This window comes from Tolypothrix tenuis PCC 7101 (genome assembly GCF_963874875.1).
GTDB classification, from domain to species: domain Bacteria; phylum Cyanobacteriota; class Cyanobacteriia; order Cyanobacteriales; family Nostocaceae; genus Aulosira; species Aulosira tenue.
Window position 1 is genome coordinate 3,111,725 of record NZ_CAWNJS010000001.1, and the last position, 230,686, is coordinate 3,342,410.

Annotated in this window: 179 protein-coding genes, 1 tRNA gene and 3 pseudogenes (1 of these 183 only partly in view); 83 read left to right on the forward strand and 100 right to left on the reverse strand. The window is 40.7% G+C overall.

The annotated features are described in order from the left end of the window. The first annotated feature begins 95 nt into the window (after window positions 1–95). The 4 genes from AACU25_RS12680 to AACU25_RS12695 all read left to right on the forward strand — a co-directional run bounded on the left by AACU25_RS12680 (window position 96) and on the right by AACU25_RS12695 (window position 1,993). On the forward strand, window positions 96–587 hold the full coding sequence (locus AACU25_RS12680) for a hypothetical protein (protein WP_096576095.1): 492 nt from the start codon (window positions 96–98) through the stop codon (window positions 585–587). Window positions 588–1,220: 633 nt separating this feature from the next. Continuing rightward, on the forward strand, window positions 1,221–1,586 hold the full coding sequence (locus AACU25_RS12685; protein WP_096576099.1) for a DUF1818 family protein: 366 nt from the start codon (window positions 1,221–1,223) through the stop codon (window positions 1,584–1,586). A gap of 50 nt (window positions 1,587–1,636) precedes the next feature. Further along, window positions 1,637–1,710 (forward strand) — tRNA-Pro (locus AACU25_RS12690). Between the two features lie 118 nt (window positions 1,711–1,828). Continuing rightward, window positions 1,829–1,993 (forward strand): Arm DNA-binding domain-containing protein, encoded by a 165-nt coding sequence (locus tag AACU25_RS12695; RefSeq protein ID WP_096576102.1) that lies wholly within the window; start codon window positions 1,829–1,831, stop codon window positions 1,991–1,993. Between the two features lie 350 nt (window positions 1,994–2,343). On the opposite strand, the gene AACU25_RS12700 is transcribed toward AACU25_RS12695, so the two are convergent. Further along, the gene (locus tag AACU25_RS12700; RefSeq protein WP_096583706.1) at window positions 2,344–3,558 is read right to left on the reverse strand and encodes an ATP-binding protein; all 1,215 of its coding nucleotides are present in this window, start codon (window positions 3,556–3,558) and stop codon (window positions 2,344–2,346) included. 479 nt (window positions 3,559–4,037) lie between these two features. Here AACU25_RS12700 and AACU25_RS12705 point away from each other — a divergent pair, with 479 nt between their 5' ends. From AACU25_RS12705 to AACU25_RS12725, 5 genes are all read left to right on the forward strand, one after another. After that, window positions 4,038–4,367: a hypothetical protein gene (locus tag AACU25_RS12705; protein WP_096576104.1), complete on the forward strand. Its 330-nt coding sequence runs from the start codon at window positions 4,038–4,040 to the stop codon at window positions 4,365–4,367. Between the two features lie 187 nt (window positions 4,368–4,554). Next, window positions 4,555–7,107: a CHAT domain-containing protein gene (locus AACU25_RS12710; RefSeq protein ID WP_096576106.1), complete on the forward strand. Its 2,553-nt coding sequence runs from the start codon at window positions 4,555–4,557 to the stop codon at window positions 7,105–7,107. Between the two features lie 294 nt (window positions 7,108–7,401). Then, on the forward strand, window positions 7,402–8,514 hold the full coding sequence (locus tag AACU25_RS12715) for a DUF928 domain-containing protein (RefSeq protein ID WP_096576108.1): 1,113 nt from the start codon (window positions 7,402–7,404) through the stop codon (window positions 8,512–8,514). 219 nt (window positions 8,515–8,733) lie between these two features. Then, window positions 8,734–11,601: a CHASE2 domain-containing protein gene (locus AACU25_RS12720; protein ID WP_096576110.1), complete on the forward strand. Its 2,868-nt coding sequence runs from the start codon at window positions 8,734–8,736 to the stop codon at window positions 11,599–11,601. Then, window positions 11,598–12,899 (forward strand): hybrid sensor histidine kinase/response regulator, encoded by a 1,302-nt coding sequence (locus AACU25_RS12725; protein ID WP_096576113.1) that lies wholly within the window; start codon window positions 11,598–11,600, stop codon window positions 12,897–12,899. The genes AACU25_RS12720 and AACU25_RS12725 overlap by 4 nt, the downstream gene beginning before the upstream one ends. Before the next feature lie 133 nt (window positions 12,900–13,032). On the opposite strand, the gene hypB is transcribed toward AACU25_RS12725, so the two are convergent. The 10 genes from hypB to AACU25_RS12775 all read right to left on the reverse strand — a co-directional run bounded on the left by hypB (window position 13,033) and on the right by AACU25_RS12775 (window position 23,258). After that, window positions 13,033–13,893: a hydrogenase nickel incorporation protein HypB gene (gene hypB / locus AACU25_RS12730; protein ID WP_096576115.1), complete on the reverse strand. Its 861-nt coding sequence runs from the start codon at window positions 13,891–13,893 to the stop codon at window positions 13,033–13,035. Next, complete coding sequence (gene hypA, locus AACU25_RS12735) at window positions 13,884–14,225, reverse strand: hydrogenase maturation nickel metallochaperone HypA (protein ID WP_096576117.1); 342 nt, start codon at window positions 14,223–14,225, stop codon at window positions 13,884–13,886. Before hypA ends, hypB begins: the two co-directional genes overlap by 10 nt. Before the next feature lie 90 nt (window positions 14,226–14,315). Continuing rightward, window positions 14,316–15,419 carry a hydrogenase expression/formation protein HypE gene (gene hypE / locus AACU25_RS12740; protein WP_096576119.1) on the reverse strand — a complete coding sequence of 368 codons (1,104 nt, stop codon included), beginning with the start codon at window positions 15,417–15,419 and terminating at the stop codon, window positions 14,316–14,318. Between the two features lie 98 nt (window positions 15,420–15,517). Continuing rightward, complete coding sequence (locus tag AACU25_RS12745) at window positions 15,518–15,928, reverse strand: hypothetical protein (RefSeq protein WP_096576121.1); 411 nt, start codon at window positions 15,926–15,928, stop codon at window positions 15,518–15,520. 66 nt (window positions 15,929–15,994) lie between these two features. Beyond that, entirely contained in the window at window positions 15,995–16,210 is a 216-nt protein-coding gene (locus AACU25_RS12750; protein WP_096576123.1) for a tautomerase family protein, read from the reverse strand. A 130-nt stretch (window positions 16,211–16,340) separates the two neighbouring features. After that, window positions 16,341–17,522 carry a hydrogenase formation protein HypD gene (gene hypD / locus AACU25_RS12755; RefSeq protein ID WP_096576126.1) on the reverse strand — a complete coding sequence of 394 codons (1,182 nt, stop codon included), beginning with the start codon at window positions 17,520–17,522 and terminating at the stop codon, window positions 16,341–16,343. 57 nt (window positions 17,523–17,579) lie between these two features. Further along, window positions 17,580–17,840, reverse strand: a complete 261-nt coding sequence (locus AACU25_RS12760; RefSeq protein WP_045867429.1) for a HypC/HybG/HupF family hydrogenase formation chaperone — start codon at window positions 17,838–17,840, stop codon at window positions 17,580–17,582. Between the two features lie 184 nt (window positions 17,841–18,024). After that, entirely contained in the window at window positions 18,025–20,505 is a 2,481-nt protein-coding gene (gene hypF, locus AACU25_RS12765) for a carbamoyltransferase HypF (protein ID WP_096576129.1), read from the reverse strand. Further along, the gene (locus tag AACU25_RS12770) at window positions 20,495–21,712 is read right to left on the reverse strand and encodes an NHL repeat-containing protein (protein WP_321206902.1); all 1,218 of its coding nucleotides are present in this window, start codon (window positions 21,710–21,712) and stop codon (window positions 20,495–20,497) included. The genes hypF and AACU25_RS12770 overlap by 11 nt, the downstream gene beginning before the upstream one ends. Before the next feature lie 562 nt (window positions 21,713–22,274). Continuing rightward, the gene (locus AACU25_RS12775) at window positions 22,275–23,258 is read right to left on the reverse strand and encodes a hypothetical protein (protein WP_096576131.1); all 984 of its coding nucleotides are present in this window, start codon (window positions 23,256–23,258) and stop codon (window positions 22,275–22,277) included. 1,190 nt (window positions 23,259–24,448) lie between these two features. Between AACU25_RS12775 and AACU25_RS12780 the strand changes: the two genes are divergently transcribed. Further along, on the forward strand, window positions 24,449–25,021 hold the full coding sequence (locus tag AACU25_RS12780) for a Rid family hydrolase (RefSeq protein WP_096576134.1): 573 nt from the start codon (window positions 24,449–24,451) through the stop codon (window positions 25,019–25,021). 302 nt (window positions 25,022–25,323) lie between these two features. Here AACU25_RS12780 and AACU25_RS12785 read toward each other — a convergent pair whose 3' ends face one another. Next, window positions 25,324–26,202 (reverse strand): DUF72 domain-containing protein, encoded by an 879-nt coding sequence (locus AACU25_RS12785; RefSeq protein WP_096576137.1) that lies wholly within the window; start codon window positions 26,200–26,202, stop codon window positions 25,324–25,326. Window positions 26,203–26,361: 159 nt separating this feature from the next. Next, window positions 26,362–27,753 carry an ATP-binding protein gene (locus tag AACU25_RS12790; RefSeq protein WP_096576140.1) on the reverse strand — a complete coding sequence of 464 codons (1,392 nt, stop codon included), beginning with the start codon at window positions 27,751–27,753 and terminating at the stop codon, window positions 26,362–26,364. A 501-nt stretch (window positions 27,754–28,254) separates the two neighbouring features. On the opposite strand from AACU25_RS12790, the gene AACU25_RS12795 reads away from it, so the two are divergent. Further along, window positions 28,255–29,610 (forward strand): UDP-N-acetylmuramoyl-tripeptide--D-alanyl-D-alanine ligase, encoded by a 1,356-nt coding sequence (locus tag AACU25_RS12795; protein WP_096576146.1) that lies wholly within the window; start codon window positions 28,255–28,257, stop codon window positions 29,608–29,610. Between the two features lie 336 nt (window positions 29,611–29,946). On the opposite strand, the gene AACU25_RS12800 is transcribed toward AACU25_RS12795, so the two are convergent. Beyond that, window positions 29,947–30,324, reverse strand: a complete 378-nt coding sequence (locus AACU25_RS12800; protein ID WP_096576148.1) for a hypothetical protein — start codon at window positions 30,322–30,324, stop codon at window positions 29,947–29,949. A gap of 479 nt (window positions 30,325–30,803) precedes the next feature. Here AACU25_RS12800 and AACU25_RS12805 point away from each other — a divergent pair, with 479 nt between their 5' ends. Then, window positions 30,804–32,711: a chloride channel protein gene (locus AACU25_RS12805; RefSeq protein WP_096576151.1), complete on the forward strand. Its 1,908-nt coding sequence runs from the start codon at window positions 30,804–30,806 to the stop codon at window positions 32,709–32,711. Window positions 32,712–32,977: 266 nt separating this feature from the next. On the opposite strand, the gene AACU25_RS12810 is transcribed toward AACU25_RS12805, so the two are convergent. Further along, a complete protein-coding gene (locus AACU25_RS12810; RefSeq protein WP_045867437.1) occupies window positions 32,978–33,391 on the reverse strand; it encodes an AbrB family transcriptional regulator in 414 nt (137 codons plus the stop codon). A gap of 404 nt (window positions 33,392–33,795) precedes the next feature. Here AACU25_RS12810 and AACU25_RS12815 point away from each other — a divergent pair, with 404 nt between their 5' ends. The 4 genes from AACU25_RS12815 to AACU25_RS12830 all read left to right on the forward strand — a co-directional run bounded on the left by AACU25_RS12815 (window position 33,796) and on the right by AACU25_RS12830 (window position 36,401). Then, window positions 33,796–34,239 carry an Rrf2 family transcriptional regulator gene (locus AACU25_RS12815; protein ID WP_045867438.1) on the forward strand — a complete coding sequence of 148 codons (444 nt, stop codon included), beginning with the start codon at window positions 33,796–33,798 and terminating at the stop codon, window positions 34,237–34,239. Window positions 34,240–34,354: 115 nt separating this feature from the next. Next, the gene (gene cbiB / locus AACU25_RS12820; protein ID WP_096576154.1) at window positions 34,355–35,326 is read left to right on the forward strand and encodes an adenosylcobinamide-phosphate synthase CbiB; all 972 of its coding nucleotides are present in this window, start codon (window positions 34,355–34,357) and stop codon (window positions 35,324–35,326) included. A 199-nt stretch (window positions 35,327–35,525) separates the two neighbouring features. Next, entirely contained in the window at window positions 35,526–36,068 is a 543-nt protein-coding gene (gene pyrR, locus AACU25_RS12825) for a bifunctional pyr operon transcriptional regulator/uracil phosphoribosyltransferase PyrR (protein ID WP_190445892.1), read from the forward strand. A gap of 180 nt (window positions 36,069–36,248) precedes the next feature. Continuing rightward, window positions 36,249–36,401, forward strand: coding sequence for a hypothetical protein (locus AACU25_RS12830; protein WP_190445891.1), 153 nt, complete (start codon window positions 36,249–36,251; stop codon window positions 36,399–36,401). Between the two features lie 207 nt (window positions 36,402–36,608). On the opposite strand, the gene AACU25_RS12835 is transcribed toward AACU25_RS12830, so the two are convergent. The 5 genes from AACU25_RS12835 to petB all read right to left on the reverse strand — a co-directional run bounded on the left by AACU25_RS12835 (window position 36,609) and on the right by petB (window position 40,922). Continuing rightward, window positions 36,609–36,977 carry a hypothetical protein gene (locus AACU25_RS12835; RefSeq protein ID WP_096583710.1) on the reverse strand — a complete coding sequence of 123 codons (369 nt, stop codon included), beginning with the start codon at window positions 36,975–36,977 and terminating at the stop codon, window positions 36,609–36,611. 184 nt (window positions 36,978–37,161) lie between these two features. Next, the gene (locus tag AACU25_RS12840) at window positions 37,162–38,304 is read right to left on the reverse strand and encodes a glycosyltransferase (RefSeq protein WP_096576160.1); all 1,143 of its coding nucleotides are present in this window, start codon (window positions 38,302–38,304) and stop codon (window positions 37,162–37,164) included. Between the two features lie 364 nt (window positions 38,305–38,668). After that, window positions 38,669–39,112, reverse strand: coding sequence for an ATP-binding protein (locus AACU25_RS12845; RefSeq protein WP_096576163.1), 444 nt, complete (start codon window positions 39,110–39,112; stop codon window positions 38,669–38,671). Window positions 39,113–39,439: 327 nt separating this feature from the next. After that, the gene (gene petD / locus AACU25_RS12850) at window positions 39,440–39,922 is read right to left on the reverse strand and encodes a cytochrome b6-f complex subunit IV (protein ID WP_045867443.1); all 483 of its coding nucleotides are present in this window, start codon (window positions 39,920–39,922) and stop codon (window positions 39,440–39,442) included. A gap of 352 nt (window positions 39,923–40,274) precedes the next feature. Further along, window positions 40,275–40,922, reverse strand: coding sequence for a cytochrome b6 (petB, locus tag AACU25_RS12855; protein WP_045867444.1), 648 nt, complete (start codon window positions 40,920–40,922; stop codon window positions 40,275–40,277). 410 nt (window positions 40,923–41,332) lie between these two features. Between petB and ctpA the strand changes: the two genes are divergently transcribed. Next, window positions 41,333–42,589 carry a carboxyl-terminal processing protease CtpA gene (gene ctpA / locus AACU25_RS12860; RefSeq protein ID WP_096576166.1) on the forward strand — a complete coding sequence of 419 codons (1,257 nt, stop codon included), beginning with the start codon at window positions 41,333–41,335 and terminating at the stop codon, window positions 42,587–42,589. Between the two features lie 111 nt (window positions 42,590–42,700). On the opposite strand, the gene AACU25_RS12865 is transcribed toward ctpA, so the two are convergent. Beyond that, a complete protein-coding gene (locus AACU25_RS12865; protein WP_096576169.1) occupies window positions 42,701–43,414 on the reverse strand; it encodes an MBL fold metallo-hydrolase in 714 nt (237 codons plus the stop codon). Between the two features lie 195 nt (window positions 43,415–43,609). Between AACU25_RS12865 and AACU25_RS12870 the strand changes: the two genes are divergently transcribed. Then, window positions 43,610–45,088, forward strand: a complete 1,479-nt coding sequence (locus AACU25_RS12870) for a site-2 protease family protein (RefSeq protein ID WP_096583712.1) — start codon at window positions 43,610–43,612, stop codon at window positions 45,086–45,088. Window positions 45,089–45,248: 160 nt separating this feature from the next. Here the strand turns inward: AACU25_RS12870 and AACU25_RS12875 are convergent, their stop codons facing one another. Beyond that, on the reverse strand, window positions 45,249–46,598 hold the full coding sequence (locus AACU25_RS12875; RefSeq protein WP_096576172.1) for an FAD-binding oxidoreductase: 1,350 nt from the start codon (window positions 46,596–46,598) through the stop codon (window positions 45,249–45,251). 147 nt (window positions 46,599–46,745) lie between these two features. On the opposite strand from AACU25_RS12875, the gene AACU25_RS12880 reads away from it, so the two are divergent. Both AACU25_RS12880 and AACU25_RS12885 read left to right on the forward strand, forming a co-directional pair. Then, window positions 46,746–46,985, forward strand: a complete 240-nt coding sequence (locus AACU25_RS12880; protein WP_096576175.1) for a hypothetical protein — start codon at window positions 46,746–46,748, stop codon at window positions 46,983–46,985. Then, entirely contained in the window at window positions 46,982–47,248 is a 267-nt protein-coding gene (locus AACU25_RS12885; RefSeq protein ID WP_096576178.1) for a type II toxin-antitoxin system RelE/ParE family toxin, read from the forward strand. The genes AACU25_RS12880 and AACU25_RS12885 overlap by 4 nt, the downstream gene beginning before the upstream one ends. Before the next feature lie 27 nt (window positions 47,249–47,275). On the opposite strand, the gene AACU25_RS12890 is transcribed toward AACU25_RS12885, so the two are convergent. Further along, the gene (locus AACU25_RS12890) at window positions 47,276–48,370 is read right to left on the reverse strand and encodes an AAA family ATPase (RefSeq protein WP_096576181.1); all 1,095 of its coding nucleotides are present in this window, start codon (window positions 48,368–48,370) and stop codon (window positions 47,276–47,278) included. Between the two features lie 17 nt (window positions 48,371–48,387). Here AACU25_RS12890 and AACU25_RS12895 point away from each other — a divergent pair. Beyond that, a pseudogene (locus AACU25_RS12895) lies at window positions 48,388–48,696 on the forward strand (Uma2 family endonuclease); the annotation flags it as partial. 9 nt (window positions 48,697–48,705) lie between these two features. Here the strand turns inward: AACU25_RS12895 and AACU25_RS12900 are convergent. The 9 genes from AACU25_RS12900 to AACU25_RS12940 all read right to left on the reverse strand — a co-directional run bounded on the left by AACU25_RS12900 (window position 48,706) and on the right by AACU25_RS12940 (window position 59,775). Further along, window positions 48,706–51,402 (reverse strand): WD40 repeat domain-containing protein, encoded by a 2,697-nt coding sequence (locus AACU25_RS12900; RefSeq protein ID WP_096576184.1) that lies wholly within the window; start codon window positions 51,400–51,402, stop codon window positions 48,706–48,708. A 1-nt stretch (window position 51,403) separates the two neighbouring features. After that, entirely contained in the window at window positions 51,404–52,999 is a 1,596-nt protein-coding gene (locus tag AACU25_RS12905) for a P-loop domain-containing protein (RefSeq protein WP_339382024.1), read from the reverse strand. Window positions 53,000–53,521: 522 nt separating this feature from the next. After that, entirely contained in the window at window positions 53,522–54,328 is an 807-nt protein-coding gene (locus AACU25_RS12910; RefSeq protein ID WP_096576190.1) for an ABC transporter permease, read from the reverse strand. A gap of 183 nt (window positions 54,329–54,511) precedes the next feature. After that, a complete protein-coding gene (locus AACU25_RS12915; protein WP_096576193.1) occupies window positions 54,512–55,285 on the reverse strand; it encodes an ABC transporter ATP-binding protein in 774 nt (257 codons plus the stop codon). A 234-nt stretch (window positions 55,286–55,519) separates the two neighbouring features. Further along, window positions 55,520–55,723: a hypothetical protein gene (locus tag AACU25_RS12920; RefSeq protein ID WP_096576196.1), complete on the reverse strand. Its 204-nt coding sequence runs from the start codon at window positions 55,721–55,723 to the stop codon at window positions 55,520–55,522. Between the two features lie 162 nt (window positions 55,724–55,885). After that, on the reverse strand, window positions 55,886–56,620 hold the full coding sequence (locus AACU25_RS12925) for an amino acid ABC transporter ATP-binding protein (RefSeq protein ID WP_096576199.1): 735 nt from the start codon (window positions 56,618–56,620) through the stop codon (window positions 55,886–55,888). Then, window positions 56,613–58,112, reverse strand: coding sequence for an ABC transporter permease subunit (locus AACU25_RS12930; RefSeq protein WP_096576202.1), 1,500 nt, complete (start codon window positions 58,110–58,112; stop codon window positions 56,613–56,615). Before AACU25_RS12930 ends, AACU25_RS12925 begins: the two co-directional genes overlap by 8 nt. Window positions 58,113–58,205: 93 nt before the next feature. Further along, complete coding sequence (locus AACU25_RS12935) at window positions 58,206–59,270, reverse strand: ABC transporter substrate-binding protein (RefSeq protein ID WP_096576204.1); 1,065 nt, start codon at window positions 59,268–59,270, stop codon at window positions 58,206–58,208. A 34-nt stretch (window positions 59,271–59,304) separates the two neighbouring features. After that, window positions 59,305–59,775 carry a tetratricopeptide repeat protein gene (locus tag AACU25_RS12940; RefSeq protein WP_045867459.1) on the reverse strand — a complete coding sequence of 157 codons (471 nt, stop codon included), beginning with the start codon at window positions 59,773–59,775 and terminating at the stop codon, window positions 59,305–59,307. Between the two features lie 293 nt (window positions 59,776–60,068). Here AACU25_RS12940 and AACU25_RS12945 point away from each other — a divergent pair, with 293 nt between their 5' ends. The 3 genes from AACU25_RS12945 to upp all read left to right on the forward strand — a co-directional run bounded on the left by AACU25_RS12945 (window position 60,069) and on the right by upp (window position 63,377). Next, window positions 60,069–61,328: a GTP cyclohydrolase II gene (locus tag AACU25_RS12945; RefSeq protein WP_096576206.1), complete on the forward strand. Its 1,260-nt coding sequence runs from the start codon at window positions 60,069–60,071 to the stop codon at window positions 61,326–61,328. Window positions 61,329–61,395: 67 nt separating this feature from the next. After that, window positions 61,396–62,649, forward strand: coding sequence for a URC4/urg3 family protein (locus AACU25_RS12950; RefSeq protein WP_096576208.1), 1,254 nt, complete (start codon window positions 61,396–61,398; stop codon window positions 62,647–62,649). A 92-nt stretch (window positions 62,650–62,741) separates the two neighbouring features. Beyond that, entirely contained in the window at window positions 62,742–63,377 is a 636-nt protein-coding gene (gene upp, locus AACU25_RS12955) for a uracil phosphoribosyltransferase (protein ID WP_045867462.1), read from the forward strand. Window positions 63,378–63,424: 47 nt separating this feature from the next. Here upp and AACU25_RS12960 read toward each other — a convergent pair whose 3' ends face one another. The 4 genes from AACU25_RS12960 to trmB all read right to left on the reverse strand — a co-directional run bounded on the left by AACU25_RS12960 (window position 63,425) and on the right by trmB (window position 67,421). After that, on the reverse strand, window positions 63,425–64,363 hold the full coding sequence (locus AACU25_RS12960) for an ABC transporter permease (protein ID WP_096576210.1): 939 nt from the start codon (window positions 64,361–64,363) through the stop codon (window positions 63,425–63,427). 24 nt (window positions 64,364–64,387) lie between these two features. Further along, a complete protein-coding gene (locus AACU25_RS12965; protein WP_096576212.1) occupies window positions 64,388–65,074 on the reverse strand; it encodes a hypothetical protein in 687 nt (228 codons plus the stop codon). A gap of 117 nt (window positions 65,075–65,191) precedes the next feature. After that, on the reverse strand, window positions 65,192–66,235 hold the full coding sequence (locus AACU25_RS12970; RefSeq protein ID WP_422641105.1) for an ABC transporter permease: 1,044 nt from the start codon (window positions 66,233–66,235) through the stop codon (window positions 65,192–65,194). A 532-nt stretch (window positions 66,236–66,767) separates the two neighbouring features. Continuing rightward, window positions 66,768–67,421: a tRNA (guanosine(46)-N7)-methyltransferase TrmB gene (gene trmB, locus AACU25_RS12975; protein WP_096576214.1), complete on the reverse strand. Its 654-nt coding sequence runs from the start codon at window positions 67,419–67,421 to the stop codon at window positions 66,768–66,770. A gap of 736 nt (window positions 67,422–68,157) precedes the next feature. Here trmB and AACU25_RS12980 point away from each other — a divergent pair. Continuing rightward, window positions 68,158–69,264, forward strand: coding sequence for a metallophosphoesterase family protein (locus AACU25_RS12980; RefSeq protein ID WP_096576216.1), 1,107 nt, complete (start codon window positions 68,158–68,160; stop codon window positions 69,262–69,264). Between the two features lie 195 nt (window positions 69,265–69,459). Here AACU25_RS12980 and AACU25_RS12985 read toward each other — a convergent pair whose 3' ends face one another. Further along, entirely contained in the window at window positions 69,460–70,674 is a 1,215-nt protein-coding gene (locus AACU25_RS12985) for an FIST signal transduction protein (RefSeq protein WP_096576218.1), read from the reverse strand. 383 nt (window positions 70,675–71,057) lie between these two features. Here AACU25_RS12985 and AACU25_RS12990 point away from each other — a divergent pair, with 383 nt between their 5' ends. The 5 genes from AACU25_RS12990 to guaA all read left to right on the forward strand — a co-directional run bounded on the left by AACU25_RS12990 (window position 71,058) and on the right by guaA (window position 76,001). Further along, window positions 71,058–71,279 (forward strand): Calvin cycle protein CP12, encoded by a 222-nt coding sequence (locus tag AACU25_RS12990; protein ID WP_096576220.1) that lies wholly within the window; start codon window positions 71,058–71,060, stop codon window positions 71,277–71,279. Window positions 71,280–71,713: 434 nt separating this feature from the next. Continuing rightward, entirely contained in the window at window positions 71,714–72,310 is a 597-nt protein-coding gene (locus AACU25_RS12995) for a DUF3177 family protein (RefSeq protein WP_096576222.1), read from the forward strand. Window positions 72,311–72,537: 227 nt separating this feature from the next. Then, window positions 72,538–72,837, forward strand: a complete 300-nt coding sequence (locus tag AACU25_RS13000; RefSeq protein WP_096576224.1) for a DUF7734 family protein — start codon at window positions 72,538–72,540, stop codon at window positions 72,835–72,837. Window positions 72,838–73,039: 202 nt separating this feature from the next. Continuing rightward, window positions 73,040–74,152: a cobalt-precorrin-5B (C(1))-methyltransferase CbiD gene (gene cbiD, locus AACU25_RS13005; RefSeq protein ID WP_190445893.1), complete on the forward strand. Its 1,113-nt coding sequence runs from the start codon at window positions 73,040–73,042 to the stop codon at window positions 74,150–74,152. Window positions 74,153–74,378: 226 nt separating this feature from the next. Continuing rightward, window positions 74,379–76,001: a glutamine-hydrolyzing GMP synthase gene (gene guaA, locus AACU25_RS13010; RefSeq protein WP_096576228.1), complete on the forward strand. Its 1,623-nt coding sequence runs from the start codon at window positions 74,379–74,381 to the stop codon at window positions 75,999–76,001. A 126-nt stretch (window positions 76,002–76,127) separates the two neighbouring features. On the opposite strand, the gene cdf31 is transcribed toward guaA, so the two are convergent. Then, window positions 76,128–77,033: a CDF family zinc efflux transporter Cdf31 gene (gene cdf31 / locus AACU25_RS13015; RefSeq protein WP_096576229.1), complete on the reverse strand. Its 906-nt coding sequence runs from the start codon at window positions 77,031–77,033 to the stop codon at window positions 76,128–76,130. 563 nt (window positions 77,034–77,596) lie between these two features. Beyond that, window positions 77,597–78,124, reverse strand: a complete 528-nt coding sequence (locus AACU25_RS13020) for an SH3 domain-containing protein (protein WP_321206802.1) — start codon at window positions 78,122–78,124, stop codon at window positions 77,597–77,599. A gap of 285 nt (window positions 78,125–78,409) precedes the next feature. Between AACU25_RS13020 and AACU25_RS13025 the strand changes: the two genes are divergently transcribed. Then, a complete protein-coding gene (locus AACU25_RS13025) occupies window positions 78,410–79,309 on the forward strand; it encodes a TauD/TfdA family dioxygenase (RefSeq protein WP_339382114.1) in 900 nt (299 codons plus the stop codon). A gap of 150 nt (window positions 79,310–79,459) precedes the next feature. Beyond that, entirely contained in the window at window positions 79,460–80,626 is a 1,167-nt protein-coding gene (locus tag AACU25_RS13030) for a pyridoxal phosphate-dependent aminotransferase (protein ID WP_096576235.1), read from the forward strand. A 153-nt stretch (window positions 80,627–80,779) separates the two neighbouring features. Here AACU25_RS13030 and AACU25_RS13035 read toward each other — a convergent pair whose 3' ends face one another. The 3 genes from AACU25_RS13035 to AACU25_RS13045 form a co-directional block, all read right to left on the reverse strand. Continuing rightward, window positions 80,780–81,949, reverse strand: coding sequence for a glycosyltransferase (locus AACU25_RS13035; RefSeq protein WP_096576237.1), 1,170 nt, complete (start codon window positions 81,947–81,949; stop codon window positions 80,780–80,782). A gap of 205 nt (window positions 81,950–82,154) precedes the next feature. Next, on the reverse strand, window positions 82,155–82,721 hold the full coding sequence (locus tag AACU25_RS13040) for a Uma2 family endonuclease (protein WP_096576239.1): 567 nt from the start codon (window positions 82,719–82,721) through the stop codon (window positions 82,155–82,157). Window positions 82,722–82,834: 113 nt separating this feature from the next. After that, complete coding sequence (locus AACU25_RS13045; protein WP_096576241.1) at window positions 82,835–83,404, reverse strand: pentapeptide repeat-containing protein; 570 nt, start codon at window positions 83,402–83,404, stop codon at window positions 82,835–82,837. A gap of 1,159 nt (window positions 83,405–84,563) precedes the next feature. Between AACU25_RS13045 and AACU25_RS13050 the strand changes: the two genes are divergently transcribed. The 5 genes from AACU25_RS13050 to AACU25_RS13070 all read left to right on the forward strand — a co-directional run bounded on the left by AACU25_RS13050 (window position 84,564) and on the right by AACU25_RS13070 (window position 91,607). Next, a complete protein-coding gene (locus AACU25_RS13050) occupies window positions 84,564–85,850 on the forward strand; it encodes a proton extrusion protein PcxA (RefSeq protein ID WP_096583718.1) in 1,287 nt (428 codons plus the stop codon). A 528-nt stretch (window positions 85,851–86,378) separates the two neighbouring features. Then, window positions 86,379–86,657: a GlsB/YeaQ/YmgE family stress response membrane protein gene (locus AACU25_RS13055; RefSeq protein WP_045867479.1), complete on the forward strand. Its 279-nt coding sequence runs from the start codon at window positions 86,379–86,381 to the stop codon at window positions 86,655–86,657. Window positions 86,658–86,847: 190 nt separating this feature from the next. Continuing rightward, the gene (locus AACU25_RS13060; protein WP_096576243.1) at window positions 86,848–87,537 is read left to right on the forward strand and encodes a manganese catalase family protein; all 690 of its coding nucleotides are present in this window, start codon (window positions 86,848–86,850) and stop codon (window positions 87,535–87,537) included. Window positions 87,538–87,634: 97 nt separating this feature from the next. Beyond that, entirely contained in the window at window positions 87,635–88,363 is a 729-nt protein-coding gene (locus AACU25_RS13065; RefSeq protein ID WP_096576245.1) for a DUF3891 family protein, read from the forward strand. Window positions 88,364–88,409: 46 nt separating this feature from the next. Further along, window positions 88,410–91,607 (forward strand): GAF domain-containing sensor histidine kinase, encoded by a 3,198-nt coding sequence (locus tag AACU25_RS13070; RefSeq protein ID WP_422641106.1) that lies wholly within the window; start codon window positions 88,410–88,412, stop codon window positions 91,605–91,607. Between the two features lie 54 nt (window positions 91,608–91,661). Here AACU25_RS13070 and AACU25_RS13075 read toward each other — a convergent pair whose 3' ends face one another. Further along, entirely contained in the window at window positions 91,662–92,591 is a 930-nt protein-coding gene (locus AACU25_RS13075) for an aspartoacylase (RefSeq protein ID WP_096576247.1), read from the reverse strand. A 141-nt stretch (window positions 92,592–92,732) separates the two neighbouring features. On the opposite strand from AACU25_RS13075, the gene AACU25_RS13080 reads away from it, so the two are divergent. Then, window positions 92,733–93,620 carry a LysR substrate-binding domain-containing protein gene (locus AACU25_RS13080; RefSeq protein ID WP_096576249.1) on the forward strand — a complete coding sequence of 296 codons (888 nt, stop codon included), beginning with the start codon at window positions 92,733–92,735 and terminating at the stop codon, window positions 93,618–93,620. 277 nt (window positions 93,621–93,897) lie between these two features. On the opposite strand, the gene AACU25_RS13085 is transcribed toward AACU25_RS13080, so the two are convergent. Both AACU25_RS13085 and AACU25_RS13090 read right to left on the reverse strand, forming a co-directional pair. Continuing rightward, window positions 93,898–94,227, reverse strand: a complete 330-nt coding sequence (locus AACU25_RS13085) for a hypothetical protein (protein WP_096576251.1) — start codon at window positions 94,225–94,227, stop codon at window positions 93,898–93,900. 242 nt (window positions 94,228–94,469) lie between these two features. Continuing rightward, the gene (locus tag AACU25_RS13090; protein WP_190445888.1) at window positions 94,470–95,471 is read right to left on the reverse strand and encodes a metal ABC transporter solute-binding protein, Zn/Mn family; all 1,002 of its coding nucleotides are present in this window, start codon (window positions 95,469–95,471) and stop codon (window positions 94,470–94,472) included. Window positions 95,472–95,717: 246 nt separating this feature from the next. On the opposite strand from AACU25_RS13090, the gene AACU25_RS13095 reads away from it, so the two are divergent. Together AACU25_RS13095 and AACU25_RS13100 are read left to right on the forward strand one after the other, a co-directional pair. Next, window positions 95,718–96,458, forward strand: coding sequence for a metal ABC transporter ATP-binding protein (locus AACU25_RS13095; RefSeq protein WP_422641116.1), 741 nt, complete (start codon window positions 95,718–95,720; stop codon window positions 96,456–96,458). A gap of 61 nt (window positions 96,459–96,519) precedes the next feature. Next, entirely contained in the window at window positions 96,520–97,377 is an 858-nt protein-coding gene (locus tag AACU25_RS13100; RefSeq protein WP_096576257.1) for a metal ABC transporter permease, read from the forward strand. Between the two features lie 82 nt (window positions 97,378–97,459). On the opposite strand, the gene AACU25_RS13105 is transcribed toward AACU25_RS13100, so the two are convergent. Then, window positions 97,460–97,990 carry a hypothetical protein gene (locus tag AACU25_RS13105; RefSeq protein ID WP_190445887.1) on the reverse strand — a complete coding sequence of 177 codons (531 nt, stop codon included), beginning with the start codon at window positions 97,988–97,990 and terminating at the stop codon, window positions 97,460–97,462. 159 nt (window positions 97,991–98,149) lie between these two features. Between AACU25_RS13105 and AACU25_RS13110 the strand changes: the two genes are divergently transcribed. The 3 genes from AACU25_RS13110 (at window position 98,150) to AACU25_RS13120 (ending at window position 100,527) form a co-directional block, all read left to right on the forward strand. Further along, window positions 98,150–98,857, forward strand: coding sequence for a serine/threonine protein kinase (locus tag AACU25_RS13110; protein WP_096576261.1), 708 nt, complete (start codon window positions 98,150–98,152; stop codon window positions 98,855–98,857). A 92-nt stretch (window positions 98,858–98,949) separates the two neighbouring features. Then, window positions 98,950–99,945, forward strand: a complete 996-nt coding sequence (holA, locus tag AACU25_RS13115) for a DNA polymerase III subunit delta (protein ID WP_096576263.1) — start codon at window positions 98,950–98,952, stop codon at window positions 99,943–99,945. A gap of 102 nt (window positions 99,946–100,047) precedes the next feature. Further along, the gene (locus AACU25_RS13120; protein ID WP_096576265.1) at window positions 100,048–100,527 is read left to right on the forward strand and encodes a DUF4168 domain-containing protein; all 480 of its coding nucleotides are present in this window, start codon (window positions 100,048–100,050) and stop codon (window positions 100,525–100,527) included. 237 nt (window positions 100,528–100,764) lie between these two features. Here the strand turns inward: AACU25_RS13120 and AACU25_RS13125 are convergent, their stop codons facing one another. Continuing rightward, window positions 100,765–101,379: a helix-turn-helix transcriptional regulator gene (locus tag AACU25_RS13125; protein ID WP_096576267.1), complete on the reverse strand. Its 615-nt coding sequence runs from the start codon at window positions 101,377–101,379 to the stop codon at window positions 100,765–100,767. Between the two features lie 482 nt (window positions 101,380–101,861). Between AACU25_RS13125 and AACU25_RS13130 the strand changes: the two genes are divergently transcribed. Beyond that, complete coding sequence (locus AACU25_RS13130) at window positions 101,862–103,160, forward strand: cation:proton antiporter (RefSeq protein WP_096576269.1); 1,299 nt, start codon at window positions 101,862–101,864, stop codon at window positions 103,158–103,160. Between the two features lie 177 nt (window positions 103,161–103,337). On the opposite strand, the gene AACU25_RS13135 is transcribed toward AACU25_RS13130, so the two are convergent. The 7 genes from AACU25_RS13135 to AACU25_RS13165 form a co-directional block, all read right to left on the reverse strand. Continuing rightward, on the reverse strand, window positions 103,338–105,632 hold the full coding sequence (locus AACU25_RS13135) for a hybrid sensor histidine kinase/response regulator (protein ID WP_096576271.1): 2,295 nt from the start codon (window positions 105,630–105,632) through the stop codon (window positions 103,338–103,340). Window positions 105,633–105,645: 13 nt separating this feature from the next. Then, window positions 105,646–106,089, reverse strand: coding sequence for a response regulator (locus AACU25_RS13140; RefSeq protein WP_096576273.1), 444 nt, complete (start codon window positions 106,087–106,089; stop codon window positions 105,646–105,648). Further along, window positions 106,086–107,510: a GAF domain-containing protein gene (locus tag AACU25_RS13145; protein WP_096576275.1), complete on the reverse strand. Its 1,425-nt coding sequence runs from the start codon at window positions 107,508–107,510 to the stop codon at window positions 106,086–106,088. Before AACU25_RS13145 ends, AACU25_RS13140 begins: the two co-directional genes overlap by 4 nt. Before the next feature lie 166 nt (window positions 107,511–107,676). Next, window positions 107,677–108,240 carry a phycobiliprotein lyase gene (locus tag AACU25_RS13150; protein WP_096576277.1) on the reverse strand — a complete coding sequence of 188 codons (564 nt, stop codon included), beginning with the start codon at window positions 108,238–108,240 and terminating at the stop codon, window positions 107,677–107,679. Between the two features lie 355 nt (window positions 108,241–108,595). Next, window positions 108,596–109,270 (reverse strand): HEAT repeat domain-containing protein, encoded by a 675-nt coding sequence (locus AACU25_RS13155; RefSeq protein ID WP_096576279.1) that lies wholly within the window; start codon window positions 109,268–109,270, stop codon window positions 108,596–108,598. A 226-nt stretch (window positions 109,271–109,496) separates the two neighbouring features. Next, the gene (gene arfB / locus AACU25_RS13160) at window positions 109,497–109,910 is read right to left on the reverse strand and encodes an alternative ribosome rescue aminoacyl-tRNA hydrolase ArfB (RefSeq protein ID WP_096576281.1); all 414 of its coding nucleotides are present in this window, start codon (window positions 109,908–109,910) and stop codon (window positions 109,497–109,499) included. A gap of 163 nt (window positions 109,911–110,073) precedes the next feature. Then, window positions 110,074–110,565 carry a DUF1499 domain-containing protein gene (locus tag AACU25_RS13165; protein ID WP_096576283.1) on the reverse strand — a complete coding sequence of 164 codons (492 nt, stop codon included), beginning with the start codon at window positions 110,563–110,565 and terminating at the stop codon, window positions 110,074–110,076. A gap of 349 nt (window positions 110,566–110,914) precedes the next feature. Between AACU25_RS13165 and AACU25_RS13170 the strand changes: the two genes are divergently transcribed. Together AACU25_RS13170 and AACU25_RS13175 are read left to right on the forward strand one after the other, a co-directional pair. After that, the gene (locus tag AACU25_RS13170) at window positions 110,915–111,367 is read left to right on the forward strand and encodes an Hsp20/alpha crystallin family protein (RefSeq protein WP_096576287.1); all 453 of its coding nucleotides are present in this window, start codon (window positions 110,915–110,917) and stop codon (window positions 111,365–111,367) included. Between the two features lie 395 nt (window positions 111,368–111,762). Continuing rightward, window positions 111,763–112,893 (forward strand): saccharopine dehydrogenase family protein, encoded by a 1,131-nt coding sequence (locus AACU25_RS13175; protein ID WP_096576289.1) that lies wholly within the window; start codon window positions 111,763–111,765, stop codon window positions 112,891–112,893. Window positions 112,894–113,226: 333 nt separating this feature from the next. Here the strand turns inward: AACU25_RS13175 and AACU25_RS13180 are convergent, their stop codons facing one another. The 9 genes from AACU25_RS13180 to AACU25_RS13220 form a co-directional block, all read right to left on the reverse strand. Continuing rightward, window positions 113,227–118,164: a PAS domain S-box protein gene (locus tag AACU25_RS13180; protein WP_096576291.1), complete on the reverse strand. Its 4,938-nt coding sequence runs from the start codon at window positions 118,162–118,164 to the stop codon at window positions 113,227–113,229. A gap of 745 nt (window positions 118,165–118,909) precedes the next feature. Then, window positions 118,910–122,797: a PAS domain-containing hybrid sensor histidine kinase/response regulator gene (locus tag AACU25_RS13185; RefSeq protein WP_096576293.1), complete on the reverse strand. Its 3,888-nt coding sequence runs from the start codon at window positions 122,795–122,797 to the stop codon at window positions 118,910–118,912. Window positions 122,798–123,398: 601 nt separating this feature from the next. Continuing rightward, window positions 123,399–125,927 (reverse strand): glycoside hydrolase family 31 protein, encoded by a 2,529-nt coding sequence (locus tag AACU25_RS13190; protein ID WP_096576297.1) that lies wholly within the window; start codon window positions 125,925–125,927, stop codon window positions 123,399–123,401. A gap of 160 nt (window positions 125,928–126,087) precedes the next feature. Next, window positions 126,088–126,420, reverse strand: a complete 333-nt coding sequence (locus AACU25_RS13195; protein WP_096576299.1) for a hypothetical protein — start codon at window positions 126,418–126,420, stop codon at window positions 126,088–126,090. A 2-nt stretch (window positions 126,421–126,422) separates the two neighbouring features. Further along, on the reverse strand, window positions 126,423–126,779 hold the full coding sequence (locus AACU25_RS13200) for a hypothetical protein (protein WP_096576301.1): 357 nt from the start codon (window positions 126,777–126,779) through the stop codon (window positions 126,423–126,425). 71 nt (window positions 126,780–126,850) lie between these two features. Beyond that, a complete protein-coding gene (locus AACU25_RS13205) occupies window positions 126,851–128,065 on the reverse strand; it encodes an NRAMP family divalent metal transporter (RefSeq protein WP_096576303.1) in 1,215 nt (404 codons plus the stop codon). A 4-nt stretch (window positions 128,066–128,069) separates the two neighbouring features. After that, window positions 128,070–128,483: a hypothetical protein gene (locus AACU25_RS13210; protein WP_190445973.1), complete on the reverse strand. Its 414-nt coding sequence runs from the start codon at window positions 128,481–128,483 to the stop codon at window positions 128,070–128,072. 641 nt (window positions 128,484–129,124) lie between these two features. After that, complete coding sequence (locus AACU25_RS13215; protein WP_096576307.1) at window positions 129,125–130,405, reverse strand: multidrug effflux MFS transporter; 1,281 nt, start codon at window positions 130,403–130,405, stop codon at window positions 129,125–129,127. 335 nt (window positions 130,406–130,740) lie between these two features. Then, on the reverse strand, window positions 130,741–131,451 hold the full coding sequence (locus tag AACU25_RS13220) for a response regulator (protein WP_096576309.1): 711 nt from the start codon (window positions 131,449–131,451) through the stop codon (window positions 130,741–130,743). A gap of 346 nt (window positions 131,452–131,797) precedes the next feature. Between AACU25_RS13220 and AACU25_RS13225 the strand changes: the two genes are divergently transcribed. Beyond that, entirely contained in the window at window positions 131,798–132,931 is a 1,134-nt protein-coding gene (locus AACU25_RS13225) for a hybrid sensor histidine kinase/response regulator (protein WP_096576311.1), read from the forward strand. Between the two features lie 739 nt (window positions 132,932–133,670). Here AACU25_RS13225 and AACU25_RS13230 read toward each other — a convergent pair. The 6 genes from AACU25_RS13230 to pilM form a co-directional block, all read right to left on the reverse strand. Further along, complete coding sequence (locus AACU25_RS13230) at window positions 133,671–134,618, reverse strand: heme-dependent oxidative N-demethylase family protein (RefSeq protein ID WP_096576315.1); 948 nt, start codon at window positions 134,616–134,618, stop codon at window positions 133,671–133,673. A 531-nt stretch (window positions 134,619–135,149) separates the two neighbouring features. Then, a complete protein-coding gene (locus AACU25_RS13235) occupies window positions 135,150–135,593 on the reverse strand; it encodes a pyridoxamine 5'-phosphate oxidase family protein (RefSeq protein ID WP_096576317.1) in 444 nt (147 codons plus the stop codon). Window positions 135,594–135,793: 200 nt separating this feature from the next. Then, window positions 135,794–138,235: a type IV pilus secretin family protein gene (locus AACU25_RS13240; protein ID WP_096576319.1), complete on the reverse strand. Its 2,442-nt coding sequence runs from the start codon at window positions 138,233–138,235 to the stop codon at window positions 135,794–135,796. Window positions 138,236–138,455: 220 nt separating this feature from the next. Further along, window positions 138,456–139,229 carry a pilus assembly protein PilO gene (locus AACU25_RS13245; RefSeq protein ID WP_096576321.1) on the reverse strand — a complete coding sequence of 258 codons (774 nt, stop codon included), beginning with the start codon at window positions 139,227–139,229 and terminating at the stop codon, window positions 138,456–138,458. Further along, window positions 139,226–140,023: a PilN domain-containing protein gene (locus AACU25_RS13250; RefSeq protein ID WP_096576323.1), complete on the reverse strand. Its 798-nt coding sequence runs from the start codon at window positions 140,021–140,023 to the stop codon at window positions 139,226–139,228. The genes AACU25_RS13245 and AACU25_RS13250 overlap by 4 nt, the downstream gene beginning before the upstream one ends. Before the next feature lie 4 nt (window positions 140,024–140,027). After that, window positions 140,028–141,134, reverse strand: a complete 1,107-nt coding sequence (gene pilM / locus AACU25_RS13255; protein ID WP_096576325.1) for a type IV pilus assembly protein PilM — start codon at window positions 141,132–141,134, stop codon at window positions 140,028–140,030. A gap of 141 nt (window positions 141,135–141,275) precedes the next feature. Between pilM and AACU25_RS13260 the strand changes: the two genes are divergently transcribed. Next, on the forward strand, window positions 141,276–142,577 hold the full coding sequence (locus AACU25_RS13260; RefSeq protein WP_096576327.1) for an ABC transporter substrate-binding protein: 1,302 nt from the start codon (window positions 141,276–141,278) through the stop codon (window positions 142,575–142,577). A 358-nt stretch (window positions 142,578–142,935) separates the two neighbouring features. On the opposite strand, the gene AACU25_RS13265 is transcribed toward AACU25_RS13260, so the two are convergent. The 5 genes from AACU25_RS13265 to AACU25_RS13285 all read right to left on the reverse strand — a co-directional run bounded on the left by AACU25_RS13265 (window position 142,936) and on the right by AACU25_RS13285 (window position 154,999). Beyond that, window positions 142,936–143,871 (reverse strand): aldo/keto reductase, encoded by a 936-nt coding sequence (locus AACU25_RS13265; protein WP_190445972.1) that lies wholly within the window; start codon window positions 143,869–143,871, stop codon window positions 142,936–142,938. A 177-nt stretch (window positions 143,872–144,048) separates the two neighbouring features. Then, window positions 144,049–146,154 carry a catalase gene (locus AACU25_RS13270; protein WP_096576329.1) on the reverse strand — a complete coding sequence of 702 codons (2,106 nt, stop codon included), beginning with the start codon at window positions 146,152–146,154 and terminating at the stop codon, window positions 144,049–144,051. Window positions 146,155–146,785: 631 nt separating this feature from the next. Next, a complete protein-coding gene (locus AACU25_RS13275; protein ID WP_096576331.1) occupies window positions 146,786–147,862 on the reverse strand; it encodes a sensor histidine kinase in 1,077 nt (358 codons plus the stop codon). Between the two features lie 6 nt (window positions 147,863–147,868). After that, window positions 147,869–149,035, reverse strand: a complete 1,167-nt coding sequence (locus tag AACU25_RS13280) for an FIST signal transduction protein (protein WP_096576333.1) — start codon at window positions 149,033–149,035, stop codon at window positions 147,869–147,871. Window positions 149,036–149,104: 69 nt separating this feature from the next. Continuing rightward, window positions 149,105–154,999, reverse strand: a complete 5,895-nt coding sequence (locus AACU25_RS13285; protein WP_096576335.1) for an ATP-binding sensor histidine kinase — start codon at window positions 154,997–154,999, stop codon at window positions 149,105–149,107. Between the two features lie 317 nt (window positions 155,000–155,316). Here AACU25_RS13285 and AACU25_RS13290 point away from each other — a divergent pair, with 317 nt between their 5' ends. After that, entirely contained in the window at window positions 155,317–156,804 is a 1,488-nt protein-coding gene (locus AACU25_RS13290; protein ID WP_096576337.1) for an amidohydrolase family protein, read from the forward strand. A gap of 81 nt (window positions 156,805–156,885) precedes the next feature. Here AACU25_RS13290 and AACU25_RS36925 read toward each other — a convergent pair. Next, window positions 156,886–157,946 (reverse strand): annotated as a pseudogene (locus AACU25_RS36925) (ISAs1 family transposase); the annotation flags it as partial. Window positions 157,947–158,276: 330 nt separating this feature from the next. Here AACU25_RS36925 and AACU25_RS13305 point away from each other — a divergent pair. Further along, window positions 158,277–159,092 (forward strand): alpha/beta fold hydrolase, encoded by an 816-nt coding sequence (locus AACU25_RS13305; protein WP_096576339.1) that lies wholly within the window; start codon window positions 158,277–158,279, stop codon window positions 159,090–159,092. A gap of 289 nt (window positions 159,093–159,381) precedes the next feature. On the opposite strand, the gene AACU25_RS13310 is transcribed toward AACU25_RS13305, so the two are convergent. After that, on the reverse strand, window positions 159,382–159,840 hold the full coding sequence (locus AACU25_RS13310; RefSeq protein WP_096576343.1) for an antibiotic biosynthesis monooxygenase family protein: 459 nt from the start codon (window positions 159,838–159,840) through the stop codon (window positions 159,382–159,384). 307 nt (window positions 159,841–160,147) lie between these two features. On the opposite strand from AACU25_RS13310, the gene AACU25_RS13315 reads away from it, so the two are divergent. Together AACU25_RS13315 and AACU25_RS13320 are read left to right on the forward strand one after the other, a co-directional pair. Continuing rightward, window positions 160,148–161,071 (forward strand): beta-keto acid cleavage family enzyme, encoded by a 924-nt coding sequence (locus tag AACU25_RS13315; protein WP_096576345.1) that lies wholly within the window; start codon window positions 160,148–160,150, stop codon window positions 161,069–161,071. 74 nt (window positions 161,072–161,145) lie between these two features. Further along, window positions 161,146–161,967 (forward strand): alpha/beta fold hydrolase, encoded by an 822-nt coding sequence (locus AACU25_RS13320; protein WP_096576347.1) that lies wholly within the window; start codon window positions 161,146–161,148, stop codon window positions 161,965–161,967. Between the two features lies 1 nt (window position 161,968). On the opposite strand, the gene AACU25_RS13325 is transcribed toward AACU25_RS13320, so the two are convergent. From AACU25_RS13325 to AACU25_RS13350, 6 genes are all read right to left on the reverse strand, one after another. After that, entirely contained in the window at window positions 161,969–162,427 is a 459-nt protein-coding gene (locus tag AACU25_RS13325; RefSeq protein ID WP_096576349.1) for a RidA family protein, read from the reverse strand. A gap of 62 nt (window positions 162,428–162,489) precedes the next feature. Further along, window positions 162,490–163,278: an HpcH/HpaI aldolase family protein gene (locus AACU25_RS13330; RefSeq protein WP_096576351.1), complete on the reverse strand. Its 789-nt coding sequence runs from the start codon at window positions 163,276–163,278 to the stop codon at window positions 162,490–162,492. 536 nt (window positions 163,279–163,814) lie between these two features. Then, complete coding sequence (gene hisS / locus AACU25_RS13335; protein WP_096576353.1) at window positions 163,815–165,203, reverse strand: histidine--tRNA ligase; 1,389 nt, start codon at window positions 165,201–165,203, stop codon at window positions 163,815–163,817. A gap of 229 nt (window positions 165,204–165,432) precedes the next feature. Continuing rightward, complete coding sequence (locus AACU25_RS13340; protein WP_096576355.1) at window positions 165,433–165,969, reverse strand: L,D-transpeptidase; 537 nt, start codon at window positions 165,967–165,969, stop codon at window positions 165,433–165,435. A 760-nt stretch (window positions 165,970–166,729) separates the two neighbouring features. Further along, window positions 166,730–167,242, reverse strand: a complete 513-nt coding sequence (locus AACU25_RS13345) for a L,D-transpeptidase (protein ID WP_096576357.1) — start codon at window positions 167,240–167,242, stop codon at window positions 166,730–166,732. A 24-nt stretch (window positions 167,243–167,266) separates the two neighbouring features. Next, entirely contained in the window at window positions 167,267–167,929 is a 663-nt protein-coding gene (locus tag AACU25_RS13350; RefSeq protein WP_096576359.1) for a bifunctional 4-hydroxy-2-oxoglutarate aldolase/2-dehydro-3-deoxy-phosphogluconate aldolase, read from the reverse strand. 300 nt (window positions 167,930–168,229) lie between these two features. On the opposite strand from AACU25_RS13350, the gene AACU25_RS13355 reads away from it, so the two are divergent. The 3 genes from AACU25_RS13355 to AACU25_RS13365 all read left to right on the forward strand — a co-directional run bounded on the left by AACU25_RS13355 (window position 168,230) and on the right by AACU25_RS13365 (window position 170,025). Beyond that, window positions 168,230–168,529 carry a hypothetical protein gene (locus tag AACU25_RS13355; protein WP_096576361.1) on the forward strand — a complete coding sequence of 100 codons (300 nt, stop codon included), beginning with the start codon at window positions 168,230–168,232 and terminating at the stop codon, window positions 168,527–168,529. 1 nt (window position 168,530) lies between these two features. Further along, complete coding sequence (locus tag AACU25_RS13360) at window positions 168,531–169,331, forward strand: PhnD/SsuA/transferrin family substrate-binding protein (protein WP_096576363.1); 801 nt, start codon at window positions 168,531–168,533, stop codon at window positions 169,329–169,331. Window positions 169,332–169,575: 244 nt separating this feature from the next. Further along, window positions 169,576–170,025 carry a DUF6636 domain-containing protein gene (locus AACU25_RS13365; RefSeq protein WP_096576365.1) on the forward strand — a complete coding sequence of 150 codons (450 nt, stop codon included), beginning with the start codon at window positions 169,576–169,578 and terminating at the stop codon, window positions 170,023–170,025. Between the two features lie 139 nt (window positions 170,026–170,164). Here AACU25_RS13365 and AACU25_RS13370 read toward each other — a convergent pair whose 3' ends face one another. Further along, window positions 170,165–172,444: an ATP-binding protein gene (locus tag AACU25_RS13370; protein WP_096576367.1), complete on the reverse strand. Its 2,280-nt coding sequence runs from the start codon at window positions 172,442–172,444 to the stop codon at window positions 170,165–170,167. Between the two features lie 180 nt (window positions 172,445–172,624). Here AACU25_RS13370 and AACU25_RS13375 point away from each other — a divergent pair, with 180 nt between their 5' ends. The 3 genes from AACU25_RS13375 (at window position 172,625) to AACU25_RS13385 (ending at window position 173,964) form a co-directional block, all read left to right on the forward strand. Next, window positions 172,625–172,867, forward strand: a complete 243-nt coding sequence (locus AACU25_RS13375; protein WP_096576369.1) for a DUF433 domain-containing protein — start codon at window positions 172,625–172,627, stop codon at window positions 172,865–172,867. Then, window positions 172,851–173,225: a DUF5615 family PIN-like protein gene (locus tag AACU25_RS13380; RefSeq protein ID WP_096576371.1), complete on the forward strand. Its 375-nt coding sequence runs from the start codon at window positions 172,851–172,853 to the stop codon at window positions 173,223–173,225. Before AACU25_RS13375 ends, AACU25_RS13380 begins: the two co-directional genes overlap by 17 nt. 214 nt (window positions 173,226–173,439) lie before the next feature. Further along, the gene (locus tag AACU25_RS13385) at window positions 173,440–173,964 is read left to right on the forward strand and encodes a DUF937 domain-containing protein (protein WP_199347417.1); all 525 of its coding nucleotides are present in this window, start codon (window positions 173,440–173,442) and stop codon (window positions 173,962–173,964) included. A 216-nt stretch (window positions 173,965–174,180) separates the two neighbouring features. Here AACU25_RS13385 and AACU25_RS13390 read toward each other — a convergent pair whose 3' ends face one another. Further along, the gene (locus AACU25_RS13390; protein WP_096576375.1) at window positions 174,181–174,711 is read right to left on the reverse strand and encodes a pentapeptide repeat-containing protein; all 531 of its coding nucleotides are present in this window, start codon (window positions 174,709–174,711) and stop codon (window positions 174,181–174,183) included. Window positions 174,712–175,310: 599 nt separating this feature from the next. Here AACU25_RS13390 and AACU25_RS13395 point away from each other — a divergent pair. The 9 genes from AACU25_RS13395 (at window position 175,311) to AACU25_RS13435 (ending at window position 185,574) form a co-directional block, all read left to right on the forward strand. Beyond that, window positions 175,311–176,552: a hypothetical protein gene (locus AACU25_RS13395; protein ID WP_096583724.1), complete on the forward strand. Its 1,242-nt coding sequence runs from the start codon at window positions 175,311–175,313 to the stop codon at window positions 176,550–176,552. 232 nt (window positions 176,553–176,784) lie between these two features. Then, window positions 176,785–177,495 carry a PspA/IM30 family protein gene (locus AACU25_RS13400; RefSeq protein WP_096576377.1) on the forward strand — a complete coding sequence of 237 codons (711 nt, stop codon included), beginning with the start codon at window positions 176,785–176,787 and terminating at the stop codon, window positions 177,493–177,495. A gap of 163 nt (window positions 177,496–177,658) precedes the next feature. Beyond that, window positions 177,659–178,447 carry a PspA/IM30 family protein gene (locus AACU25_RS13405; protein WP_096576379.1) on the forward strand — a complete coding sequence of 263 codons (789 nt, stop codon included), beginning with the start codon at window positions 177,659–177,661 and terminating at the stop codon, window positions 178,445–178,447. A gap of 298 nt (window positions 178,448–178,745) precedes the next feature. Then, window positions 178,746–179,081 (forward strand): thioredoxin family protein, encoded by a 336-nt coding sequence (locus AACU25_RS13410; RefSeq protein WP_045874617.1) that lies wholly within the window; start codon window positions 178,746–178,748, stop codon window positions 179,079–179,081. A gap of 690 nt (window positions 179,082–179,771) precedes the next feature. Next, complete coding sequence (locus tag AACU25_RS13415) at window positions 179,772–180,965, forward strand: LL-diaminopimelate aminotransferase (RefSeq protein WP_096583726.1); 1,194 nt, start codon at window positions 179,772–179,774, stop codon at window positions 180,963–180,965. A 724-nt stretch (window positions 180,966–181,689) separates the two neighbouring features. Beyond that, entirely contained in the window at window positions 181,690–182,103 is a 414-nt protein-coding gene (locus AACU25_RS13420) for a response regulator (protein WP_096576383.1), read from the forward strand. A gap of 160 nt (window positions 182,104–182,263) precedes the next feature. Next, a complete protein-coding gene (gene uvrC / locus AACU25_RS13425) occupies window positions 182,264–184,132 on the forward strand; it encodes an excinuclease ABC subunit UvrC (protein WP_096576385.1) in 1,869 nt (622 codons plus the stop codon). A gap of 814 nt (window positions 184,133–184,946) precedes the next feature. Continuing rightward, entirely contained in the window at window positions 184,947–185,126 is a 180-nt protein-coding gene (locus tag AACU25_RS13430) for a replication restart DNA helicase PriA (RefSeq protein ID WP_096576387.1), read from the forward strand. 259 nt (window positions 185,127–185,385) lie between these two features. Then, on the forward strand, window positions 185,386–185,574 hold the full coding sequence (locus AACU25_RS13435; RefSeq protein WP_096576389.1) for a hypothetical protein: 189 nt from the start codon (window positions 185,386–185,388) through the stop codon (window positions 185,572–185,574). Window positions 185,575–185,894: 320 nt separating this feature from the next. On the opposite strand, the gene rlmN is transcribed toward AACU25_RS13435, so the two are convergent. The 4 genes from rlmN to AACU25_RS13455 all read right to left on the reverse strand — a co-directional run bounded on the left by rlmN (window position 185,895) and on the right by AACU25_RS13455 (window position 193,481). Further along, a complete protein-coding gene (rlmN, locus tag AACU25_RS13440) occupies window positions 185,895–186,989 on the reverse strand; it encodes a dual-specificity RNA methyltransferase RlmN (RefSeq protein ID WP_096576391.1) in 1,095 nt (364 codons plus the stop codon). Window positions 186,990–187,279: 290 nt separating this feature from the next. Then, window positions 187,280–188,620, reverse strand: coding sequence for a PAS domain-containing sensor histidine kinase (locus AACU25_RS13445; protein ID WP_199347419.1), 1,341 nt, complete (start codon window positions 188,618–188,620; stop codon window positions 187,280–187,282). Further along, window positions 188,620–189,225, reverse strand: coding sequence for an isochorismatase family protein (locus AACU25_RS13450; RefSeq protein WP_096576395.1), 606 nt, complete (start codon window positions 189,223–189,225; stop codon window positions 188,620–188,622). Before AACU25_RS13450 ends, AACU25_RS13445 begins: the two co-directional genes overlap by 1 nt. Window positions 189,226–189,914: 689 nt before the next feature. Beyond that, window positions 189,915–193,481 carry a CHAT domain-containing protein gene (locus AACU25_RS13455; RefSeq protein WP_096576397.1) on the reverse strand — a complete coding sequence of 1,189 codons (3,567 nt, stop codon included), beginning with the start codon at window positions 193,479–193,481 and terminating at the stop codon, window positions 189,915–189,917. Between the two features lie 141 nt (window positions 193,482–193,622). On the opposite strand from AACU25_RS13455, the gene AACU25_RS13460 reads away from it, so the two are divergent. From AACU25_RS13460 to secA, 4 genes and pseudogenes are all read left to right on the forward strand, one after another. Then, a complete protein-coding gene (locus AACU25_RS13460; protein ID WP_096576399.1) occupies window positions 193,623–194,171 on the forward strand; it encodes a cytochrome C in 549 nt (182 codons plus the stop codon). A 129-nt stretch (window positions 194,172–194,300) separates the two neighbouring features. Next, the gene (locus AACU25_RS13465; protein ID WP_096583728.1) at window positions 194,301–194,558 is read left to right on the forward strand and encodes a type II toxin-antitoxin system RelN family antitoxin; all 258 of its coding nucleotides are present in this window, start codon (window positions 194,301–194,303) and stop codon (window positions 194,556–194,558) included. Further along, window positions 194,548–194,913, forward strand: a pseudogene (locus tag AACU25_RS13470) (type II toxin-antitoxin system RelE/ParE family toxin). The gene AACU25_RS13465 and the pseudogene AACU25_RS13470 overlap by 11 nt, the downstream one beginning before the upstream one ends. A gap of 349 nt (window positions 194,914–195,262) precedes the next feature. Beyond that, window positions 195,263–198,055 carry a preprotein translocase subunit SecA gene (gene secA / locus AACU25_RS13475; RefSeq protein WP_096576400.1) on the forward strand — a complete coding sequence of 931 codons (2,793 nt, stop codon included), beginning with the start codon at window positions 195,263–195,265 and terminating at the stop codon, window positions 198,053–198,055. Window positions 198,056–198,184: 129 nt separating this feature from the next. Here the strand turns inward: secA and AACU25_RS13480 are convergent, their stop codons facing one another. Continuing rightward, on the reverse strand, window positions 198,185–198,664 hold the full coding sequence (locus AACU25_RS13480) for a hypothetical protein (protein ID WP_190445899.1): 480 nt from the start codon (window positions 198,662–198,664) through the stop codon (window positions 198,185–198,187). A gap of 280 nt (window positions 198,665–198,944) precedes the next feature. Between AACU25_RS13480 and AACU25_RS13485 the strand changes: the two genes are divergently transcribed. Both AACU25_RS13485 and AACU25_RS13490 read left to right on the forward strand, forming a co-directional pair. Further along, entirely contained in the window at window positions 198,945–199,172 is a 228-nt protein-coding gene (locus tag AACU25_RS13485; protein WP_096576404.1) for a hypothetical protein, read from the forward strand. After that, window positions 199,162–199,551 (forward strand): type II toxin-antitoxin system VapC family toxin, encoded by a 390-nt coding sequence (locus AACU25_RS13490; RefSeq protein ID WP_096576406.1) that lies wholly within the window; start codon window positions 199,162–199,164, stop codon window positions 199,549–199,551. The genes AACU25_RS13485 and AACU25_RS13490 overlap by 11 nt, the downstream gene beginning before the upstream one ends. A 204-nt stretch (window positions 199,552–199,755) precedes the next feature. On the opposite strand, the gene AACU25_RS13495 is transcribed toward AACU25_RS13490, so the two are convergent. Genes AACU25_RS13495 through AACU25_RS13505 form a run of 3 tightly spaced genes read right to left on the reverse strand, consistent with a single transcriptional unit; the run spans window position 199,756 to window position 201,738 of the window. After that, complete coding sequence (locus AACU25_RS13495) at window positions 199,756–200,457, reverse strand: carbonic anhydrase (protein ID WP_096576408.1); 702 nt, start codon at window positions 200,455–200,457, stop codon at window positions 199,756–199,758. After that, window positions 200,454–200,765 (reverse strand): P-II family nitrogen regulator, encoded by a 312-nt coding sequence (locus AACU25_RS13500; RefSeq protein ID WP_096576410.1) that lies wholly within the window; start codon window positions 200,763–200,765, stop codon window positions 200,454–200,456. Before AACU25_RS13500 ends, AACU25_RS13495 begins: the two co-directional genes overlap by 4 nt. A gap of 4 nt (window positions 200,766–200,769) precedes the next feature. Continuing rightward, complete coding sequence (locus AACU25_RS13505; protein ID WP_096576412.1) at window positions 200,770–201,738, reverse strand: sodium-dependent bicarbonate transport family permease; 969 nt, start codon at window positions 201,736–201,738, stop codon at window positions 200,770–200,772. Window positions 201,739–201,903: 165 nt separating this feature from the next. On the opposite strand from AACU25_RS13505, the gene AACU25_RS13510 reads away from it, so the two are divergent. Further along, window positions 201,904–202,242 (forward strand): low molecular weight protein tyrosine phosphatase family protein, encoded by a 339-nt coding sequence (locus tag AACU25_RS13510; protein WP_096576414.1) that lies wholly within the window; start codon window positions 201,904–201,906, stop codon window positions 202,240–202,242. An 85-nt stretch (window positions 202,243–202,327) separates the two neighbouring features. Here AACU25_RS13510 and AACU25_RS13515 read toward each other — a convergent pair whose 3' ends face one another. Then, on the reverse strand, window positions 202,328–206,632 hold the full coding sequence (locus AACU25_RS13515; protein ID WP_096576416.1) for a PAS domain-containing protein: 4,305 nt from the start codon (window positions 206,630–206,632) through the stop codon (window positions 202,328–202,330). A 583-nt stretch (window positions 206,633–207,215) separates the two neighbouring features. Here AACU25_RS13515 and AACU25_RS13520 point away from each other — a divergent pair. After that, a complete protein-coding gene (locus AACU25_RS13520; RefSeq protein WP_096576418.1) occupies window positions 207,216–208,427 on the forward strand; it encodes a serine hydrolase in 1,212 nt (403 codons plus the stop codon). 212 nt (window positions 208,428–208,639) lie between these two features. Here the strand turns inward: AACU25_RS13520 and AACU25_RS13525 are convergent, their stop codons facing one another. The 3 genes from AACU25_RS13525 to AACU25_RS13535 form a co-directional block, all read right to left on the reverse strand. Next, window positions 208,640–208,894: a hypothetical protein gene (locus AACU25_RS13525; RefSeq protein ID WP_096576420.1), complete on the reverse strand. Its 255-nt coding sequence runs from the start codon at window positions 208,892–208,894 to the stop codon at window positions 208,640–208,642. Between the two features lie 246 nt (window positions 208,895–209,140). Further along, window positions 209,141–210,082 carry a SprT-like family protein gene (locus AACU25_RS13530; protein WP_096576422.1) on the reverse strand — a complete coding sequence of 314 codons (942 nt, stop codon included), beginning with the start codon at window positions 210,080–210,082 and terminating at the stop codon, window positions 209,141–209,143. 117 nt (window positions 210,083–210,199) lie between these two features. Next, window positions 210,200–214,423: an ATP-binding protein gene (locus AACU25_RS13535; protein WP_190445900.1), complete on the reverse strand. Its 4,224-nt coding sequence runs from the start codon at window positions 214,421–214,423 to the stop codon at window positions 210,200–210,202. 404 nt (window positions 214,424–214,827) lie between these two features. Between AACU25_RS13535 and AACU25_RS13540 the strand changes: the two genes are divergently transcribed. From AACU25_RS13540 to AACU25_RS13555, 4 genes are all read left to right on the forward strand, one after another. After that, entirely contained in the window at window positions 214,828–215,820 is a 993-nt protein-coding gene (locus AACU25_RS13540) for a FecCD family ABC transporter permease (protein WP_096576424.1), read from the forward strand. Window positions 215,821–215,903: 83 nt separating this feature from the next. Beyond that, window positions 215,904–216,797, forward strand: a complete 894-nt coding sequence (locus AACU25_RS13545) for an Rpn family recombination-promoting nuclease/putative transposase (protein WP_096576426.1) — start codon at window positions 215,904–215,906, stop codon at window positions 216,795–216,797. A 100-nt stretch (window positions 216,798–216,897) separates the two neighbouring features. Continuing rightward, the gene (locus AACU25_RS13550; RefSeq protein WP_096583732.1) at window positions 216,898–217,674 is read left to right on the forward strand and encodes an ATP-binding cassette domain-containing protein; all 777 of its coding nucleotides are present in this window, start codon (window positions 216,898–216,900) and stop codon (window positions 217,672–217,674) included. A 174-nt stretch (window positions 217,675–217,848) separates the two neighbouring features. Continuing rightward, the gene (locus AACU25_RS13555; protein WP_096576428.1) at window positions 217,849–223,419 is read left to right on the forward strand and encodes an AAA family ATPase; all 5,571 of its coding nucleotides are present in this window, start codon (window positions 217,849–217,851) and stop codon (window positions 223,417–223,419) included. On the opposite strand, the gene AACU25_RS13560 is transcribed toward AACU25_RS13555, so the two are convergent. Further along, window positions 223,396–224,457 carry a J domain-containing protein gene (locus AACU25_RS13560; RefSeq protein ID WP_096576430.1) on the reverse strand — a complete coding sequence of 354 codons (1,062 nt, stop codon included), beginning with the start codon at window positions 224,455–224,457 and terminating at the stop codon, window positions 223,396–223,398. The genes AACU25_RS13555 and AACU25_RS13560 overlap by 24 nt on opposite strands. Window positions 224,458–225,087: 630 nt before the next feature. Here AACU25_RS13560 and AACU25_RS13565 point away from each other — a divergent pair. The 3 genes from AACU25_RS13565 (at window position 225,088) to AACU25_RS13575 (ending at window position 226,896) form a co-directional block, all read left to right on the forward strand. After that, window positions 225,088–225,297, forward strand: a complete 210-nt coding sequence (locus AACU25_RS13565; protein ID WP_190445901.1) for a hypothetical protein — start codon at window positions 225,088–225,090, stop codon at window positions 225,295–225,297. A gap of 322 nt (window positions 225,298–225,619) precedes the next feature. Further along, on the forward strand, window positions 225,620–226,024 hold the full coding sequence (locus tag AACU25_RS13570) for a hypothetical protein (RefSeq protein ID WP_096576434.1): 405 nt from the start codon (window positions 225,620–225,622) through the stop codon (window positions 226,022–226,024). A gap of 98 nt (window positions 226,025–226,122) precedes the next feature. Further along, the gene (locus AACU25_RS13575) at window positions 226,123–226,896 is read left to right on the forward strand and encodes an intermediate filament family protein (RefSeq protein ID WP_096576436.1); all 774 of its coding nucleotides are present in this window, start codon (window positions 226,123–226,125) and stop codon (window positions 226,894–226,896) included. Between the two features lie 160 nt (window positions 226,897–227,056). Here AACU25_RS13575 and AACU25_RS13580 read toward each other — a convergent pair whose 3' ends face one another. The 3 genes from AACU25_RS13580 to tftA all read right to left on the reverse strand — a co-directional run bounded on the left by AACU25_RS13580 (window position 227,057) and on the right by tftA (window position 228,962). Beyond that, window positions 227,057–227,188, reverse strand: a complete 132-nt coding sequence (locus AACU25_RS13580; RefSeq protein WP_321206807.1) for a hypothetical protein — start codon at window positions 227,186–227,188, stop codon at window positions 227,057–227,059. Further along, a complete protein-coding gene (locus tag AACU25_RS13585) occupies window positions 227,185–227,496 on the reverse strand; it encodes a type II toxin-antitoxin system HicB family antitoxin (RefSeq protein WP_096576438.1) in 312 nt (103 codons plus the stop codon). The genes AACU25_RS13580 and AACU25_RS13585 overlap by 4 nt, the downstream gene beginning before the upstream one ends. Window positions 227,497–227,621: 125 nt before the next feature. After that, window positions 227,622–228,962, reverse strand: coding sequence for a hormogonium tapered terminus morphoprotein TftA (gene tftA, locus AACU25_RS13590; RefSeq protein ID WP_096576440.1), 1,341 nt, complete (start codon window positions 228,960–228,962; stop codon window positions 227,622–227,624). Window positions 228,963–229,245: 283 nt separating this feature from the next. Here tftA and dnaG point away from each other — a divergent pair, with 283 nt between their 5' ends. Continuing rightward, window positions 229,246–230,686, forward strand: the 5' portion of a protein-coding gene (dnaG, locus tag AACU25_RS13595) for a DNA primase (RefSeq protein WP_096576442.1). Its footprint extends 476 nt past the window's final position; 1,441 of the gene's 1,917 nt are visible here — the first part of the coding sequence; the start codon lies at window positions 229,246–229,248; the stop codon falls past the right edge of the window.

Below are 230,686 nucleotides of genomic sequence, written 5' to 3' on the forward strand. Positions count from 1 at the left end.
CCAATGCCCAATGCCCAATGCCCAATGCCCAATGCCCAATGCCCAATGCCCAATGCCCAATGCCCAATGCCCATTCTCTTAATTCAATATTCAATATGAAGTACTGGACACTGCCAATAGCTTTAATGGTCGTGGGTGTAATTTTGTTGGGTTCGGGGGTAGATAATGCAAAATATACAAATATTATCGGTGTCGAACCTGCGATCGCGCAGCGAATCAGCCCTAGTGAAGTATGGCAGGTAGTCTATCAGCAGATACCCGATTTCCCAAAAGAAAATCAGTATATCAGTAAAGAAACTGGGAAAGTTGCGGAAAATAATACTTTAGCAGGTCGCTTAATTCGCTATCACATTTACGTAAAAGAGCGCACCCCCAATTACCGCCTAGATTGGAAGCTGACGCTGGCTGATTATCTCAATGCCAATGAAACTATGTATGATGTGACATATCCCGGTTTTGATGTGTTGCGAGAAAATCCTATAGAAGGCGATCGCAAAGCTATTTCTCAGCTTACCCGCAGCCAGCGCAATGCTTTAGTACAAGTATTGACAAATATATTTAATACTAATTCACCAAATACGCCATAATTTTGGATTGTGAATAATTCACTCTAAAATCTAATATCAAATCAAATAATGTTTGCGATACATCAATATATTCTAGAGGGCAAGGCAGTGCCCATTGGTGTCAACTTAACGTGAAACCCGCTTAGTTGCAAGGTTTCGCCCTCACCCCCAGCCCCTCTCCCGGTGGGAGCTACGGTGTACACACAAATCGGAGTTATTTTGAGATCCGGGTTTTACCCCCCTTAATCCCCCCTTGCCAAGGGGGGAAACCGGAAAATCAAGTTCCCTCTTTATGGACTTTAACGAAGCTATTCTGGGATTTTCTTGCCAAGGGGGGAAGGGGGGAAACCGGAAAATCAAGTTCCCTCCCCTTTCCAAGGGGAGGGTTAGGGTGGGGTAATTCGAGGAATGGTAGTGATTCGATAACTTGTGTGTACACCGTAGCCCGGTGGGAGAGGGGAGCAAGAGATTTAATTCCCCTTCTCCCGGGGGAGAAGGGGTTAGGGGATGAGGGCGAAAGTTTTTGCACAATGTTCGCCATATATAGCTTTTAGCTTAAGTTGACACAGGTGGGCAGTGCCTTGCCCCTACAATCTGTCGCATTCTTGTTGCAAATGGGTATAAAGTCCAAAATTCAAAATCTCAAATCCCCTCATGGAACGAGTCATTAAAAGTGGTGCTGGTTGGCGTATTGGCTGGAATCCTCATGCACCTGAATTTAAAGGCCTAGTAGGTACAGATGATTGGGCGATAGAGTTAACCGAAGCCGAGTTAAACGATTTTTGCCGTCTTTTCGCCCAGTTAGCCGACACCATGAAGCACATGGCAGCAGAATTGATGGATGAAGAAAAAATTGCTTGCGAGGCCGAAAGCGATTTATTATGGTTGGAGGTTGAAGGCTATCCCCACGCCTACAGTCTGCGCTTAATCCTCAATACAGGACGCTGTGCAGAAGGTAGTTGGGATGATTCGGCTGTTCCTGGTCTATTGCAAGCTGCTGGGATGCTCAAAGTTTTTTGAATTTCCCTCTTGATTATCCTTGAGCTTCTTGCTAATATAGTAATTCTGACCGGGGCGTAGCGCAGCTTGGTAGCGCGCCACTTTGGGGTAGTGGAGGTCGTGGGTTCGAATCCCGCCGCTCCGATTGATAAAATCCCTAGCCCGCTAGTCTTTGAAGAAGATTAGCGGCTTTTTTAATTTTTAGGGTTTAAACTTCATTCCACACCAATTTCGATAAAAACTGGTACGGAATTGGTACGCTTATGAAAGCCCAGAATAAAGCCCAGAAAGGCACTGTAGCTATTGAGGAGTATGAAGGAAGACTTAGGTTGAGATGGTCACATGGAGGTAAGCGTTTTAGTTTATCTCTGGGATTACCCAACACTAAAGTGAACCAGAAGGCTGCACAACAGAAAGTAAATGTTTGAGGATTTGTAATTCTACATCCATTGCCCTACTTACTTTTCAGGCTTTTTTCTGTTCATCTTTTTATTTAGAATACCCGGAAAGTGACAGAAGAGGGATAAGAGTTGTTGTGTCTTTTTTCTGTTTCATGCAACAAAGCCATGACTTTACTATCAAAGTCTCATTGCTCAACCTCTATATCATCAGCGATCGCTGCCTTTATCTTTCCTTTAGTAATTATGTACTATATTTAGATGCGTTGCCCCTGCTATTTGCTACAAGTTAGCATTGCGTAGCAAATAGTAGATGTTAGTAAACATTTGAAGTCTATTGACGGTTCATAACTTAGTTTGCTTTATTTTCATCGATTTATTTAGCTCAGTAAAGGAACCTCAATAGTAAAGCAACTTCCCTTCCCAACCTCGCTATGAATCCAAATATTACCGCCATGTTGTTCAACAATTTGCTTGACTAAAACTAGCCCTAATCCACTACCTTCATATTGACGGCTCAAACCGCTATCCAATTGCACAAAAGGTTGAAAAAGTTTGTCAATATCTTCTGGGGCTATGCCAATGCCAGTATCCGTTATAGATATGACCAGCCAAGGATGATGATTTTGCGTAGCATCAATATATTTAATTTCTGTTTTATAAACTGATGTGGGAACAGATTCAACTGTTAGTGTAACCTGACCACCTTTAGGAGTAAATTTAACTGCATTACTCAGTAAATATATTATTGATTGAGTTATACGTTGCTTGTCAATCGTAATTTTATTTAAATTGGGCTGAATTTCTGCAACTAATTGAATATCTTTCTTTACCGCTTCTAGACTAATTATAGCAATAACATCGTTACAAATTTCTGCAATATTAACTGATGTTAGTTCCAGGTCTATTGTTCCTCTTTCGATTCTGGATACATCGAGAATATCGTCGATTAAAGCCAGCAAATGCTCTCCACTTTGTTCAATAGTTAATAGTGCTTGTTTTTGTTGCTCATTGATAGTACCAAAAATTTCATCTTTTAACCCTTCTGTCATACCCAAGATGGCATTAAGAGGAGTACGTAGTTCATGACTCATCACCGAAAGAAAATTACTTTTTGCGCGGTTGGCTATTTCTGCCTTATCTTTAGCCTTAATCAGTTCAGCAGTACGTTCTTGGACAAGTTCTTCCAATTCCACCTGTAATGAATACAAAGAAACATGGGTTTTTACTCTTGCTAATACTTCTTTTTCTTGGAAAGGTTTACAAATGTAATCGACTGCGCCTAACTCTAAAGCTTGAACCTTACTGCTAGTATCAGCTAAAGCCGTCATAAAGATAATGGGAATTTTCTCAGTACCAGAATTAGCCTTCAACCTCCGACAAGTTTCAAACCCATCGATTCCTGGCATCATCACATCTAGCATGATTAAATATGGGTGAGCATATCCTGCTTGTTCAATAGCTGAATCTCCATCTGTGGCCATTAATGCTTTCCAGCCACATCCATTTATCATTTCCGATAAAACTTTGAGATTATGAGGATTATCATCTACTAAAAGAATATGCTTTAATTTGGCAGAACTATCTTTTATCATGTTTAATCTCTTGGCAAATATAGTTACCAGCATTCCTCTGCTGTAGGTAACAAAAGCAAGTTATACCTGTCTTTTGATAATTGATTTGCATTATTCGCAGACTCTAGTATGCCTCCACGATTGGCTTATAATTCCCAAAAATACGCAATAATTCACCTGCTAAACCATATATTTTGCTTATTGATTAGCTTTTAAATTGCTTCTGCCTGCATACCCTTATTTTTGGTTAATATCTTAATTTATCAATTTCTCTCTGTTACAAGCAATATTATTTTGGGAACTATACATTCAGAGCCAGTTCACTCAATATTAGTTGATAAAAATAAATTATATGCACATAAAAAAGTTTTAGGCAGAGTTTTTTGGGTAGGCATACCCCGTATTAGGTATTGTGCTACATCTTCGCTTTAAATCACAGATTTTTTATCAAATGTTTGTACTGAACTGGCTCTTTAATAGGTATGGTTAGAGACTGACTAATGAAAGCAACTTTTGTTTGGTTAGGTTTGGTAAATATAGCGCTCCTGCCATTGGGCATAATGCTCATAGGAAGTGGTTATGCAAACGCCCAAGTGACTACTGACGGTACCCTCAACACCATAGACGATCGCGCTTGGGATGATATCCGTGACATCTCTGCATTCCGCCAACCGCGTGCGGTAGCAGTACAAGCACCAACACTGACTCCATCCCTTGTGCAAGCTACAGGCTGGTATCGCAATGCTGAGGGCAAAATTAAGTTAGTTGCTAATCAATCTCCAGTTCCAGTGCAACCATCATTAACCTGTGCTGCAGTTCCCAGGAGTTAATTTTTTGGGAGTGAAGTAAATAGATTTGAAGCTCTTACCAATGACAAATGACAAATGACTTGCTCTTCCCTTTTCCCTAATTCACTGAAAAACCCGCACTAAAAGCTGAAATTGATAGATTGCATCGTCAGTTGGGCAATATTTAAGAAAGTGCTGTGACTAATTTTTAACCTATGAGTAATGAGTTATGACTTTTTTCATCACACAACGTCGTTATCTATATATCAGTCTGAGTATTCTGAGCTTGTGTTTAGCTGTGACTATCACACCTGCTAGAGCATCTGTGGAAGTATCTACAAATCCTATTTTCAACGCTTCAACATCTCCCAATCAGCTAGAAGAGGGACGAAACCTCTATCGCTCAGGGCAATTTACAGAAGCAGTGAAAGTTTGGCAAACAGCAGCACAGCAATATCACACTCAAGGCGATCGCCTCAATGAAGCCTTAAGTTTAAGTTACCTCTCGCTGGCACAACAAGAACTTAATCAATGGACAGTAGCTAGTCAATCTATTGAGCAAAGTGTGAAGCTTTTACAAACACTTTCACCACCTGCTGATGCAATTGTCTGGGCGCAAATATTAAATACTAGAGGAAATTTGCAACTACACACTGGTAAAGCCGAAGTTGCTCTGGAAAGTTGGCAACAAGCTCAAAAATTTTATGAGCAAGCAGGCGACCAGATGGGCAATTTAGGCAGTCAAATCAACCAAGCACAGGCTTTACAAAGTTTAGGATTTTATCGCCGTTCTAAACAGCAGTTAGAGGCGCTCACGCAAAAACTGTCAGCAATGCCAGATTCAGAAGTCAAAGTTAGTGGATTGCGATCGCTGGGTTTAGCTCTGCAAATGATTGGTGATTCTGGTAAGAGTCAACAGATATTAGAGCAAAGTTTAGCAGCAGCCAATAAAATTGGTGCTACACCTCATTTAAGTTCTATTTTGTTGAATTTGGGTAAAACTGCTGTAGATTTACAAGATCCGGATGCGGCATTAGATTACTTTGAACAGGCACAAAAAATCACTGCTAATCCAGGGGATCAATTACAGGCGCGTTTAGCTCTGTTTAAACTTTTTATTGATTACGACAAGCTGGAACTAGCTGCTCCTTTGGCACCGCAAATCCAACAACAACTTGCAGAACTGCCTACCAGCCATACCTCCCTCTACGCAGCCATCAATTTTGTTGCTACCCTCAATCGCTTAGAAAATCCTCAGCAAATCGTACCTCTCAAGGATTTGGGTCAACTGATGGCCGTGACAGTTAAGTCTGCACAGCAGCTGCAAGATACACAAGCAGAAGCTTATGCACTGCATCAATGGGGAAAACTCTATAGTCGGACACAGCAATTAGCGCAGTCCCAAGAATTAGCGCAGAAATCCCTCAATATTGCCCGCCAACTCGAAGCCGAGGATATCATTGCTCAATCGGCTTGGCAGGTGGGTAAGTTGTATAAACAACAAGGCGATCGCCCAAAAGCAATTAAAGCTTATAGCGAAGCAGTTAAGGCTTTAAAGGCACTGCGGAGCGATTTAGTGGCTATTAATCCAGATGTCCAGTTTTCTTTCCGCGAGAGTGTAGAGCCTGTGTACCGGGAACTAGTAGGTTTACTATTAGACGAGCAACCAACTCAAACAGAACTCATGCAAGCCCGTGAGTTAATCGAATCTCTACAAATTGCCGAATTAGATAACTTTTTCCGCGAAGCCTGTTTAGATAGAGCTAAACAGATTGACCAGGTTGACCCCACAGCAACGGTTGTTTATCCGATTATTTTGCCTGATCGCCTAGCAGTCATTCTCTCCAAAACTGGGCAACCACTGCGTTATTATGTAACGCACAAATCTCAAGCGGAAATTGAACATACTCTCGACAAATTATTAGTTGGCTTTAACCCTGTCTCCGATTCTAAAGAGCGCGATCGCGTTTCTCAACAGATTTACGATTGGCTAATTCGCCCAGCAGAAGCAGACCAAGCTTTCAAAGATACTAAGACATTGGTATTTGTGCTGGATGGTCACTTACGTAATATTCCCATGGCAGCTTTATATGACGGTAAGCAATACCTCATCGAAAAGTATGCTGTGGCCCTTTCTCCAGGAATGCAATTAATCGCCGCGCGATCGCTCCAACAAAATCATATTGATGCGATCGTTGGTGGTATCAGTGAATCTCGTAGTGGCTTTAGTGCTTTGCCGGCTGTGGAATCAGAAGTGAGGCAAATCTCTAAGACAGTACCTTCTTCGATGTTGCTCAATCAGCAATTCACCGGTCAAGCTCTTGCGGATCGTGTCAAATCTAGTAGTGCTGATGTTGTCCATTTAGCAACCCACGGACAATTTAGTTCCCGGCTAGAAGATACTTTCTTACTGACTTGGGATGGAGAAGTTAATGTCAGAGAGTTGTCCGAACTCCTGAAAAATCGAGGTAACGAGCCATCGAAAGCGATTGAGTTGCTCGTATTGAGTGCCTGTGATACAGCCACTGGTGACGATCGCGCCGTGCTGGGATTAGCAGGATTAGCTGTTAAGTCTGGTGCTCGTTCTACTATCGCCACCCTCTGGCCAGTTAAAGATAAGGCAGCTGCTATGCTGATGACTCGCTTCTACGATCAACTACGACAACCCAACATCACTAAAGCCGAAGCACTGCGACAAGCCCAAATCAACCTAATTCGCCAAACTGATTTTGTCGATCCGTTCTTTTGGTCTGCTTTTGTTTTAGTCGGCAGTTGGCAGTAAGTATTCCTTAAGTACAAGTACTGATTTAATAGTAAATTATTTAACGCAAAATATCAGTACTTAGAATTCATCAATCAAGTGTTTTTGTCAGTGATATCACTGTTTGTCTTGTTGAGATACAAGTGTGATATTTATCAAAAATTAGTTGGAAGTTCTCAGATAATCAGGAAAATAAGCATATACTAAAACTGTGTATTCCGCTTAAAAGAGTTGTGATTAGATTAATGACACAAGTTTACTTATCAAGTCGGAATAAAGTATTAAATATCACGCCTTGTAAACGAGGTAAAGATAATGAAACGTCAATATTTAGCTAGTACATTAAGCGTCGTCGCTTTGATGGCTAGTACCACATGGTCAAGTGCTTATGCGTTAACATTTACTCCACCTCCAAACAATGGTGCGCCTAGCCAAGCCACAGGAGGAGCTTCTCGCGGTAGTTTATTTACTCCTCCTGCTTCGGGAAAGGGTGCACCTAGCCAAGCAACAGGAGGGGCTTCTCGCGGTAGTTTATTTATTCCTCCTGCTTCGGGAAAGGGTACACCTAGACAAGCAACAGGAGGGGCTTCTCGCGGTAGTTTATTTACTCCTACCTCGGGAAAAGGTACACCCAGACAAGCAACAGGAGGGGCTTCTCGCGGTAGTTTATTTACTCCTACCTCGGGAAAAGGTACACCCAGACAAGCAACAGGAGGGGCTTCTCGCGGTAGTTTATTCACTCCTACCTCGGGAAAAGGTACACCACGACAAGCGAGTGGGGGCGCTTCTCGCGGCGACCTGTTTACACCGGTTGCAGGGAAAGGCACACCACAACAAGCAGCAGGCGGTGCTTCTCGCGTTGGCACATACGAATTAAATCCTTCAACAGTAGCAGCAACAGGGCCAGCAGCGCTCATTGCACTCCTACCTGAAAGCTTTTATGGCACAACATTGTCAGAACATCCGACAATTCTGGTCTATATACCAGCTTCCAATGCTGCAGAAGCCGTATTTAGTCTCAAAGATGAAGCGGGCAATACCCAGTACCAAATGACTATTCCTGTTGCTGATAAATCTGGAGTAATTGCTGTGCAATTGCCTACAGATGCACCTGCTTTAGCTGTGAACAAAAATTACCATTGGTTTTTGGCACTGAAAATAAATGGAGAACTCAGCCCCAGTACACCTTACGTCGATGGTTGGATTCAACGCATCCAGCCCAATGCAGAATTAGCAACGGCGATGCAGGATCAAGACGCTTTGAAGCGGGCAACAGCTTTGGGTAAGAACGGGGTTTGGTATGACTGTGTGGCCACACTTGCTATGTTACACACAGATCAACCAACTAATGTGAACCTCAGCAAGCAATGGGAAGAACTCCTCTCATCGGTCAGCTTGAAAGAATTGGCCACGGTTCGGTTCAATTAATTTTCAGTATTTCGTAGCCAGTACCTAAGCACTGGCTACGAAATTATTTACGCTGAAATTGGTAATGGGTAATGGGTATGTGGAATAAAGCTTTGACTGAAATGGTATTAAATAGTTGTTGAATTACAAATTACGTATTTGCTTCTTACCGGAGCGAGGCTTACGAATTAGTAATTATTAATTATATTGACTGCAATAAATTAACTGTATGGCCCAAATATGTGGCACAATTTTAAGGCTTTTATTCAACAAACTCGTAGCATTTTAATTATTACCCCCAGCGTTGCTCTAACGGTTATAGTTGGTCAGTCTTTGGGACTTTTTAATTTGCCAGAATGGAAAATTCGCGATGAATGGTTTCGTGAGTCATCCCAAGACAAGATAGCTGACGAAATTGTGATTGTGACAATCGATGAGCAGGATATTCAATCGGTACGGAAATGGCCAATTCCAGATTGGGCATTAGCTGAATTACTAGATAAAATTCGCGCACAAAAACCTAGAGCTATTGGCTTGGATCTCTATCGAGATTTACCAGAAGGCACTGGCAATGAACAGCTAGTAAAAGTTTTTAGTAGTACTCCTAATTTAATTGGAGTAGAGAAAATCACAGGTGAGCGTGTTCAACCTCCACCAGAATTGAAAAAACGCAATCAAGTGGGATTAGCTGATTTGGTATTGGATGGCGATCGCTTTGTCCGGCGTGCCCTTTTAACAGCTGAAGATCCCAAAGAAAAAGGTACTCTCAAAGCTGGGATGGCAACCTTAGTAGCACTTAAGTACTTAGAAGCTGATGGCATTAGTTTAGAAAGTATTGACCCCAAACAACAAAAGTTTCAATTGGGTAAGGAAACCTACGTACCTCTACAAAATCAAGAAGCAGGTTATGCTGATGATGATTTAGGCGGTTATCAAATTCTACTTAACTGGCATGGTTCCGAAACTGCATTTCATACAGTGAAGATGCGGAATGTTCTAGCTGGGCGAATTCCGGCAAACTTAATGCGCGATCGCATGGTGTTTATTGGCTCAGTTGCATCTAGTACTAATGATTTTTTCAGCACACCTTTTTCCTCTGGGTTATCTGCTCAAAAACCGACTCCAGGTGTAGTGATCCATGCCAATATTGCTCACCAATTAGTACAAGGAGCAAAAACTGGTCGAACCACTCTTCATGGTATTTCTGGGATTTCTACATCAATTTGGATTGTTTTTTGGGCTTTGCTGGGTTCAACTGGTAGTTGGTTGGTAGCCAGTACTCGTACTGGATGGCGGGTTCCTGGTGGTAAAATGCTGTGGGCAACTTTAGGTACAAGTGGGCTGTGTTTGGGTGGTACTTACGGTGCATTTCTTTACGGTATCGTGATTCCAGTAACACCCGCTTTAGCCGCTTTTATTAGTAGCGTGATTGCTACAACTAATGCCTATAAACAACAAAAATTAGAAAAAACAAATCGCCAACTAGAAATTGCTAACGATCAACTTTTGGACTATTCCAAAACTCTAGAAACAAAAGTTGAAGAACGTACTCAGGAATTACTAGAAGCCAAGCAAGCAGCTGATGCTGCTAACCAAGCCAAGAGTGAGTTTTTGGCAAATATGAGTCACGAGTTACGCACACCTCTAAATGGAATTCTGGGTTTTGCCCAGGTACTAGAAGGCTCGCCCAACTTAACAACAAAAAACCTGGAAGGAGTCCGCATTATCCACCAATGCGGCTCACATTTGTTGATGCTGATCAATGATATTCTCGACCTCTCCAAGATTGAAGCGCGAAAATTGGAATTGGTAACGACTAATGTGCATTTGTCCAGCTTCTTACATAGTGTTACCGAAATTTGTGGTATTCGAGCACAGCAAAAAAAGATAGCATTCAATATTTTAATTAGCGATCGCCTACCATCTGTAATTCAAGCTGATGAAAAACGGTTACGCCAATTATTGATCAATTTGCTGGGCAATGCCATCAAATTTACAGACACTGGTGGTGTGACGTTCAAAGTAGAGTTACTTGAAGCTGAGAAAGAGCAAGGGAGCAGGGAGCAGGGAGCAGGGGGGCAAGGAGAAATCAGCAATACCCAAGTCCCCATTACCCCTTATCCCCAAGGGGGGCCCCACCTTCCCCAATCCCCAACCCCTAAAATTCGCTTCCAAATTGAAGATACAGGGATTGGGATGCCGCACGATCAAATAGAGAAAATCTTTTTGCCTTTTGAGCAAGTCGGTAAAGGCGGACAGCGGTCTGATGGTACTGGCTTAGGATTGGCGATTAGCCAAAGAATAGCGACATTGATGGGGAGCGAAATTCAGGTGCAAAGCCGCTTGGGTGAAGGTAGCGTATTTTGGCTAGATTTGGCAGTATCAGTACCACTTTCCCATGACTGGCATACAGACTCAATCTCTCCCACCCAACAAAAAATTAGCGGCATTCAGGGTAGTGCGCCTCAGATTCTCATTGTTGATGATGATGAAAATCACCGCGCTTTATTAATTAATTTATTACAACAAATTGGTTGTCGAATTTTAGAAGCCAGCGAAGGCAAACAAGGATTAGCATTAGCCAAAGAATGCATCCCAGATGTGATTTTGCTTGATTTAGCTATGCCCAATATGGATGGTTTTGAGTTGATGGTACATCTACAATCGCAGCCACAAACTCGTTCAATTCCGATTATTGTTTCGAGTGCCAATGTATTTGAAGAAAATCGCCAGCGTAGTTTAGAGGCTGGGGCAACAGCATTTGTACCCAAACCTCTGCAAGTTGAGGAACTATTAAATGCCTTGCAATCGGTGTTGAAAGTGGAATGGATTTATGCCCAACCTGCACCGCAACAGCCATCTGCATCTTTTGAGCAGCCATCAGAAAGCGAATTGATTCTACCATCGCAAGATATTTTACAACATATGTATCATTTGGCAATGATGGGAGATATTCCGGCGATTGAGGGAATTATAGAAGAGTTAGTGGAGCAAAACAGCCAATATGGTAATTTTGCTGGCGAGTTGAAACAACTTACTGCTAATTTCCAAACGAGTAAAATCCGTAAATTACTTAAATCATTTATCACCACGGAGTCACGTCAATGATGACTGATCCTCTCTCAAAGCCAATGCATATTTTATTAGTGGATGACAATCCCAACAATCTCAAGGTGCTATCAGAAGCGATTCAAGGATATGGCTGGAAAGCACTTATGGCCACAGATGGCGAATCTGCGATCGAACAAACAGAATACGCTCATCCCGATCTCATTCTCTTGGATGTGATGATGCCAGGTATAGATGGGTTTGAAACTTGTCGCAGGTTAAAAGCCAATCCCATCACTCAAAATACGCCAATTATTTTCATGACAGCTTTATCTGAAACTACAGATAAAGTCAAAGGATTAGAAATTGGGGCTGTTGATTACATTACCAAACCTTTTCAACAAGAAGAAGTCATTGCCCGATTAAAGCTACACCTCAAAATCTCCTATCTGACTCGGACATTAGAACAACGGGTGCAAGAACGCACCGCAGAATTAAGCCAGTCTCTACAAAGATTGCAACAAACTCAACTGCAACTTATCCAAAGCGAGAAAATGTCTACCCTTGGACAACTAGTTGCAGGTATTGGTCATGAGATTAATAACCCAGTTGGTTTTCTTGATGGCAATACCTCTCATATTAAGGGATATGTCAACGATTTGCTGCGGCTGATATATCTTTATCAAGAGAAGTTGCCAGATCCTGATCCAGAAATTGAAGATTTAGTTGAGGAAATCGACTTTGAGTATATTACTGAGGATCTCCCCAAATTGTTAACATCAATGTCTCAGGGAATTTCTCGCCTAAAAGATATCAGCTTATCTTTAAGAACCTTTGCCCGTGCTGATATGTCATCCAAGGTAGAGTATCAAATTCATGAAGGCATTGATAGCACTTTAATGCTGTTGAAACATCGCCTCAAAGATAATGGCGATCGCCCTCGAATTCATACTATCACTGAATACTGTGAGTTACCCCCGATCAGTTGCTATCCGGGACAACTGAATCAGGTATTTATGAATATCATTGCTAATGCCATTGATGCCTTTGATGAATACTATCACAACCACTCTCATCAAGCACCGCTAAATGAACAAAATACTCTAACTATTACAACATTAGTTGATCCTCAGCAGCAAAGCGTCACAATTTGCATCCAAGATAATGGCCCCGGTATGCCTCCAGAAGTACAAGCTAGAGTTTTTGAGCCATCGTTTACCACCAAACCTGTGGGTAAAGGTACTGGATTAGGTTTAGCGATTAGCTACCAAATTATTGTTGATAAACATAATGGACAAATTAGATGCTTCTCAATGCCTGGAGAAGGAACTAAATTCGTTATTAATCTGCCAATTTAACAGGCTATTAAATAAATTCAAAAAACTATTTTTATATTTTTTTAATTAAATCAACTCAAAGAAATAAGATTTAAATTTATTGTATATTGTAGGATGCGTTAGCGCGACTCGTAACGCATCAAATTTACAGCAATTATCCCATCACAGGCAAGCTAACTTTTTTTGATAACCAATCATACCAAGTTTCTAACCCAGCACCTGTAGTAGAAGAAACTTGAAAAATTTGAATTTCTGGATTAACTTGACGTGCATATTCTAGACATTTTTGCACATCAAATTGTACATAAGGCAATAAATCGATTTTAGTGAGAATCATCACCTCACTAGCGCGGAACATATGCGGATACTTAATTGGTTTATCTTCGCCTTCAGTTACAGAGAGAATGACAACTTTTGCTTGTTCGCCTAAATCAAATAATGCTGGACAAACTAAGTTACCCACATTTTCAATCATCACCACTGAGTTTAAAGGTGGGTTGAGTTGTTGTAAACCTCTTTCGATCATTGAAGCATCTAAATGACAGCCTGTACCTGTGTTAATTTGGACAACTTTACAGCCAGTTTCTTGAATTTTTTTGGCATCATTAGTTGTTTCTTGATCGCCTTCAATAACGCTGATAGTTAATTTAGATGTTAAATCTTTGATAGTGCGAGTTAATAAAGTTGTTTTACCAGCACCAGGAGAACTCATTAAATTTAATGCCAGAATATTTCGCCCTTTAAACCAGCCGCGATTTTGAGCAGCTAACAGGTTATTTTTTGCTAAAATATCTTGTTCTAAACTAATTGTTGTACCATGCATTTTGGCATGAATCTGCGATGCTTCTTGATGATCGTTGTGACTATGGGAATGGGTAATCACAGTACCATCAAGTAAAGTGTGAGTGTGAGTCCCATCATCATGGTGATGGTGGTGATGATGATTCACTTCACCTGTAGCTAAATTAGTTACTTTGCTTTCTGCATCGTCAGAACAACCGCAAGTTACACACATACTTCCTCTATTTCTATTTCCTTAATTTTTAATTCTTCACCAGTTATTAAATTTAATTGCACGCTACCACATTCACAAACACCAAAGGGTTTGTCTAAAGCAATTTTATTACCACATTGGCGACATTCTGCTAAACCAGGAATTTCTCTAATTTCTAATTTTGCACCTTCTAAAACTGTACCTTGAGCGCAAATATCAAAACAAAACAGAATGGCATCAGGCATAATGGCTGATAGCTTGCCAATTTCTAATGCGACTCTTTGAACTTTTTTACCTTGGGCGTGTTCTGTGACTATGGCAACAATATTTTGTGTAATTCCGAGTTCGTGCATAGGTTTAAGAGGGAAAATTAGAACCGCCGATTAAAGCAGATAATTGATTGATTTTGATTGGCGGATGATGTCAAGCATAGTTAGTAATAATTAACAAATTCTGGGTAATTGGTCGCCTACTAACATATCAACAATTCGTTCGGCATTGAAAATAGTTTTTAATAAAACTACACCTGAAGGGGAGGGGATAGCTTCACCAATAATGGCAGCATCTTTACCAGATGGGTGAGATTTCATGGCTGCTAGAACTGCTTCTGCTTTTTGTTTGGGTACTACTACTACTAACTTTCCTTCGTTAGCAAGATATAAGGGATCTAAACCGAGAAGTTCGCAAACGCCTTTGACTTCTTCCCTAACTGGAATAGATTGTTCGTAGAGGCGGATTCCTACATCTGAACTGAGGGCAAATTCGTTTAAAACTGTGGCTAAACCACCACGAGTTGCATCCCGCATTGCATGAACTTCTGGGCAAACATTGAGGATGGTTTCTACTAAACCATGCAATGGTTGACAGTCGCTTTCAATATTAGTATCTAATGCTAATTCACCACGGGCAATTAAAATTGCTGCGCCATGATTGCCTAATTCGCCATTGATAATGATGGCATCTCCTGGTTGAATTTTATGGGCAGAAATTTCAATTCCGGGAGGAATAATGCCAATACCAGCAGTATTAATAAATAGTTTATCAGCAGCACCGCGATGCACAACTTTGGTGTCACCAGTCACAATTTGAATACCCGCTTGATTAGCGGCTGCTTTCATACTGGTAACTACACAGCGTAAGGTTTCTATTGGTAAGCCTTCTTCTAAAATTACGCTACAGGTGAGATATAAAGGTTTTGCACCACTCACAGCTAAATCATTAATTGTGCCATTAATAGCTAATTCTCCAATATCGCTACCCGGAAAAAATAAGGGATCTACAACATAGGAATCAGTGGTAAAAGCTAATCTGTCTCCCTGTTGCATGAGATTGGCTAAGTTAAAACTAGCTTGGTCTTCTAGTTGGGAGAGAATGGGATTATCAAAACTTTGGACAAAAATATCATCGATTAAATCGCGCATGGCTTTACCTCCACTACCATGTGCGAGGGTAATATGAGTATCTCGCACTTTAGGCTGGCGACGGCGAATTTTTTCGATTTTTTGAAATAGGGGATTTTGTGCTGAGTTGGTTGGTAAAACGTCCATGTTGAATTTTTCTAATTTCTTTTTTTAGCTAAGGCGGTGCGTTGCGCTACGCCACAACACACCCTACTTTTTTAAATTATTGGTAATAGTTTTAATGATTATGTAGCTTGCTTACCTTCTTTTAGCAATAATTGTGACCAAGCAACAAAAGCTAATAAAGGAATTGTCGCAACCGCTTCAAATAAGATTAAAGTATTCATTTTCATGGACAGTTCCCACATTGGGGTAATTATATATTGTCCTAAAGTTAACTGACTCATGATTATATAAAGGTACAAACATAAGTAAGCAGAATTGAAAGACCTCTTAATATATTGGTAATAGCCAGCTAAACCTAAGGGTGTCATGACCAACCAACAAGAATCTGTGATTTGCGGTGTGAACCAAGATGGTTCTGGATATTGCTTGAAGAAAATGATATTGTCGCTGTAATGCAAAATGGAGGCAACAATATTAATGCCTATTAAGCCAAGTAGCCATATTTGGCGTTGTTGATTATCGTTGTTCATGAAAATTCCCCTCTATGCGATCGCTATTAATATAGGGGCATAACGTTAGTAGTTATGCCCCCTATGTTATCTGCCTGTTTCTGCGTGTCTACCGCTATGTTTATCAGCGTGTAATTGACCACCAACAGCCCAATTTTCTCGTTCAAATTCATCAATATGAACGGTGATCCATTCTGGTTTTGTACCCAAAGCAGAAACTAGGGCATCAGTTACGGCTTGTACTAGTTTGCGCTTTTTTTCAATTGAGTGACCTTTGGCAATTTGGACTGTAACAAATGGCATAAGTTTATTTTTCCTCGAGTCGGATTACTTAGGAATTACAACAGTATTCGCCGCAATTAATCACATCTTTTGATACTATTGATAGATACAAAGCAGAAGCCAAAAATCCTCAATTTCTAGCCCTTAACCTCTAACTAACAGTCCCACAAGCGGGGAGAGGTTCTTGAGATATGTTGACTTTGGCCGTTTCTAGGTTGGTTTTCTTGGCAATGGTGGAGAGTCTGCCATATTTATAGTAAGCCGCACAAGCACCTTCGGAAGATACCATGCAAGTACCAATTGGTGTTTCTGGGGTGCAAGCTGTACCGAAAACTTTACATTGCCAAGGTTTCAATACACCTTTGAGGATTTCTCCACATTGACAAGCTTTATGGTCAGCAACTTTCTGGTTAGGAATGCTAAATTTCTGTTCAGCATCGAATTGCGCGTATTCGGGACGAATTTGTAAGCCAGAATAAGGAATGTCACCTAAACCACGCCATTCAAAAGTTTCTCGCGCCATAAACACTTGGTTGATAGCTTTGAGGGCGACTTGATTTCCGGCTGGCTGTACAATGCGGTTATATTGGTTTTCGACTTCGCAACGATTTTCTAATAGCTGTTGCAACAACATCCAAATCGATTGCAGAATGTCTAGGGGTTCAAAGCCGGAGACAACTATGGGTTTATGGTATTGCTGGGCAATAAATTGATAAGGGTCAGTACCAATTACCATACTGACATGACCAGGGCCGACAAAGCCATCGAGTTGCAAATCGGGGTTATCTAGTAATGCTTGCAGGGCGGGGATCACGAGGACGTGATTGCAAAACATACTAAAATTGCTGATATTTTCGGCTGCTGCTTGCAGGATGGTGAAGGCGGTACTGGGGGCTGTGGTTTCAAAGCCTAAGCCGAAAAATACGACTTCTTTGTTGGGGTTTTCTTTGGCAATTTTTAAGCTATCTAGAGGCGAGTACACCATGCGAATATCTGCACCTGTAGCTTTGGCTTGTAGCAAGCTGGTGGTAGAACCGGGGACTCGCATAGCATCGCCAAAGGTGGTGAAGATAACGTGAGAATTTTGAGAGATTGCGATCGCATCATCTAATCTACCTCTAGGCATGACGCATACTGGACAACCAGGGCCATGAATTAATTCGATGGTATCAGGCAAGATGTCTTCTATCCCATACTTAAATATAGAATGGGTATGCCCGCCACAGATTTCCATGATTTTGATCGGTTTATCTAACTGCTGGCTTAATTTGGCAATTTCGCGGTATAAGCCTTCGGCTTTGGCTGGTTCGCGGAATTCATCAACGTATTTCATCTGAAGATTTGAGATTGAAGATTTTTGATTAATTTGAATATGATTTTTGAGCAATAATTATGCACTAACTTCTGCTTGCGCTGCTGCTAGTTCTTGCAATAGTTGTAATGTTTCTGCTGCTTCTGCTTCGTTAATGCGATTCATCGCAAAGCCTACATGAACTAATACCCAATCGCCGATGCAAGCTTCAGGGGGATGTTGTTCATCGACAATGCAAGAAATATTTACTTGTCGCTTCACACCACCAACATTGACAATGGCTAGCTTATGATTAACGTCGGAGATTTCAACAATTTGACCGGGTATTCCCAAACACATTTTTATTTTCCTTTGGCAGTGTTATGCAGTTAATTTGTCAATCAGTTGGGCAGATTATCATTTGTCATTAATCATTTGGATTTATTTAGGTCAAATGACTAATAACGAATTACAATCTTTAGAAGAATAACGACAGAGATAATATAAGAGAACTTTCCGCAAAGTGTCAGTTTATTAAGGATAATTAAGCGCTTAATTGTGCAGATGCAATTACAGCTTGACCTAACGATATACCGCCATCGTTGGCTGGAACTAAGCTGTGAGTTAGGACTTTGATTCCCAATTGTTCTAAATCCCTAGTAACTTGCTCTAATAAAATACAGTTTTGAAATACGCCTCCTGTTAAGACGACCTGATTAATAACATGTTCTTGCGTCAGATATTTAACCATTTGGGTAATTGTTTTGGCTAGACTCTGATGAAATTTTGTCGCTATTATTCCTTGGGATATCTGATTTTGCAAGTCTTTGAGCAAGGCTGACCACATGGGGCTAGGGTCTATACAGTAAATATTATCGAAAAAGCTAAAATTAAACGGATAATTTGGATTTTCTTTAGGATGATTTAAGTTATGCTCATCAATTAAGGCTTCCATTGCGATCGCAGCTTGTCCTTCATAGCTACATTCTTCCCGACAAATCCCAATCGCCGCTGCTACAGCATCAAACAATCTACCCGCTGAAGAAGCCTGAGGCGAATTAATGCCTTTTTCTATTAACTGATTTAGTACCTTGAGGGGCTTTTCTTCCAAAAATTTTAAGATTTCTAAATCGCCATAGTTTTTTGTGAGGTTTTCCCAACTATCGGCGGCTATGAGATGGGCATAAGTGTTACGCCAAGGCTGATATATGGCTTGTGCGCCACCAATCATTGCTATAGGTTTAAATGCTGCTAATCGCTGAAATTTGCGGTAATCTGCTAACAGAAATTCTCCGCCCCAAAGCGTACCATCTTCGCCATAACCCAAGCCATCTAAGGCAATACCTAAAACTGGAGAAGCATCGAGAGGAAGGCCATTTTCTGCCATACAAGCAGCAATATGGGCGTGATGATGCTGGATTGGGTAAATTGGCAGATGGTTAGCTGCTGCTAATTCTTTTCCTAGTTTGCTTGAAAGATATTCTGGGTGTTTATCAATTGCAATTACTTCTGGTTGATGTTCAAATAAATTCAAGTACAAATTTAAGGTATCTTGATAGGCATCAAAAGCCGCAGCATTTTCTAAATCTCCTAAATGTTGCGAGAGAATTGCTTGCCCTTCCCGCAGTAAGCAAAAGGTATTTTTTAACTCACTACCCATTGCTAAAATCTGTGGAATATTATCAAATCCTGGGGGTAAATTAATTGGTGCTGGGGCATAACCTCTAGCGCGACGAATGATTTGCAATTTTTCGCCTACAACCCTCACTACTGAATCATCAACTCGGTTAACAATCTCTCGATTATGTAACAGAAAATAATCGGCTATTTTGCTTAATTTCTCTTTTGCTGCTTCATTATCAATACATTGCGGTTCATCCGATAAATTACCACTTGTTAACACAATGGGACGATTCATCCGCTTGAGAATCAGGTGATGTAACGGCGTATAAGGTAACATAAACCCCAGGCGATTTTGCCCAGGTGCAACTGAAGGCGCAATAGAATTTTGGATTTTAGATTTTGGATTTTGGATTGAAGATTGCTGAGTTAATTTCTCTTCCCCAGTCCCAATTTCCCAGGAGTTATTTAATTTTGAATTTTGAATTTTGAATTTTGAATTGATTTGTCCCCAGTCCCCAGTCCCCAATCCCTTCTTCCGCAACAAAACAATAGGCGCTGCGGGACTCTTTAATAACTCTTGTTCTTGCGGGCTGATGGTGCAATATTGGGCAATAATGTCGATATCCCTAGCCATTAAAGCAAAGGGTTTATGATAGCGGTTTTTACGCTGACGCAATTTTTGGACTGTGGCTTCTTGAGTAGCATCACAAGCTAAATGAATCCCGCTTAAGCCTTTAATGGCGACAATCTCGCCTTTTTGTAATAGGCTACAAACGGCATCAACATCATCTAACATGGAGAACATAGAAGCGGTAACTGATTTACCATCCGCACGTTCTAACCAAGCAGTAGGGCCGCAGATATGGCAAGCTACAGGTTGGGCGTGAAAGCGGCGGTTTTCGATGTCGTGGTATTCCTGTTCGCATTGGGGACACATGGCAAATGCAGACATACTGGTGTTGCATCTGTCATAGGGAATGGCGCGAATAATACTCAATCTGGGGCCGCAATGGGTACAGTTGGTAAAGGGGTAGCGAAAATAGCGGCTAAAGGGGTCAAAAATTTCTTGTTGACATTGGGGACAAATCGCCGCATCAGGGGAGATGGCTGTTTTAACTTTATTAGTAATACTATGTGCGATCGCAAAATCATCAAAATTCAATTCTTCTGTAAGCGGCGTTCTGATGATTTCTGCAATTTTCGCTAAAGGTGGGCATTCTTGCTGTAATTTGGCGATAAATTCTCCTAATGCTGCTTCGCTACCAGATACGCGAATTAACACACCTTGTCCATCATTACAAACATCACCCCGCAAACCGCAAGCTTTAGCAATGCGATAAACAGTAGGGCGAAAACCTACACCCTGAACAGTACCACGAACTCTAATTTCTTCACTCGCCATAATTAAATCGCCACAGCAAAATTCGGTTATTTCCAGAATCAGCTATTACCGCAGTTTGACCACAAATCTTGATACCGTAACACCAATTTAAACTTTCTCTTGTCGGTAATCCAAAATCTCGATTTTCACCTTTATTTTTAAAATTAGCTTGCCCTGCCAAGGCATCTGCCGCCGCACCTTGCAGTGATAGAATTGATTCTGGCTTTTTCCATCCTAGCAAGCGAGAGTTAGCGGTATCTGCAACTACTAACCAATCACCAGCCGCATCCACTCCATAAGGCATACTTAAACTACTGGCACTGGGAAAATAAATTCCCTGATTCATTTCGACATTATTAAAGTCTTTTTGTCCCAATACTACTGCACAAGGAGTATTATTTTCTGTGGGCATTCCTTGCCAAATCATCACACGATTATTACCCGCATCGCTGACAACTAAATTGTCTTCCCAAAAGGTAATATCGTGACACCAGCGCATACTCACAGCAGTGGGAGAAGCACCACAATTTTCATTACGAGATATCATATCTGGTTGCCCCAACACTAAATCGGCTGGTTGACCATTTTCTGTAGGTAATTGCTGCCAAATTAGCAGCCGACGATTGCCAGTATCAGCTACAAATAGCTTGCCTTGATGATATAAAACTCCATAGGGCCAGTGCATCGTATTTGCATCTGGTAACTGACTACCTCGATTGGGTTCATTATCGGTAAAATTAGCTTGTCCTAACACCAAATCTGCTGGAAAATTGCTATCTTCTGGCAAATTTTTCCAAATTAAAACTCGGTGATTCCAAGCATCAGCAACAGCTAATCCAGAACCGCAGCGACAAATCCCTGTGGGGACGCTAACAGTTGCCCTTCCTGGTGTGCCTTTAGCATTTTGTCCTTCATGATAAAAGTCTGGTTGTCCAATTACCCAATCAGCACTTTGATTATCTGTAGTTGGTAAATTTCGCCATCCTAATAATCGATGATGTCCTGTATCAGATACCCACAATGGCCCGGTTTCTGAGATTAAACAAGCACCACGAGGGCCAAACATTGTCATGGGACTCGGTGCTAGAGGCATCACAAATTTTTCTGGTTCTAGAATTGCACCTAAAATCACTTCTGCACCTGCAAGTGACAAAGGTAATTTTGGTGCAATTACTGTGGCTTCTGTCGGTAATGAAGAGTTAGGAGTAATATTAATCGAGTTGTACATTAACCGCAGATGGATGCTGATAGTTGTTGACAAAATGCTAACTTGTAATACCCACCTCTGGAGAGAAGCAAGCTACGTAATTAATAATTCGTAATTCGTAATTCGTAATTAAATTTGTAACAGCGTCAACTGTAACTAAAGATTACTAATTATTCAGGTTGTTTTCAACAATCAATTATCCATTGTCATGTTGTAGCGTAGGCATCTTTCTTGCACGCCCATATTCAGAACGCGCAGGATTGACATCCTACAAGCCAATTTAGGATATTTTTTGATTGGAAATCCCTAATTACGAATCATCTTGTCATTTATATTTTCTCACCAAGAATTTAGCCCTACTGTATCAGCACTAGCAACTTTGCTCTAATGTACCGATTTGCGTTTTTGCGTGAACATTTGGAATTACTCTACCCTTTAGCTTGCTTAAGCGTCAGGGTAGAGAAATGATTAATCAGTGAGAAAGCATTTAGACAAATCCAAACAATAAATTATTCCGCTTAAAGTTGTGGCAGTCAACAGTCAACAATAGCAAGAGAATATTTTTCCTTGGAAGTTTCTAATTCTAAAGTTTCTCCTGTTGCAGTTTCAGTTCTATTTCAAGTTCTTGGAGGGCTTGCGCTACAACTTGTGCTTGTTCCAATTGTTGATGCTGGGTAAATATTTCCCAAGCTTCTTGATAGTAAGCACGTGCTTTTAACAGATTTTGGGGATTACCTTTTTCTGGTTTTTCAAGGTCATCCGGTAGATTAAACATGGCGTTAGCTTTGTTAGAAATTGTGTTAGCGTATTCTAACGGTGTATCATGAGAATTCCGCACTTTTAATGCTTCTTCATAAGCTGCGATCGCTCGTAAATTATTCTCTACAGGATGGGTACTTTGGAGATATTGCAAAGCATTACCTAAATTATTTTGCAACATCGCGTATTCTCGGGGATTTTCAATCAGGTTTATCTGTTTGAGTGCTGATTCAAATGTTTGTACAGCTAAACCTTCACACAATTGCTTTTGTTCCATTCCCGTAGAAATTGACAGGTAAGCAATTGCAATATTATTGTGTAAAATTGCGTATTCTTCTGGGTATTTCTCGGAATTAAATACCCGCAATGCATCTTGATAAGCTTTAATGCTATCGGCGATTTGGGCTAAATTAAAAGGTACGAGAGATTGCAACACTAGCCCTAAATTCATCTGCGCTTCCGCTATTTCTTCTTTAGAAGCTAATTGTTGCAAAATTGGTAGTGCTTCTGTATAAGCTGCTTTTGCTTGTAGTAGTAATTCTGTCCCTTCATCAGGAATTGATTTCAAAGCACCAGCTATACCCACCTTAGCCCTAGCTTTCAGTAGCGGATAATCGTCCCCACACATTTCGCAAGCTCGTTTATACAGATCAACTGTACTCCATAAATCTTGAGGAGTTTTAGGTTTTTTCTGTAAACCATGTGCCAGTTCAATCAACATTTCGATTTTCTCTTGTGTCGTTGCTGACTCCGATGCAATAGCTGCGATCGCGGCCTTAACTGTCGAATCTGTAATGCTTGGGGTCATCTCAACACGATTGCAATGATGGGTGTACACATAGTTGCAAGTATTTTGTCCTAGAGATGGTCAGTGTAGCTGCAATTTATCTCATCGGCTAATTTGCTTCAACTTTAAAGTACTTTACTGCCTCAATTCTCAAAATCACAAGCTTATTTTAATCAAAATATACACAATTTAATTCTTAATTTATATCTTGCAATTATACTGATGCATACGCTACATGATCTTAGTAAATTGATATTAAATGATTATCTGTATTGTTTGATGCAATTGCACACATTGACAGCTAAATAGATTAAATAAATATTATTTATTGATATATCGTGAGATGTTTCCGGATATGGATTAGCTGTGGCGATGCCTTCAATTTCGGTGCATATTATTTTGCGATCGCAGCACATTTTTGGGGTCAATAATACAATACATTAGCAATTTTATTTTTAGCATAATAATTAATATACATATTTTTTAAATTTTTTATTCAACTTGTAAGCCTTTGGAATTATGTTTTAAATCCGTGACCGAACAAGGTAAAAGTTAAAAGTTAAAAGGCAAAATAAATAAACATAAAAATAGTCACAAGCCCCCAATTTCGTTATGGAACAAAATAAAGACATTTATTTCGAGACCCATAGCGGAGGCAGCACCTTGGTGCACTCTTTTAGGGAAGCAAGCTACGCGTAGCGTCTCCGTCAGGAGAGGCAATGCGGTCTTCTCCCTTTGGGAGAGGCTAGCGCCTGCTGTAGGATGCGCGAAGGGCTGTAGGGGGTTTCCCCCATGAGCAATTGCCGAAAGGGTTTGCCGACTTGTGGCGACTGCCGTCGAGAAATAATACGTCCTGTTCCAATCCCCTATCTTGCAAAGTTCAGTTCGCCGCAAGTCGGCGCTCTAACGCCAGTTGACCCGGCAGAGCCGCACGTGTCACTGGCTCAACTTTGCGCTTTATTTATGGGGATTATATTTTTACTTTTTACTTTTTACTTTTTAGTTTTTACTTTTTAATATCCGATTATCCTTTACTATTAACGAGTTTCAATTTATGCTTAATATGTAATATTTTTTCGTAAGTAAGTACGCTTGATTAACGCAACATATAAAGTTTTGAAAAAGAGAAATTAAAGCTTTTTCAATTTATCTTGCTGAATATTGTTATGTTCAATCGTGAACTTACTGAATTACTTATTTAAGGAGCTTTAATGACTCAGCGTATTACCAGTGCTGTTAATTCATTAGTAACCAAATTATCGCGACGCAATGCACTTTTGTGGCTTGGTGGTGCAGGATTAGGCACCACCTTTGTAGCAGGAACACAAACTGCAGTGAATGCTCGTGAAAACCAAGATGTGAAACTGGTAAATCCACCAACTCTATATAATGCACCCCAAAATGGCTATAGTCATATAGCTGTTACACCAGCCAATGCAAAAACTGTTTATATTTCTGGTCAATTTGGTTCAGATTTGCAAGGAAATGTGATTTCTAATGATTATGAGGAGCAGTTGGTACGGGCTTTTCAGAACCTCCGCTTTGCCTTACAAGCGGTGGGTGCCAAACCAGAACATGTAGCTAAAACTACTGTGCTTATAGTTAATCACACTCAAGAGAAATTGATACCGTTAGGACGTGAAATTGCTAATTTGTGGGGGAATAAACCACCAGCAAACACCCTCATCCCTGTTCCTAGGCTTGCACTTGACGGTATGTTATTTGAAATAGATGCTTATGCCGTAATTCCAGAAAAACCAGAGAGAGGAATGTTCCAGTTTTAATACCATTTTGAACAAAGAACGCGACAGATGAGTAGGGGCACGGCACCTGTCATTGGTGTCAACTTAACGTGAAACCCGCTCTTGTGCAAGGTTTCGCCCTCACCCCCAGCCCCTCTCCCACAGGGAGAAGGGAGCAAGAGATTTAGTTCCCCTTCTCCTGCGGGAGAAGGGGTTAGGGGATGAGGGCGCGAGGTATTTGTACAACGCCCGCCCTATATAGCTTTAAGCTTAAGTTGACACAGGTGGGCACCTGTAAGATATTTGATATATCAAAAGATTGTGGATGCTGTGCCCCTACAGCATTACAAATCCCATAAACTTAATTGGTTGGGTGTATGATCGAGGTTGTTCCAAGGTAGGGAAGGAACTGCTACACCATTCTGTTCTAGTAAATTTTGGAAGTGACGGGCTGTGCTAGGCGATCGCTCTTCTATCGGACAATGAACAAAGAAATAAATCTGCACTCCCGCCTGTAACCACTGTTGAATCTGCGTTACCCACTCTTCCATAAACGGCTGATTCACGCTTAAGTTTGGGTGTGAGATAAAGCGAATTAGGGTAAAAGGTGCTGTGACGCTAAATTGTACTGGTAATTTCGGTTTGCGTCGTTCTGAATTTAGCTGAGGGTCATCATCTCCAGTGTAGATGGGGCGCGAGTCTAACAGTACTCTACCAACATTGAGCTTTTCTAACAGTGCCGTCAAATTACTAGCATGAGGTTCCTTAAACCAATCCGGATGGCGAACTTCTAGCGCTAGGGGTGCAACTGTACGCGGCCAAGCTTCTAAAAAAATAGCCAAATCTTCTATTAATATAGGTGCGTAACTGGGCGGTAATTGAGCAAATATCGGGCCTAGACGCTTACCCAAAGGACGCATATTTTCCAGAAATTGTAAAGCCGCAGGGATATATGGTTGCAACAAACCTTGATGGGTAATATCACGCGGTAATTTTAAACAAAATTCAAAACCTGGTGGTGTTTCCGTCGCCCAGCGAGTGACAGTTTCCTGATTAGGGATAGCGTAGAAAGTAGTATTTCCCTCCACAGTAGTGAAGCGGCGACTGTAGAGAGAAAGAAACTCAGCTGTGCGAGTACCTGAAGGATAGAGTTCACCCACCCATCCTTTATATGCCCAAACAGCGCAACCAATGAGAAATTTTACAGGTTTGTCATTTGTCATTTGTCATTTGTCATTGGGTAATTGGTAACGGGTAATTGGTAATTGGTAATAGGTGTTTGTTATTTTTCCCCCTGCTCCCTGCTCCCTGCTCCCCTGCTTTTTCCCAGTCCCCATTACCCCTTATCCCCAGAGGGGGCCCCAAGTTCCCCAATCCCAATCTCAACCAATCGGGAGACAAATAGTAAATTGCGTTTTCCCTGGTTGGGAATCGACTGTAATACTTCCTTGATGGCGGATTTCGACGATGCGGCGTACTACTTCTAAGCCTAAACCGGAACCTTTACCAACGGCCTTAGTTGTGAAAAATGGCTCGAAAATTCGTGATTTAATCTCTTGCGGAATACCCGATCCGGAGTCTGTAATTTGGACTTCGATGCGATCGCTATAGGGAGTTGTCACAATCTCTAATATGCCTTTTTCGTTCATGGCATCAATGGCGTTATCAATCAAATTCGTCCACACTTGATTTAATTCGCTGCCATAAGCCCAAATTTTAGGAATATCAGGACTATATGACCTGCGAATTTCTACGCCATTTTTTATTTTGTATGAGAATAATCGTAAAGTATCTTCTAAACCTTCATGTATATCAACTAATTGTCTTGCACCCTGATCTAAATGGGAATAAGACTTCATTGACTGCACCAGTTCCGCAATCCGTTCTGCACCACGTAAACCACTGGAAATCATAGACATGACTTCAAAAGAAAGGGCTAACCAACGCAAGCCCATAGTACCCATTTTTGTTTGATCGTCTTGCCAGCGTGCAGTTAATTCTTCTAGTGTGGCAATTGCGGTACCCCCTTCAGCTAACGGCCCTGCAAGTTTCCAAGCATCCTCTACACCATAATCTTCTAACCAATCGAGCAATTCATCTTCGCGATCGCTCAATTTCATCGGATCGATCCGCTTGTGGGTAATTGTCTCATACCCCTCATCTCGGGCTTTAATCCATTGTGCGGTATGTTCTGCATCAACTTGGTGCTGTCCATACACCAGATTCATGCGTTGTAGTTCTAGTAATGCTGGGGTGATATCTCGCAAAGCGCGAACCAAAGCTGCGGCTGGATTATTCAGTTCGTGGGCTAATCCTGCTGCTAGAGTACCTAAAGCCGCCATTTTTTCCCGATTGCGGATGAAGGATTCTAATCCACGCGATCGCTTGGCGACTGTTTTAAAAATCACCTGCTCAAAGTTGCGGCACTCGTGCAGTAATGTCAGGAAATCTTCACTTGATAGCTGATACAGATGACAGTCAGTCAGGGCGCGTACTGTCACTGGGTTAGGATCGCCTGTCAAGATGGGAATTTCCCCAAAAAAGCTAGGGGCTTCATGCTGTCCGATGGGCATTTCCATCCCATCACTGCGCCTTGTCAATCCCATCCGCCCAGACAACATAATAAAAAAGCCACGTGCAGGATCGCCTTCGGATACCAATATTTCATCAGTACTCAGATTAAGTATTTGAGAGCGATCGCATATCCAATCCAGACGGTTCCGTGGCAAAGTTTTAAATAGTTCCAGAGTCAGCAGATCTTCTATACAAAGCATAATTCCGCTACCTTTCGCTAATATTCATGGAAAGCGGCGGGAAACTCCGATCCTTAAGTGGAGAGGAATACCTGCCCCGCCGCTTGGGGCATTGGGCATTGGGCATTGGAAACTTCTTCCCCTTGTGGCTGGAGTTTTTCATTAATCAATGCACACAGTCACAGCCTTCCGACAGCATAGTATCATTTTTTCGGATGTGGTAATTGGTGTTTGTCATTTGTCATTTGTCATTTGTCATTTGTCATTTGTCATTTGTCATTTGTCATTTGTCATTTGTCATTTGTCATTTGTCATTTGTCATTTGTCATTCGTCATTCGTCATTTGTCATTCGTCATTTGTCATTTGCTGTTTGTTATTCCCCTTTACCCTTTACCCCAATCGCCAATCCCCAATCGCCAATCCCCAGTCCCCAATCCCCAATCCCCAAAAATATTTGTCACCTTAAGACTTTTTACTACTAAAATTTCAATAATTTATTCTTGGGGACAATTTTCACTTTTATGCCTTGTTCTGCCACTTTAAATCAACTGGTTGAAATTCTTTTAGCCCAGCCTGTCAACTTATCAGCAGCCGCTTTAACACAATTAGGCAGCAGTATCCAAACAGACACTCGGCTGATTAAGCCAGGTGAAGTGTTTGTGGCTTTGCGAGGTGAAAAGTTTGATGGGCACGAGTTTGTTGCTACTGCGATCGCTAAAGGTGCGATCGCGGCTATTGTTGATTTTGATTATGAAAATCCTGGGTTTCCGGCATTACAGGTCAAAAATACTCTAGAAGCCTATCAAAAAATTGCTCGTTGGTGGCGCGATCGCTTTCAAATTCCTGTGATTGGGGTAACTGGTTCTGTGGGTAAAACTACAACCAAGGAACTCATTGCCGCAGTTTTGGCGACAAAGGGAAACGTACACAAGACTTACGGCAATTTTAATAACGAAATTGGTGTACCGAAAACTCTCCTAGAACTTAGCTCAGAACATGATTATGCTGTGATTGAAATGGCTATGCGGGGTCAAGGACAGATTGCCGAATTAACCCACATCGCCAATCCGACAATTGGAGTTATTACCAATGTCGGCACAGCACATATTGAATTACTCGGTTCCGAAGCTGCGATCGCTCAGGCCAAATGTGAATTATTAGCCGAAATGCCCAAGGATAGCGTTGCCATTCTTAATCAAGATAATCCGCTATTAATTTCCACAGCAACCAAAGTTTGGCAAGGCAAAGTCATCACCTACGGCTTATCTGGGGGCGATATTTCCGGGCAAATAATTGATAATGAGACACTGGCAATAGAAGATATCCAGCTACCTCTACCCCTCCCTGGTCGTCACAATGTCACAAATTTCTTGGCAGCTTTAGCCGTAGCTAAGGTAGTAGGAATTGATTGGGCATCTTTACAAGCGGGTGTAAATGTTGATATGCCCACAGGGCGATCGCAACGTTTTGCTTTGCCCAATGACGTGGTAATCTTAGATGAAACTTACAATGCTGCACCAGAAGCTATGTTAGCAGCGCTGCAATTATTAGCAGACACACCCGGAAAACGCAAAATTGCCGTATTAGGTGCAATGAAAGAATTAGGAGAGCGATCACCACAACTGCACCAGCGAGTTGGTGAGACTGTGCAAAAGTTGAAATTAGACGGCTTGTTAGTCTTAGTTGATGGACAAGATGCCGAAGCGATCGCCAAAAGTGCCGAAGGTATTCCCTCAGAATGCTTTACCAGCCATGCAGAATTAGTAGCCAGATTAAAGACATTTGTGCAAGAAGGCGATCGGTTATTATTCAAAGCTGCCCATTCCGTCGGACTGGATCGAGTTGTCAATCAATTACGTGCGGAATTCGCCAGTTAAAACTTGTAGTCATCCCAGCAATGGATAACAGGTAATAAAGACGTGCTAATGGCTAAAGGTGCAAATTAGTCATTAGCTTTTTACTTTTAAAGATGAGCATCGGGCATGGGGCATTGGGCATTGGTAATGAGTAATGAGTAATTTTCCTCATCCCTCAATTCCCAGTCCCTAGTCCCTAGTCCCTAGTCCCTAGTCCCTAGTCCCCAATCCCCAACCTCCTACCAAAATGAAACCGTATACTCCCAAGCTGGGGTAGCATACGGTGTGATTAATGTTATACTTAATTTTCTGTTTACCAGAAGTTTATAATAGTATAATTTATACCAGTAGATAAGCTTACTGAATTTTTTTATCTATTTTCTCTATTTGAGGAAAGTTTTCCGGTTCGCTACTTGTATTCTGCTGAGTAATAGCAAGCATACTTAAGAGAATGATACCTCCCACAGCCATTGCTACTACAGGACGCTTCAGGAAGACGAAATCTCGGATAATTCTCGCCAAAGGGCTGCTTTGGCGGCGTAGTGACGAAGAGATCATCATCTGTTTCAGCGTAAACGGATCGCGGACGTAATGACCGCTTTGGCAAACTACAAGTTTTTCTTGGCAATAGGGACAACTAAACAAGCCAATGCACGTCTTAATTTTTTTCGGTGTGGCATTTCTTTGGCAAATTGGACAAGTAACATAATGATTATCAAAAGTGTGTATATTCATTTAATACTACCGCCTAGTCCATTGACTCGCTCTATAAACAATAGTTATATTGAATTCCCGATCAATACTTAGTAGACTCACGCTTGTGAACTGACATCAGTCATTAATCATACATATAGTGTACTTCTTACTCAGGATGGTTATTATAGTCGCACCACGAGTATAGCTAGATTTAGTAAAAGATGACTTCTCATTACTGTCTAACCTGGCTTAACCACCAAGTCCATATCTAGCGTATTTTTTCCCTGAGAAGGAGTTCTGACTGAATAGCACTGCACCACCGCTAGTTGACCATTAAATAATAATTCTGTCCTATTTAACCATTCTCCTCATCAAAATTTTGCACAGTGAAATTTTTTTAACTAAAAATTTGTAAATGAAGCTGATCGAGCATACTTGTCTGGTTGCTAAATCATGGCTCACAATGAGAAGTAACAGATAAAAATTTAAATTTTTTCTTACATTTACCTGGCTGCTCAATGACTCTCTTGCCTCCTACTGAACTGAGGAAGGTAACGGAAACACCTGCCTTTCCTTCTGTGACTACTCGCTTGGCTCACTTAATTAACCGTTTTCAACCATCCATAGAAACCGTAGTGCTACTTTTAGCAGTACTAATTGGTAGCGGTACGGGTATGGGTGTAGTGACCTTTCACTATTTAATCCAGCTAATTCACGATTTGATGCTGGAAAATTTTATGGGCACTATTGGGGTCTGGGGTGCTTGGACTTTAGCTTGTGTTCCCACAGTTGGCGGCTTAATTGTCGGTTTCATGCGCTGGCGCACTCAAGATTTTGGACCTGGACTTTCATCTTTGATTGCAGCTTCTCAAGGCAAAGAAATTCGCCAGCCACTACGTCCAGTCACCAAAATGTTGGCAGCATCAGTGTCTTTGGGGAGTGGTGCTTCGTTGGGGCCTGAGGGGCCGAGTGTAGAAATTGGTGCCAATTTTGGGATGTTATTATCTCTCATTTTACAAGTATCTCAAGAGCAACAGCGTTTGCTTTTAAGCGCTGGTGCGGCGGCTGGTTTAGCCGCCGGCTTTAATGCTCCGATCGCAGGAGTGTTTTTTGCTTTAGAAGTGGTGATGGGCGCTACATCTTTTGCCACTTCTGCTGTCAGTGTAGTGTTGTTAGCCGCAGTGGTAGCAGCGTTAATTGCTCAAATTGGTTTAGGCGCACAACCTGCTTTTGCTTTACCTGTATATCAAGTCCGCAGTCCTTTTTTAGAGTTGCCAATTTATTTAGGTTTAGGTTTAGGAGCAAGTTTAGTTTCCCTAACTTATACAGAATCAATGCGGTTAGCAAAAGCCTGCTTTGCTGGACGTATTCCCATGTTGGGCTTTATCGGCAAAATTCCTAAGCCCATACATCCAATTATTGGTGGGGTAATTATCGGCGTAGTCGCTATATATTTCCCCCAAATTTTGGGCATTGGTTATGGCACTGTACAGGCCATGCTGCAAGATGTAGAGTTTTCTCTACCTTTACTATTGATACTTTTAGTCATCAAATTGCTGATGACAGCAATTTCCGCTGGTAGTGGTTTTGTCGGTGGTGTATTTGCTCCCGCGATGTTTCTGGGTGCTTCTTTTGGTTCAGCTTATGCCAAAATTGTCGCTGCGATCGCTCCCACAATTGGCACACAGATGGCTGCACCCCCCGCCTATGCAATGGTAGGAATGGCCGCGGTTCTCGCTGCTAGTGTCAGAGCGCCCTTAACATCAATTATTATGCTATTTGAATTAACCCGCGATTACCGGATTGTTTTACCTTTAATGGCGGCGGTGGGTTTAAGTGTTTGGTTGATAGAACGAATCAAGCCAAATTTTAATTCTAATTCTAATCTGCAACAAATCGGTCTTTCGGAATTAAAAGACGAGAAGACAGATATGTTGCAGGAAATTTTAGTAGAAGATGCAATGCTAACTTGTCCGAAAAAGTTGCCGACAAAGTTAGGAGTATTAGAAGCCGCGAAGGAGATGCTGCGCGATCGCTGTTCTAGTGCTTTAGTAATTGATGAACTTGAGCAATTAGTTGGTATTATCTCTCTAGAAGATATTAACCGTAACCTCCGCCTTTGGCAAAATTACCAGAATTTGCCAACTGAAATTCAGAGTAATTTATCTAGTCAAACTCTCTTAGATATTTGTACCACTGAAATTCTTTATGCTTGGAGGGATGAACCATTATCTGAAGCTTTAGACCGCATGGCGCTTCGAGGTTTGCATCAGTTACCAGTGGTAGCAAGAGACAACCATGAGCGCATTTTAGGTCTACTAGAAAGGGAGCAAATTGCCTTAACCTGTAATTTAACAGTCACAGGTAAGGCACTGCACCAATGTTTAGCAATGATGTCTACAACAGATGTAGTTATTAATCATTAATTGACATACTCACCGACCTGAAGGTGCAGTGATTCTTGACGGCTCACAGCAACCAGCTACTGAAGTAGTCTTATGGTCGCTCCCCGTCCGTTTAAGGTCGTGCCGATGCCCTATGCCGACCATTTCTATATTCTGTCAATAGAAGGCTGAAGTGAGAAGTATAAAGTATGAGGTATATTTGTTTAGGCTACCCTACTCTAAGTCGCAGCCAGACAAGTATTCAGCCTTCAGCCTTCTTCCTTGACTCTTGATGTTTAACTATATTATTAAGCAGTAGCTTCTATAGCTTCCAGGTCTTCCCTATCTTCTGGATCTACCTGTCTCAGACGAATGTGCTTTTTACCTAAAGTGATGAGAAACTCATCGCCTGGTTTAAGATTCATTTGTTTTGTGTAGGCGGAACCTATCAGCAAGTTCCCATTTGATTGCACACTAATTCTATAGCTGGCGCTACGTCCACCACGACCATTAGCACTAGGAGAGCTATCTAATTGAATGCCTTCAGCATCAATTAAGGCATTCAAGAACTTCATCATATTGACGCGCTCTATACCATTTTTGGTAACGGTATAGTAGCCGCACTTCTTAGCCTTCTCTTCTTTGCTCTCGTTCTCTAGCTCTTTAACTTTTTTGAGCAGATCTTCACCAACTAGGGGTTCAATTTTTTTCTGTTTAGCCATCAACTTAGGTCGAAAACGAATGTTTGAAGTGTTTGAATCGATTTTATTTTAGCTGACATTGAGCTAGTAGGAACAGAATCCTTTAGTTTTTATTTCAGCCTTGCCAAGTATATTACATTCATAGGCAAAATTGTTACTTGATTTCTAAATATTGCTAAAACAATTTATTTTCTAGAATGGTGTCTATACTGATAACTATATATATAGTTTCTAAATTACTGGTAGACTATAGTTGTTTAAGTTTTCTAAAGTAGCGCAAAAAAAACTTGTCTACTTGTCAATATGGATAATTGGGGTACAGAATGATAAGCAAAACTGATCCTTAGTCATTAGTCATTAGTCAATGGTCATGAAAAAACAACTGACAACTGACAACTGACAACTGACAATTCAAAAAATCCAGCATGAAACTAACAACGAGAGGACATTATAGTGTGAAAGCGATGCTCGATTTAAGTTTACAGCCGGCTTATGGGCCTGTATCTGTAAGAGCAATTGCCAAACGCCAAGATATTCCTGCTCCTTATCTAGAAAAATTATTAATAGAAATGCGTCGTGCTGGTTTAGTAAAATCAATTCGCGGCAGCATTGGTGGATACCAATTGGCAAGAGAGCCTGCCAAAATATCTATAGGACAAATTTTAGAATCTGTAGGTGAAACGATTACTTATTTGCCTAACCATACTCCAACATCAGCACAAGCGGAAGATTGGGTAACATTTTCTCTTTGGCAGAGACTTAACCAAAAGCTGAAAGAAGCTTTATATAGTATTACCCTGGCTGACCTTTATTATGATGCTCGGAGTTGGCAGGCTTCGTTGGGAGAGGAAGCTAATTTTGTAGTTTAGTCAACAGTCAAAAGTCTATATTTCAGAGTCACAATACCAGAGTCAGAATATTTATGCTTGACCCTTGAGTAGAGACGCGATTAATCATGTCTCTCCAATTTTTGACTCTTGACCAATGACTCACAACATTTATATCTTGATTTTTGCTGCATTTTTAGATTATCTAATTGGCGATCCTTGGGGTTGGCCTCATCCAGTGCAAGTTATGGGGTGGGTTATTTCTCACCTGTCCAAACTGTCTCTGAAATATTGTCATGATTCTCTAACACAAAGAATTGCGGGAATTTTCCTATGCATCTTTCTATTAATTGGTAGTGGACTTGTTGGCTGGTTAATAATTCAAAGTGCTAGGTGGTTGCATCCGCTATTGGCAATTGCTTTAGAAAGCATTCTCTTAGCTAGTTGTTTTGCTGGCAGAAGTTTGAGAACCGCAGCTGTTACTGTCTTAAAACCTTTAATCGGAGGAAATTTAGCAGAGGCTCGTAATAGTTTAAGTAATTACGTTGGCCGCGATACTAAAAATCTTTCCGAAGCAGAAATTCTGCGCGCCATTCTAGAAACTGTCACTGAGAATGCTACTGATGGGGTGATGGCTCCGCTATTTTATGCAATTGTGGGAGGATTCATTCCCTTTGTGGGAGCTGTGCCTTTAGCTCTAGCATATAAAGCCAGTAGTACTCTAGATTCAATGGTGGGCTATAAGGAAGCACCATACACTTATTTAGGTTGGTTTAGTGCGCGCTTAGAAGATTATCTGACATGGGTTCCTTGCCGCTTAACAGTCATCACATTGGCGTTATTATCAGGTAAACCTTTGTATGTTTGGCGGATTTGTAGCCGAGATGCAATTATCGATCCAAGTCCCAATTCTGGATGGAGTGAATGCGCCTATGCAGCAATTTTAGGCGTACAGGTTGGCGGGACAAATTGGTATCGCGGCGTAGCTAAACACAAACCATTGCTAGGAGATAACATTCATCCCATCACTCCTAAAAGTATTGAATCGGCTTTGCAATTAACTAGATATTGCTTTTTACTGTGGATAGGGGTTGCGATCGCTCTATTCTTTCTACTGCTCAACAGGTAATGATGAATATGGAGAATGGAGAATGGGGTAATGGGTAATGGGTAATGGGTAATGGGTAATGGGTAATGGGTAATGGGTAATAGTAATTTCTCTTTCATCTCCCTCATCTCCCTCATCTTCCTCATCCTCTTATCCTGTATACCCCATCTCCTCTTGCCTCAAATGTCTGGTATCATGCATTACTCAGGGGTATCGGTCTATGGTTATGTCTGTAAAAGTAGTTGAAATTCTCTCATCGGAAGAACTTCGTCGGACTGTCACTCGTCTTGCTTCGCAAATTGTGGAGAGGACACGTGATTTATCTCAGCTAGTACTCTTAGGTATTTATACTAGGGGTGTATTTTTAGCAGAATTATTGGCACGTCAAATTGAGACATTGGAAGGTGTATCTGTAGAAGTGGGAGCATTGGATATTACGTTTTATCGAGATGATCTTGACCAAATTGGGTTACGAACTCCAGCCAAAACTGATATTCCTTTTGACCTCACAGGTAAAACAGTTGTGCTTGTAGATGATGTCATTTTTAAAGGTAGGACAATTCGTGCTGCTTTAAATGCGGTCAATGAGTACGGTAGACCTGAGGTAATTCGTTTAGCTGTTTTGGTAGATAGGGGCCATCGTGAAGTTCCCATCCACCCAGATTTTATTGGTAAGCAGCTACCCACCGCTAAAGAGGAGATTGTCAAAGTTTATTTACAAGATGCGGATGGAAAAGATGCTGTAGAGTTAATTGCAAATTAGTTATAAGCCAAGGGTTAAGCTAAGACAAAACAATAAATTATCCAATGTTTAGCTACACTTGGTTAATGCAACATTTTTGAGATGATTGGCGGTGCGTTAGGCTTTACCGTAACGCACCTTTGTATCTGAAAAACTTAATTACACCGATACCATAATGCGATCGCATCCTGCAACCAAGCATTGCTGATTGCACCAGATAACCGCGAAGTCTGGTATGGCAAAGCCTGTTGTGATGACTTACTGGCAAATGCGGATTTAGCAATTGAAAACTTGCAACAATTCGCCAATGGTGTTGAGAAATGGCAAAAAATGGCTGTGATTTCGACAACATGAGGGACGACAGACGCTTTCAAATTTTGGTAATGGATGATTTGTAGCTTTTCTCATCCAGACGAACTACCAATTTCTCAAAGTTAAACTTTTCTTTCTCCGTGTTTGGTAGTGAATAATCTTTGAAATCACTCTGCGTCCCTTGGCGCTGACTCTGTGTGACTCTGCGTTAAAAAAACCTACGACAAGATCCACTCAATCAACAACAGCTTAATCTTCAAGTGATTTTGCTGGAACTTCCACTGCTGTGACATCAATTGTGCCATCAGGGGTAAACCTACGAAAATGACCACTTTGCACTAATAACTGCTCTCCGCAGTTAGGACATTGCAACTGGCTGTTATTTAAACCTGTAAATTCATATCGACATACAGGACATTGATCAACAACCAAGTTACGTTGTAGCCACCAGCGAAACCCAAAGAATGCAATTACGGGTGCCAATAGTAACAACCCAACAATAAAAAGTATCGAATTCACCAACCAACCCAAGCCTAAAGATGCTAGCAACCAAGTAACTGCTAACACAGTGAGCCAAGGGCGAAGATTTTCAAGCAAAGGAAAAGATTTAAGGCTCATTTTTAAAATGTCATGTTGCTCTATTTCTAGGATAGCGAGTTTGGGGATGAGGAGATGAGGGCAACTGGGAAAAGCAAGGGAGCAGGGAGCAGGGAGCAGGGGAGAAATCATTTAAGGACAAACCCCAAACACCCAATTACCAATTACCCATGCCCAATGCCCAATGCCCAATGCCCCATTCCCATTAAATTAACTCTTGTAACCGTTTTTGCAAAGCATCCATGCCGAAAAGTGCGATCGCTTGTTGTCTTAGCCAATCTCCATCACAACGTTGGTCATGGCCTGTGAGTATTTCTATACAAGCTGTTGCTACAGCATTGGGATCGCGGTGGGCAACTCGCCAGCCAAGTTGTCCATCCTGTAAGGGGTCTGCTGAACCGTCATCATCACCAGATAGCACGGGTACGCCACAAGCCATTGCTTCTAAATAAACAATGCCAAAGCCTTCTTGGGAAGGCATAATGTAGGCATCAGCCAGGCGGTAGTGTGCTATTAGTTCTTCTGTGGGAACGAAACCTGCAAAAATTACGCGATCGCTGACACCTAAATCTTGTGCAAGTTGCGCTAATCGTGGTTGATCGTCGCCGCGACCAATGACTAAATATTTAACTTCTGGGAACATCTCAAGGATTTGCGGTAAGGCGCGAATTGTGACATCAACGCCTTTGTAAATATCGCCCGACCATAGCCGCGCTACAGTCATTAACACTCTGGCATCATTTAAACCATACTTGGCAATCAGGTCTGCTGGCTTTTCACCTGGTGTAAATTTATCCCCATCAATTGCACAAGGCAGTATTTTTACTATATTGGTGTCGATAAAATTAGCCGCACAGCTGCGATCGCGACTGTAACGGCTAATTGTCCAAATCCCTGATGCCGATGTGAGTGCGTGACGTTCCTTACTATTAAGCGGTTCCCAAACTTCTTTACCGTAAGTGAGGACAGTGTAAGGAATTCCTAAAGGTTGGCAAAGGGTTTGTATCAGTTTTGCTAACAGGATGTGACCGCAAAAAACATGCTGGGGACGCTGTAACAACAAACACTTCAGCAAGGCGGCTGTCATTTTCAATCTGCCGAATTGGGGAGAGTTATTTTGAAAACCATAAAATTTTAAATTTTCCGATTCCCAGAGATTTGAGATATTTGGACTATCTCGCAGTACAAATACTTCTGCTTTGTAGCCTGGACTCAATCTCTGATAGGCGCGAAAAATATCTTTGACATAGGACTGAATCCCACCCTCGTGTACAAAAATTTCTAAGAACACGAATACATGGTTGGTTTTTTGGGGAAATTTATGAGTTAAATTAAGATTTTCGCCCACTTTACCTGTGCAATTACGTATGTTTCTGGCTCATCCAGTTGTAACATATACCACAGATGTTTAGGTTAATTGCGAGAGAGAAAATAATACCATTTTGAATTGGGGATTGCTTTTTGTGCCGCAGTTCTGTCAATCCTCTTTCACTATCAAATTTTCAATTCGTATAAACAAGAAAGCATCAACTTTAAGCGTACCTCAGCATTTTTCAGCATCTTCTATGATTTGCAAGCAAAATTATGCACCCTGAAATTCCCATTCAGGGTGCTTTGGCTGGATTTTCACGTTTCTTGTTCTAGCTTGTCAAATTCCCATTAATTAATAATTTGTACTAGATGGCAATGACAAATTAGTAATTAAGAATTATTTAATGCTGACCATCTAGAGCATATTTAACAATCAGCAAACAATTTCTGTTTGCTGTAGCGCGTTCGTAGACAACACGGTCGGCCAAGCGTCTCAGAAGAAACCATCCGTATCCTCCTACTTGAAGAGTACCTGGCTCTGGCTCGGCGATCGCATCGGGATTAAAAGGTTTGCCATAATCCCAAATTCTCATTTCTAATCTATCAATCCACAAGCTGACTTCAATATCTATGCCTGTTTCTGGTGGTAAAGCAGAATGAGCATGACGCACTGCGTTAGTGAAGCCTTCTGCTAATGCTAAGTTCAGGCGATAAAGCTGAGTTTCTGACCAGCCAAGTTGATACAAATGTTGCCGACAAAATTTCTCAAACCATTGTTGCACGTGGTTGAGGAGCTTGAGATCGCTCTTCACCGTCAGATGGTCTTGCTGCATGGTGCTAAGCATTGACCTTGACTTAAATATAAGTAAGTGATCGGTAGGTAACAAATGCCTCTGTTTGTGGTATTTGTGAGATTTCTGATTTTGGAATAGCTATTAAATCCAAAACTAAATATCCACGATGCAACCTGGATGAGGAAAAGTGCTGAGTCATAGAAGTGCAGATTTAAGAAAACCTTATCTCTAACTTCTCGCTGAGTGCTGAATGCTGAGTAATAGCTCACGACTTAAGTCTTCCTAAGTACTAAGTACTTAGTTTATCAAAACTCATTACTCATAACTCATCACCCATGACTCAGCACTCATCAAAAAGTACTGTTTTTTCTGACTGAATTAGAACAATCCTAAGGTTAAGGATTTGTCTAATGGTAAAGCAGCACCAATACCTAGCCACAGAGTTACAAGTGTTCCAAAGAGGAAAACTGTGGTTGCAACTGGACGGCGGAAGGGATTTTGGAACTTATTGACGCTCTCGATAAAAGGAACGAGGATAAGTCCTAGAGGTACTGAAGCCATTGCTAATACTCCTAACAGTTTGTTAGGAAGTGATCGCAAAATTTGGAATACAGGGTACAAGTACCACTCAGGTAAAATTTCCAATGGTGTCGCAAAAGGATTCGCTGGTTCACCGTTCATTGCGGGATCTAGTACTGCTAGAGCCACAATACAAGCGAAAGATCCCATGATGACGATGGGAAATACGTAAAGTAGGTCATTAGGCCAAGCTGGTTCGCCATAGTAGTTGTGGCCCATGCCTTTGGCCAGTTTGGCTCTGAGGATAGGATCGCTCAGATCGGGTTTTTTCTGTGTTGACATTTTTAAATATGCTCTCCTGCTTAAGTTGAGTTAAAGCATTGGTAAAAGCCTTGAGCTATCAGGTAAACCTCAACAGCAGCCAGATGCCAGTAGGGTTTTACAGCTTTCAGCTTCTGATATCAAGTTTTTGTTGTTCTTGTTCATCAGTTTAAAACAAACAACTCTAGCTTGAAAGCCGTGGGGTAGGAGATAGGGTAAGGATTAAAGGTTGAGGTTTAAGTAATAGCTTCAATTACTGAGTCCTGAGTTATGAGTCAAAATCTGAGCTTCCATGACCAATTACCCATTACCCATTACCTCTTTCCCCATTTTGAAACTGAATGCAGTTTAGCTGTTAGCGTTTTGGCTGAAATTACAAGGGCCCAGAAATGCCTTGTTTGCGGATCATCAAGAAGTGGAACAGCATGAAGACCGCAATCAACCAGGGCAGAACGAATGTGTGGGCGCTGTAGTAGCGGGTCAGGGTCGCTTGGCCGACGCTAGAACCACCACGTAGCAAGTCAGAGATCAGCACACCAACTACAGGAATTGCTTCGGGAACGCCGCTCACGATTTTCACAGCCCAGTATCCCACTTGATCCCAAGGTAGTGAGTAGCCAGTCACGCCAAAAGAAACTGTGATTACGGCTAGGATCACACCACTTACCCAGGTTAATTCGCGGGGCTTTTTGAAACCACCGGTGAGGTAAACCCGAAAGACGTGCAAAATCATCATCAACACCATCATGCTGGCAGACCAGCGGTGAATGGAGCGAATTAGCCAGCCGAAGTTTACTTCTGTCATGATGTACTGCACTGAGGAGTAAGCCTCAGCAACAGTTGGCTTGTAGTAGAACGTCATGGCAAATCCAGTCGCAAACTGGATGAGAAAGCAAACCAGGGTAATGCCACCTAAGCAGTAGAAGATGTTGACATGGGGAGGAACGTACTTGCTTGTGACATCATCAGCGAGTGCTTGAATTTCCAAGCGTTCCTCAAACCAGTCGTAAACGTTGGCCATACAATCTCAAGTTCCTAAAAAATCGGTTGCGGTTGATCAATCTACGAAGTTCTAAGCGGAGGAAGCCTCCGCTCAGACTTCTCTCCCAATTAACAATTTTGGGATTTTAGCAAAGAGGATTTTAGTCGTTTGCTTTTAAGGCTTCAGAGTGATAAGACTTTTAATAAACTTAACACTCTGTAAACATGTGATGTATTGCGTTTTTGGGGCAAACCAACACGACAAATTATGGACACAAAGTAGATCTTATCGTGTGTTGAGTGGGATATACGCTAATCAGCTGACTTAACAACTTGATTAAGACTAATGCACCACTTCTATAAAAAAAGTAACATAATCGAGAGATAGATTTCATCAAAAACAAAGCAACTGGGCAGTTCTAGGCAATTTGGGTTGAGGTGGAATTCAACATGGGCTTGTTCATGGATAAAAAGATTTGGCGACGCGGATTATCATTGCTAATGGCAGTTTGGTTGGCACTAGGCATATTTATCCAACCGGCTGGGGCTTTAACAGAAGAGCAAAAACTAATATCAGAAGTTTGGCGAATTGTCAATCGAAATTATTTAGATGAAACGTTTAATCATCAAAATTGGGCGACGGTACGGCAAAAAGTTTTAGAGAAACCGCTAAAAAATCAGGAAGCAGCTTATGCAGCAGTTCAGAATATGCTCAAAAGCCTGGACGACCCCTTTACCCGCTTTTTAGACCCAGAACAGTATCGTAGTTTACAGGTAAATACTTCTGGAGAACTTACAGGGGTTGGCTTGCAAATTGCCCTAGACCCCAAAACTGGGAAGCTGGAAGTAGTAGCACCAATCGCAGGTTCGCCGGCAGATAAAGCGGGGATTCAGCCACGCGATCGCATTATCAAAATCGAAGGCACCTCTACAGAAAATCTGACCTTGGACGAAGCTGCAGCGAAAATGCGCGGGCCGATTGGCAGCCTCGTGACATTATTAATCGAGAGAGATGGTACACAAGAGCAGGAAATTAGGGTAGTGCGCGATCGCATTGCTTTAAATCCTGTAATCTCAGATTTGCGCGTTACCCCACAAGGGACACCCATTGGCTATTTACGTCTGAATCAGTTTAATGCCAACGCCTCAATGGAACTGGCACACGCCATTAATAGTTTAGAAAAAAAGGGCGCGGCTGCCTACATTCTCGATTTACGCAATAATCCTGGTGGGCTACTGCAAGCGGGAATTGAAATTGCCCGCCTATGGCTAGACTCTGGCACCATCGTCTACACCGTCAATCGCCAAGGCATCCAAGGCAGCTTTGAGGCATTTGGCCCAGCACTCACATCAGACCCATTAGTTATTCTAGTCAATCAAGGAACCGCCAGTGCCAGCGAAATTCTTGCCGGCGCACTCCAAGATAACGGCCGCGCCACATTAGTTGGCGAAACCACCTTTGGTAAAGGCTTAATTCAATCCTTGTTTGAATTATCCGACGGTTCTGGCTTGGCAGTCACAATTGCTAAGTACGAAACCCCCCAACATCGAGACATTAACAAATTAGGTATAAAACCAGACAAAGTCATTCCTCTAGAAACAATTACCCGCGACCAAATTGGCACAGAAGCCGACCCACAATATCAAGCAGCAGTGGAAATGTTGACGAATAATCCTGTAGTTGTGGGGATGGGGAATAGGGCATAGGGCATGGGGCATTGGGCATGGGTAATGGGTAATGGGTAATGGGTAATAATAATTTCCCTTTTTTTCCTTTTCCCCTTTCCCCTTTTCCCCCTCATACCCAGTCCCCAGTCCCTAATCCCCAGTCCCTAAATCCAAAGCCGCAAGACTCTGATAAGCTTGAGCGATCGCACCTTTTCCTCTCAAGAAACCAATATTCGCGCCGGGACAGATGTAATGTAGGGTTTCTGGTGTAAAGCGTTCTAACAAATTTTGAAGACTTTTAATTTGCCTTGGCCAGTGAAAGGTTTTGGCTGTGCGTAATAATACTGGCTCACCCTGAAGATTAGGAACTATGTGACGACCGGAAAATAAGACTCCACCGAATTGATTGTAGTAAAGGCAAGATGAGCCAGGAGAATGGCCCGGTGTCCAAATTACTTGGGCGGTTGCATCTAAAGTTAGTTCCCGCCCAAAGCTGGTGACGGTTAATCCTGGTAATAAATAAGCTTCTTGTTCTTGAATTACAACCTCGCAACCTAGAGCTTGCTGGATTTCTGCTGTCTTCCCAATAGCACCGCGGTGTGTGATGACTAGCCAGCGCACACCGCCATGCGATCGCAAGAAATCTAAATTTGTTGGCTCGAAAGCAGGACAATCAATCAGGATATTACTTTCATTTCTTACAATAAAATAAGAGGTTCCCCCTAATGTGTCCCGATTGGGCGGAAATGCAAAAATATTTTGCGCGAAGTCCGAAGAGAGGTTTCCTCCGAGTAGAACTTCGTCAGAGAGCACAGCCCTTGGTGGCTTAACTGTATGATTTGGCTGTTGGGGTAAGGGGCACATAAGAAAAAACCGAAATTGAGGAGTTGTCTAATCATTTGGTTACAGAGTTCAACATCTGAAAGCCAGCAGCTTGAGAGTGAACAATTGCTGTTAACCGTTGAAGAAAAAATAGGGGTTTTTATAGTCTGGCTAGTAGTGAAGGCTGTGGTGCTAACGCTACAGGTGGGACGTTTTTTCAAAATCACTGAAGAGCAAATGACATTTTGGTTTCTCCTTCTACTGGGACTAGCTACTTATCTGATGGTGCAGCGTGTCGTCGCCCATAGCACCCGGACACCTGTCTGGTTGTTATGGTTGGTTTTAATGACACCAGCATTTTTGTTGACCGGATGGACGCTAATGTATGGTACGAAACAAGCGCCACCCTCATCACTGATTCTCTGGTCATCGATCATCTGCGTTCTGTTATACTGGCTGTTATTTCAATGGGGACGGCGAACACCTATAGATAAACAGACGGAACCCCAAGCCATTGAATCACAACCGGTTATTAATCCTACCGCAGAACCTGCAAAAGTGCGTCCCATCGAGCCAACGGAAGAAACCCAGCTGCGAAATTGTTTTCCCTGGTCTACTTACTACATTCAAAACATTGAATACCGACCCCAAGCTGTCATCTGTAGGGGTCAATTGCGAACGACACCAAGCCAAGCCTACCAGCAAATTAAGTCTAATATCGAAGCTCAATTTGGCGATCGCTTTTTGTTGATATTTCAAGAAGGGTTAAATAGCAAACCTTTCTTTGTCTTGGTTCCCAATACTCAAGCGGCTAAATCTGTAAATTCTGCTAAGGCTGAACAGTTAACGCGGCCAGGATTAGCATTTTTACTTTTAGTAGCTACCTTGGTGACTACTACCTTAATAGGGACAAGAATTGCTGGTGTAAATGTAAAAGTGCTACAAGCTGACCCTAATATGTTTCTTCAGGGATTGCCTTATGCTTTGGCATTAATGACAATTTTGGGCATCCATGAACTAGGACATTATCTAACAGCTAGGTATTACAAAATCCGCTCCACGTTGCCTTATTTTATTCCTGTGCCTTTTTTCTTAGGCACATTTGGCGCATTTATTCAGATGCGGAGTCCTATCCCTAACCGTAAAGCTTTATTTGATGTGAGTATAGCAGGCCCAATTGCGGGTTTTATTGCTACATTACCAATATTAATTTGGGGTTTAGCTCATTCTGAGATAGTTCCTCTCACAGAAAAAACCAGTATCTTAAATCCTGATGCGCTCAATCCCAAATACTCCATATTGCTAGCCGTACTGTCAAAATTAGCACTAGGAAATGCCTTAAACGCACAATCAGCAATTGACTTACATCCTGTTGCAGTCGCAGGTTTTTTGGGATTAATTGTTACTGCATTAAATTTGATGCCAGTTGGACAGTTAGATGGTGGTCATATTGTCCATGCTATTTTTGGACAAAGAACTGCGATCGCAATTGGTCAAATTGCTCGCTTATTGTTGTTACTGCTGTCTTTAATCCAATCTGAATATTTATTCTGGGCGATTATTTTATGGCTCATCCCCTTAGTTGATGAACCTGCACTTAATGATGTCACTGAATTAGATAATGGGCGTGACATATTAGGTTTATTATCAATGGCTTTGTTAGTCATAATTGTCTTGCCACTCCCCCAATTAATGGCGAATTTGTTGCAGATTTAAGAGGGGAATCATGATTAATTAATCCAAGATATTTGCAAAAAATGCTGCTCATAACCCCGACTTCTTCAAGAAGCCGGGGTTCTAAATATTGCTCAATCCAGTAAAATTCCAACCTAGATTTTTCAACTTTTGTAATTAATTACGAATTACGAATTACGAATTACGAATTATTATGAAATTCCAAAACTTTGCTTTTGCCAGGATTCATCAAACCATAGGGATCAACCATTTCTTTAAATTTTAACTGTTCGGGGTCTATTACTTTTCTACCGCCGTCTTCAATAATATATGTGTGAGGATTGGCAATCATTACACCTTGCGCTTCGTGGTAGCGGATAATTTCATTGAGGCGTTCTTCTGTGGTGTAACGAACAAGTTGTAAAGCACCAGCAATAACTGCGCCTCTCACCCTAAAAAATTCTAAATGCATCATCACTTCATCACCAAAATGATGATACAGATGTTCAACTAATTGCAAACTCGCATCTGGCGGAAAGATACTTTGCAAATAGGTAATTGAACTATCGACAATGCGGGCGTGTAATGTTGTGTGATTCCAGGTAAATTCTGCTAAATGAGTGCCTTTACCTGCATCTTGTGCGGGTTTTTGATAAGTAATTTCTCCGCCATATTGTTGGACTAATCCTGGTAGAAATTCTAAACTCGGTTCAGCAACCATTAAAAATGCTGGGTGCTTACCTTGGGGAATGTATTCATGTAAAGCATGGAAATACTGGGGAATGGGTGATGCAAATACACTAATCAATTTCTTCATCATGCCATCAGCAATACCCAGGGCATAGCCAAACTTGGCTGCTGTCATGAAGTCATCAAAGGTAACAATCACTTCCGCCCAAGGATAAGCAGGGGCTAAAGGAAGTTCTAATCGGGTGATGATGCCATTAATACCCCAAGCATGGTTGACCTTTTGCACATCATCGCCGCGTAACTCGATGATGCGGGGTTCATCTTCTAAAGTTACCACTCGCAGTCCTAAAAGATTACCGCGATCGCCTAATAAGCCATATTGAATTGAGCCAATTCCCCCGCTTCCCCCAGCAATAAAGCCGCCAATGGTGGCTGTGCGGTAGGTTGAGGGAGCCATTCGCATTTCCCAGCCAATTTCTCGCGCTTTTTTATCCAAAGCTGCCAATTTCACCCCAGCTTCTACCCGCGCTACGGCTGGTTTTACCCAGAGAATTTCGTGCATTTTGGTCATATCGAGAATTACGCCGCCATGCATAGGTACGCATTGGCCGTAATTTCCTGTACCTGCACCCCGGACAGTTACAGGGATACGGAGTTTGGCGCAGGTTGCAGCCACCTTAATCACTTCTGCTTCGTTGGCGGGACGAACGACGATATCACCGACTTTCCCGGCTAATTTGGGGACAAGAACGGGGCTAAAGGTGTGATAGTCCTGGGATAATTTGGCGACTTGCGCGGGGTCGGTGATAGTTTCGATGTCTGCGAAAGCAGCAGTGAGGGTATCTAAATTGAGAGTTGCCATTAGTATTTTCATTAAGTTAGTAAATTTACTTTTATTCTCACGTATTTAGGCGCATTTGCCGGAGGTGTTCCCACAGGGTAGGCGCGAAGATGATTGAGGGCTAATTTAAAATTAAATTCAGGAGTTCAGTTGAGAAGAGGTAGAAAAATGAAGACCGAACAAGAACGCGAACAGTTAATCAAAGCTATCAATGTACTGTTAAATCAAGCTTATGACAGTACCTTAGATGAAATTTATGCACTACTGCAAAAAATTGAGGATGAAGAAGATGAAAGTGATTTAAAAGCCTATTATGCTGCTAAAAGTGATGTGGAAAATAATAGCCTGATCGCATGGGAGGAGATTAAACAGGAAATTGCTAATGAAAGGAACAAGGATGTAGCGTGATTTACGAAGTAAAATTTACCAAGGGTGCGAGAAAAGCGTTCATGAAACTATCTCCAGAATTGCAAGACCGGATACAGATAAAAATAGATAGCTTGGCAATAGAACCACGCCCTAACGGAGTGAAGAAGTTAAAAGGCACAGAGAATTCATATCGAATTAGAGTAGGCGATTACCGCATTATCTATGAAGTTTATGATGATGTTTTATTGGTAAATGTTGTAGAAATGGGACATCGTCGCAACGTATATAAAGATGAAAGCTGATAAAAAACAATAATTTAATAATTAATTTTAAGATTCAAGTTTCTTTGCTAACCATTTACAGAAATTTGTATGATAAAAGCTGTAATATTCTGCACCTGCGATTTGTTGATGGATTAAAAACTCAAACCAATTCTCTAACACTTCCTCAATATCAAATTCATCTGCATTGAGAATTTCGGCAATTGCTTCTACAGAGATGGGCTGTTGTTGCTTAACTAAAACTTGCAACACAGCTTGGCTAAATTCCTCATCTTGATTTGCAGCTTTCATTTTTTGCCAATGCTGTTGATAATATGTTTCTAAACCAGGCGGGATTTGATTGTATTGCCAAGATTCTGGATAGAAACCCTCAGAGATAGCTGCTAAAATTTGGCTGATATACATAAAATTATTTTCTGATTTAGTAACGAGGCTAGTGCAAAATTCTTGCTCGTTGATTTGGTGATGATTTAGCCAGGTTTTTATATCTTCGTGAGTTAAATATTGTTGAATATATGTTTGGATATCTTGCTGAGTTGATTCTGGGTAGTCTGCTAGATTAAGAATATGGGATGGTGTTTCAATTAATAAACCAGATTTATTTCTCAAAAAAGGGCGGCGGGTGAGGAGGAAATAAACTTTATCTGGGAGATAGCGGGGAAGATAAAATAAATTTGTACCAGGAGATTGACTATTGCGGTCAATGCGGTCTAATCCATCAATAGTAATGATGAGTTTTTGCTGAGTTTTTAACTCATCGCTGATTTGCTGAATTAACTGATGTAGAGATGTGATGTTGAAAGTCTCTACAGGTAAGTTATCAATAGCAAAAATCTCTATCAGTTGGGTGCAAATATTGCTAATAAATTCCTCTGCGCGATTTTTACCCTCAAGTTCAACGTTGTAATAGACAACATGAGGATTATCTGTCGCATATTTGGCGAGAATTGCACTTTTACCGCTACCGGGTGCGCCTGTGATAGTGAAGTAACCCTGGCGATAACGGTGAATAAATTCATGAATCGCCGTAAATACAAATTCACGACCGACAAAATTATGGCTTTTGGCTTGAATAATTTGCTCAAACTCTGTGGGATGTCCTCTGGAATTGATTGTAGTGGGTGGTTTGGTTGGTGAGTTCATAATTGTGAGGAATAATTATAAGATTACTTAAACCCCGTGATGATTTTTACGCCACTGCACACCCCCAACTCCAGGATATTTTTTTATTAATTGAAGTAGCTGATTCTACTATCGAGTATGACCGAGAACAGAAAATTTCTTTATATGCAGAAGCAAACATAATTGAAGTTTGGTTAGTAGATATTAACGAGCAAATTGTCGAAGTTTATCAACAACCAACAGCCGCGGGATATCAGCTTATGCAAAAGTTCGCCAGCAGTCAAACTTTATCAATTCTAAGTCTCCCAGATGTAAACATTACCGTCAATGAAATCCTTGGCGAATAAAATTACTTCTTACTTGATGCCTTCAAGACGTAAAAAATGCAATCTTCCTGATTTTTCGCCTACAATAATTGTTACTCCATCTGAAACAATAGTGCAGCAAAGTAACTCACTATCCCCACTGAAGCTAGCAATAACTTTCTTACTTTCCAAGTCCCAAACTTTAATAATATTATCTAACCATGAACCAGAGATTACTTGCTTACCATTTGGCGTGACAACAACTGTATCGGCGAACTTATTATCTATAAGGGTAAATAGTTCTAATCTTTTTTCTAAATCCCAAATTTTGAGAGTTTTATCTTTAGAAGCAGAAATTACCTGTTGACCATCCGCAGTGACAGCAACAGATGTCACCCGATCATTATGACCTTTAAGTGTAAATAGTTCTTTGCCAGTTTTTAAATTCCAAACTTTTAAAGTCTTATCTACTGAACCAGAAATCAGGTATTTTCCATTTGGAGAAATTGCTATTGATGTTACTCTATTAGTATGACCTTTGAGTGTGAAGAGTTTTTTCTTAGTTTTGATATTCCAAACATTGAGGCTTTTGTAATAACAAGATATGACTCTTTCATCGTCAGGACTAATAATTATAGAACTAAAATTTTTATCGACAAAACTTGAAAGTTTTGTTGAACAGAAATCATTGATTGAAAATAATAAAAACCCTGATATATACAAATATATTAAGAATGTCATAAAAAATAGATCGCCTGTTAATTTATATTCTTTAAAGATTTCTAAAATTTCATAGCCCACTATAATTAAGACTGTCAAACTAAACATTAAGAGAGAGTTTTTAGCTGCTTCTAAATAAAATAAAGGTACATTAAGAAAAAAAGTTTTTTTCCTACTTTCTAAAGCATAGCGGCTTAAAATAGATTTTTTAATATCATAAATTAAATATTTAATATTATTAGTTATGGCTATCGAAGGAACTAGTAAAATGTTTTTGTTGGAAACGGAATTTTTTTTAAGATTGATAGTAGCAATTTCTTGTTTTTCTGTTAAATTGTAAATTTTTAAATTTTTGTTTATGTTAGATAAAACAGAAATCATCACTGTACCATCTGGAGTTATATTTATAGCATTTACAGAGTCAGTAAATTTAATAGTATGAAAGATGTTTTTCTCAGCTTTAGAATCGAAAATAAATTTGCGATCGCAACCCTCGCCTACCATATCTGTAATTTCTAATAACTGCTCAGAGTTAGTAACATTTAATTCTTCTTCAATTTCTAAATTCCAAACTTTAAGAGTTTTATCTGACGAGCCAGAAATTATATGTTTACCATCTGGAGTTAATGTAATTGTATTTACTGAGTCTGTATGAGCTTCAAGTGTTAACAATTTATTATTATTTTCCCAATCCCAAACTATAAGAGTTTTGTCCTCTGAAGCAGAAATTATCCGCTTCCCATCTTGTGTAAATGTGACAGCTTTTACTTGTTGAGTATGACCTGTAAAAGTAATAAATTCTATAGGTATGAAAGGATGAAAATTCAAAAACTTGATATTTTTTTGCTGCAAAGATTCAAGATTAATAATATTAAAATTAGCTTCTTGTTTAAATAAATTTTCTAAATTACAAATACTGATTTTTGCTTCTTCACCATAAGAAACCACCAATTTATTATCTTTGTTAATAGCTAAACTATTTACATTTTTACCTTCATTAATTTTAATTGTTTTTGAATTTATATTTTCTAAATTAAATATTTCAATTGCTTCCCAACTAGAAAAATGTTCTCCATCATTTCTAATAAAACTCCAACAAGAAATTACCCATTTATCATCATGAGTGATGCTGACTGCTTTCACATTATCATTACCACCTTCGATAATGCTATTAGTTCCAGCCTTTAAGCAATAACCTTTTCTAGTTTTTAAATTCCACACTCTAAGAGTGGCATCCTCTGAACCAGAAATCACTTTTCTGCTATCGGAAGTAATAGCAAGAGTATTGACTACACTAGTATGACCATTAAGAGTACAAATCTCCTTTGCAGTGTACAAGTCCCAAACTTTTAAAGTTGTATCTTCTGAACCAGATACTATGCGTTTGCCATCTGGTGTCACCGCTACAGCAATAACAGGTTTAGTATGACCTTCTAAAGTAAAAAGTTTCTGACCAGTTTTGAAATCCCAAATTATTATAGTGTTGTCAGATGAACCAGAAATAACTTGCTTGCCATCGGGAGTAATGGCAACAGATTTTACCTCACTACCATGACCGACAAAAGTACGTAGCAATTGCCCTGTTGGGCGAGCTAAACTACAAGCTAAAGGACGCAACCAAGTATTTTCACTTTGTTTTGCTGACACTAGCATTGCCTGAATTTCTGGCAATTGAAAGCACTGCAAACGTCCCCATAATTGTGCTGCAAGCTGTGTTTTATCTCGCTCTAAAATATGTTTAGATAAGTCCAAGGCTCTTTGAATTAATTTCAAGGCTTTTACAGTTTTGGCGTTATATTCTGGGTGAGTTAATATTTCTACGTCATCAATCAAATCATAATCGTCAATTAGTGGCTGCACCCCAAACTCAAGATAGTTAATCTTGGCAGTGATGAAATCAAAATCAGTCAGGGTTTTGTAATACTTTTCTAATTTTCCCGACTTTACCAAGCTTGGCGCTAAACTACCCAAGTAAGCACGTTGAAAAGCAGGACTTTGTGCCGCTAATTTGTCTGCAAATTCTCCCATATCACGCCATCTTCCTTACAAGGTAGTCTGCAATGCCTTGATTAACCTCTTGAAATAGCTTCCGTTTAGAATCCAAAACTCGTTTTGCTTTCAAAAAGTCTAAAAAACTAGCGTGATAAATGCTATAGCAGATTTCTCTTTTTATATCCTGCTGCTTCAAATACTCAACCCACTCTTCTAAAACTAATTGCACATCATATTCATCCTGTTTGGCAATAGCCGCTATCATCTCACACGGAATTGGTGTACCAATCTCCACTAAAATAAACAGGATAAATACTTTTACTGCTTGGGGCTTTGCATCCATCCCCATACGTTCCCAATGAACTTGATAATATTCTTGCAGTCCATGAGGTAATTGCTTTAAACTCAGGTCTTGATAGTCACCTTTAGCAATTCCTGGCAAGACATAGCGCAGGTACATGAAATTATTTTCACTCTTAGTTGCTACCTGCTCAACAAAATCATTCTCATCAATTTTGCGGTCTTGAATCCATTGTCTAAGTGCCTTCTTATAGTCTTCATCGACATTCAAAAATAACCCAATATACTTTTTGATATCTTCACGGCTCAAATTAACATAGTCATTTGCCCTTAAATCTAGCTCCTCCATAGGCACATCTGGTGCAGATAAGCGTTTTTTATCTATAGTATATGGTCGTCTAGTCAGCAGAAAATAGACACGTTCTGGTAGCGCCGTTGGTAAATCTAAAAGATTTCCCCCAGCTTCTTGCTCCACTTCATCCAAAGCATCAACTACAATTACCAGACGTTCGCTAACAGGAATTTTTTTACTAACTTGTTCTAGTAAATCAGCTAAATTAGCCTTCTCGACATTCTGCAACTGGTAACGCTTAGTTAATTGCTGGCGAATACTTTCAAGAAATAGCTCCGCTCGATTGCTACTAGTTTGGCGAATATTAAAATAGCATGGCGATCTATTGTCCCAGACGTATTTAGCAGCAATGGTACTCTTCCCCATCCCCGCATCACCCACTACTGTAAAATAACCACTGCGATTTTTATTGCAAAATTTCTTAAATGCGTCGAAAACAAACTGACGACCACAAAACGAGCGAATTTTTTCTCTAATTAACGACTTAAATTCTGTTGGATACTCGTCTAAATTCCATTTAGGAAAAGGCTCAAACTCTATTGATTTGCTTCTTTTCGCAACCTGAATAAATATTTCCCCAAACTCCTCCAACTCCGATCGCAATTCAATTCTCATCAATCGGATATCAAATTCTGAATCCTTACCCTGCAAAAACTTTTCTACTTCCTTGTAAAAACCCAAAGGATAGTTTGAAGTATAAGCACTCCAAAAAGCATTTTTAATTTCTCTTTCTCGAAAAAGATTCAGCAGTACTTCGGGCTTATCTACACCATACTCAATTAAAGAATAAACATAAACACCATCAACATCTTTAGGCGGTTGTACTGGGTCAAAATTGAATTGTTTTAAGGTTCTAACTACAGTTTCATTGCGTTGAGCTTGATTAATAACTAGAGAAGCCGCAGGTTTAGCAATACTTTTAAGTACATTAACTACAGGGTCAATATTCATTTTTGCTAGCAGTAGAAATAATTTGTACACCTGTAACTTATCCTAACGACAGATGACAAAAATGAGCTTATGTAAAGCCATATTACAGCTAAAGCTTTCTCTTCCCTCTTCCTTCGTTTCCTTAGCGTCCTTCTCTGCGAGACGCTACGCAAACGCGGTTCGATTTTACATAGATCTTTTTGTCTCACGCAGAGGCGCAGAGACGCAGAGAAGAACAACAGAGGTGTTGTGATAGTGTCATTTCGAGTGATAAACAGCAAATTTCAACTTCTGAACTGCATCGTTGTCGTTTAGAACACGAACATTCTCGTTCGGAACAGAAACATTCGCCCTCTGAACACGAACGTTCGCCTTCAGAACAAAAAACTTCGCCTTTGGAACACGAAACTTCACCTTCCGAACACGAACTTTCAGCCTTTAAGCCTCAACTGTCATGTTCTGGAGTCGAAACTTCGAGTAAAAAAGGCGATGTCTACCCTGAGCTATACCTACGCTCGTCTAAAATACAAGAGGATTAATGAAGTAAGCTTGTCTAACAAAGCTACAGCAGTGTTAATCCTCTTGTTCAACTGCGCTTTCGTGCCATTTACGTAAGATAAAGTCCGATAAAGCACTCAAGCTGACGAAAATTAACACACCTAACCCCGTAGTTAGGAATAATGCGGCGAACATTCGGGGAATTTGCAGGTTATAGCTGGAAATGAGAATGCGATAGGCGATACCGGATTTTTCCCCGCCAGTTCCCGCGACAAATTCCGCCACAACTGCGCCAATTAAAGCTAAACCACCGCTAATTTTTAACCCACCTAAGAAGTATGGCATGGCGCTGGGTAAGCGCAAATACAGCAGGGTTTGCCAACGAGAGGCTTTGTAGAGTTGAAATAGGTTAAGTAAATTGCGGTCTACACTGTTGAGTCCCAAAGTAGTGTTAGAGACGATGGGGAAAAAGGCGACTATCCAGGCGCAAACTACTAAGGCGGCGAAGGTATTGTTTTTGAACCAGAGAATAATTAAAGGTGCGATCGCAACTATGGGAGTTGTCTGTAAAATGACTGCATAGGGAAAGAAGCTGCGCTCAATCCATTTGCTTTGGGCAAACAATATCGCTATGATTAACCCAGAAATTGCAGCCGCAACAAAGGCGACAACTGTTATTTGTAGGGTAATTAATAAGGATGAGAACAACTCATTCCAATCACTAATTAAGGTTTGCAAGACTAAGATGGGGCCAGGGAGAATATAGGGCGGTAATTGTGTAATTCGCACGAATATATCCCACAATAGCAACGCGAAAATCCCCACTAATACGGGTGCAACAATCTCAAGCGAGAGTAATTTGGGGCGACGTTTAAATAGCATCCTTTTCTAAATAAGGCTTTTAATGAAAGATAATTCGTTAGGGTTGTCATTTGTCTTTAGTCATTCTTACAAAGTTCTGATCGGAGGAAACCTCCGCTCAGACTTTGCGCTTTGTCATTTGTAAGGGTTTTTAGTTTATTGATATTTTGTGATGTGGTTGATTTCTTTACATTTTTTACTTATTTAAAATGCCACATTGGGGAAATAACTCATCGCGATTTCTAGAGATTGGGAAACCTGGCGACAATATTCGTTATACAAAGATGATGTACGAAACTCCTCACTGCGGGGGTAAGGTGCAGCAATTTCAATATCTGCAATTATTCGTCCGGGATTTGTCCCCATCACTACTACTCGATTTGATAAATACACTGCTTCGTAAATATTATGAGTGACAAAAACCACTGTCCAATGGTGTTGATACCATAAATTTAGTAAGTCACTGTTAAGTTTACTGCGGGTGATTTCATCTAAGGCTCCAAATGGTTCATCCATTAACAGAATATTTGGTTGCGTCACTAAAGCACGCGCAATTGATACCCGCATTTTCATCCCCCCAGATAACTCACGGGGGTAACTACGCTCACATTTTTCTAATCCTACTAATGCCAATGTTTGCTGCACTAAACTATTAGTTTCTTGTGGCGATACTCCCGCCAATTTTAAGGGTAGGCGGACATTTTCTTTCACATTTGCCCAAGGCATAAGTGCTGCATCTTGAAACACAAAGGCGAGTTTGCGTGCTTGGGGAGGCAAACCCCAGTTAATAGTACCAGAACTGATGCGTCCTAGTCCGGCAATTAATTTGAGGACTGTACTTTTACCACACCCAGAAGGGCCGACGATGCTGATAAATTGTGATTCTGGGATAGCTAAATTTAAGTCTTGCAGCGCCACTGTGCCATTTTTGTAGACTTTGCTAATGTGGCTGAGTTGAATAGCGGGAGGGTTATTCATTAGAAACAGGTAGAGAATAGCCTGCGATCGCATTAATTATGGTAAACCCTATCGCCACTCTCAAGCATTTCTCAATCTTGATTTTTCTTCTCTCTGTGTCCTCCGCGTCTCTGCGGTTGATTTACAAGCCCAAATTTATCCACGTTTATCTGCGTTTATCTTCTTCTATCAGCGGTTAATTTTTTACTGCTGTACCTCCCCAATATGAAAATCGCCATAACATAACGCATTTATTTAATCATCGGGAAATTGCCAAGATGAAATAGTTTCAACATTTTGGCTATTGCATTGAGTACAAGTAGCATCAAATTTTGAATCCATCCATTCATACCCGCAAGCACGACAATGACAGAAAATATTATTGCGGTTGGCATCTTTTAATCCCTGATACCATTGCTGTAGTTCTTCAGGATTTTCAAAAGGAGAATTATTAGACATTTCATCAGCCTTGAAAACGCAGTAAGTCGATAAAAATAAACCAAACTCTTACCAATGACAAAGCGCAAAGTCTGAGCGGAGGTTTCCTCCGATCAGAACTTTGTAAGAAGGACTAAGAACAAATGACAGCCCTAACCAATTATCTTTAAACCACCGTTCAAATTAAAGCATTTTTTCTAAGAATTGTTTGGCGCGATCACACTGCGGATTCTGAAAAAATTCATGAGGAGTCGTATCCTCTGCTAAAATACCTTGGTCAAGAAACATAATCCGGCTAGCCACTTCTCTAGCAAATCCCATTTCATGGGTAACTATCGCCATTGTGATTCCGGTTTGCGCTAAATTTTGCATCACTTGCAGCACATCTTTGACCATTTCCGGGTCTAATGCAGAGGTAGGCTCATCAAAGAGAATCATCTCTGGTTCCATTGCTAAAGCGCGGGCTATGGCAACTCTTTGTTTCTGTCCCCCTGATAATTTAGATGGGTAAACATCTGCTTTTGCTTCTAAGCCGACTTTTGTGAGTAACTCTAGCGCTTTATTTTCGGCTAATTTTTTATCTACTTTTTTGACTTTAATCGGCGCATAGGTGACATTTTGCATTACTGTCATGTGGGGAAATAAATTAAAGTGTTGAAACACCATCACCAATTGTTGCCGAACTTGGCCGATGTTGATTTGAGGATGAGTTATTTCTTGATCATGAAAATAAATTTTGCCTTTGCTGGGACGTTCCAGCAGATTCATACAGCGTAAAAATGTAGATTTACCTGAACCAGAAGGGCCGAGAATTGCTACGACTTCACCTTGGTGAATTTCCGTGGAGATATTTTTGAGTACGTCGAGTTTACCAAAGGATTTACACAAAAATTCTGTCCGAATTAAGACGTTACTCACTTTGTCTTAACCTCCTTTCTAAAACCGATGCAGCAAAGGTTAAACCCATAACTAAAGCATAGTAAATAAACCCTGCAAACAATAGCGGCTCAAAGTAAATATATTTATTTGCACCGACAATTTGAGCGCTGCGTAAAATTTCTACTACCCCAATTGTCGAGACTAAAGCTGAGTCTTTCAATAGTCCAATAGTTTCATTTACCAAAGCCGGAAGAATGTTTTTTAAGGCTTGGGGTAAGATAATGTCCCACATCATTAACCCATAGGGAACACCCATAGACATCGCCGCTTCCGTTTGTCCTTTATCTACCGCTTGAATTCCCCCGCGAATAGTTTCGGACATATAAGCGCCAGAGTTGAGGGTAAAGGTTAGCACTCCTGCGGTTAAAGCTGAGATGTCATAGCCTGTTAGCTGGGGTGTGGCATAGTAAACTAAAGCCAACTGTAATAGTAATGGTGTGCCGCGAAAGATAGAAGTATAGGCGTTAGCCAGCCAAGTCAGAGGCTTGATTCCCGTAATTTTGCAAAGAGAGAGAATTGTCCCCCAAATTAACCCTAGAAATACTGAGAATAGGGTAAATAACAACGTCAGGGGGATACCTTTAAGGATAAAGGGAATTTCGGGGATGATTCTCGTAAAGTCTAAATTCAATCCGCCTTTGGCTGGTGCTGAAGAGACGTTAGCAGCGGCGGTAGTTTGGGAGAACCATTTAGTTACTAATTGCTTGAGTTCGCCTTTTTGCTGCATTTGTTGCAAAGCTTGATTAAAAGGCTGTACCAAAGGAGAACCTTTCGGAAAAGCGATCGCCGAACCACTGGCTTCTGCGGCAGGAATGACGTTAAACTCTAACTCTGGGTTGGCTTGAGCAAATCCCCTCGCGACAGTATCCTCCACAATGGCAGCATCAATGCGCCCTGATTTAATTTCTTGAATGGCTTCTGGTACTTTATTTAGTTGTTTTAGCTGAATTCCGGTAACTTTCTCAGCTATTTTTTTGGCATTTTGCTCTTGAATAGTTCCTAGCTGTACCCCAACTTTTTTCCCCGCTAAGTCTTGGGGTTGTTTGAGATTGCTAGTTTTCGGGGCAACAATGGTATCTTTAGCTTCGTAATAAATAATCGAAAAATCAACATTTTTCTTGCGTTCTGGGGTGGGAGTCATCCCCGCCATGACAAAATCCGCGCGATTAGCTTGGAGTGCAGGGATTAAGCCATTAAAATCGGATTCCATCACCTGGAGTTTAAACCCCAGTTTTTGCGACAGACTTTTAGCGATATCGATATCAAAGCCAACAATTTGGCGATCGCCTCCTTGAGTATCATAGAACTCATAAGGCGGATAATCTGGCGAAGTAATCAATGTCAGCGTATCTTTGCCTACAGATGAAGCTGCGTTGAGAGAATAGTTTTGACCTGTAACAATACTGATGACAACCATTGCTGCAAACAGCAAGGTTAATATTTTTCGTTTAGGGTATAGGGCATAGGGCATGGGGCTTCGGGCATAGGAGATTGGGTATTTCTGACTTTGTCCCCCTCTGCTCCCCTGCTTCCTCTGCTCCCTCTGCTTCCTCATCCCAATCCCTCACGCTCTGTAATACTCTACACCTTTATTGACAAATCGCAGGGTAAATGCGTCTTGATACTTAACATTCGACTGGGTAATTCCAGACTGCACCATATTGTCAAATAGTAACTTCCATCTAGCCTCGCTCATCGCCCCAATTCCAAGTTTTTCTGCAGTATCAGAAATCACAATTCCATATTCTTTCAGTTTGGTAAGGCTATAAGCTAACTGCTCATCTGTCATTTCTGGATTCGCTTTCTTGATTAAATCATTACCAGGTTGAGGATTTTCTAAGTAACTATACCAGCCCTTAATTGAGGCATCAACAAAGCGTGTCACTAAGTCGGGATTTTTGTCTACTAATTCTTTCTTGGTCTCAATTGTAGTTGCGTATGTGGGATAACCATAATCTGCTAGTAAAAACACTATCGGCTTAATACCACCTTGCTTTTCAACCGCGAATGGTTCTGAAGTGATATACCCTTGTTGCGCTGAGGTTTTGTCAGCCAAAAAGGGAGCAGGATTGAAGTTGTAAGGGCGTTTTTGTGCGTCGGTAAAACCATACTTAGCTTTTAGCAGTGGCCAATAAGTAACGTTTGCAGCAGCGGATACATAAATCGGTTTGCCTTTGAGGTCGGCAAGGGTTTTAATTGCTGTGTTGGGATGGGTAATGATACATTGAGGGTCTTTTTGAAAGATTGCTGCTACGGTAATTTTGGGAATGCTTTGTGCTACTGCATTGATAGCATCAATACCAAAACCCATGAAAAAATCTACTGCTCCACCCATCAATAACTGGGTACCACTAGGTACTTGCGGGCCACCCATTTTAATGGTGACATCAAGACCGTGATTTTTGTAAATTCCAGTTGCGATCGCCTGATAAAATCCGCCGTGTTCTGCTTGCGCTAACCAATTTGTACCAAAGGTTACTTTATTTAACCCAGAAGGTGTAATTTTTTCAGAGTTGCTATTAGCACAGGCACTTACGATGCTACTACCTATACATAAGGAAGCATACTGAAGAAATTGGCGGCGATTCAGGTTATCAAATGTTGCTGATGCGGATGGCGGCTGATTCATGGGATAAAATAAGGCCTCTATTTACTGGGGTGTTTTAGCTGATTCTGAATGTACATTCCAGAATTAACTTTTGGTTCACCAGTGAATAGGGTTGAATAGCTAAAGCACGCTGAAAAGCTTGAATTGCTTCAACATATTTGCCTAAAGCTGCATAACATAACCCCATACCGTGGAGTGCGCCAAAATGTACAGGATTGAGATTCACAACCATCTGACAATCTGCTAAGGACTTTTGATAATTACCCATGCTGTAGTAAAGAAAAGCACGACGATTCCAAGCTTCAGCAAAATCTGGTTGTTCGTTAATTAATCTTGTTAGCACTTCTTCAGCTTCAGTAGTTTCCCCAGCATCCAATAATTTCTGACTGTGGTCAATTTTCTCCAGCCCATAAATGCCTTTTTGTTGAAACCAGATGCGCCAGATTTTCTTAGTCGCTTGTTCCCGGACTGTAGCATCTGAATTTTTCAAATCTTCAAGTAAAGAGCTGATAGATAAAGAATCCATAAATTCGGTCTAGGTAAATGTATGTATATATCAACTGTCGCACAAAAATCTCTACTTAAACATATTTAAAGTCATCTTTAAATTCTCTTAATTAGAGTTACAAATTTAGCGTTTTCAGTGTTACATTTTTTATGTATTCAGTAATACTATTGGTACTGGTTTTTAGCGTAAAATTTATAGATAATTAGTCATTAGGACATCATAAATTTAAAAATAGCAGCTGACTTTTGGTAGTTGACAAAACAAGTTAACTAACAGTTGATAAAAACATCACAAAAAAAACCAAGTAATCTATGCCAAAGCCAAATAGTGTTTCCAGGCATATTGTTCTCACATCCCATCCCAATAGTTTTGGCCCCAAACCTATCCCTATTAATTGGGGCGCAGCCGAGCCGATGGAACGTGGCCCGATTATCGCCACTTTGACCAAGCAAGCACACCGAAATGTAATTGGCACCCATTCTGGTAGTTATGCTGTCTATCGTGCTTTAGCGGTGGCTAGCGGGGCTTTACAGTCAGATCATCGCGCCGATTTGACTAATACTTCGCCAGTTACTCATATTGGCCCCCATCCTAGTTGGGCTGATCCTGATAAAATTGTGTCCCTAGACCCCTTTGGGGCGGTAGCTAGTGAGGTCTTTGCCTCTTATTACGCCCAAGGTTATGACATCCGCCCCACAATTGCCATTACTCAGGCTCATATTAATATGCCGGAGCTGCAAGAAGCGGTAGATAAGGGGCGGTTGCAGGTGGATGGCAAAATTATGAAACCAGGCGGTGATTTGGTCGTTACTAAGGCGGCGATTGAGCCAGTTTGGTATTTACCAGGAATTGCCAAGCGGTTTGGCATCCAAGAAACAGATTTACGCCGCGCCTTATTTGAACAAACTGGGGGGATGTTCCCCGAATTGGTAACGCGTTCTGATTTAGAAGTCTTTTTACCCCCAATTGGTGGTGTCACAGTTTACATTGTCGGTGATTTAGCTGCGATCGCAGATCCTAATAAACCGCTAGCTGTGCGAGTACATGATGAGTGTAACGGTTCTGATGTCTTTGGTTCCGATATCTGTACCTGTCGTCCTTATTTAGTACATGGGATTGAAGTCTGCGTCCAAACTGCACAAGAAGGCGGCGTGGGTGTAATTGTATACTGCCGCAAAGAAGGACGTGCTTTAGGAGAAGTTACCAAATTCTTAGTTTACAACGCCAGGAAGCGACAAGAAGGAGGCGATCGCGCTGATGCTTACTTTGCCCGTACAGAATGCGTGGCGGGTGTGCAAGATATGCGCTTTCAAGAATTGATGCCCGATGTGTTGCATTGGTTAGGTATTACCCGCATCGACCGCATGGTGTCAATGAGTAATATGAAATACAACGCCATCACCCAAGCGGGGATTGAAATTGTCGAACGGGTACCCATCCCAGAAGATTTGATTCCCCAAGATGCACGGGTAGAAATTGAGGCGAAGAAAGCGGCTGGCTACTATACCACAGGTGATGTTTTAGATGCGGAAAGCTTAGGTGAGGTGAAGGGGCGAGATTTGGAAGGATAAAGTATCAAGGATGAAGTATGAAGGGTGTTAAGTCTTGATACTTCATTCTTAATTTAGGAGGTGAAGAGTGGATAGACGAACCGCGAAGGCGCGAAGTGCACGAAGAGAAGAGGGGGAAGAAGAGATTGTGAGATATCTTCGTTCTCCGGAGGCGATTCGAGAAAGGTGCGGGCAATTATTTTCTTGGGTATGTGAGGGGAACTCAAAGAATTTTGCTTGCGATTTGACGCAGTTGGGCAAAGTTGCGGATTATGTGATTGAGGTAATTCGCACAGAGTACCCAAATTTAGATATTCCCTTTCATAGCCGTTGGCGACATTTTGAAGTTGGAGGTGTAAGGCGAGTAGCAACTTTAGATCCTCAGTTGGTGGGATTATCTCCTGCGGATAAGGCGGCAGCTAAGTTTGATTTGGCGATTGTGAGTGTGCTGTTAGATGCTGGTGCTGGGGATAAGTGGCATTATGATGAGCTGGAAACTGGTTTAAGATTGGGGCGTTCTGAAGGCTTGGCTGTGGCTAGTTTCCGAATGTTTTGTGAAGGTAATTTTGCACTTAATGGATTACCTCAGGCTGATGCTTATCGCTTACAAAAATTAACTGAGGTAGAACTAGCAACTGGTTTTCAAGTCAATGGGGAAAATCCCTTAGTGGGAATTACCGGAAGATTGAATTTATTACAAAAATTAGGACAAGTCATAGTTACTTTCCCCCATTTGTTTGGATATCACAATCCTCGTCCGGGAAATTTAGTTAATTATCTATTGGGTAAGTCGGAAAATAGACAATTGGCTGCTGCTACTGTATTGGATGCAGTTCTAGAAGGGCTGAGTGATATTTGGCCGGGAAGATTAGAGATAGCTGGGGTAAATTTAGGTGATGTCTGGCAACATCCAGCAATTAATGATGATGGATTAGTGCCTTTTCACAAATTATCTCAGTGGTTGACATATTCTTTATTAGAACCACTCCAAGAACTGGGTATAACAATTACTGGTTTAGATCAACTCACTGGTTTACCAGAATATCGCAATGGGGGTTTATGCGTTGATTTGGGACTGATTAGTGTGAAAAACCCTGAGATTTTCCGCACTTCTCACTCAGTAGCCTCAGAAATTATCGTTGAATGGCGCGCTTTGACGGTGATTCTTCTAGATTTGATTGCTACGACAGTGCGCGACAAGTTGGGTATGAGTAGCGAAGAACTCCCATTAGTCAAAATCCTCCAAGGGGGAACTTGGACAGCCGGACGCAAAATTGCTGCTGAACTCAGAACAGGTGGGATACCCCCCATACAAATAGAGAGTGATGGGACGGTATTCTAGGGGATTGGGAATTGGGAAGGCAGGGGGCAGGGAGCAGGGGGAAATAGTTAATTCCAATTACCAATTACCCATTACCAATTACCCAATAACAAATGACAAATCAAGTCACATTAATTGAACATCCATTAATTCAGCACAAGCTTACGCTGATGCGTCGCGCGGAGACGAGTACAACGAAGTTTCGTAACCTCGTTAAAGAAGTTAGTTTGTTGTTGGCTTATGAGGTAACGCGGGATTTACCTGTGAAATATGAAGAGATTCAAACGCCTCTCGCCGCTATGAATGCGCCTGTGCTTGCGCCAGATAAAAAGCTGGTGTTGGTTTCTATTATGCGGGCGGGACAGGGTATTTTAGATGGGATGTTAGAGTTAATTCCTTCAGCTAGGGTGGGACACGTGGGCTTATATCGTGACCCAAAAACTCTGATTCCTGTAGAGTATTATTTTAAGGTTCCCCATGATGTCGAACACCGAGACATGATTGTTGTCGATCCGATGTTAGCAACGGGTAATTCGGCGGTGGCGGCTGTGGAAAGGTTAAAATCTACGAATCCATTATCGATTAAGTTTGTCTGCTTACTAGCTGCACCGGAAGGTATCAAGCATTTCTGTGAGGTACATCCAGATGTGCCTTTATATACGGCTGCCATTGATGACTATTTGGATGAACATGGCTATATTATCCCCGGTTTAGGAGATGCAGGCGATCGCTTATTTGGCACAAGATAAGGAAAATGTCCCATGCCCCATGCCCCATGCCCCATGCCCCATAATAATTAATCTGAATGGCGATTTTCTCCAAAGTAAGGATTACCCAACGCTTTGGGCGGTGTCGATTTCCCGGCTAATCCCACCAATGCGAATAAAGCGATCGCATAAGGTAGCATGACTAAAAATTGGTAAGGTATATTTGCCCCTAATGCTTGAATTCGCAGTTGCAAAGCTTCCGTAGCACCAAATAGCAAACAAGCCAAAGCACTACCTATAGGATGCCATCTGCCGAAAATTAAAGCTGCGATCGCAATAAATCCTTTACCTGCACTCATCCCCTCGGCAAAAAATCTCACCTGTACCAAGGTTAAATAAGCACCTCCCAAACTAGCAAGACAACCGCTAATTACCACAGCAAGATAACGTACCTTTTTCACCGAAATCCCAGCCGTATCAGCAGCTTGCGGCGATTCACCAACAGCGCGCAATGTTAGCCCAAAGCTGGTTTGAAATAATATGTATGTTGTGAAAATAACTAGTACTAATAGTGAATATACTAAAATATCTTGCTGAAATAACAACTTCCCAATCACGGGAAGATTCGCCAACCCGGGAATAATTATCGCCCCAATTTCCGGTAATTGCTGTGTACTACTACCACCAAATACCAGCCGTCCCAGAAATGATGTTAACCCAGCAGCGACAAGATTAATTGCTAACCCAGATACTAATTGGTCAACCCGCAAACTTACACATAAAAAGGCGTGGAGTAACCCTACCAATCCGCCAGCAATCACAGCCGCGATGACACCCAGCCAAGGATTTCCACTGTAGAAAGTAGCAACAGCGCTGGTAAAAGCCCCAGTCAATAACATTCCTTCTAAAGCGATATTTAACACCCCTGAGCGTTCTGAGTACAATCCCCCTAAGGCTGCAAATCCTAAGGGTACGGCTAGACGCACAGTCGCAACCAAGTAATCAGAGAAGAAATTGAGATTATTCATCGTGGTTCGTAAAACCAATGAATATTATATTTCTTCTTGCATCTTTCTAAGACGTTCTAAATCTTGTTGATGAATATTATGTTGTCTCTCACTTAGCCAGACATAAAAATTGTTAATCATTGCATGATATTCATTGACTAAATCTACTAGTGAAAAACTTTCTCCCAAGGTTTCTAAATATGGTTTTGAAGTTCCCCAATTTTTCGATTTCTTTAGCTTTTTAACATCTATTTTTAGACTAAAGTCTATATTCTCTTTAAGAGAAATATCTAAATTAACTATTGGCAAAGTGTAATGTTGAGTGTAATTACGTAAGTTTTGCACAAACTTTTGGACAGGATTATTGGCTAAATCTGTATCTTTTTTTGAGTCATATTCTTTTCTGAATTCATTCTCAATAGGGTATAATTTTTCAACAATTACTCTAGTATGATCAACTAATGTTTTTGCAGAAGCAAGAAAATTATGGAATAGCCTTGAAGTTTCATCAATTAAACTATTTATATTATGTTTGTTGTTGTAAGAATAAATAGATAAAGCTTTTTTTGGATCGCTGAGATGCTCTAGATATTTTATTAGTTCATGAAAATTTCCCTCAAAAACACGATAGCTAGCTTGCAATGCCTGTAAATTTTTATAAATTTCCCATTCAGGCGATTTTTGAATAATATCAAAGCGTCTACCCAATTCTGTTGTATGGCTATAATCCATATAATTGCCTCTATTAGTCTTAAAGATTACTGCTAGTTTAAGCTGTTCACATATAAAAGCTCAAATCGCAAACATAACATTTTTGATAAGGGTAATAGTATCTGACTGAAACGAGCTTCAATTTTGAATTTTGAATTTTGAATTTTGAATTTTTATTTGTCTTTCCACTGCCAAACTAATAGCAATAAACAATACTGCTAAACCCTGAATGGCGTACACCACAGTTACCGGCACACCTGCACTCCGCTGCATCACATTCGCACCGCTACGCAGCGCCGCAAAGAATAGCGAAGTTAACACTACACCGACCACACTACCACGACTGAGAAATGCGATCGCAATGGCATCAAATCCATAACCTGGCGAAACTTGTTCAAATAACCGATATTTCAACCCCATGACTTCACAACTACCAGCTAAACCCGCTAAACCTCCCGCTAACGCCATTACCAGCATAATGGTGCGTTCTACCGACATTTGAGCATAACGGGCGGCGATGGGGTTAAATCCCACTGCGGTGATTTGGTATCCTAAAGGCGATCGCCCTAACAATACCCACAATATCCCAGCAGCAAGTAAAGCTAATAAAATCCCAGCATGGGCAAGGCTTTGTGGTAGTATAATCGCTAGGCGGGCGGTCTTAGCAATTAATGGCGAATATGGGCTAGGCGCGCCTGGTGCCATTAAGGGATTCTGTACGAGGTAACTAACTAAATTCACAGCAATGTAATTTAGCAATAACGTAGTAATTACCTCATTCACTCCTCGTAAAGCTTTGAGATAACCAGGAATCCAACCCCAAACTGCACCAAATAAAAATCCGACGAATAGTGCCAGGGGAATATGAATTACAGCAGGTAATCCTTGCACGTATAACCCAACTAAAGTACTGCCCAACGCACCTAAGTAAATTTGTCCTTCACCACCGATATTAAATTGTCCAGCTCGTAATGCCACCAATACCCCCAAGCTGGCGAATAATAGGGGTGTCATTTTGGTGAGGGTGTTACCAAAGCCAAAGTAGCTGGAAAGGGATTCTTGAAATAAAGCTGTGTACGCAGTGAGAGGATTTGCCCCAGCTAGTAAGATGAGGATAGCACCGACGAGCAGGGCAGATGTAATAGCAATTAGCGGTGATAGGATTGGTAGCAGAAATTTCATGCGATTATTTGCGATCAGTTTGTCATTTTTACCAACCCTCAGCCTCAGAAATGGGTATCGAGCAATATCTCGATGGGAACCATTCAAAACAGTTCGCTATGAATACCTCAACAGCAAAGTTTTTGCCATAAATAGTGGTTCTTTTTAACAATGATTGCTCTAAATATCTACAGAGTATTGTATCCGCATTTGCGTTCTAGAGGTTATCGATAAATGTTAGAGATGTGAAATTACTAGTTAGCCATTCATGAGAAAAGCTAACAACCAAACATGAAAAATTTTCTTCTCTAGCGTCTCGTTTCTAGCCTCTATATCCTGTTTTTAAGCTAGTATTAAAAATTTATATTACTGCTCTGGGTTGCTAGTTAGCTGTAATACAAAAGTTTTCAATTCCAGCCTCGGTATTAAAATTTTAAAATAATATATGGTAAATAAAAAATATTTTTACAACCTATTTTAGGTAAAGGATTCTAGTTTTCATGTAATCTAAAATCCCCCATTCTTTAACGCTGATTTATAGCCGATTATGGTATTAGGAACTTGTTGTTACTTCTCTTTTGATAAATAAAGCCCGATAAACAGGCTCACCTTTGTTTTGAGTAGCTGTTTCTCTTTCTGTAGCTACTGGTAGAGGATTTTCTGTGAGCCATTCTTCAGCACTCAATTTCTGAAAAGCGGGATTTTCGGCGAACAGATTCCGCATTTCTATTGCTAAAAACTCTATATCTGATTGCAAAAATACAACCCCACCAACAGCTAAATAATTAGCTAATTCTGTCACTAATTCTGGTTGCACTATTCGCCGTTTCGCATGGCGAGTTTTAAACCAAGGATCGGGAAATTGAATTGTGACACGTTGTAAGATACCTGGTGGCAAGACAGATAAAAGTGGCTGTAAAGATTTATTTACATTGCAAAATAAATAATGGAGATTTGTTAATCCTAAATCCGTAGATAAATGATTTGCCTCTACCACTAAGGGTTCTCGAATTTCTAAACCGAGAAAATTCCACTCAGGTTCTATTTTTGCCATATTCAACAAAAACCTTCCCCTAGCACAGCCAATATCTAAATGTAATGGTTGGTAAGGCTGGGTATATACTTTCTCCCAATCAAGAGTACTGATTGCTTTTTGATACCTTTGGGCAAGGGGATTAACATGTTGACGTACTCGCACAGCGGCCAAAATAGATACTCCTTCACACTATGATCTCAAATAACAAGGCTGTAATTGCTTGATTATAATTAGCAATTAAGCAATATTTTATCTTAAACAAGAATACTCCAGAAAAGAGCAACATCAATTTGTCGAAAAATTTGTTTGCTCTTTATCATCTATATTTGAATAGCTCTAACATTATGAATGGCAGATGCCAGACAATCTACTTTATATTTCATTGATATAATTGCCTCATCAGCTAAAAAATCAATAAAGATTTAGCAAAATATCGGGATTGGTGATTAGTAAACATCAAAAAAAACAGCGAACAGCATTGGCTGCATCTATAACATAATTAAAAGTATTTCTTCTATCGGAGAATTTTTTACTATAGACTCCACAGCGATACGAACTACTGGCTGTAGTACTTTCATCAGTAAGACTCATCAACTATATTCACAAAGACTGATGAAAAGTTTGATCCTTGGTGTCTACTCTAAGCTCATAACTACCACAAGCGACGTAAAGCCACCTTGAAGGGTTCCACAACCACCCTAAATCTGCAAAAATGGTTCTGGTAAAATCAGTCTGTTGAATAGCATATATGCTTGATTTTTAAGATAAATCTCATGCCGTTATTAGTAACAATTAATGTGTAGAAATGTTAAGGCTTGACGCTTCAAAGCAGGTTAACAAAGCACAAGTTATACTCTTGGGAAAAGGCTTGTTTTAAACCCTAATTTAATAAACTATCGTGAAATCAATGGCTCTAAATTTTCGGTTTGCCATAGTTAGCGATTTACATATCGCACTAACCCACACAATTTGGGATCATCCCAGCCGCTTTCATCTAGTGGAAGTTAGCATCCCTGCTTTTGAAAGCATATTAGAACATTTAACACAGCTCGACTTAGATTTTCTCTTAATCCCAGGAGACTTAACGCAACATGGCGAACCAGAAAACCACGCTTGGTTACAACAACGTTTAGCTAAGTTACCTTTTCCTGCTTATGTTGTACCTGGAAATCACGACGTACCTGTGTTGATGGCGGATGAACAATCGATTGCGTTTGCCGATTTTCCCTACTACTACCGCAAGTTTGGTTATGAGAATCCCCAGCAACCTTATTACACAACTGAGTTACTACCTGGAGTCAGGCTAATTGGCTTAAATTCTAATACTTTTAACGAACAAGGTCAGCAAATAGGGCGTTTAGATGATCAACAGTTCCAGTGGTTAGAAGAAGTACTAGCAAAAGTCAAAGATGAATTAGTTTTGGTGATGGTGCATCACAATGTAGTTGAGCATCTACCCGATCAATTACGCCATCCGATGGCAAATCGCTATATGTTAGAGAATGCTAGAGAATTAGTGCAATTGCTCAAACGCTACAACGTAAATTTAGTATTTACTGGGCATTTACACGTACAGGACGTTGCTTGCTCTGAAGGTGTATATGATATTACCACAGGTTCTTTAGTTAGCTATCCTCACCCCTATCGTACATTAGAGTACCATCGTGATAATTACGGTAGGCAATGGTTACAAATTTTATCTCATAGAGTGGAAGCAGTACCAGATTTTCCCAATTTGCAACAATTATCTAAAGAGTGGATGGGCGATCGCTCTTTTCCCTTCCTCATCAAGTTACTAACTTTACCACCCTTAAACTTGCCCATTGACCAGGCAAAAGAACTAGCTCCTAGTTTACGAGACTTTTGGGCAACAATTGCCGATGGCGATGCTTTATTAGACTTTCCCCAGTTTCCCCACAAAGTCCGCCACTACATTCAAAAATACGGTGCGATCGCAAATACTGGTACTCCTACTCTGATTGATAACAACAGCACAATTTTGTTGCCGAGGTGAGGGATTGGGGACAAATCAATTCAAAATTCAAAATTCAAAATTCAAAATTAAAGAACTCCTGGGGATGAGGGAGATGAGGGGACAAGGGGACAAGGGGACAAGGGGAAATAACAAACACCAAACACCAAACCCCAATTACCAATTACCAATTACCAATTACCCCATGCCCTATGCCCCATGCCCAATGCCCCTATTTTAAATATCCAACGCCCGACAAATCCCAAATACTGAGGTGTAACCATGTAAAAAGGTGCTACCAGCAACGGGGCCGATTTCACCGTTACAGAAAAAACCGCCTACGGGAATATCTTTGATATAGCGTCGAAATAACTCAGAATCAAAATTGGGTTTGCCATATAGTCCTTCGCCGCGGCCGACGCAAGCAAACATCAAAGCGGCGGTGGCTGAGGCTTCATCTGGATGTTGGCTTTGATACTGTTCTAGGAGAAATTCTAAATCGGTGGCGGAAGTTTCGGCATCACGCAGGTGAAATTGTAGCCTTTGACCGGGACGCACGCGATCGCCAATTGCGATCGCGCCTGCTGAAGGATCTACTCCCAAAATCCCGCGAATTAAAAAGTCTCCCTGCTGCAAAGAAGGCTTAAACCCATCCATTGCTACACCTACAAACAAAGAATGTTGTGCTAACATCCTTTCTGTTTCGGTGAGGTTAGCAATCACTTCGCGCAATACTACTAGCGGCACTTGCTCATCTAGTTCCAAAATAATATTGCGTTCGGCTTTCGTTACTTGCATTGGTTCGCCAATTGGCCGACAACCTTGCGCCACAATGGTTTCCAGCACAATATTGCCACTCAAAGCCAATCCTACTGTACCTTCTCGATAGAGGCGATCGTTACAAAATAGCGCCAAGCGACCACTCATACCTCCAGCACTAGCCTGTCCGCCGATTGTCACCGATCCAGGATAAGCAAAATCTAGCCCTTGTAGTAAATCGTTGATTCCCGATGAAAAGGAACCAGACAGCAAAATAAATTGGGGTGTAGGTGAAGGTGGTATACCAATTAAATCGATCCAAGCATCTGGTGAACTATCCAAGTCTGGCAATTCTTCCGCCACAACGTGAAAGACTCGCAAATCCACCCCTGGTAAATGTGCCAAAGTTAAACTTAAAGCGGCTTCTGCTTCTAGTTCTTGGGTTTGTCCCATATCTGTAGTGCCAATTACCCCACCACCGCTGCAACCAATTAGCACAGGTACAGAAAGTTTCTCTGCTAGCAAAGGCAAAAGTCGGGAATACTCACTGCCAAAAGCTGACGAAATAAATACCAGCCCAAGATCCGGGGGCGCTGTTAACGAAGAGACAGCCCTTTCTACCACCTCTGTGATTGCTGCTTCCAAGGAAGGACGGGTTGATAGGGCGTTCGCCCACTGCATTTGGTCTGCCATGAGTTTTAGGCTTTTTTCTCTCGTTGGGCTGGTTTTTTTGAGTTTTGTTCCTGGATATAATTTCTTCCGACAAGAGTTGAAGGCAATTAAATTTATCTCGCTTCAATGACCTGTCTATTCCAGAAAGCTAGGGTTGCTATTCCCTATTAGATTTATGCAATCTATTGTATGATTATACTTTTGTAGTACTGGCTATACAAAATCTTAAAAGATAAATATAGGTTTAGTATATCTGCTAGCGTTTATTGTATTAGTTATGGATCATCAGACTAAAACACTAACTTAACAGCTAAGTGGTTAGAATGGTGAACGTTAGCACAAAAAACTGCCATTTTTGACATTTTTCTATACTGGTATTAACACCACACAACGAGACTAAAGCTATGAGCGACATTCAAGAAAAAATCCAAGAAGAAGTTGAACAAGCCCGTGCTGTCTGTGACGTATCAGGGAGCAATTCTGCTGAATGTGCAGCAGCTTGGGATGCAGTCGAAGAATTACAAGCAGAAGCTTCTCACCAACGTCAAAATAAACCAAAAAATTCTTTAGAACAGTACTGCGACGACAATCCAGAAGCAGCTGAGTGCCGCGTTTATGATGACTAAAATGTGAGTTGCTAAATTTTTTTTCCTCTGACAGACAAGCAACCAAGACCTATTTACGGTTATCTTGTACCTTTACGCCAGCCCCTCTCTAATGTTACTCCACTTTATATTTAATCAGCCGATCCTGAAATTAAGGATAATGAGCGATTGATCATGAGGTGTAGCAATTAAGAAGTTGTGTTCCTCAGCAGAAACTTCTACTAAAAATTAGGGATTTGTGGGGGTGTAGCCGACTTGAATCTTTAGGTATGTGCTAAAACTCTGCCGAAGATAGCTACAGGCTAATGCAAGATAAAGGTTAAGGATCTTTGAGTTGCTTGTTTTTTTATTAGCTATCATGTGACAGTTATTAGCTTGTTAATAACTTATTAGATATCCTCTATATGGGTCATGATTCTTAGTTATGACCTGGGATTTATATTCTGGTAAAAAATATGGGAAATGATGTTTGGTTCCGCTCGTTTGTTTGGCTAGATTTCAGATTAGCGCTGATTTTTATGGTAATTATTCCGCTAATTCTGTTAATTTGGGCATTTGTGCAAAAAGCAGAAGGGATACAACGCCTATTAACGATTTACTGGCGAGTATCGAGTGTCTTAGCGGTTACCGTTTACTTAATGATTGGGGGATTTGGAGTCAGTTTTCTCTCAGGATTGATGGGTCGCATTTTGATCCCCATTTCTTTATGGTTCTGGGTGGATCTCAATGATGAAGTTGAGTATCAAGCCAGCGGAGCATTAAAATTAGTTTTTACCTCCTGGCGTTGGGCAATGACAATTTATGGTATTCTCGGCACGATCGCCTTTATACCTTTTTTGGGTTGTGCTTTTTCTGAGGCTACCTTCAAAAGTTCATATTGTCGCGTTTGGTTAGAAGCCCCATCACTCTTTAAAGAATATTTCCATGCCAATAGTAAACCTGCGTTCCTCGGCTTTTTGGGGATCATGGGCTTAGTCTTTTACGTTCTCTACTTAAGCTACTTTGTGTTAGTTAAGCTAGGTAAACAAGGACGTTCCGCTACACAACAGTAATTACAGAAAGTATCAAGGATGAAGGAAAATATACGTATACAGCAGATGCGATGTTTATGAGGTACAGCAACTAATTGAAAAAAGTAATGAGTAATAAGTAGTGAGTAATAAGTAAATTTCCTACTCATTACTCATTACTCATTACTCATTACTCATTACTCATGGTCTACCTCACCTACTTCAAAAGTGCTGTGTAATCCACTTTCATCCTCGATCCATCAGACTAGATGAAAAATTCCATTGGCAAGCGACTAGAACAATATACTGTTAAACGTCCTCAAGAAGTCTTACTTGTAACGGTGGAAATTGACAACGAGGAAGACCAAATTGCTATATTTAAAGGCTTTTCTAGTTCCTTAATGCGCCCAACTGCGTTTGATCCTGATATTCCTGTGCTGCCAGACGACGCTAAAATTATCAGTATTGATCGAGTAGCTAACCCTTACAATCCAGAATCGCCTCGTTATATTCAACAAGGCCTATCCTGGGAAGATATGCAAGCTGTATTATTAAAAGTAGGAATTTAATTTACAATTCGTAAATATTCATTCGCAATTAGTTACGGTTGGGGTTTGCATCCCTAAGCGTAACGCTGCTGTCTCTATTTGATTGGGAAATTTTACCCAACCTATCTAAGAGAGATAGTGCAAACTTAGACTCGCTATTGCTTTAATTACGAATTACAGATTACGAATTACGAATTCATAACTATTGTTGACTTTCCCCATGATCCGTTCTGGATACACTCTTCCCGTCTTTGCTTGTGCTTCTGCCGTTGCAGCTTTACATTGGTTACGTCATCATCAACCTGTCAATATAGTTTCAGTAGATTTAATTGAACCAGTCGAAACCGCTGAAATCCCCATTGAACAGGTAGCCGGATTATCAGAAAACATGGCTTTGGCAATTACCCGCAGCGATCCGGGTGATAATCTCGATCTGACGAAAAATACTCCGATTTGGGCATTAGTGGAATGGCACCAAGGAGAAGGGGAGACAGTAATAATTAAAGGAGGAGAAGGAATTGGCAAACAGTTAAATGCCGATGGTAAAGCGGCGATTTATGGTTACGCACAAAAACTTTTACAAGAGAACTTAAGCCGACTGTTAGCACCAGAAGAAAAAATTACAGTCACAATAATTTTACCTGCCGGGCGATCGCTTGCCGCTCGTACTTCTAATTCTGCCTTTGGGGTAGTGGAAGGACTTTCGCTATTGGGAACTACAGGAATTTCCCAACCTTTAAGTTCCCCTGAACAACTAACAGCTTTTTTAGCAGACTTACGACAGAAAGCCAGTCAATTTGACAGTTTGGTATTTTGCATTGGCGAGAATGGCTTAGACTTAGCACGTCAAATCGGTATAAATCCCGAACAGCTAGTAAAAACAGCTAACTGGATTGGGCCAATGTTAGTGGAAGCCGATAATTTGGGTGTTAAAGAAATCTTATTGTTTGGGTATCATGGAAAACTAATGAAATTGGCAGGAGGGATTTTTCATACCCACCATCATCTTGCTGATGGACGCAGAGAAATTCTCAGTACCTACTGTAGTTTAGCTGGATTGTCGCAGCCAGATATACAAACAATTTTTGCTAGCCCAACTGCAGAAGCGGCACTTACTCACCTGCGTCATCTAGATGCGACAACCGGAAGTGGTTGGGTAAATCAAGTTTACAGCGCGATCGCAGCAGCTATAGACTCCCGTTCCCAAGAATATATTCGCAGCCACAGTAGTAGAGATACATCAGCTACAACCTGTGGATCGGTACTTTTTGACCGCGATCGCAAAATTATCGTAAAGAGCAAAACTGCTTGTATGTTATCCGGAAAATTATGTTAACTTAATATGAATAATCATTAATAATCCAAATAAATAACTTTTTCGGTATCAACTCTAGGGTATTTTTTTCTTTTTAATACCAAGCCAAATTCTTGGCTAAACAGACACGCTATTGAAGCGGGTCTGTGCGGGATTTATTTACCATTACAAACCTAGAACGGGCGGAAATAATGGTAGTTCTTAGACAACAGCGCGACTTACTCCTAACAGACACACTCTCGCCATCATGAATACAGCGGTGACTCTACTAACAGAACAAGCACCCCAATCCACTGAAACCTGGGGACAGCTTAATCGCCAAATAATTGTAATTTTAGACTTCGGCTCGCAATATTCGGAGCTAATTGCCCGTCGCATCCGTGAGACGCAAGTATACTCCGAAGTCCTGTCCTATCGTACTTCAGCTGAACAGTTACGGCAACTTAATCCCAAAGGAATTATTCTCTCTGGTGGCCCAAGTTCAGTTTATGGAGAACACGCACCCCATTGTGACCCAGAAATTTGGAATTTAGGTGTTCCCATTTTGGGAGTCTGCTATGGAATGCAATTGATGGTAAACCAGCTAGGTGGGTTGGTAGAAAAGGCTGATCGCGGTGAGTATGGCAAGGCATCACTATATATAGATGATCCCACAGATTTACTAACTAACGTTGAAGAAGGCACCACAATGTGGATGAGTCATGGCGACTCAGTCACAAAAATGCCTCCTGGATTTGAATTGTTAGCCCATACAGAAAATACTCCCTGTGCGGCGATTGCTGACCACGAAAGAAAACTCTATGGTGTACAGTTCCATCCAGAAGTAGTGCATTCTTTAGGTGGGTTGGCATTAATTCGCAACTTTGTTTACCATATCTGCGACTGCGAACCTACCTGGACAACAGCGGCGTTTGTAGAAGAAGCTGTACGCGAAATTCGTGCCAGAGTTGGTGATAAGCGAGTGCTGTTAGCGCTTTCTGGTGGGGTTGATTCTTCTACCTTAGCTTTCTTATTACATAGAGCAATTGGCGATCAACTCACCTGTGTGTTTATCGATCAAGGCTTTATGCGGAAGTATGAGCCAGAAAGATTAGTGAAGCTATTCCAAGAGCAATTTCATATTCCTGTAGAGTATGTTAACGCGCGCGATCGCTTCCTCAACATGATGGAGGGTGTCACCGATCCCGAAGAAAAGCGTCGCCGCATCGGTCATGAATTTATTCGCGTATTTGAAGAAACATCTAAACGCCTAGGTCACTTTGATTATTTAGCTCAAGGTACTCTATATCCTGATGTAATTGAATCGGCTGATACCAACGTCGATCCCCAAACTGGCGAACGAGTAGCCGTCAAAATCAAGAGTCATCACAATGTGGGTGGATTACCCAAAGATTTACGCTTCAAACTAGTAGAACCATTGCGGAAACTTTTTAAAGATGAAGTCCGCAAAGTTGGGCGTTCTATTGGTTTACCTGAAGAAATCGTCCAACGCCAACCTTTCCCCGGCCCTGGTTTAGCAATTCGGATTCTCGGTGAAGTGACAGCCGAAAGATTAAATATCTTGCGCGATGCTGATTTAATTGTGCGGCAAGAAATTAATCAACGTGGTTTGTACAATCAAGTTTGGCAAGCATTTGCAGTCTTGCTACCAATTCGTAGCGTCGGCGTAATGGGCGATAAACGTACCTACGCTTACCCCATCGTCTTACGGATTGTCACCAGCGAAGATGGAATGACAGCAGACTGGGCGCGGATTCCTTACGATGTTTTGGAAGTAATTTCTAACCGCATTGTTAATGAAGTGAAAGGTGTCAACCGAGTGGTGTATGACATCACCTCCAAGCCGCCTGGAACCATCGAGTGGGAATAAGTCAACGCTGAGTTGGAGAGACGCGATTAATCGCGTCTGTACAAGAGTCATGAGTTTGTAGTTGAAATAACTACAAACTCATGACTTTGTTTTGGGAAATTCATCGGCGGTTAATTGTCTCTACATTCATCCCTTCACTTCAGATTCAAAAGTAATTTGCTCAGACTGGTAAGCTGGGGGTTCGACATGGATGAGAATCCTGACTGGACGGAAACGTTCTTCTAGTCGCCTTTCTACTTCTTCGGTGATGCGGTGGGCGGTTTCTACATCTGTAGCATCGACAATTAAATGCATTTCCATAAAGACTTGACGACCGAGAACCCCACGAGAAGCGATGTCATGACAATTTATCACACCCGGAACCGAAAGCGCGATCGCATGAATCGCTTCCGGTGCGATCGCCATTTCATCGACTAAAGAAGGTAAATTATCTTTTAAAACTGACCAACCACTCCAAAAAACTAACAAAGCAACGGGAAAAGCTAAGACTACATCTAGCCATTGGTAACCTAACCACACGCCAATCAAACCGCCAATCACAGTAATGGTTACCCACACATCACTCATGGTATGTGTAGCATCAGCAATTAAAATTGGACTACCTACTCGCTTCCCTTCATTGCGTTCGTAGAAAGTCACAAAAATATTCACACCCAGCACAATTAGTAATAACCATAATTCTGCTGCTGAGATGGTTACAGGTTGACCACCTTTAAAAATTCTTTCGATTGCGCCTTGGAGAATTTCAAAACAAGCAATTCCTAAAAAAGCAGAAATTCCCAAAGCACCGACAGCTTCAAATTTTTGGTGTCCATAGGGATGTTCGCGATCGGGTTTTGGAGAAGAAAATTTACTAGTCACCAAACCTAAAACATTGTTGGCGCTATCAGTAACACTATGTAAAGCATCAGCTAATAAGCTTAAAGAACCTGTAGAGTAACCCACTACTGCTTTTAATGCCATCACAAACAGGTTTAACAGTAGGGTAATAATTAAAACCTTTCGCACCACTGCGCGATTATCGTAAGTCATAAATAATTTTTACATGAGATTCTACGTTTTATCATTAAAACTTAAAACACAAGTAATAAGTATCAAACTATTACTCAGTAAGAAATACATCTCTCTATAGACTAAATTTTTTAAATAATTTTATTGAGATTCTTTCTAATTAAGATTTGCCAAAAGCTTGATATTTATGATGATTTTTTATTGGTTTAATAGCTAATTATTGGCATCTAAAAATTTTTATATTTTTTTCTTCTATGACTTTTTGAGTAGTCAAGCAATTTTGGATTTTGGATTAGCCCGACTAGTCGCTGATGGTAGGGTTACGCCACAATACAGTTTGATGAATTTGTCAGTTGTGGAAACAGCTAGCTCAATTGGGGGAGAATCCCCCAAACCCCCGATTGGGTGACGGTTGCGTCCCCCAAACCCCCTCCAAAATTATTGTTTTTGTTGTCAATTTATTTTTTTGATTGAACTGTATTGGGTTGTGTCGTTGTACAAATGCCAATCAATTTATAAATTTGGCAGGTTAGCCAAGATTCCCGACTTTTTGCATCAGCCGAGAATCTGATTTGCAGTAAATATTAAGAACAACTGGTCAAAGCTGCACCACATTGGTCTTCTCTTACCAACCAACCGTTAACACCTTTATATTGCACCAGCGCCCAGCCTCCCTGACAGCCTAATAATTTGACGCTGGTGTTAGGGGGAACTCTAACTATGACTTTACTTTTGGCACTAGTTTTGGCGTAAAGCTTCACGCCTTTAGTACCGTAACCTCTGGTTGATAAGCCTAACTTGGGCAAAGATACCCAACCAGTTCCTTTAAAACCGCTACTAGTATTGGTAATCTTGGCCCAATTTCCTAATACAGCCACAACCTGAACAGTTTCATTAACAGGCACTTGTCCTAAAATTTTATTGTTGGTGCTGGTTCCACTCCGCACGTTTAATGTTTGCCCATCTGAGACATCAACGTAGGCAAATAAATTACACTTTGTCGGATTTTTAGATTTAGCTAAGGCTATTTGATCAGCTATACCAGTGTTGATAGCTACCGTAGTACACATAAGTGCTAAACCTGTAGCTAGCTTCAAGACTTGATTTTTCACTTTATTTATCCTCATCTGCTTCGGTTTGAGGGCACCAATATTAACACGGGTGTCCTATGAATAGCTCACATCTTAACTGATAAATTTCAGATGTAATTAACTACTACAAACCTTAAATTAGAGTTAATTTCGCTAACTTTAATTTATATGAATTCTCCTTACTTCTTCACCAGCAAGTGCAATAAGCTAGTTAACTTTGAGCAAACCAATTCTGTCAAAAGCATAGTTGTTAGAGAAAATCAAGAATAAGTTACTCAATTTTGATTAATTATTATGAACATCAAAATGCAACCAATCTCAAACAGCATGGGTCAACAAATTATTAATGTTGGCAATCACAGTATTTGGGAATTATCGCGGGAGGAAATTATTAGTTTATTTAAAGAATATGGAGCATTGCTGTTTAGAGGATTTGCAAATAATGTAGAAATTTTTAAAGAATTTAGCAACTCGTTAAGTACTGATTTTATGGATTATGCTGGCGGAGTGTTTCAACGCCGAATTATTAATGGTGACAAGACAGTTTTAAGCGTTAACAATTTTAAATCAGCGATTAAATTGCATGGTGAGATGTATTATCAAAAGAATATTCCACTGATGTTGTGGTTTTTCTGCGCTCATCCAGCATCAGCAAAGGGAGAAACAACAATATGTGATGGCAGACAATTCTATAATGAGCTTAGTATCGCTACTAAAGATTTATTGAGCAAAAATCATATCAAGTTTACTACTCATCTATCTGAAGCAGAATGGCAGAAACAATACAAAACTGAAGATGTGAATCAAGTAGCAGCAATATGTGAACTTAATGATATGCGTTTAACTATTTACCAAGATAATTCCATATTTACTGAGTATATTCGTCCAGCGATTATACCGAGTAGCTGCGGCAAATATCAGGTATTTATTAATAGCCTATTACCTGGTAAACATTTATATCCCGAACGGCTAAGATTTGCCGATGATTCAGATATCTCCGATACAGTTATGTCTGAACTTAATGAAATAGCTGAGAGATTAACTACGGAAGTTTATTGGCAAAAAGGCGATATTTTAATGATTGATAATACAAGAATTATGCACGGTAGAAGGGCTTTTGATGATGATAAAAGAGATATTTATGTGAGGCTATGCGCTCCAGCATTTTCAATGTCTAGTCAAACTCTTCAAAAAGTTACAAGTTAAGTAAAAATATTTACCTCATATACTCTCAACAAAATTCCCAAATGCAATAATTTGTGAAATAGACGAGCTAAGGAATTCTAAAAAGTCAATTCTCGCTCAAGATTGTGGGATATTGTTAAATAGGTTAGAGATTCGCCAAATAAATTAAGAATGAAGCTGGCAGCAAGAGTAAGTCAGGTAACACCCTCTTTAACCTTAGCGATCGCAGCTAAAGCTAAGGCAATGAAAGCAGAGGGTGTGGACGTTTGTAGTTTTAGCGCTGGAGAACCAGATTTTGACACTCCAGCCCATATCAAAGCAGCAGCAGCAAAGGCTTTGGATGAAGGCAAGACCAAATATGGCCCAGCCGCTGGAGAACCAAAGTTAAGGGAAGCGATCGCCCGTAAGCTGAAAGCTGATAATGGTCTAGATTATAAAGCAGAAAATGTCATCGTCACCAATGGCGGTAAGCATTCTCTCTACAATTTGATTGTGGCTTTAATCGATCCGGGTGATGAAGTTATTATCCCGGCCCCCTACTGGCTAAGTTATCCCGAAATGGTAACTTTGGTAGGTGGAGTTCCGGTTATTGTGACCACAGATGCTTCGACGGGTTATAAAATTACGCCGGAACAACTCCGCAAGGCGATTACGCCCAAAACGAAGCTATTTGTCCTCAACTCACCATCTAACCCCACTGGGATGGTGTACACGCCAGCAGAAATTAAAGCGCTGGCGGAAGTAGTAGTTGATGCAGATATCTTTGTGGTTTCTGACGAGATTTACGAAAAAATTCTCTACGACGGTGCAGAACATATCAGCATTGGTTCTTTAGGGAAGGAAATTTTTGCCCGTACCTTGATCAGCAACGGCTTTGCCAAAGCTTACTCCATGACAGGGTGGCGACTTGGCTATTTAGCGGGGCCTGTGGAAATCATCAAAGCCGCAAGCACCATCCAAGGGCATAGTACATCTAACGTTTGTACCTTTGCTCAATATGGTGCGATCGCAGCTTTAGAAAGTTCCCAAGACTGCGTAGAAGAAATGCGCCAAGCCTTCGCCAAACGGCGACAGGTAATGTTAGACAGACTCAACGCTATTCCCGGATTGAGTTGTCCCAAACCTGACGGTGCTTTTTATCTTTTCCCCGACATCAGCAAAACTGGTCTAAAATCCCTAGAATTCTGCGATGCGCTGATTGAAGAACATCAAGTAGCAGTAATTCCCGGTATTGCCTTTGGTGCTGATAAAAACATTCGCCTTTCATACGCCACCGACATGGCAACCATTGAAAAGGGAATGGACAGATTGGAAAAATTTGTACGGAGTCGGATTTAGGAATGGGGACTGGGGACTGGGGATTGGGGATTGGGTAATGGGTAATTGGTAATTGGTAATGGGGAATAAACATTTGAAATTTCTACCCTGCTCTCTTATCCTCATCTCCCTCATCCCCCTCATCCCCTCCAACTCAGCACTCAGCACTCAGCACTAAATCAACCCCATCTCTTGCAAACCCTGGCGGAGTCTCTTGGCTTCTTCGGGGTTATGCTGTTGGTGTAGGGCGATCGCATTTTTAAATGCTGTGACGCTAGCTTGGACATTACCGACTTTGAGCTGCACTACTCCTAAATTTTGATATGCTTCGGCATAGCTGGGGTTTAACTTGATGGCTTTTTGGTAACAGGCGATCGCATCTGTAAATAAGCCTAAAGCTTTAAATGTCATTCCTAAGTTGTAATGTCCGCTAGCAAAATTCGGGTCAATTTTTAAGGTTGTTTCGTAAGCTTTTCTGGCATTTTTTAAATCTCCTGCTGCTTTGAGTAAGTTACCCAGATTGTTATATGCTCCCAATTTTAAAATTGGGTAAATTGGTAATTTGATTGCAGCTTGATAATGGGCGCTAGCTTGTTGAGGATTTTGTAAGCGATTGTAAGCAATGCCTAAATGATAATGGAGTTCGTATAAAATTTCGTAGTTTTCTTCACTCGCCCTCACGCCTCTTGTTAGCAGTTCTATACCTTCTTTAATTTTCCCAGTTTCTACATATAAAGCTCCCAATTTACTACAAACGTAGGGGTCATCAGGATGAGCTTTGAAAAATTCTTCCATTGCTGCTTGAGCTTTGGCGTGTTTATTACCTTGAGCGATCGCAGTTTTTTGATATCCCTTATGTAAAATTGCTACTCCTTGTAAATAGCCAATCTGCCAGTGCGGTTCTTTCTTGATAATTTCTGATACACTATCATCAACTAGCGCATGATATGGACGGGAAAACTGAATATCTGGATGTTTACGAAATAGTCTAGAAACTAACGAATAAGGAGATTGTTCTGCGCCAACTTCATTTCGCACCAGGTTGATTAATAAGTATTCTTCACTTTGAATTGCTGAGTGAATTTGCGGTGCAATTTCTGGCGTTAGTGTCTCATCTGCATCTAACACTAAAATCCAATCGCCTGTGACATATTTTAAGGCTTCATTGCGGGCAATGCTGAAGTTATTGTTCCATTGAAAATGATGTACTTTTGCACCATGTGCCTTAGCAATTTCTGGAGTGCGATCGCTAGAACCTGTATCTAAAACTACAATTTCATCGACGACATTTTTCACACTGCTGAGGCATTTAGGCAGTGTTGCTGCTTCATTTTTGACGATCATGCACAGGCTCAAATTCATAATTCAAATTACAGCAGTCTAATGATTTCAGAATTTTGACATATCTTGCTAGCGACTGTGTAATTTTGAGTGCCTGTTTGTCATTTGTTATTTGTCAGTTGTCATTTGGTAATTGGTAATTGGTAATGGGAATTTTTCCCCTTGTCTCCCTGCCCCCTGCCCCCTGCCTTTTCCCAGTCCCAAAGTACTACACGAATAGTCGTGCTACAGGACAAACAAAATTTGGCAGCAGAGGTGAAGACAGTTCGTCTGTTGTCAGTAATGTTGCTACTAATTTGAGAACAGCTTTTTCTCGGCGATACACCTCAACCTGTTGTAATTGCCAATTCAAAATCCAATATTCTTGCACTCCTCTAGAAGCATATAATTTTAGTTTTACTTCGCGGTCTCTTCGTTCGTTCTCTGTTCCAGAAGAAAGAACTTCTACAACTAATTCTGGTGCGCCTGTTAAATGTCCTTGACTATCAAGTAAAATCGCTAGGCGTTCTTTGCTGATCCAAACCACATCAGGAATTACATTATCTGCATCGGTGAAAATAATCCCTGGAGTAGGGACAGCCTCACCAAGCCCAGTGGAGATTGACCAAGTTCTTAATTCTGCACAAATATTTGCAGTGGCTTTTTGATGTCCCCAATGCGGTGCCCTGGTCACAAATAATTCTCCATCGATAATTTCGTAGCGATTACCGTTATCTGGCAATAACTCTAAGTCCGCGCTTGTCCAATGTACGCGTTCATCAATGGTTTGGCTCATAGGAACCCCGTAGAAATTACTACTATTATAATGAGGACGCGATCGCGCTTTTGTCACTCATACCAAACAGCGATCGCTCATATCTATTGTGACAAAATATGAAGTTGGCATTTTTATAAATGAATGAAACCATCAGGCATGATAGTTCCTGTCAAAAATGTTTCGCTCATGTCTGTAGCATAGAGATTAGCTCCGGTTAGGTTTGCTTCACTCAAATTTGCTTCACTTAAATCGGCTCCTGTTAAATCCGCCCATTGCAAATCTGCTTTCCACATCCTCACTCCACCCATTTTCGCTCCACTCAAATTAGCACCTTGTAAGTTAGCTGCACTCAGTGATGCCATGTGCAAATTAGCATCACACAAGTCTGCATCATTGAGAGACGCGCCACTGAGATCTGATTCATTTAAATTTGCAGTTGTCAGTGCTGCTTGGCGTAAATCAGCGCCACTGAGAATAACTTCTGATAAATTTGCTCTATGTAGTTTTGCTCCTCTAAGATTTGCCTGGCTTAAATTAGCTCCACTCAAAGATGCACCTGTGAGGTTAGCGCCGCTGAGGTTAACTCTGCCAAAGTCTACTCCACCTAAATTAGCTCCCCGCAGATCTGCTTCTGGCAATTCTATGCCGTGGAAGCTTCTTTCTCCTGCTGCATACCTAGCTAGAAGTTCTTGAACATCCATGATTTTCGGTTTTCAGTAATTTAATGGGAACACTTAGTTTATTAGCGAAAAATTTTGTATTTTAACCACTACCATAAGGTTAAATTACGCAACATAATTCACTTCATTATTGTTACCAAAAGCGTTGGATAATTTTAGCTGCCAGAGAAAATAAAACTAATCTGTGTAATTATTTTACAACCAGAAATCATGTCTTAACATTGACATTTTGCAGAGAAGTGCTAACTTAATATTGCTTAATCAAACAACAATTAGCTTGTTTATTGATTCAAGCAATACCAGCATTTTGGTAAATAGTTGTTAATCAAAATTAACAAAAAATCCCCTATTTCGGTAATCAAATTTGCTGTGTGGGTATATGCAATTAAATGAATAATAGCATTTTGCAATGGTTACATAATAACTATGGAAAAGATAATACTAAATTATGATGATAGCTATTATGTAATTGCAATATTATGTAAAAGATGCCAATATTAATCTCTTAAATATACAATTTTATTAAATCTACTTGACAATTAATCTTATTTTTGTAAGCATCTCAAACTTGATGATACAGGATATTTTAAATTAGCAAATCTTACGTATTAGTATTAGCTTTACTGACGCTGAATGCAGCTATGTCACAGTATTGACACAGTATTCACACAGAATAGACATAAGATTGTAATACAAATTTAATAGGTGTAAAAGCTCACGAAAAACTCAGGCGCTATTGATTTCTAAGTCATAAATGCAAATAAATTAGTTCTAAGCATCTATCTTAAGATAGGGCTATTGATGTTAAGTGGAGAATATGAGGAAAATTCTAACTACTTAGAAAGGTAGCATTATATTTTGGCAAATACTGCTGAAACCATATATGATTTTTGTAAAGCTAGGTACAGTTTATATCCTTATATGTCTATTCTTCGTTCTTTCTCAATGCAAGTATTTTCACTCATCAAACTGGATTGCTATATTATAAAATCAGCTATTGTTAATGCTGGCAATAAGAATCAATTATCTATCTTCAGACAAAGGCTAACAGGTGTAAACTCATAACAAATAGTTTATCTAATCTGCCAAAAGCTACTAGCAACATTTTACCGCCATTATTTATTAATATAGTTGGTAGCTAATCTTAGTACCTTGACTCAATATATAGAAAATGTCTGCAATGAAATCCTCATTCATTACCAAAAATGCAGGTTTATTACGCCAAAAAATTAGAGACTATATCCTAACAGTAAAGCAATGGTTTGTCTCGACACCAGAAAGGGCACTTTTAGAAGCTTACGAAGCTGCTCAGATAATTAGAAATATTGAAATTGAGCATTTTGGCGGTCAAAAGATTTCTGCTTCGTCAGGAAATTACACCGCAAATGTAATGTCTTATTGGGAAGGGTACTTAAATAAAAATTTAACTATTATCAATATAAAATTAGCAGAGTTTCGCGTCAGCCGTTCAATGTTGGAGATGGCTAATAGTACAATCTTAGAAAAGCTGCAATTTATTGATGATGTCATAGCTAAGTATACTCCTAGAACTGAACAAATTAATAATAGTGATGTTGTCAAAAGTTCTGAACCACTAACTATTGATAATAATATAGCGCCTCAAGCAGTCAAACCATCTAATAATAGAGTTAATCAAGTTCCTAACTTAAACCAAAAAACAGGAATATTGCCCAGGTCTTTAGGCAGAACAATTAACAGAATAAAAACTGATTTATCACCACAAGCAGAAGCAGAATTTGTGAAAAATTATCAGCGTTCTAGAAATAGGACTAGAACTGCACTGAGATTTTTTCTGATTTTAATTCTTGTGCCCCTATTAACCCAGCATTTCTCAAAACAGCTATTCATAAATCCTCTAGTTGAAAGAGCTAGAGGAGAACGCACAACAGAGATTTTTCTCAACTCTGAAATGGAGGAGAAAGCTTTAAATGAATTAAAGAGTTTTGAAAGTAAACTTAAGTTTGAGAGTTTATTACAGGAAGCACCTGCACTTTCGCCTGAAGGAATCAGAGAAAAAATTCAAGAAAAAGCTATTGAAATAGCAGAGGAATTTAACCATGAAAGTAATAGCGCTATCAGTAATGTATTTGCTGATTTAATCTCACTAGTTGCTTTTGCGATTGTAGTCGCTACAAGCAAAAGAGAAATTGCCATTGTTAAGTCTTTTATAGACGATATTGTTTATGGACTTAGTGATAGTGCTAAGGCTTTTTTAATTATTTTGTTTACCGATATATTTGTCGGATTTCACTCACCACATGGCTGGGAAGTTCTCCTAGAAGGCTTTGCAGAACATTTAGGATTACCAGCCAATGAAAGTGCAATATATTTATTTATTGCTACATTTCCAGTGATTTTGGATACTATATTTAAATACTGGATATTCCGCTATCTCAGCCGCTTATCGCCTTCAGCACTAGCTACGATGAAAGAAATGAATGAGTAGGAGCAATTCAAAATTCGTCTTCTCACAAAGGGAGAGGCTACGCCAAGGAAAGTTTGCAAGAACGGGGGTTCCCCCCGCACGCAACTTTCCGCAAAATTCAATATACAAGGGTGTGTTACGGCTATGAAAGAATTTGGGACAAAGAGACAATGAAATTTAGCCGTAACGCACCGTCGCGTGGATGGTGCGTTAGGCGCTAGGATAGTTATTTCGTAATAAATCATCTCTTATTTAAAGCATCTATATAAAGATAGATATATAGCTTATCTCTAAAGATATAAATATAATCGTATCTGATTTTTTGAATATGAATATTTTGATATAACGCTTTAATTAGAGTAGATGTAATTATGAAAAATGATATTTGGATTTCCGAGAAAATTAGTATACATAAACTCATGAATGATTGCAAAAATATATCAATTTATATCTATCTTTTGGCTGTAGCTTTTCCTTCAAGTGGTAGAAACAATTTTGAATTTTTCTGGATAAATTGAATTTAAACCAGATGACGTTTGTGAGGAAATCATGAATATTATTGCTTGGGTAATATTAGGACTTCTAGCTGGTGCGATCGCAAAAGCAATTTATCCAGGTTATCAGGGTGGCGGAATTCTTTCGACAATGGTATTAGGTATTGTCGGCGCTTTCATTGGTGGTAGTCTTTACACACTTTTACAAACAGGAACTCTACAACTGACCGCTGCTGGTACTGGTTTCAGTCTTACAGGTCTATTTATAGCTGTAATTGGTGCAATTATTGCTATTTATTTATGGGGACTGTTGAGCAGAAGCAGTAGAGTTTAATTAAAATCCTCAGGTATTCTCTTGATTTACTAGTCTGAGCCATAATCCAAATTCGTTGCGAAATTAAGACGGAATCTAGATTTGAAGGTGTGAGTCTGTGGCGTTCTTGTAGGAATTTGTATCAGTGGTAGCTGGTAATAATTCTAAATCAATCCATTGACCAAATCATTGTTTCAGGAAGCAGGGAAAAATGTTTTTTCATAAAAAAGAACCGATTCATGTAGTAAACGTTAGTGATTCTAATCCTAGGTTTGCTCAATTACTTCTAGAACAGTTTGGTGGAGCAACAGGAGAACTTACAGCTGCACTACAATACTGGGTGCAATCTTTTCATGTCGAAAATGCTGGCATTAAAGATATGCTCCAAGATATTGCTATAGAAGAGTTTAGCCATTTAGAAATGGTAGGTAAACTCATCGAAGCTCACACCAAAAATACCGATCAAACTGAGGCTTATAAAAGTACTCTGTTTGCAATTCGGGGGATTGGCCCGCACTTTTTAGATAGTCAAGGTAGCGCTTGGACTGCAAATTACATCAATGAAGGTGGAGACGTGGTGCGTGATTTGCGAGCTAATATTGCTGCTGAAGCTGGAGCACGTCAGACTTACGAAGAGTTGATTAAGCTAGCAACAGATGATGGTACTAAGCAAACTTTAGTACATCTATTAACCAGAGAAATTTCCCATACGCAAATGTTTATGAAAGCGTTAGATTCTCTGGGTAAATTGACAGATCCCTTATTTGGGAATATTCAACCAGATGAAACTGTTGCTCTTTACTACAACCTATCGACAAATGGTAATCAAGATGAGCGTGGCCCTTGGAATTCTGAGCCAACATTCAAATATATTGCCGATCCACTGCAAAAGCATTCCTAATTAACTGAGGGATGAGCATTATATGAGCCAGTTAGAAGTAGATTCGCTGGCTCATTTTTCCGGAGAATTTACAATTAATCATATGGAGAATTGACTAGTGATTGTTAATGCTACACAAAATGGTTGGGAAGTTATTTATCATCGCGCTCATGCTTTATTAGCAGCGCAATTAGCAGGACAATGGCGACGCAAAAATGCTCCTGTAAGATTATATGAAACCCTAGCGGCAATTTCCCATCATGATGATTTAGAAAAAGAGTGGGAAGAGGATATTTTGACAGAAAGTGGTGCGCCACTAGACTTTACTCTCAGTACAGAAACTGATGTCAAAAAAATTGCTAATCTTGTCAAAAATGCCCGCTATCGGGGAAGGTGGGTAGCTTTATTAATTTCTAAGCATATGAGTCGGTTACATGGAGCAAAACGTGGTGAGTCTCCTGAACTCGATAAATTTCTCGATGAGCAATTGCAAAACCAGGAACTTTGGCGTAAGGAATTAGGAATTGACAAACAAGAAGTAGATGCTGCTTATGCATTTATGCAATGGTGCGATCGCTTATCTTTAATTCTCTGTCAGCAAGAACTTCCGGCTGATGAACGTTGGTTAGAAATTAGCAAGGGGCCTGAAGATCAGCGTTATGACATTATGCAACGCAGCGATAATTTGGTGAGTGTCAATCCCTGGCCTTTTGAAGATGAGAAATTTACAGTCAATATTGAAGCCTGCGACTTATCACAGTTGAAGTTCAAAAGTAGCGCCGAACTGTCCCAAGCACTTCAGGAAGCGCCGATAAAAATATTGGAATGGACTTTTGTCAATAGCTAACAAAAAAATTCCAATTTATTTAATATTTGATTTACCCAAGGGAACAATGAAACTAAGAATTTCATTTTCCCTAAAATCTATGACCTCAACCGACCATGAAGCGCTTAAGCATTTGCAAGAATGCCAGCACCAGCTACAGCTTGCTGTTCAGTATCAAAAAATCTTAGCAAGAATTCTTACCAAGAGTCGGGCATCAGTAAATTTAGAATCTCTGTGTTCGAGTTCTTGTCAAGATATTTGTCGGCAATTGAAGATTGAACGAGTGGCAATCTATCGTTTTAACCCTGACTGGAGTGGTAGTTTCATTAATCGTTTAGGCTTTGCAGAATCACCCTGGAATACACTGGATGCTTTTGGACAAGATTTGGTTTGGGGAGATTCTCATTTACAAGAAACTCAGGGGGGGCGATATCGAAAAAATGAGCCGTTTGCTGTGGATGACGTTTACGAAGCAGGACACTCTCGTTGTCATATTGATGTCTTAGAACAATTTCAAATTCGCGCCTATGCGATCGCCCCGATGTTTGTAGGTATAAAGCTGTGGGGATTGTTGGCGGCTTATCAGCACTCTGGGCCCCGAAAGTGGCATTCTAGCGAAGTAGAATTTCTTGCCCAAGCTGGCACCTATTTTGGTGTAGCAATGCAGCAGGCAGAAATTCTCTCAGAAACCAAACAACGCACCGCCGAACTGCAAGATGCGATCGCGCGTCAACGAGCATTAATAGAAGTGGTAGGCAATATTCGCTCTTCTCTGGATATCGAAATAATTTTAGATACTACTTGTCAGGAATTATGCAAACTTTTGAAGTTAGAACGGGCAGCAATTTATCGCTTTAATCCAGATTGGAGTGGTGAATTTGTCAGCCAATTTGGGATGGTAGAATCCCAGTGGAATAGAATTAATGCTTTTGGCAGAAATCTCGTTTGGGAAGATACTCACCTGCAAGAAACCAAAGGTGGACGCTACCGTAATAACGAAAGTTTTGCCGTTAACGATATTTACCAAGCTGGACATTCACGCTGTCACATCGATATTCTCGAACAATTTAAGATTCGCGCCTATGCTTTAGCACCGATTTTCCTAGGTTCAAAACTTTGGGGACTGATAGCAGCCTATCAACACTCTGCGCCGCGTCAATGGGTAGATTACGAAGTGGAATTCCTCGGGCAGGTAGGGGCACAATTAGGAGTAGCAATCCAGCAAGCCGAGAATTTGATTCAATCAAAACAACAGACGGCGGCGTTTCAAGATGCGATCGCACGTCAACGGGCGTTAACTGAAGTAGTCGGCAAAATTCGCTCCTCTTTAGATATTGATTTAATCCTCAGAACCACCTGTCAGGAAGTATGTAAACTCCTAAAAGTTGAGCGAGTCGGTGTTTATCGCTTTAATGCTGACTGGAGTGGCGAATTTGTTGGTCATTTTGGCATTGCGGAAGCACATTGGGACAGTATTACTCCCTTTGGCAAAAATTTAGTTTGGGAAGATACTCACCTGCAAGAAACCAAAGGCGGACGCTATCGCAACAACGAAAATTTTGCTGTTAACGACATTTACCAAGCCGGACATTCACGCTGTCACCTCGATATTTTAGAGCAGTTTAAAATTCGCGCTTATGTATTGACTCCTATTTTTGTAGGGCGCAATCTGTGGGGCTTGCTGGCTGCTTATCAACATTCTGCACCCCGTAGCTGGGATAACGTAGAAGTGGAATTTTTGGGACAGGTTGCTAGCCAAATGGGAGTAGCCTTACAAAATTCACAAATGATCGTTCAAGTTCAAACTCGTGCCGATGAAATGCACAAATCGGCAGAACAGCGACGAATTTTATTTGATTTGGTGGTGAAAATTCGGGAATCACTCGATTTAGAGACCATCTTTAAAACCACAGTCCAAGAAGTCAGGCGATCGCTAATTGCAGATCGCGTTGGTGTCTTTCGCTTTGACCCTGATGTCAATTTTTGCAGTGGGGAATTTATCGCTGAAGACGTGTTACCTGATTTTGATGCTGCTTTAGCTGTCAAGGCGCAAGATTATAGTTTCAGCGATCAGTATGCAGCGCAATATCAGCAAGGGAAAGTGCAAGTCATCTCTGATGTCAACCGTGCAGGCTTCAAAATTCCATATTTTGATATAGTTGAGCGATTTCAAGTCAAAGCACAGATTGTTGTGCCACTGATGGAAGGGGATGATCTGTGGGGCTTGTTGTACATTCATCAATGCACCAATGCACGTGATTGGGAAGAAGCGGAATTAAAATTTGTGACTCAAGTAGCAGCACAAATAAGTGTAGCGCTGCGTCAAGCCAACTTGTTCCAGCAATCGAGTTTGCTGGGTCAAACCCGTGAAGAAGCAAATCAACTCGCTCAGGCTCTCAATGAGTTACGTACTGCCCAAATGCAAATTATCCATGCCGAAAAAATGGCTAGCTTAGGGCAATTAGTAGCCGGAGTTGCTCATGAGATTAATAACCCAATTAATTTTATTCATGGTAACTTAGAACACGCTCACCAATATACCCAAGAATTGCTGCGCTGTGTGGAGCTTTATCGAGAACATCATCCCTACGCTGCCCAGGAGATTCAAGAATTTTGGCACAAAGCCGAGATTGAGTTTTTATTCGAGGATTTACCGAAATTATTTCAATCCATGCAGGTAGGTACTAATCGCATTCGGGAAATTGTCACATCTTTACGTAATTTCTCGCGCTTGGATGAAGCTGACTTTAAGTCCGCAAATATTCATGAGGGTATTGATAGTACACTGATGATTTTGCAAAACCGATTGAAGTCTTCAGCCGGTAACCCGATTATTCTTGTTACTAAAGACTACGATCAGTTACCACTCATCGAATGCTATCCCGGTCAATTAAATCAAGTATTTATGAATTTGCTATCTAATGCCATTGATGCCTTAGAAGAGCGAAATGTCCAGGCTAATCCGGAAGCGATCGCCGCTAACCCCAGCGAAATCAAAATTTCTACCTCGTTACTGAATAAAGACTGGGTTGCCATTCGCATTACTGACAATGGTCTTGGCATCGATCAACAGGTACTTTCTCGGCTGTTCGATCCATTTTTTACTACGAAGGCTGTTGGTAAAGGCACAGGCTTAGGGCTTTCTATTAGCTATCAAATTGTCACAGATAAACACAATGGCAAGATATATTGTCAATCTGAACCAGGTAAAGGCTCAGAATTTGTGATAGAACTGCCAATTCATCAAGCGATACCTAAAAAATAGTAATTAGGGCGGTGCAATTCAAGATAGTTGGGAAGGGCTGTCATTAGTCATTAGTCATTGGTCATTCCTATTGACCATTGACTCTTGACTCTTAAGTCCTATTTTTATTTCTAATTCCCTTTTCTCAGTAATACACATTGCAATCCCCTTTTCGTAATAAGCTGCCTCATTAATAAAAACTGGATAGACAATTGAGTCGCCTTCATAAGGAATTTCTTGACCATCAAATGTTAAAAAAATCGGCTCGCCAGGATGCAGTGGTTGATAATCTCTAAATTGCAATCGTGGATGAATCATTGCCTGAATTTCGCCCAATTCATTGCGGGGATAGTCTATTGTTCCGAGGTTGTGATAAGCGGTGAGGGTGTCATTTATTAGAGGAGCTTTTGCTTGATTGTGATCTGCTAAATAATCTAAAATTGCATGAATAATTGCTTCAGTTTCCTCAAATAAAGCAGCATCCAAAACACCTTGAGCAACTGCGCCAACTTCCAGGGTACAGCCAAATTGACAAATTGAATCGAGATGAGACCTTTCTTGATTTTTGGTTGTGGAATAAAGGACTCTAACTTTGGGATTTATTGATGCAAGATAAGCGGCTAATTGAATATTTAATAGATTCTCATTACCTAAAATAATAGACAGTCCCATATTGGCAGTAGAACTGTGTAAATCGATGACAAAATCTGCTTGCTGGCTACCTGCAAAACCAAAGGTTTGATAAATTACCTTAGCGCGTTGGGCTTCATAACTAGACAAATGAGGATTTTCTAAATCTCGCGGGAGAAAACAGCGATTGAGGTCAGTGTCAGTATAACGTCTGCCAATTGCATAGGCTTTAGGATTAGCAATTAGTGTCAGGGTTTCAAAACTTGAGCGCTGAATCAAATCAGGCGATCGCTCAAATTTTTTCACTAAATAAATTCCCGTAAGTTCATTTCCGTGCGTTCCACCAACAATCACAACACGTTTGATTTGACTCATATTTATAGCGATTACCCTGATAGCCTGATCTCAATTTTGCACAATAGCCCCTGTTTGTGACTATAAGCGAAAGCAACTATATTTGGGATACTTTTTTAACAACTCAAGTATATTTTAAAAATATAGTAGTTCTGGCAAGCAATGGAACTTCGACATTTACGGTACTTTATTGCTGTCGCTGAAGAAAAGAACTTTAGCTATGCAGCGCAACGTTTACATATTGCACAACCTCCCCTCAGTCAACAGATTAGCGCCCTAGAAGCAGAAATTGGCGTAAAACTCTTCGATCGCAAAAAACGTCCCCTGCAACTCACATCTGCAGGACAAGTATTTTTAGCTGAAGCCAGGTTAGTTTTAACTCAAGTTGAACATGCAATTATTCAAACACAACGCGCCAGTCGTGGTGAAATTGGCGAATTGGTAGTAGGTACAAATAGTTCTATTGCCAATAGCCTGCTTCCTGATATGCTGCGAATATTCCGCGATCGCTTTCCCTATGTCAAGCTAGTATTACGGGAACTCACAGCAGCACAGCAAATTCAAGAACTACAAAATCGCCGTCTGGATATCGCTTTTGATCGCTTACTCAATTCCTATCAACAGAATACTGAGTTGTGTTATCTACCAATTGGGCGTGAGTCTTTGGTGATTGCATTACCAAAAACACATCCTTTCGCTTCTCAGCCAGAAATCCCTCTGCAAGACTTGGCAAATGAACCTTTTGTGTTACCTTCTACAGAATTAGTTCCTTCCTATACTGAGATTATTCACCTTTGTGAACAAGCAGGTTTTTTCCCCAATGTCGTTCAAGAAGCCACCTGGATGATTACAGTTCTCAGCTTAGTTGCAGGTGGGGTGGGAGTAGCACTTTTACCCAGCAATGTCCAAAATCTTCAGCGCCAAGGTGTTGTTTATAAACCCATCCAAGGCGCAAATCTCACCAGAGAGATTGTAGTTCTGTGGCGACAAGAAGATACCTCACCCGTTTTGCACGAGTTTCTCAAAGTAATTCAAGAATTAACAAATTGAAAAACTCCATCCACAAGGGGATGGAGTTTTTGGGCATAGGGAAAAGGGTATAGGGCATAGAAAGATGTTGCTGTGTCCCGCCACAACTCCAAGGTAATACCAATTTTAAAAAAGAATGTGACAGATTGTAGGGGCAAGGCATTGCCTTTTCCTCTAGAATATATTGATAAAAATTATTTGAATTTGTATTAATATTCCCAAGAATAAACATTCTTTAGGGGCGCAGTTGTGCGCCCCTAACTATCCACTTCATTTAGTGGAAAAAGCTATTGAATTACTACCACCAAATGCGATTGCCGTTTTCGTCAACTCGTGCTTGACGAATTACATCAGAAATTTCTTCAGCGTCTTTAACATGGTGAAGTGCTTTCTTCTCACCATTTGGTTCATCAACAACAAAGTATGTAGGAACTGTAATGTGGTCACCTGTAATGTCTGGCGAATCTACAGCAACTTGTTTAGCCTTCTGTTCTACTGACTGTGGTTCGTCAGCAATTCTATCTCCAGGATTGGCTGTTAAGTTTCTTTCTTTGACATTTGGCTCATCTTGAGAATGCCAATCTTCACTTACAGGTTGTCTAATTTGCTCGTTTGATTCATTAGTCATAACTATTGCGGTGATTTAAAACTATTCATTTACTAACATCAATTTAAAGAATAAAAGGCCGCAAGAGTTCTTTCTCTAGAGAGAGTTTGAGAATATTAATTAAAGACAGATGTCTTAAGTTATATATTCATGGCAATATTTATGAAAAACTTCTTGCTTGAGAAATAGTTAATATTAATTTTTTTCTCAGAAGTATGGTGTGTTATTGTTGAGAATGCAACATTTCTCACAAACTGCTGAATTTATTTTTTAGGTTGAAAAGGCGTATATTTACCGCCTAGGGCTTCGACAATCGTGCGAGTGTTGGCTGTCATCATTTTGATATATGTATCGCCTTCACTCCCCTTTGCACCAATTGAGTCGGAGTAAAGTTGACGTGGGGCGAGGTTGACTTTAGCTTCTTCGGCTACCGTCTTAATTAAAGCAGGATTAATTGTTGTTTCTGCAAAAATGGCATTAACACCGATTTTTTTAATTGATTCCACCAATCGTTGTACAGTTTGAGCGCTGGGTTGTTCTTCTGTACTGATACCGATTAGTGTACCTGCGATCGCAATTTTATAAGCTTGTCCATAATATTGAAAAGCATCATGGGTAGTAACAAGTTTGCGCTTATCTGCAGGAATGGTTTGGATTTGCTGATTAATCCAACTATGCAACTGCTTTAATTCATTGGTAAGTTGCGTTGCATTCTCAGTAAATTCTGCTTTATCTTCGGGCGATAACTCAATTAAACCATCGCGAATTGCATTTACCATTGCGATCGCATTTTTTGCACTACCCCACACATGAGGATCGGGAACGGTTTCGCCTTTACCTTTATCTAACTGCAACGGTTTAACAACTTCTCCCACCGCTAACCGCTTCACACCTCCACCAGCAGCATTCATTAACTTAATTAGTCCGGGTTCTAGGTTGTAACCGTTATACAAAATCAAATTCGCTTTTTCCATCACCCGGCTATCTGCTGGTACTGGTTCATAAACGTGAGGATCTGTACCAGGCTTGAGAATTCCTCTAACCTGAATTTCATCGCCGCCAATCTCTTCAGTTAAATCAGCAATGATAGTGCTAGTCGCTACAACTTGCGGTTTCCCATCACTTTGAGAATTACTACCTCCATTCGGCTGGCTACAACCGAATAAAGCTAAAGGTAGAAGTATTGCCAAGCATATCTGCGAAAGAATGTTTTTGGGTTGGGTAATGGGTAATGGGTAATTGGGTGTTTGGTGTTTCTTCCTCATCTCCCTCATCACCCCAATGCCCAATGCCCAATGCCCCATGCCCATCTCTCTCTTAAGTATTAGTTTCATTTATCTACAACATTACTTCTCTCTATAGATTTTTTCATATTTCTCTCATTTTTATAGTAAGCTCAAGAAATAAAATATGAAAGCACAGTTATGAAAAGTGTCTCTTTTTACAAAAAATTCAGTTTAGCACCGAGAGAAATCTGGGGAAGTCCTGCACAAGTTATACAAAACCATGAAATGAAATCTACAGAGGGAATTTACATCTCCCATTTAGGGGTACACTACCGCACGCAAGAAGCATTGCGAGACGTTAATTGCATCATTGAACCAGGTAAACTCACAGGTATTTTTGGCCCGAATGGTGCTGGTAAAAGTACCTTAATGAAGGCGATGTTGGGCTTGGTTGCTAAAAGTAGTGGTAATGCTTTATACGAAAATAAACCATTGATGCAGCAACTAGAGAAAGTTGCTTATGTACCACAGCGTAGCCAAATTGATTGGACTTACCCAGCGACAGTTTGGGATGTAGTGATGATGGGACGGGTAAAAAAAACTGGATGGTTGCGTAGTTTTTCCGCAGTTAGCCGTCAGGTAGCAAATAATGCCTTAGAAAGAGTGGGGATGAAAAATTATTGCGATCGCCCCATTGGAGAACTCTCTGGAGGACAACAGCAGCGAGTATTTTTAGCCCGTGCTTTAGCCCAGCAAGCAGAAATTTTCTGTTTTGATGAACCATTAGTAGGTATCGATCAAAAGACTCAAACAGTGATTTTTGAAGTCTTTCATGAACTCGCAAACGCAGGCAAAATCGTTTTAGTAGTCAACCACGACTTAGGCGAATCTATCACCCACTTTGATGATTTAATATTATTAAACCAAGAATTAATCGCCACAGGTTCACGCCAGCAAGTACTCACCGAAGAAAACTTACAACGTGCCTATGGTGGCAAAGTAGTTTACTTTTCTGATGCAGCTTAAATGGTAATTGGTAATAAATACAAACACCAAACACCAAACACCAAACACCAAATGATAAACTATGTTCCAAGCATTAATTGAGCCATTGCAATATGGCTTTATGCAGCGATCGCTGGTGATTGCAATATTAGTCGGGTTGTTGTGTGCAGTAGTTGGTAGCTACTTGATGGTACAACGATTGGCACTGCTGGGAGATGCGATTAGTCACTCAGTGTTACCAGGACTAGCGATCGCCTTTATGGTGGGAGGTAATATTTTTATTGGGGCTTTTATTGCTGGCGTTGTGAGTACAATGGCGATCGCACTCATCCGAACGCGATCGCCAATTAAAGAAGATGCTGCAATGGGCATAGTTTTCTCGGCATTTTTTGCCCTCGGTATTACCTTAATTACTGTTATTCAAAAAGATAATAAAATTGACCTGAATCACTTTTTATTCGGCAATATTCTCGGCGTAACTATTGATGAAGTAAGAGACACCGCTATCATTGCAGCGATTGTTTTATTAGTAGTGGTTTTACTCTACAAAGAACTATTATTTTACACCTTCGACCCTTTAGGCGCACAAGCCGCAGGTTTACCAGTCAATCGGCTGAACTTTGGATTAATGCTGCTGATTGCCTTAACAATTGTCGCTAGTATGAAAGCGGTAGGTGTAATTCTTGTACTTTCATTATTAATTACCCCTGGCGCTACCGCCTATTTATTAGTGAAACGCCTCAACCAAGTAATGATTTTAGGTGCAGTTATTGGCGTTATTTCTAGTATTAGCGGAATGTATTTGAGCTACTTTTATAATTTACCATCAGGCCCCGCAATTGTATTAGTAGTATCCGGTTTATTTGTATTAGCATTATTATTTAGTCCGCGACACGGGATATTTGCACCGCGACAGAAGAAGGAAATTGTCGAGAGGTAAATCTAGTGAATGCGAGTTGTTCAAATCCCCGACTTTTCCAGTCGAGGATTTATTTGTTCGTGAGGCGATCGCATTCATCGAGTTACTGATTATATAACCCAAAATATGACTTGACTTCCCATAAGTCTTTCATTCTTTCCAGATAAACTATACTGCCATACTGAGGAGGCCCGGCTGGACAATGGGCATATATTTGAATTAATGCTTGGGAAAAATCAACAGAAAACCCTGGTCGAGTCAACCAATAAAAAACAGACCACCGATAATCATCATTATCACAAAGTTCCTGACACTGTTGTTCAGAAATGAAAGTGAGTTGATCGCTAATCAGCAATGGTGTCAATAAGCTAGATTGATGATTGCTCGTTACCCAATCGTCATAAGTCTCTTTTGTGACATTGTATGCACTCTCAAAACATGAGCCACAGGGTGAAAGTTGCAAAAACCTGATGTTGTCCCAGGGAATAACTTCTCCCTTAGCAATTGGAGAAAAAATTTTAGTAGAGGTTGCAATCAGGTATTCTCCCGCCATCCTGTAATTTTGAATTACAGCAGACACAACTTGTGATTCATGTTGCGATCGCATTTTTCTCTCATCTGCTAATAAAGACAATCACCAGTATATTTACTAATTTTAACTTATTAATATTGTTAACTTTGAAACTTATATTATTGCTGTAACAATGAGTGCGATCGCATGATGCAGCTAGTCAGAGCGTCAGCAATATAATGTATAATCGCGGACAGTTAAACTCCGCTCACGGGAATGAGTATGGATAGAGGACTCATAGATAGGCTGATAGAGACTGTTCATCAAGAGTTAATTCCTAAATTACAGATTGAAAGTATAGCTCCCCACGATCCAGTAAAAATCAGCTATCTTCCCTATCCTTGGCAAAAAGTGGGAGTAGGAAATTACGCTGGAGTAGTCTATCACCCAGATTATCCCAACTGGGTGGTCAAGATTTATGCACCCGGACGGCCAGGTTTTGAAGAAGAGGTAGAAGTTTACCATCGTTTGGGTTCTCACCCAGCTTATTCAGAATGTCTATATGCTAAAGATGGCCTTTTAATTCTGAAGCGGTTATACGGGGTGACTCTTTATGACTCTATTCAACGCGGATTGCGTATCCCCAAGCAAGTGATCCAAGATATTGATGAGGCTTTAGAGTATGCAAGGATGCGAGGACTATATCCCCATGATGTACATGGGCGGAATGTGATGATGTATGAAGGAAGGGGATTAGTGGTAGATATTTCCGATTTTCTTCATGAAGACAAATGTGCCAAATGGGACAACCTTAAAAGAGCATACTATTGGTTATATCGCCCCATCCTCGCCCCATTGCGGCTGAAAATTCCTTACTTTTTACTAGATGCTGTTCGCAAAGTTTATCGCTTCTTCTCTAAGTTAAAAAAATCTGCCGAGGGTATTTTGTCTAAAATTTCGAGAAAAAACAACAAAAAAACATATTTATAAATCCCCAGTCCCCAATCCCCAGTCCCCAGTCCCCAGTACCCAGTCCCCAATCCCGTGATACCTTGAAACAAGAGGAGAACTGAGGCTTTTCCATGCCAATTTACGTTTACTGGGGTGAAGATGATTTTGCCATAGAAAAGGCGGTGGCTGCATTATGCGATCGCGTCCTCGATCCCCTATGGACAAGTTTTAACTACACTTCCTTGCTTCCAGATCAAGCTGATGCGGTGATTCAGGGATTAAATGAAGTGATGACTCCCAGCTTTGGCGCTGGTGGAAGGTTAGTCTGGCTAGTCAATACTACCCTGTGTCAGCATTGTCCAGATAATGTGTTGGCGGAACTAACGCGCACCTTACCTGTAATTCCCGAAAACTCATTTTTATTACTCACCAGTCGCAACAAACCCGACGAACGCTTAAAATCGACAAAATTTTTAAAACAACAAGCTACTGAGTTTCGAGAATTTCCCCTGATTCCCCCCTGGAAAACAGAGTTACTCGTACAAGCAGTACATCAAGCTGCTCATAGCACGGGTGTTAAACTCACAGCTAAGGCGATGGAAGTGATTGCAGAATCCGTAGGCAACGATACCCGCCTCCTCTACAATGAAATGGAGAAATTGCGGCTCTATGGTGCGGCTAGCAATCAGCCTCTAGATGTAGATAGTGTTACCAAGTTAGTCAGAAATACTACGCAAAATAGTTTACAATTAGCAGCAGCCATCAGAAATGGGGATACAGCTCAAGCCTTAGCTACCTTAAGCGATTTAATCAATGCTTCCGAGCCTGGTTTACGCATAGTAGCTACCTTGATTGGTCAATTTCGCACCTGGCTATGGGTAAAAATTATGATGGAAAGTGGCGAGCGCAATCCACAAGAGATTGCGAAAGCTGCGGAAATCGGTAACCCCAAACGTATTTACTTTTTACAACAGGAAGTCAAATTCCTTTCTGTACAGCAACTCATCTCGATTTTACCTCTGCTCCTAGACTTAGAAGTTAGTCTCAAACAAGGTTATTCTGATATGACTACAATGCAGACAAAGGTGATAGAACTTTGTCAAGTGGCTCGAGGAAGTAGAGCATAAATATAAAAATTTAATGGATTAAGAACTTTCTGGAACTTCTTACTTCTAAAATAATTCACAGTCATTATCATATTGCTACTCTAGTTCTGTGTCATACACCGTATGAAAAACATTGCTGATTTCTGTTTCCCAGTAAGCTGGCAAAAAATACTTTCTCAAAGTCTGTCTTACAGTGCGATCGCCACTGCTAGTTTAGTTGCTAGTGTTTTAATAGTAAGTGGTAAAGTTAATGCCCAAAGCCCTCAACCAGTAAATAATGATGAGGTTAACAATTATGCTCAAGCCGTACTAGCAATGGAACCTGCGCGTCAACAAGCCTTTGACGAAATTAAAAAGATTATCGGTGGAAGTGAAATTCCCAAGATAATTTGTAATGACTCCAAAACTATCAGTGCTCTGCCAAAAAAAGCGCAAGATGTTGCAGTAAATTACTGTAATCGCTCTCAAAAAATAGTTGAAGATAATGGATTAACTATTATACGCTTCAACCAAATTACTCTTAACATCCAAAGTGACGAAAATTTAAAACGGCAGATTTACAATCGATTATTAACCATCCAAAATTCTGGCAAACCTCGCTAAACACACACTCATTAATCCTCAAAAATAGTAAATAAAAAGTTTGTAATCATGCAAAAATATTAGGGTTAATTATATGTTTAGCTAACATCAATATTGATATTTTGAATTGCTGAACAACTGTTAATTCATGGTTCAATATACTAATTTATTAGTGGCATTGATGAAAAATTCTCATTCCTAAATTGCTAAACAAGCGGATTGATCCTTAGGGTCAATCCAAAATTTCAACTTGTACAACTACTGTTGCGTTTCCAGAAATGCTTGTCTTTTAGCGTGGATATTTTTCATGTGCTTCTTGACAGTATTCACAGTAATATACAACTTCGTAGCAATATCTTTATAACTATATTTTCCTCGATAAAGAGACCATATTTCTGCTTCTCTTGGGGTCAAGTCATATTTTTTTACTTCTGCGATCGCAATATTTTTGAGAGATTGACATTGATTCTCAATTGTGACTAAGAAATAAGGCATCTGCATACTATTTAAATTTAACCATCTCACCCGAATCCGAAAGACTGTAGTTTGATTAAATACAATTTCATCTGACAGTATCAGCAGTTGATTATCTGTAAAACTGCGACTGTCAATTAAAGATTGGCAAAGCTGCTGGATAACTGGATGAATAAATTTTTTATGACAATTTTCTTGATTCAATTGCGAACAAATTTGTTCGGCGGATGCGTTGGCGTGCAATAGTTCACCCGTCTCATTTAAAATTAAAATTCCATCTTCTAAGTTCTCAATTACTGCTTGAAAAAAATAAACTTGCATTAAGTCAGGATAATTCAGAATCTCTGGCTTTTGTACTTTAATGTTTGGTGTAGTAGCAGTTTGAGTGAGAGTAGTCATATAGTAACGAATCTTAAAAGAATGTTTTCTGTAATAGATTCCATGACATATTTGCATATTGCTAAAAGCCCTATGCATCTATAGCCAAATATGGAGTTTTACTGATAGCAGCAATGGTGATAGTGCTACTGACTAAAAAGTGCTAATTGCTGAATTTACAATAAAAATACTATTTTCAGTAATTAGTTAGCAATACACTTATCTGCAACATAATTTACATACAACACTTTAATTATGAATTTCGGATGAAGTTGATATTAGGTTGATTGTTGGGTGTTTGGTACTTGTGATTTTTCGGCTGACTCATCTATGTTTGGAGGATGCGTTAGTTTGTAGGATGCGTTAGCCATAGCGTAACGCATCCTGCTTATCTACCATTGAACGTAAAATTATACCCATAGAATCACCCTAGGGATGATTAAGAGCAATAGACAATACTACTAAACTGGCAAGGAAAAACTAATTTTTGATACATATTATTTATGGTAGACAGTTATATTCTTGACCTATTGGTCATTGGTCTACTTTTGCTCATAGTTACATTAGGTTCTGGCTGGATTTCGCGTTTACCTCTTTCCTTCGCCCTCATCTATCTAGTGGTTGGTATTTTCTTGGGGCCTTATGGCTTTGGACTGATTCAATTGCGGCGAGATGATGTATTTAATGCGGAATTTCTAGAACGCATCACAGAACTGGTAGTAATTATTTCTGTATTTAGTTGTGGATTAAAAATAGTCCGACCACTGAAATTAGGAATTTGGGATATTACAGCCCGCTTGATTGGCTTTTTAATGCCAATTTCAATTTTTGCTTTGGCTGCTGTGGGCAAATTTTTTTTAGGGATGAATTGGGGAGAAGCGATTTTATTAGGAGCAATTCTTGCACCTACTGATCCGGTATTAGCCTCAGAAGTTCAGCTAACAGATGTCAATGACCAAGATGAGTTACGCTTTGGTTTAACTTCCGAAGGTGGCTTAAATGATGCTTTAGCATTTCCCTTTGTTTATTTTGGCATTTATGCCATCAAAGATGGTAATTGGGATAACTGGTTAAAGAGTTGGTTATTAGTCGATGTCATTTGGGCGATCGCATCTGCTATAGTCATGGGAATTATTGTTGCCAAAGCTGTAGTTTGGATTGATAAAAAAATCCAAAAACGCCGCCGCGCCGATGAGTTGATGGAAGACTTTATTGCTATCAGTATAATTTTTCTGACTTATTCTTTAACAGAAATTGTTAATGGCTATGGATTTTTAGCAGTATTTGTTGCTGGTTTAGTTGCTCAACGCAGTTACCAAGATCCAGAAAAACCTCTAGCACAACTGGGATTTATAGAAAAATTAGAAAAGCTCTTAGAAGTAGGAACGATTTTAATATTAGGAACGATATTGCTGGTACAACCAATGCTCAATTATGCGTTCCAATCTTTAATGGTAATAGTGTTATTATTTTTCGTCATCCGACCCGTAGGTGTTTGGATTAGCACTATAGGTAAACGTCCTTTAGATTCCCCTCGCCGCACTTTACATTCTGGAACTCGCTGGTTATTGGGTTGGTTTGGTATTCGTGGTGTTGGTTCTTTATATTATCTTGCCTATGCATTTGGTAATGGCGTAAAAGGTGAACCAGCCGAACAAATTTCTTGGATAACTTACACCACAATTGTTGTCTCTGTAATTTTGCATGGAATTACCTCAACGCCCTTAATGAAGTGGTATGAAAAACATATTGCTAGCCAACAAAAACCTCATATCCCAGCAACAATTGATGAATTTGAATGATTTGGCATTTGTCATTTGTCATTGGGTAATTGGTAATTGGTAATTGGTAATTGGTAATTGGTAATTGGTAATTGGTGTTTGTTATTTTTCCCCCCTGCTTTTTCCCAGTCCCCAGTCCCCAGTCCCCAGTCCCCAGTCCCCAGTCCCCAGTCCCCAATCCCCAGTCCCCAATCCCCATTACCCAATCTCCGAAATTACCTCATGCAAAGTATTCAATAAAACCTGCGCTGTAAAAGGTTTAGCTAAGAATTCTCGGATACCAAGGCTCTGTTTTTGCTCATGTGGCTCATAGGCCATTAGTCCACTCATAGCAATAATTTGGATATCTGGATTCATGCGCTGTAACATCTGTATCGTTTGAGAACCATCCATGACGGGCATCATCATATCTATTAACACCACGCTGATGTCATCTATATACTGGGCATATAGCGCTAAAGCTCCAATACCATCGCTAGCGGTTAAAACTCTGTAATTATGGGTTTCTAAGGTAGTTTTAGCAATTTCGCAAATGGAAACTTCATCATCTACTACCAAAATTAATTCGTTATTTCCACTTGGTAGGTTTGTATTGGTGACTATATTGGTTTCTGTGGCTTCTCTACTAGGTAAGTAGACTTTAAAACTACTTCCCTGTCCTACTTCACTGTGTACACTGACAAAACCATTGTGGCTTTTAATAATGCTCATGACAGTAGAAAGCCCTAAACCCGTGCCTTTTCCGACTTCTTTAGTAGTAAAAAATGGCTCAAAGATGTGGTTAATAATTTCTGAGGGAATACCTGTTCCTGTATCAGCAATAGTGATGACAACATAAAAACCAGCTTCGGAATTCCCATACATTTGAGCATAGTTTTCATCAATCCACAGGTTTTCGGCGGTAATGCTGAGAATACCACCATCGGGCATGGCATCACGGGCATTTACACAGAGATTCATCAGTACTTGATGCAGTTGTGTTGCATCAGCAAAAACTGTCCACAGATTGGGATTAATATCAGTTTTGGTTTCAATAGATTTGGGAAAAGTTCTGTGAGCAACCTGCGCGATATCGGAGAGCAAATGTCTGACTTGCACCAGTGTGCGGCTTCCTTCCACTCCGCGAGTAAAGGAGAGAATTTGCTGTACTAAATCAGCACCTCGCCTTGCACTACTTTCTAATATCTCTAGTAGCTGCTGACTATTTTCATCTAAATTGGGAAATTTCGCGGGTAGTAGTTGAGCAGTTGCCAAGATGGGCGTGAGAATGTTGTTGAAATCATGAGCAATACCGCTAGCGAGGCTACCCAAACTTTCTAATCTTTGAGTGCGGAGGAATTGCGCCTCTAGTTGCTTTTTTTGGGTGATATCGGTACTGACTTTGAGAATAGATTTGGGGTTACCGGCTTCATCGCGCATCAGCGTCCAGCGACTTTCGACGATGATGTCTTTGCCATCTTTGGTGACTTGCTGCAGTTCACCTTGCCATTTACCTTCTTTGGCTAATATGGCCTGAATTTCTGCGAATGATGGCGAAGTTTCCCCATTTTTCCCTAAAAGTAAAGTAGCATTTCTGCCGACGATTTCTGCTGTCGTCCATCCGTAAAGCCTTTCTGCGCCTTTATTCCAGAATAGGATATGATTTTTTAAGTTACAAACTGCGATCGCATCTATGGAGATATCCAATAAAGCTGCTTGTTCGTAGATTTTTTGTGCTGCTTGTTTGCGATCGGTAATATCTTCAAATGTACCGACATGGCCTAAGAATCGTCTTTCTGTGGAATACATTGGGCTAGCTAGCGCCCGCACCCAGCGAATTTCATCTTGGGGGGTAAGTAGCCTATATTCATCAACCCAAGTGCTTTGTTCTAAGACTGTTCTTTGCCAGTCCTGAGAAACTTCAGTTCTATCTTCTGGGTGAACAGCTTGAATCCAACCGTAGCCTACACTCTGCTGTTCGCTAAAGCCGGAAATGTCATACCATAGAGGATTGCTATATATCAGCTGCCCTTGGGCATCAGTTTGAAAGATAGCTAGAGGAGCTGAAGCACAGAGTGTGCGGAAGCGGTCTTCACTTTCTCGAAAAGCTTGTTCTGCACTATGCCTTTTATAGCGTTCCTGCGCCTCTCGCAACTCTCGCTCTACCGCAGGCACTAGGCGAGCCATATTACCTTTAATGATATAGTCGTGCGCCCCAGCTTTCATGGCCGCAACCGCAATATCCTCGCCAATTGTGCCGGACACAATAATAAATGGTAGATCTAAGTTTTGGCTTTGTAGGAGTTCTAGGGCTGCTAAACCACTAAAGGCAGGTAGGCTGTAATCTGCAATGATGATGTCCCATAATTTTTGATTAAGGGCTGCCTGCATAGAAGCTGCGGTATCAACACGCACATATTCAACATGATATCCACCCCGACGTAACTCTCTTAAAACTAGGAGAGTATCATCTTCAGAATCCTCAACAATTAGAACACGCAGGTGGGGTTTCATTTTAACTGACTTCCTAAACAGGCGGTGTCTCGTTCATTAGGAGCCAGTACATTCCAAGTTGCCGGACTGCTTCTGTAAACTGGATAAAATCTACAGGTTTGCGAATATAACTGTTGCAACCCAAACTATAACTATTGAGTAAATCTTGTTCTTCGCTAGAAGTGGTGAGAATTACTACAGGTAATAAGCTAGTGCGTTTGTCTTCTCGCAAGCGACGCAATACTTCCATCCCATCAACGCGGGGTAGCTTGAGATCTAACAAAATCACAGTCGGTTTAATGTTAATATCTCGACCAGCATGAATTCCAGTCCCAAATAGATAATCTAGCGCTTCCACTCCATCACGAGCCACTACTATCTCATTGCTGATGTGATTGCGCCTGAGTGCCCGAATAGCTAAAGCTTCGTCATCAGGATTATCTTCCACCAACAAAATCATCTTATTGCTTATGCTCATCCACCCACCTCCTCTGCTACTAATGTAAAGTAAAAAGTAGCGCCCTGTTCCACAATTCCTTCTGCCCACACCCGGCCACCATGCCGATGTACAATGCGTTGCACTATGGCAAGCCCAATGCCTGTGCCAGGAAATTCATCTATTCTGTGTAGCCGTTGAAAGGGGCTAAATAACTTGTTGGCGTAAGCCATATCAAAGCCAGCACCATCATCGCGAATAAAGAAAACGGGAATGCCACTTGCTTGAGTGATAGCGCCAAGCTCAATTCTGGCTTGAGTATGCTTGCTGGTGAATTTCCATGCATTATCTATTAAGTTTGTCAATAGCATCTGCAAAAGTCGGCTATCTCCTCGACCCATCAGTCCTGGTTGAATGATGTACTCAACCTGTTGTCCTGGATGACTTTCTTGCATTTCTGTGCAGATTTGCCTAGCTAATGCACTTAAATCCACAGATTCCATCTGCATCTCGCTACGCATCAACCGGGATAAGTTCAGCAAATCATCAATTAATTGCCCCATCCTCTGAGTCGCTGACCGAATCCTTCGGAGGTAGTCTTGGGCTGTGTCATCCAATTCTCCTTCGTAGTCTTCCAGCAGGGCTTGACTAAAGCCATCAATACTACGTAATGGGGCGCGTAGGTCATGGGAAACTGAGTAGCTAAAAGCCTCTAGTTCTCTATTTACTGCTTGTAGTTCAATAATTGCTCGTTGCAATCCTTGGTTGAGGCTCAGAACTGCTTGTTCTGCTTGCTGGCGTTCTTCTACTTCTGCTTGGACATCGGCTAATAGTTCGGCGTGCTGTAAAGCCACAGCTAGATGATTGGCAATTTGGGTAGCAAATTCAATTTCTGTATTGTGCCATGTTCGGGAAGTACGACATTGGTGTATACACAGCAATCCCCAGAGGTTATTACCTTGTAACAGCGGCACTACTAAGTTAGCTTTGATGTGAAATTGCGCCAGTACCTGAATATGGCAATCACTTAGCCCACAACTGTAAATATCGGCAACAGCTTGCACCCGTCCCTGCTGATATTGAACTGCAAACTGCTCGCCAAAGCAATGATCGTGGATTCTTTGTGCCATCGCTGATGGAAAAGCTGGGTCTACATCCTCAGAAACAAATTCTCCATCATCCCAACCAGAATCGGGATAGAAACGAAACATCCCCACTCTATCTGCTAGCAACAGTTGGCGCACCTCTGTGGCTGTAGCTTGAAAAATCGTTTCTAAATCGATTGGTTCTCGCAGACGAGTAATTACACGAAATAATGCTTTTTGCTGCTCAATCAGGAAATTGGCTTGATTAATTTCTTGGCGTAAGGATTGGACTTCTTCTGTAAAAATCTGCTGGATATTTTGGAATACGTCTTCATCTCGGCATAAATCCCGCAGTTTTGCCAATCTCTCTGGGTTCATTCTTTTTATTTGGGTGCTGGTAGTGGTTTTTGGAGAAAGGGAACAGGAAGAGTTAGTAGCGATGAGAGTATTGTAGGCGATCGCATAGCTCTAAGTGCTGAGTTCTGAGTGAAAATCCCACTCCCCAATCCCCATTACCCATTACCCAGTCCCCAATCCCTAAACCCTACTTTGCGGAATTAGCCGCCTGTGAGGCTTTGGCATTTGCTGGCGCACCACCCATGCGAATCTCAGATGAGAAGGAAGCCATACTAAAACCATCTTTGCCTTTGACGACACTTACCCGCATCCGTAAGTTAGGGCTAGCAAACCATAGGCGTTCTTCAGACCAAATGGTTTCAGATTCAGTAGTTAAGGTTAAAGCTTCATCACTGCCTAGCTTATAACGTCCAGTGAGTAAGGACTTCTCCCCACCACTCATTTTGTGCAGTAACTTACCTTCATTAGATTTATCTTCATCTGGTACTAAAACCAACACTGAAGAGCCACTATATTTTTCTCCCTTAAATTCCTTAGTACCGTTCCAAGTAACTTTAGCACCACAGGAAGCTTTACTAGAGTTAACTTCGTGCTGTTCGCACAGTTTGATTACCTCTGGATGGTCTGCTGGCAAAAACTCAAAGATAATATCTGATTTATTACCTTCGGATTTTTGTGTAGCTACAAAGTGACTAGTACGATGAGAAAACCATTTACCAGCACTCAACTCCAAAAACTCTTCTATATTCATCATTAAAACTGCCCTGCATCAAAATGCCGTAAATCCCACTTATTAAAAGGTAGCAGGAGGCGTTACTAAAGAAGTCTGAAGTCTATCAATTTTGGATTTTGGATTTTGCGAAAAGTTGAGCCAGTGCGTTGGACGGGTTCCCCGGCTTGTAGCAACTGGCGTTGCGTGGGTGGGGGAACCCGACTTGAGGAGGCAGTGCTTTGGGCGGCTTTGCCGACTTGTAGCAACTGCCGTCAAACTTTCCTTGGCGTAGCCTCTCCCTTTGGGAGAAGAAGGATTTTGGATTTTTACAATCCTTCACCCTTCTCCTGCAAAGACGCTACGCAAACACCTTTCACCCTTCCCCCTTTACCCTTCACCCTTCATTTGCTTCAAGTCTTTGTAGGGAATAGCTTGCAGCCGCAGCAACGTTGGGATTGCTATCTTTTTCTAGATATTTCAAGGCGGAAATACTCTTGGGAGTGGGAAGATTGCCTAAAGCTTCTGCTAGACGTTGCCGCACTAACCAATCATCGGATTGAGCAAAGCGTAAGATGAGATCTACAGATTCAATATCTTTAATTTCTCCCAGTGCCGCGATCGCAGCTTGATGTAATATCACTTCATCACTGTCTAAGGCTTTAATTAAAATCTCATGGGCGCGGGGGTCTTTAATATTACCTAAGGAGACTGCTACGCTAAAGCGCACTAACCAATCTGTATCCTCATAAAAAGCTCGTGACAGCACTTCAAAGGCTCTCGCATCGCCCAAATAGCCTAAAGCGCCCGCAGCATCAGCACGAATGCCATAATCTGGGTCATTCTCCAGAATTTTTACCAAAAGTGGGTAAGATTCTGGGGTTTGCTTAATTCCTAAAGCAAATATTGCCATTGAGCGCAATTGCAGCGATTCATCATCCAATACCTTTTTGATTAAAGGTAAAGCATCCTCTGCTGGAACATCGCGCAGATTAGCCAAGGCTACCATGCGATCGCGCAGGTTGGGGCTTTCTAACTGGTCAGAAATTTCCTTTAAGGTGAGAGCAACCATTTAGATTAAAAAAATTTGTTTACTTATCTTTACTTTACAAAATAAATTCTCATAAAGCCCATTTTCCCATTGGCGGTTATCCGAAGAGGTAGGGGAGCAGAGGCAGGGGGCAGGGAGCAGGGGGACAAGGGGAATAATTTTTAACAACTCTTGTACAGACGCGATTCATCGCGTCTCTGCAATTCTCGTACAGATGCGATGAATCGCGCCTCTAAAAGTCAACATTTCACTCAATGACTGGTTTTCTGGCTAATTTAATTAGTTTTCGCTTAGTTTTACTTTCCAGGCGTTTTTTTTGAGAACTGCGAGTTGGTTTAGTAGATCGGCGTTTTTTCTTGATGACAACTACACTGTTAATGAGTTCTTGGAGTCTTTGTAGAGCTTCTTCCCGGTTCTGTTCTTGGCTGCGGTGTTCTTGAGCTTTGATGACAACAACTCCCTCTTGGTTAATGCGTTTGTCGTTGAGCTTGAGTAGTTGCTCTTTATAGTAAGTCGGTAATGATGAAGCCTCAATATCAAAGCGTAAGTGAATAGCTGTAGAAACCTTGTTAACGTTTTGACCACCTGCTCCTTGTGAGCGAATCGCGCTAATTTCGATTTCGCTATCGGGGATGATGATATTGTGAGAAATTTGTAGCATAACTTAATATATAGCATCCAAATCGCGTAGGGGTAGCCTGTTGTAGACATCGCCCTACACTGATTCATTGAAAGCGACGGGAAACTCTATCCACTTGGGGCATAGGGCATTGGTAGTTTCTTCCCCATGCGCCATGCCCGATTCCCCATGCCCTATGCCCGATTTAAATATTTAAATCACGCAAAGCCAGACGAATTTGCTCTACACGCCTGCGGTTGACACCCAAATCGGAATCGCCCAAGCGAGATGCTGAACGCACATGAATTACTGGCTCATTGGGAGGTAGATAAAACTCTACATCATCAACAAATTTGAAAATGCGGCTTTTAGAAAGAGCATGGATGTAATTATCTGTCTGTTCGACAATTTCTGTGCGGGGAACAACACCGAGAACCTTGATTAAGACTTCTCGCGCTTTGTCCCTATCTAAATGATACGGAATTGGGTCAATGGCGTGTTTTGCATCAGCATCTTGGCTGACAACACAGTTAGGGGAAGCCGGACAAGAACTCAGATGACCATTATTCACTCCCAAACTAGAAGCAGCAGCCCAAGAAACGGTAGGAAGGATAAAACTCATCATCAGAGTTAAGAATATTGCCAAAGTAATACTCCTCAAGCGTTGCGGCGTGAAAGCTCTTAGCAGACGATGCATGATGAATTTATTCCTCAAGGATTGAATAGCACTCAATTATTGTCCCTCATTTGGTGCGATCGCCCCTTGAACGCGATTCCTCGCGTCTTTGGAAATTATCACTTTCAAAATTGGTTCATTTCCGTTCTTAAATACCCTAATTATTTTGTAGCTTATTCTGGTTTACCGAACATATAAATTCGAGTAGACCGTACTTATTTAAGCTGTTTTATTGAGTGCGGTAATCATCAAATATTGAGTGATAAAAACCGAATTTACACTTTTAGTTACTATTCATAATATGAATATGTAAGCGAAAAGAGAACCGCAAAATAAACCATTAAAGAGAAAGTATTCAAGAGGAAAATTTATGACAGTAGTTCGTTGGAATCCCTGGAGAGAAATTGACACCCTACAACGTCAACTCAATGACCTTTTTGAAGAAACTAGAGTTCCATCTGCTGGGGTTGAAAGAGGCGGAGTTAGAGTTCCTGCGGCTGAGTTACAAGAAACTGAAAATTCTATTCTGCTGAAGTTAGAAGTTCCAGGTATGGAAGCGAAAGACCTGGATGTGCAAGTAACAGAGAAAGCTGTTTACATTAGTGGTGAACGCAAGCAAGAAACCAAAGCTGAAGAAAAAGGCACTACCAGAAGTGAATTTTACTATGGTAAATTCCAACGTTTAATTCCTCTACCTACAAGAGTGCAAAACACCAGCGTTACCGCAGATTATAAAAATGGAATTTTGCTTTTGACACTGCCCAAAGTAGAAGCAGAAAAAACTAAAGTTGTCAAAATCAACTTAGACCAAGCATCTGCGTAAATCTAATTCCAACGAATGCACAGTTTTAATGTCTTTGCGCGTTTAGTGATTTAATCTAAATCCAAGCTCAGTTGTCTGAATACAACTGAGCTTTTTTTATACTTAATATTTGTTATTTGTCTAATACTCAATTACCAATTACCAATTACCCATTACCAATTACCCATTACCCATTACCCATTCCCCATTCCAATGTCTAACTTGTTGCCGATGACAAGCAGGGCTGAAAATTGTTGCAATAAGTCAGTCGGTGGAAAGAAACGAAACTATGTTACGAAACATAAATAGGCTTAAAATCCTTACAAATGACAATTTACTAAGGACGAATGACAGCCAAAGCCAGTTATATAGAACTTACGCCGACCACTAAAAGCTAGTTTTGCCCAGCAGTAATCATGACAAACCGCGTTTTAATTTTGGGAGGAAGGGGGAGAATTGGTAGCAGTGTTGCTCAAGATATCGCCACCCACACCCAAGCAAAAATTACAATTACCGGACGTTCTCCAGGAAATGAAGGGGATGTAGACGCGAGGTGGCTAACTACCAAACAGGACTGGAATCTGGGAACAGAGGTAGAGTTTTTGGTGTTGGACTTAGCGGAAGTTGATAGACTGCAAGAAGCGATCGCAAATTCCGATTTAGTTATCCACTGTGCTGGCCCCTTTCACTACCGAGATACTAAGGTTCTAGAAATTTGTATAGAAAAAGGTGTCAACTATTTAGATGTCAGCGACCATCGGTCTTATACTAGTAAAGCTTTAAATTTGGATGCACAGGCTGCGGCTGCTAATGTCACAGCAATTATTAATACGGGGATTTTTCCTGGTATTTCTAATAGCATGGTGCGTCAATGTGTAGAGCAATTGGATCAACCCGAAAAAATTCACTTAAGTTATTTAGTATCAGGTTCTGGTGGTGCTGGTATCACTGTGATGCGAACAACTTTTTTAGGGTTACAGCATCAGTTTGAAGCTTGGATTGATGGCAATTGGCAATTAGTTAAACCATATAGTGAAAGAGAAATTGTTAATTTTGCATCCCCCTATGGACGGACTGGGGTTTACTGGTTTGATATGCCAGAAACTTTTACGATGCCCCATTCTTTCCCTTCTGTGAAAACTGTAATTACAAAATTTGGTTCAGTCCCCGATTTTTATAATCACATGACTTGGATAGCAGCGCATATTTTCCCGAAATGGTTAATGCAGCGTCGCGCCATGATTGAATTTCTATCTCATGTCAGTCATTTTATGACAGATGTGACTAATCCTTTTACTGGGATTGGGGTAGCAGTACGTGCCGAAGTTACAGGGCAAAAGCAGGGGAAAACAGCCGTTTATTTTGCAGATTTGATGCATGAAAATACTGCTTTAGCTTCTGGTTGTGGTACAGGCAGTATCGCTCAATTGCTACTAGAAGGCAAATTCAAAAAACCAGGAGTTTCACCTGTAGAAGAAGCATTACCAACAGATTTATTTATAGAAACTATGAAAAGTCGGGGGATTGAAATTTATTGTAATTGGTAGGGAATGGGGAACTCGGGGCCCCCTCTGGGGATAAGGGGTAATGGCAATACTGCTCGGTTAAGGATTTTATACTCGGAATTTGGTTTGGGGAAAAGGTGAAAGGGTAAGGGTTAAAGGTTTTTCTTGCCCCTTTTCCCCTTCCCCTTTCCCCCTTAACCGACAAGTATTGGGGGTAATGGGGACTGGGGAACTCGGGGCCCCCTCTGGGGATAAGGGGTAATGGGGATTAGGGATGAGGAAAAATCTCTATTACCAATTACCAATTACCAATTACCAATTACCAATTACCAATTACCCAATGACAAATGACAAATGACAAATGACAAAATATCTTTAATCTTTTACTTCTAAGAGTTGTTTAATTCTGGTTGTGAGTTGATTGAGTTTGATGGGTTTGGGGATATAGTCGTTTGCGCCGGCTGCTAAACATTTTTCTCTATCGCCTGGCATGGCTAAAGCTGTGAGGGCAATGATGGGAATATTGACGAAGTTTTGCTCTAGTCGGATTTGCTTGATTGCATCTATGCCATCCATTCCTGGCATTTGAATATCCATCAAAATTAAGTCGGGAAGTTTGGTTTTGGTGAGAGCGATCGCATCTTGACCATTGTTTGCCAAAATTATCTTGTATCCTTTTGCCTGTAAATAACTAGAGATTGTCAAAACATTAGCTTCGTTATCTTCTACTAATAAAATTAGGGGTGAATCTTCTACTGTTTCTTCACAGGTGGAATTTAGCTCCGGTGATGAGTTGACTGGCTCACAAGAAGATTCCCAGAGATTGTTACAGGGTAAGTCAACAGTAAAGCAACTTCCTACACCTAGTTCACTCGTCACTCCTACTTTACCGCTATGCAATTCTATAATCCGCTTGGCGAGGGCTAGCCCTAAACCAGTACCAGCGTATTGACGGTTTAAAGCACTATCAATTTGGATAAAGGGTTTAAATAATTTTTTGATATTTTCTGGGGCAATCCCAATACCTGTATCAATGATGGCAATGCGAATGAAACTTGTGAGGGATGTATTTTCTACTTCTTGGGTGAGTTGTTGACGATTCACTTCTAAGGTAATTCTTCCGCCTTCGGGTGTGAATTTTACAGCATTATTGAGGAGGTTAATTAAAACTTGGCGGATGCGTCGTTCATCGAGCAACAGTTTTGGTAATTGTGGCGGAATTTTTACTTCTAATTGAATGCGTTTTTGTCCGGCTTGTTGTTTAATGAACGCTAAACTGGATTCGCAAAGTTTACGCATAGCTATGGGAGCATATTCTAATTGTAGCTGCCCTGCTTCAATTTTAGATAAGTCTAAGATGTCGTTAATTAATTCTAATAGATGTTCTCCACTGCGTTCAATGGTTTGCAAACTCTGCCTTTGCCTATCATTAATTGTGCCTAATATCTCGTCTTGCAACACTTCCGACATACCCAAAATGGCATTGAGGGGGGTGCGTAGCTCATGACTCATATTGGCCAGAAATTCATCTTTGAGGCGGGTAGCACGGGCGAGTTCGGCATTGGAAGTAGCAAGTTGTTCGTTTGTGAGGTAGAGTTGAGCTTCTGCTAGTTTACGTGCAGTCACATCGCGATCCATGCCGCGATAGCCGCGAAATTCTTTATTGGCATCAAAAATCGGAACTCCGCTCGTTTCTAAAGTAACTAATCGTCCATCTTTATGGTAATTAGTGTTTTCTAAACATTGAAAAGGAGCTTGTACAGAGATAAATTTTATAAACTCCTGTGATACTTTTTCTGCTTCTTCTTGTGGCATTAAATCAAATGGAGTTTTGCCGATAAATTCCTCGGGAGAATATCCTAAAAGATTGATAATTTGCGGACTCACATAGGTATAATAACCAAACTCATTTGTTTCCCATACACAATCACTAGATGTTTCTACAAGATTCTGAAAGCGTTCTTTGTTGTGCTGAAGTTCCAATTCTAATTGTTTGATAGCGGTAATATTTCTGGCTGTGCCTACCAGGGCATAAACTTCTCCATTGTCACGTTTTAAGGGAACTTTAATCGTATCAAAAGTATTAATTATACCTGAAAAATTAAGAGTTTCTTGGATGCGTAACAATTCTCCTGAGTTAAATACTTGCTGATTTTTCTGGACAAAATATTCTAATTTTTGGTCTAGAAATAGTTCAAATAAAGTTTTTCCTTCTATTTGCTCGTGAGGTTGCTGAAATAATTCTTGAGCAAAACTATCGTTACAATAAATAATTCGCATATCCTGACGCTCTATGACAAATAAATAGTCGGGAATTGCATCAATAACAGCTCGTAATTCGGCGGTACGCTGGGTAACTTCTTCTTCTAAAGTTTGATTTTGTTTTTCTAAAATTTCTAGCAGGTGATCGCGCTCTTGTTCTGTTTGTTTACGCTCTGTAATATCTTCCCCGATGGCACCAATGCGATAAATATTCCCAGCCAGATCTTTGATGGGGAAGCATCTACCCCAGATCCACCGAATTGAGCCATCCGGTCGAATGATGCGATACTCTTCACTAAAGAATCCCTTGCCTCTTGCGGCTTCATAGGCACCAGCAATGCGGGGTACATCATCTGGGTGCATTGCAGCCATCCAAGAGTCGGGATTTGCATACAAGCTTTCTCTGGATCGCCCCCAGACTTCTTCGTAAGTAAGGTTGGTATAAAGTAACTCTCCTGAGTCAACCTGGCGCAGTAACATGACTTGGCGGCTGTTTTCGGCAAACTGGCGAAATTTCTCTTCACTATCCCTCAGTGCATTCTCAGATTTTTTGCGTTCGGTGATGTTTTGCGTCATGGCGATACCCGCAATTACATTACCCTGTTCATCTCGCACTGGAATATGATGTATTAGGTAAAATTTATCGTGATCTGGAACTTCTGCGATCGCAGATTCCCCAGCTAGTGCTTTTTGAAATAGAGGCACGAATATTTGACATACTTCCGGGGGAAAGATTTCCCAAATTGTTTTTCCTTCCATTGCTGCTTTGCTCAAACCTGCCCTAGCTAGTTCTGAGCCTCCTATTAGTAAGTAGCGCAGGTCATGATCAAATAGTGCGACTGTACCATTGGGAAAGTTATCTATGAGGATGCGATAAAGTTGCTGGCTGCGGCGCAAAGCTACTTCTGCTTGTTTGCTGGGAGTGATATTAGTAATTGTGCCGACATAACCAATCACCTTTCCTTCTGTATCTGTTTCGGGCACAGCTTGCCCAAATACCCAAGTTTCACTGCCATCCGGTTGCACAAACCGATATTCTAAACACAACCTTTCGCCTGTTTGAATTAAACGATGCCATTGAAACTCAACTAACTCTCTATCTTCTGGGTGCAAAGTTACTAGCCATCCGCACCCTAAAGCGGCTTGGCGAGTTAAGCCTGTTTCCTGACACCAGCGTTCATTGACATACAAACAATTTCCTTGAGCATCTGCACGGTAAATGCCAACGGGGGCGGATGCAGCTAGGGTGGCGTAACGTCGTTCGCTTTCCTGTAATGCTTGCTCGATTTCCTTGCGTTCTGTAATATCTTCATAACTAGCGACAACGCCAATAATTTCACCCTCAGCGTTGTGTAATGGTATTTTATTGGTGCGTAACCATCTGTGAAGATTACCGATTTTAGTAAATGGTTCTTCAATATTAAATTTGGGCTGACCAGATTCCATGACGAGGCGATCATCTGCTTGATAAAGTGCTGCTTGCTCTCGCCACACCATCTCAAAGTCTGTTTTGCCAATAATTTCTTGAATAGATGAATGTCCGCTATCTAAAAGCAATTGGCGGTTGCATCCCATGTAGCGGCAGTTTCTATCTTTCCAAAAGATAGCTATGGGTAGGCTATCCATAACGACTTGCAAGAGAATTTGGTTTTCTTGGAGTGCCTTTTGTGCTTTTTTGTGTTCGCTAATATCTCGTCCTTCAGGAATTAGCATGATGACTTTTCCTGATTCATCTTTCACCGGACGAATAGAAAAGTCTACGGTGACTATTTGACCTTCTGCATTCAAAATTTCTACTTCGTAGCGGATAAATTCACCTTGGGAGGCAAGTGCGATCGCTTGTTTTAAACTGTTCTCCTCTGTGGGAGCAACTGTCAACCAATTAATTTCCCACAACGGGCGATTGATCACATCTTCTAATTGCAATCCCCGAAAATCTAAAGCTGTTTGGTTGATCTCAAGTACAATTCCTTCAGTTGTTAATAGCCCAGCAAATTGAAAACTGTGATTGAAAATAGCCCGAAATCTCTGTTCGCTCGCTTGCAATTGTTCTGTTCGTTCTTGTACCTTATTTTCTAAAGATTTGTTGAGATTTTGCAGTTTTTCATACAGTTCTGCCTGTTGGATGCCTACAGCTAGCTGCACAGCAAGTTGCTGAAGTAAATCTAGTTCATTTGTTTGCCACTCACGAGTATGGCTGCACTGGTGGGCAATTAGTAACCCCCAAAGTTGATTTGTCGGATCTCCCTGGTTGTTTGCTTCTGTATTCAGCAAAATGGGTACAACCAGAGTAGCTTTAACTGCCAACTGCTCTAGGAATTCGATATGGCAAGCTGTGAATTCAGCATCATGAATATCAGAAATTGCTCTAATTTTGCCATCACCATAGGCTAGTCTCTGATTTTCTCGAAAGCAAGTGTCGTTGATGTGATGGTTGAGAGAACTTTTCCACGGAGATAGTACTGATTCAGCAGAGATTTTGCCATTTACCTCACAGTCAAACTGGTAGACAATTACCCGATCTGCTCCCAGAAATTCTCGCACCTCTTGCACTGCTGTTGCCAAAATTTTCTCTAAGCGTAAAAACTGACGGATGCGGAGTAACATTTGTGCTAACAACAGTTTTTGTTGCTCTTGCATCTGAATCTGCCGCTTGAGTTGAGTTTTCTCTAAGACGGTATGAATAGCACGGCAGAATCCAGTTTGGGTAAGTTTTTCCTTGATTAAATAGTCACAAGCACCACCTTTGATGGCTTGAGCTGCGATCGCACCATCTAAGAGCCCCGTTAACATCATTGCTGGTAGTTGAAAACTATCAAATTTTAGCCGTAACTTGTTGAGAAATTCTAAGCCATATACATCTGGCAATCGATAGTCTATCAGTATTAAATCTGGCTGGTTCTGCGTCAGGTAGCTCCATGCTTCTAATCCTGTCTCCACCTCAACTACATCATAGGTGGCAGTTGTATCCTGTTTTAAGTAACTGCGGTATAAAGCCCTATCTTCTGGAGAATCTTCCAGAATCAAAATTGAGTAGTGAGAGATTAACATGGATGATTTTATTTATGTAATTACACTTAATTGGATTGGTTAAAAAAGTGGAACACAATGTATCTGTCGGTAATCTTATCTGCAATTAGAGGTTCTTTGATAGACAAAAAGCTAAGAACTTACTGAGTTAAATTTTGGTGCAAAATTTTACAATCATTCAATAAATATATTGCATATTGTTGAGAATAAAAACCACAGTAAATAAATTTATTGAAAGCGGCGGGAAACTCTATTCCCTTGTAAGTGGGGAGAGATAGTCGCCCCATCGCATAGGGCATGGGGCATTGGGCATTGGCAACATCTTTCCTATGTCTCGCAAAAATAATAAAATTTTGAAAAAAGAATGTGACCGATGAGTAGTAGGGGCACGGCACCAGTAAGATAATTGAATGTACCAAAAGATTGTAGATGCCGTGCCCTTACCAAGAATTTATCGGTTGCAAACATGATTTGAATTGGTATAAGTGATATTTTTAATACAAAATGAGGGCAGGCAAGATGCCTACCCCACTAGAGATTGAGCAGATTTAAATATTTTTTGGTTAAGGAGAAAAAGGGGAATGGGAAAAGGGAAAGGGGGAAAAGGTTAAAGGGGAAGGGGAAAATACAAAACTAGGACTTACGCACTGAAAGCTGAAACCCCGATCCCCCCTAACCCTTAACAGGGGTTGGGTGATCTGAGTGCGTAAGTTCTATAAATTCCCCCTTACCCCTTCCCCTTACCCCCTTCCCCTTTCCCCTTTCTTTACCCCCTCCCCACCAGGCTAGCAACGACTGTGGCTAACTCTGCTGGTTCGATAGGCTTAGGTAAATGAAGCTGATAACCTTCTTGAATGGCGCGCCTTCTATCTTCAGCCCTTGCATAGGCGGTGAGGGCGGCGGCGGGGATATTTCCGCCTTGTTCTGGGGGAAGCGATCGCACTTTGCGGATGAAGGAGTAGCCGTCTTCCTTTGGCATTCCAATATCGCTGACAATGACATCAGGTTGCCACTGGCTAATTAGTTGCATTGCTTCTGAGGCGGATGCGGCGGTTTGCACTTCGGCTTGTACTTGTTGCAGGACGGTGGCGATAAATTCTCGGCTATCGGCTTCATCGTCTACAATCAGGACACGTACGCCAGCTAGGGAGGAGTTGAGGAGTAAGCTGGAATCTGTTTCGCTGCTTTGAGGTAAACAAATATCTCCTTTAGCTATTGACAAAAGTGGCAATTTGACAGTAAAGGTTGCGCCTTGCTGTTCGCCTGGGCTATCAACTTGGACTGTACCACCATGCAATTCGACTAAATGACGGACAATAGCTAATCCTAGCCCCAATCCCCCATGCATTCTGGTACTGGAACTGTCTGCTTGGCGGAAGCGATCGAATACGTAAGGGAGAAATTCAGCACTAATGCCAATTCCGGTGTCGATTACTTGAATTAGCGCGTAACTAGTTAAATTACCTTGGAATTTTGCCTCAATTTTACCTAACTTGATGTCTACCTTACCGCCTGGAGAGGTAAATTTGATGGCGTTGGAAAGCAAATTCCAGATAATTTGTTGTAAGCGTTCCGCATCGCCAGATACTAAAAAGTCCGCATCCAGCTTTTGTACTGCGTTTAAATCGCTGAGGCTATAGGTTTTGTGGCTATTTTCTTGGATAGTAAAGTGCAAATCGATTTCTTTGGCTTGGGCGGCGAGGTTGAGAGTTTCTAAGCCTGATTTAATGATGGTAATCAGATTGCAAGTCGCAACTGTGAGGCGCAATTTACCTCTAATCATGCGGGAAATATCCAGCAAGTCTTCAATTAGCTGGGTTTGCGCCCTGGCGTTGCGTTCGATTGTTTCTAGGGCTTTGGCTGTTTGCGTGGGGTTGAGGTTGCGGGAACGCAGCAATTGAGCCCAACCGAGGATGGCGTTGAGGGGCGATCGCAGTTCGTGGGACAATATCGCCAAGAATTCATCTTTCATGCGGTTGGCTTCTTGTAATTGCTCTGTTTGTTGCTGCAAGGAACTAATTAACCGGGCGCGTTCCATTGCGATCGCAATTTGATCGCACACTGCTTGCATCATCCCTTTTTGATTTTCTGTGAAGCGGGTGCGGGTGCGGGAACCAAAGGATAGGGTTCCTAAAACCTGTCCTTGTGCTATCAAGGGGTAACTAAAGTAAGCTTTAATCCCGATAGAGCGAATCAATTCTGTTTTGGGATCGGTTGATTCTTGGACATTCTCTAATGCTGTTTGACAACGGGTTTGGGCGGTAGTACCGCATACGGCTGCACCCACTTTCAAGTATTCTATTTCCTTTGCTAGTTCTGGGGTAATGCCTGTGGATGAGGCGAGATGCATGACCCCAGAGTTATCTTCAATTAAATAGTTTAGGTATAAATCTAAGTTAATTTGCTCGGCAATTTTGCGGAATAAACTATCAACCAAAGCCACAGGGTTCTGGCTGGATAATAATTCATTGGCGGTATGGAATAGTAACTTTAACCGTTGATTATTAATCGATAAGGCTTTTTCTACATCCTTAATATTAGTAATATCTTGGAACACTAATACACAGGTAGCGGGATAACCATGCATTGCTGGCATAGTATCGGCATATATCAGTAAGGAACGCACACCTTGGCTGGTATGCCAGTCTACTTCCAAACCATGCAAACGTTCTCCCCTAGCAACGCGCACCCCTGGCATTTGCTCATTGGGAATGCGATTGCCATTGGCATCGGTGAAATGGTAATATTTATCGTATTCTAATGCTGGAATATCCTTGGGAAATTCTCCCCCAGCTAGTTCATCAGCTGCACGATTGGCGAAGGTAACTTTTGCTGTTCCTGGTTCAATAAACAGCAATGGCCTCGGCATGAGGTTGAGTACATCTTCTAGCCATCTTTGCTGATTTCGCAGCACTTGGGCGTTTTGCTTGCGTTCTGTAATATCTAAAAATGCCCCAATGCAGCCTCTAGTATTCCCTTCTTCGTCAAATAGAGGTGCAACATACTCCACTAATGTCAAGCTGGTGCCATCTGCCTGCAGAATATCAAATTCATAATCCAGTACTTCTACACCGTGAATTGTGCAGTACTGCATGGGCAGTTCGTCAATGGGAACTTCTTTACCTTCGCGGTAAACTTTAAAACCAGGTTTTTCGCCTATTGGGGCAATTAATGAGGCGTTGTTATCTGGGGAAATTCCTAATTTTTTGGCGAAAGCGGGGTTTACTTTGATATTGCGGCACTCTGGATCTTCAGCTATGCCAATGCCTATGGGAATGACATCAAGTAATGTCTGTAACTCCGTAACGCGGCGCTGGAGATTTTTATTGAGTTCTACTATTTGTTCCCTGGCTTGTTGGCGTTCGCTCAAGTTAATAATAAACGCCACAGCTTCGTCACGGTTTTCTCCTGTGAGTACAAAACCGACATACACGGGAATCAGACTACCATCTTTGCGGATATATATTTTTTCGTATGGCGTACAAGTACCGTTGGGATTGGCTTTGGCTTCGGCGATATGTTCCTCATCTAAATGCAGATATTCTGGGGGTGTGATATTACTCCAACTAACTTTCCCAGCTAATAAATCTTCTCGCGTGTAACCAACCATCGCCAAAAATTCATCGTTCGCCTGTTGGATACCGCCGTAAATATCGCCAAACAAAATCCCAATAACATTTGCGTCGAAAAAGCTTTTGAGTTTTTCTTCGTAAAATTTGAGTTCACCTTGAACGCGATCGCGCTGACGACTGAGGCGTTCGACAACAGTTGCGCTTTGCCAGATTAAAATCACAAAAATCACCATAATAATTATGGCAAACAGCGATATGGCAAAGGCTGTATCATAACCGCCAGCTTTTTGTCCCTGAACAATTAACCACCCCAGTAAAAAAGGTACTGCGATCGCCGCCAATAATAACCGCCGGGACAATAAACCACTGTCGGTATTGCTTGTGATTACTCGCATTAATCCTTGGTTTGGATGTGTCCACATAATTCCCAGACACAGCACAATAAATGTCAGTGCTGTGTGTATCGCCATTGAGGTTGTGTAACGGGTTCCATATAAAATGTTGACTTGATAGGCATAGCCAATCACCGCCTGCAATGAAATTAAACCAGCTATAAAGGCGAGAATTTGGGCATACCAATAGCTACGGTGGGTTTTTTGATGCACCAACAACTCTAATGCTCTCCCAACTAGCATAAAGTTGAGTGCAGTGTTGAACCCCATTCTCCCTGGATGTACTGTCAATAAAGCATGGGGTGCATCACGGAATAAAAACTCGTCAATTCCGAGATTTCCCCCAAAGACATATTGCAAAACTGTTAAGAAACCAATTAATGTGACTGCTACCACACACAGCCGAAAACACCAATGGTAGAGAGTGCGATGCTTAACACCTTGATTGAGATTTAATTTCAGGGCTAACCACAGCGACACGCCAGATAGGATTAAACCTACGGCTGTATTAGCCTTCATCGTTACTATGTTGCCATAGCAGCCACATTTAAGAAATTCAATGTCAAAACTCCAACCAACGAGTACAAATACACCTACAACGATGGCGATCGCACTGCTTACTTGTACTATTAAAGAGTTAAGGGCGGCTGGAGCGAGAACCTGCAAACGCAAGCGGTTTACTTGTAACACGTAATTCGTAATTCGTAATTCTTAGTTCGTAATTAAGAAAGTATTTAGAGTTTTTACTCTATCTTTGTGTGAAATGCAATTACGAATTTTTCATGTTGTTTTGGGGTTAACATTACTAGCGATATATGCTACAGGTAGTTGACGCAAAGTTTCATCTACCTATATACATATTTTATTATTTCAGAGGTAGGACAAAAGAATTTTAAATTTTAAGAAATCTATACTGAGATAGATTTTAGGGATTTCCAAGAAATAAATTATTCCATCTTGTGGGGCGGGCATCTTGCCCGCCACATAAACTGGGCGGACAAGATGTCCACCCCACAATAAATACTGGGATATTTTTTTATATGGAAGTCCCTTAGGAAATAATTTGAAAATGGGCATGGGGCATTGGGCATTGGGCATCGAGAAACACCATAAGTCTTAGGTAGGGTGTGTTACGGCTATTAATGGATATGGGACACAAAGACAATTAAATTTAGCCGTAACGCACCGCCGCAGCGATGGTGCGTTAAGCGCTAGTAAAGCATCATCTTTCTCGGTGCCGTACTCTCTGCTAACGCACCCTACAATATCAGGGTTACTTTATAAATCATCTCTAAGCATCAATTTCTGAGAATTCCCAGCGATAACTTCCCCCATCATCAGTAAAACTTTTTTCGCCCACACCCACTAGTTCCACAATGACTTCTCGCTGTGGTTGTTTCCAATTTCCTTCACGTTGATGAATTTCGACAATTGTTTGATTTGCTTGTGTAGATACAGTGATTTTTCTTAAGGAAAAATTCTGATTTTCTGCATCGTTTTTACCGTCATCTTCAAACAAAACATATTCATTATTTCCAGGCCAAATACGTAAATGTAATTGGTCAATTGGCTGCTCATCTACATATTGCCTTACTGGTTGCATGGGAATAATTGCACCACCCCGGACAAACAGTGGCATTTTTTCTAATGGTGCATGGGTAAGAATATGGGTAGGGCCTTGATAACGCTCATTACTCCACCAGTCATACCAAGTGCCAGCAGGTAAATAAACAGCGCGATATTCCACACCCGGGCGATAAATCGGTGCCGCCATCAGCGAAGCGCCCAGCAAAACCTGATCGTAAAGCGTGTAGGTTGTGCGATCGCACGCAAAATGATAAACTAAGGGTCTTAAAATCGGAGCGCCTGTCTGTGCCGCTTCCCAGAAAAGATTGTAGATATAAGGCAATAGCTGATAACGCAGATTAATATATTCTCGACAAATATTTTCTGTGCGATCGCCAAATACCCAAGGCTCATGACGCGCCGTAGACATCGCCGAATGTCCGCGCATCAGTGGGTACAACATCCCCACCTGCATCCACCGCGCGAATAACTCCGCCGTTGCATTCCCCGCAAACCCCCCAATATCGCAACCCACAAACCCCACACCCGAAAGCCCCATATTACAGAGCATGGGTAGCGACATTTCCAAATGTTCCCACAGCGATTGGTTATCGCCCATCCACACCGAAGACCAACGCTGCACCCCCGCATAACCAGAACGCGTCAACACAAACGAACGCTCTTGCCGATGACGCTGCAACCCCTCAGCACAAGCCCTCGCCATCATCAACCCATACAAATTATGCACCTCCAAATGCGTCACATCATTTTTGAATTTTGAATTTTGAATTTTGAATTCTTTCTCTCCCTCATCTCCCTCATCCCCAGTCCCCAATCCCCATTGCCCCTTATCCCCAGAGGGGGCCCCGAGTTCCCCAGTCCCCAATCCCCAGTCCCCAGTCCCCAGTCCCCAGTCCCCAATCCCCTCATCCCCCTGCGGCGCATCCAACGGAAACCAAATCTTCTCTCCCCCATCCCCAAAGGGACGGTTATCAATAGCAGGTTCATTCATATCATTCCAAATCCCTGCTATCCCGATATCAGTCAGGCTTTTTTGTAAATCGCCCCACCACTGACGCACATCAGAACGTAAAAAATCGGGAAAAACAGATTTTTCCGGCCAAACATAGCCGTGAAACAACCTACCATCAGCTTTACGGACAAAATAATCGTGATTTATCCCCTGATCGAAAACGTGATAATTGGCTTCCGGTTCATACTTCACACCCGGATCAATAATTGTCACAGTTTTAAAACCATCTTTAGCCAAATCACTTACTAACTTTGCGGGATCAGGGAAACGTTGGGGACTCCAGGTAAAAACACGATAACCCCGCATATAGTCAATATCTAAATGGATGACATCGCAAGGAATTTGACGCTGGCGAAATTCTCGCGCCAGTTCGCGCACCACAGTTTCCGATTCATAACTCCAGCGACATTGATGATAACCCAGCGCCCATTTTGGCGGTAATGGCATTCTCCCTGTTAGCTGCGTATATGTACGCAAAATATCAGCAGGTTCCGGGCCATAAATAATATAGTAATCTAACTCATCTCCGCGCGTTTCCATCTTCCAAACACCGGGTTTTTCCGCGCCAATATCAAACTGACTCCAAAAAGTTGTGTTAAAAAAGATGCCATAGCCAACATCTGGACGCAAAGCCATAAAAAACGGAATGGCTTGGTACATTTCATCAGTCAGCGCATCGTAATCTAAAGCATCCGTCGTCCAATTAGTTTTAACTTCGCTGAGTTTATCGAGAAAACCTGTGCGTTCGCCAAAGCCATAAAAATGCTCATCAGCAGCAATTTGCTTCCAAGCTGCAACCGCACCCAAACGCCAACCCATCCCCATGTCTAAATTATCTTGGGCAAAGGGACGATTAGCCTTGTCAAAACAGACGATGCGACTCTCTTGCTTTTGTAAGCAGATACGAATTTGCTCAGTGGTAATTTCTACCGCTGCTTCCGTATCTTGCACCTCAAAAGGAAATGTCGGCCATTGCGAATCATCCAACGCCACCGCCCAAGCACGACGAGGTATAAATTCTCCTGTAGGTGCAAGCCTAACCCGCAGCAAATTGGGTGCAAGTACACTAATTTTCAGCCGCGAATTACCACAATCAAAATCAATAGTGCGATCGCCTTTGGCGCTGCGCTCCGCGCAATCGCGCCAATGTACACCTTGTACACTACCAATAGTTGTCCAAGGTTGGTTAGTTGTGGGTAATTTTCCAAAATATTGTGGCATGGGGACTGGGGATTAGGGACTGGGGACTGGAAATTGGGGAACTCGGGGCCCCCACGACCGCAGGGAGTGGGGATTAGGGGTAATGGGGATTGGGGACTGGGAATTGGGGACAAGGAGACAATCCCAATTACCAATTACCCAAATCTTGTACAGACGCGATTCATCGCGTCTCCGTCTCTGCGACAGCCTTCAACTCTGCTAAACTACAACGCAAACGCGGTTGATCAGGATTTGTCAAATCGAGTTTTTCCCAGGGGACTGTATAACCACCGTGGATTTTACGCGCGCCTAAGAGATGCAGAATTCCTAAACCGATTGTCCAGGCGGATAATCTTTCTAAAATTGCAGCGTAGCCAATAAGATATTCTTGAACAACCCAATCTTCGCCTTGGGGTTCGGCGCGGACTTCTTCAATGCGTCCAATTGCTTTACCAGTGGAGTCTAAAACCTGTTTACCAAGTAGCAATTCCAAATGAATTTCTTGATCTGCCACGATTATTCTCCTGGGATGCGTTGGATAATGCGATCGCGTAGCCATTTTTCATAGGCTAATGCTGGGGTTGCTTCGGCTTCTAAATCTACTTCCACATCAATCCCCACATCTCGCACCTTAGAGAAGGGAATCCGAAATGGTTGACTATGTTTAGCACCCCATTTAGTGGCAATTGCTGCTACCCAATCAGCCAAATTCGGATGTAACCTTCGCGCCAGGGTAGTTACTCCCACTTCTATATATGTTAATCTTGGCGCTTCTCCATCCCGCAATTCCATAACAATCCCATCAACCTTACCCATTTTGCGTTGATTGTGGTCTACCAATTGATTATCCAAAACATCTCTAATAATATCCATATTCTTACACTCTTCTTTGCGCCTCTACGTGAGACAAAAAATTTATGCAAAATTAAAATTATCTAATAAGATTACCCTCCTATAAATTCCAAAGGAATCGCCACAATCGCCATCACAAACGCCAGCACAATTGTAAATATCACCACACCATTACTAATCCAGCCATTGCGATATTTACCTACATATAATTTATCGTTCATTAACACCAAGAATGGCACAATCACCGGAGGTAAAATTACTGCTGTAATCGCCATAGAAAATAAAGTTAATTGTAAAGGGTCAATCCCAAATACCATTAATAAAGATGCTAAAAATACAAATACTGTATACACCAAACTAAACCGCGCTGCATCTTTAGGTTTGAGATTTTCGCCCCAATTCCAACCAAAAGCTTGAGCCACAATATAAGCAGTATCTAAAGTCACTTCCAATGCAGCACCAAAGCAAGCAATTCCCAGCGATAATGCAAATAAAACAAAACCCCAATAACCCAAAGAATCTGTCAACATCAACGCTGCTTGTTCGTAACTATCAACCTCAATTCCTTTAGGTTTTAGTACCAGTGCCGCCACAATTAGCACCCCTAAAGATACAATACTACCAAAGCCCATACCCAAACTAGCAACGGCACGATTTACGCCAATATGTCCTTCATCCCATTTATCTTCAACTGCCCCAGATGAGTAAAAATAAAATAGATAAGGGCTAATTAATGCTCCTAAAATACTGACTGCTATAAATAAATAATGTGCAGTATCTTCTTTGGGTAATGTCGGTAATAAACCGCTACCAATTTCTGTAAGCGATGGATGTAATTTAAAAGTTGCGAAAACAAAGACTAAGGTAATTAACCCCAATAAAGAAATACCATTTTCAATTAATCCAAAGGTTCCTTTCCACAGTAGCAACCAAATAGCAAAAGCCACAGGTAAAGCAAACCATTGAAAACTAATTCCGGTTAATAATTGCAGTGCAATACACACGCCGCCGATTTCTGCTGCTAATACCAGAAAATCAACAATAATTTCTGCAAATAAAGGCAGAACATAAAAGTTAAACCCAAAGCGTTCCCGCACTGCTGCTGCTAATGTATGCTTACTAACAGCCGCTAATCGCCCAGACATTTCCACTAGAAAAATTACACAAATTGTTCCTAAAATAATCACCCAGATCAGTTGAAAGCCATAGATAGATCCCGCCTCTGCTGCTGTAGCGATCGCACCTACATCCAGAAAGCCGCCTATACTGGTAACAATGCCCAATGCTATTTCCAAAATTTTCTTCATAGCTTTATTCTGGTTTAGTCTTGAGTTGTTTCAGTGCTTGGCTTTCTACTGCTAACTCGCTCAGTAATTTCTGCACTTCTGAACGATTTTTTTGAGCAATCGCTGTAGAAATTTTTTCTGTTTTATCTGCTAATCGTAAAACATTATCTACAATTCCAGATTTATCATTTGTTGGTATTTTTTCTATATTCTCTTTTTCTTTCACAATTTCTTCTTGAGCTTTTTTCAATGTTGTTTGAGCATATTTATTTGGTACATTATCATGTATCCATGCATCACCCACCATATAAGCTGTTGCTGACCAAGAAGAGACATTTTGTATGTCCTTATTTAGGTCTTTATTAGCAGATTTATTGCTACAAGACACTAAGCCTATCATTATTAATAGAAAATTACTTAGTAATATAAATTTTCCCATTTTGCTATTTTTAGATGAATAGTAATTGCATATAATATATTTTTGGCATTATGCTGAGAGTTGTGTACATCTCTCTAATGAAAGATTTTAGAAATACACATCAAGATAAAAATTAAATTTTGTAAAAATATTTAGCTATTATCAAACCAGCTTTTACCAAAAATATCCCCGACTTCTCCAAGAAGTCGGGGATATGCATCATTTACCAAGTTGATAAAAACTGTCTTAAAAAGACACTCATATTTCATGAATTTGTAAAAAATTACTAATCAAAAAAATAAAATCTGATTATTGCCAGAAATAATGAGCAAAATAAAAACTTTACCAATTAAATTTTCTATTTATATTAACTAATACTATATTTAAAAATTTTGGAATTTTAATTATAATAATTTCTGCATTTTGCAAACACATCCCCATAAAAGTAGATTTATGCTTCTATCGCAGTGTAGATACATGATAAATAAATAAAAGTTTACACTCTTAATTAAGAATGTGCTGGAAGTAACTTTTCAAGTAAGTTCTGGTAAAGGTCGAAGATATACGAAGGCCTAGGAAGACAAGGAAAAATACAGCTAGTAATTTTTCCTTGTACCTTTTCTTAGAATTCATTGTTAAAAGACCCTTCCCACAGCGATTAATTATTTTATTTGGAAGTCCCTACCCTTGTATAGTGCTAATCGGCGTTCTGCGGGACGTGCCAATATTGTGTAGGCGGCGTAAGAAGCGATCGCAAATATTGCCATCACACCAGACATAGCGATGACTTTGTCAACACCTTCGGTGAACGCACTGTGTCCATCATAAAGGAAAGCTACTAACCCACTTGCTATGGAACCACCTAGCATTTGCAAAAATCCCACTACGGCGGCTGCAACTCCAGCACTTTCTGGTACTGGCTGGATGGCACCATGTATGGCATTGGGTGAAATTATGCCACGACAAAAGGTAACCAGCACCAACAACGGCATGAGTGTAGCAACTTGCGCCGCACTACTCATGGATATTACAACCAATGCCACACTGCAAATGACACCAAGGATTAAGCTAATGCTGAGTAATCGTGAAGGTGGCACACCTTGCATACTCCAGCGCCCATTTAAGAAAGAACCCACCATAATCCCAAAGGCGGTTGATGCAAATAGCCAACCATAGACTGTAGTGGAAACACCGAAAACATTGAGCATCACCAATGGCGAACCAGCGACGTAGGCAAACATACACCCAAAGTACAGGGCATTTACAAGGGCATAACCCAAGCAAATAGGATTGCTGAGAATATACCAGTAATTCTTAATCAGCCGACGTGGTTTAATCGCATTGGCATGACGCTGGGCTATAGATTCACTCAATCCCAACGCCACAGCCATGACCAGCAGTAATCCTCCCACAGCCAGCACAGCATAAATTGCCCGCCAAGAAGCATAGGTGTACCCCGCCACAGGTAGCGCCAAAATCCACCCACCAATTGTAGGCGCAATCATTGGTGCTGCACTCATCACCAAGTTGACATAAGAAAGTTGTGCCCGTGCTTCTTGTCCTTCAAATAAATCTCGGACGATCGCTAAGGTTACCACCATCCCAGCACCAGCACCAGCACCCTGAACTAAGCGCCAAGCAATCAAAGTCTCAATCGATGGTGCTGTAGCACAGACTGCACCAGCTAGGGCAAATATCCCACAGCCTGCGAGTAAAACTGGCTTACGCCCATAACGATCAGAAAGCGGCCCAAAACCAAGTTGTGCGATCGCAAAACCCAGCATAAACAAACTCAGGGTTAATCCCACCGTGCCTGATGATGTTCTTAGCGCTGCACTAATCTGAGGGAATGCTGGCAGTCCCATATCGATTGACAATGGCGGTAGTGCAGAAAGCGCCCCCAGCAGGATTGTAAAGCCTAGAGATTTGGGTGGAATTCGCATTTTGTTAGCTCGCTCAAAGTCTATGGGTAAACTCAGCTTTTCATTACCTTGTCAGATAAATGAAAATTTCAGCGAACACCCATCTCATTTGCAGCTTAAATTCTAGCAGTCTCTTGGGGGTAGGCTTGTCCGTGCCATCCTATGGCTTTTATTTCCCCATCAATAAAGTTACAGAATCAGAGTATGCAGTCTCAAACCTAACGACTAAAACAGCCTTGAAATCCTTCCCAATGACAAATGACCAATGACCAATGACCAATGACAAATGACAAATGACCAATGACAAACGACAAATGACAACCTCAGCCAATTATCTTTAATTTCGCCGACCTAAATTAATGCACCAACCCACCACGCAAAGCCCTAACAGCCGCTTGCGTTCTATCAGAAACACAGAGTTTACTCAAAATTCCCCGCACATGAGTTTTTACAGTACCGATAGTCAAATACAATTTTTGAGCAATTTCTGCATTATCACATCCAGCAACAATTAACTCTAAAACTTCCATTTCACGTTGAGTTAAAGAAGAAGTTTCTATAGTTTTCTCAATTTCTGAGTCAAGACCATCAATTAATACTCTTTTGCCACTGCTACCGGAAACATCATCTTGGCGTACCTGCTTGAGTACAATATCTGCTATTGTCGGGTCAATCCACGGGCTACCTGTATAAGTGGTTTTGACTGCATCTACTAACCTATCTCTGTCAATATCCTTCATACAGTACGAATCTGCCCCCGCCCCAAAAGCTGCTAACACAGCTTCCTCACTGTTTTGCATTGTGAGAATGAGAATTTTGGTAGTCAAGTCTGGATTCTGCTGTTGAAATTGCCTGTACTTGCGAGTTAATTCAATCCCATCCATATCAGGCAAACCGATATCGATAGTGGCAACATCTGGCTTCAGGGTCAACAAAAGTTGCAATCCATCCGTAGCGTTGGCAGCCTCACCAACAATTTTGATATCTGCCTCAGCTTGTAAAGCAGCCTGTAAGCCTATTCTGGTAAGGTTGTGGTCTTCAATCACAACGACCTTAATCTCACTCATGGCTGTTACCTCTACCCGGATCTATCTAAAGTACAGAATAAAATATCTTCGCTATTTTACTGTGAAGTTTATACCAAAAGGAAGATGATGACAAATCCACAAAGAAATACATCTACCATAAGATATAAAAAATTATTTCTTTTCTCATGCAGCAAAATGTTTATCTAAATCTTTTGGAAATAACACTTTGATGCACCTACCAATAGACTGATGCTTGTATTTAAAATAAATTAATTCTCAGATAAAGTCTGGAGATAGATGACAAAAAAAATTAATTCATTCACAAGAATTGTATCCCAAAAAGAGTTAACTTAATAAAACTAATTAGTTTGTTGTCTAAACAGCCATGTCAATACCTCAATCTGTAAAAAAAGATAAAATTTTAGTTGTTGATGACGTTTATGACAATTTAGTACTACTAGAAACAGTTTTACAAGAAGATAGCTATGAAGTTATCTTGGCGCAAGATAGCACCAATGCTTTGGCTATAGTTGAGCAGTCACCACCAGACTTAATACTTCTGGATATTATGATGCCAGAACTCGATGGTTATGAATTTACGCGCCGCATTCGACACAATACAAATTTGCCCTACATTCCCATATTATTAATTACCGCTCACATCTACTCTAGCGTTGTCGAAGGATTAGATGCTGGTGCCGATGATTTTATTCGTAAACCATTTGATCCCGATGAGCTAAATGCGCGGGTTCGTTGTCTTTTACGTCTCAAACACACTATAGATGAACGCGATCACATGGCAAGTTTACGAGAAGATTTTGCCTCGCGATTTACTCATGATTTACGCACACCTCTTGCGGCTGCGAATAGAGTCTTAAAATTAACCAGAGAAGGAATGTTTTGTACTGTCACATCAGAGTTTGCCAAAATTATTGATACGATGATTGGTAGCAATGAAGATTTGCTCACAATGGTCAATAACTTACTGGAAGTTTATAGACATGAAGCAGGTTCTAAAACCTTAAGATTATCTACTTTTGATATTCAACAATTAGTTAGTGAAGTAGCTCAAGAATTGAAGCCACTGGCAGAAGAAAAAAACTTAGTTTTAAAAGCTGAAATTACAGAAAATCTGAATGTAGACTCAGAAGCATTAACTACAGTTATAGCTGACCGAATAGAAATTAGAAGAGTATTAACTAATATTATTGGCAATGCCATTAAATTTACCGCAACAGGTTATATATATGTGCGGTTAAATGTAGAAAAAAATTATGTCATCGTCCAAATTCAAGATACAGGCCCGGGAATTTCTCAAAAAAACCAAGCAATTTTATTCGAGCGATTTCGTCCAGGTAAACATTTAGGTTCAGGTAGTGGTTTAGGACTGTATCTCTCTCGCTGCATTATCGAATCCCATCAAGGTTCGCTAACTGTGGAATCTGAACCTGGTAATGGCAGTATATTTACTATCAGTTTGCCTCTTGCCCAAGCCAGTAAGTTAGAAGTAGAAGCATAAAAATATTTATCTTAATTGCCTAAAGCAGAATTACTTGATGCTGAATAGTAACAATCAAGCCTGGCGGAGATATGGCATTAATGGAGCAAAATCGGCGATTTGCTGAGGCTGTTAGTGTTTTTTGTGCTGAGTGTAAAATCAATCACAATCAGAAAGAAACTGCCAAATCATCGATTTTTATAGTATGTTGCTAAAACGGTGATCGAGCCACAAGTAATAAAACTAATTAAATTACCGTACATCAAAATCAAATCTTTTTGATAATATCCGTAGAGGATACCATTGAACTGAATCATATTAAAACCTGCAAAAGTAATTAAAGAAATATCCCTAGCACTTTTCTTTTTTAAAATCCGCAGAGCTTGTGGAATAAACAGACTAGCATTAAATATAAAACCTAAGCCAAAAAATAAAGTTACTAACTCTCTCATGTTTAGTATATAAAACTTAGTATTCCATCATATTAAACTTGAAATTTTTTGCTTTAAGATTTTCCTTTAGATGTAATTCATATATATTTATGATTCCAACCATAGAATGATGAATGGCATCACAATATATGTATAAAACGTTAATCTCTAGGCTGATTTTTAGTAATGCGATCGCTGCTTTATTTATATGATAATAATTCGGGCGGTCGCAATTTGTAATTTGTTTATATTTATCCTAACTACTCTAATATCAATAGTTGCGCCATTAAACAATAAATATTGCAAAGTAATACCTTTGAGTAGCGATTTCAAACTTCATTCAGCCAATTTAAAATACTAGCTTTGCTATCTACCAATCCCTTATAAAATAGTGACTCTGGTGACATAGACTCAATTGCAGCACATAGCTTAAACCGTAATAGGGAATCTTTTTTGATTAAACTGCAATCTCTGAAATAAGTCCGAATAGTAAATAATGCTGCTTCATACTCCGGTAGTCCCCAAATTACTTGTCGCTCAATTCGTAAATAAAGCTGAGGATTTTGGGCATCAAAGTCTCTACCTTGCCATTGATTAACCGATAAATTAGGTGGTGGTGCGGGATGATGATTAAGGCGGGTGTCAGTACTCAAACCCCAAGCAAAACGCACCATAGGTTTACAGCTAATCATAGTATTAGCGATCGCATCTGCCCGGCGATTAATTTTTTCCATACCAGCCACAGGCTGATGTATTTCTGCAAAGTTTTTACCAATTTTTTCCTCAGCCGCCCAATGATTGGGATAGCACAAGTGAACTGCACTCAGCCAATTGCAACCATCCCTACCACGACAAATGACTGTCAAGTCTTCTTGCATTTGGGATGCTAGAGCATCAAGGGTAGAACTGTAAGCTGGAAACACTGAACTATTCTCGACTTGCTGTAATTGCCAGTCTGCATCTAGCCAAAGCGTTTCTTGGGTGAGTCGGCTACGAAATATCAAGGTATTAGCCGTTGATTTTTGGTAATCAAAGTATTGTGGATGATCTTGGGTGAGTAGCTCAACTATCAAACGAGCGATCGCACCTGCCACAGCCTTAGAATATTTATGAGTTTGGTAGTATTTACTTAACCGTTCGGCACGTGCCAAAAGTTTAGCCTGACGGTAATGTGCAAAATTTTCATCGATTTGAAATACTTGCCCATCAGCTTCACCATTACCAAAACAAGTGCCAAAGGCCATCATACCTGGCTTGACTTCGTAGCGTCCATTCATCAACGGGAAGTAGCAAGCCGGACTATTGCAGGCTTTTAGTTTCTGCGTTTCCACAAGCCAGTGATGTAGAGGAGTGCCATTATAGATGCTTGCATAACAATTTTCGCATGAGTTGAGATTTTGTAGTGCGATCGCAAAACTTTAACTTTGTGGTTCTATCCCTAAAAATATCTCAAGTAATTTTTCTAATTTTTGTAGAGTTGACAATCCCTAGATATTTAGTAAGCCAATACGGTTTGGATAAGACAAATCTATTGACGTTTAAATCATGTAGAGACGCGATTAATCGCGTCTCTACAACCCCACTGCCTTTCCCTCTAGAATATATGTGTCGCCAACAATATTTGATTTGGTATTCTAGGGTAGAACAGATAAACCAAAATTCTACAATTTAAATACGTAATAGCTGATTTGGTTATTTATATAAAATGACTTAAATTTGATTTATGCAAAAGGGAAAAATTGTAAAAATATTACTTTGTTCCATTTCCCTTTTACCCTTGTCCAAAAACTATTGTCTCATAATACAGCTTACAAACTGATAGTTTGTGCTGCAAAATTTGCTTGACTATCCCAGTAATCAACCTTATTAATCTGCACCTTCAACAAAGCAATATCAGGTTCATTTAATCCTTGCGGAAACCAAGCTTGAAGTTCTGGCTTCCATAGTTCTTGCATCTTGTTGCGGTCTTGAACTAATTCTGCACTACCCGATACTGAAACATATCGCTTTTGGTTAGGTGAGGAGAAACTGAGATTGACTTGCTGACGATGCTCAATTTCAAATACTTTATGGGAACTAGCATTGGTAAAAAACCACAGTGTCCCATCAGGCTGAATATCGCTACTCTTTTCCATCGGACGACTGTGCAAGCTACCATCCTCATCGACTGTAGTTAACATACTACAACCAATATCTTTAATCAGTTCACGCAGTTGATAAATATGTTGATTTTTGTCGGTAGAGGTTGTCATTTACCGTACTCTTTTTTTGAGGTTTTTCGTTGACATGGGAATTAAAATTAAACCCATTGTCCTTGCTTGGAAAATTCCTCTTTTAGTATCAACATTTTTGATTTTTAATTACCTGTGTCTACAGATAGAATTACTATGACATTTGGAAAGAGCGTAACATTGTTGCGCCCTTTCCAAAGATGTGAGAGCCTTCATTGTGATTATTGACCTGAAGGTTTCCAACCCCGACGCTCTAGCATTTGCCGTACTTCTGGGCTGGGATTATAGTTATAGCCGTAAGATGAACGCTCGGAATCATCCATAATTTGAGGCGTAAGCAATACAACCACCTCTCTACGTTCATTGCTTCTGTTGGTACTTCTAAATAGCGAACCAATTAAGGGAATATCACCCAAGATAGGAATCTTAGAGACTGTTGTCCGGTCTTGGTCTTGAATAATACCTGAGAGAATCAGTGTCTGACCATCTCGTAGACGAATCATCCCAGAAGTCAGAGACCGTTCAGATACTAAAACGATTTGACCATTTCCTGTATTTTGTGATGCTGTCGGTGCGCTGACAGTAGGAGCAACCGATAGAGAAACAAAACCATTGTCATCAATCCGCTCAATTTTCACATTCAGGGTTAAGCCAACTTTTTGTTTCTCAATTTGTCTTTCAGTTCTAGAGCCACCGGAAGTATCTGTTGTTTGTAGAGTAATGTTCCCTACCACTTCCTGAGTCAGGTTAACAAGAGCCTGCTGACCTTCTTGCACAATCAAAGTTGGGTCAGTCAAAATCTTAGCATTGCCATTTGTTACCTGAGCTTGCAAACTAGCAAGTAACCGTTTGGGGAATTGATATAAAGAAGGTAAAGATGCCGTAGCCGTACCCAGAGTACCTTGTGTAACGCTGGTGCTACCATCAGCATTTCTTGTAACTATGTTATCCGTTGCCGGAGTGATCTGAGAAAAACCTGGTTGTAAAGGATTAGTATTGCTAGGAGAAAGAGGCTGGTAAAAATTTCCACTGCCTGGATTTTGGCTTCTAGTGGTTGTACCATCTGGATTGACTATGATCGTACCTGGGGTAGTTCCAGAAATACTGACAGTGCTATTTGGATCATAGAAAGGTGAGCCTGTAACAGGATTAGTAATAACTGGTGTATCATTAACACTAGTTGCAGCCTCAGAAGCAGTAGCAGGTCTAGAACCACCAAAATTGAGAGATGCTGCACCATTATCAACAGCAAAAAAGTTATTCCCCACACCAAACGAGAAACTAGTGTTGTAATCCTGGGTTCCTGTGAGGTTAACATCAATAATTTTGACGTTGACTACTACTTGACGACGACGAATATCAAGCTGAGTCAATTGAGCCATAGCCATATCAATTAATCTAGCAGGCCCAATCAAAGTAACAGAATTTGTACGCTCATCTCCTAATGCCTGTAAACCTCTAAGTAATGGGTTAGAGTCCTTAAAATCAGCTCTTTGAGTTTCTAGTTTAGTTTCCGTAGTGGTTTGAGTTTGGGTAACTGCGGCGGTGGAATTACCTACAGGGACAGCACTCACGCTAGTAACAAGTCGTTCGCGGCTAATAGCACTTTCTGCACCTAGACCAACTAAAAAGTTGAGAGCCACTCCCACTGTCACCTGATTAAGTCGCACGTTCCGCATCACGGTATCACGGGTAGAGTTGGGTAGTTTAGGGCCAACAAAAATAGTGCGACCACTACGATTAGCCTCTAAACCACTCAAACGCAAGACATAGTTAAAAACATCTTGTACTGGTTCGTTTTCTATATCTAAGGAAATAGTTTGCCCTCCAGCCGCCCCACTTGCTTGACCACCAGAAGACGCTCCCCCGCTTGCTCCTCCTACATAAGCTAAATTCAGACCAGCCGCACGGGAGAGTAGTGATAGAACCTCACGCACAGGAGCATCTCGCAGTACTAACCTAGGCACGCGCTCCTGAGTACCTAAGTCAATATTTACTGGAGAAGCATCAATATTGGAGATAGCAATATCACCTACTGGTGGAGCAACGGCTCTAGGTAAGAAAGGAGGCCCCTGATTCGGAGGTTGACCCGGGCCAGATGGCTGTGCAGGTTTACCGTCAATGGTAATTTCCGGGTTGGGGACTAAAACATCCGGTTTTTTACCTGGTAGGGGTGCAGCAGGATTAGATGGCGGTGTGGGCGTTGTTGCTATTGGTGCTGGTGTTGTTGGATTGGGCTTTGATGCTGTCGTATCTCCGGATGGGCTAAAGCCTAAAGTAATACGATTATCTTTTCTGCCTACAGGTTGGCTACTAGGGGCGTTGTTGCTTCCAGTTACCACCACCCGGATGCTGTTAGCATCTAGCTGAACAATTTCAACTGAGGCAATTCCTGAAGCGGGGTTGTCTTGGCGGAAATTATTGCCTTGTGGTAAACGTAGTTGAGTATTAATAATATCTGTAACTAAGGCATTTCCTCTTTTAGTTGTGAAAACTTGCGGACGCGAGCCAGAGGAAGTTTTCAAAATAACATTAATTCCACCATCAACTTGACTTAGCTGTACGTCAGTAATTTGGGTAGTATCTGCCCAAACCGGTTGAGCTGCTAGAAAGATAAAAGCAGCAGTACCTAATAATAAACTATTACCGTGAAGCTGTTTCACAGTTCATTCCTCACCTGATAAAACCTTGTTGACAAATAATTTTTGATCGGAACTTAAGTACTGAAGCTGTTAGCTCAAGCCTACTCAGGTAGACTTAAAACTAAGTTTGACCAGAATTCAGATCTCTGGAGATAACTTTAACTATAGACCCCTAGATTGCACATCTATAGTGGTTGTTGTCTTGATACCCCATTCCTATTTCCTAGTTCAGTACTATTCGCTATTTCTTTGTAGGAGCAGCTTTAGCAGCAATCATTGCCCTTTCTTCAGGGGTAAGTGGCATTAATGCTTGTAGCTGGAAAGAGGTCGTGATTGATGCCGGCCCACGCTTGGGAATAGGCGCACCTTTTTCTGATGTGGCTTTAGGCGGTGGAATCAATATCGATTGATAATCTTTGAATATTAACAAAGGCTGTAAACGCTCAATGTTACGAAGAATCGATTGCGTTTGTTCATAAGTACCTTCAATTTCCACTTGGATAACACTGCGTTTTAGCTTGCCATCCGCCTGTATGCCCAAACTACCATCCGTAATCGGTTCTGGTTGCTGTGTAACTGGCACAAATTTTTTCAGTTGAGCCTTGACTGGATTACCAAGAATTTGAGCATTACCAGTTTCAATTAAACGATTCATATCCAGTAACAATGTATCCAAGGTTTTTTCGTTAGAAAACAAACTTAAAACCTGAATTTGTTGCTGTTTTGCTTGCTCTTGCTCTTGTTTGATTTCGTCAATCTTTTTGACACTAGCTTTCTTTTGATCTACTTGTCCTTGTAATTCATTAACTTTTGTTTGCTGCTGTTGATAGTTATCCCAAGCTGGCATTAATAAGTTAAAGGCTACATACAATGCACCCAAAAGTCCTACAGAACCAACCAAAATCCCGATGATTTTAGGTGTAAAGCTAATTCCAAACAGAACGGGAGAGGTTGGGGATTCTAGAGCAAACTCTCCGTTTTGTTCTGCAAAATTCAAATCGTCACTCAGCGTCATTTTGTAATGACTCCTGTTTTTTGGATACTGCGAATTCGAGTTACTAGTCCCACTGTGCCTTTTTGTTCTAACTCCCGAATTAACTCAGAAGCTGGAACATCGCTCAGACTTGATTGAATAGTGTATTTCACTACTTGAGGTGGCGGAATTTTGACACCATTGGTATTAGTAGCATCTGTTGAAGATGCAGATGGTGCATTGACTAACTCAGCAGTCTTAATTTTGCTTTCTGAGGCTTTTAAAAAGTGAGACTGTTGCAGAGTTAACAAAAAGTCGTTGACATCGTTAAAAGAACGAGCTACGCCGTTAATTTCTATTCCTCCAGCAGGGTTTCCAGGAGTAGTCCCTGCTGCTTGACCCTGTCCTTGTACTGGACGAATCGGTGGGGTTTGCTTGATGTCCTCTATTTGTACGTTTGCTGGTATACGCTCGCGCAAATCTTGTAACATGGCTGACCAAGGACGAATTTGGTCAAAAACTGTGACTAAACCTTGCGTTTCGCCTTTAATTTTGGTTGTCTCTTCTTTAATTTTATTAATACTTGCTAGTTCTGTGTCTAACCTCTTGCTTTCTTGATCTAGTTGTGCTAAATTTTGCTCTAACTCAGAGTTCTTGGCTTGCAACCACCACCACGCCCCTCCTACAAGGGTGGGTAAGCAAATGCCTACAGCTACCCCTATATATAATGGTGTCATGTTGCCAACAGGCAGCTGAATTTTGACTCCTGGCTTTTTAGTAGCCGTATTCTGGTAATTTGGACGGTCTTTAAGGAAGTTAATATCCAAACTGTACATTCTGTTATACCTCCCGCATTCCTAAACCCAGTACTGTCGCTAAACCAGCGCGTTGTACTGCAGGGTATTTTTCCTCACTAACTTCTATGGACAAAGATGTTATCGGATCGATTTGTGCAGTTGGTAAGCTTAATCTTTGGGTGAAAAACTCATCTAGCTGTTGCAAGCCACCACCAGGGCCAGCTAGAAAAATTTGCGCTACCTCCAGATTTTCACTTTGATTCAGGTAAAAATCGATGGAACGACGCAGTTCATCTGTGAGTTCTCCCAAAACTCTTAATAAAGCTGCCATACCCGGATTAATATCGGTTAGCCCAGTTTTTCCGCCATCGGCGCTTGTTGTCATAATCGTCATGCCGTACAACATTTCCATATCTCGGCTTGCAGGTAGACTCATAGCCTTTGAGAGGGCATATTGCATTTGATAAGTACCGATGGGTACAGTACGTGAAAATTGCGGCACTCCATTGACAATAATGGCAATTTCTGAACTATCAAACTCGATATCAACCAATACTGCGGCTTCTTGGGGACTGAATTGTCGTAGTTGATCGCGGATTGTCCGAATCATTGCAAAACTGTTGATTTCTAAAACATCGATTTGCAATCCAGCCTGCTCAAATGTATTAATATATGCTTCCGTTACCTCCTTACGTGTAGCTACTAAAAGTACTTGTACTTTTTCAATACCATCCTCATCTACAAAGTACCCAAGTTTTTGATAATCCACATCAGCTTCTTCACGCGGATAGGGTAAATACAAAGCTGCTTCATGGTTTAGTACCATTTCTCGCAGTTCTTTATCATCTAACTCTGCTGGTACAGGTATTAAGCGGACAATTGAATCTCGTCCTGTGACCCCAGTAGCAACCCGAGAAGCTTTAATTTTGCTTTCAGCCAAACCCTGCTGAATTAACTGCGCCATTGCTGGCGCATCAGCGATTTGACCATCCATCATTACACCCTCGGGAACTGGTATTGATGTTAAGGCTTCTACTTTTAAGCCTTGACGTTGTTTGCGTAATTGAACTATATTCACCCTTTCTGGTGCTAGTTCAATACCGACCCCTTTATTAGATTTGCTAAACAGACTATTGAAGCTTTTCACCACTTTGATGCCCGTTGCACTACTAAATTGATAAGTTAAATGATGCTAAAAAACGTTCTTGGTACTAGGTAATTGATTTAGCCTATAATCTCGACAATTCTGCATAAGCTTTTCACTCAAAGCAAGCGTAAATATACTAGTAAAATGTTTAAAACTTCAAAATTCAGGCGATTGACTGTTTGTGTACTGCTCGGTTTATTGACTAGTTGGATAGTCAGTTGTAGTACAGGAAATGTTGGCACGGGAACAAAACAGGCTGCTGGGGGAGCAACAACGATTGAGTTTTGGACAATGCAACTCCAACCTCAATTTAATGGTTACTTTCAGAACCTGATTGCAAATTTTGAATCACAAAACAAAGGTATAAAGATTAACTGGGTCGATATACCTTGGGCAGCAATGGAGAACAAAATCTTAACAGCTGTCTCAGCAAAAACGCCACCTGATGTTGTGAACCTCAATCCGGATTTCGCGTCTCAACTTGCAGGCCGAAATGCCTGGTTAGATTTAGATACAAAAGTCCCAAATGAAGTACGTTCATCCTATCTGCCAAATATTTGGAAAGCTAGCACACTCAATGGTAAAAGTTTTGGTATTCCCTGGTACCTCACTACCCGGCTAACTATTTATAACACTGATTTATTAAAACAGGCAGGTATCAACAAAACACCGAATACTTACGCAGAATTAGGGCAAGTGGCACAACAAATTAAAGATAAAACAGGGAAATATGCCTTTTTTGTAACTTTTGTTCCGCAAGATTCCGGAGAAGTTTTGGAATCATTTGTGCAAATGGGAGTCACCTTAGTAGATTCCGAAGGTAAAGCAGCTTTTAACTCACCGCAAGGTAAAGCAGCTTTTCAGTATTGGGTAGATTTATATAAAAAAGGGTTACTTCCAAAAGAGGTTTTAACTCAAGGACATCGCCATGCAATAGATTTATACCAAGCTGGAGAAACAGCATTTTTAGCTTCCGGCCCTGAATTTCTGAAAACGATCGCCAATAATGCCCCAAAAATTGCTCAAGCCTCTGCGATCGCACCTCAAATTACAGGTGATACTGGTAAAAAGAATGTGGCTGTGATGAACTTAGTGATCCCTAAAGACAGCAAGTACGCAGATGCTGCAGTGAAATTTGCTCTGTTTGTCACTAACGATCAAAACCAATTAGCTTTTGCTAAAGCTGCTAATGTTTTGCCATCTACCGTAAAATCACTGTCTGATAGCTACTTTAAAGATGTTCCTACTAGTGCGACAACAGTAGACAAAGCAAGGGTAATTAGCGCTCAACAACTACAACAGGCAGAAATCTTAACACCGACTCTGAAGGATTTTAATAAGTTGCAGAAGGCAATTTATGAGAATCTGCAAGCAGCAATGTTAGACCAAAAAACAGTAGAAAAAGCTGTAGAAGATGCAGCGCAACAGTGGAACAATCGCACATAGAAATTTTCATTAAAAGGTAAATAGTTGGTATTTAAGGAATCGTGCAATCCACCAACCATTACCAATGTGAAACATCTTGAAAACATATCAATGATTATTTAGGGGCACAGAGATTTGCCCCTATTTTATTTGTTTTATTCTTTTTATGATTAATTAGCGCAACATTTAAAAATTTCAAATAGCTTAATCAGGCTTTTATTAAATCACTATTACTATTTACACTCAGCATTTTGATTAGCGTAAGGGCACGGCACCAGTAAGATAATTTGATATGCCAAAAGATTGTGGATGCCGTGCCCCTACCGACCCATCTGTCGCGTTCTTTTTTCAAAATGGTATAACTAGAACAATATACTGCTCACGCTGACATTAATTGCTGGAGGCGTTTTGGTTCATCTCCCAGCCAATCGGGATTTTTGGCAGTACCGTCGAAAATGGATGAAGTCTTGAAAGGTTCAAACTCGCCGCGAGATCCAGCGTCTGCGGTTTTAGCTAACAATGTTTGCACCTGCTCCTCTGTCATCGGTTGAAATGTGTCTACAGCTTTGAATGCTTGGTCGAGAATCTCCATATTGTCGATTCCTGTAATTACCACTGAGGTGGGTAGATTCAGCGCATAGTGGAGACATTCAATCGGCGTTACCGTCTTGGACTTGAGCAGAATCCCATTCGCCATACTTTTCATTCCCAAAATACCGATGTTTCGTTTGACTAGTTCTGGTACAACCAGCTTGGCGAAACTCCGATAGTGTGCGTCCATCACATTTAATGGCATCTGAGCTGTAGCAAATTTAAAGCCGTAATTGTCTGCGACTTGGAGCATATGCAGATGAATTTCGGGGTCTTTGTGCCCCGTAAAGCCAATGTAGCGGAGCTTTCCAGCTGCTTGTGCTGCAACTAGCGCCGCATTTGCTCCCTCTTCATCAAAAACCCGATGCGGATCATCAAATCGCAGGATTTCGTGATGTTGTACCAGGTCAATGCAATCGACTTGTAAGCGTTTTAAGGATTCATCGAGCTGTTTAGTAGCTTCTTTTTTAGAGCGTCCGTCAATTTTTGTCATCAGAAACACTTTGTCTCGATAGCCATCATGGAGCGCTTTCCCCATGCGAATTTCACTCTCACCTCCGTTATAGTCCCAACTGTTATCCATGAAGGTGATGCCCCGATCAATTGCTGTACGAACAAGCCGTATTGCCAACTGCTCATCTACGTGTTTCAAGCTGAGATGCCATCCTCCCAATCCAATTGCAGAAACTCTCTCTCCAGTACTACCAAGTTCTCGATATAGCATCTTTGTTTCCTTTATTTTAGTTTTTACAAATATTTCTGAAGTGGTCTGAAAACCAAACTTGCGTTTGAATAACGTTGACATCTTGATCGAAAGTTGAATTAGCCAATATCCCACTCGTAATTTATTCACGAGTAGGATATTGAGTAATTCACCCACCAACACCCTGAGCCTGATTAATTAAGCAGGTACTTGATCCTTATGGGCACGATTCCAGTGACGATGTTGAGCGATCGCATTGATAAATGACTTGGCAATCTCATTCGCATCGGCACTAAGAGCAGTCACTACGCCTTGATCGTCTTTTAACGACGAGTCAGATAGTTTTACTCCTGGAAGCTCAGCAGCTTTGAGTAAATCAACACCTTCCCCTGTGGCAGCGATTGGTTTGCAATGCTTAAAGGCTTCATTGATGAAATGCACAGCTTCGCCATTCATCTTCAAAGCTTCCAGACTTTTTGCACCGCCAGGTACATAAATCGCATCAAACATCGGTGAGGCACTTGTTAAGAAGGTCTTGTCCACTTCAATTTCTTGACCATCTGCACTTTTAATTTTGCCTTTGAACTTGGATACAACTTCTGCCATTGCACCAACGTCTTTCAAGGCTTGCTTGATAGCCATAATCTGAGCAGCATCTACTCCATCTGCTGCCAAAATTGCCACTTTCCGACCTTTAGCAGTTTTCGTCGTATTGTTTTGGCTTAGTGCTTCGGAACTTTGTCCGTGATTTTTGACTGTCACTGCGCTTGGTGCAGCGACTCCGATGCCTTGGGCAACTCGTTTGGCTAATTCATGATCCACATGGTTGAAGCGATCAACCATCCGTTCGCGCACTCCTTGATCGCCAACTTTGCCTAATTCAAAATGAGCCGCCTCTATTAAGTGTTCCTTCTCCACAGGTGAAAGGCTGTTCCAGAATAGAGTGGCTTGGCTAAAGTGCTCTTTAAAGCTAGGGCTGCGATCGCGGACTTTATGCCCTTCTACACGCTCCGGATAATGCACATATCCACCTTCCGCTGCTGTACTCACCTCTGGACGATTTTCACCCAATGAATTAGGCGAGTAGTTGACGCGGCTAGTCTTAATTTCCATTTGCATCCGCCCATCTTGTTGATTGTTGTGGAACGGACAAACCGGACGATTAATTGGCAAATGGGCAAAGTTTGGACTGCCTAAGCGATGTAGTTGCGTATCGTGGTAAGAGAATAGCCGACCTTGCAAGAGTGGATCGTCGCTAAAGTCAATTCCTGGGACGACGTTGGAGGGTTGAAAAGCTACCTGCTCGGTTTCTGCAAAGAAATTATCTGGGTTGCGGTTAAGAACCATTTTGCCGACGGGACGGACAGGAACTAATTCTTCAGGAATGATTTTGGTTGCATCCAAAATATCAAAATCGAATTTGTGCTCGTCTGCTTCTTCAATGATTTGCACACCGAGTTCGTATTCTGGGTAATCACCCATGTCGATAGAATCCCACAAATCGCGGCGATGAAAGTCGGGGTCTTTACCAGCGAGTTTCTGTGCTTCGTCAAAGACATTGGAATGTACTCCTAAAAGCGGCTTCCAATGGTATTTCACAAACCGAGATTTACCTTGTGCATTCACCCAACGGAAAGTATGTACGCCAAATCCCTGCATCATGCGGAAGTTTCTCGGGAGAGTGCGATCGCTCAAAATCCACATAATCATATGGGTTGATTCGGGAATTAGTGAGATGAAGTCCCAAAAACTTGGATGGGCTGTTGAAGCTTGCGGCATCTCATGATCCGGTTCTGGCTTGATCGCATGAACTATATCAGGAAACTTAATCGCGTCTTGAATAAAGAATACTGGAATGTTGTTCCCAACTAAATCATAGTTGCCATCTTCAGTATAGAATTTTACCGAAAACCCTCGTACATCCCGCACGGTGTCCGCTGAACCCCGCGAGCCGCCTACTGTTGAGAAGCGAACAAAGACGGGTGTTTTGATTGCTGGATCTTGCAAGAATTTAGCTTTAGTAAACTCTGCCATTGATTCGTAAGGCTGGAAATAGCCATGAGCACCCGATCCCCGCGCATGAACCACTCGTTCTGGAATGCGTTCTCGATCAAAGTGTGTCAGCTTTTCTTGAAAGTGGAAATCTTCTTTTAACGAAGGGCCGCGTGTTCCTACTTTGAGCGTATTGTCGGTATCGTTAATTTTTACACCTTGATTACTTGTGAGTTTCTCGTCTGCATCTTTACGATAGGGTTGTAGAGCTTCATTTTTGGTGTTTTCATTAACCTGTTGCTGCTCAGTCATAAAAATCCTAATTCCTGATTGTATTTGAGATAGCTCCTAGAACTCGTACCAATTCCCAATAAGTGAAGAAGCAGGGGAGCTCTTAGCAGGGGAGAAAAACCACCCACAAGGGGGAGCCAGTCTCGTGGGCGGCTCCGCCGACTTGAGAGAACTGGCGTTGGGGCTTCAACCAAGGGAGAAAAAGGAGCAAGGGGGCTTTTGCCCACAAGGGGCAAGGTTTGTACCTTTCCCCCTGCCCCGTTCCCCGTTCCCCCTGCCTCTTATCAAGCCAGATTTAAACAGGGTTTGCAGCTTTAGATCTGTGCTTAATACTTACTTATAATTGGTGAATTCTTTTTTCTTTTCAGACGGACTCAGCCAATGATTAGCCTTCACCATAGTAGAAAATCAATTATAGAAGTGCTTCCCTCTATTGATGGATGACACCTATGCATTGGGAGTTAGTCACCAAACATTTACTCTACAAACTAGTATCGCCAGGCGGGATTCAAAATTCTCTCTTGGAAAGTTCTGTTTTCTCTTTTGAGCATTTGTGCAATTCTAATTTTTGTTAACTATCGCCAGATGAATTGATGCTCAATGCATTGGGCTGCAGCTGCTTATAGAGTCTTTCCGGCAAAAGTTGCGCCCATTAATTATCTCGAATTGGGATTTGAATTACAAATTCTGTACCTACACATGGTTGTGAATAGCATTCTAGTTTACCACCGTGCAGTTCGTTCACAATTTGGTAACTAATTGATAAACCTAAACCTGTACCTTTGCCTACTGCTTTGGTGGTAAAAAATGGGTCAAATACTTTATTTCGCACTTTCTCGTCCATTCCTATCCCATTATCAGCAATCCGAATTTCCACCCAAGATTTATCAATAATTTTAGTAGTAATATGTATTTGTAGCCGCTTAGTTACTTCCTGTTCTATATTAGCTTTCTTTTGTTTTAGTAAAGCATCTTCTAAAGCATCAATTGCATTGGTAATCAAGTTCATAAATACCTGATTCATGTGCCCAGCGTAGCACTTGATTAATGGCAAATTTTCGTAGTTTTTAATAACTTCAATACCAAAATAATTATCTGCTGATGCTTTGAGACGACTGTTTAAAATCACTAAGGTGCTATCAATTCCCTCATGAATATCTACTGATTTAAATTCTGCTTCATCTAAACGAGAAAAAGTACGGAGTGACTTCACGATTTCGCAAATGCGCTCGGCTCCTACATTCATAGAGCGAAATAGTTTTTCTGCATCTTGCTTGAGGAAATCAAATTCAATGACTTGAATTTCTCGTTTAATTTCTACCTCTGGTTCAGGGTAATATTTTTGATAAAGCGCAATTAGTTTGAATAAGTCTTGAAAATATTCATAAGCATAAGTTAAATTCCCGTAAATAAAACTGACTGGGTTATTAATTTCGTGAGCAATTCCAGCCACCAGAACGCCGAGAGCAGACATTTTCTCTGATTCTATGAGTTTCATTTGTAAAGCTTCGAGATTTTTGAGAGCAGTTTCTAGCTCATCACCTCTGTGCTTCAAAGCAGTTTGTGATTCTTCTAACTCGCGAATCATATTTTTGAGAACGCTTTCTCTAACTTCAGTATTGTTCTCTAATTGTTGTCTATCGGCTTCTGAACGCTCTAACTTTTTTCTCAGAATCCGAACTGTTTTTTCTAACTCTTTAAGTCTGCTCTCATTGTCTGTGGTTTCCATAAGCCTCTACTTTGTTCCTAGAAGCAAAGTCACAAAAGTTTCTTGGTGATAGTAAGAAGAACCATGAGGTTCTAAGGGTGCAAATTCACCGTAGGTGTAGAATCCACAAATGGGTACTTCTGCACGCAGTGCATTTTTTACGAGTTGATATTCTTCTTTGGCTCTGGTTCCTAAAAGCCAACGACGACAGCAACAAGAAAATAATAAAACTGCTTCTGGTTGCGTTCCGGGATAATTTGCTAAAGCATTTTTAAATGATGTTTCTGAGGCTGCAATTACATCGTCTCTACTAATATCTGTAACTTGAACCGTGGCTTGTTCTGGAACATTACCAAGAAAATTTATGCTACCAGTTTCTACATCGTAAGTATTAGGTACTCGCATATAATAGCGATCGCTCTCTCCTTCATACACAGCTAAAGGATGCTCCGCAGTCGGAGGGCGATCGCCTAAATAGCGCTCATAATATGCTAGTGCTGTAATACCTTCAATCTCGTAGAGGACGGTTTCGTGAGATTTGGTAACAATGCTTTTACTTCCAATGGGTTCCCAGCCACAACCAATTCCATAGGAAAATTTGATATCTCCAGAAAAGATTAAAACTGGTAGGGAATCGGTTAGTACTTCGTTGCAGAAAAATTGATAGGTTTTGGTAAACCTAAATTGATCGCCTGCTGTACCGCCTAAAATTGGCATTTCTGAACCTAAGGCTAGTTTTAATCCTTGCAGAATTAACTCGCCATTAGTTGTGGAACCATCTTCTATATAACTAGCTGGAACAGTAATACATAATTTCGCACTATTAGTACATTTTTGAGTTGCTTGTTGTACAGCTTGTTTAGCCGCCTCTAAAGGGTTACCTTTTGCACCATACCCCACACCCGCACGAATTTCTACATTGTCAGAGTAAAAAAGCATGAGTGTTAAAGAATCTTGTTGAAATCCTAAGCCTGAGGACACTTCGCCATCGGTAGTGCAACCAATCAATTCAATTTTGGGAAAGGCTTGGTTAATTTCTTTAACGATTAAAGCATGATCGAAATCAATAGCAGCAAATAAGATGCCTGCTTGAGGAATTACACCATCTAAATCGTTGATACAATGTTCTAAAACTTCTGTAATCGCATCTTGGGAATCGGGATCTTCACTATGTCCAACAACAACTTTTAGCATTTTTATTTCCTAGTTAAAAATATAGTTACAACTCGAATAGAGGCGATTAATCACATCTGTAACCAATAGTCAAAAATCATCAGATGATGACTCTATTGGCAGACTGATCATAAACTCGGCTCCTTTCTTTGGTGAAGAATTTACATTGATTGTGCCTCCATGTTTCTCGACAATAATTTGACGAGCAATTGCTAACCCTAAACCTGTACCTTTACCTACAGGTTTAGTAGTAAATAATTGCTTAAAAATCTTTTGTTTTACTTCTGCTGTCATCCCATGACCATTATCTTGAATACTAATAATTACCTGTTGCAAATTTTCAGTTAAACTAGTAGTAATAGTGATGTAATTAGGATGAGCTTGAATTTCTGCAAAACTGCGACCGATATTTGCTTCCTCTAAAGCATCAATGGCATTAACTAATAAATTCATAAATACTTGGTTGAGTTGTCCCGGATAACATTTAATTTGAGGAATTTCACCATAGTTTTTAATCACTTCAATAGCGGGGCGAGATTTTGAGGCTTTGAGGCGATGTTTGAGAATCAACAGAGTACTGTTGATGCCGTCATGTATATTAAAAGTAATGGGGCGATCGCTATCTGCACGGGAAAAAGTTCTCAGGCTATTACTGATATCACAAATGCGATTCACAGCATCTTGCATAGAAGCCAGCATCTTCGGTAAGTCTTTGCGGATATAGTTGAGGTCGATAGCTTTAATTTGACGTGCAATAGCAGTACTGGAATTGCTATATTCCTGTTGATATAAATCAATCAAGCCAAACAAATCCTTGATATAGTCCAATGCATAATCGATATTGCCACCGAGGAATCCTATCGGGTTATTGATTTCATGGGCGACACCAGCGACAAGATTACCCAATGCAGACATTTTTTCACTTTGCACCAGTTGGGTTTGAGTCTGTTGGAGTTCGTAAAGCGCTTTCTCTAAATCTTCAGCTTTTTGGCGTAATTGAATTTCTGATTCGCGTAAGGCGGCTTCAGCGAATTTGTTGGCGCTAATATCTATCAACACTCCATCCCAAACAATCGCACCATCAGCTTGCATTTCTGGGCGGGAAGCAGCTTGTGTCCATTTTTCTTTACCAGCTACTAAAAATCTGCCTTCCCATTGCCAAGGTGTTAAATTAGCGGCTGAATCTATAATCGATTGTTTAATGCTCTGACGTTCCTCTGGATATGTCATCCCAAACAGTACATCTGCGTCTGTGATTTCCTCTGGGTGTAAGCCAAACAGTTCATAGCAACCAGAACTTACATAAGAAAACGATGCTGAACCATCCACAGCGAGACGGAATTGATAAATCATCCCTGGGGCGTTTTCCGCCAATTTTTGCAACTGATTTTGAGTACTCTGTAAGGCTTGGGTGCTGTGCAGTAATTCTTTTTGGGCTTGTTGCAATTGTTGCAGCGATCGCTCTAACTGTTGGGCGTAATTTTGTGATTCTTGATACAGACGAGCATTTTCTAGGGAAATAGCGACTTGGGCGCACAGGAGATTCAAAAGTTCAACGCGATCGCCTGTAAATGCCCCAACTGTTAAGTTATTTTCTAGATATAAAATCCCAATCAATTTGCCTTGATGGAAAATCGGAGTACACAAAATACTCTGGGGGCGGTGATGGAGAATGTAGGGGTCAACCGCAAATGTGGGATGATCGATAGCACGATCAATAACTGCCGATTTCCGAGTATTTTTTACCGAATTAATCAGGGAAATTGGTACGGTTTCACTGTTCTCTAGAGGTAGAGATTGCAAAATAGTTGTGTGTTGTTGCAGTTGAGAAACACCTGCTATTAACCATTGATCACTTTGTGGTAGTAAAAGCACAGCTTTATCAGCGCCAGCATTTTCAATCAAAATTTGCAGTAGCGCCGTTAGTAATTTCTCCAGTTCCATTTGGCTAGAAAGGGTTTGAGAAGCTTTGAGAATAGTTCTTAAATCTAACAAAGTTGCAGAATTATATAATGTAGCGGCTTGCTTTTTGAAATCTGGGAAACTTGTCGCATTGGTTGACTGTTGGCGGATGGTTGGCAAAAGTTGTGGGTAGCGCTTTTCTAAATCATTGAGTTTAGCCACTGCACCCCAACGGGAATAAGCGTAGTAAGCATCAATCATATAGACTTGAGCGACTTTAGCTTTACCCCAATTGAGATAAAATTTAGCCGCCAATTCACAAGCGATCGCTTCTTCGTGGAGAAATTGGTTTTCCTTCGCTAGGGCGATCGCGCGATCATACATCTCCATCGCCGCAGACATTTTTCCTAATACCCGATGTTTCTCGGCTGTGACTAAACACCATTTATGTAAATAAGTCATGGGTGCATAATCTGCCCATTTTCGCAGCTGCTTGAGGTTTTGATTTACCTGCTGCAAAATCTTGGCTTGAGCCGATTTCGATGCTGTAGGATAAATACTGAGTTTCGCTAGCGCTTGATAAAAGCAAAATAGGGATGTGAGCAAGGTTCCCTGCGATCCAGCAATCCATTTTTCGGCTAATCTCGCATTTTCCACCGCCTGCTGTTCTTGCCCAAATAATACTCCTAGCCAAGTTTTCAAGGTATAAAGACGAGAAAGGGAATTGGCTTCTTGGGCTGCTAAATATTTCTGTTGCATGGCAATTTCATCATACACCTCACCCACCAAACAACAAGGATCTGCGGATTTTCCCATCAAGTTCAACACCAATTGTTGCGCTATGAGATGGTATGTCAGGGCTTTGTCTTGGTGCAGTTGTTGCAGTGATTGACTGTATTTAGCAAATTCTGCTAAAACTCTATCCAACTGTTCACCAGAATGCAGCAACGCCGCACAGTAACCAGCCGCGTTATAACTCGCATACTCAAGTTTGCCTGTCTCTAGCCCTGTTTGATAACCCTGCAATGAAGTCTCTAGGGTTGCAGCTAGTGGATCTTTCCAAATCCGAATCATATTAGAGAAGATAAATAATACTTCTGTGCGAAATTGCTTACCTAAACCGGTTTCCGTCAGCCTTAAACCCAGTTCGCCAAATTGATACCCAGTTTCTATATCACCCATCATACATAGAATAAACCCATAGGCGGTGTAGCCTGGGGCGACAAAAGCGGAATTGCCATAACTTATTGACAGTTCCAGCTGTTTCAAAATAATTAGTGGGTATAAATTGGGTTCGCACATATAGCTAGCTGTGACGATACTGCTTAACAAAGACATCTTTGCTAAAGCGGTAGGGTTTTGCATGGGAGGTAATGCGAGCACATCCTGGGGAGATTTACGCCCTAAAGCTAGCTTGATTGGCAGCCAAGCTAAAATTATCTGTAATTTTGTGGGTTTTTGGGGAAATTTGACTCCTAAATGTTTCAGCGCCTCTAACCCCATTGCGACTGATTTTGTTGGTTGATGATTGCTAGTAAAGCTATTGAGTCTAATTTCGTAAGCTTTGATTGTATCTAGTAAAGATTCAGCATTTTGGAAAATGACATCGATCAGTTGTTCCATTTGCAGAATATCGCCACTGAGATAAGCAACTTCCGCTGCAGCATGATAAATATCTAAACTCAGATGATATTGCCTTTGCCAGTGATTAGCAGGTAACAAACTTTTTGCGATCGCAAAATAGTTAACAGCCGCCCCATAAGCAGTAGCAGTTCTGGCTTTTTTCCCAGCCATGAAGTTAAGCAGGATGAGTTCTTGACGCTGTGCGGTGGTGCTAATTACCTCGACACCACGATTAAGATGATTGACAATATCAAAAATCCTGGCTTCCTGCTCTGAGGTAGGTATATGCTGTAGTAGTAATTGCCCGATTCTCAGGTGAGTAGATTGTTTACGATCATCGGGAATTAAGGAATAGGCAGCTTCATGGACGCGATCGTGTAAAAATTTATAAGTCGGGTTAACTGCTGATGGGGTAACGGATGTTGGTAAATCATCCGCATCAGTAAAGAACTTATAGATTTCACTAGTGGGAAGCAACAATCCATCCTGTAGTGCTTTCCACAAATCAACAGCCGTAGCTGCAGGCGATCGCGCAGCTGCGATCGCTAATGTGTTTAAATCAAATTGAGTGCCAATGCAAGCTGCCAATTTCAGCACATCTTGAGTTGCTGGTGGTAATTTCTGCAATTGCATTGCCATGAATTCCACTACATTATCAATCATGGCAACTACTTTTACCTGAGCAATATCACATTGCCAATATCTGGCATTGTTATCAAACGTAATTAGCTTTTCGTCGAATAAAAATTTCAGAAATTGCGTTGCAAAAAAAGGATTACCTTGAGTTTTTTGATAAATTAATTCAGTAAGTGGTTGAGCCACAATCTCATCACAACTCAATGTATCAGCCACTAAATTATTAATATCTGATTGAGAGAGATTATTTAAGGTAATTGTGTTAACTATTGACCCGTTTTTTTTAATTTCTTGCAACGTTAACAGCAACGGATGAGTATGTAAAATTTCATCATCTCGATAAGAACCAATCACCAATAGACTGCCAGCATCATTCATCAATATTTCTAGGAGTTTAAGTGATGCTAAATCTGCCCATTGTAAATCATCTAAAAATATTACTAAAGGATGTGCTTGAGTGGTGAATACTTGCGTAAAGTTTTGGAATAATAAATTAAACCGAATTTGAGCAGAGTTACCAGATAATTCCGTCACAGGTGGTTGTTTACCGATAATGTTTTCTAATTCCGGAATCACATCAATAATTACTTGCCCATTATCACCTAGAGCCGAGAGAATTTTGCTGCGCCAAAGTTGTATTTGGGCATCGCTGTCACTGAGAATTTGGCTGATCAAATCTTGGAAAGCTTGTACAAATGCCAAAAAAGGAATATCTCGTTGAAATTGGTTGTATTTACCTTTAATAAAGTGTCCCCGTTGCCGCACAATTGGTTTATGGACTTCATTAATAACAGCAGTTTTACCAATTCCCGAACAACCTGCAACGAGTAGCATTTCTGTGGCACCATTACTCACTCTGTCAAATGCTTGTAGTAATATCTCAACTTCGCTGGTACGTCCATATAATTGTTCAGGAATCAAGAAATGCTCATCAATATCTCGACTACCTAAGGAAAATTCAACTATATTTTTGGTTTTTTGATACTGAGTTAAACAAAGTTCTAAATCATATTTTAATCCTGCCGCATTCTGATATCTATCTTCGGCATTTTTTGCCATTAATTTCGCAATAATATTAGAAATAACCAGAGGAATAGATGGATTAATAGTATGAACATCAGGGGCGATTTTGGCAATATGTGAGTGTACCAACTCCATCGGCTCGACAGATGAAAATGGTAATCTTCCTGTTAACAGTTCGTAAAAAGTCACACCCAAAGCATAAAAATCACTGCGGTAATCTATGCCCCGATTCATTCTGCCAGTTTGTTCGGGAGAAATATATGCCAGAGTTCCTTCTAAAATATGGGGATTTTGTAGTTGGGGGGTTTCTTTTGATAACAGAGAAGCAACACTAAAATCAATTAGTTTTACCTGATGGGTTTGGGGATTAATGAGAATATTGCTAGGTTTAATATCTTTGTGGATGACTCTGTGACGATGAATTGCTTCTAAATGAGTAGCAATTTGCATAGCAACACTGAGGAAATCATGGATAATATCACCTTGTTTTTGCATTATCCAGTCTTGGAGAGAAATGCCCCCCATATCTTCCATGATCAGGGCATAACCATTGCGATATGCTTCCAGACTATAAATTTTGACAATTCCGGGTAAGTCTAAGTTTTTGGTGATGGTGTACTGGTTATGGAATTGAACAATTTCCTTAAAGCTGGGGTATTCACTCCGCATCAGTTTGATGACAACTGGCATTTTGTCTATGTTGCGGTTAGCTTGATATACCAGTGTTAGCGTACTCGCATAAATTGGTTTTGTAATTGAGTAACCAGCGATCGCTACCGTGCCATCAACCACCATGTTCATCAGCAAAACCTAACTCTTTGATAACTTCTCAGTTAAGTTTGCCCATCAAACCAGTACTAATCACAGCAAGTAACTAAATTTACAGAGAGATTTCTCTACTTAGCTTATTTTCACGGGTCTGAAGTCCTGACGAAAAATGATTCCTAAATTTTTACATTGCTTAACAAAGGTTGATGTATTCCCATTAATTTATTAATAAAACAGTGTTATAGAACTTAAATTGTAGAATAATTGAATGCAATAACATCCTCTGTATTGATATCAACTTTGAACATTAAAACTTTGGGTACTGTACTAATTTAAATTTGAGGTCTACTGTGTCTGAAGCTTTATTATTAGATTTAATTATCAAAAATGTGTGGGTAGTTCGTCCTCATAATGATACTGTCGAACTACTAGATTTAGGAATTAAAGATGGTAAATTTGTCGAGATTGCACCAAATATTAGTCCAGATAAAAGCCAACAAGTATTTGATGCCCAAAATTTACTAGGATTTCCTGGGGTTGTAGATGCCCATATGCACATTGGGATCTATCAACCTCTAGAACAAGATGCTGTAACAGAGAGTAAAGCTGCGGCAATGGGTGGCGTAACTACTAGCCTAAATTACATTCGCACAGGGCAGTATTATCTCAATAAAGGTGGCTCTTACAAAGATTTTTTTCCAGAAGTATTGGCATTATCCGCAGGTAATTTTTTTGTTGATTACAGTTATCACATTGCACCAATAGCTCAACAGCATATCGAAGAAATCCCGCTATTATATGAAGAATATGGAGTATCTTCGTTTAAAATATTCATGTTTTATGGCGGTTATGGTTTGCATGGTTTATCAGACCAGCAAAATCTCTTCTTAATGATTAATAAAGAGGAACGCTATGACTTCGCCCATTTTGAATTTATTATGCGCGGTCTCACTCGCTTAATGGAAGCACATCCAGCAGCGCGAGATAGTATTAGTTTAAGTTTGCATTGTGAAGTTGCAGAAATTCTCAATGCCTATACCAAAATAGTTGAAAATGATTCTAGCTTGAGTGGATTGAAAGCTTACAGTGCAGCCCGTCCGCCGCATTCCGAAGGTTTAGCAATTTGCATGGCTTCATATTTAGCACATGAAACAAACTGTGCAAATATCAATTTATTACATCTCAGTTCCCGTAAAGCAATGGAAGCAGCTTTAACTATGCAAACTGCTTTTCCTCATATTAATTTTCGGCGCGAAGTTACTGTAGGACATTTACTATTAGATGTTGATACTCCTAATGGGACTTGGGCAAAAGTTAACCCGCCAATTCGTCCCCGTGCTGATGTCGAATACTTATGGCAAGCAGTACTAAATCATCAAGTAGATTGGATAGTTAGCGATCATGCTTGCTGTTCTGCTGAACAAAAACGCAGTGCGAAAGACCCAAATAATATTTGGTTAGCTAAATCTGGTTTTGGCGGTACAGAATATTTACTTTCTGGTGTTGTCAGTGAAGGTAGTAAGCGAGGAATGTCTTACAATCACATGGCTAAGTTGCTATCTTGGAACCCATCAAGGCGTTTTGGCTTGTTAGAAAAAGGGGATATTGCTATTGGTTATGATGCTGATTTAGTATTAGTAAATCCTAATGAAACTTTTGTGGTACGTGCGGCTGAGTCGGAGTCACAACAAGGTTATACACCTTTTGAAGGCGCAGAGTTAACTGGTAAGGTTAAGAGTACCTTTTTACGAGGAAATTTGATTTACAACAATGGTCAAGTTTTAGGTTCGCCTACTGGACGTTATTTAAAACGTGCCCATAGCGGCTTAAATGCTTAGAGGTTGTTTGAAAAGTTTTTCCCTGTGATTTTAATTGCACTGTTACCCCCCTTAATCCCCCCTTGTCAAGGCAGGGCTGTTTCATTCCACAAGATGAAGGAGTTTGTCAATATCATGAGAGAGAAATCTGTGAGCAATTGTGATGGAATGATAACCATTGCGACGAAGAATATTGAGTGCGATCGCTCTGATAATGGAAAGATTAGCAGGAGCGTTGCCAAGACGGATTGTAGAACAATCCTCTTTGAAAACAACGTCTTTCACCCAGTGAAGGCAGTTTTCGATACCCCAATGACCACGAATACCGAGAGCAAATTCCTTGGCGCTGGCGATCAGACTGCTAATATAACAAACAATTTCATGATATTTCTTACCCTTTCTCGTACCAATTCTTTCGACCCTGACTAAAGATTTTATTCCAGTCCATAACGGGTCAATTCCATTGATATCATGAAAGACTTCTACAGTACGTGTTGTACATCTATCTCTAGTTTTTTCGGTCTCAACTATACGAGAAGTAGGTTTTTTTGTAGCAGCAATACGTTGAATATGACTATGTAGTTTGGGCTGATTATCTTTAACAGCAATGACATAATCATTACCGCCCTCGATAATTATTTGACAAGTTTTTTTTGACAATGTAAGGAATCAAAGCTCAAGACCACACCTTCTAGACCCAATGCTGTGACTAACTCTTGTACAACTTGAATTTCGCTTTTATGCTGGTTCTCAAATTTCTCCATCCCGATAACCAGCCCTTTTTTTCCAGCAAATACTGATACTATGCTCACAAAATTCTGATGAGATGAACTATAGTTTTGTACTGTACCCTTAATACTTTTGCCGTCTATAGCACACCATTGTGATACCTCTAAATCCACATAATTTTTTGCCCATTCATTAAATTTATGAGCCAGTTTATCGAAATCCACTCCCATGACTATACGTCGGATTGTTGAATATGAGGGAACCCCATGTTTTTGAATGCCAAATTTATTTATTAATACTCGACTATGCCTTTTGACGAAATCCCCCCATCCCCGATATCCCACGTATCCATTCATTGTTCCCATTATGACAAATAGCAACACCAGCCACAGTGGATGTCTTCGTCCATCAGTCGTTCTAAAATCTTCCACTTGCTTTAATTGTTCAATCAGATCTGCACCCATATTTTTTCCCCTCAACACTTGCTATTTTACGTGTTTTAGGGAATGAAACAGCCCTGCCTTGTCAAGGGGGGAGACCGGAAAATCCAGTTCCCTCACGCCACTTGCTACAACGGGGAGGCAGCCGCGTGGGCGGGTTTCCCGACTTGAGCGGACTGCCGTGGGAACCCCCGCAACGCAGTGGCTCCCCTTTCTAAGGGGAGGGCTAGGGTGGGGTAAAAAATATTTTATACACTACTACAGACTTTTCAAACATCCTCTTAATTGTATCGTCCTGAATTGGTAATCTAGGGAGTATAAAAAATGAGCCAACGTATCAAAAGAGCCTTTTTAGATACAGAAGATGGACAAATTCTTTACCGTATCGGTGGCGAAGGTGAAGCGATACTTTTACTGCACATGACTCCCCGCAGTAGTGATGAATTTAAAGAATTGATGCCGAGTTTGGCAGCTACGAACTTAGTCATTGCAATGGATTTAATGGGGTTAGGTGATTCTGACAAACCGCCCAGAGTTTATGCAGTTGCAGACTATGCCAAAAATGCGATCGCACTTTTGGACGAGTTAGGTATAAAAAAAGCCAGCATTTTCGGTAGTCTGACAGGAGGTTATATTGCTGGAGAAGTTGCAGCCGCCTATCCAGAAAGAGTGGAAAAACTCATTCTCTGTAATGTAGTTGGATTTGATGCAGCAGAACAAAACAACATTCTCCAGCGATATTCTCAGGGATATCAAGTGCAAGAAGATGGCTCTCATTTGATGGCAAGATGGCTATCTCGTGTTAATTATGTTGGCACAGGAGAGTTAAATCACCGTTGTGTTTTAGATGATTTAAAATCTTTCGATTCTACTATATATCCTGGTGTTGCAGTAGCAAATTATTGTCTTTCGGCTCCAGAAAGATTTCGTTTAATTAACTGTCCCACTTTGATTATGTCGGGAAATAAGGCATTAGAACCATTAGAAAAAGCTGGTTTAGCCAAAGCAGAAAATCAATCTTGGCTCAAGGAAGTAATTTCTCATAGTCAAAGTGTCGAATTAGAAGGCGGAAACCTGTGGATGGTAAATCAAATGTCAACAGAAATATTAAAATGGGTAGTCGATTTTCTGCAAAATTAATCATCGGCTAATCAAGATCCGTCTTACCCCACCCCAGTATTGTCTACAGCCAGAATATCCAATAAACATCCCCGCCCTGCTTGCGGGGCTACGGTGTACACACAAGTTGCTTCATCAGCATTGCTAATGTAACGGTTGACATTGTTAATGTATCGGTTGACATTGTTAATGTAACGGCTGACATTGTTAATGTAACGGCTGACATTGTTAATGTAACGGCTGACATTGTTAATGTATCGGTTGACATTGTTAATGCAACGACTGACATTGCTAATGTAACGACCTAAAATTATTTGCGATCGTCGATCATGACATCAAAGTGTTTAACTGTGGTTTCAGGGTTGATGAGATATTCATTATCTCTTGGAAGAGGTCTGACTTTTTCAATGTCGTTACCAGCAAACTTACGAATTGCATCTCGTGATTCCCAGTAAGAAATCACCGTAAATTCTGTATTATTGCCATTATTGCGGCGCAGGACTTGCGTCCCCAAATTACCAGGAATTGACTCGATTTTTTTTATTCCTGCTTCTACCAAATAAGTATAGTATTCATCTGCTTTCGATGTCGGAGTTGTACCATGCCAAATACGTGCAACGACTTTTTTGGATTGGGTATTAGCAGAATTATTTGGTACGGGTTCAGCTGATACTGCAATGGTTTCAATCTGTGTAAAAACAGCAAGTGGTACAATAACGGAAATCACCAATCCCCAAAGAATACTCAAAAAATTACTTGGTATTGTCATTAGGCATCTCCAAGTGTATCTGAAAATACTGTATATCTCTATAATAAATTTCTAATCAACTCGGATACTAAACCAGCAGCCATCATCCATCAAAGAAAGATTTAGTTTTATTAAGTACCCTATGGCACTCTTGGAACTTGCAATCAAATTTCCGAATACGTATTAAAAGTAGTTGATTTTTGGGAAAATCAGTCAGTAATTGTGCAAAATTAATTAAGCATTTTTGCATAGAGGGAGAGCAGAGAACCAAAATATAACTGTCAATTAAATATATAAATAAATTTGCCTACCTACTGAAAGGAAGACGATGAACAACGAATTACCATTGATTATCGAGTGTCGTTGTAACGAAATCACCAATCGCGAGGACAATCCTGCTTTACCTTACTCTCCAAAAGAGATCATCCGCGAAGCAGTTCGTGCTTGGGAAGCAGGGGCTTCAATTTTTCATTGGCACGGACGAGATCCAGAGAGTGGGACACCACGTAACGATGTTGAACTTTATCTCGAAGTGATACAGGGAATTCGTGAACAGACGGATCTCATCATCCATCCGACCCTGGGCTACATTACACAGAATCAGGTAGAGGATCGCGTCCGGCACATCTTGGCAGTGAATGATGATCCAGTGCTGCGGGTTGACATGGCACCCGTGGATTTTGGATCGCTCAACGTAGACTTCTGGAATCCCCAGGCAAAACAGTTCACCACCTACGATCAGGTATATGTTAATACTCGTGAAAACCTCAAGGCGGTGCTGGAAGTATTCAAAAAACACAATATCTATGTGAGTTCAGTTTGTTGGGACGTAGGGCAAATGCGAACAGCACGTTGCTTTCAGGAAATGGGACTGCTGCCCAAAGAAACGCTGTGGGAGTTTGTCTTTACTGGGGAAGTAATGCCGGCTGGCGCTGCGGTGACTTTACCGGGTTTGCAGGCTTTTATAGCTGAGGTGCCTGCGGGTAACCAGTGGTTGGTACTTTGTTGGAATGGAGATGTGATGAGGGTAGCATCCTGGGCAATTACCCTTGGGGGACACGTTGCAATTGGGCTGGGAGATTATGCTTACACTCGCTTTGGCAAGCCGCACCACGGTGAATTAGTCGAGATGGTTGCGAAGATGGCGCATACACTCGGTCGGGAAGTGGCAACGCCAGCACAGGCGCGTGAGATTCTCAAGATGCCGCCGCGACCTGCTGTTACAGAAAAGCTACAGGCAACTGTTAACTAATACCAGTTCTTTTAATATACAAGGGTGGGCGATGCCCACCTAAAAAGAAATTTAACTGCGATCGCTCAAAAATCATGACACAAAAGATTAAACGAGCTTTTTTAGATACTGAAGACGGACAGATTCTTTATCGCATTGGTGGCGAAGGTGAACCCATTCTGCTACTGCACATGAATCCCCGTAGTAGTGATGAATATCGCGAACTGATGCCACTCCTGGCTGAACATAGACGAGTCATCGCAATGGATTTGATGGGCTTTGGTGATTCGGATAAGCCACCCAGAATGTATACAATCGCTGACTATGCGAAAACAGCGATCGCACTTTTAGATGAATTAGGTATAGAAAAAACCAGCATTATGGGAAACCATACTGGCGCTTTTGTTTCTGGAGAAATAGCTGCGAGTTATAGCGATCGCGTTGACAAATTAATCTTAGGTAACGTAGCTGGTTTTGGTGAAGGAGGACAAGCAGAGCTATTTAGGCTGTATGAGGAAGGTTTTAAAATCAAAGAAGATGGCTCTCACCTGATGAAAAGATGGTTAGCCCGTTCTCGATATGTCGGCTCTGCTGAATTAAATCACCGTTGGGTTTTAGACGATTTAAAATGTTTTGGTCATCCTTTATATGCAGTTTGGGCTGTAGGCAATTACTGTCTGGATGCGCCAGAAAGATTTCGTGCCATCAAGTGTCCAACTTTGATTATCTGGGGAATGGATGATGTCAAAGAATTTGAAAAACTGAGTTTAGCAAAAGCAGGCGATCGCTATTTTCTGTCTCAAGCAATTCCTCATGGCAAAGTCGTAGAATTTGAACAAGGCACAATTTGTATGATGAATCAAATAGCAGAAGAAGTAGCGCAGGTATTAATCCCATTTCTCAATGATTCGGAATAGTTCAAACATCCTCTAAAACTGCTGTACACTTAATTTCTACAATTAGTCCTGGTGTAGATAAAGCACTGATGCCAAATCCTGTCCAAGTAGGAAAGTTATTAGTGAAATAGCGGTCTTTTACTTGCATAAACAGTGGCAGGTGGGGAATGGTAAACCGCTGTTCTGAAGCATCTGCAGGCGGAACTTGCAAATTACCGAGATTAACTCCTGTCACATGGTAAGTAATCATCTCTACCACATCATCAAAAGTCGCTCCTGCTGCTGTCAGTACTTTTTTCACATTCTCAAAAGTCTGGACAAATTGGGCTTCTACTCCCTCTACTACCTGTAAATTTTCATCGCGTCCCACTTGTCCTGAAATATATAAAGTATTGCCTACCTTAATGCCTGGACAGTAGTGATACTTTTCATATAAAATTTCCATGCCTTTGGGAATAATGACTTCACGAGTCTTTGCCATGTAAGTAGCTCCAAACTTTTTAAACTAAAAATCAGCCTCGTTTCACTTGAGAACGGCAGTTTTTAACCTCTCATACCAGTGACAACCGAACGCGCCGCATCGGACAGCATCCAGCCATCAGCAGCAGGTGTCACAAAATCATAGCCTTTAGCGAACAGTGCGCGACCCCCGGCAGCATTGAGACTGATGCCCCCAAGCCAACAATCGGAAGTGGAGCGGATTATCGCTTCAGCTTCCGCCATCAGCCTATTAAGTTCTGAATTATCTCCAAGCTTGGTCAGTGCAGGAAAATCATCCGCGATGTCTGCTGTCAAATCGCCTGGCCCTAAAAATACCATATCGATCCCGTCAACTGCGGCAATTTCCTTAACATTCTCAAAACCCCGACGAGTTTCGACGATAACGGCTATAAATAGGTTCTCTCGATAATTGGCAGGATAATCTGGCGCTGCCAAACCCCAGTTGGCTGCTCGGCTCTCCAGATAACCAATACCTCGGTGTCCGCCATGAGGTCGATAGCGAGTCGCGGCAACAATTGCTTGCGCTTCATCTGCTGATTCTACCGTCGGTACAAGTATACCTTCCACACCCATGTCCAAGGCTCGCTTGATATAGACTGGATCGTGTGAAGGTACACGCAAAATACAGGTAACATCTGTTGCCTGGGCGGCGCGGAGTTGCTCTACTAAGACGCTCATGTCCATAGCACCATGTTCATGGTCGATGATAAAGGCATCGAAACCACACATAGAAAGCAGTTCGATTGAGTCAGCATCTGAGAAGAAAATCCAGCAACCGATTGGTTGAGAATCGGTTTGGAGCATTTTCTTCAGTCTATTAGGTCTGAACATAATTTCGTTATCCGAGACATTACTTCTAACGCATCAATACCACCCAATCTCATTCATGAAAAACCAGAACTGGTATTTCTTCTAGGATGGAAGTCACGCTGCCAAGCCTTTTATTTACAGCATTTGAGCAATACTTACCTAAAAATCAGGATACTAGTACCGCAAGGCGGAATTCAAAATTCAAAATTCAAAATTCAAAATTCAAAATTCAAAATTCAAAATTCAAAATGAATACGCCGTAAGGGTTTCGTTGATTTGGAATGGGTGGTTTATTTCCGCTGAACTGTACTGGTCAGTAATTCTTCGCTGGCTAAAAATTAAACAATTATGTAGATAATCGCATTACTGAGTAACAATTCGAGGATGCGATCGCTTTTTTTATTTTTATGTAAGCAAAGTTAAAATTTGATAATTTAGTGTCAAATATTGAGCATAACCAAAGATAAAAAGTTAACTATCTTTTAAAAAACTTATTAAATTAATTGTTGTTTATTGGGAAAAAGACTTTTTCTACTTTTCTTTTCCCAATTAAATCACTACTGAAGTCTGCGTTTCACTTCTGCAGCTAAATCTGCTAACGCTACTTCTATTTGCTCACCTGTTTGCAAATCTTTTAGCGATGATTTTTGTGCTGCTGCTTCGTCAGCGCCAATAATTACACAAAATCTAATTCCTTGCTTGTCTGCTGCTTGGAATTGTTTACCTAAAGGGCGTTTTTCAAAGTTTGTAACTACGTTAATTCCTGCTTGACGTAACTGTTGTGAAACTTGCAAATAAGTCGGCATTAAATCTTCTTGCAAATTTACTACTACTAATTGCGCTGGTGTCGCAGGTAGAGTCTTTAGAATATCGGCTTTTAGTAAACGGCTAATTAAGCGAGTTAAGCCGATAGAAATGCCGACACCAGGCATTTTTTCACCGATAAACATTCCTACTAATTCTTCATATCTGCCACCAGAACAGATACTACCTAAAGCTTCATGTCCGATGAGAGTTGTTTCGTAAACTGTGCCAGTATAGTAATTTAAACCGCGAGCAATAGATAAATCAATACAGAAACGTTTTTCGGGAACACCTAAATTCCTTACTCCCGCAATTACTGTTTCGATTTCATTCACACCTAGACTTAATTGCTCGGCATCGGGAAGATTTTGTGAAAGGTGCTTGAGTTTATCTAATACCTCATCTACACTACCTTTAATGTTAATAAATTCAATAATTTTTTGGGTTTGCTCTGGTGAAATGCCTTCTTTATCTAATTGTTGTTTGACTTTGGCTTCACCAATTTTCTCTAAGTCATCAATAATGCTAATACAAGTTTTAATTTGATTTTCAGCTATTCCTAAAGATTGAAAAAATCCTGTAAGAATTTTACGATTATTTATCCGAATGACAAAATCACCAATGTTGATGGCTTCAAATATCTCGGTAATAATTGCAGGCATCTGAGCATCATAAAGCAAGCTGAGTTGACTGCGAGCCACCACATCAATATCACATTGGCGAAATTGGCGGAACCGTCCATCTTTGGCGCGTTCACCCCGAAACACAACATCCATTTGGTAGCGTGCAAAGGGAAAGGTTAATTCGTTGAGGTGGCGGGCAATGTATGCTGCTAGTGGAACTGTTTGATCGAATTTTAAAGCCCTAGCTTCAGAACCAGTTTCGCCTGCTTTGTCTCTTTCTGCTTGACGGTTTGGTGGCAGGATGGGGTCGATACCATAAATAATGTTATCACCCTGATTACCTTTTGCCTGTAGCACTTCTAAGCGTTCTACAGCCGGGGTTTCGATGGGCGTGAACCCGTAACTTTCAAAAACTCTGCGGATGATATCTAGTAAATATACTTCCAGGCGTTTTTCGCTAGGAAGAAACTCCGGAAACCCGCTAGGGGTAGAAAAATTAATTCTGTCACCTTTTGCCATAACCTTACACTGCCAGTTTTAGACTTGAGATTCTGCGAAAAGTTGCGTGCGGTGAACCACTTGCGGTGGACGGGTTTCCCGGCATAAGCAAAGTGGTGAATCCGTTCGCTGAAAGCGTTCCCGCAGGGTAGGAGGGTTCCCCCCGTTGAGCAAACTTTTCAAGACAGATTTTAGATGAGAATGAGCTACGCCGCATATAAACTGCGATCGCTCCTTTGTCGATGACTATCTATTTATGTACTACTACTAAAGTCCCAACTTTTGCCCAGTTGTACAATTGACGCGCCTGCTTAACTCGCAAATTTACACAACCGTGGCTAACTGGAGTCCCGAAATTGTTATGCCAGTAAGCGCCATGAATAGCATAGCCCTCATAGAAATACATAGCATAAGGGACATCAGGAATGTCGTAGTCTTCGCCCTGCATTCGGTTAAAGCGATACTTAGAATTAATTGTAAACTTACCTTTGGGTGTGGGGGTTGCGCGTTTACCTGTAGAAATACGGAATGAGTAAACTAAATTTTTACCTTCCCAAGCCAATAAGCGTTGCTCGGATAAGTCAATTTCAATCCTACGGGTGGGGGATTTTGGTTGAGGTTGAGATACTTTTTGCTGATTATCTATTGCAGCAGCGCTGGCTTGAGCAAATTTGGAGTCAATATTAACCGGTGACGACCAAGATAATAAAGTTGCCAATATCAACAATAAACTTGTACAGCAATTACTTGAACGATTTAACCCACTCATGCGAATTTTGGTTTGCATAAAGTTTCACCTTCTCTTCGTCTGCTAAATTTTGCTTCTTTAACCTTGAATCTTTCCGCATTTCTGGCACAATGTCCTTTTGGCAGAGATATATTGATTTTGTATAGACCGATCAGAAGATTAAATATTGGTTAAAACGATAATTTCCTAATTGCTGATTTGATTCATCAGTCGGAAATTTTATTTTTATAGAAAGAATTAATGAGTGACATATCATATTTGAATTAATTCATATATAGATATATCATGCAGATAATTTCACTACGGATAGAAAAATAGTTATTAAATCTGTTCGCTGGCTACAAATACTAATCTTGTTTAGCATCTTAATTAAGCGCTTCTCAACGCATAGTATAGCTAAACTCAATTAAATATTAATTAAGAAAATACGCAATATATGCTCAGGGTATTGCTACACAAAATAATTGTATTTGTGCAGTTTCTAATCACTCTAAATTATGAAATTAAAAAGTATATTTTTTTAGGTTGGGATAATAGACTTTAAACACAAGCGATTTTAGGAAAATCGACACTACTATATATTGCATTTCCACCCTGATTATTAATAGTGCTTGCTCTAAGATGTAATACAGGATTGTTTTAGATTTACATCCTGCTTTAGGAATGAGTTTATCAGTCTTATCCTCTATATTTTACTTCAATGTCACGTGTTTCTATTCCAGAGATTCCCAGGGAATTTTGATATGAAAATCTCTTCAGAATATTGTTTGAGGCTGGTGTTTAATTGCAATGAAACTCGCTATTTATGAATAAATACGGGAGTTCCTACTGATGCCCAATTAAATAACCACTTAGCATGATTTGGCGCAACATTTATACAGCCGTGGCTAACTGGCGTGCCGAACTTATTATGCCAATAAGCACCGTGAATCCCGTAACTACCTTGATAATACATGGTATAAGGTACATCTGGAACATCGTAATTTCTACCACGCATCCTCGTAGATTTGTGTTTGGATTGAATTTTAAACGAGCCAATACGAGTAGGTGTAGACTTTTTACCCGTAGAAATCACGATCGCATAAATAGGTGTTTTACCTTCCCAAGCTATTAGCCGTTGCTTAGAAAGATTAATTTGAATCCAGCGTTGATCTGATTGTTTTAGTGTCTCGATTGTTTGCGTAACGGTATCATCTTTGGCTTTGGGGGTAACTTCACAAATTCCAGGATTTGCCACAATCAAACTGAGTGCTACACCAGTCATAAATATGGGTAAGCGGTGTATCCATCGATGATGATTTTTATTTTTCATCGTAAATATACTTAATTATGGTGTTTAGGGAAAATTATCTGCTTCTACCCTAAAGTACCCTAATTGCTGTATTAATCTTTGCATCTGCTGACAAATTACTGACCAATTATTTTGTGTAACTAAATGTTGGGGGAATAATTGACTACTTAAACCAACAGCGATCGCACCTGCTTGTAAAAATTCTTTGGCGTTGTCTAAAGTCACTCCGCCAGTAGGAATGAGGGGAATTGCTCCAAGAGGCCCTTGCAGGCTTTTAATATAACTCGCGCCTCCTACCGCATCTACTGGGAAAACTTTTACACAACTAGCACCATGATTCCAAGCGGTAACAATTTCTGTAGGTGACAAAGCCCCGGGAATAATCGGTATATTTTGCTCTAAAGCAGCTTGAATCATTGCTATATCTACATGAGGCGCAAAAAGAAACTCTGCACCACAGGCGATCGCTTGTTGTAACTGCTGGACGTTAAATAGCGTACCAGTACCAATTGTACAGTTGGGTAATTCTGCACGAAGTTGGCTAATTAATTGCCCAGCGCGATCGCTATTCCAAGTAATCTCAATCAGTTGCATTCCCCCAGATGCAGCTGTCAAAGCCATTTGCCTTGCTAATTCCATCTTTGACGCACGAATAACTGCGATCGCGCGGTGTTGTCGCAATTTTGATAACCAAGCTTTATTTGTCATTTGTCATTTGTTATTTGTCATTGGGTAATTGGTAATGGGTAATGGGTAATTGGTAATTGGTAATTGGTAATTGGTAATTGGTAATTGGTAATTGGGTGTTTGTTATTCATTATTTCTCCCCCTGCTCCCTGCTCTCTGCCCCCTGCCTCATTTCCTCTGCAACTACAAACATCAATGGCTAACGCCTAGCTTGCTTCTTCAACCAAGCTATGGCATATTTTTATAAAGTTCTTTATTCCTATCGATTTACCGTAGTTTTTAGATAGATGATTAATTTTAGTGTTTAGAGGAGTTATAAAAATGGCAATGTTGAGTAATAAGCCCTTGAGCATCTTAGAACAGCAAAACACAGCAAAGTCCGAGGAAATCATAATTCACGCTTCCCAGCATATCAATCAAGGTAGCTTGTGGAGTCTTGTAAGAATAGCTGGTGCAGCAGTACAAAAATTCTGGTGGCATAGTAAAGCATACGGAACGATTTTTAGCGTGATGCTGCTGACCTTGGTGAGTATGATTTTCTTGGGTTTTCATTGGTATTCCCGCAAGTTACTTTCAGGTTTCAACATTGCTCAAGAAACAGTAGAATCTACTAGTAAATAAGTTGAAAAAATTACAAGCTATTTCCTATTTAGCTCCCAATTGGTTTGGTTTCTACGAAGCAGTGTTGGCTTATTTAGATCGGGTTTTGGGAGCAGAAACGCAATTAAAGCAGGGTGAATGCGACCCTTTATTAGATCCTCTAATTTTAAAAGACCAACTAGACTTAGCTTTTATTTGTGGATTACCCCTGATTCGTTACTCTCAGATAGTGTTAGATCAGTTGCAGCCTGTAGTTGCACCAGTGATGCAAGCAGCGCGTTATCGCAACCGTCCGATTTACTTTTCAGATGTCATAGTCAATGCTGATAGCGATGTCATCAAGTTTGATGATTTAGCTGGTAAAACGGTGTGCTACAACGATCCAGGTTCTAACAGCGGCTATAATCTGCTGCGTCATCGCTTGTTACAGGGAAGATATCCCCAACCATTTTTTAGCAAAGCTATACAATCAGGTTCTCACCAAAATTCTATTCGCTGGGTAGCACTAGGAAAGGTAGATTGTGCGGCTATTGATAGTGTAGTCTTAGAACAAGAATTACAGGATTTTCCCGAGTTATATCAATACTTGCGCGTAGTCGAGGCACTCGGCCCCTGTCCCATGCCGCCTTTAGTTGCAGCCCAGCATTTGGGGAAATCTCTAATTCAGGAGATACAGTTAGCTTTGCTTGAGCCGGATGCTGAACTACAAATAGCAATGCAACGAGTAGGAGTCAAGCACTTTGCGGCAGTGGAGCTAGCAGATTATAACGCGATCGCTGATATCTACAATGCCGCTCTCAAGGCAGGCTATGAGTCTTTGTGAGATTTATGACACCACAATAAAATTTTCTTAATAATTTTTTAGTGCGTATATAGTACAATTGTATTGTATATTGTTCTCAAATCGCGTTCCAGAGTAAATCCCTCAGCACTCCACTGGGGGATTTTATTTGAGAATAGTTGCTTGATAGTTGCAGTTTGCTATTCATGGGAAGGAATCAAGCTCATAAGTTCCTCAACTTTTCTGTATAAATTAGTAATCTTCAGTCAATAAAATAATTGTTTTTATGTGGTTAAAAATTTTACGGTCACAGAAAATTTTGGTATCGTCGGTTTTTGTCATGATGGGAATTACCTCTGCAAGTTATGCTCAAACAGTTCCCGAAAGCTTTGTGACTCCTAGCGGTAATATCCGGTGCATAGTAGTAGGTGAAAACAAAGATGCCCTACGCTGCGAAATTAACAGTGGACTCAAGCCTATACCGCCTCAACCTTATCCTCATTATTGTGAATATGATTGGGGAGGAGGGTTTTTACTATCTGAGTCTGGTAAACCTGAAATTCTCTGTATCAGTGATACCTTTGAGGCTAATTACAAATTATCTTACGGTAGTAGTTGGAAACAAGCAGGTTTCAATTGTTTATCGCAGCGAACTGGGCTGACTTGTACTAATGCTAGCGGTAATGGTTTCTTTCTCAGTCGTGAACGCTGGAAAATTATCAGTGGCGATCAATGATATTAGCGATCGCATTGATGCTTTACGGATGCGTTAGCGATAGCGTAACGCATCCTACGTGAATTTCAAAAATCAAATATGAGTCCTATCGCAGATTGGAGTAAGTTATAGAATATTTTCGGGGCAAAGATGTGCGCTCCTACCTGTTTACTTCATTTAGCTGGCGGATAGGAATTTGAACCAAAATTTCTGTTCCTTTACCAGGAGTGGAAAAACACTCTAATTTACCGCCATGTTTTTCTGTAATTATTTGATAGCTGATTGACATTCCCATACCTGTGCCCTTACCGACAGGTTTTGTAGTGAAGAAAGGGTCAAAAATATGCTGAATGATGGCTTCTGTCATCCCTAAGCCATTGTCAGCGATCGCAATTTTTATCCAATCAGCATTGATGACTGCGGTGGAGATGGTAATTTGGCTAGGATTTGCTGGAATTTCCTGGGATGTGCGGTGAATGTTGGCTTCTTCTATTGCATCGATGGCGTTTGCCAGAATATTCATCAATACTTGATTGAGTTGCCCAGGATAACACTCGACTAGCGGTAAGATAGCATAATCGCGCGTGACTGCGATCGCCACAGTACCAGGTTCAGGTTGTAACCGATGATGCAAAATTAGCAATGTGCTTTCAATACCTTCATGGATATCAACCTCTTTGATTTCCGCTTCGTCTAAGCGGGAGAAGTTTCGCAGAGATTTGACAATTTCGCGGATGCGTTCAGTTCCCAATTTCATGGAGGTGAGTAACTTCAGCAAATCTTCGCTGACAAATTCTAAATCTATATCGGCAATTTTTTCTGCGATCGCTGATGTAGGGTTGGGATATTCACTTTGGTATAGTTGCACTAACTCTAGTAAACTCTCCGTATAATCATGGACAAAATCGACGTTACCATGAATAAAATTAACCGGATTATTGATTTCATGGGCAACTCCTGCAACCATTTGTCCTAAGCTGGACATTTTTTCGGATTGAATCATTCGTGCTTGGGTTTGTTGCAGTTCTTGGAGAGTATTTGTTAAATCCGCAGTCCGTTCCTCTACGCGATGTTCTAATTGTTCATTGGTTTGTGCTAAAGCCTGAAATGATTCTTGCAATTGCTGCGCCATGTAGTTGAAAGCACGAGCCAGAATATCTAATTCGCGGACATTTGAGGATGCAACATTTTGCTCCAATTTGCCATTGGCGATCGCCTCCGCTGCTTGACTTAGTCGTAAAATTGGTTGAGCAATCCGCCTAGAAGTAGAAATTGCAATAATTGTGGCAATTACCAAAGCCCCCAAACACAACAGCATAGTTGTACGATTGTGGGCATGAATTTGTGCCATAAAATCCGATTCGGGTACAGCCACAACCACTAGCCAGTCCAAACCGTATTTGTCTCGCCACGGCTTGATTTGAAGAAACTGTTTTTCTCCATTGAAAACAATATTAAACTCTTGCTGATTCTGGATTGCTTGCAGAGTATGAAACCGCTTTTGCAAGCCTTGTGCTACTTTACGAATCAGGCGATCGGGAATGTCAAAAACGCTGTATCTTTCTACCTGGTTATTCACCTTGTACAAAATGGGAAAATTACCAGAACTCCCAACCAACTTACCATTACGCTCAATAATAAACACCTGGCCTTCTGGGCTAACTTTGAGGTGGCGCAGAAAATCACTAATACTAGTTAATGCCAAATCGATACTTGTAACGCCCAGTAACTTGCGGTTGTTGTCATAGAATGGAGCCGCAGCCGAAACTGCAATGTAATAGTCCAGCCCATTATCTAAAGAATTATCCTGCTTTTGCAGTGCTTTTCCTGCCTCAGTAAATTGGGAATTACGAATTTCCGCCGCTTTAATCTTACTCCAGGTCAACTTGCCTGCGGTGACGGTATCTTGATACCAAGGCTCAGTTAACGGATTAAAATCATAGCTTTGTAAAAGTTTAGCGCGCCTACCTTGAGCGTCAGCAACATAGTCGGAAGCTTTACCGCTGCTCAAGTTTTCATAGAGTACTAAGTCAACTCCTTTAATCCAACGTCCTGCACCAGCCTCTCTTTTATCGATTAAACTATAGCCAACATAGCTGAGATGAGGAAAAGCTTTGGCTTGTCTCCAAAAATAATGTCCGCTAGCTATGGGATCGTTGAGATTTAATTCGCGGTTAGCGATCGCATCTACATTTATTTGGGTTAATTGAATTGGTAATGCCAAATACATATCTAGGCGATCATCAACCTGCTGTCCAGCTTTATCAATCAACTGTTCAGCCAGATTGTTCACAGCTTTTTGACTATTTTTAAATGAGAGATACCCAACTAATCCCACAGCCGCAAAAATTTGCAGTACAAAGGGCACAATGAGAATCAAGTTGAGTTGTATCCGGTTATTTGATTTGGGAAGGTGCTTGTTGGCAGAATTCAAGGACATGATTTGAGCAAGAGTCTGGCATCATATTGCAACAAAGGCTGGCCATATAGTGCCCAAATCCCTACGGAAAACACCGATAATAGCAAAGTGCGATCGCTATCTCAACAAACCTGTCACGTAGCCCACTTATGATAAATACAGTTGAGTAAATGAACGTTCTGAGAAATCAGAAATACTTTTATGAAATTAGACCGCATTACCAGTAATCCCAATCGCATGAATGGACAGCCATGCATTCGTAATCTTCGTCTCACAGTTCGTCGAGTAATTGAACTACTAGCAATTTACCCTGATCGGCAAGAATTACGCCAAGAGTTTCCAGAACTGGAAGATGAAGATATTCAACAAGCCTTAATTTTTACATCTTCCTATTTGGATGATCGCATCATTGATCTACCCATCAACTATGAAACTGTTGCTTGATCAGGGATTGCCATACTCTACAGCAGCTTTGTTACGTGAAGCAGGTATCGATACCATTCATGTAGGTGAAATTGATATGTCCGTAGCTGAAGATACAGAAATCCTTCAAAAAGCTAGAGAAGAAGGACGTGTTGTAGTTACAGTCGATGCAGATTTTCATACATTATTGGTAATTGATGAAGCAACTTCTCCCTCAGTTATTCGCATTAGGATTGAAAAGTTACGTGCTCATGCTTTAAAAGATTTGCTGCTAACAGTCATCGCTGAGTGTCAAGAAGATTTAGAACAGGGTTCAGCTATTACAGTTGAACCCAATCGCATTCGTATTCGTCGTTTACCCTTGTTACCTAATAGGTAAACTTTCTTTAAAAAGATACAGTATTAGCCACTTACACAAACACTATTGTATTTATTTTGACTACCGCTATGGGGTAGCAGTTGCAGCCCACACTTGGGAACTAGCATCTGATGTCTCTGCTGTTTTCTTCTAAGATGCTTGTAGGGATGATGCATCTATAAAAGATGTGCCATCAACCACTGATTTTGAGACTAAACATAAGGAGAAAAAACTTATGGGACTTTTTGATCAAATTCTTGGTGCTGTTGCCAATCCTAATCAGCAAGGCAGTTTGGGACAATTGGGAAGTATTATTAGCACTGTAGATCAATTGAGTAATAGCACTGGTGCAGATGCTTCTACAATTCAATCGCTGTTGTCGGTTGTAGGTGGTCAAGTGCGATCGGCTTTACAAGAAAAGCAAGCTACAGAAGGTAATGAAGCTGTACAATCTGTAGTCAATGAATTTGCAGGGACTTCGCCTAATTCCGCAGCAGTTAATTCCATATTTTCTCCTGCGTTACAGCAACAAGTGGCGGAATTTGCGGCTCAACGCACGGGCTTGGATGCTGGGATGATTCAACAATTGCTACCCCAAATTGTGCCTGTGGTGCTGAACTTCTTGCAATCTGGAGCAAATACTCAAGGTTCCCAAGCTGGGGGAAATTCAGTACTTAGCAGCTTCTTAGATTCCGATAATGATGGCGATGTCGATATTTCTGACGCTATCCAAATGGCTAGTCGTTATATGGGCAGATAAATCAAAAATTAATTTTTGATTTTTAATTAAAATCTGTTTGTCACAACAGCGGTGAATAAGGAAGACAAGGGAGAATTATGGCAGAACCTCCCTTGTCTCCCTGAATTGTCTTTGTTGTGGGGATTGGAGATAAGAAAGATGAGGAAAATAAACAATTCAAAATTTTTCCTTGTTCCCTTTTACCAATTACCAATTACCAATTACCAAATGACAAATTCAACCATTCCCATCCAAAATTGTCCCTTCTAAATTAGCTTGCTCTAAATTTGCACCGTTTAAGTTGGCTTGGTTTAAGTCTGCTTGGGCAAGATTCGCCTGGGTGAGGTCGGCTACGGTTAAATCTGCGCCACTTAAATCGGCTTTATCTAGATTTGCAGCTACCAACGTTGCTTCGTGTAACTCCGCCTCACTCAGGTTAGCTTCAATTAGCTTGGCAACAGTTAAATCAGCCTGAGTCAAATTAGCACCATCTAAAACAGCCCCATCTAAAATAGCACCATCTAAAATAGCACCAGTGAGATTACTCCCAGTCAGGTCAGCATCACTCAAATTTGCACCGTTGAGATCTGCCTCAATCAGGCTAGTTTGACTTAAATTTGCATGGCTGAGATTCGCACCATCTAAAATTGCTCTATCTAAAATTGCTCCACTGAGATTGGCTTCTCTCAAATTGGCTTCGCTGAGGTTGACAGCAGTAAAATCTCTTGCGCCTGCGGCATAGTTAGAAAGAAGTTCTTCTGCTTTCATCATGATCCTCCGCTAGTTACTACTGCTGTTTGAGCGATGACAATCTGTTAGCAATGCTGGGTAACAGATAATTTCAAAATTATTTGTAATTCGTAATTATTTGTTCAGACGATAGTTAAACTATGTTATCTATTAATAATTTTTTTAGTTACCGCCTAAAGTTGTTATTTGATTTCACTCTTAGGATGGTTATGGCACCTGGCGAATTAAGGCTTTGTGGTAGAGAAGACGTTAAGTGTAGCGATCACGTCTTTTTTAGATAAGCTCATTACCATTCAAGTTAAAAGGTTAAAGGTTTTTTATTTCCCTTTTACCATTCTCCTTTTTCTTCTTAACCAACAAGTATTGGCTGTTGTCCCCCATAGCAAACAGATCTAGGTCAGTTACATAAGCCATGATTGAGTTTGTTTCTCGAGTCTATACTAGAACAATTCATTCAGGATGCTGAAAAAATGAGCCAGTCCATTGCAAGACTTCCCTGTGTTGTGACGGCTAGTGTACCACTGTCACAACGTGTTTACAGTTGTCCTAATTATGATTGATCAATTGACCGTGATGGCAAAACGGCAATTCAATTATCAAAATTTATGGAGCAGGCCATGAGTCAAAATTTACCAATAGATTCCCGTACTCAATCATCTAAACCACCTGGGCTGAAGCCGCCACTAGCTTCGGCATTAGCAAGTTTAGAAGTCCAGTTAGATCAAGAATTAGCCCGGTATAGACGCACACGTGATACCTCGAGATTAGCCAATCCTCGTGTAGTTAGTTATATTGGCAGTTCACCCCAAGCGATCGCACAAGCAATTCTCGAACAATCTCAGTCAGCAGATATTAAATCACCCACACCACCTGCACCTGTAACTCCAGATCCTGTGTTAGAAGCAGTTACGGATACAGTCAAGTTTGAGGAACTAGATCATCTCCAGTTATCCTCAACCCCAGAGGAGGCGACAACGCTCACTCCACCACCGCCACCAGTTCCGCCAATTCCAGCCAGCAGCATAGTACGTACAGAACAACTTGATGAGGATGATACTGTTCTACAGTCAGATGATCCACCAAGCGAGCCTGATAACTATTTAGAATCTAGTGAAGCGCTGTTACGTAGTGTCACCGACGAAGAATCACCAGCGAAACGCCCAAGTACAGCCAATGACGGTATACTTTCACCTTTAGGTATAGGTTCAATGCTGCTGTTATTAGTAGCAAGTTTGACTTTAGGCTATGTGGTATTTAATCCCAAAAGCTTGACACAGTTAAAGCTAAGTAACGTTTTTAATGGTAAATCTTCAGCACCTGCGGAAAATACAGCCAACGTAGAAACTAATATCCAAGCACCGCCGGAAACATTACTCACACCTATACCCAAGTATCCTAATCTAGCAGCCAAAGAGTTTCCGGAAGTTAAAGATCCTAATGATATTGTCGGCTTAACACCCAAAGGTAAAGCAAATCCCGCACCTTTACCTAACCAGATCCCAGCACAGCCAATACAACCCCCCGCAGGCTTATCTGCACCACAACCAGCAAATCCCACAGCAGCAGCGCCAGTACAAACGGTAGAACCTGCGGCTCCCATCAATTCGCCTGCACCATCACCAAACGCCGCCCCCTTCCAGCTAAATCCACAGACCAAACCTTCAGCAGATGGGTTTTATCACGTAGTCACCGATAATCAAAATGAAAGGTCTTTTGCTGCAGCCAGACAGGTAATTCCTGATGCTTATTTATCAAAGGATAACAAGCTGATTTTTCTAGGTGCTTTTAAAACTCAAAAAGAAGTACAAAAACATCTAGAACTATTACAAAAACGCGGAATTCAAGCCAGAGTGGAATAGCTATAAGTGGCGAAAATCTAGGCGATAATGAAGTAAATATCAATTAATTTAGCTTCTGCCCAGTACAGCATGATGGAAAGAAAAATACCATACCCTACCTGGCAAACAAGCTGGAGAGCAAACAGGGAACTCAGTGACAACATCATCCCAAAGCCTAAGCATAAAGTTTTTTGACTTTATAAATTCGCCAAAGGAGTTGGGTTGACTGGCACAAAATGAATGGAGAGCCGATATGGAAGTGATGAAGCGTATCCTACGGGTGTTTCGCGCTAACCTTAATAGTTTAATCGGCAGTACGGAAGATCCAGAGAAGGTTCTGGAACAAACCGTCTTGGAGATGCAAGAAAACTTGATGCAACTACGGCGAGGAGTAGCACAAGCGATCGCCATCCAAAAACGTACCGAACGACAAGCTGCTGCGGCTGATTCTACAGCCGAAGAATGGTATCGTCGCGCGCAACTGGCTCTACAACAAGGTAACGAACCTCTCGCCAAAGAAGCTCTGACTAAACGCCGAGTTTACCAAGAAACTGCCAAAACTCTTTCTGAACAAAGGTTAGAGCAAAATACTTTGGTGGATAAACTCAAACAGGATATGCGGACGCTGGAATTGAAAATATCCGAAGCTAAAACCAAAAAGGATATGTTTATTGCCCGCGCCCGTTCTGCTGAAGCATCCGCCAAGTTGCAAGAAATGCTCAACGGAGTTTCCTCAACCAGCAGTCTCAATGCATTTGAGCGTATGGAAGACAAAGTTTTGCAAATAGAAGCCCAATCAGAAGCAATCGCGCAACTGGGTGGCGATGATCTGCAAAAGAAATTTGCTTCATTAGAATCTAGCAATGACATTGATGCTGAACTAGCAGCAATGAAAATGCAGGTTTTTGATGATGCAAATAACACACCATCACAACAACAGCTACCCAAAAGTCAAGATTCTTGATCGTTGGGCAATTACTGAGGCGGGAGTATATCTTAACAATTAAGGGGTGTTGGGAGGTACTGTTCCAGACCGGAAAGATTACATTGGAATAAGTAGCTATTAAACAGTAAAAAGCTTAACTGTCCAACAAATTGCGTAAACAACACAAGGAAAAAACAAAGTTATGGGATTATTTGATCGGATTAAGCGAGTAGTCAGTGCCAATCTCAACGACCTGGTAAATAAAGCAGAAGATCCGGAAAAAATGCTGGAACAAGCCATCCTGGAAATGCAGGAAGACTTAGTACAGCTGCGTCAGGGTGTTGCTCAAACGATCGCGGCACAAAAACGCACTGAAAAACAGTACAATGATGCCCAAAATGAAATTAATAAGTGGCAACGTAATGCCCAACTAGCCCTGCAAAAAGGTGATGAAAATCTAGCACGGCAAGCCCTAGAACGTAAAAAAACTTACACCGAGACTGGTACTGCGCTGAAAGCTAGCTTAGATCAACAAAGTGGGCAAGTTGAAACCCTCAAGCGCAACCTCATCCAGCTAGAAAGCAAAATTTCTGAGGCTAAAACCAAGAAAGAAATGCTCAAAGCCCGGATTACCACCGCCAAAGCCCAAGAACAACTGCAAGGTATGGTGCGGGGTATGAATACCAGCAGTGCAATGGCTGCTTTTGAGCGCATGGAAGAAAAAGTCTTAATGCAAGAAGCTAGGGCGCAGTCAGCAGGAGAATTGGCTGGTGCTGATTTAGAAAGTCAATTTGCACAGTTGGAAGCTGGTAGTGATGTTGACGATGAATTAGCAGCCCTAAAAGCCCAAATGACTTTAGGCCCTGCTAGTTCAGCCAATCAACCCGCACTACCACCTCAAACACCCCAACAACAAAGCACACAGCCGAAATCCAATGAAGTTGTGGATGCTGAGTTGGAGTCTTTACGCAAGCAATTGGATCAGATGTAATATCTTCACCAAACTGATGAAAGCTCATCCCACGCCCTTTGGTTGTGGGATTTTGTGTCTGGGGATTGGGGATTGGGAACTGGGGATTGGGGATTGGGGATTGGGGATTGGGGATTAGGGATTGGGAATTGGCGGAAAGGGAAAAGGGAAAAGGGAAAAGGAAAAAAAGGGAAATTATTATTACCCATGCCCAATGCCCAATGCCCAATGCCCCATGCCCAATTCCCTATATGTCCTCAGTTTGGGATAGAGTATTTTGTGTGCCCATTTTGATAGATGCCACCTCATGGAGACTGCAATGAGTAAGGGTGTAATCACCGTAACTGATGCTGAGTTTGAAACCGAAGTCTTAACAACCGATCTGCCAGTGTTGGTTTACTTTTGGGCTTCTTGGTGCGGGCCTTGTCGGCTCATGTCACCATTAATTAACTTAGCTGCTACTAAATACAGCGATCGCCTAAAAGTTGTCAAAATGGAAATTGACCCCAACCCACTTACTGTAAAGCAGTATCAGGTAGAAGGCGTACCAGCCTTAAGACTCATTAAAGACAACGCACTTTTGGCATCCTCTGAGGGTGTCATTGGGAAAGACAAATTACTCAGCTTTTTAGATGAACATTTAAATAGTAATTAGTGAAGGGAAGGCTGAAGCATGAAGGATAAAATTACCCTACTTATCAATAGTGCATTTTTTTCGCCTACGGCGGCTGGTAACAATTCTCTCTTCATCCTTCATCCTTTATCCTTCCTACTTTCCAAAGTCTCAAGTCCAAATAAATGACAAAGCCCTTTACGGCGGGTGTAAGGGTATTGGGTGCAAAGTATATGCCAGTCTGATGTAAGACGGCAACGGATAGGTTTCCTACTCGAAATTGGGTTTAAAGAAAAGATAACAGGGTAAGAGTTAAAGATGTTTTCTTTACCTCTTTCCTCTTGTCATTTTCTCTTTTATCAACAATTATTGAGTCGGAAGTTAACAGCATCCTTGTTTGAGCCAATCAATTTTATTGAGCGAACTCATCTCAATACTGCTCGGTTAAGGATTTTAAACTCTTAATTTGGTTTGGGAAAAGGTTAAAGGGTAAGGGTTAAAGGTTTTTTCTTGCCCCTTTTCCCCTTCCCTTTTTCCCCTTAACCGACAAGTATTAGGGTTCATCTATACCAAGTCTCCAAAATTCAGTAACAGATTCAAACTCGGAAACCCGTGAGAAATCTGGCTTTCTTAAATTTTGAATTGTGAATTTGGAATTGGTTTTACACCGCCATTGTTTGACCTTTATTTTCTCCGTTTTGAATTTTGAATTACCCTTAGGGGTTGATTATGATTGAATTTGCAAAGCGTTTACAACCCCTGCAATCTAATGTGTTTGCAGATATGGATAGAGCCAAGGCGATCGCTTTGGCTGCTGGTAGAGAGATTATTGACCTGTCGCTAGGTTCTTCGGATTTACCAACGGAAGCTCATGTGATTGAAGCGATCGCGCGATCGCTTCATGACCCGAGTACACATGGTTATTTGCTGTTTCACGCTACTCAAGGCTTTCGTCAAGCGGCTGCTAGTTGGTACGAGCAAAAATTTGGCATTAAGGTCGATCCGGAAACTGAGGTATTACCTTTAATCGGTTCTCAGGAAGGTACAGCCCATTTACCGCTAGCATTGCTCAATCCTGGCGATTTTGCCTTGTTGCTTGACCCTGGCTACCCTTCCCACGCGGGAGGTGTATACTTAGCTAGCGGACAAATCTATCCGATGCCATTACGGGCAGAAAACGATTTTTTACCAGTATTGAGTGATATTCCGGCTGCTGTTTTAGCACAGTCGCGGATGATGGTTTTGAGTTATCCCCACAATCCTACAGCTGCGATCGCGCCTCTATCTTTCTTTAAAGAAGCAGTAGCTTTTTGTCAGCAACATAATATTGTTCTGGTTCACGACTTCCCCTATGTAGATTTGGTGTTTGAGGGGACTGGGGATAGGGGACTGGGAGAAAATTCGGCTTTAGTGCCCTCAATTTTGCAAGCTGACCCCGATAAAAGCATTTCCATTGAATTTTTCACCCTATCTAAGTCTTACAATATGGGTGGCTTTAGAATTGGCTATGCAATTGGTAATGCTGAATTAATTCGCGCTTTACGCCAAGTTAAAGCAGCCGTTGATTTTAATCAATATCGCGGGATTTTGAATGGCGCGATCGCCGCTTTGACTGGGCCGCAAGCGGGAGTGGAAAAAGCTGTTGAGACTTTCCGCAAACGTCGTGATGCTTTTATTAATGCCTTACATCGCATTGATTGGCACGTTCCTACCCCCAAGGCCACAATGTATATTTGGGCAAAACTACCTCCTACTTGGAGCCAAAATTCTCGAGAATTTTGTACTCAACTAGTCGAAAAAACTGGTGTAGCAGCTTCTCCCGGTACTGGCTTTGGTAAATCTGGTGAAGGATATGTGCGCTTTGCTTTAGTGCATGAGCCACCTTTGCTGGAAACTGCTGTTGAGAGAATTGCTGAGTTTCTGTAGGGTTGATGTGAGCTTTGGCTGCTTTGACGAATATTTATAGCATATTAGGGTGCATTCAATATATGTAATGCACCCTAATATTTTTCATAGAATTGCTCAGGTCTTGTTTTGAATTAATTTTGCCGATTAGCTCTGCTTTGAGTGCTTGTTATGGCCTTGAAAATGCAATCTATCTTGTCAACAATCGCATCTAGAGATAAATTGCCCATTCTTCATTACTAAAGAAGATAATTTGATTCCAATTATTTAATATCACAATTATAACTATAAATAGTTTAAAAAAATATTAACTTTTTGTGGAAGTGAGACTATTAAGATAATATTATGAAACATAGATAAACAAAAACTAAATTCGATTTATTAAAATTCCCACTGATTTGCATTCAGCAAATTTCTTATTTGACTGACATTTTCCCTAGACTTTGGCTAGATTCTTGTTGCGTATCTTGTGCAATAATTGATGTCCGAATTTGAAATTTTTGATTTTCCAAAATAGGGAAATTAAAAATTTTCCTAAATACATTTTCAACTCAAAAAGAGCTAAAAATGACAATAGGGTACGGAAAATTATGAGCATGAGAAACTTCAGTTCTAATTCCGTGAATATCTGGTTCTCATTATTTAGTGATTTAGCTGTAAAGTGCTTAAATATTGAAGGAGAGGCTCTCAGATTTCAATTAATCATGCCAAATTGATGGAAATTAATATCAGATTATAGCGAACAATGACGGCACAATTAATATCTTTTAATGAGCGATTACAGTCGCAAGCAATCAGACGAATTCTATTAATTGAAGACAATGATGTTAATAGAATGTTGCTCAGTGACTATCTCAACCACTTTGGCTACGATGTCCAAAGTCTTTCATTAGGCTCGGCTTTATTTACCACTGTCGAAAAATTTCAGCCAGAGTTAATATTACTGGATTTAAAATTACCAGATATTGATGGCTATTCATTGTTAGCCCAAATCAAGCAAAAACCAGAGTTTGCTAAAATCCCAATCATTGTAGTTTCAGCTTTTGCTTTTGAAATCGATCAGCAACGAGCCATAAATTTAGGAGCTTGGCGTTACTTTGTAAAACCTATCAATCTCAAAGCTTTAATGATGACAATCCAAGAAAAACTAGCTTGTTAAGCTACATCAGCTAAAAGTTGAGGGAGAAATACTTCAGGCTAAATGCTAGTTGCGTGTGTAGTTGATATGGGCGGGATAGCAGGTGAGGGAAACAACACAAAAAATTAATATTCTTTAAAATAGAAATAGGTGGATTTATGAAATTACCTAGATCTGTTTCGTGACAAAATCTTCTCCCACACTGGTTAAAGATCCAGAACGCCTAGAAAATCGTCTAGCTGAAATTCCACCAGAACCGGGTGTTTATTTTATGCGGGACGAAAGCGATCGCATTATCTATATAGGCAAATCGCGGAAATTGCGATCGCGTGTCCGTTCTTATTTCCGCGATGGTTACAATAAAAGCGATCGCATTGCCACAATGGTTAAACAGGTGGCAGAAATTGAATTTATCGTCACCGATACCGAAGCAGAAGCTTTGGCGCTGGAAGCTAACTTGATTAAGCAGCACCAGCCGTATTTTAATGTGCTGCTCAAGGATGATAAAAAATATCCTTATGTTTGCATCACCTGGTCAGAAGACTATCCCCGGATTTTTATTACTCGTAAGCGTCAACTAGGGAAAGAAAAAGATAAATTTTACGGGCCATATACAGATGCAGGTTTATTGCGCGAAATCTTACGCATCTCTAAGCGCATCTTTGCCTTGCGCCAACGACCTCAACCATTATTTAAAGACCGTCCTTGCTTGAATTATGATTTAGGACGCTGTCCTGGTGTGTGTCAGCAGTTGATTTCCCCAGAAGAATACCGGAAAACTGTACAAAAGGTAGCAATGGTATTTCAGGGAAGAACTCAAGAACTGATTGATATCTTGATGCAGCAGATGGAGAAAGCCGCAGAAGCGTTGAACTTTGAAGCAGCAGCGCGGATTCGGGATCAAATAGCTGGGTTAAAGTCGCTGACGGCGGATCAAAAAGTTTCCTTACCAGATGATACAGTTTCCCGAGATGCGATCGCCTTGGCAGCTGATGACCAACACGCCTGCATTCAATTATTCCAAATTCGTGCTGGGCAATTAGTCGGACGCTTAGGATTTGTGGCGAATGCACAAGCTGAATTTGGTGCTATTTTACAACGGGTGTTAGAAGAACATTACCAAACTGCTGACTCAGTGGAAATTCCCGCAGAAATTTTAGTTCAGCATGAGTTACCAGATAGTGAGATATTGGCGGATGTTTTAACTGGGAAAAAAGGTAGAAAAGTGACAATTCTTGCGCCCCAGCGCCAAACTAAGGCAGAATTAATCGAAATGGTCGAGCGTAATGCCCAATATGAATTGCAAAGAATGCAAAAATTAGGCGATCGCAATCAGCAAGCAATGCAAGATTTAGCTGCAATTGTGGATTTACCTGATTTACCCCACCGCATCGAAGGTTATGATATCTCTCACATTCAAGGGTCGAATGCAGTTGCTTCCCAGGTAGTATTTATTGATGGCTTACCCGCCAAGCAATACTATCGTCACTACAAAATTAAAAATCCCACAGTCACAGCCGGACATTCAGATGATTTCGCCAGTCTTGCAGAAGTAATTCAGCGTCGCTTTCGCAAGTACATTGAAGATCCACAATTAACGCGTGCGGGTAATCCTGACTGGCCAGATTTAGTGATGATTGATGGCGGTAAAGGTCAATTATCATCTGTTGTCGCCATTTTGCAAGAGATGAATTTATTAGAAGACTTGCGAGTTGTCAGTTTAGCGAAACGGCAAGAGGAGATTTTTCTCCCCGGAGAATCCCAACCGTTAGAAACCGATGCAGAACAACCAGGAGTACAGTTATTGCGGCGCTTAAGGGATGAAGCCCATCGCTTTGCTGTGAGTTTCCATCGCCAACAGCGTAGTGATAAATTAAAGCGATCGCGCCTAGATGAAATTCCCGGTTTGGGACACCATCGCCAAAAAGTGCTATTAGGACATTTTCGTTCTGTTGATTATATTCGGCAAGCCACACCTGCACAACTAGCGGAAGTATCAGGTATTGGGCCACGTTTAGCCCAAGAAATCTACGATTACTTTCATCCCTAAGATATAAGCACTTCTCAGTTAGAAAATAGCCAATTTATAAGGTGCGTTACGGCTTCAGCCTGACGCATCATTTTATATAGCAATGTATGAGGCGTTGTGATCATCTTCAATTTTTGAAATAACTCGATATCTTCTTTCCTGTTCCCCGTTTCCTTTAGACTATTGCTATATATGGCATTCAACCCAGCGCTTCAGCAGACCGAAAGTAACTTTAATATTCCTTAATCGATGCTGTTAAAAATCTTCAGCAGGTAAACAAGAAAATGATGGGTAATTGATAGTTGGGAGAACCCCAATACCGATTACCCATTCCCCATTACCCATTACCAACAACTAGACTAACAGACATCAGCAAGGCTTGGAACCATATAGATTGGAAGTTTTAATTAAATTATTTCCTGACTATTTAATCTTAATTTCAACAGTATAAATCTTAAGCAAAACTTAAAAAAAATCTTTTTGTAATCAAATATACAGTATTTTCCAAGTTTTGACTTTTTGCTATTAATATACTTACTATTTCTGGAGATCACTGTAAATAACGTGATATGAAGGTATTAGTAGCAGGGATCATTCCATCTCTAAATAGTGAGTATGCCAAAAATAAACTTATATATCTAAAGTGAGATGATAACTAAGGAGATAGACTAAGATAATAGATATACGATAGTGCTTGTTTGTACAAATTAAATTTTGTTAAAGTAATTAGCCAAATATATAGGCTTTTTATTAAGTGGTGTGAAACCAGTAAACATGACTGGTTAGGCTGACAGTGTCTTCTAAGGTAATTTAGTTACAATCAAAGGTTTTTAAAATGCAGACTATACAAAACATTTGCTGCCCAAACTGTGGCAGCGCGGCTGAACGTCACTATATTTTTGATAGTCAAATAACTCGCACACAATGCCCAACTTGTGACTATTTAATGATCAGTTGTACTCGCACTGGTAAAGTGATTGAGGCTTATGCCCCTGGTATTCACGCTAAAAGATAATGTCTCTGACAATTCTACAGAACTCAGCAACGATGGATATCTAGCAATCCCACAATGATTCGTAAAATTATCTGTTATGCGGCGTAAGCTTTCGTTAATTTAGAAAGATTTGCTTGCTTACGCCGTGCTTTACTAGGATTATTGTTTTTTGTAACTCTTTAGCGCTGCTAACTGCAATCTAGTTAAAAACTTGTGTAAAGCTGAGGGAGCAGAGTCAAACTCTCTTCTACCCATTATTGCTGAAAAGCTTTTTGCAAGTATGCCTTCCATTACCTACAATCGCACCAACAGTCAGCAGCCGGAAAGAATTATCCTTAAAGATTATGTTGTTCATCCGGGATTACACATTCTCAGCCACGAGCAGATAAGATTGGTGCGTGAGCAAATACTGCAAGATGGCAAGCTGGAATACTTAGTTAGTCAAGGTGTAATTAAATTGAGTGGTTGATACGCACCTGTATCAATACTGCTCGGTTAAGGATTTTCAACTTGGAATTTGGTTTGGGGAAAAGGTGAAAGGGTAAGGGTTAAAGGTTGTTTCTTGCCCCTTTTCCCCTTCCCCTTTTGCCCTTAACCGACAAGTATTGACACCTGTATACACTTGATTAAGTTTGCATGATTGACACAGTATCGATTCCTGGGTAAGCAAACACGGAAATAGACCATACAAATTGTGGGGTGGTGATTCCAAATAATTACCGCCCCACAATTGCATAAATGTTTGATAATTAGCTTTTATGAGCTTTTAATTCTGGATTTTCTTGGACATCAAGATTTACTGGCTCTCAGTTGTCCACAAGCAGCATCAGCGTCTAAACCGCGAGAATAGCGCACACTAACAGCAATATTTTGTTGCTGAAGGACATTGAGGAAGGCTTGAATGCGATCGCTACTAGGGCGTTTATAATCTACTTCTTGAATGGGATTGTAGGGAATTAAATTAACATGGCTTTGGAAACCCCGCAAGCATTTTGCTAGTTGCAAAGCGTGTTCTGGTAAATCGTTGACACCAGCTAGCAGGATATATTCAAAAGTTACACGACGACCAGTAATTTCCACATATTCCCGGCATTCTGCTAATAAATCTTCTAAAGGATAAGGGCGGGCGCTGGGTATGAGTTGTTCTCGTAGTGCTTGGTTAGGTGCGTGGAGACTCACCGCGAGAGTAATTTGGAGATGGTGTTGGGCTAACTGACGAATGCGATCGCGAATACCCACTGTAGAAACAGTCAGCGATCGCTGTCCAATCCCCACATCTTGATTGAGGGATTTCAGGGCGGCTAAGACATTTTCCGTATTTAACAACGGTTCGCCCAATCCCATGAATACTACATTACTTACCCGTTGCTGAAAATCTTCTTGTACAGTCAACACCTGATCGACAATTTCATGTCGTGCTAAGTTGCGCTTATAGCCGCCTTTCCCAGTAGCGCAGAAATCACACGCCATCGGACAACCCACCTGAGTAGAAACGCAGACTGTTAACCGGGATTTAGAGATTTCTCCCCCTTTCCCAAAACTGGGAATCCCCACAGTCTCGATAATTTGTCCGTCGGAGAGTTGCAGTAGATACTTAACTGTGCCATCCCTGGCTTCCGAGCGGTAATGTATTTTAGAACGTCCAATAGGAATTTCTGCTAAATCCGCACGCCATTGCTTAGAAAAGACAGTGATATCAGCAAGCGATCGCACGCCTTTGTGATAAATCCAATCATGCAACTGCTTACCTCGATAGCCGGGTTGTCCTTGCTGTTGTACCCAAGCAGTTAACTCGGTAACAGACGCACCTAGTAAAGGGGGAATATTTTCTAACTTTTCTGAGTTGGGTGAGTCAACCTGAGATACAAGCGGCGTAGCAGACATAAATTAATCAATCACAAATGGATGCTGAATCTCTATCCTACCGTTTATAGTTCAAATTGGTCATTGGTTAATGGGTAATGGGTAATTGGTAATGGTTCATGATTGATAGGGTGAACACTAATACTTGTCGGTTAAAGGGAAAAAGGGGAATGGGAAAAGGGAAATAAAAGACCTTTAACCTTTAACCTTTTCCCCAAAACCAACTTTGAGTTCAAAACGCTTAATCAAGTAGTATTGGGGTGAACACTACCAAATCTTTCGTTAAAACCCTAAGCTTTACTTCATCCTTTTTACACAATGGGAATTTGGATGCAAAATTCTGTTTCTTTGTTTGGCAAAGAGGTGCAGGTTAATTTACCTTGGTGCATTTCTACCACAATTTGATAGCTAACAAATAAACCAAGTCCAATTCCCTTACCCACAGCTTTGGTTGTAAAGAACGGATCGAAGATTTTCGCCATTACAGATTCAGGTATAGGCAAACCATTGTTTTTAATGCGAATATTCAGCCAAACTTCATCAATGATTTCTGTACTAATCCAAATTGTAGGCATTAACAGTTGAGATTGGTTAATTGCCTCCAGTAAAGCATCAATAGCATTATTGATAATATTCATGAATACTTGATTCATCTGCGCCGGATAGCACTTGATCAGGGGAATTCTGCCATAATCCTTGATAATTTGAATTCCCATCATTCCCGAATTGGTCGTGAGGCGATGACGCAGTAAAGTAATTGTGTGATCGATACCGACATGAATATCAACATTTTTAATTTCTGCTTCATCCAAGCGAGAAAAATTTCGTAACAATAGTACAACTTCTCGAATGCGATCGCTACCTGCTTGCATCGATTGCAATAGCTTCGCTAAGTCTTGTTGAATAAATTCTAAATCAAAATGTTTAATTGCTTCTTGAACATGTAGCGGCGTAACTGGATAAGCTTGCTGGTAAAGTTCTATTATTTGGAATAATGCTTCTGTATACTCTGATGCATAAGAGAGATTGGCATAAATAAAGTTAACTGGATTATTAATTTCGTGAGCAATCCCTGCTACTAATTGTCCCAGACTCGACATTTTTTCAGTTTGTACTAATTGAGCCTGAGTATATTTGAGTTTCTCTAGAGTTAATTTTAATTCATGGTTTGCTTGAATTAGCTCGGTATTGCGTTGTTCTACCCTAGCTTCCAGTTCTTCATTCGTTTGCTTCAGTAATACTTCTGCTTGCTTACGATCATTAATATGGATCAGTGAACCTGAGAATTCAGATTCATCACAAGGTTGAATAGACAGTTCTAGCCACACAATCACACCAGTTTGATGGTGAAAGCGGAGTTCTTGACAGACTTCTACTCCTGTTTGTAGCTTTTCTAAAGTTGCTTGCCATAAGTGCCGATCATTTGCGTCAATGAAATTGCTTAAAGGGCTACCAATGACATCTGCTACTTGATAGCCAAGGGTTTTAGTCCAAGCTTGGTTGAGGAATTTCACATTACCCAAGCGATCGCATTTAAACACAATTTCGCGCAGACTATTCACCAATTCTCGGTAACGCCGTTCCGATTCAGACAATTTCTCCATCAAACTGTACTGAATTTGTGTATGCAATTCATTGTTGAAATCTGACATTATGCTATGGTCAAACGCTGAAGTAATTCGGTGTGGTTGATAGTATCCGCGTACAAAGGGAAGACATGAGTATGATAAAATTCCTGCTCAAACACAGTGCGAGCAGAGGTGCAATCAGACAAAACTATTACCTGATAGCCTTTTTCATGAGCAGAACGACCTGTAGAATCGATACAAATTGAAGTCACCGCACCAGCCAAAACTACATGAGTAATCTCTTTTTCTTGAAGAATCTCTTCTAAATTTGTATTAATAAAAGCATTAAATCCTCGTTTTCCCGGAACTTCGAGAATGTTGCTACGAAATGGTAATAGCTCATCAATCATCTGCGAACCTTTGGAACCAACTTGAAAAGCCCCAACATCTTTAATAGTTTTGAGAATGCCCACAGGTTCAATTAATTCCTGATAGTTCGGCGTAAAAAAAATTGGTGTCGCAATCAATAACACTGGAGTTGCTAGCAAACATCGTACAAGCTCAACAGTGTTTTCTAGTACTTTGGTAGCTCTTGAAGATTCCTCAATTACATTATATAAAATCCCATCAGCAGCAAAGTAGTCATTTTGAAAACCAATCAAAAGCACAGCAGTACGTTGGGGTTGCATTGTATTTATCAGCATTTAGGATATACACACATTTCAGTAAATCGATGACTATAAATCACAACTATATTCAGAATAATAAAGCTTAGGGATAAAAATGAAAACCTATACCCTGATTCCTTTCTCAACTTGATACAGTTTGATTTAATCGTGCCTATTTACCTATATAGTCTTCCCATTTTCAGGGAGTTTATAACGATAAATTGATATACTTTACAGAGCGTCAAAAAGCTGAAATTGCGTCGATGGAGTTAAAGCCAGTCAAACCCAACAAATACAATAAAATTTTGCCTTAGAAAACGACATCCCAGCGACAATTTTATCTATTCTTCCCCGTTCAAGTCAATTTCTAACAATAAGTAATGTACAGCTAATCAACTTGTAGGGTGCGTTAGCAGCGAGAGTACAGCACCTATAAAAAAATACAGTTCAGTTAAAAAATTAATTGATCACAAAACCAAAAAACTAGTTACTCAACAAAAAACACAACAATACTTTTGGAGGGGGTTTGGGGACGCAACCGTCACCCAATCGGGGGTTTGGGGGATTCTCCCCCAATTCTTCTGGTTTCTTGAATAACTGACAAATCAATCGCTAATCAGCTTAACCCAAGCGTATTGACCTATAACAATGCTTTTCGTGCGTTACGCTTTACACCTAACGCACACTACGAAAAATTTCAATTTAATTTCTTACCAGCCATTACCCATCAAAATAAATGGTGCCCAATAATATGGATGTGTAAAGTTAGTAAGATTTCTTTTTGGTGTTATAGGTGCGCCTGGTACTGCTTCCACATTAATTGCACCTCGTTCAACATTGCTGTTTGCAGAATTATTACTACGCAATAAACTCAGTTGGGCTTGGCGTAAAGCTTGGGCTTTTGTTGGGTGGTTATCTTTAGCTAAATTTGCATAAAATTGCTGCATTAGTAAACTAGTGCTAGCATCATCTACCAGCCATAAAGAAGCCATAACAGCCTTCGCACGACGGTTGAGAAAATAAAAGCTGACACCAGGAATTTCTAATCCATCTTTTGCTGTTTCACCTAGTGCCGTTTCACAAGCAGAAAGCACTACCAAATGCACATCACTTAAATCTTCCAAATTATCAATTTTCGGAATCGGTAATTTTTCCCCAGTCCCTAAGACTAAATAAGAATCATCTTGTTTTCCTGGGACAAATACACCATGTGTAGCAATATGTAAAATATTATGGCCTTTCAAATTATCGCGTAAAGTCCGATAATCAAATGCCTGATTTAGATATTCTTGACCAGGATAAATTCCATTTTTATCAGTCGGTTTTTGGCGAATAATTGCATCTAATTCGGCGGGGACATTAGGTAAAGCATTAAATCCGGGTACAGCTTTAGATAAACCTAAGCCTAAAACTTTGGTATTGGCGGTTCCAGCCGGAAGACGCGAATCTGTATCTGTTAAGCCAGCAGAGAGAACTGTAGAAATATTATAGTTTTCTACTAGATATTGCTTACCATCAAATAACGCACTGATAGGTATATAACGTGCCGCACGATCCAAAGAAAATACCAAATTTTCAATTTTATTAGCTTTTAATTCTGGTTCTACTGGTTTAATTAACCAGTCATATAATTGCTTCCCGGTTGCTTTGACTTCATTAATATCAGAACTAGGATTTTGCAGCAATTTACGGAATTTATTGACTGTCTCTCTAATTTTTTGCTCACCTACAGAGACTTCTACACTTTTAACCACACCTCCTTTCGATACCCACAACAACCAAGTTTTATCTTCCACCACAAACACATTCATTAACACTGTTCCTGGTTGCGATTCGACAATTTTCTTACCTATACTTCTCAGGTCTTGGGTATCAAGATTACCTCGGTCTTTCGAGAGGCGATCGCGCACATTTTTCTCTAAATTTTGAATTTTCTGATTAAACTCAGAAATCAAAGCATCTCGTTCATCTGCTAATTTCGTTTTCTCTACACAATTATTCTTTTGACATTCATCAAATTTTTGTCCAAATGCAATCAAACTCCCATAATTTTTAATCAATTTGGCTTCAGTAGGAGTTTGACCCATTGGCTTGGGAAGATTCGCAACTCTGTTATTATTGGTAAATTCGCTTAACTCTTGTACCTTCAACAGTTCTAAAACTTGGCTAGCTTCTAAACTGCGATTTTGAGACAGTAATAAGTTTGCATATTCACGATAGATATCAGCAATATTCGTCCGATCCGCATCTTGCACAGATTGCAGAAAAGATGTTTGTAAGTCTCGTGAAAGCCCCCGATTTTTCTCCCTAACTTTCTCAATATCATTAATTGACTTTTGATAATAAGCAATCGCAGTTGTTTGTTGCTTTAAATCGCGGTAAATTCTTGCTAAACCTGCATATAAAATAGCTCGATTGCCAGAATAGTTTAATTTATCTGCAATAGTATTAGCTTGGTTATATGCATCAATTCCTTGCTGGTATTGTTTCGCCCTTCGATAAAACCCGCCTAGATATACCAGCATTTGCGCTTCTGATTGAGCATCTTGAGCATTTCTCGCTATTTGTACGCTTTTTTGAATGTAGTCTAGGGCTTTTTGGTTATCGTTTAATCCCCCATACCCAATACCTAAAAATAGATTATTCAACATCGAAAATTGTTGTTGGTAATAGGGGATGTTAATCTGAGGTACTAAATTTAACCCTTCTTGCGATGAAGCAATAGTCTTTTGATAGTCTCCTTGAATAAACTGATTAAAAGTCCAATACAACATAGATGTGGCTTCAATTATAGGAATTTGCTTAATCTTGCGAGCAATAGTTAATGCTTCTTGAGATAATTCGCTAGATTTTTGGTAGTTTCCTAAACTGATATAAGTGCTAGATAATGTCAATAAAGGTTTGACCGTCGCAGCCGGATTTTGACTTTTTTTAGCAAGTTCTAAACTTTTAGAAGCAAACTCAATCGTTTTTTGATATTCATCTACATTACTGTAAATCTCCGCGATCGCATTTAAAGCATCTGATTCAATCTCTGGATTTTTGATGTTTTTGGCAATTGTCAAAGCTTGCTCGGCTAATTCCAAAACCTGGCGATGTTCTGCATCAGTTACAGCTAGCGATTTAGAAGCACTAGCTAGAGTTAGTAATCCATTAGCTTCATACTCTAGATTTTTCAGTTCCCGCGATATTTGGATTGCTTGTTGCGCCAAGGGAATAGCTTTATTGTATTCTCCAGAAATATCATGTGATTTTGCTAGTAACCACAAAACACCCATTTCTGATAATTTCTTAAATTCTGCTAATGAATTACTTTGTTGCTGACCAGAAATATTAGCTAGTATTGTCCACTCATCTTCATTGAGATTACGTACAGATGCAAGCAACTGTTCCCCAATCTGGATAATTTTGGGATAGTCAGCTACAGCATCATAGGTTTGAATTAGTTGTACCATTACTGCTAACTGCAGCGTTTTTTGTAGTAATTCTGGTTTAATTGATGCATCGTTAATACCAGATAAACTGATTAATAATTGACTATCATCACTATTAAGTTTATTGGTTTGAAAAAACTCGAGTACCTGCTGCCCAAGTTCAATAGCTTTTTGGTATTGTTTTTGTTCGGTCAATACAGCTATTTGGCTATAAGATTGAAATGCTACTACATATTTAATTACATCGCCAAATTTAGTAGCTAATTGCTGTTGATATTCTTGCACTTTGGCAGTATTACCTTGAGCCTGATAAGCTTCAAACAACTGAATTAAAGACTGCAACTGCAACTCCCGGCTGTTGATATTCTGGGCGATTTGCCAACTCTGGGGTAGAAACTCCAACGCTTGATCATATTTCTTGAGGCTGTTGTATACCACACCTAAATTCAGCAGATTTCTAGCTTCTAAATCTCGGTTATTAATTTGCCTCGCAATTACCAAACTTTTCTCATAAGCAGCAATGGCTTTGCTACTATCTTTTTTGGCAGCATAAACATCACCTAATTTTTGTAGAGTTTGACCTTGTCCCGCCAAATCTTTAATTTGTTGATAAATATTTAATGCTTGTTGTAAAGATTGCAATGCAGCATCTAGCTGTTTAGTATTCGCTTGTTTAATTCCTTGCTGTAACAGCCGATTAGCTTGGGCTTGGCGATTGTTCGCGGTTGTGGATTGGGCTAAAGTATTTTTGAGCGATGGACGGTTATTAGCTGCTGCTGCGATCGGGCAAATTAAAGAAAGTATTAAAGTAAAGACGGTAAGAGATTTAACATGGTATTTCATGGCAATTCCTTAAATAGCAGTAATATAAATTTCGCCCTCAATCATCTATATCTCACAGACAGGGAGAACATATGCAAAAATTTGAGCGTCGAGCCATACAGTGAGATCAGCGCTTAATTTAACTATTGGGGAATGTGAGGAATGTCAAATCTTGTGAAGCGGAAAGTCCGCGATCGCCAATTTAAACGCCGACCTTTGGGTTTACTCTTGGTAGTATTGGCATGGAGTTTAGCTATGGGTTGGCTGTTAGCCTTAGCTAGCAACGTCCAAGGTGCTACCCCGACATCACAAGTGGGTACAGTTGACGTAGTACCTGCACAATACAAACTGGGGCAAGAATTATATGTAGAAAACTGCTCAACTTGTCACATCCCTATACCACCAGAAGTTTTACCCAGTCAAACTTGGAAAAGCCTCCTAGAAGACTCACAGCACTACGGCGCGCAACTACAGCCTTTAATCGATCCACCCCGCGTTTTAGTTTGGCGGTATCTGCAAACTTTTTCCCGTCCGCAACGCAAAGACGAAGAAACACCCTATCGCGTCAACAATTCACGTTATTTCAAAGCGTTGCATCCTAAAGTCAAGCTACAACGTCCTGTACAAATTAATAGCTGTGTTAGCTGTCACCCCAGCGCCGCAGATTTCAATTTCCGTCAGTTGAGTCCAGAAATGGAGAATTCGCCGTGAGGGGATTGGGGAAAAGGCGGATAAATGACTTTTGAGTAAAGACGCGATGAATCGCGTCTCTACAAGGCTTGGCTCTTGGCTGGATTTAGGCGTGTTAGGATCTGCAACAAAAATAAGGTGGCTTGGCAGATGAAAGCGATCGAAGTGACTGGTAAGATTGACGCTCAAGGAAACCTAATTTTAGATGAGCCAATTCAAGGAACAAACTATCCTCATCAGGTGCGGGTAATTGTATTGGTTCCAGAACCAGCAGAACCAGAAGAACTTGACCCTGACGATACACCAGTTGAGGAAATTAAAGCCAGCTTGAGGAGAGCCTTAAAGCAAGCAAAAGCAGGAGAACGTCTACCATTATCCCAAATGTGGGAGGGTATTGATGCCGAATGAACAGCCATCGGTATTTATCGATTTAACTCCTGAATATAAACAAAACTTGCGTAACCTATCTAAAAGATTTCGCAATATTCGCTCTGATGTTCAACCCATTATCGAGGAACTATAACAGGGAAATGTTGTAGGAGACAGGATTAGCGGTCTTGGTGAGGAGTATGTTGTTTACAAGGTGAGAGTTCGCAACAGTAATATTCAAAAGGGTAAAAGTGCTGGATACCGCCTCATCTATCAACTTGAGTCACCCACAAGTATTTTGCTATTAACGATTTATTCCAAATCTGACCAAGAAGACATTGCTGCAAACGAAATCCGCAATATTTTAGCTGATTTTGATAGTGAAGAAGGATGAACGCATGAGGGGGATGAGGGGGATGAGGGGGATGAGGGAGAAAGAACAATTACCAATTACCAATTACCCATTCCCCATTCCCCAACATGGGTGAAATCGCTACTTGAGCATGGTGGGCGTTCTCTGCCTCAGTCAGGGGTGAAATGATACTATGAATAGAGTTCTAACAATAAGATATGAAATAAAACCAATCATTTAGTAAACTGATTGGCCAGCGTTTTTGCTGTTTGTGAGTTAATTCTCATTTCATACCCATCAACAACCAAAATCGCTGGGTTGGGTTAAATTTTTATAATCTATTGCCGAAACTTTAATTCCCATCCCCCTCTATTTAGTGCCATAACCTGCCATGCTAAAAACTTTGTTGGGCGATCCCAACGCTCGTAAACTTAAAAAATACCAACCTTACGTTACGGAAATTAACCTCTTAGAGGAAGATATTAAAGCGCTTTCCGATGAGGAGTTAAAAGGCAAAACAGGCGAGTTTAGACAGCGGCTTGCCAAAGGGGAAACCCTTGATGATATTCTGCCAGAAGCTTTTGCCGTGGTTCGGGAAGCAGGACGGCGAGTTTTAGGCCTGCGGCACTTTGATGTGCAGATGTTGGGTGGTATTATTCTGCACAGTGGGCAAATCGCGGAAATGAAGACTGGGGAAGGTAAAACCCTGGTGGCGACTTTGCCAAGTTATTTAAATGCACTGACTGGTAAAGGTGTACATGTTATTACCGTGAACGATTACCTGGCGCGTCGGGACGCGGAATGGATGGGTCAGGTGCATCGCTTCCTGGGATTGAGTGTAGGTCTAATTCAGGCGAACATGATTCCCAGTGAGCGTCAGAAAAATTATGACTGTGATATTACTTATGTCACTAATAGTGAGATAGGTTTTGATTACCTCCGGGATAATATGGCCACGTCAATGGCAGATGTGGTGCAGCGCCCATTCAATTACTGCGTTATCGACGAAGTAGACTCAATTTTAGTAGATGAAGCGCGGACACCGCTGATTATTTCTGGACAGGTAGAAAGACCTACCGAGAAATATTTACAAGCAGCTGAAATCTCCTTTGCTCTCAAAAAAGATGAGCATTATGAGGTAGATGAAAAAGCGCGGAACGTGCTGTTGACTGATGAAGGCTTTGCGGAAGCCGAAAACCTTTTGGGTGTAACCGATTTATTTGACCCAGAAGACCCTTGGGCGCACTTTGTGTTTAATGCGATTAAAGCCAAAGAACTGTTCCTGAAGGATGTCAACTATATCGTCCGCAATGGCGAAGTAGTGATTGTTGATGAATTTACCGGACGGGTGCTTCCGGGAAGACGTTGGAGTGACGGTCTGCACCAAGCTATTGAAGCCAAAGAACACGTAGAAATTCAGCCAGAAACTCAAACATTAGCAACAATTACCTATCAAAACCTGTTCTTGCTGTATCCCAAACTGGGTGGAATGACTGGAACAGCCAAGACAGAAGAAGCTGAGTTTGAAAAAATCTACAAGCTTGAAGTCACCATTATTCCTACCAACCGGATTAGAAGACGGCAAGATTTGTCTGATATGGTCTTTAAGACAGAACCAGGCAAATGGCAAGCGATCGCCCGCGAATGTGGAGAAATGCACGAACTGGGTAGGCCTGTATTAGTCGGCACCACCAGCGTAGAAAAATCTGAGTATCTCAGCCAACTGCTGAAGCAGATGGAAATCCCCCACGAGTTACTCAACGCAAGACCCGAAAACGTAGAACGGGAAGCGGAAATTGTGGCTCAGGCAGGGCGCAAAGGGGCTGTAACTATCGCCACCAACATGGCTGGTAGAGGTACAGATATCATCCTGGGTGGTAACTCCGAATACATGGCTCGTCTGAAGCTGCGGGAATATTTTATGCCCCGGATTGTGCAGCCAGAAGATGAAGACACCTTTGGCGTACAAAGAGCATCTGGTTTACCAACAGGAAGCGGTGGCGGACAAGGCTTTGTCCCTGGGAAAAAAGTTAAAACCTGGCGCGCTTCTCCAGAAATTTTCCCCACTCAGTTATCCAAAGAAGCCGAACAGCAATTAAAAGAAGCTGTAGATTTGGCAGTGCGGGAATATGGCGATCGCAGTTTACCAGAATTAGAAGCCGAAGAAAAAGTAGCTGTAGCCGCCGAAAAAGCCCCCATTGATGACCCTGTAATTCAAAAATTGCGGGCTGCATACAACCTTGTGAAGCACGAATACGAACAATTCACCCACCGCGAACATGAAGAAGTTGTGGAACTAGGTGGATTGCACGTAATTGGTACAGAACGTCACGAATCCCGGCGGATTGACAACCAATTGCGCGGACGTGCAGGTAGACAAGGTGACCCTGGTTCTACCAGATTCTTCCTCAGTTTAGAAGATAACTTACTGCGGATCTTTGGTGGCGATCGCGTTGCTGGTTTAATGAACGCCTTCAACGTCGAAGAAGATATGCCCATTGAATCCGGAATGCTGACTCGCAGTTTGGAAGGCGCACAGAAAAAAGTCGAAACCTACTACTACGACATCCGGAAGCAGGTATTTGAGTACGACGAAGTGATGAACAACCAACGTCGCGCCATCTACGCCGAACGCCGCCGGGTACTAGAAGGTCAAGACCTGAAAGAACAGGTGATTACCTACGCCGAAAAAACAATGAGCGAAATCGTTGACTATTACATCAACGTCGATTTGCCCTCAGAAGAGTGGGAATTAGAAAAGTTGGTGGATAAAGTCAAGGAATTTGTCTATTTGTTGGGAGATATGCAGCCAAATCAGTTAGAAGATATGGCGGTAGCTGAAATTAAAGCCTTCCTCCACGAACAGGTAAGAATTGCCTACGACCTCAAAGAAGCCCAAATTGACCAAATTCAGCCTGGATTAATGCGCCAAGCTGAACGCTTTTTCATTTTGCAACGCATTGATACCCTGTGGCGGGAACACCTACAACAAATGGATGCACTGCGCGAATCTGTAGGATTGCGTGGTTATGGTCAAAAAGACCCATTAATTGAGTACAAGAGCGAAGGTTATGAACTGTTCTTGGATATGATGGTCAACATCCGCCGAGATGTGGTTTACTCCTTGTTCATGTTCCAGCCACAGCCGCAGCCGGTAGTGCAAACATCATCGGAGATGGTTTAACGCTGAAACAGTCTGTACAATAGCAAATATAAAAGGAATCGCAGTCAAGAAGTCTGAAAAACTTAGACCTCTTGGCTGATTTTTGTATTAAAAGTAAACAGCCTAATCCAATAATTAATTTCTCTTTTGTTACTCTGAAAAAAGAATTAAATCTGCAAATTGTGATATCAGTTTCCCTATCCAGAATCCATCAATTTCAGCCCACCCTTCTTTTAATATAAGCATTCTCTTGTTTGGCAATTGATTTTCATAGGTGAACCTAACTTGATATTTACCAGGCTGACTGTACCAAAAAATCCAAATACCTCCATAAATGGCATTGCCTAGAAACCGTAGATAATTTTCACCGTACCAATCAAATTTAGCATCCATTAAAAAATCAAAACTTTCTCCGGGTATGATTATCGGTATATCTGAATTTTCTACCTCTCTGGTTGCGTTTTTATTTAAAGACCTGTGCATAGCCTGTCCATGAGGATCTAATATTTCAGGCAAAATAAAAGGTAAGTCAAAGCGATAGGGTATTGATGCTTGATTAGTAATACGAACTCCAAATTGAACAGGTATTTCCTCTCTGTATTTAGGAAGAGTTACCATATTTTTAGGCATTATCGTTTCAAAGCAGATTCCATATACTCCCATACAATTGGGATTGTTGTGTTCACAGGATGACATATTAGCTAACCTCTGAGAATAGCTAAATTTTATTCAAACCAAGGAAGCTACAAAGCGTCAGCGGCAATGGCAATTTTAAATGTTGGGAAAGAGGAGTTAATCGACATTGGGTAAATGCAGCTAATTTCTGGTTGTGTGATGCGATCGCAGCACTTATCCAAAGCCAAGGTAACTTCACGTAGAATAAACTTATGATGTTTTGTAGGAAAACAAGATGGATACATCTATCCTCGATCAGGTAATTGAACAACTGAAAGTGATGCCCCAAGACTTACAATCGCAAGTACTTGAGTTTGCACGCTCCTTAGCAAGTTCCAAAATTCAAGGTGTACCCGGTTGGCAATTACTAAGTTTTGCGGGTGCAATACCAGCAGAAGATTTACAGCTAATTAGCGAAGCAATTGAACAAGGCTGTGAGCAAGTGGATACCGATGAGTGGTAGATATTTATTAGACACTAATATCATTATTGCTCTCTTCGCAAATGAAGTAGAGGTTAAAAATAGCCTTGCACAAGCAGATGAAGTATTTATTCCCAGTATTGCAGTGGGTGAGTTATTTTATGGTGCAAGAAAATCAGGGCGAGCAAAAGAAAATTTACAACGTATTGATGAATTTATTGCTAATAATACTGTAATTGAATGTAATACAGAAACGGCCAGATATTATGGTGAGGTGAAACATAAGTTACGTTTCAAAGGTCGTCCCTTACCAGAAAATGATATTTGGATTGCAGCACTCACACTCCAATATAATTTGACCTTAGTAACACGCGATGCTCACTTTCAGGAGGTTGAAAACTTACAGACAATCGCTTGGTGAATATTTCTTAGTTCTGCGGTATTTCAACTTTGATCGCAGCTAGCAACGCCATGTTCTATACAGTTAGATTGCTAAATTTTCTCGTACCCAATCTCAGGACTCTGAATTAATGTTGCCGTCATGGGTAAAGTGGGGTAGCTAGTGAACAATGTCCTTTTATTGATTGTAGTGCTTCCACGCTGTACCAGACGGCAAATTTCCGCCCTAAGCGATAATACTTACCTTGCCTGTATCTAAATCGTAACGACCTCCCACAATTTTGAGTTTGCCAGATTGTAAGCTTTCCTTTAAAAGACGCGATCGCTTTAAGCGTTCAATTTGATATTGCACATTGGCGACGACAGCGTTCTCTACTGGGTCACCTGGCTGATTTTTCACTCTAGCGACGGCTGGCTTAATGGCTTTGACAAAGGTACTAATATCACCTAGTAGTACTTCATTTTGCACGGCGGCGGTAACGGCTCCGCAACGCTCATGTCCCAGTACCATCAGTAAGGGTGAGCCTAACAGGGTTACAGCATATTCAATACTGCCACGGGCTTCTGGTGTGGCAATATTCCCCGCAATCCGGATATCAAAGATATCTCCGACACCTTGATCGAACAGAATTTCTACAGGTACTCGTGAATCTGCACAAGTGAGGATGGTTGCAAAGGGATGTTGTGCTTGCGCTACTTCCTGCAACCGCGCTGCTGATTGGTCGGGGTATTGGGGTTGATGTTCGACAAAGCGTTGATTTCCCTCAAGTAGCTTTTGCAATGCTTCATCGGGGCTGAGGGGTTGAGGCTTTTCTGCGGCTTGAGCCTGTGGAACTTGCCAAAGTAAGTCATGGGTAGATACCATCACCCCCAATGCGCCAGTGATTCCTAGCCGCAAAATGTCACGACGTTGTAGAGAATGCTTCATAACGATGCAACACATTTCATAGAGCGAATTTCCATGACATCGGAGATGTAACAAGTACCACCAAATTTGTTAAGCAGTGGTCTAATATTTTCCACCACAGGCTTGAGTTGCTCGGGCATACAAAAGGCGATGATATAGACATTATCAAGCATTGTCATATCTAAATCTTCTGCTCCCCCTCGTAATCCTTTGCCCGCAACGCCCCGGATTACAGCATGACCATGTACACCTGACTTGTCTAAACCATCTAATATTTTGGCAAGTTCAACGGAGTTGGCGATAATTTCTATTTTTTTAACTAGGTGCATATTATTACCTCCACAACAGGTTAATTCCGTACAGGTATAACGGAATACCCACAATAATATTGAACGGGAATGTGACTGCTAAAGCTGTAGAAACGTACAGGCTAGGGTTGGCCTCTGGAACAGTCATCCGCATGGCTGCGGGAACAGCAATGTAAGAAGCACTGGCACACAAAACAGCAAATAGTAAGGCATCTCCGCGAGGCATACCAATGAATTTGGAAATTGCCAATCCAATGCCTGCATTGACTATGGGAATTAGTATGGCAAATAAAATCAGAAAAAGTCCGGTTTTTTGCAAGTCTTTAATTCTTCTGGCGGCGACTAATCCCATATCTAATAAAAAGAAGGTGAGAACACCATAAAACATTCCTTGGGTGAAAGGTTCTAAAACGTGCCAACCATGTTCTCCTGTCAAAACACCAATCACCAGGCTACCTACCAACAGAAAAACGGAACTATTAAGAAATGCTTCTTGTAACACTTCTGACCAAGAAAATTCTCGCTTCTCATCTACTGTGAATATATTCACCAGGATCAGACCAACAATGATGGCCGGAGATTCCATGAGAGCTAAAGCTGCTACCATGTAGCCATCAAAAGTAATACCAAGCTCGCTTAAAAAGGCACTGGCGGTGATGAAGGTGACAGCACTGATAGAACCATAAGTTGCAGCGATCGCGGCAGCATCGTAAGTATCCAGCTTGAGTTTTAAGATAAAAAAGGTGTAAATCGGGACAAAACAAGCCATCAACATCGCTGCCAAGAGCGTCAAAACGACTTCTTGAGTGATGCCACTTTTAATCAATTCTACTCCGCCTTTAAAACCAATCGCAAATAGCAGGTATAGCGAAAATAGTTTGGGTACAGGCGGCGGAATTTCTAAATCAGACTTGACAAAAACAGCTGTCATCCCCAAAAAGAAAAACAGGATGGGCGGATTTAGGATGTTGGATATGATCAAACTAGCATCCATATTCATCCCCCCTGATGCTGATAAAACTGAAAATTAAAGGAACTTTGCATCTTTCAAAATTTAATGATTGACTCATGATGTATCGTGTATTGCTACCCCATGTCAATTGGGTGCGATCGCTCAATCTACTAAGCACACTTTTGTTTTTATAAATCTTAATTAATAATGCAAAAACTTTTATTTTTATGTAGTCAGAATCGGTTACGAAGCCCCACAGCCGAAGTGATTTTTGCAGAATATGAAGAACTAGAAACCGACTCAGCAGGGCTGGATCGTTATGCTGAAGTCCCTGTCTCCACAGAAGCGATCGCCTGGGCGGATATAATTTTTGTCATGGAAAAGTCACATAAACAAAAGCTAGCCAAGAATTTTCAGCCTTTTCTTAAGAACAAGCGAATAATTTGTTTAGATATTCCCGATGAATATGAATATATGGAACCCGCTTTAATTGAGCTATTAAAAAAGAAAGTACTGCCTTTATTAGGTAAAAAGGAGAATAAGTAAAAGGCAGAGGGGCAGGGGGCAGGGAGCAGGGGAGAAGTAAGAAACACCAATTACCAATTACCCATTACCAATTACCCATTACCAATTACCCATTACCAATTCTTTCCAATTCCAAAGCTTCTCTTACCCTTTGATGCTCTATTTTAAGTTGCTCGACTACATGAGCAGCATGATCCATACTATCAGCTATACCAATTGTTTCTATTTTTCTACATAATTGAGCAAAAATGACAGCACCAATTGTCAAACTGGCTGATATTAAAGAATGAGCAATTTGGCGAATTGCTAAAGTATCTTGTTGCTCAACTGCCTGAGAAATTGCTAATAGCTTTTGTGGTGTGTCGTCTAAATAACATTCAATTATCTCTACTAAAAGGTCAGGATCATCAATTGCTAACTCTTTTAAAGATTGAAAAGTTGTATTATCGATAGCGGGTAAAAGAGTTGTCTGAGAACTAGTTTCTGGTTGGGCAAAAGTCTGGATTTCTGAATTATTAATATATTGATTAATCTTCGATAAATGTAAGATTTTATAGTTGTCGAAAGCTTGAACAAGAGTCTCAGCACGAATTGGTTTAGTAATGTAGTCATTCATTCCAGCGCTGAGACACTCTTCTTTGTCACCTTGCATAGCATGAGCTGTCATAGCAATAATCCAAGGTTGGCTTTGAACCACGCATTCTTGACGAATCTGGCGCGTTGTCTCTAGTCCATCCATTTCTGGCATTTGTACATCCATAAAGACTAGATCGTAAGCTTGTCGGTGCAAAGCTGAGAGTGCTTCTAGACCATTATTGACGACATCAGCCCGATAACCTAAGCGCTCTAACATTTTTAAAGCTACCTTTTGGTTAAAAGCGATATCTTCGACTAATAAAATACTTAAGGGTAATTGTTGACTCAATTTAGAATCAAAGACTTGCGGTAGCGAAGATTGCACAGGTAAAACAGAAGTCTTTTGTCCGGCGAAGATGCGAATGCAGAGATCTAAAAGATGCGATCGCTTAATTGGTTTATTCAGAACACCGACAAAGTTTGATGTTGCTGGCTGTTCTGAGTTGGGTAATTCTCCCACAGAACTGAGCAACACTAGGGGTAAATCTTGACAGCCTGGTAAAGAGTGAATTTTTGCTGCTAGAGTTGAAGCATTCATTTGTGGCAGCTGCATATCCAAAATAGCTAAATCAAATTTTTCCCCAGAGGTAATATATTCCAATGCTTGCCAGCCTGAGGTTGCTGCACACACTTCCATACCCCAGTTTGAGGCTTGCAGGGTAATAATTTGGCGATTAGTTTGGTTGCAATCTACTATTAACAGTTTTTTGCTCGATAAATTTGGCTGCACAATATCAAGTTCAAATTTTTCCGAACTGGAAACTGCTTGTGCCACTATGGTGAAATAAAAGGTTGAACCGACTCCCACCTCGCTTTGTACCCACATGGTACCGCCCATAAATTCACTTAAGCGCTTGCTGATGGCTAAACCTAATCCTGTACCCCCATATTGGCGAGTCATGGAGGCATCAACTTGGCTAAAAGGCTTAAAAAGTCGCTCCATTCTATCTTTAGGAATGCCAATACCTGTATCTTTAACAGCAAATTGAATTTGGTATTCTTGGGGACTGATTAACTGTTGGGCTGTGACATAAACTACAACTTCCCCTGCTTCTGTAAATTTGACTGCATTACCCAACAGATTGATTAAAGTTTGTCGGACTCTGGTGATATCCCCCATAATTGTGTTTGGGGTGTGGCTTTCCATCAAATAGGCTAAATTGATGCCTTTGGCATTAGCTTGCGGCGCAAGTAAATCTAAAGCTTCTTCAATACATTTATCTAACTTGAAAGCATTTCTCTCCAAGTCTAATTTGCCAGATTCAATCTTCGAGAAATCCAAAATATCATTGATGATGGCAAGTAAAGTATCGCTACTGCTGCGAATAATTTCTAAAAATTCTTGTTGCTGGGGAGTAATTTTCATATCTAGCAGCAAGCCTGTCAAACCGATCACAGCATTCATCGGTGTGCGAATTTCATGGCTCATCATCGCTAAAAACTCGCTCTTGGCGCGGTTAGCGGCTTCTGCTTGCCGTTTTGCTTGCTCTAGGGCAAAGTTTTTTAATGTCAGTTCTTCTCGCTGGCGAGTTTCTTGTTCTAAAAGGTGAGCCTGTGCTAAAGCGATACCTAATTGTGCAGCAACGGCTTCAAATAATTCAATTTCTTCCTGATTCCATTGCCGAACATGACTGTATTGATATAAGCTAATGCCGCCGTTCGGTTGTCCTTGATAGGAAGTGCGGACAGAAAGCAGGGATTTTAGTCCTGTGGCTTCGCAGTTGAGGTTAGAGGCTTGGATTAACGGATCAGTGTAGACATTAGGAGAAGCGATCGCTCGATCTTGAGCAATGATCTGCTGAATATAGGGATGATCATCAATGGCAATCTCCATATCGAGCATGGATGTATAATCAGGTACAACATACTCTGCAACTACGGGAATTTGCGGTATAGGCTCACTCATGTAAGAGTGAATCAAACAACGATCAACAACAAATACTTTGCCAATTTGAGTAGCAGCTGTTTCAAATATTTCTTGGCTATCTAGACTATGGCGAATTTCTTGGGTGATTTTTTCCAGTAGTAGGGTATGTTGTAATTGTTTTTGCAGAGCTTCTTCCGCAAGTTTACGTAAGCGCAGCTCGTTGTAAACATCGCTGATATCAACACAAGAACCGATATATCCAGCAAAGCCACCATCAGTATGAAAGCGTGGTATACCTGTGTCTAAAATCCAACGGTACTCACCGTCAGCACGACGCAAACGGTACTCCATCTTAAAGGGTTGACGAGCATTAAATGCAGTCCAATAGGTATTAAAAGTGTTTTTTAAGTCATCAGGATGTATTCCCTTTGCCCAGCCATCCTTGAGTTCTTCTTCTAGGGTGCATCCGGTGAAATTTAACCAAGTTTGGTTAAAAAAGGTACTATTTCCTTCAGTATCAACCACCCATAACAATACAGGCGCACTATCTGCCATAATGCGAAATCGCCCTTCGCTTTCTTTTAAGGCGGCTTCGATTTGTTTGCGTTCGCTAATGTCGGTGTGAGAACCCACCATCCGCATGACATTTCCGGCTTCATCCCAAAGCGCTTTTCCCCGATCCAGAATCCATTTATAACTTCCGTCCTTACATAGCATTCGATATTCGGTTATGTAAAAAGGAGTTTTTTTCGCAAAATGGTCATGAACAACCTGCGTTACATCTGGTAAATCCTCTGGATGCACTCGTTTTGACCATTCATCCAAATTATGAGAAATTTCGTGGTCTTGATACCCCAACATTTCTTTCCAGCGCACAGAGAAAAAGACTTCATTGGTTTTGAGGTTCCAGTCCCAAATACCATCATTATTTCCTTGTAGTGCTAATTGCCAACGTTCTTCTTTTTCTTTGAGTATTGCTTTTGCTTGATTTTGCTCCAGAATTTTCAGCGCTAGTTCTTGATTGATGATTGCAATCTGACGATTGCTCAACATAGCAACTTGAGCAAAATAAACTAATAAGCTCATTGCGCCAGCTAGCCATAAGCCAGCAAACAAAAGAATTTCTGGGATTGGCGAATGCAAGTTGGTTAATAAATCGGAGGTAGGATCAACCTTAATTCGCCAGTTCAACCCATAAAATTCTACCTTTTGTTCTGTTTGCCAAGACAATAGCTCTGGTAGTTGTAAATCGTGGCTGTAAATCAACTCCTGACCATCAAATACCTTCAGTTTGTAACCTGATGGCAAATTGACAAATGATTCTAAAAAAGGTTGAATCTGCACAACAGCGACGATTAATCCCTCAAACTTATCTTCTTGAAAGATAGGTAGATATACAAAAAATCCTTTCTTACCAGGAGAGACATCGACAGTTTTCGTGAAAATAATTTGGCGGCGATCGCGAGCAGTTTTTAGTGCAGTTAGTTGTTGGGGTTGCTGACTAAGGTCGAGATTTTGTAGCGCTTCATTCCCAGCTAAAGGCACAATTCGCTGTACCCGAAATGCTGAATCTACCCATGCGATCGCTTGATACCCTGTAAAGTCATGCACATAGGCGGCTGCATCCACTTCCCATTCCTGTTGTGCAGCCACACCACCAATTTGCCAGTGCTTTCTCATCCGCTGCAATGCTTGAATGCGACTTTGTAGTTGGTTAGTCACTTGAGTTTGCACTGCGATCGCTTGCTGTTGAATCAGTTGCTCGACATTGTTTTTTTCTTGTGTTAATAATTTTTGCCAGAGTATAACAACCGCAACTGAGACCACAACACCAACTAACAATGACAGCAATGCTTGTTTGCTGTAACTTTTCACTGATTTTAACCAATGATATCCGTGCTGCCTCATTAATTAATCATCCTCTGGAACATAGATGCTTGTTCACTGCAAGAAATATAGGGAATAGGTGAGAAGTAATACTACTCGGTTGCAACTGATAATTTGATTTGGGCAAAGGTGAAAGAATTATGGTTAGAGGTATTTTATTGGCCTTTTTCCCATTAACCGATAAGTATTGAGCTAGGAGATGCTTCTGCTGATCAATTGGGTAATACCAACCTTTGGTGATTAAGAATGCTACAAAATATTAGCTCTCATCAGTTTTAGTTTTAATTATGGAACTGGGTAATAGTAATCGTACAATTACGGAGTAAATACATATAGATGTAGTAAAGTTAAGGTTATCTCCCTATCTCAATAAGAGGTGGCTGTGTTAATACTCATGACGGTTAGCAGTTTTAATAAAGTAGCGTTTTAACCAGATATTGGCTAAAAATGATTTTCCAATCACCAATAATTGCAGTGGTATTTCCTTATTTGATAGCAAGTATCCTGTCAATATTGCTACGTACAAGGAAATCTTACGGCAACTTTTACAACAGATAAATTAGGAACTCAATATTTATATATAAATATTTAGAAATTGATAAATATGTGGCTAGAAACTTTATTTTTAACAACAAGTTTGCTGTTACCAAATGAATCGTTAGCGACAACGAATCAGCAAAACTTATCATTAGTGGTACAAGCACAGTTACCTAAACAGGCGATTATGCCAAAAGCTGCTTTAGAAAGACTTTTAACTACTGAGCCTGTCAAAGCTGAATGGTTTACTTCTGAGTTTGTAGCTCAAGTACCGATAGCTCAAATTCAACAAGTTATTGCCAGCTTGAAACAGGGATTAGGCAATTATCAAAGAGTGGAAGAAGAAGGAAAAAACTACAAAGTTGTATTTGCGCGCGGTTATGTATCAGCACAAATTGCGCTAGATGGCAATGGTAAAATTGCCATGCTCTTTTTTCAACCACCCTCTAAGAGTTTAGAGGAAACAATGGCAGAATTTAAAACTTTCCCTGGAAAAGTCAGCTTTCTGGTTCTCGAAGGTAAATTAGAACGAGCAGCCTTAAATGCTACCACACCGCTAGCAGTGGGTTCCGCGTTTAAATTAGCAGTGCTACAAACCCTAAAATCTCAAATTGCTACAGGTAAGCGATCGTGGCGAGATGTGGTGGAGTTACAACCAGCTTGGAAGAGTTTACCATCAGGAATTTTGCAAACCTGGCCCGATCGCTCTCTTCTAACTTTACAGACTTTAGCGGCATTGATGATTTCTCAAAGTGACAATACGGCTACCGATAGCTTAATTAACATTTTGGGACGACAGGCTATTGAATCGCTCACACCCCACAACCGTCCTTTGTTGACAACGCGTGAGTTATTTTTGCTGAAAAGCGCGAGAAATCAAGAGTTATTAAAACGTTACCGCAGTAGCAATGAAGCTCAAAAACGCGCAATCTTACAATCACTAGCGTCACAACCTATACCTAAAGTCAGTGAATTTGAGGCAAATAAACCCATCCTGGACGTTGAATGGTTTTTTACAGCTAAAGAACTCTGTGAACTGATGACACAAGTTACCGATTTACCTTTAATGAGCATCAATCCGGGAGTTGCTAAAGCCGAAGATTGGGAAAGAGTAGCATTTAAAGGTGGCTCAGAACCAGGAGTTTTAAATCTCACAACTTGGTTAAAAGCCAAAAACGGTAAGCAATATTGTGTGGCTGCTACCTGGAACAATAACGCACCCTTAGAAGAATCTCGCTTTTTTAATTTATATAGTAGTGCGATCGCAGGACTAAAGTAAGACAATTTTAGATTTTGGATTGTCTAAGAATCCGATTTTATTTCTGAATGTAGCGTGCATTAGGTGTAGCCGTAACGCACGAAAAGCTGTAATACATCACATCATAAAAATAGTAGGGAATTTAATTATTTATAATTGGGACATCATAAAGTAAAACCTAAAATTAAACCTTAATATTTCCCAACTCATTTTATGATGTCATGTAATTATCATTAATCACTATCGTGATTTGCAGGTGCTTTAACTTGTAAATTATCACCCTGCTTTTTAACTGAAAAATCAGTTTCATTTTTGCTATTTTGAGCAAGACCAGCCGCACCAGCAATTGCTGTGCTTGCAAGTCCCAAACCAGCAGACTTATCGTTACCGTTGGATGAAACTAAAACAGTTACACCAATCACAGCGCCAACAGTAGCCATAAATATAGGAGTTATAGCCCGAATTAATTCTGGGGTAACATCTTTCATAGAGGTTTTATATGGGGTTAGTTGCTATCTAAATGTAGATACCCGCTATACAATTCAGATTCCAGAATTCATCTCATATTTTTTGAGATAGCAAAATCACAACTAATCTACTCAATACTTGTCGGTTAAGGAAAAAAATGTGAATGAGAAAAGGGAAAGAAAAAACCTTTCACCCTTAACCTTTAACCTTTTTCCCAAAACCAATTTTGATTTCAAAACGCTTAAGTGAGTAGTATTGCTACCCGACTAAATTTGACCAGATGCTAACTTTTGCAACCAATGTTGAGCTTCTGCATACAACTTAAACTTGCTTTCATCAGCACGAAACTCTGAAGTATGAACCATCCTTCTGCCATTCACCCATTTTGTACCGTGGTGTTTGTGTAGTAACTCGTGAAATAACACAAATTCAATTACAAATTCCGGTATATTGCCATCATCCAGAGTTAAACTCATCACGACTCTATCTCTAGCTGGCTCATAATGTCCGAATTTACGGTAAGTATTAATTTTGCTCCATGCTAGACGTGGTTTTGCAAGATTAGCAGCGAAATATTCTTGATTGATTTTGTCAAACAAATTATTTAAGTTATAAAAACTCCCTTGAGGATTTTCTGCGATGACTTCGGCGATTAAATCTAGTGTGAGCAGAACGCTACTATATTCTTCTGAGCTAGCAAAAGACCGAATCAGTTTTGTAGTCTCTTGATTTTTGCCCACAATTATAGATTTTACTACCGCTTCTAAAACTGCATCTGATGCATTGATAAATCCTTCGCTAATTGTAATATGAGTAAAATTATGAGATTTTTTACCTTTATATAATCCTGCTAAATTAGTTAATTCTACTTTTAACTCTATAGATTCTTGTTTATCTTTTGGCAAGATTTCTTGAGCTATTTGTCGCAGACGATAAGTACTATTAATGTGCAATTGTAAATTATATTCATCCGCTAAAAACTTGAGCCAGGAGTAAATCTGACGTGATGAACTAGCCAGATTAGCTGGTGTTGCTTGTTGAACAGTACAGATTTCTTCAATTCTGGTAACTGTTCTCGCAAAAATTTGAGTGAGTTTGTTAATTTCAGCAGAGTTTGGTGTATCAGTTGCAGCTAAATTAAAAATATTCTGTAAGATACTATTTTGTTGTGCTTTGATATTTTTGAGGCTAATAATTTTAATTGTCATTTGTTATTTGTCATTGGTTAAGGGTCAAGTGTCAAATGTCAAGGGTCAAAAGTTATTTATCTCAATTCCCATTACCCATTACCCATTACCCATTACCCATTACCCATTACCCAATCCCTAATACCTACCCAGTAAACTTGTAATTACACTAATCAGCTCATCCGGCTCAACGGGTTTAGATAGATGCTTTTGAAAGCCTGCTAAGAGTGCTTGTTGTTGATTGAGTTCTCCTGCATAGGCTGTTAAAGCGATCGCAGGAATAGGTTTTGCTTTTTCTGTTGGCAATGCTTTAATCTGACGCATTAACATATAACCATCCATTTCTGGCATTCCAATGTCGCTAAGTAATATATCTGGCTGTGATTGTACTAATGCTTGCATTGCTGCTGCTGCTGATGCTACTGCAGTCACATTTGCACCACTCTGTTCTAGTACAAAGCTATAGAATTCACGGGTATCGGGATCATCGTCCACAACTAAAATGTTAATTCCCGCCAACACTGCTGTATCAGCAGCCAGGTTAGCTGTTTCACTTTCACCCTTCAGCCTTCCACCTTCATCCTGCAAAAGTGGTAGCCTCACCGTGAATGTCGCACCTTGTCCTTCACCTGGACTTTCAGCGCTGACGGTTCCGCCATGTAGTTCTACTAGATGGCGCACGATCGCTAATCCTAAACCCAAGCCGCCAAACTTGCGAGTTGTGGTACTGTCGGCTTGGCAGAAATATTCAAACACATAAGGTAGGAAACTAGAACTAATACCTTTGCCTGTATCGCTCACGGTAATTTGCGCTTGAGCGTCAATATAATCTAGGCTGATATTTATTTTTCCTCGCTCTGGAGTAAATTTAACGGCATTAGATAATAAATTCCAAACTATTTGCTGTAAACGGCTAGAATCACCCAAAACTAAGCCTAAAGAGGCATCTAACATAGTATTAATTTGAATATTTTTGGCTACGGCTGCTAGGCGTACTGTTTCCATTGCTGCCTCAATCACAGATACTAAGTCAACAGCCGCCATGTTGAGATTAAGCTTACCGCGTAGGATACGGGAGACATCTAGTAAATCGTCAATTAGTTGCACTTGTAATTGAGCATTACGTTCAATTGTCGCCAAGGCTTTCTGCTGACTGGCTGGGTCAAAGTTATTGGTCTGTAAAAGCCTTGACCAACCGAGAATGGGATTTAGAGGCGATCGCAATTCATGGGATAACACCGCCAGAAACTCATCTTTAATGCGGTTGGCTTTTTCGGCTTCAGATCTTGCGGCTTGTTCTAGTTTCAAAAGGCGATCGCGTTCGGTTTCTGCTGCTTTGCGTTCGGTAATATCAATGACTGAGCCAATGTAACCAAGAAACTCACCATCCCAGCTTAACCAAGGAGTCGCTGCATCAATTACCCAGCGATATTCACCATCCTTGCGCCGCAAGCGGTACTCTATCCGAAATGCCTCATGGCGTTGATTAGCCGCTAAGAAAGCATTTTTGGCTGACTCGAAATCTTCTGGATGCACAGCATCTAACCACCCTAAACCTAGACCTGTTTCCTCAGTTTGTCCGGTGAAATTGTACCAGCTTTGGCTCAGGTAAGTACAACAGCCTGTGGGGTCAGTTACCCAAACCATCACTGGGGCGTTGTCAGCCATATTTCGGAATCGCTGCTCACTCTCTCGCAGTGCTGCTTCTGCTTGTTTTTGCTCGCTAATGTCTGTGACAAAAACACTGACACCATCAGCAAAGGGATAAATCCGATTTTCCAACCAGCGCCGCCAAGCAGGGTAATAATACTCAAATCTTACTACCTGCTGTTGGGCAAAGGCGTGATGAACTTGGGTATAAAATTCACTGTCAATTACATCGGGATATAGTTCCCAAATCACTTTACCGAGCAGTTCTTCTTTGGACTTGCCCACAAATACGGTTACTTGATCGTTCACAAAGCTGTAGCGCCACTCCCGATCTAGGACGTAAAACTGGTCTTTGATACCTGCTAGCACAGTTTCTAGGTGAGCTGTTGCCACCTCTGCTTCCAGCCTTAGCCCTTGCTCCCGTTGCATGGCTTCGTCCCGCAGCCGGGCTAGTTTTAAAGCAGCTTCCACCCGCGCCAATAATTCACGGGCAGAGAAAGGCTTAATCAGGTAATCATCAGCACCCGCTTCTAAACCCTCCACCCGTGCTTCTTCCCCCGCCCGTGCTGACAGTAGAATAATTGGTACATTTTTTGTCTGTGGCTCATTGCGTAGCGCTTGTAATAGTCCAAAGCCATCTAGACCTGGCATCATCACATCCGTCAGGATTAAATCTGGTACGCGTCTTTGAGCCGCAGACAAAGCCGCTAAACCATCCGCTACTGCTTCCACTTCATACTGCTGATTCAACAACCGCTTCACATAATCGCGCATATCAGCATTATCATCAGCCAAGAGAATCCGGGCAGAGGGAGCAGAGGAAGCAGAGGGGGCAGAGGGGGAAACTACTCCCTCATCTTCGACTATGGGTAGCCAACGTAGGGCTTCTTCTAGGTAAGAAGTGGCATTTAAGGCGGTGGAAGCTAGGGTGCGAGGAGCGCTGATGCGGTCTGGTGGTAAATGAGCTGACTCTGTAGGAATGGACACCGTAAAGCAGCTACCTTGTCCGAAAACACTAGTAACTTGGACATTTCCCCCATGCATTTGCACCAATTCTCTCACTAGTGATAAGCCAATTCCTGAGCCTTCAAAGGTGCGCCCTTGCGCGCCTTTAACGCGGTGAAAGCGTTCAAATAAATGGGAAATTTCTTCGCTGGGGATACCAATCCCGGTGTCTTTAACTTGCAACTCTACAGAGTCGTTTAGCCAGTGTAAGCTAACGGTGATTTCTCCGGTAAATGTAAACTTAAAGGCATTGGAAATCAGATTGAGGACAATTTTCTCCCACATATCCCGATCCACATACACTGGTGCTGGTAAGGGAGGACAATTAACGACTAACTGCATATCTGCTCGTTCAATCGCGGAACGAAATACACTGGCTAATTCGGCGGTAAAACTCGCCAGGTCGATGGGTTCGTAGGAAGCTTGGACTCTTCCAGCTTCAATGCGGGAAAAATCTAGCAAAGTGTTGACCAATTTCAATAGCCGCAGTCCATTGCGTTGCACCATTTCTAACTGTTCGCGTTCCTTAGCTGCAAGCAAGCTAGCAGCGTTATTTAAGGTTTCCTCTAGCGGCCCTAACATCAGGGTGAGTGGAGTGCGAAATTCGTGACTGACGTTGCTAAAAAAAACTGTTTTGGCGCGATCTAATTCTGCTAAAGCTTCCGCCCGTTTGCGTTCTTCTTCATAAGCTTGGGCGTTAGCAATGCTGGCGGCAATTTGGGCAGCTACCAGTTCGATAAACCCTTGATAGTTATTGTCAAATAACCGAAACGGATTTAAACCGACAATTAATATCCCAGCTTTTCCCGTTTGTCCTGATGGGGCGATGGGTACAGCTACTGCTTGATGTGGCGGTTGTGGCCAAGCACCTGTAGGGAGGTTGACAAAATGCAAAGGTAAATCATCAATTAAGCATGGTTTATGGGTTCTCAGAACTTCCGCAAACGGCCATACTGCATCATCAATAGCAGCAGTTTCGGGAACGGCTAGATGATCCCGCCCAATCCCAGAAGTTCCCGCGAGAAACACGCGCTGTTGTTCTGGATCTACCAGATAAATCATCGCCAAGGGTAGATCGTAAGGGTTCGTTGCTAAACAACTTGCACTGAGAGAACAGGCTTCATCGAATGTCCGTGCATCTACAGTCCGCGCCGCTAATTCCCGTAATAGTGCTAACTGACGTTCACTAATGATGCGTTGTGTATCGTCTGTGTTAGCGCAGATAATGCCGCCTGTTCCGCCTTGATCGTTGGGAACTGGGCTATAAGAAAAGGTATAATATGTTTCTTCTGGGTAGCCATTGCGCTCCATAATTAGTAGTAGCGCTTCGTCGTAAGTCCCCTCATTATTTAGCATAGCTGATTCAGCTCTGGGGCCTACCTGATCCCAAATCTCTCGCCATACATAAGCAGCCGGCTGTCCCAATACTTCTGGATGTTTACCACCCAGAATGGCTTTGTAGGCATCATTATAAAGATTAATTAATTCCTCGCCCCACCAAACAAACATGGCTTGGCGAGAAGTAAGCATAATTCTGACGGCTGTTTTCAGGCTTTGCGGCCATTGTTCTGTAGGGCCAAGGGAAGTTTGCGACCAATCCTTTGCTCGCATCCGCGCCCCCATTTCACCTCCGCCCAGCAGAAAGTTAACATCTGCACTGCTGGCTGACGACAACTTATTTTTTACACCTCCATCCTGATTAGCCATACAAATAAAGCCTACTCCTATTTGGGAAAATACATTATCCACAGGAATTGACCACGTTCACCTCATTGATTGAGTAGGCTATCAATTCGTTGCATTGCTCATTTAGAAGGTGTAACGCGTCGATTTTCCTTCATAATGCAATATATACTAATTTTTTCTGTAGATTAGGTCTTTTGCGATCAGCCTACAGATAGAGATGTTGTGCTTTGCTGTCATGGCAAGGTAGAGATGCAATTAATCACATTTCTACAAGCGCGAGATAGGGGAAAAAATGTTGGGTTGAGTCCAGAAATGAGAATGATCAGTTGGATGTGATTTGACGATGCTGAATTGCTCATGGGGAAGAGAAAATAGAGGGATGAGGGAGAAATAATTGATAATCAACCCTCAACCGCAAACAGCAAATGATCAAAGCCAAACACCGCCTATTTTGGGCGATTTTACTCTTAGTTACAGCGCTGATAGTGACGCTAGCGCTTTCCTTGTCTCAAGGTGCAGTACCTTTGAGTTTAGACGAATTGTGGCAAGCTATTCTGCACCAAGGCGATCGCATCAAGCAAACAATCGTCTGGGATTTACGACTTCCGCGGATTGTTGCAGCTTTAATTGTGGGTGCGGCTTTGGGAATGTCTGGCGCATTGTTGCAAGGAATGTTGCGTAATAGCCTAGCTGATCCTTTTATTTTGGGGATTTCTGCAGGTGCAGGGTTAGTTGTCATTGTGATGGTAGTGTTGCAAATTTTCCCCGCAGCGATTCCTCTAGCAGCTTGGCTGGGAGCAATTATGACATCGGCTATAGTAATTTTCCTCGGTCGCGCAGGGTCAGGAATTGCTGTAGAACGCTTGATTTTAGGCGGTGTGGCGGTAAGTTCTTTATTTGGTGCCGTGCAAAGTACGTTACTTTTAGTAGCAGAAGATGGTCAAATTCAAATTGCGCTGAATTGGTTAGTTGGGAGTTTGAACGGACGAGGCTGGAAAGAAATTGCTACGGCTGGGCCTTACATTATTGTGGCATTACTGGGCGGATGTTTGCTGGCGCGATCGCTCAACGTTTTAGCTTTGGGAGATGATTTAGCTTTAGGTTTAGGCGTATCATTAACGCGATCGCGTTTATTGATTGGTGGTGTTGCAACTTTACTCGCTGCTAGTGCAGTCAGTATTGGCGGTTTAATCGGCTTTGTTGGTCTTGTGGTTCCCCACGGTGTCCGCCTCATTGTTGGTACAGATCATCGCTTCGTATTACCACTTTCCGCCTTAGCTGGTGCATGGTTACTCATCTTTGCCGATTTACTCTCCCGGCTGGGAGCCATAGAATTACCAGTAGGTTCAGTCACCGCTTTGCTAGGTTCACCATTATTTATCTGGTTACTTTATCGCCGTTCGGCGGGATTGAATTAGTAGGCAACAAATTTATCAACCAGTATTTCTCACACTTGACTGCTAGATAATTAAGCTAGCACAACAGTGACCAATGTGAGTGTATGATTGACCACGACAGACTTTTTAAAGAATTGTTATCTACATTTTTTGTAGAGTTTCTTGATTTATTCTTACCACAAATCGTGAGTCAAATTGATAGAAGTTCTATCCAGTTTCTGCCACAGGAAGTATTCACCGATGTCACTTCTGGAGAAAGGAAAGAAATTGATATTTTAGCGCAAGTATATTATCGGAATCAGGATACTTGCTTTTTAATTCATGTTGAGAATCAGTCTTACACTGAGTCAGTATTTGCCAAGCGGATGTTTAAATATTTTGCTAGGTTATATGAAAAATATGATCTAGCTATTTATCCAGTAGTCATTTTTTCCTTTGATGAACCCAAGCGCCCAGAAACTCAAATTCACACTGTGACGTTTCCCGATTTAAAAGTCTTGGAGTTTCAATTTACTGCAATTCAATTAAATCGCCTAAGTTGGCGAGACTTTTTACAGCAGCATAACCCAGTAGCTGCGGCCCTAATGGCAAAAATGAATATTCCGGTAAACGAAAGACCACAAGTAAAAGCAGAATGTTTACGGTTATTAGCGACATTAAAATTAGATCCCGCTCGAATGCAGTTAATTTTGGGTTTTGTTGATACCTATTTACAGTTAAGTGCCGCAGAAGAAACTATTTTTAAAGCAGCAATCGATACAATGAACTTAGATGAAAAGGAGGAAGTTATGGAAATTGTCACTAGTTGGGAACAAAGAGGAATGCAAGCAGAAAGACAAGCGACCATTATTGAGGTTTTAAAACTCCGATTTGGTGATATTGATGCTGCATTAGAACAAATAATTCCTAAGTTAGCGCAGTTACCAAGAGAGGATTATTTAAGTCTACTTTGGAGATTATCTCGTGAGCAATTGCTGGCAAGATTTCAAAGTGAATAAATCAGAAATGGGGATTGGGGGCTGAACAATGAGTAAGGGAGAAATAACAAATGCCAATTACCAATTACCCATTACCCATTACCCATTACCAAATAATACTATGCCACTTGATTTACAAAACCTCACTGGCGGTTACACCTCAGATCCCATTATTCAAAACATTAACCTAACATTACAAACAGGAGAATGGTTGAGTTTAGTTGGTGCTAATGGTTCTGGGAAATCTACCTTATTAAAATTACTTAGTCGCATTCTTTCGCCGCAGCAAGGAACTGTGTTGTTAGATGGCAAAGAAATTCACTCCCAACCACCACATTTAGTAGCTCAAAAGTTGGCGTTATTACCGCAACAACAAACTGTACCTATAGGCTTAACTGTGCGACAATTAGTAGGCTTAGGACGTACACCCTATCAACCTTGGTGGCAATGGGAATTAACAGCTAAAGATAAGCAGAAAGTAGAAGCTGCAATTGCTAAAACCCAACTAGAAAAATTTAGCGATCGCCTGGTTGAACAGCTTTCTGGAGGCGAAAGACAACGGGCTTTTTTGGCTTTAGCTTTGGCACAAGAACCACAGGTTTTATTATTAGATGAACCGACAACTTATTTAGATATCAATTATCAGTTACAACTATTAGAATTACTCAAAGATTTAAATCTGCAACAAGAATTAACTATTGTCACAGTATTACACGAATTAAATTTAGCGGCGCGTTATAGTTCCCGCATTGCTTTATTAAAACAAGGTCAACTTTGGGATGTCGGTACACCAGCAGCCGTCCTCACCCCAGATGCGATCGCCCAAGTCTTCGGCGTAGAATCCGTTATTATCCAAACGCCTGTCGGTTTACAGGTTTGTGCGATCGCGGCTGTGTAATGGGAAGGGGGAAAGGGAAAAAGGGGAAGGGGGAAGGGGGAAAGGGGAAATTATTATTACCCATTACCCATTACCCATTACCCATTACCCATTACCCGTTTGTTATATACCTTCCCATTCATGGGAACACTAGTTAATAAATCAAATTTTATTAACATAGTGAGTTTTAGTGATATGGTGGGTGCATTATTTAAAATTCTAGGATACCAAATTGAGCAACAAATCTATGCGGGAGATAGAACAGTTGTCTACCGGGGAATTAGAAAGCTAGATTCACATCCTGTAATTTTAAAATTGATGCGGAATGACTATCCGAGTCTGAACGAAGTTATTCAATTTCGTAACCAGTACAATATTACGAAAAATCTCAATATCTGCGGTGTTGTTAAACCATACAGTCTGGAACAATATGGTAATGGCTATGTACTGGTAATGGAAGATTATGGTGGTGTATCTTTATCCCATTACCTGAAGCAACATCTTGTTGGGGGTAAGTTACCTCTAGGAGAATTTTTTCCGATTGCGATCGCAATTACTATAACTCTGGGTGAACTGCACAGACAACGCATCATTTACAAAGATATTAAGCCTGCTAATATCTTGATTCATCCTGAAACTAAGCAAATTAAAATTATTGATTTTTCTATTGCTTCTTTATTACCAAGAGAAAGTCAACAAATACAAAATCCTAATGTTTTAGAAGGAACTTTGGCTTATATTTCTCCAGAACAAACTGGCAGAATGAATCGGGGTATTGATTATCGCACAGATTTTTATTCTTTGGGTGTAACTTTTTATGAGTTATTGACGGGAAAGTTACCCTTTGAATCAGCCGATCCTCTGGAGTTGGTTTACTGTCATATTGCTAAAATGCCTATGGCATTGGGTAACAGCAAAGAAATTCCCCAGGTACTGTCTGATATTGTCATGAAACTGATGGCGAAGAATGCCGAAGACCGCTATCAGAGTGCGGCTGGTTTAAGATATGACTTAGAACATTGTTTTAGTCAATGGCAAAAAAACAGTGCGATCGCAGCTTTCGCACTAGGACAAAGAGATATTAGCGATCGCTTTTTAATTCCAGAAAAACTCTATGGACGACAAAGCGATGTTGAGGCTTTACTACAGGTATTTGACCGGGTTGCAGGTAATAGAGAACAGACAGCAAATTATAATTTATTATCTCAAAGCGAACTAGTTTTAATAGCAGGTTTTTCGGGTATTGGGAAAACTGCTGTAGTCAATGAAGTTCATAAGCCGATTGTGCGGCAAAAAGGCTATTTTATTGCAGGTAAGTTTGACCAGTTTCAACGTAACATTCCCTTCTTTGCTTTTGTGCAAGCTTTAGAGGATTTGATGTCACAAATTCTCACCCAAAGCGATAGCCAAATTGCTGATTGGAAAACGAAAATTTTAGCTGCATTGGGAGATAATGCTGAAGTTATTATTGATGTGATTCCTGAATTGAAAAGAATAATTGGTACCCCACAACCTGTCACAGAACTTGCTGGTAGTGCTGCACAACAAAGATTTAATCGCTTATTTCGCAAATTTATTCAGGTATTTGCCACTCCTGAACATCCTTTAGTGATATTTTTAGATGATTTGCAATGGGCAGATACAGCATCATTGCAATTATTAAAAATGTTAATGAGTGAAATTAAAATTAGAAGTTTATTAATTATTGGTGCCTATCGGGATAATGAAGTTACAGAGAACCATCCCTTAATGCTGACATTAGATGAATTACGTAATACTCAATTTCAAAATAAAATCACCACAATTACCTTAGAACCACTCACTGCTACAGATATCAATCATTTATTTGCTGATAGTTTAAGCTGTACCTTAAAAGAAGCATTACCTCTGGCTAAACTAATTTATCAAAAAACACAAGGGAATCCTTTTTTTAGCTTGCAAATGTTAAAAAGCCTTCATGCAGAAGGGCATATTAATTTTGCACCAGAATTTGGTATTTGGCGATATGACTTGCATCAGGTAGACAATTTAAAACTGACAGATAATGTTGTGGAGTTTATGGTGCAGCAATTGCAGAAATTACCAGCAGCCACACAAGATATCTTAAAGTTAGCGGCTTGTATTGGTAATACATTTGATTTAGAAACTTTAGCAATTGTCTATGAAAAACCTTTGGTAGAAACCGCCGCTAATTTATGGTCAGCTTTAACTGAAGGTTTAATTGTAGCTAGAAGCCAAACATATAAATTTTTCTACCAAGAAGATAATACATCTCAACTTCATAGTTATGGTAATTTTTTTAATGGCGATGATTATATTTATGATTTTCTCCACGACCGCGTCCAACAAGCTGCTTATTCTTTAATTGATGAATCCCAAAAACAAGTTACGCATTTGCAAATTGGTAATTTACTATTAAAAAATATTTCTGGTGATGCACAGGAAGAGCATATTTTTGAGCTTGTCAATCATTTGAATATAGGATTACAATTAATTACCGAACTAAGCCAAAAAGAGCAAGTAGTGCGATTGAATTTGCAAGCAGGATGTAAAGCTAAGGCTGCCACAGCTTACGCCACAGCATCCCAATATTTAGCAACTGCTATGCAATTGTTATCCGATAATAGCTGGTTAACACAATATGAATTAACTTTTACAATTTACAAAGAACTTGCAGAAGTTGAGTATTTAAATAGTAATTTTATTCAATCTCATGCCCTGATTAAAGAAGCATTAATCCAGGTAAAATCAGCACCGCAGAAAGCTGAATTATATAATCTATTAATTGTACAGCATACAATGCAAGCTGATTATGCCTTAGCAATTGAGGTGGGTAAACAAGCTTTATCTCTGTTGGATATTGATTTTTCTGATGCTAATATTAAATATTTGATTGATGCCGAAATTGCGGAAATTACCGCTAGTTTAGCCAATTGCTCAGTTATTTCGCTTTTGGATGCACCCGTAAATACAAATCCAATTTATAGTTCTGCCATTAAATTATTAATTAGTTTAGATCCACCTACTTATATTAGTTCCTCACTGGATTTATATATTTTTGTGACAGTCAAAGCGACAAATCTGTCAATTAAATATGGTAATGTGGCGGAATCGGCTAAAGCCTATGTTAATTATGGTTTTCTTTTAGGTTCGACTTTAGGAGATTATCGTACAGGATATGAATTTGGCATTCTAGCAACTCAAATAGCTGACAAATTTCACGATCGCGGTCAAAAATGTAAAGTAAATTTATTGCTGGGTAATTGGTTACATAATTGGAGTAAACCCGCGCATTTAGCAATTGCCATTAACAATACTGGCTACCAAGCTGGCTTAGATGCAGGAGAATTACAATTCGCGGGTTATAACTTGTTGGGTAATATATGCAATCAATATTTTCAAGGCGCTAACTTAAATCATATTCGTGCAGATATTAGCAAATTTCTGCCTTTTACTCACCAAACAAAAAATACATTCATATCTGAGATTTTAATCGAAATACAACAGGTAATCGCGCAATTAATTGGTGATTCTTCACAGCCATCTGCACCAGAATTACAGCAGATTAGTCAATCAGCAATGACGCTGGCGATCGCGCATCTTTTCAAAGCGCAATTAAATTATTTACAAGCACAATTTGATATTGCTTTACACCACATCACCCAAGCAGAAAAATATCTGCCGGCGATTTTTGGTTTTACGACTTCAGCTAGTTATCCTTTTGCTCATGCTTTAATTTTAGCGGCGCTTTATCCCCAAGCATCTCAAGAAAAACAACGTCAATACTGGCAAAATTTAATTAACCATCAAAATCAAATCAAAATTTGGGCAAATTCCTGTCCGGAAAACTTTGAGCATCGCTATTTGTTAATTCAAGCAGAAATTGCGCGGATTACCAACCGAGAATTAGAGGCGATGGATCTTTACGATCGCGCGATCGCCTCGGCGCAAATTCATGGCTTTAAGCAAAATGTCGCTTTAGCCAAGGAATTAGCCGGGAAGTTTTGGTTCGCCAAAGGTAAAAGCAATATTGCTCAACTTTATCTCAGCGAGGCAGTAGACGCTTACATCCAATGGGGAGCCATCTCCCAAGTTAAACTTTTAGAAGCACAATACCCACGCTTATTAAAGAAAAATCAAAATTTATCGCTGTTAGCAACTGAATCTCGCCAAAAAAGCATTATATCTACCACTAACATTAATTTCTCAGCACAACTAGACTGTGCAGCTTTTTTCAAAGCCTCCCAAGCGATCGCAGGAGAAATTCAACTCGAACAACTCTTGGCAATTTTAATGCAAGTCATGCTGGAGAATACTGGCGCGAAAAAATGCGTGCTGTTATTAACCAAGAACCAGCAGTTAGCGATCGCCGCCACAGCTAGCTTTGATGGAGACAAGATTCTCTCTCAAACTCATCTCTCAGCCATACCTTTAGAAACCAGCCAAGATATTCCCCTAGCCGCGATCAACTACGTCAAGCGCACCATGACACCCTTGGTAATTGATGACATTGCTAGCGAATCACGCTTTGCTAGCGATGCTTACATCATCTCCCAGCAACCGCGCAGTGTGCTGTGTACTCCCATCCTCAATCAAGGTGAGTTGATGGGTGTATTGTACTTAGAAAACCAACTGACAGCCGGAGTTTTCACCCGCGATCGCTTAGAAGTAGTGCAACTTTTAACCAGTCAAGCTGCTATCTCCCTAGAAAACGCCCAACTTTACACCGATTTATCGCAAACCACAGCCGAACTCCAACAAGTAAACACCCAATTAGCCGCATATTCTCATACTTTAGAGGCAAAAGTTGCCGAGCGTACAGCACAATTAAATGCTCAAACACAAGAATTAGAAACAGCATTTAAAAACTTACAAACTGCTCAAATGCAACTGATTCAGAATGAAAAAATGTCGGCTTTAGGACAGCTAGTAGCAGGAATTGCTCATGAAATTAATAACCCCATTAGCTTTATTTTTAGCAATCTTTCCCCTGCCACAGAATATATTAATGATTTAATTCATGTTTTGCAATGTTATCGTCAACAATATCCCCAACCCACGCCACAACTGCAAGAACAAATTGCTGATGTTGAACTAGATTTTATCACCCTAGATTTGCAAAAAATTCTCCATTCTATGGAAGTTGGCGCAGAAAGAATTCGTAATATTGTCGTCTCACTGCGAAATTTCTCCCGTCTGGATGAAGCGGAAATTAAAGCTGTAGATATTCATGAAGGGATTGATAGTACTTTGATGATTTTGCAAAACCTCCTGCAAGCAAAATCCGAACGCCCAGAAATTCTTGTCAGCAAACAATACGGAAAACTGCCCTTAATTGAATGTTATGCCGGACAACTTAACCAGGTATTTATGAACCTGATTATGAATGCCATTGAAGCCTTAGATGATGCCATGATTCAAGGAAAAATGACTGACAATCCTCAAATTTGTATTCGTACAGAACTGGATGAATTAGATAAAATCAAGATTTACATTGCTGATAATGGTATTGGTATTAATGACAGCATCAAGCCTTATTTATTTGACCCTTTCTTTACCACTAAACAAGTTGGCAAAGGCACAGGTTTAGGCTTATCCATCAGTTACCAAATAATTGTAGATAAACACCAAGGAATCTTAGAATGTCAATCAACACCAGGTGCAGGTGCAGAGTTTGTGATTACACTACCAATTCGGCGGACAAGGTTTAATCTCGGTGTAGATATTGAAAATATCTATATTTTAGAATCTGACGACACCTTGTAATTCTGATAGCATCTGCTCTAAAATATCTGCCATAATTTCTTGGTTTAAATCATGTAATATTCCTGGGCCATTGAGAAACTCTTGAATTGTAATTTTTTGTTCCTTAAAATCTTTTACAAAATCTCGAATTTCTGTAACTATATTCATTTGACTCTCTATTTCATCTAACATTTGATTAACCGAGTCCACACCTGCTTTGGCTGCTTTGCGATGATCTGCAACCATTGCTCCTTCTGGGGTATGTTTCGCCTGACGCAGTTCTCGTTTTAAATTCTCATATTGATTTTTTAAAATTTGGTTTTGCTGTTCGAGAGTCTTACATCTTCTAGTTAAATCATCTTCGCTATTATTATCAATAGATTCGCCTAATTCATGCTGACGTTCAATTTCTAAAAGTCTCGCTAAATCTCCTTCTTGGTAAGCTTTATTAATTTCCTTCATGATTTCTGTATGGTACATTTGCGTTTCGCTGTCTTTCACTTTATCTGGATGAAAGATTTCCGCTAATCTGAGAAATGTTTGGCGAATTTTCCGAGATTCATCTTTTCTCGTTGCCGAATTATCTCCCCATTCTTGCTGTCTTTGGTGATGTTGATTGCGATTTTCTTCACTCTCTTCCTCGAAATCAAACTCTTGTCGTAAATTTTCAAACAGTTCATCTATTTCTGTATCTTCTTGCTGACTTTCAATCTTAGGACTAATCACTCCTGCTAATTGCAGGTTCCGATAAAGTAATTTAATATTTTTTAAGCTTTGTTTACCTAATTTCCTGGTTGTAAATATTTCTGCAAATAGGGCATGAATCTCCTGATCTATGTCAGTCATTTGCTTTAACTTGGGAGTAGCGCGATGAAATATCTCCGTGGCTAAAGAGCGCATTTTTTCGACAAAATTTTTTAATTCTGTGCGCTTGCGCTTAATCTGTTTTAGTAGCGATTGATGTTCCTTTTCTAGCGCATCTAAATAGATATGTAACTCCGAGAGTGCTAATGGTGTAGCTTGCACTGAGTGAGATTTCGATGATTTTGTTCGCGGCATAAAATACCTAAAAAACTCAAGGGTTAAATAAATAACACAACTGTTAAGTTTAGAAGTTATTAGTTACAGAAGATACTTTCTAGATGATACATGATTGCTGTAATCAGTAATCGCCCAAAAATCAATTTCTGCGTAGAGGTAAACCACAATAGGCGACAAGTATATTTAATTTCTCATGTACAAGAGTGCGTTAGCGCAGAGAGGACAGCATCATCCAGAATTTTTGGTACTAGAAAGCGGAAAGTTATTAAATTGTTGTAAAAGCTACATTTTCCTGATTGAAAGCGGTTTTGTTAATTGCCAACTATAACTACAGACGTAGAAGTTAAACAATAAGAATAAATTTTAGGAAAAATTTAGAATTTTTATCGGCTTTCCCTTTCAGAATGAGCGCAATAGCTGTTGTAGTTCTTTTGATAATCAAGTACTATCTGACGAAATATCAATAAACCCCACTGGTTAATTCTAGAGGAGGTGATGCCTAAGAGGGTTGAGGTGCTATTTATGGTAATAGCAAATGTAATTCTAGCTATTCAACTGTCAAAACCATTGATAGCATAGGAATTTCACACTTTAATTGAGTAATATTTCTGATATTGCCATGTCTACTACTATTAGGTAGGTAACATTATGCATATGTCTATTTGGCTATTTATTGCCGCTACTTCTTATACTTTAGGCGCTATTATTCAATGGCTGCAACTGAAAAATAAACTCACCGAGATATATGAATATACTAATTTTCCCATAGTTTGGGCAGCAAATTTAGTGGCGATGTTTGTCTGTGGGATTAAAGCTTTGGTTTGGCCTTATATTTTGTTGCTCGATCAGGAAAATTAAAATTCGGACGTTGTATCTTTGCGGGATGAAATCAGAATTTTGAGCAACGCAAAAAGTTTATTCTTTGCGTCTACCCTGCGGTAAGCCATTTCGTGTCTATGCATCGAATGCTTGCAATAAAAATCATCCTATCAATCAGCAACGCCAGAATTTCTTAGGTTTCTTTATATAATTGAGTATGTTGGTGCGGCGCTTGGCGACAACACACCCTACAGTAATATTATTTTTAAATAAACTCTAATGTCTTTTGAACGCTAAAGTTAGAGAATTCGGCTCATCAACCGCTATACTATCGCTGGAGAGTGATCTGTAAAAAATAACTATGTTGCGGTTAGTGTTGACAGCTTTACTAGTGCTATTGACAGCCTGTGGTACGATTGGGCTGCTACCCACTAATCAGTTAGTGCAAAAAGCGATCGCACTTCAGCTAGAACAAACGCAACAACAACTTACCCAAAAGCTGGATTTAGACTTAAAAGGCTTTGATATTGAAAAGCTAGCAATTAGCGAACAAAAACCCCTCACCATCGAAAATTTACCTGCTTTCCGGGTGCGGGGAACCTACGACTTAATTATCAAATTACCTAAGAGACGCTTGACGCAACTGCAACAACCTTTTGAAGTGTATCTGCAAATTCAACGAGAAGGTAAAACTTGGCGATTGCTGCTACCCGAAAGGGGAAACAAAGATACCCAACCAATTTGGCATAGCTACCTCATCTTGTAGCTAATTGTGCAATTCTAAAAACTATCATAGGGATTACCGTAAAACTGCCCAAGCCTAGCCATGATTGAGGTAACAATTTCACTATAGGCAGGGCAATTATGTATATTAATTTTTTTGTGAGTTCTATTGTTGGAATTTTAGTTATAGTACTAGGGACTTTTGGCATCTTGCAATGGTTGCACATCCCTACTGGTAGCTTTCTCGATTGGGCTATTGCTGGTGCAAGCTTTTGGTGGCTGTTGGTAATTGTGACCGTACCTTGGAATGTGCATTTTCAAGCCAAAGAAGTGTTAGCAGAAGGCGCACAATCCAAAGAAAAGGGAATTCCCGTAGATGAGAAACAATTAAGGTATGTCAAACTTTTAGCCAAGCGATCGCTGTGGGTGGCGATCGCGTTACATATCATTTCCACCATTGGACTTTATACCCTCGCCGCCACAGGTATTAGTGCTGTAGGATACATCAGTTCCGGTGCAGCTTTGTTACTAACTGTGCTTCGTCCAGCAATCCGCGCCTACGAATATTTATACACAAGATTACGGATGATTCGCCAAGAATGGCAATATCCCCGTGAAGATATTATGGAACTGCGCGATCGCTTTTCCGTATTGGAAGAAAAAGTCAGATCCTTGGAAGAACAGCTGAATTCAGAAAACTCTTACTCAATTCCTGCAATTCAACAACGGTTTAGTGAAGAAACCCGCCGCGACTTAGCCAGAATCGCCGCCAACTTAGAAGAACTACGCGCTACTAACCAAACCGAACACGAACGATTATCCAGAGAAGCCAGAAATGCGATCGCGCAACTTTCCACCGACGGACAATTTCTCGATCATGTGCGCGAAATTATCCGCTTTTTCAAAACAGCGTAATGAGTGCTGATACCAATTCAAATAATGTTTGCGAAAACCTTAAATTGTAGGGTGCGTTAGCGATAGCGTAACGCACAGAGAAAGATGGTGCGTTACGGCTAATTCTCATTCTCTTAAGTTCCAAAATTCTTGCACAGCCGTAACACACCCTACTTAATATTTACTTTATAAATAGCTTGTTAATACCAGTTGTTGTCAGTTGAATCTGAGCAGATAAAAGCCTTGCAATAACAGCTGGGTGATTCCGTCCATAAAGACTCAGGTGATCTGTATCTAAAATGTAAATTGTCATGCCTCATCTGCTAATTCATTAGATTCTTTGCGGATGAAGGCTAATTTTTCCATGAAATCATCAAATGTGGGATCGTTGGCAAATATTCCCGCATATTTCATTTGAGGAATAGCTTCATTTCCTTGTTCTTCCTGATTCACTTCAATGGTTACAAACTTACCCTTTGCTAGTTGTGCTTGTAAGGCAGATTTAACATTAGATATTGCTTCTTCCTCAGTCTTTCCCTCAACAGTTAGATTTGGCATTTCGACTACTGATGCTACAAAATGCTGCTCGGATTGATTTTGCACAAATACGCGATATTCCATGAACGTTGTTTCCTAGAGTAAGATTATTAAAATTATCAAGCTCCAGAGGCAGAAAATATAAGAATTAGCTGTGTTAATTTGCTAATAAATTCTTCACTCTCATAAATCATAACAATCTAGCTAATTCAAATACCATATAAACGTTTTACCATCGCTGTAATTTTGGCACCATAATCTAAATCTGCTGACCATCGCCCAGATAATTGATCAATTAATGGTGCAATTCCTCGTGTCACAAATCGAAATCTGGGGTCTACAACTTCATTTACTAAAGGTTCTAAACTAGCATAAGCTTTTAAATGTTGGATATGTGCCCTCACGCCAATTCTGGCACTTTCAAAAGATGCTGCTTGTGTAGCACCACCAATTGTCCCTAAACCTGCAAAGTTATTTTGCTCGGGTTTAATATCACCACCAAAGCGTAAAAATCCAGTTTCTACACACATTTGGCAAAAGGCTATATCGTAATTAACTCCTTCTACGCTGGCTTCTTCTCGGTAAAGTTTTGGTATATCTGGAAATCGCACTAAAGCATTCTCATTATTGTTTCTCAAGAATACTTGTAACTGCACTTCTGAAGTGTTGCCATTGGAGACAATTTTATCTAACTGTCCGGGGCAAACTACTAAAATAGAACGTAGCTGAACAGTTTTAGTTGCCGCATCCCAACCCACAGAAACATTAAAGTCTCGCAGTTCAATTGCTTTAACATACACTACTTTATGATAAGTAATACGGCGAACTTCGGGAACTTTTGATAAATCAACTCGCAAGCGGTCAGCTAAATCAATGGGTATATAAGCATTACCATTCACAAGTATGCCTTTTTCGGCGTAATTTTGTCCGTTAATACTAATATTAATGGGAGGATAAGTTACCTCTGGTGTATTACCTTGACTGGGGTCAACTACACGACTCCAAGATGCCAAGCCATCTGCTATTCCTAAAGCAAAATCGCGGCGACGGGTTTGCAATAAAGACCTATCTTCAGGACTGCTGAGAAATCCTACTTGCATCAACAAAGAAGCGATCGCAGTTTGTCGGCAAAATGCTAACTTACCTAATCCACTATCAGTATCAGGTCTAACTCCGCGATTTGGTAATTGGGGTACACGGCGTACAAGTCCAACTAAGAGCAGTTCCGCATTGCTTTTACGCTGATCGTTACTGGCAATATAGAAGACGCTAGCTCCGCGCACATTTGGGCTAGTAGCTGCATCAGCGTGAATTTCTAACGCCACATCGGTGGAACGTCCACGAGCATTAATCCAGGCGATTGTATCCGCTGCACTCAAATCATCGGGAACAGACAAAACTTCAAAACTCCGCGCCCGCAGTTCTGTTACAATCAAATCCCGCAACAGAATCATTTCTCTAGCTTCTGTTGTCCCGCCTGCGATCGTCCCTGGATCGATTCCGCCAGCTTCTTTACCACCGTGAGCAGCAGAAATAAAAATACGCCCCATCTTCAGTATTTCCTCTTATAAGACTCAGCCTCAGCCATACTATCTATATTTCTTGGTTGAGCAACAACAATATAATATCCATCAGGAGTACCTAATCATTTCTCCTTTGTCTTTTCTCCCAAGTTTGTTGGGGATTGGGGACTGGGGACTGGTGATTGGGGACTGGTGACTGGGGAGATGAGGGGACAAGGAGACAAAGGGAAAAAGTAATTACCAATCACCAATTACCCATTACCCATTACCAATTACCCAATGACAAATGACAAAGGACAAATAACAAACTATGCAAATCCCCCGCTTGCACCCGGATACAATTGAAGAAGTTAAACAACGTGCTGATATTGTAGATGTCGTCTCTGAGTATGTAGTTTTACGCAAGCGCGGTAAAGATTTTGTGGGATTATGCCCGTTCCACGATGAGAAAAGCCCTAGCTTTACTGTTAGTCAGACTAAGCAAATGTATTATTGCTTCGGCTGTCAGGCTGGGGGAAATGCGATTAAGTTTGTGATGGATGTGGGTAAGCGTTCCTTTGCGGAAGTGGTGCTGGATTTAGCACGGCGTTACCAAGTACCTGTACAAACTTTAGAACCTGAGCAAAGACAAGAATTGCAGCGTCAGCTGTCTTTGCGTGAGCAATTATACGAAGTTCTCGCTTCTACAGCACAGTTTTATCAACACGCCCTCAGACAATCTGCCGGACAAAAAGCCCTACAGTATCTTAAAAGCGATCGCATTCTCAAAGAAGAAACAATACAGCAATTTGGCTTAGGTTATGCTCCCGCAGGCTGGGAAACTGTTTACCGTTATTTGGTAGATAGTAAACATTACCCAGTGCAACTAGTAGAAAAAGCGGGATTGATTAAACCCCGCAAGGAAGGGGGCGGTTATTATGATGTGTTTCGCGATCGCTTAATGATTCCCATCCGCGATATTCAAGGGCGGGTAATTGGTTTTGGTGGGCGAACCCTCACCGATGAGCAGCCAAAGTATCTCAATTCCCCGGAAACTGAGCTTTTTAGTAAAGGTAAGACTCTCTTCGCCCTCGATCACGCCAAATCTGGGATTTCGCAATTCGATCAAGCTGTGGTAGTAGAAGGATATTTTGATGCGATCGCTCTCCACGCCGCAGGAATTAATAATGTTGTCGCTTCTCTCGGTACTGCTTTAAGTTTAGATCAAGTCCGCTTGGTATTACGCTATACCGACTCAAAACAATTAGTTCTCAATTTTGATGCGGATAATGCAGGTACTAACGCCGCATCTAGGGCGATTGGCGAAATTGCCGAACTCGCTTATATGGGCGAAGTGCAACTAAAAATTCTCAACATCCCCGATGGTAAAGATGCTGATGAATACTTGCACAACCATAGCCCAGAAGACTATCGCCAACTTTTAATTAATGCTCCCCTGTGGCTAAATTGGCAAATTGACCAAATCCTCAAAGACCGTGATTTAAAACAGCCTACAGATTTTCAGCAAGTTACTCAAAGCATAGTAAAATTACTGAAAAATATAGTTAATAAAGATACGCAAAATTATTATATTTCCTATTGTGCGGAAATCCTCAGCTTGGGAGATAGCAGACTAATTCCGTTACGAGTCGAAAATCTGCTGACTCAAATTTCTCCTGCTAACAATACTTCTCAACCCATACAAATTAAAAAAAAATGGGAGAACAATAAAGCTTCCCAGGCTACAGTTACAACTAGCGATCGCGGTTTGC

Bases quoted from the DNA above. Each gene is read 5' to 3' on its own strand.
- cbiB (WP_096576154.1), top strand. From the start codon at position 34,355: ATGACTCACAACATTTATATCTTGATTTTTGCTGCATTTTTAGATTAT.
- AACU25_RS13435 (WP_096576389.1), top strand. From the start codon at position 185,386: ATGCCTTCCATTACCTACAATCGCACCAACAGTCAGCAGCCGGAAAGA.
- AACU25_RS12710 (WP_096576106.1), top strand. From the start codon at position 4,555: ATGACTTTTTTCATCACACAACGTCGTTATCTATATATCAGTCTGAGT.
- AACU25_RS13510 (WP_096576414.1), top strand. From the start codon at position 201,904: ATGCAAAAACTTTTATTTTTATGTAGTCAGAATCGGTTACGAAGCCCC.
- AACU25_RS12890 (WP_096576181.1), bottom strand. From the start codon at position 48,370: ATGAACTCACCAACCAAACCACCCACTACAATCAATTCCAGAGGACAT.
- AACU25_RS13325 (WP_096576349.1), bottom strand. From the start codon at position 162,427: ATGGCAAAGACTCGTGAAGTCATTATTCCCAAAGGCATGGAAATTTTA.
- AACU25_RS13210 (WP_190445973.1), bottom strand. From the start codon at position 128,483: ATGGGAAAATTTATATTACTAAGTAATTTTCTATTAATAATGATAGGC.
- petD (WP_045867443.1), bottom strand. From the start codon at position 39,922: ATGTCAACACAGAAAAAACCCGATCTGAGCGATCCTATCCTCAGAGCC.
- AACU25_RS12980 (WP_096576216.1), top strand. From the start codon at position 68,158: ATGGCTCTAAATTTTCGGTTTGCCATAGTTAGCGATTTACATATCGCA.
- AACU25_RS12785 (WP_096576137.1), bottom strand. From the start codon at position 26,202: ATGACAAATGACAAACCTGTAAAATTTCTCATTGGTTGCGCTGTTTGG.
- cdf31 (WP_096576229.1), bottom strand. From the start codon at position 77,033: ATGACTTACGATAATCGCGCAGTGGTGCGAAAGGTTTTAATTATTACC.
- AACU25_RS12875 (WP_096576172.1), bottom strand. From the start codon at position 46,598: ATGGCAACTCTCAATTTAGATACCCTCACTGCTGCTTTCGCAGACATC.
- AACU25_RS13500 (WP_096576410.1), bottom strand. From the start codon at position 200,765: ATGCACCTAGTTAAAAAAATAGAAATTATCGCCAACTCCGTTGAACTT.
- AACU25_RS13085 (WP_096576251.1), bottom strand. From the start codon at position 94,227: ATGACTAATGAATCAAACGAGCAAATTAGACAACCTGTAAGTGAAGAT.
- AACU25_RS12795 (WP_096576146.1), top strand. From the start codon at position 28,255: ATGCCTTGTTCTGCCACTTTAAATCAACTGGTTGAAATTCTTTTAGCC.
- AACU25_RS12780 (WP_096576134.1), top strand. From the start codon at position 24,449: ATGACTCAGCGTATTACCAGTGCTGTTAATTCATTAGTAACCAAATTA.
- AACU25_RS13480 (WP_190445899.1), bottom strand. From the start codon at position 198,664: ATGCCTAAAAATATGGTAACTCTTCCTAAATACAGAGAGGAAATACCT.
- AACU25_RS12995 (WP_096576222.1), top strand. From the start codon at position 71,714: ATGGGAAATGATGTTTGGTTCCGCTCGTTTGTTTGGCTAGATTTCAGA.
- AACU25_RS13060 (WP_096576243.1), top strand. From the start codon at position 86,848: ATGTTTTTTCATAAAAAAGAACCGATTCATGTAGTAAACGTTAGTGAT.
- AACU25_RS13120 (WP_096576265.1), top strand. From the start codon at position 100,048: ATGAAAAACATTGCTGATTTCTGTTTCCCAGTAAGCTGGCAAAAAATA.
- AACU25_RS13305 (WP_096576339.1), top strand. From the start codon at position 158,277: ATGAGCCAACGTATCAAAAGAGCCTTTTTAGATACAGAAGATGGACAA.
- AACU25_RS13310 (WP_096576343.1), bottom strand. From the start codon at position 159,840: ATGACAATACCAAGTAATTTTTTGAGTATTCTTTGGGGATTGGTGATT.
- AACU25_RS13350 (WP_096576359.1), bottom strand. From the start codon at position 167,929: ATGACAAATAAAGCTTGGTTATCAAAATTGCGACAACACCGCGCGATC.
- AACU25_RS13075 (WP_096576247.1), bottom strand. From the start codon at position 92,591: ATGAGTCAAATCAAACGTGTTGTGATTGTTGGTGGAACGCACGGAAAT.
- AACU25_RS13215 (WP_096576307.1), bottom strand. From the start codon at position 130,405: ATGCGAATTCCACCCAAATCTCTAGGCTTTACAATCCTGCTGGGGGCG.
- AACU25_RS12910 (WP_096576190.1), bottom strand. From the start codon at position 54,328: ATGCTATTTAAACGTCGCCCCAAATTACTCTCGCTTGAGATTGTTGCA.
- hypF (WP_096576129.1), bottom strand. From the start codon at position 20,505: ATGGCGAGTGAAGAAATTAGAGTTCGTGGTACTGTTCAGGGTGTAGGT.
- AACU25_RS13315 (WP_096576345.1), top strand. From the start codon at position 160,148: ATGAACAACGAATTACCATTGATTATCGAGTGTCGTTGTAACGAAATC.
- AACU25_RS13220 (WP_096576309.1), bottom strand. From the start codon at position 131,451: ATGAGTGAGATTAAGGTCGTTGTGATTGAAGACCACAACCTTACCAGA.
- AACU25_RS13100 (WP_096576257.1), top strand. From the start codon at position 96,520: ATGTTCCAAGCATTAATTGAGCCATTGCAATATGGCTTTATGCAGCGA.
- AACU25_RS13245 (WP_096576321.1), bottom strand. From the start codon at position 139,229: ATGACGCTGAGTGACGATTTGAATTTTGCAGAACAAAACGGAGAGTTT.
- AACU25_RS12805 (WP_096576151.1), top strand. From the start codon at position 30,804: ATGACTCTCTTGCCTCCTACTGAACTGAGGAAGGTAACGGAAACACCT.
- AACU25_RS13135 (WP_096576271.1), bottom strand. From the start codon at position 105,632: ATGAAACCCCACCTGCGTGTTCTAATTGTTGAGGATTCTGAAGATGAT.
- AACU25_RS13095 (WP_422641116.1), top strand. From the start codon at position 95,718: ATGAAATCTACAGAGGGAATTTACATCTCCCATTTAGGGGTACACTAC.
- petB (WP_045867444.1), bottom strand. From the start codon at position 40,922: ATGGCCAACGTTTACGACTGGTTTGAGGAACGCTTGGAAATTCAAGCA.
- AACU25_RS13410 (WP_045874617.1), top strand. From the start codon at position 178,746: ATGAGTAAGGGTGTAATCACCGTAACTGATGCTGAGTTTGAAACCGAA.
- AACU25_RS13000 (WP_096576224.1), top strand. From the start codon at position 72,538: ATGAAAAATTCCATTGGCAAGCGACTAGAACAATATACTGTTAAACGT.
- AACU25_RS12680 (WP_096576095.1), top strand. From the start codon at position 96: ATGAAGTACTGGACACTGCCAATAGCTTTAATGGTCGTGGGTGTAATT.
- AACU25_RS13365 (WP_096576365.1), top strand. From the start codon at position 169,576: ATGTGGTTAAAAATTTTACGGTCACAGAAAATTTTGGTATCGTCGGTT.
- AACU25_RS13070 (WP_422641106.1), top strand. From the start codon at position 88,410: ATGAAACTAAGAATTTCATTTTCCCTAAAATCTATGACCTCAACCGAC.
- AACU25_RS13585 (WP_096576438.1), bottom strand. From the start codon at position 227,496: ATGGAATATCGCGTATTTGTGCAAAATCAATCCGAGCAGCATTTTGTA.
- AACU25_RS12915 (WP_096576193.1), bottom strand. From the start codon at position 55,285: ATGAATAACCCTCCCGCTATTCAACTCAGCCACATTAGCAAAGTCTAC.
- AACU25_RS13575 (WP_096576436.1), top strand. From the start codon at position 226,123: ATGTATATTAATTTTTTTGTGAGTTCTATTGTTGGAATTTTAGTTATA.
- AACU25_RS12815 (WP_045867438.1), top strand. From the start codon at position 33,796: ATGAAACTAACAACGAGAGGACATTATAGTGTGAAAGCGATGCTCGAT.
- AACU25_RS13400 (WP_096576377.1), top strand. From the start codon at position 176,785: ATGGAAGTGATGAAGCGTATCCTACGGGTGTTTCGCGCTAACCTTAAT.
- AACU25_RS13205 (WP_096576303.1), bottom strand. From the start codon at position 128,065: ATGAAGAAAATTTTGGAAATAGCATTGGGCATTGTTACCAGTATAGGC.
- AACU25_RS12725 (WP_096576113.1), top strand. From the start codon at position 11,598: ATGATGACTGATCCTCTCTCAAAGCCAATGCATATTTTATTAGTGGAT.
- AACU25_RS13550 (WP_096583732.1), top strand. From the start codon at position 216,898: ATGCCACTTGATTTACAAAACCTCACTGGCGGTTACACCTCAGATCCC.
- AACU25_RS13405 (WP_096576379.1), top strand. From the start codon at position 177,659: ATGGGATTATTTGATCGGATTAAGCGAGTAGTCAGTGCCAATCTCAAC.
- AACU25_RS13560 (WP_096576430.1), bottom strand. From the start codon at position 224,457: ATGCCGCGAACAAAATCATCGAAATCTCACTCAGTGCAAGCTACACCA.
- AACU25_RS13370 (WP_096576367.1), bottom strand. From the start codon at position 172,444: ATGTCCTTGAATTCTGCCAACAAGCACCTTCCCAAATCAAATAACCGG.
- AACU25_RS13025 (WP_339382114.1), top strand. From the start codon at position 78,410: ATGCAACCAATCTCAAACAGCATGGGTCAACAAATTATTAATGTTGGC.
- AACU25_RS13380 (WP_096576371.1), top strand. From the start codon at position 172,851: ATGAAACTGTTGCTTGATCAGGGATTGCCATACTCTACAGCAGCTTTG.
- AACU25_RS12700 (WP_096583706.1), bottom strand. From the start codon at position 3,558: ATGATAAAAGATAGTTCTGCCAAATTAAAGCATATTCTTTTAGTAGAT.
- hisS (WP_096576353.1), bottom strand. From the start codon at position 165,203: ATGGCAAAAGGTGACAGAATTAATTTTTCTACCCCTAGCGGGTTTCCG.
- AACU25_RS13125 (WP_096576267.1), bottom strand. From the start codon at position 101,379: ATGACTACTCTCACTCAAACTGCTACTACACCAAACATTAAAGTACAA.
- AACU25_RS13050 (WP_096583718.1), top strand. From the start codon at position 84,564: ATGAAATCCTCATTCATTACCAAAAATGCAGGTTTATTACGCCAAAAA.
- AACU25_RS13330 (WP_096576351.1), bottom strand. From the start codon at position 163,278: ATGTTCAGACCTAATAGACTGAAGAAAATGCTCCAAACCGATTCTCAA.
- AACU25_RS13200 (WP_096576301.1), bottom strand. From the start codon at position 126,779: ATGGATATTATTAGAGATGTTTTGGATAATCAATTGGTAGACCACAAT.
- AACU25_RS12900 (WP_096576184.1), bottom strand. From the start codon at position 51,402: ATGGGAGAATTTGCAGACAAATTAGCGGCACAAAGTCCTGCTTTTCAA.
- AACU25_RS13190 (WP_096576297.1), bottom strand. From the start codon at position 125,927: ATGCCACAATATTTTGGAAAATTACCCACAACTAACCAACCTTGGACA.
- AACU25_RS12720 (WP_096576110.1), top strand. From the start codon at position 8,734: ATGTGGCACAATTTTAAGGCTTTTATTCAACAAACTCGTAGCATTTTA.
- AACU25_RS12940 (WP_045867459.1), bottom strand. From the start codon at position 59,775: ATGGATTCTTTATCTATCAGCTCTTTACTTGAAGATTTGAAAAATTCA.
- AACU25_RS13045 (WP_096576241.1), bottom strand. From the start codon at position 83,404: ATGGATGTTCAAGAACTTCTAGCTAGGTATGCAGCAGGAGAAAGAAGC.
- AACU25_RS12810 (WP_045867437.1), bottom strand. From the start codon at position 33,391: ATGGCTAAACAGAAAAAAATTGAACCCCTAGTTGGTGAAGATCTGCTC.
- AACU25_RS12970 (WP_422641105.1), bottom strand. From the start codon at position 66,235: ATGAAATTTCTGCTACCAATCCTATCACCGCTAATTGCTATTACATCT.
- AACU25_RS13225 (WP_096576311.1), top strand. From the start codon at position 131,798: ATGTCAATACCTCAATCTGTAAAAAAAGATAAAATTTTAGTTGTTGAT.
- AACU25_RS13455 (WP_096576397.1), bottom strand. From the start codon at position 193,481: ATGAAATACCATGTTAAATCTCTTACCGTCTTTACTTTAATACTTTCT.
- AACU25_RS12865 (WP_096576169.1), bottom strand. From the start codon at position 43,414: ATGTGCCCCTTACCCCAACAGCCAAATCATACAGTTAAGCCACCAAGG.
- AACU25_RS13505 (WP_096576412.1), bottom strand. From the start codon at position 201,738: ATGGATGCTAGTTTGATCATATCCAACATCCTAAATCCGCCCATCCTG.
- AACU25_RS13340 (WP_096576355.1), bottom strand. From the start codon at position 165,969: ATGCAAACCAAAATTCGCATGAGTGGGTTAAATCGTTCAAGTAATTGC.
- AACU25_RS12990 (WP_096576220.1), top strand. From the start codon at position 71,058: ATGAGCGACATTCAAGAAAAAATCCAAGAAGAAGTTGAACAAGCCCGT.
- AACU25_RS12920 (WP_096576196.1), bottom strand. From the start codon at position 55,723: ATGTCTAATAATTCTCCTTTTGAAAATCCTGAAGAACTACAGCAATGG.
- AACU25_RS13520 (WP_096576418.1), top strand. From the start codon at position 207,216: ATGTGGCTAGAAACTTTATTTTTAACAACAAGTTTGCTGTTACCAAAT.
- AACU25_RS13230 (WP_096576315.1), bottom strand. From the start codon at position 134,618: ATGAATGGACGCTACGAAGTCAAGCCAGGTATGATGGCCTTTGGCACT.
- AACU25_RS13385 (WP_199347417.1), top strand. From the start codon at position 173,440: ATGGGACTTTTTGATCAAATTCTTGGTGCTGTTGCCAATCCTAATCAG.
- AACU25_RS12770 (WP_321206902.1), bottom strand. From the start codon at position 21,712: ATGTACAACTCGATTAATATTACTCCTAACTCTTCATTACCGACAGAA.
- AACU25_RS13090 (WP_190445888.1), bottom strand. From the start codon at position 95,471: ATGAGGAAGAAACACCAAACACCCAATTACCCATTACCCATTACCCAA.
- AACU25_RS13285 (WP_096576335.1), bottom strand. From the start codon at position 154,999: ATGAACATGGTGGTTGATGGCACGGTAGCGATCGCTGGTTACTCAATT.
- AACU25_RS13130 (WP_096576269.1), top strand. From the start codon at position 101,862: ATGGTAGACAGTTATATTCTTGACCTATTGGTCATTGGTCTACTTTTG.
- AACU25_RS13275 (WP_096576331.1), bottom strand. From the start codon at position 147,862: ATGGAAACCACAGACAATGAGAGCAGACTTAAAGAGTTAGAAAAAACA.
- AACU25_RS13265 (WP_190445972.1), bottom strand. From the start codon at position 143,871: ATGCTATATCGAGAACTTGGTAGTACTGGAGAGAGAGTTTCTGCAATT.
- AACU25_RS13270 (WP_096576329.1), bottom strand. From the start codon at position 146,154: ATGACTGAGCAGCAACAGGTTAATGAAAACACCAAAAATGAAGCTCTA.
- AACU25_RS13485 (WP_096576404.1), top strand. From the start codon at position 198,945: ATGGATACATCTATCCTCGATCAGGTAATTGAACAACTGAAAGTGATG.
- AACU25_RS13320 (WP_096576347.1), top strand. From the start codon at position 161,146: ATGACACAAAAGATTAAACGAGCTTTTTTAGATACTGAAGACGGACAG.
- AACU25_RS12930 (WP_096576202.1), bottom strand. From the start codon at position 58,112: ATGCCCTATGCCCTATACCCTAAACGAAAAATATTAACCTTGCTGTTT.
- AACU25_RS13140 (WP_096576273.1), bottom strand. From the start codon at position 106,089: ATGAGCATAAGCAATAAGATGATTTTGTTGGTGGAAGATAATCCTGAT.
- AACU25_RS13145 (WP_096576275.1), bottom strand. From the start codon at position 107,510: ATGAACCCAGAGAGATTGGCAAAACTGCGGGATTTATGCCGAGATGAA.
- AACU25_RS13165 (WP_096576283.1), bottom strand. From the start codon at position 110,565: ATGCATCGTCTGCTAAGAGCTTTCACGCCGCAACGCTTGAGGAGTATT.
- AACU25_RS13545 (WP_096576426.1), top strand. From the start codon at position 215,904: ATGATTGACCACGACAGACTTTTTAAAGAATTGTTATCTACATTTTTT.
- AACU25_RS13170 (WP_096576287.1), top strand. From the start codon at position 110,915: ATGACAGTAGTTCGTTGGAATCCCTGGAGAGAAATTGACACCCTACAA.
- AACU25_RS13490 (WP_096576406.1), top strand. From the start codon at position 199,162: ATGAGTGGTAGATATTTATTAGACACTAATATCATTATTGCTCTCTTC.
- AACU25_RS12760 (WP_045867429.1), bottom strand. From the start codon at position 17,840: ATGTGTTTGGGAATACCCGGTCAAATTGTTGAAATCTCCGACGTTAAT.
- AACU25_RS12775 (WP_096576131.1), bottom strand. From the start codon at position 23,258: ATGACCCCAAGCATTACAGATTCGACAGTTAAGGCCGCGATCGCAGCT.
- AACU25_RS13155 (WP_096576279.1), bottom strand. From the start codon at position 109,270: ATGGTTGCTCTCACCTTAAAGGAAATTTCTGACCAGTTAGAAAGCCCC.
- AACU25_RS13555 (WP_096576428.1), top strand. From the start codon at position 217,849: ATGGTGGGTGCATTATTTAAAATTCTAGGATACCAAATTGAGCAACAA.
- AACU25_RS13430 (WP_096576387.1), top strand. From the start codon at position 184,947: ATGCAGACTATACAAAACATTTGCTGCCCAAACTGTGGCAGCGCGGCT.
- AACU25_RS13150 (WP_096576277.1), bottom strand. From the start codon at position 108,240: ATGAATATAGAAGAGTTTTTGGAGTTGAGTGCTGGTAAATGGTTTTCT.
- AACU25_RS12685 (WP_096576099.1), top strand. From the start codon at position 1,221: ATGGAACGAGTCATTAAAAGTGGTGCTGGTTGGCGTATTGGCTGGAAT.
- AACU25_RS12705 (WP_096576104.1), top strand. From the start codon at position 4,038: ATGAAAGCAACTTTTGTTTGGTTAGGTTTGGTAAATATAGCGCTCCTG.
- AACU25_RS13280 (WP_096576333.1), bottom strand. From the start codon at position 149,035: ATGCTAAAAGTTGTTGTTGGACATAGTGAAGATCCCGATTCCCAAGAT.
- ctpA (WP_096576166.1), top strand. From the start codon at position 41,333: ATGGGCTTGTTCATGGATAAAAAGATTTGGCGACGCGGATTATCATTG.
- AACU25_RS12790 (WP_096576140.1), bottom strand. From the start codon at position 27,753: ATGCTTTGTATAGAAGATCTGCTGACTCTGGAACTATTTAAAACTTTG.
- AACU25_RS12835 (WP_096583710.1), bottom strand. From the start codon at position 36,977: ATGAGCCTTAAATCTTTTCCTTTGCTTGAAAATCTTCGCCCTTGGCTC.
- AACU25_RS13355 (WP_096576361.1), top strand. From the start codon at position 168,230: ATGGCAATGTTGAGTAATAAGCCCTTGAGCATCTTAGAACAGCAAAAC.
- AACU25_RS13460 (WP_096576399.1), top strand. From the start codon at position 193,623: ATGTCAAATCTTGTGAAGCGGAAAGTCCGCGATCGCCAATTTAAACGC.
- rlmN (WP_096576391.1), bottom strand. From the start codon at position 186,989: ATGTCTGCTACGCCGCTTGTATCTCAGGTTGACTCACCCAACTCAGAA.
- tftA (WP_096576440.1), bottom strand. From the start codon at position 228,962: ATGGGGCGTATTTTTATTTCTGCTGCTCACGGTGGTAAAGAAGCTGGC.
- upp (WP_045867462.1), top strand. From the start codon at position 62,742: ATGACAAATCAAGTCACATTAATTGAACATCCATTAATTCAGCACAAG.
- AACU25_RS13445 (WP_199347419.1), bottom strand. From the start codon at position 188,620: ATGTCAGATTTCAACAATGAATTGCATACACAAATTCAGTACAGTTTG.
- AACU25_RS12870 (WP_096583712.1), top strand. From the start codon at position 43,610: ATGACATTTTGGTTTCTCCTTCTACTGGGACTAGCTACTTATCTGATG.
- AACU25_RS12745 (WP_096576121.1), bottom strand. From the start codon at position 15,928: ATGAACAACGATAATCAACAACGCCAAATATGGCTACTTGGCTTAATA.
- AACU25_RS13180 (WP_096576291.1), bottom strand. From the start codon at position 118,164: ATGTTAATCTCTCACTACTCAATTTTGATTCTGGAAGATTCTCCAGAA.
- AACU25_RS13530 (WP_096576422.1), bottom strand. From the start codon at position 210,082: ATGACAATTAAAATTATTAGCCTCAAAAATATCAAAGCACAACAAAAT.
- AACU25_RS13420 (WP_096576383.1), top strand. From the start codon at position 181,690: ATGACGGCACAATTAATATCTTTTAATGAGCGATTACAGTCGCAAGCA.
- AACU25_RS12960 (WP_096576210.1), bottom strand. From the start codon at position 64,363: ATGAATAATCTCAATTTCTTCTCTGATTACTTGGTTGCGACTGTGCGT.
- AACU25_RS12965 (WP_096576212.1), bottom strand. From the start codon at position 65,074: ATGGATTATAGCCATACAACAGAATTGGGTAGACGCTTTGATATTATT.
- AACU25_RS12845 (WP_096576163.1), bottom strand. From the start codon at position 39,112: ATGCTTAGCACCATGCAGCAAGACCATCTGACGGTGAAGAGCGATCTC.
- hypD (WP_096576126.1), bottom strand. From the start codon at position 17,522: ATGAAATACGTTGATGAATTCCGCGAACCAGCCAAAGCCGAAGGCTTA.
- AACU25_RS12800 (WP_096576148.1), bottom strand. From the start codon at position 30,324: ATGAATATACACACTTTTGATAATCATTATGTTACTTGTCCAATTTGC.
- AACU25_RS13515 (WP_096576416.1), bottom strand. From the start codon at position 206,632: ATGAGGCAGCACGGATATCATTGGTTAAAATCAGTGAAAAGTTACAGC.
- AACU25_RS13465 (WP_096583728.1), top strand. From the start codon at position 194,301: ATGAAAGCGATCGAAGTGACTGGTAAGATTGACGCTCAAGGAAACCTA.
- AACU25_RS13565 (WP_190445901.1), top strand. From the start codon at position 225,088: ATGCATATGTCTATTTGGCTATTTATTGCCGCTACTTCTTATACTTTA.
- secA (WP_096576400.1), top strand. From the start codon at position 195,263: ATGCTAAAAACTTTGTTGGGCGATCCCAACGCTCGTAAACTTAAAAAA.
- AACU25_RS13525 (WP_096576420.1), bottom strand. From the start codon at position 208,894: ATGAAAGATGTTACCCCAGAATTAATTCGGGCTATAACTCCTATATTT.
- AACU25_RS13035 (WP_096576237.1), bottom strand. From the start codon at position 81,949: ATGATCGTCAAAAATGAAGCAGCAACACTGCCTAAATGCCTCAGCAGT.
- AACU25_RS13375 (WP_096576369.1), top strand. From the start codon at position 172,625: ATGAAATTAGACCGCATTACCAGTAATCCCAATCGCATGAATGGACAG.
- AACU25_RS13080 (WP_096576249.1), top strand. From the start codon at position 92,733: ATGGAACTTCGACATTTACGGTACTTTATTGCTGTCGCTGAAGAAAAG.
- AACU25_RS13055 (WP_045867479.1), top strand. From the start codon at position 86,379: ATGAATATTATTGCTTGGGTAATATTAGGACTTCTAGCTGGTGCGATC.
- AACU25_RS13495 (WP_096576408.1), bottom strand. From the start codon at position 200,457: ATGAAGCATTCTCTACAACGTCGTGACATTTTGCGGCTAGGAATCACT.
- AACU25_RS12750 (WP_096576123.1), bottom strand. From the start codon at position 16,210: ATGCCATTTGTTACAGTCCAAATTGCCAAAGGTCACTCAATTGAAAAA.
- AACU25_RS13570 (WP_096576434.1), top strand. From the start codon at position 225,620: ATGTTGCGGTTAGTGTTGACAGCTTTACTAGTGCTATTGACAGCCTGT.
- AACU25_RS13580 (WP_321206807.1), bottom strand. From the start codon at position 227,188: ATGACAATTTACATTTTAGATACAGATCACCTGAGTCTTTATGGACGG.
- hypB (WP_096576115.1), bottom strand. From the start codon at position 13,893: ATGTGTGTAACTTGCGGTTGTTCTGACGATGCAGAAAGCAAAGTAACT.
- AACU25_RS13345 (WP_096576357.1), bottom strand. From the start codon at position 167,242: ATGAAAAATAAAAATCATCATCGATGGATACACCGCTTACCCATATTT.
- AACU25_RS12945 (WP_096576206.1), top strand. From the start codon at position 60,069: ATGCCAAAGCCAAATAGTGTTTCCAGGCATATTGTTCTCACATCCCAT.
- hypE (WP_096576119.1), bottom strand. From the start codon at position 15,419: ATGGACGTTTTACCAACCAACTCAGCACAAAATCCCCTATTTCAAAAA.
- hypA (WP_096576117.1), bottom strand. From the start codon at position 14,225: ATGCACGAACTCGGAATTACACAAAATATTGTTGCCATAGTCACAGAA.
- AACU25_RS13110 (WP_096576261.1), top strand. From the start codon at position 98,150: ATGGATAGAGGACTCATAGATAGGCTGATAGAGACTGTTCATCAAGAG.
- AACU25_RS13390 (WP_096576375.1), bottom strand. From the start codon at position 174,711: ATGAAAGCAGAAGAACTTCTTTCTAACTATGCCGCAGGCGCAAGAGAT.
- AACU25_RS13040 (WP_096576239.1), bottom strand. From the start codon at position 82,721: ATGAGCCAAACCATTGATGAACGCGTACATTGGACAAGCGCGGACTTA.
- AACU25_RS13535 (WP_190445900.1), bottom strand. From the start codon at position 214,423: ATGGCTAATCAGGATGGAGGTGTAAAAAATAAGTTGTCGTCAGCCAGC.
- AACU25_RS12985 (WP_096576218.1), bottom strand. From the start codon at position 70,674: ATGGCAGACCAAATGCAGTGGGCGAACGCCCTATCAACCCGTCCTTCC.
- AACU25_RS12880 (WP_096576175.1), top strand. From the start codon at position 46,746: ATGAAGACCGAACAAGAACGCGAACAGTTAATCAAAGCTATCAATGTA.
- AACU25_RS13450 (WP_096576395.1), bottom strand. From the start codon at position 189,225: ATGCAACCCCAACGTACTGCTGTGCTTTTGATTGGTTTTCAAAATGAC.
- AACU25_RS13030 (WP_096576235.1), top strand. From the start codon at position 79,460: ATGAAGCTGGCAGCAAGAGTAAGTCAGGTAACACCCTCTTTAACCTTA.
- AACU25_RS13540 (WP_096576424.1), top strand. From the start codon at position 214,828: ATGATCAAAGCCAAACACCGCCTATTTTGGGCGATTTTACTCTTAGTT.
- AACU25_RS12695 (WP_096576102.1), top strand. From the start codon at position 1,829: ATGAAAGCCCAGAATAAAGCCCAGAAAGGCACTGTAGCTATTGAGGAG.
- AACU25_RS13175 (WP_096576289.1), top strand. From the start codon at position 111,763: ATGACAAACCGCGTTTTAATTTTGGGAGGAAGGGGGAGAATTGGTAGC.
- AACU25_RS13260 (WP_096576327.1), top strand. From the start codon at position 141,276: ATGTTTAAAACTTCAAAATTCAGGCGATTGACTGTTTGTGTACTGCTC.
- AACU25_RS13235 (WP_096576317.1), bottom strand. From the start codon at position 135,593: ATGACAACCTCTACCGACAAAAATCAACATATTTATCAACTGCGTGAA.
- AACU25_RS13395 (WP_096583724.1), top strand. From the start codon at position 175,311: ATGAGTCAAAATTTACCAATAGATTCCCGTACTCAATCATCTAAACCA.
- AACU25_RS12935 (WP_096576204.1), bottom strand. From the start codon at position 59,270: ATGAATCAGCCGCCATCCGCATCAGCAACATTTGATAACCTGAATCGC.
- pyrR (WP_190445892.1), top strand. From the start codon at position 35,526: ATGGTTATGTCTGTAAAAGTAGTTGAAATTCTCTCATCGGAAGAACTT.
- guaA (WP_096576228.1), top strand. From the start codon at position 74,379: ATGAATACAGCGGTGACTCTACTAACAGAACAAGCACCCCAATCCACT.
- AACU25_RS12715 (WP_096576108.1), top strand. From the start codon at position 7,402: ATGAAACGTCAATATTTAGCTAGTACATTAAGCGTCGTCGCTTTGATG.
- arfB (WP_096576281.1), bottom strand. From the start codon at position 109,910: ATGCTACAAATTTCTCACAATATCATCATCCCCGATAGCGAAATCGAA.
- AACU25_RS13250 (WP_096576323.1), bottom strand. From the start codon at position 140,023: ATGTACAGTTTGGATATTAACTTCCTTAAAGACCGTCCAAATTACCAG.
- holA (WP_096576263.1), top strand. From the start codon at position 98,950: ATGCCAATTTACGTTTACTGGGGTGAAGATGATTTTGCCATAGAAAAG.